Genomic DNA, 230,686 nt, shown 5'->3' on the forward strand with positions numbered 1-230,686 from the left:
TAATCAATAAATAAACGGATGATCATCATTTATTAGAATGCGCTCCACCTTTGTTGCTTTCCCACTTTTATCATCAATCGTAACGAAAAAACCATTTAACTGACTTCTTCCCTTTTTTGTAATTTCAAAACGTACAGGCATGGAAGTTAAAAACCGTTGGATCACCGCTTCTTTCTCTACGCCTAATATTCCATCATACGGGCCCGTCATCCCTACATCGGATATATATGCAGTACCACCAGGCAATATGCGTTCATCAGCGGTTTGTGTATGCGTATGAGTACCAACGACTGCACTAGCACGACCGTCTACATACCATCCTAATGCCTGTTTTTCACTAGTTGCTTCGCCATGAAAATCTATAAAAATTATATTTGTTCGTTTTTTAGCTTCCTCTATTAATTGATCTGCTTTAGTAAACGGATCATCACTAGGTGGAAGGAATGTCCTTCCTTGTAAATTCATAACAGCGACTTCAATTCCATTAATATTTACATAAATAATTCCTTTTCCAGGATTATTTTCCGGAAAGTTCGCTGGACGGATCATATTCTTAGCATCGTCTATAAAATCATATATTTCCCGCTTATCCCATGTATGGTTTCCCATTGTAACAACTTGGGCTCCCCACTCCAGAAATTGTTTATAAATTTTTTCAGTTATTCCTTTACCTGATGCAGCATTTTCCCCATTAACAATAGTAAGATTTGGTCGATATTTCTCTTTTAACTTAGGCAAATATTCCTGTACCATATTTCTACCTGGAGAGCCAACGATATCTCCAATAAATAAAATTTTCATTAATCTTATCATCCTATCCTTTTGATTACTTTAAGTCTTTCATACCGTGTTTATCTTGTCAAAATTTCTAATCATTATGTAAGGAAAAATATGCAGTCATCCTTAAAATACGCAAAATAAAAAGCGGTCTATGACCACTTTTTATTTTGCATATTCAACAGCTCTCGTTTCCCTGATTACCGTTACTTTAATATGACCTGGGTAATCAAGTTCTCCTTCAATTCGCTTGCGGATGTCCCGTGCGATTCGAACGGATTCTACATCATCGATTTCATCAGGCTTTACCATAATGCGAATTTCTCTTCCCGCCTGAATAGCAAATGATTTTTCCACTCCAGTGAACGATTCAGAAATTTCTTCTAATTTCTCTAATCGCTTAATATAATTTTCCAACGTTTCACTTCTAGCACCAGGTCTTGCTGCAGATAGTGCGTCCGCTGCAGCAACCAATACTGAGATAATGGAAGTAGGCTCTTCATCGCCATGGTGAGAAGCTATCGAATTAATGACAACCTCATGTTCCTTATATTTCATTGCAAGTTCTTTACCAATTTCGACGTGACTTCCTTCCACTTCATGATCTATTGCTTTACCAATATCATGGAGTAGTCCCGCTCTTCTTGCCAATGTTTCATCTTCACCTAGTTCAGCAGCAAGCAATCCAGAAAGGTATGCAACCTCAGTTGAATGCTTCAATACATTTTGTCCATAGCTTGTACGATATTTTAATCTACCAAGAATCTTTATTAAGTCTGGATGTAAGCCATGTACACCTACTTCAAACGTTGTTTCTTCACCAATCTCACGTATATATTCATCTACGTCGCGTCTCGCCTTATCTACCATTTCCTCTATTCGTGCTGGATGTATTCTTCCATCTTGTACGAGTTTTTCTAAAGCGAGGCGAGCTGTTTCTCTTCTAATCGGATCAAATCCAGATAAAATTACTGCTTCTGGAGTATCATCAATAATTAAATCAATACCTGTCAGCGTTTCTAGCGTACGAATATTCCGCCCTTCACGACCAATAATTCGTCCTTTCATTTCATCATTAGGAAGGTTAACAACTGAGACGGTTGTTTCAGCAACGTGGTCAGCAGCACAGCGTTGTAAAGCTAACGATAGGATGCTTTTGGCTTTTTTATCTGCTTCTTCTTTTGCGCGATTCTCAGCCTCTTTTATTAATAATGCTGATTCATGCGCAACTTCTTGTTCGATTCTTTCAAGAATAATTTGTCTAGCCTGGTCTGTTGTATATCCTGAAATGCGTTCAAGCTCGGTTTGCTGCTCTTGTAATGTAGCTTCCACTTTGCTTTCCATTTCTTCAATTTGTTGTTGTTTTTCTGTTAACGACTGTTCTTTCCTCTCTAACATAAGCTCACGCTTGTCTAGTGTTTCACTTTTTCTGTCCAGATTTTCTTCTTTTTGCATCAGACGATTTTCTTGCTTTTGTACTTCGTTACGTCGTTCACGAAGTTCATCTTCGGTCTGTTGGCGAAGTTTATGATTTTCATCCTTCGCTTCAAGAAGCGCCTCTTTTTTGGAGGCATCTGCATTCCGATGTGCCTCATCAACGATTTGTTTAGCTAATGTTTCAGCACTAGAAATTTTAGCTTCAGCAATAGATTTACGAATCAGATAACCAACAACAATACCGACGATTAGGATTCCAAGCAAAATGGAGATGAGTAAAAGACTGTCCATGATTTCACCTCCTATTGCTATAAAGTTGTACAATTAAATTATTGTCGGCATGTAGCATTTTCAATGCGTGAAAACAATAAAATATATCATTGAAATGATAAATCTATACAGTATTAATTTTAATTGTGTAGAATGCGAATGTCAAGGAAACGTCACAAGTTGTCGCGATTACTTGTGTAAATAATGGAAATATACTTACTTTAGTTAAGAGATAGTAATATTTTTGTTAATAAGTGCTTTAGACAAACATAACTTCTCACTCAAAATACAAACAATTATTTTATCACTATGGGAATATAATCATCGCAACCTGAAATATATCCGTTTCCGCGGGAGTCTCGCTTATTTTAGGTGCTAAATTATTAATTCTAATCAAAAAAACGAACTATAATCAACTTTAACTAATTATAGCTCGTTTTGATTGTTTCTTATTTACTTTTATCCCAGACTTTTTAATTATTGACTAGACATCTAAACTTTCCTGACCGGCTTCTTCTACTTCTTCCTTTGGCTGATCATCAAGATTATAATGACTGCGAATAGCCTCATGAATTTCCGTCATCACATTCGTATTTTCTTTTAGGAACTGCTTCGCATTCTCTCGACCTTGACCAAGTCTTTCTTCATTATAAGAATACCAAGCACCGCTCTTAAGGACAATATCCAAATCTGATCCAATATCCAATATTTCTCCTTCTTTGGATATACCTTCTCCATACATAATATCTACTTCGGCTTGTTTAAATGGCGGTGCTACTTTATTTTTCACTACCTTAATTCTTGCCTTATTTCCTACCATATCATTGCCTTGTTTTAATGACTCTGCACGACGTACTTCTAATCTAACAGAGGAGTAGAATTTAAGTGCTCTTCCACCAGGTGTTGTTTCAGGATTACCAAACATGACGCCGACCTTTTCACGGATTTGGTTAATAAAAATGGCTGTTGTTTTTGATTTATTAATTGCACCAGAAAGCTTCCTTAAAGCCTGTGACATTAAACGAGCCTGAAGACCAACATGAGAGTCTCCCATTTCACCTTCTATTTCGGCTTTAGGAACTAACGCTGCAACAGAATCGACTACAATAATATCAACGGCACCACTACGAACTAACGCTTCGGCGATTTCTAATGCTTGCTCTCCTGTATCAGGCTGTGAAAGGAGTAATTCTTCAATATTCACTCCTAAAGCACGGGCATAAGTAGGGTCTAATGCGTGTTCTGCATCGATAAACGCAGCTTGTCCACCTTGACGCTGTGCTTCGGCAATAGCATGCAAAGCTACAGTTGTTTTACCAGAGGATTCTGGACCATAAATTTCAACTACTCTCCCTCTCGGATAACCTCCAATACCTAAGGCAACATCTAATGCTAGTGAACCACTCGGTATGGTAGCAATTTTTTGTTCAGCTTGTTCTCCAAGTTTCATAATGGAACCTTTACCGAATTGTTTCTCTATTTGTCTTAACGCCATATCTAAAGCTTGTTTTCTATCACTCAAAGCGTCGTCCTCCTTTAATAATCTACTTACATCATACATGGTTTTCGACCTTTTGCCAAGCAAAAAACGAATAAACGTTCCCTTTTTTAGAGGGGAATAACAAAAGGAAAAAGAATTATAGAATAGATTTCCGCGTAACTATGTAATTATCCATTCAATTATTCTGCTAACTTTATCATTTTAAATGATTGTACAAAAGCTCTAAACCTTTCTGAACAGTTCTTCTTCTTATCGTATCTCGATCTCCTTGAAATTGACATTTCTCTCTTATCGTATGTCCAGCTTGATCATATATAGCAATATATACTGTACCAACAGACTTTCCTTCTGTTTCTGAAGGTCCAGCAACTCCAGTAAACCCAATACCGATGGATGCATTGAGTTTCGTTGCTGCGTTTTTTGCCATTGCTAAAGCACATTCCTTACTAATAGCACCATATTCCTCAATCACCTGAGGTGGTACGCCTAAAACATTTTGTTTTACCTCGTTATTATATGAAACAATGCCTCCACGAAACACGTCAGAAACACCAGGAACAGATGAAAGCTTTCCGGAGAATAGTCCTCCTGTTAGACTTTCAGCAGTTGCTAGTTGTTTGCTATCTTTCCTTAGCAGTTCTACAATTTCCCCTTCTAGCGTGGCTTGATTGACTCCATAAAAATAGTGACCTACTAAATTTAAAATTTTTGATTTGGTTTTATCTAGTAATTCATCTACTTGTTGCTCTGATTCTCCATTAGCTGTTAACCGAATCACGATCCCATCATCCTGGGCTAACGGTGCAATAGTCGGATTTGTCTGGGCTTGAATCATGTCCCGCAGTTCATGTTCTAGCTTGGACTCACCTATTCCTATAAATTTTAATACGACAGATTTTATGATTTCATGCTGACTAACCATTTGCTGAATCGTTGGGAATACATGCTCGATAGCAAGTGATTTCATTTCCCTGGGAACACCAGGTAAAAATATCCATTTCCGACCTTCAAATGTTACCATCATCCCTGGAGCCATCCCTACACTGTTTTTCCAAACATCTGCTGTTTCAAAAACACGAGCCTGCTTTCGATTATTCGGGGTCATCTCAACGTCTTGCTTATGAAAATATGCTTGTATTTTATCCATGGAAGGCTTGTGTTCCACCATCGATAAATTCGATAATGCTTGAAAAGCCTCTCTTGTTAAGTCATCTTCTGTTGGCCCTAACCCACCAGTTACTAAAATAATATCGGATCGCAGATGTGCTTGTCTAAATGCCTCTTCGACGCGGCGTAGATTATCACCGACGACAACATGGTTATATATGTTAACTCCATACTGAGCAAGTTGCTGCGATAGCCATTGCGCATTCGTATTTGCAATCTGACCGAGCAGTAATTCTGTTCCTACAGCAATAATCTCAGCTTTCACTTTTTTGGTCATTTTGAATCCCTCATTACATGCCAGTTTTTCATGAAATAATCAACCCCAGATAAAATAGTAAAGAACAGGCTAATATACAGCATCCATTGTCCAAATGGAAATCCTATATAGGCAAACGGAAAATTATGCAGTAGTAATACTGCTATAGCAATCATCTGCGTTGCCGTTTTCAATTTACCCATACTCCCAGCTGCTAAAACAATTCCTTCACCAGCAGCAACAAGTCTAAGACCTGTGACTGCAAATTCTCTACTGATAATAATGATAACTACCCATGCTGGAGCTACCCCCATTTCTACCAGTATGATTAATGCTGCTGAAACAAGTAACTTATCTGCAAGCGGATCTAAAAACTTACCTAAATTTGTTACCAAATTGTATTTTCTTGCATAGTGGCCGTCAATCCAATCAGTAGCGGCGGCGACAATAAATAATAATCCAGCAACAAAATGAGTCAGAGGTAATTGAGCTTCACCAATGTCCCACGATCCCCAATCAAATGGCACACTCATTAAAATAATAAAAACTGGTATTAAAAGTATTCGAGATAACGTTATTTTATTTGGTACATTCATTTATACATCCTCCTCGTGTAAGCATCTATAAATTAAAACCCTTCCCAACAAGTTGAAAGGAAGGGCTTATCAGTTATTCAGCTTCTTGATTTAATTCTATCCATATATTTTGTCTTACGGTTTGTGGGTCAACTGGATATTCCATTTCCACTCCATTAATGGTAATCGTAAGTACAGATGCATTACCGATTTTGAAGAACACACGATCTTTCCCTGTAAGCTTCAGTTCTAAAGGTGATTTTTCCTCATTAAACATAGCCTCTTCAAAGAACGTTTCCCCATCTTCCGTTTTAACACCAAGCCATGTATCCCCTTCAGCTTCAAGAGTTGCCTCCACTTCCTCACCAGAATAATTGAAGGCAACAATCGATTCCGGAGTACTTCCTTCACCTTTCTCTATGACAGAAAAAGCTGCTTCTGATTCATCATTTTTATCGTTCTGAGCTTCATCACTTTCATCAGTTTTATTTTCTTCATCACTCTTTGTATCTTCTTCTGCTGGTTGTTTTGAACGTTTATCATCATTAATCACAACACTATCGTCTTCTTTCACTTCTTCATTATTAGCATTTCCCGACATATTTTGATTAATAAAGATCAAGGCAACTACGATAATACCAATAATTAGTAACACGACGATGATCGTAGGGAAGATCGAAAAGCTTGAAGGAGTCTTTTCGGCATTCGTCTCCTTACGAGTCCGTTGAATCCTACTTAGCTGCTCTCCATCAGGTTCTTCCGTTTTCGGTACTTCTTCTTTAAATTCTTCCATCAATTCATCCGGATCAAGTCCTACTGCATTTGCATATTCCTTAATAAATGCTCTTGCATAGAATTTTCCTGGTAGAATATGTAAATTACCTTCTTCTATGGCAAGTAAATACCTTTTTTGAATCTTTGTTGTTTCCTGCAAACTTTCTAATGAGAGGTTCTTTGCCTCCCTTGCTTCCTTTAGCCTTGCTCCAATTTCCATTTCAAACACCATCCATTTTAAAAATCGAACGTAGAGAATCCATCTTCTTGACTAAATTGTTGTCTTTCAATAGGTTCATACGTAATTTCTTCATTCTGATAACTTCTTAGTTCAATAATGTAATCAAAGTCATCCATTTTATACTCTGTTGATTGTACAAATATATCCGGATGTTCAACTACCTTTATAGCAGGTAGCTGCATAACCTCTCGAATTAGCTGCCAGTGCTTTTCATTAGCACGTCTTGTCGAAACCATTCCATCAATGATATAAATGTTATCTGGGTTGTATTCTCCCTCGATTAATTGACTACGAACTGTCTGCTTCAATAACGTACTGGATACAAACAGCCATCGCTTATTTGCACAAACACTAGCTGCTACAACTGACTCCGTCTTGCCAACTCTTGGCATTCCGCGAATCCCAATTAATTTATGACCTTCTTTTTTATATAACTCCGCCATAAAATCAACCAATAGCCCTAGGTCATCACGGACAAATCGAATGGTCTTACGATCGTCAACATCTCTATGTATATATCTTCCATGTCGTACTGCCATTTTATCTCTAAGTTTAGGCTTTCGAAGTTTAGTAACGTTGATCATATCCATTGTTTCTAAAATTGATTTTAGGCGTGTTATATTTTCATCAAATTGCGACAATAACAGCATACCTCTACGTGCATTTTCCACACCATTAATTGTAATAATATTTATGGATAACATACCTAATAACGACGAAATATCACCAAGTAAACCAGGTCGGTTAATTTGAATTTCATATTCAAGATACCATTCTGTCTTCTCCATAAAAAGCTCCTTTAAGTGACAACTTTTTTACAGACCTTCTTCAATTTAATTTTAACGATATAACTATATAATAAAGGATTTTACTCCAAGTGAAAAGAGATTATCATAAGAAATAAAAAAAAGAAGCTGTTTATTTAATAATAAACAACTTCGTAAATGAATACAAAATAGTCCCTATTTTGTATTGCCTTGATTTTGCACAAATTTCACCATTGTATTTGCAATAGCTTGTTGCTCATCCTCTGAAGCGGCATTCCATAAATCACGTAAAATTGCCTCTTCATTATTCTTTGCGTCGACATTTTGTGCAAGATAGTCGCCGACCTCTTGTGCCATATTTTGTATCGTTTGTTCACTCATCCCTTGCTCTTGTGCTTGATTAAGCTTATTTGCAAGGAAACTTTTCCACGAATCAAAGTTATCAAGAACTGACATACTTTCTCCTCCTTCAATATTTTTACATGCATAGTATTTGAATTATTTCCTTGTTTATACATGCATGAAGGAACAAAAGTGAACATATCAAAACTGTTGGCTAGATTACCAGCCACCGGTAACATTGATTATTTCTCCTTGAATATAGCTACTATTCCCGGAAAGTAAAAAACTAGTCATATGTGCAATTTCTTCTGGCTTCCCAGCTCGATTTAGCGGAATATCAGCTATAATTTCTGCTTTCTCTTCATCTAAAAGATGTTGGTTCATTTTGGTTTCGATATAGCCCGGACTAATTGCATTTACCGAAACGCCCGACGGTCCCACTTCTTTAGCTAAGGCCTTTACAAAGCTATTTTGTGCACCTTTTACAGATGAATAAATGACTTCATTACTGGCACCTTGTTCACCCCAAATAGATGTAATAAAAATAACTTGCCCGCCTGTATGAATCATGGACGGTAATAATTCTTTTACGATCATCCAAGGCGATTTTATGTGAAGCTGGAGCATCTCATCCATTACATCTTCGGGTGTATCTTGAAACAAACCAAAGTGTGCTTTGCCACTTGCAAAAACAACTGCATCAATAGGGAAAACGAGCTGCTTAACAAAGGCCTTGCAAGCAGTTGCATTACTTAAATCTGCTTGTAGCATAGAAAGAATTTTTTCCGGTTCGATACTTTTACGGAAAGCTTCAAGTGCCTGTTTGTTATGATTGTAATGAAGAATAAGCTGATAATTTTGCTCTGCCAATTGTTTAGCAATTGCCACACCAATATCGCCACTCGCACCAACGATTAAAACATTCTTCCCCATTGTATTTACTCCGCAGCGATTGTACAAACAGATAAACGCTCTTCACTAATCCAGTTCTGCATAAATTGCTGAGCATCTTCGAATGTTAAAGCTCTCACTGTTGATAATATGGAGAAAAAGTCCAAATCCAAAATATGGTAATGTGTATATAAATTAGCCATTGTCTCTAAGTTATTCATACTCCGGAGCAACTTTCCAATTTTTTTTCTTTTTATCCGTTCGAATGTTTCGCTAGTAAGCTTTGCGTTCGTTATCCGAAGTAACATTTCTTTTAATGTATCAGCAAATTCAGTAGGCCGCTCACTATTACTACCTATTAAAGTATAACCAAAGTTGCGATCTAAATTCATCTCAAAAAAGAAGCTATCATCAATTAACTGCTCTTCATATAATAGCTGATAAAATTCGCCACCCTTAGAAAAATAATGGTCCAATATCATGCCTTGTAGCAGATCCTTTTTCAGAAATGCTTCATTTGAAATGTCTAGGTTTGCTTCTTTGATACCAACTGTACATTTAGTAATGGAAACAGGCATTGTTATTTTTTTCTCTTTTGTCGCAACTTCTTGAGGTTCTACTGGGAAATTCCTACGTAACTCTTTCATTTCCTTAAAATCTTTGCGGTTTTGATTTCGTTCAACTAGCTGCATCATTTGATTGGGATCAAAATTTCCAGTAATAAACAACGTCATATTCTCCGGATGATAAAACGTGTTATAGCATGTATATAGATCATCTTTTGTAATCTTATTAATCGATTCCACCGTACCTGCAATATCCACGTTAACTGGATGGTGCTTAAACATTGCTTTTATTGTACCCATAAAAGATTGCCAATCGGGCTGGTCATCATACATGTTTATTTCTTGTGCAATAATTCCCTTTTCCTTTTCCACTGATCGTTCTGTAAAATATGGATCTTGAACAAAGTCGATCAATGTTTCTACATTCTTCTCAATTTGATCGGTGGCTGTAAATAAATAGGCAGTTTTCGTAAACGATGTATAAGCATTGGCGGATGCACCTTGTTTGGAGAAGTCAGCAAATACATCACCCTTCTCACTTTCGAATAGTTTATGTTCTAAAAAGTGGGCAACTCCTTCTGGAACAGTTACGAGTTCGTCCTTACCGATAGGAACAAATTCTAAATCAATCGAACCATAATTTGTCGTAAATAATCCATGAGTCTTTGCCATTTCTGTTTTCGGCAACAAGATAACATCCAAGCCATTTTCCAATTTTTTTGTGTAAATCGTTTCACCGATCTCTTCATACGTATGCTTATTCATTAGAATCTCCTTTCTCTGCTGTTAATAAATAGAGAGTATCTTCTTCAAGCTTGTTCGCAACAGCAACGACTTCCTCTTTCGTTACGCGCTTAATCTGTTCAATAAACGCTAGAGGTTCAACTTTTTTATTAGATAAAACTTGCTGATACAAAAATTCTATGGTTCCTTGAGGGTGATCTAATGTTTCTAGTAACTGATTGGATATTAACGCTTTTGTTTCATCTAATTCATTTTCTGTAAAGTCACCCTGCTTCATTGCAGTCATCTGCTCTCTTATGATATCTCTTGCTTTTTCAAAATCATCTGGTGCAATACCACTAAATACGAGTAATAGACCTTTATGACTTTCCATTCTAGATGCAGCATAGTAAGCTAAACTATTTTTTTCTCTGACATTTATAAATAATTTAGAGCTAGGAAAACCTCCGAATAAGCCATTAAATACATGTAATGCATAATAGGCATCATCTTGAAATGTAATATTTGTTCGATAACCGATATGCAGTTTAGCCTGTTGAATTTTATCTGTTTCAATAACTTCTCTAGGCTTGGTTTTCTCAACAGAAGCCGGCTTCGGGTTTTTGGTAATTTGCATTCTTTCTGCTTCAAGATCGTCTCGATGAAATACAGCGGATAATTTTCTCTCCATAACCGCTTCGTCCAAATCACCTTGTATATAGAGATCAATACTATCTTCCTTAAGCATCTGTTGATAGTAAGTAAATAAATTCTGTTCATTAAGTTTATTAAGATCTTCCTCGTAACCATGTACATGTAATTGATATGGTTCGCCATTACACATTTCATCAATTAACCGCATATTAGCATAACTCATTTTGTCATCTTTTAATGCATTGATTTTTTGTCTTAATGTTTCTTTTTCTCTGTTAAAAATGGCTTGTTCAAATTGTTGATTTGTTACATTCGGATCAAATAATATTTCGTGCAATAAATTAATTCCTTCATCAAGAATCGTCGTTGTATCCTCGAGAAATTTCTGATTCGCTATTTCAAGACGTAGACTAATAATATGATTTTCTCCTTTTTTAGCACCATCGATGGAAATAGAAGCACCATAGAGATCATCTAATTTCATTTGTAGCTTTTGCTTAGAAGGGTACTTTTTGGTTCCTTGCTTTAAAATGTAAGGAATTAAAGCTCTTTTTGTTATCGTGTCCCTGCTTAAAGGAGCTTTTAATTTCAATACCAATGTAATTGTCTTATATTTTTTATTTGGAATAAAATGAAGATGTAGTCCGTTTACATCTTTCGTTGTTTCTAAAATTTCGCGCATAAACATCCTCCTGAATTTCTCTAAGATTTATCAACTTTATTCTTCACATATTTTCCATTTGTCATCCATTATAAAACAAAAAAAACCGGGTTGCGACTATAAGACGCAATCCGATTGAAATAGTTATCTATCTGCTACCTTTTATATATGGATCTCCGTTTGCTCTTGGAGCTTCAGCTCTACCAATAAACCCTGCTAAAGCGAGAATCGTTAATACATATGGTGCAATTAACAGGAATACCTGTGGTACATCAGCCAAGAAAGGAATACCTGCACCAATTACACTGAGACTCTGGGCAAAACCGAAGAATAATGCCGCACCCATCGCACCAAGTGGATGCCATTTCCCAAAAATAACTGCTGCCAAAGCCATAAACCCTTGCCCAACAATTGTAGCATGCGAGAAATTAAGCGCGATAGTTAATGCAAAAACAGCTCCACCTAATCCACCCATGGCCCCAGATATAATTACTGCTACATAACGTAATTTATATACATTAATCCCATTTGTATCTGCAGCCATCGGATGTTCTCCGACTGCGCGAAGTCGTAAACCAAATGGTGTTTTATATAGAATGTACCATGCAATAAGCGCTAATACGATAGCTACATATGAAGTAATATAAATCCCTTGAAAGAAAATTGGACCGATGATAGGTATATCCGCTAATAATGGAACATCTGTCGTATAGAATGGCTGACTAACCATATCTGTTTGCCCTTTATCATACCACTGCTTCGTTAAGAAAACACCTAACCCTAACGCTAAAAAATTAATTGCAACCCCACTAACAACTTGGTCAGCGCGAAATGATACGGAAGCAACTGCATGAATAACCGAAAATAATGCAGAAATCACCATTGCGACGACGATAGATAACCATGGTGTCCATGCACCGAAGACATCAGCGAAGGTTAAGTTGAAGACAATTCCAACAAAAGCTCCCATTACCATAAGCCCTTCCAAACCAATATTAACAACGCCGGATCGCTCACTAAACACTCCGCCCAATGCCGTAAATATTAAAGGCGCTGAATAAAATAATGCAGTTGGGATGATCGATTGTAATAATTCAATAAACCCCATTTATTTGCCCTCCTTTTTGAAGCGAAGTATAATCCAACGAATAATATAGCTAGATGCAACAAAGAAAATGATTAATGCAATAATAATATCAACAAGTTCATTTGGAACGCCCGCCTGTGTCGGCATATTTAGCGCCCCTACCTTTAATGCACCAAATAAAAATGCTGCAAGAACTACTCCAATTGCACTATTAGCTCCCAACAACGCAACTGCTATGCCATCAAAACCAATATTCGAAAATCCAGAGCTAACGGTCATATTCCCATAGGTTCCTAGTCCTTCCATAGAACCAGCTAGTCCTGCAAAGGCTCCAGAAATAACCATTGCCAAAACGATGTTGCGTTTAACGCTCATTCCGGCATATTTCGATGCATGTTGATTATAACCTACCGATTTAAGCTCATAACCAATATTCGTTCGCTCAATGATAAACCACATGATCATTGCAGCAAATAGAGCAATTAAAATCCCATAATGCATCCTTGAAAAATACGTTAATCCTTCTAACCATTCAGAAGCTAAAGATGCACTTGGTGCGATCATCTCTGTTTTATCAGCATTATTAGTTAGTACGTTACGGATAATTGCATTTGCACTATAAAGGGCAATATAATTCATCATGATGGTAACAATTACTTCATGAACACCAAGCCTCGCCTTTAATACCCCAGGAATAAACCCCCAAATAGCTCCAGCTAATGCAGCGACGATAAGCGCTAATGGTATATGAATGATCATAGGTGCCTCTACCGTTGTACCTATCCACACAGCAGCTAGCCATCCAACAATAACCTGGCCCTCTGCTCCTATATTGAATAACCCCGTCCTAAAAGCAAATGCGATAGCGAGTCCAGTTAATATATAAGGAGTTGTCTGTCGAATTGTTTCACCAAAGAAATAAGGGTCTCCAAATGCTCCATTAAACAGGGCGACATAACCTTGAATCGGATTATACCCGAATCCAAGCATAATGATTGCTCCTGCAAGTATACCAATAAAAACAGAAATAATAGGAACTAGAATATTGAACCACTTGTTCGAATTCATTGATTATCACCTGCCTTTTCTTGGTTACTGCCAGCCATTAATAACCCTAATTCCTGTTCATTCGTATTTTCTGGTGACACATTTGCTACAATTTTCCCATCAAAAATGACGGCGATTCGATCACTGACATCTAATATCTCATCTAATTCGAAAGATACGAGTAAGATTGCCTTTCCTTTATCACGTTCTTCAATCAGTTTGCGATGAATAAACTCTATCGCTCCTACATCAAGTCCTCTAGTTGGCTGTGCAGCAATTAACAAAGCTGGAGAACGGTCAACTTCCCTTGCAATAATCGCCTTTTGCTGATTTCCACCAGACAGCGCCCTTGCTTTTGTATAAGCACTAGGAGTTCGAACATCATATTCGGAAATTAGACTTTCTGCCTTTTGATAGATTTCTTTATAATTAAGAATCTTATATTTAGAATAGGGGTTTTTGTAATAAGTCTGTAACACAATATTTTCGCCAATAGGAAAATCCAATACTAGCCCAAACTTGTGTCGGTCCTGAGGTATATGACCAACTCCACTTTCTGTTACTTTACGTGGGGATAAATTAGAAATTTCCTTTTCATTTAACCGAATACTTCCAGCGTTTGTTTTTTTTAATCCAGTGATTGCTTCAATCAATTCTGACTGTCCATTGCCATCTACCCCTGCTATCCCTACAATTTCTCCGGCACGTACGTCTAGATTCAAGCCCTTAACCATGTTTACCTTTCTTGAATCTTTTACGAATAAATCTTTAATTTCTAAGACTGTATTAGTAGGTTCAGCGGTTTTCTTTTCCGTTTTAAAAGAGACATCTCTTCCAACCATAAGCGCGGCCAATTCGGTTACATTTGTTTCCGCTACATTTACAGTACCAATTCCTTTTCCTTTACGAATAACTGTACAACGGTCACAAATTTGCATAATCTCTTTTAGTTTATGTGTTATTAGAATGATAGATTTGCCTTCTGCTATTAATGCTTTCATTATCTCCATCAACTCTTTAATTTCTTGAGGAGTAAGTACAGCAGTTGGTTCATCAAAGATTAAAACATCAGCACCACGATATAGTGTCTTTAAGATTTCTACCCGTTGCTGCATACCTACCGAAATATCGCTTATCTTTGCTGTAGCATCAACCTGTAAGCCATAACGATCAGATAACTCCTGAACTTCTCGTTCTGCTTTTTTTATATTAATCTTACCGTGCTTCGTAGGCTCACTACCGAGAATAATATTTTGCGTTACCGTAAACGGTTCTACTAGCATAAAATGTTGATGAACCATACCGATACCTAATTGATTGGCAACATTTGGATCTGCAATATTTACCTTTTTTCCTTTGACACGTATTTCACCTAGCTCAGGCTGATACAATCCGAACAGTACATTCATTAACGTTGACTTTCCAGCACCATTTTCTCCTAGCAGAGCATGTATTTCTCCCTTTTTAAGTTGAACAGTAATGTCATCATTAGCCACTATCCCCGGGAATTCTTTCCGAATATTCAGCATTTCTATTACATAATCCATGGGACTTCACTCCTTTAATATTCAAGTAATCATTACATGCTATCAGAAAAACTAGCAACGGAAGAGGGCTGGAATTTCGCTTCCGTTGCTAACCTTTCTTCCAGCTTACATTACATGCAAAGAGGCTGTTCAACCAGCCTCTTCATTATTGTTCTATAAAGATTCCTCGAATGTCTTCAGTTCATCTCTTGTTTGTGGAACATCTACATCGCCCTTAATAATTTTTTCTTTCCAGTCGTCCACAGCTGAAACGATTTCGTCTGTTATTGCATCTTCATTTGTTTTAGCTAAGAATACGCCATCATCAGATAACCCAAATTCAAGAATTTTTCCACCTGGGAAATCTCCTTCTAGTCCCATGTTACTTACTTTTTGTACGGATAAATCTACACGCTTGACCATTGATGTAAATGTTACATTATGATCGCCAATTTTCCCCTCTTCGTGTTGATCGCGATCCACACCAATAACCCAAATATCACGTTCTGGATCATTTTGTTTAATATCTTTAGCTTGAGCAAATACACCATTTCCTGCAGCACCAGCAGCATGATAAATAATGTCGGCATCATCATTATACATACGCGTAGCAATCAGCTTTCCGTCTGCAGCAGAACTGAAATTCCCTACGTATTGAATGTCAATTTCGATTGCTGGATTTACTGATTTAGCACCAGCTACAAATCCAGCTTCAAATTTATTAATTAAATCAGAATCAACGCCACCAATAAATCCTAATTTATTTGTTTTTGTTTTCATAGCTGCTGCAACGCCAGCCAAGAATGATCCCTCGTGTTCGGCAAAGGTTAAACTAGCAACATTGGGTGCTTCAACAACTGTGTCAACGATCGCATAATTCGTTTCAGGATTTTGTTTTGCCACTTTAGTTATCGAATCTTGAAGCAAAAAGCCAACTCCAAAGATTAAATCATAGCCTTCTTTTGTCATTCTTGTTAAGTTTGGAAGATAATCAGATTCATCTGAGGATTGCGCATAGTCGAACCCATTTCCTTTTGAAAGTCCATGCTCCTCTCCCCAAGCCTTTAACCCTTCCCATGAAGATTGGTTAAAGGATTTATCATCTACTCCACCCTCATCGGTAACAATAGCTGCTGAATAATCCGTTGACTCGCCTTTTTCACTTCCCTTGTCTGCTTCCTTATCATTTGAAGTTCCACAAGCTGCTAACACCATACTAAAACTAGCAATAACAGCAAAGAATAATAAAAACTTACGCTTCTTCATTGATTAAACCCCCTATTATTTTTATAAACATCATAAGTACTTCCTACTTCAATAACTACGCTATAACCACCCCCTCGATATAATTCACAAAAGCGGGAAAATTCCGCATAAAAAATGAAAGCCGTTTCACAAATGGATACGCTTCATTTTTTATCATGTACTACTTTCATACATTCATTCAACTACATTTTACAAACGCTTTCTTAACACGTGAAAGCTGAACATATCAGATCGAAAATAGTTTGCTGAATATAATACTGCCTCATCCTCTTCTGTATAGTGCATTTGTTTTAGGAGTAATAAGGTTTGTTCTGGATGACAGTCTAAAATGTTATAAATTCGATCATGATATCCAATCGGTTCAATATAAGTCACTGCATAAGCTACTCGTTTATTCGCGTATTCCTCCATAAGTTTAAAGATGGAATCTTCTTTATGTACACGATTAAGTGGTATTAAATCTTCTGGAATCTTATCGATACAGAAAACGACAGGTTTACAATCCGCTGTTCGAACCCGTTCAATCTTCGCTAAACGCTTTACTGATTTCGGAGCAAATCTACTCTTTTCATCGTCTGTAGCATCTTGCACATCTGTAGATAAGTATTGCGAACCCGCAATCTTTCCAGATTTCTCGATCATTGATGTCACACTTGTTAATTGTTCGATACCTGATGAAAAAATAGGTTTAGGGTTAACAAATGTACCTACACCATGTCTTCGCGTTACGATATTATCTTCTTCAAGGATGCGCAATGCTTCTCTAAGTGTCGCACGAGAAACACCAAGAAGCTTAGATAATTGAAATTCCGAAGGTAGCTTCTCCTTTTCCTTATATTTCCCCTTTTCAATATCTCGTTTAATTTCATCAATTACTTGTAAATACAAATGTCTTGCATCGGTTTTAATCGACAAGCTATATCCCCCCATCCAATATTTACAAACATCAAGAAATCCGACATCTGACGTATGACTCGTTTGTTCGTCATAAATCATACCATTAATCTTAAGATAAATAAATAGCTATAGGACATATTTCTTAAAAATAATCTTCCTATTTCGACATTAATAGACATTTTTCCACTGATTGTTTTGCTCATTACAAAAAACCGTATAAAGCTGTTTGCACAGACTTTATACGGTTCAATAAAACCTATGAAGATTGCTCCTCTGCTGATTGACTGATTAATACAGTTCGCGGTTTACTCCCTTCATAAGGCCCAACAATTCCACGTTGCTCCATAGCATCAATCAATCTTGCCGCTCTTGTATAGCCAATTCTAAATCTTCGCTGTAGCATCGAAACACTTGCGCTTTGCATTTCCGTTATGAGTTGAACGGCATCATCATATAGTTCATCGTCCACTTCATCTACAACTTCATTCGTTTCTTCTGGAATCATTTCCTCTTGGTATGAAGCCTTTTGCTGATCAATACAATGATCAACAATTCGTTCTACTTCTTCATCAGATAAAAATGCACCTTGTACACGTGTCGGCTTTGATGCTCCTACTGGTAAGAACAACATATCCCCTCTGCCAAGTAGCTTTTCTGCTCCCCCTGAATCCAGAATTGTTCTTGAATCAGTTGTAGAAGAAACACTAAAGGCAATACGAGAAGGGATATTCGCTTTGATAACACCTGTTATAACATCAACAGAAGGTCTTTGTGTGGCAATAATTAAATGAATACCTGCTGCTCTAGCCATTTGCGCTAAGCGCGTAATGGAATCTTCCACATCATTTGAAGCAACCATCATTAAATCGGCTAATTCATCTACTAAAACTACTATATAAGGAAGGTTCGGCTGTGTTTCATCAGCATGTAGATTATGCTTCCTTATGTATTCATTATATCCTTCAATATTTCTAGTTCCTGTATCAGAGAATAGTTCATAGCGTCGTTCCATTTCGGATACAACCTTTTTCAATGCTCTAGAAGCCTTTTTCGGATCAGTCACAACCGGAGCTAGCAAATGTGGGATGCCATTATACACATTTAATTCCACTTTCTTCGGGTCAATCATCATCATTTTCACTTCATGTGGTTTGGTTCGCATCAAGATCGTAGTAATGATTCCGTTCACGCAGACACTTTTACCACTTCCTGTTGCACCTGCTATTAGTAAATGTGGCATCTTATTTAACTCTGAAACTACGGCGTCTCCAGATATATCTCTACCTAAAGCAAAAAGCAGTTTAGAAGCTTGTTTATTAACCATACTATCTAGTACCTCTCGTAAAGATACCATGGCTACTTCCTGATTGGGTACTTCAATACCTACGGCGGATTTACCTGGAATTGGTGCTTCGATTCGAATATCCTTTGCAGCCAATGCCAGGGCCAGATCATCATGCAAACTAACAATCTTACTTACTTTCACGCCTGCTTCTGGATATACTTCATATTTCGTTACTGCTGGTCCAACATGAACCTTTGTTACCCTAGCCTTCACCCCAAAACTATTAAACGTACGCTCTAATTTTCGAACAGTAGCTTGAATCTGTGACTTTTCCTGTTGTTGGGAATTATGTGCTGGCTCTGCTAATAGTTGCATGGAAGGTAATACATATTCATAGTTTTCCGTTTCAGTCATTGGCATATTTTCAAGTGTATCCTCTTCCCCGTTGTCTGCTTCTGGCTGTACAGTTTTTTTGCCTTGATCAGCTTGCGGAGTATGAGGGGTATATGCAACATCTGTAAAGTCTTGAATGACTGGCTCTTCCTCCGTATGATATACCACCTCATCAACTTCAGGTTCATCAGCATCTGTATCAACTGGATGGTTCACTTCTGGAAGTTGCTTATTTGCACGCTTTTCCTTCCAAGCGGCTTTATATCTAGCAAAAGAACCGCCAACTTTCTTCCAAAGCTTTGAAAAGATATCACCTATTGACAATTCCGTCATAAATATGATCCCAATAACAATGGAAAAAACAGCAACGATTTTAGCACCTGCTAAGGAGAATAAATAGTACGTGAAGGTGAGTAATAGAGCACCTGCCATTCCACCACCCAAATAGCCAGATGACAATTGATTTTCAAGATATGCAGCGTAATTTTCCCATGTTGTACCAATAATAGAAAGCTGACTATCTGAAGCTATTACCTGATCGAACATCTGAATGTGTGTGAGTAACAATATGCCGCAAAAAACAATATAAAACCCTACAAGTTTTTTGTTTGCAAAATCCGGAAATCTTCGCTTTGCTACTAAAATCATTCCTGTAATTAACAACAATACAGACGCAGCAAAGTACCATATACCTAAAAAGAAGCGAAATAAGTGCTCTAATCCTCCCGGAATAGCTCCGTCACTAATAGCACTTGCACCACTACCAAATATCCCTAAAAATATAAACAAGAGACCGAGTAACTCAAATTTGAGTTGTTTTTTAAACTTACTCTTTCGTTTTTTTCGTTTCTTTGCCATTATTTCACCCCAATCGATCTTGGCAAGTATACATGAAGAATAAACCCCTGTCGAAAAAATGACAAGGGTTTTTTCACGATGCATTTATTTCAATTATACCATAAAACACCAATTTAATAATAACAGTAACGAATCGATGCAAATTTAATGAAAAAAAGCAACGAGGAATTAATTGTCTTTGATGTTTGTATTAGGCAAGATGGTTCCAGGTGCATAGTTTTCATTTAAAAAATCTTGCGGATCTGAGGAAAGTAACTGTAAGACTTCCAAAGAACCATCTGTTTTTTGTTGACAATACATGTATCTACCTTCGAACGAGATCATATGTCTATTCGTATGCTCAGATGGGGATGGAGGAAAGATATCTTCTTTTGAAAGCGGCGTATATAAAATCATTGTATCACCTGATTTTCCGCATTCTGTCTATTCTTAATCAGCTCAGTGACTTTCTCCATCGCCTCTTTCACACCACCAACATCATCAATTAGTCCATAGTCTACTGCATCTTTCCCTACAACATTCGTACCAATATCCCTTGTTAGGTTTCCTTTAGCGAACATAAGATCTTTAAACTTCTCCTCTTTTATATTTGAGTGATGAACAACGAAATTAACAACGCGATTCTGCATTTCATCAAGGTATTCAAATGTTTGTGGTACACCAATGACAAGTCCGGTTAAGCGAACTGGATGAATCGTCATTGTTGCAGTGGGAGCAATAAATGAGTAATTAGTTGCTACAGCAATCGGTACACCAATTGAATGTCCACCCCCAAGTACAATCGAAACAGTCGGCTTCGACAAGGATGCAATCATTTCAGAGAGGGCAAGCCCTGCCTCTACATCGCCACCAACTGTATTAAGTAAAAGAATTACACCTTCTATTTTAGGATTTTGTTCTATAGCTATTAATTGCGGAAGCAAATGTTCATACTTTGTCGTCTTATTCTGCGGCGGTAATTGCACATGACCTTCTACTTGTCCAATGATTGATAGTACATGAATATTAGAATCTGGAGCTTGTGGTACATTTGATTGACCTAACTGCTGAATTTTTTGAACCAATGCAGATGGATTAGCCTCTTGATTCTGATCATCTTTCTTTTCCGGTTCTTTATTCATTTACGTACACTCCTTATTGTTATAACTTCTCTTAGTATGAACGTAAATGATTTCCTCATGCATAAGAATAAAGTGAAACTTCAATCCAAACCAACTATATCCTACTATGAAATGAGTTTTTTTTATTTACCATGCTATAAACTCTCTAGCCCCCAGCATAGCCAGGGGTTTTCTAAGCCATTAATAAAGGCTGTCGAGACTTTTCTCGACAGCCTACAGGCTTTAATTAATACGCTCTATAATATTTTTAAGGTTTCGTTCTTCTGTTTCTGAAATACTGACAAGTGGTAATCGTAATGCTCCAGAATCTATTCCTTTCATACGTAATGCTGCTTTTACAGGGGATGGCGATGGAGCTGTAAATAGTCCCTTCATAACAGGTAAAAGTTTACGATGTAGCTTTGCAGCTCCTTTCGTATCACCTTGATTGTATAAATTAACCATTTGCTGCATTTCTTGACCAATTATATGAGAAGCAACAGAAATAACCCCCGCCCCTCCGATAGAAAGTAACGGTAATGTCATACTATCATCTCCACTGTAAACACTAAACGTATCGTTAGTAGCTTCAATTATTTCTGATACTTGATCTAAATCTCCACTAGCTTCTTTTATTGAAACAATGTTGTCTATTTTACTTAACGCAATTGTTGTTTCTGCAGTTATATTTACAATAGACCGACCTGGAATATTGTAAAGCATTACAGGTAAGGATGTTTCCATAGCAATTGTTTTAAAATGTTCATATAAACCTTGTTGATTCGGTTTATTATAGTACGGTGCTACAAGCATTATAGCATCTACACCACAACGTTCAGCCTCTTTTGTTAACGCAATAGAAGCCTGCGTATTATTACTTCCAGTCCCGGCAATAACAGGTACACGATTATTAACTGTTTTTACGACATGGTTAAACAGGCTAATTTTTTCTTCGGTTGTTAAAGTTGGGGATTCTCCTGTTGTACCTGCAACTACTAAACCATCCGTGCCATTATCAAGTAAATACTCAATGAGTATTTCTGTCTGATTAAAATCAATATTCCCTTTGGCATCGAATGGCGTAACCATTGCTGTTAGTACCTGACCAAAATTCATTCTTATCACCTTTTTTCTGTTGATTAAGCAGGACTGCCTGCATCGCTTAATTCAAACACATCGTGCAGCGCATTGACTGCAGTTTTTAAATCTCTGTCATGCACAAGCACCCATATGGTTGTATGACTATCAGCAGACTGTAGAATTTGCACATCTGCATCAGTTAATGCCTGCACTATTTTTGCTGCTACTCCTGGCACACCAGTCATACCTGCACCTACTGCTGATACCTTTGCACAGTTCCCCGTAATTTCCGGATGAAAACCTAATGTTTCTAATATATGAACTGCTTTGTCTGCAAAAGCATTTGGTACAGTGTAAATAACTCCAGTTGGTGATATTGTAATAAAATCTACAGAAATTCCTGCCTCAGCCATAGCCTTAAATACATCAGACTGCATTCGATAAGCTTCTTCTTTTGTTTGAACACGTATTTGTGTAATGTTGGCAATATGAGCAATACCAGTAATCAATCTATCAGCTACATCCATTCCTTCCACTCTTGAAGAAGTAACAAGTGTTCCTCCTTCTTGTGAATATGTCGACCTTACTCTCATAGGAATTTTAGCCTGCATTGCTATTTCTACAGCTCTAGGATGAATCACCTTTGCACCTTGATATGCTAAATTACAGATCTCTGAATACGTAACAACGTCTAGTGGCCTGGCTTTTTCAACTACACGTGGATCAGCAGTCATGATTCCATTTACATCAGTAAATATCTCTATTCGCTCAGCATTTAATGCAACTCCTAAAGCAGCAGCAGTCGTATCGCTTCCACCTCTTCCAATTGTAGTTATATCTCCACTAGGAGTTATTCCTTGAAAGCCTGCTACTACTACAACATCATAGGTTTTTAATTCCTGTAAAATTCGCTCAGGTTGTACTTCCTTGATTTTTGCTTGAGTAAAATCATCAGATGTTACAAAGCCCGCATGTGCACCTGTTAACGCTGTAGCAGTAATATGATGCTTCTGTAGTTCATTTGATAATACAACGGAGGAGATAATTTCCCCACATGACATAAGCATATCTAATTCGCGAGAAGAATTCTTGTTCGCTGGAAAATCAACTAAACCTAGTAGCGTATCCGTTGCATATGGATCTGGTTTTCTTCCCAATGCCGAAACAACAACGACCAGTTTATAGTCTTGCACTAATGCATCTTTTATATGTTTAATTACATGTTCCCTGTTTTCTTCAGACTGTACAGAAGTACCGCCAAATTTTTGAACGAGTATATTCATGGTAACACCTCTATCGCTGCAGCCAGTTATTTTCTATTAATGATTGTGCTATTTGTACTGTATTCCATGCAGCACCCTTCATTAGGTTGTCGGATACAACCCAAAGATGAAAACCATTCTCTTTATCCGGATCTTTTCTTACTCGACCAACAAACACCGCTTCTTTATTGGACGCACTCAATGGAGTTGGATATAGCTGTGCAGATGGATCATCTTCTAAGATAACACCTTCTGCATGCTTTAATTCATTCCATAAATCCGCTACCGTTACCCCTTCTTTATTAACCTCGATATATACACTTTCTGCATGTGATGTAAAGAAAGGCAAACGGACACAAGTAGCCGCTACTGACAATTCCGGTGCATGCATAATTTTTTTCGTTTCATTGATCATTTTCATTTCCTCAAACGTATACCCATTATCCTGAAATACATCTATTTGAGGCAGTGCATTAAAAGCAATTGGGAAGTGCTTCTTATCTCCTTTTACCGGAAGAAGACTTGCTTCCATTTCTTTATTATCCAAATAATCCTTCGATTGCTGTTCCAATTCCATATTAGCTTGATTACCTGCGCCTGAAACTGCTTGATATGTTGAAACAATAACTCTCTCTAAGCCAAAAGCATCTTTAAGTGGTTTTAGAGCTGCTACCATCTGAATAGTTGAACAGTTCGGATTAGCGATAATACCTTCATGATTCTGTAGATCAGCTTTATTTACTTCTGGTACTACCAGCGGTACATTTTCATCCATACGAAAAGCACTCGTATTATCAACAACAACAGCTCCTCGTTTTACTGCTTCTGGAGCCAATGCTTTAGAAACGGAACCTCCAGCGGAAAACAAAGCAATATCGACCCCAGAAAAACTTTCGGGAGTTGCTTCTTCTACTGTTAATTCTTTTTCTTTAAATCGTTGTTTCGATCCCGCTGATCTTTTGGAAGACAACAGCTTTAACTCATTTATTGGAAAATCCTTTTCTTCTAGTAATTGGATTATTTTTTGCCCAACTGCACCTGTTGCTCCTACGACAGCTACATCATATGCTGTTTTTTGTGGCATTTTTCCTATTGCTCCCTTCATAAAACAAGTTTAATAGACTTCTAGCTTATCATTTTATCATAGTTCAGCTGTTATGAGGAACAATAACCGGCTGAAGTTGCTTAAATTCTAATGCAGATTCTATCGTTTCGGGCAATAGGTCCATCTTAGCCACAAGTGAATTTGGTTTTTTATATGGATCATCCTGTCCATAAGGAATGAAATAGATAAATTTACTCGCCATCAAGCGCATCAAATTTACGCCATTTAAACCTAGCGCATCATTTGTTGAAACACCTAATACAACTGGTTGCTGGTTTCGCATGGTTGCTTTTGCTGCCATTAAAACTGGAGAATCCGTTAATGCGTTTGCCAGCTTACTTAAGGAATTACCAGTTAACGGTGCAATGACCATACAATCCAGAGGCATTTTCGGTCCTAATGGTTCTGCCTCTGGCATCGTAGAAATAACTTGCTTTCCTGTTATGGATTCTATTTTTTCAATATGGTCCTCCGCTTTCCCAAACTTTGTATCAGTTGTCCTTACTGTATAAGTTACGATCGGTATTACATCAGCATTTAATTCAATTAATCGTTCTATTTGAGGGAATACTTGATCATATGTGCAATGCGAACCCGTCAAGCCAAACCCTATTCTTTTACCCGATAAATCCATTTGTATAACCTCCCAGTAAATTAATACTTATTTGGTTTTTTGAACGAATTGCTTCACCACATCTGCCAAAATTTTCCCAGCAGTTTTAGGCGCTACAATTCCTGGCAAACTCCGAGCAAGTATTGCCTTGATTCCACGCTGTTCTGCATATTTAAAATCAGTACCTCCTGGCTTGGAGGCTAAGTCAATAATCACTGCATGTGAAGGTAAATGTTTAATTGCCTCTTTTTCGATTACGGGAGCAGGTATTGTGTTTATTAGTAAGTCACAGTTATGCATCTTCGTAGACAATTCTTCAAGAGGAACAGCAGATAACCCCATTTCTGTTATTCGTGCTAAGTCTTTAATTCTTGTTGCGCTTACAGAGACCTTTGCACCAAGTGATGAGAACTTATTAGCTACTGTATTGCCAACCCTTCCAAAACCTACTACCATGACTCGAGAGGAATGAATGGTAAAGTCCGTATGTTCAATTGCCATCATAATGGTGCCTTCTGCAGTAGGAATGGAATTATAAATTGCTACATCATCTCTATCTAATAATGGTACAAGTTTTATATTTGCTTGCTTTATAACATCTCTTAAATAATCGTTTGTAATTCCAGTAAATACGATTGAGGAGCTGGGAAGCTCTTTAAACCATTCTGCTGTTAGATAAATCGGTTTTTCCGAAAATACCGCTTCGACACGGCCTTCGTTATCTATGCCCGTTATAGGTAATATAACAGCATCTAATTGACCTGGGATTAATTCATGTACATCTAATTGTTTTAAACCCGTAAATCCTTGCTCTAATTTGTCAAATCCAACAAGGACAATGGTAGTATCAGTCAAGGATTGAAGCTGCCGAATTAATTCCAGATAACGGGCATCTCCACCGATAACTGCAATTGTTTGACTCATTCTTGTTGACTCCCTCCAAACGTACAATTTGTTTAGTATTCCTTTATAGCTTATGTGCCTCGAGCGTGTTAGTGATTGGGAGTTAGCAAAAAGGACAGGAAAAAAGGCTGATATCTCACCCGAGACACCAGCCTATAAAAAAGTTATTTGATTTTGTATCGTGAGTAAGAAAAACTGAGCAAAATTCGCTCAGTCCGTATCACTAAATGCTCAGATTTACGCTTCCTCTAGTAGCTATTATGGAATAATAGCTACTGCTTGACCACCACTCCGGCTGCCCACTTCCCTTTCCGTGGGGTTTGTCCTTCAGCTAACTTTTTTGAGCAAAACCCGCTCAAAAAAGTGGATCTTCAGGTCAAACAATTCCCACAGGAGTTGAGGTGGGCGGCCTTCGCTATTATCAGGCTCTACAACGTTAACATGAAGTAACACAGCTGCTTTTATACGCACGGATAGCGATTTTCACTTTACCCATTGTAAAAAAAGTCAACCTATTACTTATGACAAGAATTGTTGCACCTTCTCATAGCGGAGACTAATTACGTAGACTCCTGCGGGAATAGCGCGAGCCGAAAATCCACTTTGCAACGTGTTCTTCTTTGCAAAGTTAGTTGAGGCCGTGCCCCATAGCCGTCAAGTTAAGCAGGATATTTTAAAAACCAAAAAGTTATTCGTTATCCTGACATTATAAATGGAATAATTTGGAGGGATTACGTATGGCTAAGCAATATCATTTTGACTCGTTTGTAAAGAGTGTGCACGATATTTTATCTATTTCTGAACTTCGCAATGTTGCTCGAGAATCAGGTTTTGTACAACGATTGAAGAAGATAATGCCGGAAGATTTCTTAAGTATATGTGCCTTCTTACATGAAAAAGTTGGTACGGAGGGGCTAGGACAGCTCTGTGCTTCCCTTTCTCGTGAATCAGAAATATCCATATCTAAACAAGCCTTACATCAACGATTAGACGAGAAAGGAGTGGCTTTTTTAAAACAAGTTTTTATGCAGTTAGCGGAAAAACAACAGATATTATCGTTACCATCTCCATCTGATTATCCTTTTTCTCGGATCCGTATCTTGGATGGCACATCCTTTCAAGTAAAAAAGAACAACGCGAGTTATTGGGATGGAGTGAAAATACAATTAGAATATGAGCTGTATCAAGGGAATTTTTTGCATACGTTGTTCTATGGACCAAGAGACAGTGATCACGATGCAGCTGAAGAATTGGCAGATACAATAGGAGAAGAGGACCTTATCTTGCGTGACCTCGGCTATTTCTCAGGAGATCACTTTAAAAAAATAGATCGAGCAGGAGCCTATTATATTACTCGTGTTCCTGCCAATATGACCTATTGGACATTGGATGACAAGCAACGAAGAATCCAAATAAAGCCTGAAGAAGATGCCATGCATCTAGCTCCAGGAGAGATACAGGATTATGGGTTCATTCAATTAGGTGTTAAGGGAAAAAATACATTTCATGCCCGTGTAGTCGTACAACGATTAACCGAAGAGCAACAAAAACAGAGAGATACCTATTTAAAAGAAAGAAGACGGAAAGGGGGGCATACCCAATCCGCCAACAAGAAGAATCATATCCAAATTCTTGCTACCAATATAACACAAGAAGAAATGGATGAGCAAACCTTGTATCCTATCTATTCCTTGCGTTGGCAAGTGGAGATTCTCTTTAAAACATGGAAATCGTTATTTGAAATTGATGATGTGCAGGCAATGAATACCGACCGCTTTTACTGTCATTTGTATGGGACTTTAATTCATATTCTTCTTTCTTCGATGATTGCTTTTCAGTGCCGTTACTGCCTTTACGAAAGGTATCAACTAGAAGGGAGTGAGTACAAATGTATCAACCATGCGAGAAACGCAATAGTAGAGACGAAGGGGTATTCACTCTATCACCTTTCTTCTTTGAAAGCTCTCATCGATAATATTTACCAGAACATATACCGGCATGGAAGGAAAGATCATCGTTGTCAGCATAAAAGTCCTTTTGATGTCTTAAACATTGCGTATAAAGTACATTTCCGTGCCGCGTAAGTAAAAGTGTAAAAAAGAAAAACAAGTACCCATAAAAGAATACGGATTAAACTGGAAAAATATGTTTATATTTTCATTGCACCGTACTTCTTTTTTATTAGCTTGACGGCTATGGGCCGTGCCCGCGGAAAGCGAAGTAATTAGTCGGAGCATTGCCAATAGACATCAAACATTTCAAAATAACTACTTGGCTTAACGCAGTCATTGCACTGATTTTATACTTTCTTAACTTATAAAAAACATTAATTTAATTTTTCTGTATCAATTATAATCATGTCCTCACCAACCTTTTTAATAGCACTCCAACGAATCTTTGTTTCCTCTCCTTCTTTTTTAATCCAAACCATTTATAATTTGGTATAATAAATGATTCAATTTGTCCTGTAGTTTCATTTATTTCTAAATCCGTTTGACCAAGTATTCCTAAACGTGACCCTTCATTTACATTTACAATCTCCTTACCACTTATATCTTTATAGCGCATAAAAATATCTCCTCCAATCAAGCTTTATAACATATATATGCACAAAAAAAACACCTATGTTTCCATAGGCGAACAGCTTATAGAGAATCTACCATTTATACCCAAAAGTGAAAATCGAAAATCACCTTGCTCCAACAGACACGGAACAGAAAAAGACGCTTTGCCAACTAGCTGCTATAGCTACGTATATGCCATTTCTCTGATGCTTGACAAGCAACTTCTTTCCGTTCCATTTCTCTTTTGTATAAAGTGAAACTTCAATCCGTGGGGGTTTTGTTTTATCCCACACGGATTGTTAGTACCACAAGGATATGACCTAAAGGCCTTTGAACCATCGGACATTTACTGGCAGTCGATCCCCAATTACCAAAAGTGTCTCACTTTATTGCTTGAAGTGGTGGTATTACTGCCAAGTTATATGCGGGAAAAAATAATAATACTTTTTTCTAGTGAGTTAATTCTCAGTATCTGGAGCAATTAAGGCTATAGAAGGAGACTGCTGGAATATACTATCCATCACTTGATGGATAGAAGCATGCGAAACTTCATCAATCACCTGAACCATCTCATCTAAGCTACGATGCTGCTGTAATATTAACTCATTTTTACCATTACGGCTCATTCTACTATTCGTACTTTCTAGACTTAATAACAGGCTACCTTTCAGCTGTTCTTTGCTATTTTGTAATTCTTTATCCGTTAAACCGTTTTTACTAAACGTAGCAATAGTTCCTTCAATTACTTCTGTTAATTTGTCTAACTGATCTTTCCCTGTACCAGCATATATAGTTAACAATCCATTATCGATAAAGGAGGAATGATAGGAAAAAACAGAGTATGCTAATCCCTGTTTTTCACGGACATCCTGAAACAGTCGGGAACTCATACTTCCACCTAGAACGTTATTCATAATAATTAAACTATAAATATTTTCATCATCAACTGCCAAGCCATTATATCCCATACAAAGATGCGCCTGTTCTGTATCTTTTTGTCGTATCAGCTTTTCACTTACAAATGCTGGTTTTGTAAGTAAGGATGGTGAATGGTCTGTTTGATAATTACCAAAATAACCTTCTACCGCCTCGAGATAAGATGAATCCACATTACCCGCGATCGAGATTACTACATTTTGAGGAGTATATCTTTCTTTCATATAATTTCTTAATTCATCAGGTGTAAAGGATTTTACATGATCCATCGACCCTAAGATTGGAAAACCTAGAGGATGATTTCCATACGAAGCTCTTGCTAAATAGTCGTGCACGATATCATCTGGAGTATCTTCGTACATTTTTATTTCTTCATACACAACTTTCTTTTCTTTTTCCATTTCTTCTTCATCAAATGTTGAATTAAAAAACATATCTGCAAGAATCTCTAATGCTTTATCCTTATGTGTATCTAATACTTTTGCATAAAAGCAGGTATATTCCTTAGATGTGAAAGCATTTACTTGTCCACCTATTGCATCAAATTCTTCAGCAATATCTTGAGGTGAACGGTTTATTGTACCTTTGAAGAACATATGCTCTAAAAAATGTGAAATACCATTATTCGCTATTGATTCATTTCGTGAACCTGTCAATACCCATATACCTACTGTTACAGATCTTACAGCAGGAATAGGTTCTAATACTACGCGTAAGCCATTTTTACAAGTATGTTTTTCTATCAATGCATTTCCTCCTATGTGTGTAGATAATACATACCAATGCTACCTTTTTGCATCTAAAAGCTTTTCTATTGTACTAATTTTTAAGTCTTTATCTTTTATGGAAGTTATAAGCGAATTTAATCCTCGTTCAGTAGCAGCAGTTGGATGCATTAATACTGTCGCACCTGGATGAATCTTTTCATTTACTCGATTAAGCATAACAGAAACAGAAGGGTTCTTCCAATCAATTGTGTCTACCGTCCAGAGAATGGTGTTCATATGTAATTGATGACTCACTTTCACTACTTGATCATTAAAACTTCCGCTTGGCGGTGCAAACCATTTTGGACTACTACCAATAATTGCCTTAATAATATCATTCGTTTGAACGATCTGATCAACTATGCTTTGATAATTCATTTTTGCCATATCTGGATGATTATACGCATGATTACCAATAACATGTCCTTGTTCATGGATCATTTTAACGAGATCTGCATGTTTTTTAGCCCATTTTCCTTCTATGAAAAATGTAGCCTTTACATTATGATCCTTTAACGTAGATAATATGTCTGGAATATATTCTTCCCCCCACGATACATTTATTAAGAAAGCCACCATTTTTTTCTTCGGATGACCACGATAAACTGGTGATGCTGGAAGGTCATCCAACGAAACTTCTGGAGATACTTGATCATACACCAATAAGGATTCGTCAAAAGTACCAGTTTCTTTCATTTTTTTATAAGATTTGTCAATATTTACTTTCAAACCATTTCTTCCTGGTGTTTTTTTCCAGACGTTATCAATATATGCATCTTCAGGTGATTCATTATACTTCTCAGCTTTCATTTCTATCTCCTTGTATAATGAATCCTCTGTTTTTACTGCTTCCATTATTTCAGATGTTTCTGTAATGGTAACAGGACTCTTTTGTATATCAAAAGTCAAACCGACTAAAATGATAAATACAAAGAAATGGATCATATGACGGAATCGGTGCATAGCTAAGTCCCCCTTTGCTTTCATTTATATGAAAGGAAGGGACAAGGTATGATTAATTTGCCAAACGTACCAGTTGTTTGACAGAATAATAATAGCAAAATAAAAAGAAACTGGTACGCCAGCTTCTTGTTTAAGACTCTTATGATTTTGATTTTTCAGCTGCTTCTTTACGTTCACGTTCTTCTTTTATAACAGCTTTTCTAGAAAGATTAACTCTCCCTTGATGATCAATTTCTTTTACTTTCACCATAATTTCATCACCAATGGAAACAGCATCTTCTACTTTATTTGTTCTTTCCTCTGCCAGTTCGGAAATATGCACTAAGCCATCTTTTCCTTTAAATAATTCAACAAATGCACCAAATTTTTCAATTCGTTTTACCTTACCAAGATACATTTGACCGACTTCAACTTCTCTCACTAAGTCTTCGATGATTTTTTTGGCTTTTTCGTTCATAGTTGCGTCCGTTGATGATATAAACACACTTCCATCTTGTTCGATATCTATTTTAACGCCAGTTTCATCAATGATTTGATTAATCTGCTTTCCGCTTGGTCCTATAACATCACGGATTTTATCGGGATTAATACTCATGGTAAGGATCTTTGGAGCGTATTCAGAGAGTTCATTTTTAGGCTCCCCAATTGTCGCAAGCATGGATTCAAGTATCTGCATCCGTCCTTTTTTCGCCTGGCTTAATGCTTCTTCTAAAATCTCCTGGGATAATCCGTCGATTTTAATATCCATCTGTAAGGCTGTTACCCCCTGTGCTGTCCCAGCTACCTTAAAATCCATATCTCCTAATGCATCTTCCATACCTTGAATATCAGTTAAAATAGTATAGTCTTCTCCAGATTTAACAAGTCCCATCGCTATACCAGCAACTGGTGCTTTAATTGGTACCCCTGCATCCATCATAGCTAGTGTCGAAGCACAAATGCTGGCTTGAGATGTAGATCCATTTGATTCTAAAACTTCGGAAACAAGCCGTATCGTATAAGGAAACTCCTTATCAGAAGGAACCACTTTTTCTAAAGCACGCTCACCTAACGCACCATGACCAATCTCCCTACGTCCTGGTCCTCTAATTGGTCCAGTCTCACCAACGCTGTACTGCGGAAAATTATAGTGGTGCATAAAGCGTTTAGACTCTTCCAAATCAAGTCCATCAAGAATTTGGACATCTCCTAATGCACCAAGCGTACAAACACTTAAAGCTTGTGTTTGGCCACGAGTGAACAGACCAGATCCATGTGTACGAGGTAGAACATTAATACGAGAGGATAATGGACGAATTTCATCAATCTTTCGACCATCAGGACGTATTTTCTCTTTTGTAATAAGTCGACGGACCTCTTCTTTTACTATTTTATCAAGAACCGCTTTTACTTGTTTAATTTGGTCTTTATCTTCTTCATCATAGCCTTCGATGATCGCATCTTTCACAGCACTAATTGCTTCTTCTCTTGCATGTTTTTCTTTCACTTGAATTGCTGCTAACAATTTTTCTTTCGCTTCTGCTTCCACTTTTTCAGCAATCTCATCTTTTATTTCAAATAAGATTACTTCTTGTTTAGCTAAACCAACTGCTTGTACAATCTCTTCTTGGAACGTCACCAATCGTTTTATTTCTTCGTGTCCAAACATGATTGCTTCAAGCATTACTTCTTCAGGTACTTCTTTTGCTCCAGCTTCAACCATGTTGATAGCATCCTTAGTACCAGCAACAGTGAGTTCAATATCGCTTAGTTCTTCCTGTTCAATCGTTGGATTAATAACGAATTTCCCATCCACTCGACCAACATTAACACCAGCGATTGGTTCTGCAAATGGTATATCAGAAACGCTCAATGCTATGGATGAGCCAATCATTGCTGCGATTTCTGATGGACAATCTTGATCCACACTCATGACTGTACTAATTACTTGAACCTCATTACGGAATCCATCCGGAAATAAAGGTCGGATAGGGCGATCAATTAATCGAGAAGAAAGGATTGCTTTTTCGCTTGGCCTTCCTTCACGCTTGATAAATCCTCCAGGTATCTTCCCAACTGCATACAAGCGCTCCTCATAATTTACAGTAAGCGGGAAAAAAGGTAAATCTTTTGGTTCACTTGATGCCGTTGCTACGGATAACACAGCAGTATCGCCATAGTGAATCATACATGCACCATTTGCTTGTTTTGCTAATTCTCCTATTTCGACGGTAAACTTCTTACCGGCAATTTCTGTAGAAAATAGGTGTTTGTCATCTGCCATTAGTTATAGTACTCCTTTCAATAAACATTCTACCACTCATTTTATAGTTTATAAGCATGATTGTAAATTTTATGTAGGTAAAAAAGTGGAACTTCATAAGAACGGCTCATTACCAAATGACATGCTCTTCCAATGTAGAAAAAAAAGCAGGATTTCTCCTGCTTTTTAAATCTATCGGCGTAGGCCAAGATTTTTAATTAATTCACGATAACGAGTAACGTCTTTTTTACGAAGATAGTTAAGTAAATTACGACGTTTACCAACCATTTTCAAAAGACCACGACGTGAATGATGGTCTTTTTTGTGAACACGTAAATGTTCATTTAGTGTTGTAATTTCTTCAGTAAGTACAGCAATTTGTACTTCTGGAGAACCAGTATCACTCTCATGAATTTTGTATTCATTGATAATTTCATTCTTACGTTCTTGTGTAATAGCCATCTGGCTCACCTCCTAATAATCTTTTTAGCCCCATTCCCCTAGCAATCGTCGGAGTTACGTATTGCCAAGCGATGGTTTTACGTTTTTAATCGTACACTTTTTTTCAGGAAAATGCAAGGGGATTGATCAACAATTCTTAGCGAAATAATTGCGAATTTTCACCTCATCCTCTGCGATTTTCTTAATAAGCTGTGCGGCTCCAGCAAATTTTTGTTCTTCTCGAATAAATGCATGAAATTCCACAAGAAGCTCATCACCGTAGAGATCATTGTTATAATCAAATATGTTCACTTCAAGGACAGGCTCTAGCAAATCTGGTGTAAAGGTTGGATTCACTCCAAGGCTCGCCATACCCTCATACCTTTCATTTTTATAGATTATTTTCACCGCATAGACACCGGTTTTCGGCAACAGTGCATCACGATTTGTGTCGATATTCGCTGTTGGGTAACCCAACGCTTTTCCTCTCTGTTCCCCTTTAATAACAATACCATCTACGATTAATGGTCTGCCTAAGAGTTCATTCGCCTTTTCTATCTGACCTTTTTTTAAGCATTCCCGTATTCTTGTTGAGCTAATTTTCTCATTATCTAGTTCTACTTTGCTAATCGTAGTATACGAAAATGCATCAGCCGCATGCTCTTTAATCGTTTCCATATTTCCTTTCCCTTTATGTCCATAGGAAAAATCAAACCCTGCTACAACATGCTTTATATTCAATCCCTTTATAAAATGATCTATAAAACCTTGAGGAGATAAAGAAGCTAATTCTTTATTAAATTTAATAATATAGAGTCTATCTACTCCAAGCCGCTTCAGAATTTCCTTCTTTTCACGTAATGGTGTTATGTATTTAACGTGTTGCGCATCTTTTTTTAATACAACAGAAGGGTGAGGAAAAAAAGTGATAACTGCGCTTTCCATATTTCTATTTTTTGCTTCAGATACAGCTGTTTGGATCACCCGCTGATGTCCACAATGTATTCCGTCAAAAAAACCAATGGCTGTTACGGTTTCTGGTAGCTCGTTAAAAACTAATGCATGTGGATACTCTAATTCAAATGTTCGCATATTGCTTCACCTACACTTTTATTATCTGCTAAAAACACGAATTGGCTTCATCATTTCAGGGTTGTCAGGATGGATCTGATAGACTGCCAACAATTCATCCTGATACATTACTGTAAATGGATTTGTCGTTAATTTATACGTGTACTGCAGTTTTTGACCATGGAGTACTTTCTGTTTTGTATCTCGATCGACACGTAAGCAATCAAGATGTAAAAGTCCTTGTTCGATCGGCTGCAGAAGATCGGCTTCCTTTTTATTTCTGACCGCCTCCTCTATTGTAGCAAATGTCACGGTATTTTTCTTTGAAAAAGCACCGGTTGCCTCTCTAGTTAACTCAGCCATATGTGCAGGGTAACCCAATGCTTTTCCAATATCCACACATAGAGTTCTAATGTACGTTCCTTTCGAGCAGATCACTTTGAAAGAGATTGTATCTTGCTGTTGCTCATCTTCAGAAAGTTGCATGAGCTCATAGATATATACATGTCGTATTGGTCTTTCAACTGTCTCATTAGCGCGTGCATATTCATAAAGCTTCTTACCATTTACCTTAACAGCAGAATACATGGGGGGAACTTGTTCGATTTCCCCTAGAAATGAGGGTAATACTTCTTCTATTTGTTGCACATTTGGACGATATACTACCTCTTTCTCCTCGATGACTCTTCCTGTTGCATCCTCTGTATCTGTTGCTTGTCCGAGCTTTAACTTGGCAATATACGTTTTTTTAGTATCCGTTAAAAAAGGAACAATTTTGGTTGCTTGTCCAATACAAATAGGCAGTACCCCTTCAACATCCGGATCAAGGGTACCTGTATGACCTACTTTTTTGGTATGAAATAATTTACGTATTTTAAAGACGCAATCATGAGATGTCAAGCCTTTTGGCTTCCACAATGGCAGGATTCCATCCATTTAAAAAACCTCCGTTTATTTTCTGTACATGAAGGGAAAAATCTGACCTATTTATAAATAGGTCAGATTTATTTTTGCAATCATCACTTATTCAAATCCCTAAGGATTGTTTCAATACGATTACCATATTCATAAGCCTCATCAAACTCAAACATGAGTTCAGGTGTTTTTCGTAACCGAATACGATGGCCAATTTCTGATCGAATAAAGCCCTTGGCCTTCGCTAAACCTAGTAATGTATCTTGCTTTTGCTTTTCATCCCCAAGAACAGATATAAATATTTTTGCTTGTTGTAAATCTCCAGTAACCTCAACATCCGTTACAGTAACAAAACCTACTCGAGGATCTTTGATTTTTCGAGTAAGAATTTCACCTAATTCCTTTTTCATCTGTTCGGCTACTCTATTTGCACGTAAATCAGCCAATTCAATCACCTCATGTATAACTCCTTGCAGAACAAGAGACTTTAAATTCGTTCTACTTCGGTAATAGTTCGCTCAAGTTCAGTATATGAATCAATTACGTTTATTACTCCTTGAATTATCTGTTGCGCATGCTTCTGCTCATTGGAAATAGTAACAATTCCAAGTTTCGTTCGCTGCCAAAGATCATGATAATCCAATTCAGTAACTGCAACATTATAGTCATTTTTTAATTTTGCAATTAAACGCTTAATGACAGAACGTTTCTGCTTTAACGAATTCCCTTCATACATCATGCACTCAACTTCAGCATAAATGATCATGTACGCTCAATTTCCTCCATTACAAATGCTTCAATAATATCGCCTTCTTTAATATCATTAAAGTTTTTAATCGTTACACCACACTCATAATTCTGTGCCACTTCCTTCACGTCATCTTTAAAGCGTTTTAGGGCAGCTATTTCACCTTCAAATAATACTACTCCATTACGAATTAAGCGTACTCCAGCATCTCTTGTAATCTTACCATCAGTTACATAGCTTCCAGCAATGGTACCAATTTTAGATACCTTGAATGTTTCTCTTACTTCCGCTTGACCAATAACCTTTTCTTCAAACTCAGGATCAAGCAGCCCTTTCATTGCTGCCTCTACTTCTTCAATTGCTTTATAAATGACACGATGTAAACGAACATCTACTTTTTCTGACTCAGCAGCTTTTTTCGCATTCGCATCTGGACGAACATTAAAGCCAATTACGATAGCATTAGATGCTGCTGCTAGGATAATATCAGACTCAGTAATGGCACCAACACCGGTATGAATAATTTTAATATTTACTCCCTCTACTTCAATTTTTCGTAACGAAGAGGCAAGTGCTTCCGCAGAACCCTGTACATCTGCTTTAATAATAATGTTTATTTCCTTCATATCTCCTTGTTTGATTTGTTCAAACAAGTCATCTAGACTAACCTTCGTTTGTTCACCACGATTTTCTTGTATTTGCTTTTGCTGACGTGCTTCACCAATTTGACGAGCTTTTTTCTCATCTTTAAATACAAGAAATTGATCACCAGCTTGCGGAACATCATTCAAACCAGTTATTTCTACAGGTGTAGACGGTCCAGCATTGTTAACTCGCTTACCTAGATCGTTAACCATTGCACGTACTCGTCCATGTGTATTACCTACAACAATCGAATCACTAACATGCAATGTACCATTCTGGACTAATAATGTAGCAACAGAACCTCGTCCTTTATCAAGCTGTGCATCAATCACAGTACCAAATGCTGTTGTATGTGGATTTGCCTTTAGTTCTTCTACTTCTGATACGAGAACGATCATTTCGAGTAGTTCGTCAATACCTTCACCTTTTATAGCTGAAAGATTAACAAAGATCGTATCTCCGCCCCAATCTTCAGGAATTAATTCATATTCTGTGAGCTCCTGCATAACCCGATCTGGGTTTGCGCCTTCTTTATCCATCTTATTAACTGCTACTATAATTGGAACTTCTGCAGCTTTTGCATGGTTAATTGCTTCAACAGTCTGTGGCATAACTCCATCATCAGCAGCAACTACTAAGATGGCTACGTCCGTTACTTGAGCACCTCTTGAACGCATACTTGTGAAAGCGGCATGACCAGGAGTATCGAGAAATGTAATTTTCTTGCCATCGTTTTCAACCTGATACGCACCAATATGCTGTGTGATCCCACCTGCTTCCCCGGCAGTCACTTTCGTATGGCGGATAGAATCTAATAACGTCGTTTTCCCATGGTCCACATGCCCCATTATCGTTACAACAGCTGGTCTTTCAATTAAATCCTCTTGCTTATCTTCCTCAATATACTTATCGAAATCCGTATCCTCAAGGATAATTTCCTTTTCAACTTCTACATCGAATTCAGCGCAGATTAATTCAATAGTATCATCATCTAAATCTTGGTTTTTCGTTGCCATTACGCCAAGGAACATTAGCTTTTTAATAATTTCTGACGCTTCTTTATTTAATTTCTCGGCCAATTCACTTACCGTTAGCTTATTATGATAGGTAATGTGTTTAGGTGTCTCCTTTTTAACTGGTTGTGAATTCCCAACGGGCTTATTTCCTTTACCCTTTTTACCTTTTTTACCTTGAAATTTTTGCTGTTTATTTGGTTTGTTATTATTCTGATGGTTCTTTTTGTTTTGTTGTGGAGAATTATGATTGGATTTCCCTTTGTTCTCCTTCTTACCTTTATGTTCCGTTTTATCGCTACGTTGTTCCGCTGACTTGTCGGATTTCATTGAAGCCTGTGATTTATTATCTGACTTAAAATGATTATCTAGTTTCGCTATAACATCTGAAGAAATAGTAGACATATGGTTACTAACCTCTACATTAATCCCTTTCAAAAATGTCACTACATCCTTACTTGATGTATTATTTTGTTTTGCATATTCATATACACGCATTTTACTCATACGTTCACCCCCGAATTTATTACCCGAGTAACGATTTGAACTTCGCAGCAAACCCTGCATCTATAATTGCAATGGCTACTCTTTGGGCTTTGCCAATAGCTTTCGATATCGTATCTCTGTCGTCCACTATGACATATGGAATTTCATAGGTTTTACATTTATCCGTTAATTTTTTTCGTGTTTGCGGACCTATATCGTTCGCTAACAATACTAGTGTTGCCCGATTGGATCGAATTTCTTTAAGTATTGCATCTTCACCAAGTACACACTTACCTGCTCGATGAGCAAGACCTAACAAATTTAAATAATTACTTTTCATGATTCTTACCTGTTATCAGCGCTTTAAGTTCTTCAAATATGCTAGCATCGATGTCAGCATTTAAATGGCGACTAAGGACACTTGATTTTTCTGCCTTTGCAATAACATCCAAATCCTTTGATACATATGCGCCTCTTCCATTTTTTTTACCAGTGGGGTCTACAAACACTTCCCCTTCCTTATTACGCACAACTCGAATTAAATCTTTTTTTGGCATCATTTCATTTGTTACTACACATTTACGTGTAGGTATCTTTCTTTGTTTTGTCATTTAATGATCCCCCTTATTCAAACAAGCTTTCCTCATTGTCGGAATAAGTCTCATCCGCTTCATCCAATAAGCCTTCATCACGTGCTTCGGACTCACTTTTAATATCAATTTTCCATCCAGTGAGCTTAGCAGCAAGTCTCGCATTTTGACCACGCTTGCCAATAGCTAATGATAATTGATAGTCAGGAACAATGACAGTTGTCGCTTTTTCCTCTTCATTCACTAATACTTCAACAACTTTAGATGGGCTTAACGCATTTGAAACATATACTGTTGGATCTTCAGACCATTCTACTACATCAATTTTTTCTCCTTTTAATTCGTTTACAATTGCTTGCACACGCTGGCCTTTTTGTCCAACACATGAACCTACCGGATCAATTTCTGGATCTGGCGCGTAAACAGATATTTTAGAGCGGTCTCCTGCTTCCCTAGCAACGGACTTGATTTCGACAATGCCGTCATAGATTTCTGGAACTTCCATTTCAAATAATCGTTTTAATAACCCTGGATGTGATCTTGAAATATAGATTTGTGGGCCTTTGCTTGTATTTTCAACCTTTGTCACAAAAACCTTGATTCGGTCATGAATATAATATTCCTCCGTTGGCATTTGTTCAGCCTCAGCAAGTTTAGCTTCTATTTTTCCAAGGTTCACATAAACGAAGCGTGCGTCCTTTCGTTGAATAATTCCCGTCATTACATCTTCTTCACGGTCTGAATACTCTGAGAAAATCACACCTCGCTCTGCCTCGCGAACACGTTGTGTTACGACCTGTTTGGCGGCTTGGGCAGCAATCCTTCCGAAGTCTTTTGGTGTTACTTCTACCTCTACGACATCGTCAACCTGATAATTAGGATTAATTTTCTTTGCCTCTTCTAATGATAACTCTTGCTGTGTATCTTCTACTTCATCGACAACCGTTTTTCTAGAGAAAACGCCCATTTTCCCAGTTTCTTCATTTAGTTCCACACGTACGTTTGTAGCTGATTTAAAGTTTTTCTTATATGCAGAAATCAAAGCAGCTTCTAACGCTTCCAATAGAATGTCCTTATCAATACCTTTTTCTTTTGCTAAATAATCAATTGCATCAAACAATTGCGTGCTCACTTTTCTTTTCCCCCTTTAGAACGTTACAGCAAGTCTAGCCTTTGCTATTTTACTATACGGTATTTCTACTGTTAATTTGCGTGTTTTCACCTTATATTCTATCGTTAGCACATCATCTACAAAACGCTTGAGAACTCCTTCATATGACTTCTCGCCATCTACGGGCTCATATAGCTTTACATAAATATTGCTATTTATATGTTTCTCGAAGTCCTCTTTTGATTTTAATGGACGTTCTACTCCTGGAGATGATACTTCCAAAAAGTAAGCTTCCGATATTGGATCGGTTTCATCTAACTTTTCACTCAACTCTTCAGACACTTCTCCACATTCTGAAATATCTACTCCGCCATTTTTATCAATATAAACTCGAAGGAAACGATTTTTTCCTTCTTTCACATACTCAATATCGACAAGCTCTAAGTTCTTTTTCTCTAGAATAGGTAGAACTAGCTCTTCCGTTGTCTTAATTACTTGAGAACTCAATACATATCCTCCTTTATGCTGTTGTTTACTTACTAGTATGAACAAATCATTCCTATTTCATTTGAGTGAACTGCCTCCATCAATATAAAACCCCTGCCGTAAGGAGTGGCAAGGGAAGTCATTGAGCAAAGTAGAGGTATGAAGAAAGAGTGGGCTGTCACCCACTCTTTAAAAACGTTCGTATCATTACTTACCAAAATAAGTATATCATATGGATAAATACGACGCAAGTTTACGTGCATGTAGGAATAGTATATCCATTACAACCCCCAAATAAACTTAAAATGGAGAAGCTCAGCCAACAGAATTACACTAGAATAGTGATAATTGGTTTTTCTCAGCCATTCCTTCTAAACAGCCGTGATTATCCAAATACTCCAAAACTGTTTTTGAAATTTTGCTACGTTCTCTTAAATCTTCTTTTGACAAAAATTCTCCTTCTTCTCTAGCCTTTACAATATTTATTGCAGCATTAGTACCCAATCCATCCACAGCATTAAATGGAGGAATGAGCGCATCACCATCTACAATAAATTCAGAAGCACTCGATTTATATAAATCCACTTTTTTGAATGAAAAGCCTCTTTCGCACATTTCTAATGACAATTCGAGTACGGTTAGTAAATTCTTTTCTTTAGGCGAAGCATCATTTCCTTTTGCTGTGATCGTCTCAATACGATTACGTATCGCATTAGAGCCTTTGATCATTGTGTCCAATTCAAAGTCATCTGCACGCACCGTGAAGTAAGCGGCATAAAAGAAAATCGGATGATGAACTTTAAAATATGCGATTCGCACTGCCATTAACACATATGCAGCAGCATGTGCTTTAGGGAACATATATTTAATTTTTTTGCATGATTCAATATACCAGTCTGGTACATCATGTTTTTTCATTTCAGCAATCCAATCATCTTGAAGCCCCTTACCTTTACGAACAAATTCCATGATCTTAAACGCTAGCGAAGCATCAAGTCCTTTATGCATTAAATACACCATAATATCATCGCGGCAACCAATTACATCAGGTAACTTACAAATACCATCATTAATCAATTCTTGAGCATTTCCTAGCCATACATCTGTACCGTGAGACAGTCCCGATATAATTACCAATTCTGCAAACGTATTAGGCTTCGTATCTTCTAGCATTTGCCGAACAAACTTTGTTCCAAATTCTGGAACTCCTAATGTGCCCGTCTTACAATTAATTTGTTCTGCGTTAACCCCAAGTGCTTCTGGTCCTGAAAATATAGTCATCACATCAGGATCATCCGTTGGTATTGTTTTCGGATCAATTCCGCTAAGATCTTGAAGCATTCTAATTACTGTCGGATCATCGTGTCCGAGAATATCTAACTTTAATAAATTATCATGGATAGAGTGAAAGTCAAAATGTGTCGTTCGCCATTCACTATTCCGATCATCTGCTGGAAATTGAATTGGAGTGAAATCAAATATTTCTTTATCATCTGGCACAACAATGATACCACCTGGGTGTTGCCCAGTTGTACGCTTCACTCCTGTACATCCTTGCACTAATCGATCTACTTCCGCATTTTTATAAACAAGTTGTTTATCAGATGCAAAACCTTTCACATACCCATAAGCAGTTTTTTCTGCAATCGTACCAATTGTCCCAGCTCGATAAACATTATCTACTCCGAACAGCTCTTTTGTAAAATTGTGAGCACGGGGCTGATAATCACCTGAGAAGTTTAAATCAATATCTGGAACCTTATCTCCTTTAAATCCTAAGAACGTTTCAAATGGTATGTCTTGACCATCCTTCGTTAATGGCTTATCACAATTTGGACATGTTTTATCAGGTAAGTCAAAACCACTACCTACAGAACCATCCGTTATGAATTCATTATAATGGCAAGCTTCACATACATAATGTGGAGGTAAAGGATTGACTTCAGTTATTTCTGTCATTGTAGCCACAAAGGAAGAACCAACAGAACCACGTGATCCAACTAAATAACCATCATCTAACGATTTCTTAACCAGTTTATGAGAAATCAAATAGATAACTGCAAAACCGTGACCAATAATGCTTTCCAATTCCTTTTCCAAACGATTGGTTACAATCTCTGGAACTGGATCACCGTAAATTTTTTTCGCACGCGTGTAACACAAATCTCTCATTTCTTGATCAGCGCCTTCAATCGTTGGTGTGAATAATCCATCCTTTACTGGGGAAATGTCTTCTATCTCCTCAGCAATCATAGCCGAATTAGTAACTACAATTTCCTTCGCTTTCGCTTCTCCTAAAAAGTGAAAAGCTTTCAGCATCTCATTTGTTGTACGGAATGGTGTTTTAGGTAATGTTACTCGATTTAATGGATTTCCTGCTTGTGAAGCAACTAAAATTTGGCGATATACCTGATCATGATCATGAAGATAATGGACATTTCCAGTTGCAACTACTCGCTTTCCGATTCTGTCGCCTAACTTTACTAGTTTCTTTAAAATATCTAAGATCTGTGCTTCGTTTTGCACAAGGTCCTTCTCGATTAAATGGGTGTAATTAGCAGGTGGCTGCACTTCTATATAATCATAAAATTCCGCTACACTTTCCGCCTCTTCTTCGGACTTCTGCATGATTGTTTCAAATACTTCACCTTGATCACATGCTGAACCAATTAATATACCTTCCCGATACTTTTGTAATAAAGATCTAGGAATTCGAGGAACTCGATAGAAATAATCAATGTGTGCATGAGATACTAATTTATATATATTCTTTAAACCCTCTTGAGTCTTCGCAAGTAAAATACAGTGAAAAGGACGTGATCGTTGATATGCATTTCCTTCACCCATGTGATTATTTAATTGATTATGATTCGTAATTTCTTTTTTTAGTAATGCTTGCACTAACTTCCATAACAAATAACCTGTTGCCTCTGCATCATAAATAGCTCGGTGATGTTGAGTAAGCTCAATATCCAGATGTTTACATAACGTATTTAAACGATGATTTTTCAATTGTGGGAATAAAAATCTAGCAAGCTCTAATGTATCAATGACAGCATTATTCGCTTTGTTATAATTTATTTTCTTAAATCCTTGGTTTAAGAATCCCATATCAAAACTAGCATTGTGAGCTACTAATATATCGTTCCCCATCCAGCTATGAAAATCTTTTAATACATCTTCCACCTCAGGTGCATCTTGTACCATCTCATCCGTAATTCCTGTTAAATCTGTAGTTGTCTGAGACAAGGGATGATGTGGATTAGCAAAAGATTCAAATCGATCAACGATCTCACCTTGATGAATTTTCACAGCAGCTAATTCAATGATTGTATCATATACTGCCGAAAGACCCGTTGTTTCCACGTCGAATACAATGTATGTGCCTGTCTCTAAGTCAAGATTCTTTTCATTATAGGCAATTGGCACGCCATCATCTACTAAATTTGCTTCAACACCATATAACACTTTAATTCCATTCTTTTGGCCTGCTGCATACGCATCTGGAAAGCCTTGTACACCTGCATGATCTGTAATAGCAACTGCTTTATGACCCCATTTTGCAGCTTGTCCAATCAAATTTGCTGGCGATACGACTGCATCCATCTGGCTCATTGTTGTATGAGCATGTAATTCCACTCTTTTTTCTTCATCCGGCGCATCATCCATACGAGGTGCTACTTTCACTTCCTGAATATCATTAGCCATCATGGCCAATTCATTCGTATACATGTCCGTTTGTATACTCCCTCTCGCCTTAATCCACATCCCCTTTTTAGCTGCTTCAAATTTCTCTGCATCCTCATCGCCTTTGGAAAACATTTTGATTTGAAGAGAATCGGAATAGTCGGTGGCCTTGATTATCAGCAAGCTTCTACCAGAACGTAGCTTACGTATTTCGGATGAAAATATATAGCCCTGAACGGTTATTCGCCGTTCCTCTTCTTGGATTTCTTCCATTCTTATCGGTTCATCCTGAATTTTATATCCAAGCATAAGTGGCTTATTATCATTTTGTCCGTTGTTCTGATCCCGCTTTTCTTTTTCTTGTACGGTTTTTAGTACTAGCTGTTGATCCTCTAAAGCTTTTTGTTCCTTAAATTTCTGAAAATCAGCTTCCTCCGTCTTTACTTCCATTTGCATTGCATACAACGGTAGCCCAGTTTTTTGGCAATAACTTTTAAAGGTTGTTTCAAGTCGTTTTTTCAGTGCAGTAGCTTCAGCTTCATTCCTAGCTGTTAAAATGATGTTATTATTTTGAATTTGAGGAATTTGATTTTGCACCATTTCTTTATATGCTGGAGACAAATTTGTAAGTGACTGTATAAAGTGCTTCCAATATTTTACTGTCGTATCCGTATCACAAGATTTTTCATTCGTAACAATAGAAATGTCTACCTCTGCAATTTGTTGGAAGCTGTTACGCAGTTTACTTTCAAACACTTGGTATACTTCCCACGGTAGCACTTGTTCTGTATTAATATGAAAATGCCATGTTTTAGACTGTTTATACACTTCCAATTTATCTAAATAGCTATTCTCAAAATATGGGAGATGCTCCTGAGTAATATCCAATTGTTTTAAAAGTACATCCATCTTTTCTTTTTTAGAGATATTCATTTTCATCCTCCTACCCCTCACCCTTACTAGAAAGAATAACCTTCAGGAAGGGATCATTCATCTCATACATTAATTATAGTGAACCATCACTGTATTGACCAATCATTCATTTTTACATAGTGGAAACCCTTGCCAACACTTATTTGACAAGGGTTTTCTTGTTGTCTAGGAAATTATAAAATTAGCCTATGTGGGTAATTATGGGCGTGTTGAGCCGCGTCCAGCTAGGCGACTTCACGAATCGCAATACGATAAGGCGTCATCGGCTCGATTCCTTTATCCTAGCTGACTCGCTCCAGTCGCTACGGGAGCTTGGACTTTTGCTCAAAATTTTTGATTACCACGGTAGCCACTATAGAAATAATTCCTGAATATCATTCCATGTAACAATGATCATAAGAAGCATGAGCAAAGCAAAACCGACGAAATGAAACAATCCTTCCTTTTCTGGAGAGATTGGTTTCCCTCTCACAGCTTCTATTCCTACAAATAACAGTCTCCCTCCATCTAAAGCTGGAAGTGGAACTAGATTGACGATTCCTAAGTTAATACTTAGCATGGCCGTCCACATTAAAAAGTTCATAAATCCAGTTTGAACAATTTGATCTGTTGCATCATATATACCAACAGGTCCTGATAGTGTTTCAATTGGTAATTGTCCAGTAATTAGCATGGCTAAGTTAGTTACTATTAATTTTGTTGTTTCAAATGTTTGCGTAAAACCATATGTTATTGTGCCGAGAACCGATTTCTCGAACCCTTGGTATACTCCGATCTGTCCATATGAACCTTGACCTTCTTGTCCAGGCACCTCTGCTGGAACAATCGTTAATGGAACTTCTTCCCCATTACGAAGTACAACAATATCTAGTTCTTCCCCAGGGTTCTTTCTTACAATGGAAGTAAATTCCTTCCACGTTGAAACCGATTGATCTTCTATCTTGATAACCTCATCATCGCTCTTCATACCTGCTTCTTGAGCAGGGCTATCTGGTTGTATTTGCCCCATTTTTGCCTCTTCAACCGGAACTCCTTGAATAAGTCCAAGTATTAAAAAGATAACAATTGCAAGAACAAAATTCATCATAGGACCAGCAAAAAGCTGCATAGCACGTTGACCTATCGTTTTGGAGGCAAATTGACGATCATACGGAGCGATTTGCGTTTCTCTTTCATCCATTACAAAAAATGCCTTCGGATCGACTTCGAAGCTAAGTTTTTCGTCTTGCTCATCAACCTCATAGCCTTCAATTCGTAATTTGTGATCTAAGTCCGCATGTTCTACTTCAATAATACGAGCATTTGGGTGCTTCGATTTATGATTTACAATAATCTTATTTACTTTTCCTGCATCGTTAAATTCAAGACCAACATGGTGGCCTGGTTTCAATTCGATAATTTCTGGATCCTCTCCAGCAACTCGGACATATCCACCGATTGGAAGGAGCCGTATTGTATATACAGTTTCATTTCTAGTAAAAGCAAATATTTTCGGACCAAAGCCGATCGCGAATTCTCTAGCGAGCATACCTGCGCGTTTTGCAAAAATTAAATGGCCCCATTCATGGATAAACACGAGTAAGCCAAACATGAATATAAAAGCGATAACTGTGTTCAAAGAAAGCACCTTCCTTTAGGGGATAAATTAATAACCTTTTATCTGTGAATTCTTACCTATACTAGTATATTATAGACATCCTACAAATATTTATTGCCTGCATTGTTTAGTTAAAAAAACCAACCAAATGTAATATAGGCATTACAAACAATAAACTATCAAACCGGTCTAATATACCTCCATGTCCTGGTAATACATTTCCTGAATCTTTTACTTCATAGTGACGTTTAAATGCGGACTCGACTAAGTCACCAATTTGACCAAAAATGGATGCCAATAGAGATACACTAATAATTGCTAGAAATGAATCTTCTATTGGATGAATAGCCTGAAAGATCACGCCAACAACAATTGCTAAAAAAACGCCTCCTAGCGCACCCTCAACCGTCTTATTCGGACTGATTTTTGGCCAAAGCTTCCGTTTACCGAATGCTCGTCCAAAAAAATATGCACCTGTATCTGTTGCCCAAATAATAAGAAATACGTAAAGTATCGTTGCTAATGCGTCGGTGCTTTCAGGTCCAACTCGCGCTTCAATTAAATAATAAAATCCCATTCCTACATAAATAGCTGATAAAAGCACTACTCCAGCATGATCAAAAGTAAACTTGTTCTTAACGAGTACCGTATACGATAATAAGAGTAGTACCATTAGCATAATGACTTCTGACTTTGTAAACCAAGCTAAAGGAGTTAAATCTGTATTACTCTCTTGCATCAAAATTAACCACACTAATCCAATTCCTAAGATGGATGGAATGGAATATTTGGAAATTTTACCCATTCTTATCAATTCAACAAAGCCAATTGTGGCCATTGCATAAACCAAAAGTTGAAAAGGCATCCCTCCGATAATGACAAAGGGCACAAATATAATTAGTGCAATAATGGCTGTAATAATTCTTTGTTTCATCGCAATTCCTCACCTTAAATTCCGCCATAGCGTCGTTGACGTTGCTGATACTCTTGAATAGCTTCTTGAAATACTTCTTCCGAAAAATCTGGCCAAAGGACATCGGTAAACCAGAATTCGGTATAGGCTAACTGCCATAAAAGAAAGTTACTTAGTCGTTGTTCGCCACTTGTACGAATTAATAAATCCGGATCACTTAATCCCTGCGTATATAGATATTTAGAGAAGATTTGTTCATCCAATGAATCAATGCTTAGTTTGGAACCATCAATATCTGTCATAATCTGTTTTATCGCTTGCATTATTTCATCTCTACTTCCATAGTTTAAAGCAAAATTAAGCAATAATCCATCATTACCCTTTGTTTTATCAATAGCGTATTGAACAGCTTTTTTCGTATGCGTAGGCAAAGATTCAAAATCTCCAATTGTTTGAATTCGAACATTTTTCTCCATTAACTCTGGTAAATGAATATGTAGGAATTCTTTCGGCAACTTCATCAAATATTCTATTTCAGGCTTAGGTCTTTTCCAATTTTCAGTTGAAAAAGCATAAAGGGTTAGTACTTTTATGTTCGACTTATAAGCAGCTCGCACTACTTTTACTACTGAATTAACCCCTTCCTTATGACCTGCAATTCTTGGTAGGGCACGTTTCTTAGCCCATCTTCCATTTCCATCCATTATTATGGCTACATGATTGGGGATGTTCTCGGTCTCCATCTCCATTTGTTTATCGTTCGATGTCTTTTGTTTATTTTTTATAAAAGGAAGTCTAATTGACATTTTTTGTCCTCCGAATGCTGTTGATTATCCATATCATGATTCTACAACTATCATCTATATGTAAACCGCATTGATTATATGCCAGTCCATTCTGGATAAATCATCATTATATCACCAAATCATTTTATATTATAACGATTTTGGCGTAAGAATACAAAAGCCCCCTTAAACAAGAGGGCTTATACATCTTATTTTACACGGTATTAGACTAAACTTCCATAATTTCTTTTTCTTTATCTTTAGCAAGTTGATCTATTTTTGCAATATGATTATCGGTTACCTTTTGAACTTCATCTTGGGCACCTCGTAATTCATCCTCAGGCAGACTATCGTCTTTTTTCAATTGATCATTGGCTTCACGACGAATATTTCTTACTTGCACACGAGATTCCTCCGCGTATTTTCCAACTACTTTCACTAAATCTTTTCTGCGTTCCTCAGTTAGTGTTGGGATATTAATGCGAATCACATTCCCATCACTAGAAGGTGATAATCCTAAATCGGCTTTTTGAATTGCTTTTTCTACATCGGAGATGGCGGATTTATCATACGGTGTAATAACCAATAAACGCGCCTCAGGTGCCGTTACGGAAGCTAACTGATTTAACGGTGTAGATGTACCATAATAATCAACATATACACTATCTAACAAATTAGGGTTTGCTCTACCTGCTCGAACAGTTGCTAAATTTTTCGAGAATGCTTGAACTGCTTGCTCCATTTTTTCTTTCATTTGTTTCATAATACCTTCAGACATCTTTATTTCCCCCTTATCGTAGTTCCAATATTATCTCCTTGGACTACTCGTTTAATATTTCCTTCTTCCATAATAGAAAAAACAACTAATGGAATATCATTATCCATACATAATGTGGAAGCAGTAGAATCCATAACTCCTAGTCCTTCATTCAGCATTTCCATATAAGATAGATTTTCATATTTTTGCGCATCTTTATTAACCTTTGGATCATCTGTATATACGCCATCTACATTATTCTTAGCCATAAGGATTACTTCAGCTTCGATTTCAGCTGCGCGTAAAGCAGCAGTAGTATCAGTTGAAAAGAAAGGATTTCCTGTACCGGCAGCAAAAATGACAACACGTTTTTTCTCCAAATGACGAATTGCTTTTCTCCTTATGTATGGCTCAGCCACTTGTCGCATTTCGATTGATGTCTGTACTCTAGTAGGTATACCCATATTTTCCAGTCCATCTTGAAGTGCTAGAGAATTCATAATTGTTGCTAACATTCCCATATAGTCAGCAGTAGCACGATCCATACCCATTTCACTACCAACCTTGCCTCGCCAGATATTTCCACCACCTACGACGATTGCGATCTCAACATCTAACTCGGCAACTTCTTTCACTTGATTAGCGATAGACTGAATAATTTTAGGTTCAATGCCATATCCTTGTTCGCCACTTAAAGCTTCTCCACTTAATTTAAGTACGATTCTACGGTAACGAGCTGTTGTCATAATAACCTCCATAGAAATTTGATATTGTTTTGTAGTTTTGTTCACTTGGGGATAGATGGAGAAATAGGGAACAACTATTGTGCTCCCTATTGACCTACCATTTATTTTTTAATTTGGCTCATTACTTCATCAGCGAAGTTTTCATCACGTTTTTCCATACCTTCGCCAACTTCATATCGTACAAATGTTTGTACAGATGCGCCCTTATCCGTTACATATTTTTTCACTTTTTGATCTGGATCTTTAACGAAGCTTTGTTCTAATAAACAAATTTCTTCAAAGAATTTACCAAGGCGTCCTTCAACCATTTTTTCGACAATATGTTCTGGCTTACCTTCATTTAAAGCTTGAGCTTTTAATACTTCACGCTCATGGTTTACCTCTTCATCAGATACAGCATCACGTGATACATAACGAGGGTTTACTGCTGCTACATGCATCGCAACATCTTTCGCTACTTGCTCGTCTGTTGTACCTTCTAGTAGCGTTAATACACCGATGCGGCCACCCATATGCAAATACTCACCAAATGCGTCGTTGTCTGTTTTTGACAAGATTGTAAAACGGCGTAGCGATAATTTCTCACCAATTTTTGCAACAGCAGAATTAATGTAATTCTCTACAGTGTCTCCACTACCATCCATTTCTTGTTGCAACGCTTCTTCCAGCGTTGCAGGGTTACGATTAAGTAAATGTTTTGCTAAATCAGAAAGTAATTGTTTAAACTGATCATTCTTGGTTACGAAATCTGTTTCACAGTTAACTTCTAAAAGAACTGCTTTATTACCGTCTATTTCAATGTACGTTGAACCCTCCGCAGCAATTCGGTCAGCCTTCTTCGCTGCTTTTGAAATTCCTTTTTCACGAAGATAATCAATTGCTTTCTCAATATCTCCGTCCGTTTCTTGTAGCGCTTTTTTACAATCCATCATACCTGCGCCAGTTTTTTCACGTAATTCTTTTACCATTTTTGCAGTAATAGCCATAAAAATCCTCCTTTGGATAATCAATGTAGTATCTCGTTCTTTAAAAAAGGTGATAAAAGGCTCTTATCCTCTTATCACCCTCACCTTTCAATTGATTACTCTTGTTCTGTTTCAGAATCGGTTGCTTCCTGTTGCTCTTCTTGCACTTCTTCTGTTTCTTCCCCTTGTTTCACCTCTAAAATAGCATCTGCCATTTTTGAAGTCAAAAGTTTCACCGCACGAATAGCATCATCGTTTGCAGGAATTACATAATCAATTTCATCAGGGTCACAGTTTGTATCCACAATTCCGATAATCGGAATATTTAATTTATGCGCCTCTGCAATCGCAATTCGTTCTTTACGTGGATCAATGACAAACAATGCATCAGGTAGTTTATTCATTTCTTTAATTCCACCAAGGAATTTAACTAGGCGATCTTTTTCTTTTAATAAGTTAACAACTTCTTTTTTAGGTAACACTTCAAATGTGCCATCTTCTTCCATACGTTCGATATCTTTCAAACGATTGATACGTTTACGAATTGTTTGGAAGTTAGTAAGTGTACCACCTAACCAACGTTGGTTTACATAGTACATACCAGAACGAGTTGCCTCATCACGCACAGAGTCTTGTGCTTGTTTTTTTGTACCTACGAAAAGGATTGTACCACCATCAGCTACAACATCCTTTACATAATTGTACGCTTCATCAACCTTCTTCACTGTTTTTTGAAGATCAATGATATAAATTCCGTTACGCTCTGTAAAGATGTATTTTTTCATCTTTGGATTCCAGCGACGGGTCTGATGTCCAAAATGTACACCAGCTTCAAGTAATTGCTTCATTGAAATTGCTGACATTAAAAATTCCTCCTAAATGGTTTTTTTCCTCCGTTTAGATCATTTTTGCAAACAGACCATTTACATGGCACCACATTTACAAATCACTAAACGTGTGTATTTATTACTTGCTCAACCTACGAAGAACATAGTATTCACACCAAAAAATAATATATCATAAGCATGAAGACTTATCAAGTCAAACATATGAATTTTTTCGTATTTATGTGCATAAAATTAATGCTATGCATGCTTACCAGCCATTTTGATAATCAATTCAGCCTCCGTCTTTCCACAATTTAATTGCCGAGCAATTTCTGTAATAGATAACCCTTTGCTATACAGATGTAATATCCTTGCTTGTAAAGAGGCTTCTACTTGATCATCCTCGTGAACCTCTGGCTCGTATTCGGAATGAGCTTGCTGTATTTCTCCAGCCCTTTTAGAATCCTGTGTGGCAGAAGCCTCAGATACCTCTTTGGACTTTCTATCTCTATGTGTAGTTAACTGATTTATCAATCTGTCATTTTCCTCTTTCAATTCTTCTAGATAGTTGTCGAGGAGAGAATTTATTTCTTCAGAACTTATTTGGTTTGGCTGATTTGGCTGCCTTACCTGTTTTAATAATTGATAAATAGCAGCAAAGGCAATAATATGTAACAAAAAGCTGATAATTAATAAAAACGATGTCATCGAATCCCTCTTTTATCCATTAAAATCTACACGTTTTCCTAAATAAGGATGACGCCATTCTTTTCGTTCTCGCTCTTTTTCTTCATCTTTTGCTTGAATAGAAGCGTTCAATCTTTTTTGATCTTGTTGCTGTTTCCATTTTAATTGCTGAAGATCCTTTGACCCCATTACTCGTTTCCGTTTTAGCTCTTCTTGTTGTAGCTGTGTTTGGGCAAGTGATGTTTGGAAATTCTCATTTTGTTTTAGCATTTGCTCTTGCATTTTACCTGCATCCTGAGAACGAGGAATAGCAACTTGTAATTCTATCGATTTCCAACCCATAAAATCTACACCCCTTACGGCTATTCGAATAATGGATAAATAACAATCTCATTATCTACTAAATGCATTTTCACAAAATGTTGATTGTCTTTGATAATTCGTCGATATTTTCCAAATGCAACGATTACATTCGAAAAAATATAATTTCTTACAATTAATTCTGCATAATGTTCACTACCTATACTGGAGTTGAGTTTATCAAGTTGCAATGTTACTTCTTCAAGTTGTTCATTCGTTTTGTTCCATGAATTCTTTTGACGAAGTAGGGTGATGCGGAGCTTTGGATTTTGCTCAATATCTCTTTGCTTTATTTTTTCGCCTAATATTCTTAATTTCGACAGCGTATCTTCTAATTCCTTTTTTTTCTCTTGTAACTGCCTTTCCTTCGTTTCAATGGATTTATCTACACCGAATATAATCTCTGTTTCCGTGCTAAGACGATTACCAATGTCCTTTGCTTCTATCGATTTACCTGCAGAAAGGGCACCTCCTATAATGTTCCCTTTTTGACAGAAAACATGACCCTTGACCGTACAGTTACTATGTAGAATGGAGTTTTCTACATATAAATCTTGTCCAGCAACAGCGATGCCTTGATTAATATAGCCAATTTTAATGGATTCGTCCGCTCTTATAGTTCCTTTTGCTTGGCCAGCCAAGCCCTCTGATACATAAACAGAACCTCCAGCAATCACCGTAGCCGCCTCAACCATACCAAATATTTTAACATCACCTTTTGCCTTGACTGTATATCCAGTGGGAACATCTCCATGAATAATAATGGTTCCTACAAAATCAAGATTTCCATTTTTCATGGATAATGTTTCTTCTACTTCAAATACAGGCTGAATTTGGATCCACTTGTCGACCTTACTTAATTGCCCCTCAGATGCAGCATAAAAGGATTGATCTTCCTCCCGATATACAACATTTTTCCCGGCCTTTACAACCGCTGGTCTTCCAGGTCGAGCGGCAATTTTTGTACCATCAATCGTATACCCACATTCACCTTCGGATGGGTCATACAGCTCTGCAATTTTTTCCCCTTTTCTCACAGTAGGAATCCGCATAACATCCCTGAAATTCCAATTACAATCACGAACGATATCTGTTGTAAAATCAGAGATATATTGCAAAACCCCATCTTTACCATGTTTCACTTGCTTCCCTTTTGCAACCGTTATTGGAAAGGTTATTTCCGACAAATTACTAGAAAGTTGAGATATTGATTCCTCCATGACTCCATATAAAATTCGATGATCTCGTAAGAATTGACGAATTTCCTCATCCGAAATACTACTAATTTCTCTCTCTATTTGTTCTTTCGTATCTAACTGTGCGACCATCTTATCCTTAGAAATAGTTACTTGAAAGATATCATCTAATTGACCCACTTGTATTTCCTCCTTTTACTTCCACATCATCCCGTTATATGGATTTTAAAAAGTGAGGAGAAAAGATATATCGAATGATTGCTAATGTTGTATTCCATTCATTATGCATTTTGCTTACTTCAATTGTAATAGCAGTTATCAAAGCAATTGATATTCTTTTACATACCCGACTCTTCAAATCTTCACTTTGTATAAACACCCTTTATGAAAAGGATTGTATTTTTTTTAAGGTAGATCGAAGTTTGACTATCGATTTTTTGTGTATTTGTGATATTCGTGAAGTAGTTAAGCCTAGTACTTGTCCAATTTCTGTTAATGTTAGCTCCTCGTGATAAAACAAACTAATTACCATTTGTTCATTTTCATTTAAAGCCTTTATTCCTTCTTTAAGTTCATCTTTTAATTCATTGTTTATCATATGATCTTCTGGTGCGACTGTTTTATCATCAGGGATAGAGTAGCCAATCCCCTCTTTTAACTTCATCTTCTGGTCACTTGGCTTATCTTCTATAGACAATATATTAGCAAAAAGTGAGTCACGCATTGCACTCTCCACCTCTTTCACTGTCATGCCGATGTTGTCTGCTATTTCTTCGGTAGTTGGCTTTCTTTGGTTTTTTTGCTCTATTTGGTTTGACACCTGCTCAATTTTCTTCGTTTTATCTCGTAAAGAGCGGGGCAACCAATCTTCCCTTCGTAATCCATCCATTATCGCACCTTTAATCCGAAATGATGCATACGTATCGAATTTTAGATCTCTGCTCGGATCGAATTTCTTTAGTGCATCATATAGTCCCATTAAGCCAAAGCTCTTAACATCCCCTCTATTGACATTGCTCGGCAAGTTACTTGCAATTCTCTCCACATGAAAACTTACAAGATACATATATTTATCAATAAGTTGATTTGCTGCATCCATGTTATTATAAACTAACCAGTCATCCCACAGCTTCTCTTCATGAGGAGATTCATTCACTATCATTATATACACCCCTTTTATTACGATCTGCTCTGATCTATTCTAAATAAAGGTTTCTTCTCTATTAATTTTTCTGATTTTTAGCTTACTGGTTTCTGGATCAAATTCTATTGTTCTACCAGTATTTCCTCCCACATCTTGAGCAACTACTGGAATATTACAATCCTTTAGCTTATCTAAAACTGCCTCTACATTTCGAGGGCCAATTCGCATCATATCGGAACCAGAAGCAAATTGAAACATTTGCGCACCACCAGCAATTTTTGCTTTTAATTTATGTTTATTAGCTCCACAATCTATCATTTTTGTAATTAATTTTGGGATGGCTGTGTCTGCATATTTATACGGATTGTATTGCTTCTGTCTGGCCAATTGAGAATTTGGAAGCAGGATATGAGCCAATCCCGAAACCTTTTCCGTTTCATCATAAATTACTACTCCTACACACGATCCTAATCCAGATGTTCTAATTTTCATAGGAGGAGTTACAACATTTAAATCTGCAATACCTACTTTGATGATCGACGCTGTTTTATTCATATCCATTTATTCCTAACGCTTGAAATAACTTTGGGAATGAGTCTGGATCAGGAATAAAGAGAAAATGACCTTCTATACTATGAGATAGATGCGAGGGATTCATCTTCGTATTGATAATGATTGCATAATCCGTAACTTGTGATAGTTCAATAAGTCCTGCCGTTAAAATCGCTCCTGCCATATCTATGCTGAGATACGGAACAGATGGCTGCATATTTACTTGTGTGAAATCTGATAGAGCAGATAGGTATGCACCAGTAACAATATTTCCGGTTTCTTTAAGTACAGAAATAGCTAGTTCATTATCAGAAGAAGCAAGTAAATTCATTGCTTGATCTCCTGTTATTTCTCTAACTAATGCTTCAGCCCTCTCAGTTGATAGGATAAAATAAACGGTTCCTGGTGCAACGCCCTGTATTCGGAATAAAAGTGCAACAATAACTTCATCTGGCCCCCCCAGCAACTCCATCATTTCGTCATAGCTTACAACGTTTACGGAAGGAACTTCCATATCTATTTTTCTATTTAGTAATTTAGACATGGAAGTTGCCGCATTTCCTGCTCCAATATTTCCAATTTCTCGCAAAACATCTCGCTGTATGGTCGTGAGTTTTGTATAGTCCATGAACGATTATCCTTCGACAGATTTTAATTCATGAATTTCATCTTCGGTTAATACTTTTTGCAAATTAAGAAGGATTAATAGACGATCATCTAATTTTGCTACCCCTTCTATATAATCCGCATCAACCGTACCAATAACTTCAGGTGCAGGTTCAATCTCATTTTCTGGAATATCAATCACATCATTTGCAGCATCTACTACGAGACCAACTTCCATATCATCTACGAAAACAATAATAATTCTGGTTGAATCAGAAAATGCTGTTTCCTTCATCCCAAAACGTAATCGTAAATCAATAACAGGCGTAACCACTCCTCTTAAATTTATGACACCTTTCACAAAGTCAGCTGTTTGTGGCACTCTTGTAATTGGAATCATCTTTTCAATAGATCCCACCTGCTGCACAGAGACAGCGAACTCTTCATCCTCTAATTGAAATACAATTACTTTCCTATTCATTAACGTTTCATTTTCCATTTTTTTCTCCTCCAATTATCATTTTTATATAACTAATGCATTACTATCTACGATTAAAGCTACTTCCCCATCACCTAGTATCGTTGCTCCAGAAATAGCAAATGTATTTGATAAATAACTGCCTAAGGATTTTAAAACTACCTCCTGTTGTCCTATAAAGGCATCAACAACGAGTCCTGTCATTTTATTCCCTTTTTTAACAATGACAACCGATATATATTCATTATCTATTACATTATCATCTGCTGGAACAGTAAAAATATCATTGAGAAATGCTAATGGAACCACTTTCCCTCTAAAATCAATTACTTTTGTATTATGTGCATGCATGATATCATCCCGATGAATAATTGCCGTTTCAATAATGGATGACAATGGAATAGCGTATTTTTCATTTTGTAATTCGATAAGCAATACGGAAATAATGGATAACGTTAAAGGTAATTGTATAGAAAAGATAGACCCTTGATCTTTCTTAGCATCAATCGAAATCCTTCCACCTAATGATTCAATTGTATTTTTAACAACGTCTAGACCTACACCTCTTCCGGATATATCTGAAACCGTATCTGCAGTAGAAAAACCACTTGCCATAATCAATTCGAATATCTGCTGATCTGACAATAATTCGGATTGACTATCATTAACAACACCATTTGCGATAGCTTTCTTTAATACTTTTTCTTTATTTATACCAGCACCATCATCTTCAATTTCGATGAAAACGTGATTGCCACTGTGATAAGCTTCGAGTTTAATCGTTCCGTGTTCAGACTTTCCTTTTTTTAACCGTTCGTCTGGAGATTCAATACCATGATCAATTGCATTCCGTATTAAGTGAACGAGCGGATCACCTATTTCATCTATTACGGTTCGATCTAGTTCCGTTTCTGCCCCAATAATCTCAATTTCCACATTTTTATTTAGATCCCTTGCTAGTTGGCGAATCATACGAGGGAACCTATTAAACACTTGCTCTATTGGCACCATCCGCATCGTTAAAATGATGGATTGTAAATCACTAGACACGCGAGACATATGCTCTACGGTCTCCTGTAAATCTCCATGGTTTAAGTCTAGAGAAATTTGTTCTAATCTGCCTCGATCGACGACAAGCTCCTCGAATAAATTCATCAGGACATCAAGTCGGTCAATATTAACTCGTATCGTCTTGTTTGCTGAAGTTTTAGCAGAATTTTGCTGCTTTTTGTCCTTATTGGACTTCGTTTCTTGTGTCTGCTGTTCATCCCTTGCTTTATCATTGCTTTGTTGATCAGCTTTATACGTGCTTGCTGAGAAAGTATGAACTTCTACTTGTTCAATTTCTGAAACTTTTTCTATATTTGTTGAAATTTTTTCTTTAGAATGTTCTGATATGAATATTACTGTAAAACTAGTATCAAATTGTTCTTCTTCTAATTCATTTACAGATGGCTCAGATTTAACGATTTCTCCCAATTTCTCTAAAACCTCAAAGACCATAAATACTCTTGCACCTTTTAAGAGACAGTCTTCTCTTAAAGTCACGTTAATCTCATAATTGGAATATCCACGGTCTGATGATTCACTTAGTATCGTAAGTTCAAACTCATCTAAACCCTGAACATGTTGTAGCTGAGTCGCTTCTTGTTGCTGGGTTGTGCTATCTGCTTCTTTCATCTGTACAGCCGAAACAGAATTCCCGCTTTCGATAGCCTGCAATTGTTCAACAGCTTGAGAAACATCTCTCGTGCCATCGCCACCACTCGAAATGTCTTCTACCATTTCATTTAAATGGTCCACTGCTGCGAATAAAATATCCATCATTTCGACGTTAACAGTAACCTTCTCATACTTGATTGCATCAAATACATTTTCTAGTTTATGGGTTAAATTTGCTAAATCACTAAAACCCATTGTTGCTGACATTCCCTTTAATGTATGAGCAGCTCGAAAAATCTCTTCAATGATTTTCTTTTCATTAGGGTTTTTCTCTAAGGCTAAAAGCTGATTATACAAAACTTCTAAATGCTCATTACTTTCATCAATAAAAACTCCTAAATACTCTGTTGTATCCACATTAAAGCCCTCCACCTATAATAATTTTGTTATAAAGTCGCTTATGTCACTTAACACCACTTCTTTAGTAACGAGATTTGTTCGCACCGCTGCTTTGGGCATGCCATAAACAACAGCTGATTCTTCTGATTCAGCGATAACAACGGTATCCTTATCCCCTGCCTTTAGAGCTTTGATACCATTACTACCATCGCTCCCCATCCCAGTAAGCACGACTGCCAGCTTATTAACATGCTTTACATTGGCAAGTGAAGTAAATAACACATCCACCGATGGTCTATGTCCATTAACTGCTTTTTCCTTCGTTAGTTCTATTGCTACAGATGTGCCGATAGACTTTAGTTTCATATGTAAATCTCCTGGAGCAATATAAACAGTTCCGTTTTTCACTATTTCTCCATGTATCGCTTCTTTTACAGTAACCTGGGATTTTTGATTTAATCGTTCAGCAAGAGATTTCGTAAAACCTGCTGGCATATGTTGTACGATAAAAACTGGTGCTTTTATGTTTTTAGGTAATCGAGTAATAATCTGTTGAAGCGCTCTCGGTCCACCTGTTGATGTCCCGATTGCGACAATACTCTGTGCGAATTTAGTTAAAGCACGAGCATGACCAGTTGGTAAAGATGGGGGTTTTTCCTTCGCCCTCTCCTCCTGCTGCTGTAAAGGTAATCTAACCTTTGACGCCGTAATAACCTTCGATATAATTTCCTGCTTCATCGTTTCAATATCAATTGAGATGGGACCAGATGGCTTCGTAATAAAGTCTACTGCACCACTTGAAATTGCCTGTACTGTCTTGATTGTTGTATCCTCAGAGGCGGCACTTGAAAGCATAACTACTGGTATAGGATTGCTGTTCATTAATTCACGTAAAGCTGTTATCCCATCCATAATGGGCATATGAATATCTAAGGTAACAACATCTGGTTGTAATTTTTTAACTTTATTGATTCCATCTTCACCATTTCTAGCTGTTGCAATTACTTCCATACGATTATCACTTGTTAAAATGTCTGAAATCACTTTACGCATAAAAGCTGAATCGTCAATAATAATGACACGAATTTTACTCATGGCCATTTACCTTTCCGTTAAAAGCTGTTTTAGTTTACCTAAAAATGATGGCGTAGTATCTGATTGATTTACAGGCTGAACACTACAATAATTCTTTACTAACTGCTTCATTGCTCTGGCAACAGCAGAATTTTTTTTCAATAATACGTAAGGGGTTTGCCTAATGACAGCCGTGGTCACTGTTCTATCCTCAGGTAATGTACCTAATAACTTCGTTTCCACTTGTAAAAATTGAAAAATTACCTGATTGAATCGCCTTAGTGCTTCCCACCCTTCTTTTTCTGAATGACTTCGATTCATAATCACTTGCATTGGTAGCGTATCGTCATAAGAAACAATATGCTTTATCATGCTATAAGCATCTGTGATAGAGGTAGGCTCAGGTGTGGTGATCACAAAGCATTCATCAGATGCTAAGATAATTGATAAACTATCTTGTGTAATTCCTGCTCCCATATCAAAAATGATAAAATCGTAGTAATTAACTAGTTTCTTATATTGCTGAAAGAAGAAATTCCTTTTATGCTGATCGATGGAAAAAATATCACTTAATCCAGAACCAGCTGCGATATAATCCAAATCCCCTGGACCATGTTGAATAATTTCCTGAATAGATAGGTGCTCTTCAAACATATCGATAATCGTTCTTTCAACATGTAATCCTAATAAAATATCAATATTTCCCATACCTATGTCCATATCAATAACTAGCACTCTATTACGTTGTCTTACTAATTCCAATGAAAAATTTATCGTAATATTTGATTTTCCTACCCCACCCTTTCCACTAATTACAGCTATTGTCTTCGCCTGTGTAAAGTCCTGCATTGCTTTTAACTTTTTTCGAAGTCCATCTGCCTGATCATGCCTCATCCGATGACCTCATTACAAACGAAGCTAACTGTTTAGGTGATGGGTAGATTAAGTCTTCAGGCACATCTTGACCATTTGTTATATAACCAATTCCGATCTGTTTTCCAAGGGAAATATTTAGAATACTACCGAATTGACTCGTTTCATCTATCTTAGTCAAAATCACTTCTTTAATAGAAATTTCTTCAAATTGATCATATATTTCGCTGATATCTCTTGGTTTAGCCGTTAATGATAGAACTAAATACGTATCTGATTCCAGATTACTTTTTGTATCTTGTTTCATTTGTTTTACGTATTTTTCATCTCTAAAATTACGACCTGCGGTATCAACAAATATTAAATCAAATGTGTTAAATTTCTCGATTGCTTTTTGGAAATCTTCCTCCGTATAGGCTACTTCTACTGGCACATTCAATATTTTTGCATATGTTTTTAACTGCTCAACAGCTGCAATACGATACGTATCTGTAGTGATAAAAGCGATTTTTTTATGATCATTTAGCTTACTGTTTGCAGCAACTTTTGCAATTGTAGTTGTTTTTCCTACACCAGTTGGTCCAACAAAGTAAACTAATTTCTTATCATAGGATATCCCTTCGAAGGAGACCTGTTTGAGTCTATTCTCTATTTCCTGTTTGACTTCAGATATGATCGACTTGTAGCTACTACTATGTTGTTCTGCATCCTCCTGCCTATGCAAGACAGAATCAATAATGCTTGTAGCAATTTCGGTATCTACTTCTTGTTCAAGTAAATAATTATATGCTAATTGAAAATCAGCAGGGTACGTAAAATTCCCAATTGCAGAGTGATGTAGTAATTCTTTTACCTGTCTTAGCTCACGCAGTACATGTTGGTCATCTCTTTCATGATAAGCTTCATTCGATTCTACCTTTTTATTGGGCATTACTACCTTTTTCTTAGATAAATGTGGTTGCGGATCTCTTGCGGCTATTACTTCAATTTGCTGTTTTGTCAACAGACCGAGAAATCTTTTTTTCTTTACTTCCCTAGAATTTAAAATAACGGCTTCTGTACCAAGCTCTTTCCTAACTTGTTTCATCGCTTCAGGCATCGTATCAGCTACATATTTTTTTACCTTCATGCAATATTCACCACCCCGACACTTTGTACTTGTACGTTGGGCTCTAGCTCATTATAGGACAATACAACAACTTGCGGTAAATATCGATCTAGTAACTGTTTGACATACATTCTTACTGCTGGAGAACAAAGCAATATCGCTGTCTCTTCCTGTATGGTCAGTTTTTCTACCTCTTCATGTAATTGGTTGATCACCCGTTGCTGAACATCAGGATCCATGGAAAGATAGCTTCCATGCTCTGTCTGTTGAATACTCTCAGCAATTGCTTTCTCTACTTTTCCAGAAAGAGTAACTACTTTTAATGCCATATCTTCGTCAGTATATTGCTTAGTTAATTGAGATGATAATGCTTGTCTTACATATTCAGCTAGTAAATCGGTATCGTTTGTTAATTTTGCAAAGTCTGCAAGTGTTTCAAATATAATAGGGAGATTACGGATTGACACTTTTTCTTTTAAAAGCTTACCTAGTACTTTTTGAATATCACCTACTGCAAGTGGCTCTGGTGTTACTTCTTCAACAAGTATTGGATAGGTTTCCTTTAAATGATCAATTAATTGCTTAGTCTCTTGTCTACCTAATAATTCATGAGCATGTTCTTTAATGATTTCCGTTAGATGTGTGGATACAACAGAAGGTGGATCTACTACCGTATAACCGGATAACTCTGCTTCATCCTTTAAATCTTCGTTGATCCACTTTGCAGGTAGGCCAAAAGCTGGCTCTTTTGTATCTATACCATCAATTTCGTCATCTTCCATATCTGGAGCCATTGCTAAATAATGATCAAGCAATAATTCACCAGAAGCTACTTCATTTCCTTTTACTTTTAAACGATATTCATTCGGGTTAAGCTGGATATTATCGCGAATTCGAACTACTGGAATAACAATTCCTAGCTCAATTGCAAGCTGCCTTCGAATCATAACAATTCGATCGAGTAAATCGCCACCTTGGTTCGCGTCAGCCAGCGGTATAAGAGAATAACCAAACTCAAATTCGATAGGGTCCATATTTAATAAATGTACAACATTTTCAGGCGATTTCATTGCAGCACTTTCCGTTTCATCTTCCTCTTCCTCACTTGGTTCATAGACTACTTCTGTCTGCTTTAATAACAAATACCCACTTAAAGCTAGTAAACTAGCAATGATTGTAGTAAGAAAAAAGTTGATGGGTGTTAACCCTAATAAGAACACTGTTCCTGCTGCAATAAATAGCAGCTTCGGGTATTGGAGTAGCTGTCCAGTAACATCTGTACCTAAATTACCTGTTCCTGCTGTTCTTGTTACTACGATTCCTGTTGCGGTTGATATGAGTAAAGCTGGTATCTGACTAACTAATCCATCACCTACAGTCAATCGCATAAACGTATTGATCGCTTCTTGAAACGACATGTCCATCTGTACCATACCAATAACGAGACCAAAAATAATATTGATTAGTACAATGATAATACCCGCAATAGCATCGCCTTTTACGAATTTACTTGCACCATCCATGGAACCGTGAAAATCTGCTTCCTTTTCTATTTTTTCTCGTCTTTCTTTAGCTTGTTGTTCCGATATTAAACCTGCGTTCAAATCTGCATCTATGCTCATCTGTTTACCTGGCATCGCATCTAAAGTAAATCTAGCCGCCACCTCAGAAACACGCTCAGAACCTTTAGTGATTACAAGAAATTGGATAATAACTAAAATAACAAATACAACAAAACCTACTAGTGGATTCCCCCCAATTACAAAGGAACCAAATGTATCAACAACCCCACCAGCATCTGCTTCGGATAAGATCGACCTTGTTGTAGATACATTCAATCCTAGGCGAAATAAGGTTAATAACAAAAGAAGTGTAGGAAAGACTGAAAACTGTAATGCCTCTTGTGTATTCATCGAAACTAAGATTACAATTAGTGCTAATGAAATATTACCTAATATCAATACACTTAACAGCCATCCTGGTAACGGGACAATCAACATAATAATAATTAAAATAACGCCTAAAAGAACGGATAGATCTCTTGCTTTCATTGGGGTCTCTCCTTATTGCTTAAACTTTTTTCTCCAGCTTATATACATAAGCCAAAATTTCTGCTACCGCCTGAAAGAATTCTTCAGGAATTACATCCCCTATTTCAACTGCTCCATATAGAGATCGTGCTAAGGGACGATTCTCAACCGTCATTACTTCATTTGTACGAGCTATTTCTTTAATCTTCAACGCCACCTCATCAATCCCTTTAGCTAAAATATATGGCGCTTCAGCTTTTGCCTCATCATATTTAATAGCAATTGCAAAGTGGGTCGGGTTCGTAATGACTACATCTGCATTGGGCACCTCGCTCATCATTCTGCGTGTAGCCATTTGTCTTTGCTTTTCTTTAATTTTCGACTTTATAAGTGGGTCACCTTCAATGTTCTTATATTCATCCTTAACGTCTTGCTTTGACATTTTCATGTTTTTCTCATAGTCATAACGTTGATAAGCATAATCAAAAACGGCCAAAAATAATAATACGATTATTGCTGTTATTCCCATGACCATCGTAACCTGCCCAAAAAAACCAAGTGCATTGTCTACTGTTTTAAAGGACAGCATCATCATATCGTCCTTATATATCCATATCACTGTAAATGTCACAGCGCCAATACAGACAATTTTCAATAATGACTTAAGAAGTTCAACTAATGCACGTAATGAAAATATACGTTTCGCTCCTTGAATTGGATCGATTTTTTTTAAATCAAACTTTAATGGCTCTGTTGTAAACAAAAAGCCAATTTGTAAAAAGTTTGAAGCGAAGCCAGCTACAATAGCAATTATCATAAGTGGTGCGAGCATTTTTGATACTTCCATCGCTGCTCCTGAAAATACTTTATGTACTGTCTCTTCCGTTACATCCCAATGAATAAACTCTGTAAAAGTATGCTCATATAACCTCATCATACTATTCTTCATGGAATCGCCGAACACAAAGAGAATGATAAAAGCGAATAAAAGTAGAAAAGCTGTATTAACATCCTGACTTTTGGCTACCTTTCCTTTTTTTCGCTCATCCTGCCTTTTCTTCGGGGTAGCTTTTTCTGTCTTTTCACCAGCAAAGAATTGTAAATCGAGTTTCAATTGCAAGTTAAGCACCTCCGAACAATTGCATTAGGCTGCGGATTGTAGCAAATAAAATTTCAAACAAGTTCTTCACTAAAACAACATATAAACTCATAAAAAATAACAAGGCAACAAAGCTCACTAAAATTTTCAATGGTAATCCTACTACAAAAACATTTAACTGAGGCACAGTTCTAGCTATAATACCTAAGGCAACGTCAACAAGAAATAAACAACCTACAATTGGAATTGCAATTTGAAATGCAATAAGGAACATTTTATTAAATGTATCAATGACAAATGTAACTATATTTTCATTTTGAAATGGGATAAAAGCATCTATTGGTATAAATTGGTAGCTATTTACAATCCCATCTATTAAAATATGATGACCATTTACCGATAATAAAAAGAGTAAAGCAATAATATAGAAGTACTGTCCTGTTAATGGACTCTGAGCACCAGTTTGCGGATCAATAACATTGGCTATTGCGAACCCCATCTGAAAATCGATAAATCCGCCTGCAATTTGAACAGCAGATAAGATAATATAGGCTATTAATCCGATAAAAAGTCCTACCAAAGCTTCTTTTACGATTAATAACAGATACATTTCATCTACTGGTATGGAAGGTGCATTCACTGTGTAAAACATTAGAAAAGCCAAGAAGAAACTGAATCCTAGCTTAAACGGTCTCGGAATTGTTCGATAAGAGAACAACGGCATTGTAGCAAAAAAAGCTACTACTCTTACAAGAATTAACAAAAATACAGGGATACTATTAACATTAATTATTTCTAGCATACAATTACCCTACAAACTGATTTATATTTTTAAACAATTCGGATGTGAATTCTACCATTTCTGTAAGCATCCAAGGCCCAAAGAATACAAGACCAACCAGTACTGCCACAATCTTGGGAATAAACGCCAACGTTTGTTCCTGTATCTGTGTTGTAGCTTGAAAGATACTTACCAGTAATCCAACAGCCAAAGCTAATAATAGCAAAGGACCTGTAACTAATAGAATGGTATAAACACCTTTTTCTGCCAAAGTTAATACGAACTCACTGCTCATGGGAGCAAAGCCTCCTTAATGCTGAATACAACTCGCAGTATGACTTTAGTTGCAACATTCCAAAGTGGTTTCCAGCATGCTCTAATCTAATTATGAAACATTTCATGAATACCACCTACCAGTCCATCCTAAGATTAGAATCCATCCAACAGTGAGTGGGTAATTAAATACCAGCCATCTACAAGAACAAATAATAGAATTTTAAAAGGTAAAGAAATCATTACTGGGGGAAGCATCATCATCCCCATCGACATTAATACACTGGCAACAGCCATATCAATGATTAAAAATGGAACAAATATCATAAACCCCATTTGAAATGCTGTCTTCAATTCGCTTATTGCAAATGCAGGTACTAATGTTGTCAGTGGAATGTCCTGAACAGTTTCAGGACGTTCCAATTCTGCATAATTCATAAAAAGCGCTAAATCTTTCTGACGCGTATGCTCCGCCATAAAATCCTTTATGGGTATACTCGCTTGATCATACGCTTCATCTAACGTAATCTCTTCGGCAAATAATGGTTCTAATGCTTCGTCATACACCTCATTGAAAACTGGAGCCATAATGAAAAACGTTAAAAATAACGCAAGTCCAATTAGTACTTGATTTGGTGGCATTTGCTGTGTCGCCAATGACGTACGAACAAATGACAACACAATAATTATTCTAGTAAAGCTCGTCATCAAAATTAATATACTTGGTGCTAGTGACAATACAGTTAATAGAAGAATTAATTTAACTGATGTTGAGATATTTGCCGGATCGGAACTGGAAAACATATCGATAAATTCATTCATTCTGATCTTCCTTTTGTTTATACTGTTGGATCAATTGGGTTCTATTTTTTTTTAGTTTATCCAGCTCGTTCACAAAATGACCTTTAAAATTCTGTTTCGAATGTATAGAATCTGAATTGGTAGTTTCTTTTGTGGTTACCCGTTGGACGAGAGTTGATAATGGACTATTGGCATCGGTTGTATTTCTTTTCAACAAATCTTCCATTAATGCTTCATCGTCAATCTCTTGAAGCATTTCTACATTATCTCCAACCCCAATAAGATAGAACTTGCTACCAACACGAATAATTTGAATTGACTTGTTTTGCCCAACAGAAATACCGCCAAGGTTTTCTAGTGACTTCACTTGATTAAACAAGGCATTTTTCTTCTTTAAAAATTTTAACAGTAAATAGATCAGCCCCAATATGAGTGCTAAAGCAAAAAATAGCTTTATAAAATTAACCCAAAGTGGTTCTGTATCTTCTTCCGTCGATAAGAGTGTTGATTTCTCCGTGTCTCCATCTTCCGTCGATGACTCTGCTGGTTGCTCGCAATCAGCATTTTTCTCTAAACAATCAGTAACAGATTTGGTTGCTGCATCTACTTTTATGGAAACAGTAAATGAAAATAGAATAATAGTCAGTAGAATGCAAAACCGTAACGATTTATTCAATAGTATTCACTCACTTTTTAGTTCAATGCCTTTTGAATTGCTTCTAAAACACGATCCGCCTGAAATGGTTTAACGATAAAATCTTTAGCTCCTGCTTGGATCGCATCAATAACCATTGCTTGCTGCCCCATTGCAGAGCACATAATTATTTTCGCTTCAGGATGACTAGCTTGAATTTCCTTTAATGCTGAAATCCCATCTTTTTCAGGCATGGTTATATCCATCGTCACAAGATCTGGCATAAGCTCATTATATTTTTCTACCGCCTGTGCACCATCTTGTGCTTCACCTACTACCTCAAACCCATTTTTAGTTAAAATATCTTTAATCATCATTCGCATGAAAGCTGCATCATCAACAATTAGAATACGGTGTGCCATTCGTAAATCCTCCTATGTATAATAAGATATTATTTTAATTTCATTATTCTATCTGATTGACTAAGTATGTCCGTAACACGAACGCCAAAGTTTTCATCAATAACAACTACTTCTCCAGTAGCAATTAGTTTTTCATTTACTAATATATCGACAGGCTCTCCTGCTAACTTATCTAATTCAATAATGGAACCAGAAGACAAATCCAAAATATCCTTAATTGTTCGTTTTGTCCTCCCAAGCTCTACAGTTACCTTAAGCGGGATATCCAAAAGCATATCTAGATTCCGTTGCTCGGTATTATTTAATGCAACCTGGTCAAAGTTGGAAAAATCAGCCTTTTGCACTGATTTATGTGCTGAAACAGCATTACCTAAGTATTGCGGTTCCTCTCTTACCTCCTCAGATGAGACGGATTGACTTTGCTTATTTGTAGACATAGGCACCTCCACCTGCTCAAGCGCTACAGCTGATTCTTGTTCCGCTGGTTCACTATTTAATAACTGATCAACCAAATTTTTTGCGAATTGAATTGGCATGAGCTGCATGATATTAGAATCTATTAAATTACCAACCTTTAATTGGAAGGAAACTTTAACAAAAGGATTCTCATCAAGTACTGCTTCTGACTGATTGTCTGGATTTTCTAGATGAATCGTTGGTGGTGATATATCTACCTTCTTATTAAAGACCGTTGACATACTAGTTGCTGCAGCACCCATCATCTGATTCATTGCCTCTTGTACTGCACTTAAGTGAATTTCATTTAATTCTTCTGATGGTTTTGTACCGTCTCCACCAAGCATGATATCGGAAATGATGGCAGCATCCTCGGCCTTGATCACAAACACATTTCTACCCGTAAACCCTTCTATATAGTTAACCTGAACGCTTACTGGTTCAAATGTAAAGGCCTCTAATTCCTTTTGTTCCATGACAGAAACTTTCGGTGTTGTTATTTCTACTTTTTGATTTAATAATGTCGATAAAGTCGTAGCAGAGCTTCCAAATGAAATATTGCCAATTTCTCCCAACGTATCCTCTTCAATTGTTGATAGATGATCATTGGTAGGGTTTTTCTCTACTTCTTCATCTTCATCAGAACTAACTTTTAATAATGCATCTATTTCATCTTGAGAAAGCATCCCGTCATTCGCCATGTTCGTTCCCCCCTTTAAATTCTTCCATTATTTGAACAGACATTTTATTTTTATATTTACCAGGCTGTACATAGAATTTTGGCGCATCATTTACCGCCAATATTAGCGGGCTTTCTATTGTATTATCCAACCCGATAACATCATCTTTATTTAAGTTCAGAAATTGCTCAATTGAAATTGTAGATTCTCCTAATAGTGCTTTTACTTCAATTTGTGCTTGTTGTAAGTTCTTTGTTAACTTTTCATATGCATCTACGTCTCTTTCTTTACTAGATGTTTGCATCCAGTAATGTACCGAAAGCTTGGAAATAATTGGTTCAAGCACAATATGAGGTATACAAATATTAATCATGCCACTTTCTTCACCAATTGTTGTATTCAGTGAAACAACCACAACCGTTTCATTAGGTGATACCATCTGCAAAAATTGTGGATTGACTTCAAAATCTTCTAATACTGGATCAATATCTACAATGGTAGCCCACGCCTCTTGAAGATTGGTAATTGCCTTTTCAAATAACTGTGTCATTAGAATTGTTTCGATTTCCGTTAAGTTTTCTACTTTATTAACTCCACTTCCCATACCGCCCAATGTTCGATCAAGCATGGCATAAGCAATATTTGGGTTAACTTCCATTACTAGTCTACCTTCTAAGGGTTCGACACTATATGTATTAAGAATAGTCATTTTTGGAACAGAACGAATAAATTCTTCATAAGGAATCTGATCCACTGACGCAACAGTAATATTGATGTACGTCCTTAATTGTGCTGAAAAAAAGGTAGTTAATAGTCGTGCATAATTTTCATGAATTCGCGATATACTGCGGATTTGATCCTTGGAAAATCGTAATGCTCGTTTAAAATCATATACTCGAACTTTCTTTTCTTTATCTTCTTTTTTTAATTCCTCCGCATCCATTTCACCTGAAGTAATTGCGGATAATAGGGCATCAATCTCATTTTGAGAAAGAACTTCATCTACCAAGTATATTCACCTCCATCGTGGAGTCCTAAATAAATTATTTATTGTAAGATTTTGCTTATCGTATATACATCTGTGATTTTTCCAGTTGTCATTACTTCATTTAACTTTGTTTTAACAACTTCTTCTAAATCACCTAAGCCACTCTTGAAATCTTCTTCCTGCATTGTAGCCAATTCTTTGATTAAAATGTTTTTTAATTGAAAATCCCGCTTACTAATTTCTTCTTTAGCTTCCTTCCTATTCGTAATCACTTGAAACTGAATACGAACAAAACTTCCATCCTCTAAATCTGTTGTTATTTCAGGTGTTTCATAAGAAAATTCTTCGATCTTATCAATAGATGCTGCAGATCCCTTTTGATCATCCGCGTTCATATTCCATACCACTACAAATGCAGCTATTCCCACAATCGCCAATACCGCCAATGAAGAGATCATTGTTTTCATTAAACTACTCATCGTCTTTCTTTACCTCCCTTTGTGCTCTTTGTATACCAATTTGTTGATAATAGGCCATTACTAATTGAAGTACTTCCGCATGAGAGTTTTTTACTACTAATTTCTTACCATTTGTTAAGGTGATCGTTGTATCTGGAAATTCTTGAACCTGTTCAATCAGGATCGCATTTAAAGTAAATGGTTCGCCATTTAATCGAGTTAAAGAAATCATTATTTAGGCGGGAGTGTGTTTATCACACTCCCTACCCCCTTACTATCGTTTTAGATTTACTAGTTCCTGGAGTATTTCATCTGATGTTGTTATTATTCGAGTATTCGCTTGGAAACCACGTTGTGCTGTAATCATTTCCGTGAATTCTTCCGATAAATCAACGTTTGACATTTCGAGTGCGCCACTTACAATCGACGCTGTACCATCTGTTTCAGGAGTAACAATTCCATTTAACCCGGCATTTTCCGTATTTAAGAAAAGATTACTTCCCGCTTTTTCTAAACCTGCTGGATTAGCAAAGCTTGCTAAACCGATTTGACCAGCGGTCTCTGTGTCCCCATCTTCATTTGTATAAGTTACGGTACCATCTGATTCAATACTAAAGCTTTTTGCATCGTCTGGAATATTTATCTTTTCGTTATTAACATCTTGTAAATACAATCCATCTGAATTAACAATGTCACCATTCGTATCCAAGTAAAAATTACCTGCCCGCGTGTAATACGTCGTTCCATTACCTTCTAAAACGAACATTCCATCTCCCTCTAAAGCAAGATCTAATGCTCTAGTAGTTGATTGCCTAAACCCTTGTGAATGGATGTTGTCAATTGAACCGAGTTGCGAACCTAAACCTACCTGAGCTGGGTTTACACCACCGCGACCAGCAGTTGGTCCTTGAGCACCAGAAGTAGTCTGACTCATCATGTCTTGGAAAGTTACTCTTCCTTTTTTAAATCCAGATGTATTTACATTAGCAATATTATTACCTATTACATCTAGCTTTGTTTGGAATCCTTTCATGCCTGATATTCCTGCATACATTGAACGTAACATAGTTCATTTCCCCTTTTTGGTTATCAATTTATTGGCTGCTTCTATCATTCAACAGCTGATGGCCTCCCTAAAAAGGGTCCAGCCTTATTTCTCAATCAAAATCGTTCCATTAATATTCGTAAATATCCGACTTGTGGCTTCTTTTCGATCCATCGCAGTAACAACTGTATTGTTTTTCGTACTTATAAGTAATGCTGCATTATCCAAAACAACAAGCGAGTCAGTAATTCCTTTTTGCTTTGCCTCCGCCATTTTGCTTTCAATGACTTGCCATTGGTGCTTATCGATATGAATATTTCGTTCCTGTAAACGCTCCGTAGCATGTTTACTAACTTTGAGCTCTTTTAAGCCCAATTCAGATGTTAATAAATCCTTAAAGCTCGCCCTGTTTACTTGGTTATTTGGATGTTTAGCACCAGGAATCTGTAAAGCCTGCTGGGGCAACTGATGAATCCGGTGATCTATATTATTCACTTTCTTCATCCTCCGGATTTTCTGGATCAGTTGGATCCTCTCCATTATTTTCACTACTATCTGGATTACTTACTTGAATAGCTGCATCTGCATAGATCTTTTCCCCATTTTCTAACTCTAAAATTGCCCAACCATCCTTTTGACTAACAGCTATTACTTTACTTGTTTCGATATCTAGCTTTTCACCAGTTTCTTCATCATAAGCTTGGTAGGTTACTTCTTTTCCAATCATATGGCTATATTTAATTACTGGTGAGACAAGCTGACTTTGTACGAGTGTATCGATGGAATTAGTCATATTCATCATTTGCTCTAATGAACTGAACTCCGCCATTTGCGAGATAAATTCTCGATCATCCATCGGATTTGTTGGATCCTGACTTTGTAATTGTGTCATTAATATTTTCAAAAATTCATCCTTACCTAATTCAGGGCTTGGCGATCTACTAGGTTGATTAGACAAGTATAATGATGGATCTATCTTTGTCATATAAACACCTCCTATACTTGTTCATTTAATAATAGTTCTTCAAACTGTGTAGCAAAGTCTTCATTCTGATTATTTTCACTCTCTTGAGAGTCATTTCCGTGCTGATCCTGTTCTCTAAATTGCTGTGAATCGGCTTCAGATCCTGTATCCTTAAGAACTTGCTGTCCCTGTTGAAACTGAATCTCTTGCTTCTCTACAACTACTTGCTGAGGTGAGAACATACTTCTTAGTTGATGCATATTTGACTCAAGCATATCTTTAGTAACCTGTGAGCTTACTAAGATCTTTACTGTCATCTGCCCATCCATTTGAGTTAAGCGAACAACCATATCCCCTAAATTTTGTGGACGCAAGGTAATTTGAAGTTGATTACTTCCATTCGCCATTGTCAAGAACTTACTAGACTTCATGATCTTCTGAAATTGCTGAATGAGTTCTTGTCCAGAATTATTCATGTTCTGCTGGCTAGGGTTTAAGTAGATCATGTGCTGCTCCATTTTTGCCATAGGTAATGTTGATACATTTGCTTGATTTACTACTTGAGAATAAGCTATACTATCTTTTTTCGATGAAAATGTCTCTAGTGCATGGTCTAACCATTTTGCAACATCTGCGCTCGTAACTTTAGCATCCGTATGATAAGGCAATTTTTGCGCTATTTGATTTCGTTTTTCAAATGCTTGTACGAGTTGTTGCCAAACTATTTTTTCTTTCGAATCTGCTGGTTTACTAGCTAAAAATTGCTCGACAGAGACCTTTTCTGTACCTTTCACCGAATCTGTCCACTGCTGTAATAATGGCAGGAGTTTAGTGGATGCCTTCATTAACTCTTGCTTGTTCGATATTTGCGAAACAACAGCTTCCACCTTTGCAAAAATACTCGCTAATTGCTGTTGTAAAGAAGGTTCTAACTGTTGTACTTCGATGTCACCTGTTAAAAGCGCAGGTAGCATCCACGTCGCCGTCTCTTCATTGGATTCGACATGCCCTTCATTCTCTTGCTCGCTTCCTACTACCCTATTGTCTGTCAATTCTTTCCCATCTAATGTGGATAGCATGTTAAAGAAAGTCATATCTATCGTTTCAAAGGGTATACTTGGTGTATCTTGCTGGTTCTCTTGGGATTGCATTCCCATTTGAAGTAGCTTATTTGCTGCCTCTTGTAATTGCTGCTTACTAAGTAATAGGTCTTGAAACGGTTGAGCTTCCTCATTTGTATGGCCTAATTGACTATCTTGCTTCATCATTGGATTCGAAGTTTGTAATTGCTGAAAGAGCATCCCAATTGCGTTCATTATTTCACCTCCTTTCAATACAATTACATTAATTTCCACTGTTAATAAATTGTTGTGTTAGCTTTGCAGCTGTTTCTGCATTCATTGACTCTAGAATGCTGCCACGAGTATCATTTGACAATTCCTTCATTATTGCTAATGCCGTTTCTTGTTCAAGCTCTTGTAAAATATTAGCTGCTTGATCAGGATCCATATCTTTAAAAGAATTGGCGATTGTTTTGACAGTGGTTACCTCTTTTTTCACCTGTTCGTCATCAGACTGCTCTTCATTTTCATTAGCTTGATTATTTTCAAGCTTCATTATTTCTTGTTCGAGCTGTTCAACAGTAGCTTCCTTATCTGTAAGATCCACCTTTAGCTGCTCAATTTCAGCATCTTTATCAGACATCATCGCTTTCACGCTTTCATCTTCACGTTTCAACTGTTTTTCCTTATCTGTTTCAACGAATGAAGAAACAACCGGTATATTATTACCTTTATCCTTCAACCAGCCGGTAACATCAATACCAGCAATACTCAAAACGACCGTAGCTAGGGCAATTGTAATGATAATAGGAATTACAATTGCAAAGAGGAACCATAGGACAGGATTCATTTTTCTTTTATCTGTATTGTTTTTCTTTGCCATTCACTTCACCTATTTTTATGATTTAGAAATTGATAAATAGATACCTCATCCATTGTAGCCTTTTCCTTTTTGCGATTTGCTGCTGCTTCATCTTTCTTACGAGTTTCGATAATCTTTTCATATTTTTTCATCTCAACATGTGCATCTGTGAGCTTGGATTGCTTTGCTTCCATATCGAATCTTGCCTTTTGGACTCCTTCTTGTAAGTGCATAATATGATTATTTAAATGCTCGATATAAGTAAATTGTTCTTTTAACTTATCAAGAGTAGTTGATTCCGTAAGAGCAGTCTCGTATACTTCCTCTGCCATTTCTTTCTTTTTAAGAAGTTCATAGAGCTGTGTTGCTGTTTTTTCAAAAAGATCAATAGACTGTTGATATGCCTTCTGTGCGTGTTTTTTTTCGGTTTCACGTATATGTAAAATCTTGGATAAAACAACCGTCTCCGCCATTAGCTTACACCTCCATGAAGTAAGTTTTTCATCGAATTAATCGATTCTTGAAGTGTATGATATTCAAAAATATCTTGTGAAAGAAACGATTGGATTTTAGTGTGATAAGAAATAGCTCGATCAATTTCACTGTCTGTCCCTCGTTTATAGGCGCCAATTTGAATCAGTTCACTATTTTCTTCATAAGTAGCAACGAGCTTACGTATCTCCTGAGCTGTTTCCTTGTGCTCGTTATCTGCAACTTGGTTCATGACACGACTAATAGATTTCAACACATTGATCGCTGGATATTGTCCACGCTCAGCTAATTTCCTATCCATTACAAAATGACCATCTAATATTCCACGTACCGTATCAGCAATCGGCTCATTCATATCATCTCCATCTACCAAAACGGTATAGAAGGCTGTAACCGTACCATTTTCATTCGTACCGGTTCGTTCTAGCAATTTTGGCAAGGTAGCAAATACGGAGGGCGTATAGCCTTTGGTGGTTGGCGGCTCACCTGTAGCCAAGCCAACCTCACGCTGTGCCATAGCCACACGTGTAACAGAGTCCATCATTAGGTTCACACGGTAACCTTGATCACGAAAATATTCACTTATTGCTGTTGCTGTATATGCTCCCTTTATTCGCATTAATGCTGGTTGATCGGAAGTAGCAACAACGACAATCGATTTCTTTAGTCCGTCATCTCCTAAATCTTTTTCAATAAACTCCCTTACTTCTCGCCCGCGTTCTCCGATTAATGCAATGACATTAATATCTGCCCCACTATTTCGAGCAATCATTCCTAGTAATGTACTTTTTCCAACACCACTTCCTGCAAATATTCCAATTCGCTGTCCCTCTCCGACAGTCAGTAAAGAGTCAACTGCTTTGATCCCAACCTGCATTGGTTGTGCAATTGGTGGGCGAAGCATTGGATTTGGAGGAGATTGCTCCGTTAAATAATTTGCTAGACCTTTCGGCAAAGGACTTTGATCTAATGGGTTTCCCAATGAATCTATTACTTTGCCAATCAGTCCACGGCCAATTTTTACTGTTAATGCCTTGCCAGTAGATTCTACTAAGCACCCGGGTCCAATTTCTGCAACCTCTGAATATGGCATTAGAATAATTTTTTCATTATTAAAGCCAACTACTTCCGAGAGAATAGGATTCCCGCTTGAAGAAGAGGAATGAATGAGACAAACTTCTCCGACATTCGCTGCTGGACCTTTTGACTCAATCATAATTCCAACAACCCGTAATACTTTTCCATACCGCTTGTAGGTATCTGCTTGATCAATTGCTGTTAGATAATCCGCTACCTTCATTGTCTGTTCTCCTCAGAAACTTCAAATAGTATTTGCCGGATTTCTTGTAACTGTGTATCAACGCTTGCATCGATTTGCCCAAATGGATGCTTAATCATACAACCGTAATCCTCTACTTCATCCGTAACATACAAGGCAAGCTTTGCATCCTTTTCAATTATCGTGACGAGTTCTTCCTTATGCTGCACAACAGATTCATACTGATTAGGGTGTAGGTAAATGGAAATTACCGATTGGTCCTTTAATTCCTTTATTGCTGCATTAATAATTTCTAAGAAAGAGTTAGGTTCCTCATCAATTTTCTGTTTTGTAATCTTTTCAGCAGTATGAAGTGCGATTTCCAATATGGTGTCGACATTATCCTCAATCAGCGCTTGATAGTCTTTCCTTGCCGTATCAATAATTTGATTAGCTTTTTCTAAGTCACTTTTATATTTAGCAAGACTTTTTGATTCTCCATCTGTATAACCTTGAGAAAAACCTTGCTTGCTAGCAGCTTCGATATACGTCTGTTTTTCCGTTTCCCATGCCTGCTTTTTGCTTTCAATTTCTGCTTCCGTTTCTTCTAGAAGCTGCTGTGATTGATTCTTTAACTCTTCTAATTGAATTTGTGCCTGTTCAATTTCTTGAAGCAACGTTTCTTGTTTGGACGCTGCTTCTAATTCTGATTTTGGCTGACCACTAGGTTGCAGGCTAATCGGTTTAATTTTTATTTGCCTACTTTCATTACGAATAGATGAATTAGACAATGATGTCGTCACCTCCACCCCTTGCAATAACAATTTCACCTACATCCTCTAATCTTCGGATAATAGCAACAATTCTTGTTTGTGCTTCCTCTACATCTCTTAAACGAACTGGACCCATGTATTCCATTTCTTCTTTAAAGGTTTCTGCCATACGCTGTGACATATTCTTAAAGACGATATCTTTCACTTCATCACTAGCAACCTTCAATGACAAACGTAGATCCTCATTTTCTACTTCACGAATGATACGTTGAATTGCGCGATTATCTAAAATAACAATATCTTCAAATACAAACATCCGCTTCTTAATTTCATCAGCTAATTCTGGATCTTGGATTTCTAAAGCATCTAAAATCGTTCGTTCTGTACTTCTATCAACACCATTTAACACTTCAACAACAGCTTGAATTCCACCAGTTTGTGTGTAGTCTTCTGTAAATGAAGAAGATATATTTTTTTCCAATACCTGCTCGACCTGTGAAATAATTTCTGGTGAGGTCGAATTCATCGTTGCTATCCGTTTCGCGACATCTGCTTGCACCTCCTGTGGCAATGCAGAGAGAATTTGACCGGATTGCTCAGGATCTAGATAAGATAGCACAAGAGCAATTGTTTGTGGATGCTCTCCCTGTATAAAGTTCAGAACTTGTTGCGGATCTGCTTTTCTAGCAAAATCAAATGGTCTAACTTGTAAAGAAGAAGTCAAGCGGTTAATAATATTTGAAGCTTCTTGTTTTCCAAAGGCTTTTTCTAAAACGGTTTTTGCATATCCAATACCGCCTTGAGAAATATAATCCTGCGCTACCGCAATTTGATGAAATTGCTCCAGCACATCCTCTTTCAAACTACTATCTACCTTCTTAACGGAAGAGATTTCTAAACTTAACTTCTCGATCTCCTCTTCTGATAAATGCTTATACACTTGAGCCGAAACATCTGGACCTAAGGAGATTAAAAGAATTGCTGCTTTTTGTTTACCTGTGAGTACACCTTTTTGTCTTGCCAATTGTAATACCTCCTAATCTTCTCCGATCCAGCTTCTTAGTAATTTCGCAAAATCTTCTGGTTTCTCTTTTGCTATCTTTTCTAATTGTTTTTTACGAATCGTTGTTTCCGATTCCTCTTGATCTGGGATTTCTGGTACTTCTATCGGCTCTTGGATAGCTACCTCTTCCTCTTCAACATCCTCTTCTTTTCTTCTGCGAAGTAAGAATACTATCAAGACAATAATTGCGAGCAATAATCCCCCACCTACGATATATAGCCAAGTTGGTATAGTAGGAGTTGTGCTAGCTTTAGCGTTTTTCATACCTGAAAACTCTTGAAAGACAATCGATACTTTCTCTTCTGGGTTAATGTTCTCAGCATATTCCCCGTCAATAGATGTTGTAATAATAGAGTTCATAATCGAATTAATTCCCTCTTCAACCGCGTTTTCATCCTGCTGTGTTAAATACTCTACATCTTTTCCTTGTGATGTTTTAACATTATTAACAGCGACTTGAATTCCTAAATCTCGCACTTTATATGGACTCTCAACAATGTTTTTTCGAATCTTATTAAATTCATTGTTAATCGTTTCTTTCGCCATTTCATACTCACCATTGTCACCATCATCCGTCGCTTGATAGTTACCGATATCTTCATCCCCAGTACCTACGGTACCTCCTGCTGCAGCACCTTCACCAGTATACGTTTCTTTTATTGTTTCAATACTTACTGGCAGTCCTTCCATATTCTCTAGATCAACTGGTTCGACAATTTCTTCAGTACGATTCTCTTGCGTAAAATCAATATCAGAAGTGACGGAAACAATGACATTTCCTTGACCTACCATTGCTCCAAGCATCTGCTGTAATCGTTGCTGAATATCTTTTTCAATGTCCTTTTTAACATTTTGCTGATATGTATGTGTATCCTGTACGCCAGTTCCTGCAGTAGCATTTTGTTCAAAGCTTTCAAAATACTGATTGGTGATTGCTATATTTTCTGCTGGTAAGTTAGGGACGGCCTTTGATACTAAATGATACAATCCATCTATTTGTCCTTCTTGGAATTGATAGCCAGCCTCTGTATTTATAACAATTGATGCACTCGCTTCTTGTTTTGTATCATTGACAAATACAGGATCCTCCGGCATATTAATCATCACCTGTGCATCTTGTATCCCGTCAATACCTTTGATCAGATTAGCTAACTCCGTCTGCATTGCATCTAGCTTCATAACGTTAAATTCATTTTCTGTTACACCCCAGGATGCATTCTCACTAAAAAAGGAATAATCTATATTTCCACTGTTTGGGATGCCTTGCCCTGCTAAATCGACGAGTAATGAATCTACTTGTTGTTCAGGAACCGTTATTGTCGTTCCCCCATCTTTTAATTCATAAGAAACTCCTCTGGCATCTAGTTCCGTTTTTATCTGCCCAACTTCCTGAATGGACAAATTATTGTATAGTGGAACAAATTTCGAATTCATGGAAAAGAATAGAATTCCTACTATCAAAAGGACAACTATCATGATTGATCCTATAAAAATCCGTTTTTGACTTTTCGTCCGATTCTTCCAGAAAGCCGTAGTAGTGTCTTTCCAGTTCTTTATTTTCTCGTTCATAAGTTCCCCCACTAACGTGCTGTAGTAAATTTTTCTATATATGATTGCAAATCATTATACTTGCATGCTCATTACTTCTTTATAGGCATCTACTACTTTTTTCTGGACTTGTACGGTAGTTTCCAATGTGATACTAGCTTTTTGTGCCGTAATCATTACATCGTGTAAGTCATCGATTTTCCTATTAGCTAGTGCTTCTGTTTTTTGATCAGATGCAATTTGTGCCTGATTGACATCATTAATGGCATTCTTTAAAGCTGCTGCAAACTTACCCTGTGCTTCCCCAGCAGAAATTGCTGGCTTAGAATCTAGTTGTGAGGATACTGGTGCTTGTGGTATTTGATTGCCTATTGACTGAATCATCGAAAAACTCCTTTACATTTATTTCCCAATCTCTAGTGCTTTCATTAACATGGATTTACTAGCATTTACTGAGGTAATGTTAGCTTCATATGATCTTGTTGCGCTCATTAAGTCCACCATTTCTTTAAGTGGATCAACATTCGGTAATTCCACATATCCATTCTCATTCGCATCGGGATGCGTTGGATTATATACCTGCTTGAATGGACTTTCATCTTCTGTTATTTCCGTAACCTTAACACCCGCGGTAGCTTCTGAACCGGTTGCTCTATGTAAGAATGATTTAAAACTATTGGTCTCTGGTTCTAGGGAAACCATTTTTCTTCGATACGCTTCAAATTCTCCTTCTTCATTCACTGTTGCTCGCGTCGTTTGAGCATTAGCAATATTAGAAGAAATGACATCCATACGAAGCCTTTGAGCAGTAAGAGCACTAGCACTCGAGTGAAGTGCATTGAATATCGACATATTACCTTCCTCCCCTTAAAGCTGTTTGTAAACTACCAAACTTACCATTTATGCGGTCGACTAATGCTTGATAATAGATCTGATTTTCTGCTAATTCTGCCATCTCTTTGTCAACATCCACATTATTGCCATTATGACCGTAAGAAGTGTTTTGCTTCGTAACTGTCTTATAGGAATTAGAATTATTTTGAAAGGAAAGATGTTTAGAATTAGTTCGTTTCGCCTCTATGTTTGAAGCCATTGCATCGGATAATACATTTTTAAACACGACGTCTTTTGCCTTATAATTTGGTGTGTCAATATTTGCAAGATTCGTTGAAATTGCCCGGTTTTTGGCAGAGGCATAATTTAACGAATTTTCTAGCGTATGGATAGTTCCACCAAATAGACTCACATTGATCCCTCCTAAAAAGTTACGTTTGCATTACGACAGACATAAAATATTGCTTGTCTACGAATAGTTTAAGTCATATGTTTGCCAAAGTCTATTACTTTTCGACATTTTCCTCAGAAAGAACAAAATATGGTTAATTTTGCATAGGTCAATTTTACCATATTATTACCTATTTTTGTTAATTAATTTTTTTTAACTTGAAAATCGTAAGTTAAAGTAGGATTTTTATGTCGAAATTGCAAGAATAACTAAATTTTAAATTATACCTAGTTCTTATGTAATAGAAAATCCTTGTATAAAAAGTCCTGAAATTGACCAAAGATTTACTTGACATTTCATGCATAATTACAAACAAAAAATCCGAAGCAAAATGCTTCGGATTTTCTATTATTTTGACTGTATTCTATAATACATATCGTTTTATCTTGAACGTAATTTTTCTAATTCAACTAAGAAATTATTGTTAAGTACTTTTATATACGTACCTTTCATACCTAAAGAACGAGACTCAATGACACCAGCACTTTCTAATTTTCTAAGCGCATTTACAATAACTGATCTTGTGATCCCAACTCTATCTGCAATTTTACTAGCTACGAGTAGACCTTCGTTGCCGTTTAATTCTTCAAAAATGTGATCAATAGCCTCTAGTTCACTGTATGATAGCGAGCTGATCGCCATTTGAACAACAGCTTTACTTCTAGCTTCCATTTCAATCTCTTCTGTTTTTTCATGAAGAATTTCCATACCAACAACAGTAGCACCGTATTCAGCTAATAGTAGATCATCCTCACTAAAGCTCTCTGTTAACCGTCCTAATACAAGCGTTCCTAATCGCTCTCCGCCACCAATAATAGGTACAATCGTAGTTAGGCCTGATTGGAATAATTCACGGTTTTCGACTGGGAAAACAGTTTGTGGACTGTCGATATCTAAGTTAGCTGTAGTCTCATGAATATTAAATAGTCCCTCCGTGTATGCTTCCGGAAATTGGCGATCCTCTAGCATTGATTTCATTCTCTCATTTTCAATCTCTTGATTGATTGCAAAGCCTAATAGCTTCCCTCGTCTGCTTAGGATGTAAACATTACCTTTGATAACATCCCTTAAAGAAGCAGACATGTCATTGAAATCAACTGACTTTCCTGTAGATTTTTGTAACATAGCATTAATTTTTCTTGCGCGATTTAATAGTTCCATAATGATCCTCCATTCAACCTTTTAAATTATAGTATATATTGACTTAAATCTTTATTTTTTGCAATAGTACTTAATTTTTCATCGACATATGCTGGAGTTATTTCAATCTTTTCCATCGTCACATCGGGTGCTTCAAAAGAAAGATCCTCCAGTAATTTTTCCAAAATAGTATGAAGTCGCCTTGCTCCAATATTATCCATTTCCTGATTTACTTGATAAGCTATTTCGGCTAATCTATCTACAGCTTCGTCTGTAAATACAACATTTATACCTTCTGTTTTCAATAAAGCCTTATATTGTTTTATGAGCGCATTTGATGGTTCCTTTAATATGCGCTTGAAATCTTCTGTTGATAGTTTATCTAGTTCAACCCGGATTGGAAATCTACCTTGCAATTCCGGAATCAGGTCAGATGGTTTGGACATGTGAAATGCACCAGCTGCTATAAATAGCATATGATCTGTTTTAACAGGTCCATGTTTTGTAACTACAGTGGAACCTTCAATAATCGGTAAAATGTCCCGTTGGACCCCTTCTCTAGATACATTTGCACTATGCTCCTGTTTACCAGCAACTTTATCTATTTCATCAATAAATAAGATACCTGATTGCTCCGCGAGCTGCACTGCCTCTTGAGCAGCCTCTTCCATATCTACAAGCTTGCTTGCTTCTTGCTGAGATAATACTTTTCTTGCTTCTGATACTGGCATTTTTCGTTTCTTCTTCTTTTTGGGCATGAACTGACTGAAAGCATCCTGCATATTCATCCCCATTTGCTCCATACCAGATCCTTGGAGCATGTCAAACATCGAAGGAGCTTGTTCTTCTATTTCTACCGATACCATATGGTCTTCTAATTCACCCAGGGCCAATTGATGTTCTACACGTTTCCGCTTATTGCTAATTTCATCATCTTTCGGATCATGATCTCCATCTTCATGATTGTCATCTGAATTAGAAGCGAATAACATTTCAAATGGATTTCTAGCATTGTTTTCCTTTTTAGCATGTGGTACTAGGAGATTTACTAGCTTTTTATTTGCTTCTTTCTCTGCCTTATCTGCAACTTGCTTCATTTTATCTTCTTTTACCATCCGCAAAGACATTTCTACTAAATCACGGACCATGGACTCTACATCTCGACCGACATAGCCCACCTCAGTAAATTTAGTTGCTTCTACTTTGACAAATGGAGCTCCAACTAACTTCGCTAATCGTCTAGCTATCTCCGTTTTCCCAACTCCAGTAGGACCAATCATTAATATGTTTTTAGGAACAATTTCATCCTTTAGCGATTCATCCAGCTTCATACGACGGTAACGATTGCGTAATGCCACTGCAACGGATCGCTTAGCGCTGTTTTGACCAATAATAAACTTATCTAACTGTCCCACTATCTGTCTCGGTGTGTAATCAATACCCATTCTTCCAAAAGGCCTCCTTTTAATCAAGTACCTCCAGTGTGATGTGATCATTTGTATATACACATATTTCTCCGGCAATTTCTAATGCAGATTGAGCGATCTCCCGTGCAGATAATTGACTCGAATACCTTGCTAGAGCTCTTCCAGCACTAAGTGCGTAATTGCCTCCAGAGCCAATAGCCAATATGCCATCATCAGGTTCAATGACCTCACCTGTACCAGAAACTAAAAACATACTTTCTTTATTCATTACGATAAGCATAGCTTCCAATTTCCGCAATACCTTATCGCTGCGCCACTCTTTTGCTAATTCTACAGCCGCTCTTGCAAGATTTCCATTATATGCTTCTAGCTTAGCTTCAAATTTTTCAAAAAGCGTAAATGCATCAGCAACAGATCCAGCAAAGCCAGCAAGTACTTGGCCTTTATATAAAGTACGAACTTTCTTTGCTTTATGTTTCATAACGACCGCATTTCCTAATGTTACTTGACCGTCACCGCTCATTGCACATTGATCATTATGCCTTATGGCGAAAATCGTAGTGGCATGCATTTCATTTGTCACGCCTTCTCACCTCTTTACTCAATTAATAATCATTTGCTCGTGGATGACTTTTCATATATACGCTGCGCAAATGATCTTTTGTAACATGGGTATAAATTTGTGTAGTTGACAAATTCTCATGACCAAGTAATTCCTGAACGCTACGTAAATCTGCACCTTCATTTAGTAAATGTGTGGCAAAGGTATGCCGTAACTTATGTGGGTGTACATGAACGGTTAACGCAGCTCTTTCAACCATCTTGTTCAATACTTCCCTAATTCCACGTGTAGTTATTGGATTTCCCCGATTGTTCAAGAAGACTGCATCCGAAGATTGCTTTGCTTTAGACAATAACGTATTCCTACCATCCTGTATGTAGGTTTCCAATGCTATTTCAGCAAATTTACCATAAGGAATGTAACGTTCTTTTCTGCCTTTCCCTCTAACAAATACGGTACCAATGAAGAAATCAATATGCTCCAATGATAGCTGTTGACATTCGCTAACACGCATGCCAGTTGCGTAAAGTAGTTCTAGAATTGCTTGATCTCTTTGGCCTAATGGGTTAGTAAGGTCATTTACCTCAAAAAGCTTCTCCAACTCTTCTTGATACAGAAAACCCGGAATCGTTGTATCCGTTTTTGGCAATTTCACCTGTACAAACGGATTTCCAGTGAGCACTTCTTCTCTTTCCAAGTATCGGAAAAAAGTTCGAAGACTAGATATTTTTCTAGATACAGATCTTCTGCTTAGCTGCCGATTATACAAAGTGTTTAGGAATAAACGGACAACCCTATGATCTACATCAACTAGACTAGATAAACCTTCTGCTGTTAAGAAATCGAAAAATATTTCCAGATCATTCAGATAATATTTAACAGTATATGGCGAAGCGTTTTTTTCTATTTGTAAATACTCCTTAAAGGATTGCCAATAATTCATATAATTATTCAAATTTTCACCCCGTTAAGCAGCGAATAAATCATAACATAGAAAATAGTGAGAAGCAATAAACTTAACTAAATTGTAACAAAATTCAGAATTGATGTCACTTTTAGTTGTTTTTTCCTTTTATAACCCTATAGAAATAAGGTCATATACTTAGCTCTTGACTGTCAAGTATATATCCTTACCAATGCGTTATTATATCTGTTTCGAAGTCCATAGTCAACAATTTCTATTCATATTTCACAATTAAATTTCTATAACAGCTCACATACCATTGATATCGGCTATTTGGATTACTTTATTACACCTAACTTTTTAATTTTCGCTTTTGTATCTTCTGTTCCAAACTTATATAGTTCATGATATATAGTTATTAAATGGTCACTATACGCAGATCGTTCAGCATCTGCTCCCCATTCATCAAATGGTTTCACTAAATACTCGATCGCAAGTTCTGCATAGTTGTTTTTTTTCATGAATAACTTCTTAAGCATTTCAATTTCTTTTGCATCAGCTATAATTTCATATTCTATACCACTATCAGGAATAGAGATTTCTCGAATATCCTGTGTATCTACAGTTACATAATAATGTTTTTTTGTCATCAGACTTTCCTCCTTATATGCTATTTAGCCTTTTTTTATACATCTCAAACTACTAGTCCTTCATTAACACATAACATAAAAGTAAAACTGTACTTGCAATCTACTATTCCGGCGAAAGCAAGTTGAACGAGCCATGAAAGAAAGGACAAGCTTAAACTCAGAAGGCTTGGACCCACTACGGAAAGCAGAAATTATCATACTACGATAGCAAAAAAGCGATGATAATAAGAGTACAAAAGCGTAAGCTCCCGATTAGAAACGTAGCGACTGGGGCTGGACACGGCTCAACACGCCCCTATTTATCAGACTACAAAAAAGAGCTTCCCACAAGTCCCTATTAGACTTATGGGAAAGCTCCTATGTTTGCGGCGCCTCTTTATATTCACATTGCGTACATTGAATTTGTGTTCCTTTTTTCGATTTCTTCTCAACCAGTAAGTTATCACATTTTGGACATGGTCGAGATATCGGTTTGTCCCAAGAAAGAAAATCACACTCTGGAAATCGGTCACAGCCATAAAACACTCGACGTTTTTTCGATTTCCTTTCAACAACATTTCCTTCTTTACATTTTGGACACTTCACTCCGATTTCCTTTAATATTGGTTTCGTGTTTCTACATTCAGGAAAATTAGAGCACGCTAAAAACTTCCCATAGCGTCCCATTTTATAAACCATTTCATGCCCACAATTTTCGCATTCAATACCGGCAGGCTCATCCTTGATTTCAATTTTTTCCATTTCTTGCTCTGCTTTTTCCAAGCGCTTTGCAAAATCTGTATAAAATTGATCAATAATCGTAATCCACTCTGTTTTTCCTTCTTCAATAGCATCCAAATCGCCTTCCATTTTAGCTGTGAAAGCAACATCAATAATCTTAGGGAAAAACTCTTCCATTATTTCTGAAACAATTGATCCCAATTCCGTAGGTATAAAGCGTTTGTTATCAATACTTACATAACCTCTACGTTGAATTGTGTCTAAAGTCGGAGCATATGTGGAAGGTCGTCCAATTCCTAACTCCTCCATTGTCTTAACTAGCCTTGCCTCTGTATATCTTGGAGGTGGCTGTGTAAAGTGTTGATTTGGCTTTATATCATTAGCTGTTACTTCCATACCTTCAGATAATTCTGGAAGAAACTTATTATCTTCTTTTTTATTATCGTCCGTTCCCTCAATATATACTTTCATAAATCCTTTGAATTTAATTTTAGAACCCGTTGCCCTGAACTCCACTAAATTATTTAAAAGATGTACGGTCATTGTATCCATTACAGCAGGTGCCATTTGACTTGCCAAAAACCGTTCCCATATTAATTTGTACAACCTAAACTGATCTCTAGAAAGTATTGGCTTTAAGGATTTAGGATCCCTGCCAACTGATGTAGGTCGAATTGCTTCATGGGCATCCTGTGCACCCTCTGACTTTTTCTGTTTTTTATTTATGCCTAGATACGTTTTCCCATATTGGTCAATAATATAATCCTTTGCTTCCCCTTTAGCTGTATCGGAGATACGCGTTGAATCAGTACGCATATACGTAATTAAACCTGTTATTCCCCCCGCTTTTTTCCCAAGGTCAATTCCCTCATATAACTGTTGGGCAATCATCATCGTTTTCTTGGCTTTGAAATTCAGTTTTCTCGCTGCTTCTTGTTGTAATGAAGATGTTGTAAAAGGTAACGCAGGATTACGTCTTCTTTCTTTTTTCTTTACTTTATCAACTTTGAATTTTTTCCCCTTGATTTCTTTTAGAATATCGTTTACGTCTTGTTTTGTCTTCAATTCTTTCTTTTTACCTTTAATTCCATAAAAAGATCCCTCAAAAACATCCTTATCCTTTTGAAATTGTCCTTCAATTGACCAATATTCTTCAGGTTTAAAGTTTTCAATTTCTTTTTCTCTGTCAATTACAAGTTTTACAGCTACAGATTGAACACGTCCAGCGCTCAAGCCTTTTTTCACTTTTTTCCATAGAAGTGGACTTATATTGTACCCCACAAGCCGATCCAGAATCCTTCTAGCCTGTTGAGCATCCACTAAATCCATATCAATAGATCTTGGATGTTTAAAAGAATCTTTAATAGCATCTTTTGTTATTTCATTAAATACAACACGACATTCGGAATGCTCATCAACATCTAATATATGTGCTAGATGCCATGCAATCGCCTCACCTTCTCTATCAGGGTCGGCTGCAAGATAAACCTTTTTAGCTTTTTTTGCTGCTGATTTTAAGTCTTTGACTACATCACCTTTACCGCGAATCGTAATATACTTTGGTTTATATTCATTTTCTGTATCGACAGCCATTTGACTTTTTGGTAAATCCCGAACATGCCCCATGGATGCTTTTACTTTGTATTTTTTCCCTAAATAGCGTTCAATTGTTTTTGCCTTTGCAGGTGATTCTACGATTACTAGATAATCTGACATTTCTTTTCCTCCCATAAATGAGGTTACCACTAGTACTGATAAGTCCCTCACAACAAGGTAGAATACCTTGAAAAGTAGTACATTGATAAAATACATTTCATTGTCTTGCATATATATACTTATTCATCACAAGCATTAAAGCGGATACTTTTTTCACTCAAAAAAATTTAGAAATCTTCACTAATATTAAATATATACGTTTCATTTGTCAAACATACTGAAATAAATGACCCAAGATTTGTAAAAGTTTTCCTTACAAAAATGTACCATGTCAAAGAATATTAGTAAAATATCAATGATATAACTTTATTTTTAATCGGCCTATTTCTGCTTTTTTATTAGATATCTACCCATACGTATTTTGCAATCTTTCCCATTCTTCACGAATATCCTCTTCATGAATAACTAATTTCGCACCATCTTGGATCATTTTATGACAACCTCTAGTTTGCTCCATTAGTGGTGAACCAGGAACAGCAAAAACGTCTCTCCCTTGTTCCAAGGCTTGATCAACTGTTATTAGTGTACCACTCTTTTCAGTTGCCTCAATAACTAATGTACCAAAGCTTAAACCGCTTATTATCCTATTCCTTTCTGGAAAATGGTGACGAGCAGGGGGAGTAGTTGGTGGATACTCAGATAAAACTAATCCTCGTTCAGTCAGTTCTTGATATAATCGGATATTTTCCTTGGGATAAATATATTGAAACCCTCCACCAAGTACGGCAATTGTATGTCCACTTAGACTTAGAGTAACTTCATGAGCAAAACGGTCAATACCAATTGCCATACCACTTACTATCACCCATCCCTGCCTAACTAACGGTGGGATAATTGTCCGTACCTTTCCCATAGCTTCCCTAGAGGGTTTCCTCGTTCCAATTACACTTAAGGCTGGTGCTTGTGTTAACAAAGATATGTTTCCTAAGGCGTATAAAACAAACGGAGGATCTTTTATCGTTTTTAATAAAGGTGAAAAGTTGTTATCTAGAAGGGTTATAACGTGATAGTTATGCAAGTCTGTTTCTATTTGCTCTATTAGGGGCTCCGAGTGGAGATCATTATATAACAGTGAAGCATTATTCAGAGGAAGGTGATACAAACGGTTCATTGCTGCAGAAGATAATTTGTAGATCTCTGTGAGGGTAGAATCAATAAGAAGTAGCTTTCTAATCCATCGCCTTGTAATACCTCGACATCGAGTAATATGAATTAATCGAAACCGAAAATCCGTCAATACGTACACATCCCTTCAAAAATTAGATAAGGAGCTGTCCCCAAAAAAGACAGCTCTCTCTTCCTACACAACTGAAATATACTCTTCTACGAAGTACAGCTTCCTTATGAACAAGCGCCATTCACTACAGGGTTTCACGGCGGCTCACTCTACTCGTTAGAATCTTACCTATTCCAGTTGCATCTACCCGAACCTTTACAGGAGAACCCTTTCTGGTTCGCATATTAATTAATGCGTTTTACATGTTTCTTTAATACCATTCTCCTCTAGGGCTTTAATCATTGTTTCACCCATTACCGCAGGAGTTTCTGCGACTTTAATACCACACTCATTCATAACACGAATTTTTTCGTCAGCAGTTCCTTTTCCACCAGAAATAATTGCACCTGCGTGACCCATGCGTTTCCCTGGAGGTGCAGTAGCCCCACCGATAAATCCTACCACAGGTTTCTTCATATTTGCTTTTACCCACTGTGCTGCTTCTTCTTCAGCTGTGCCACCGATTTCTCCAATCATTATAACAGCATACGTATCAGGGTCTTCATTAAAAGCAGATAGTACGTCGATAAAGTTCGTACCGTTTACTGGGTCACCACCGATACCAACTGCTGTGGACTGCCCATACCCTGCTTCAGACAACTGATGAACTGCTTCATAAGTTAATGTACCTGAACGGGAAACGACACCTATATGTCCTTTCTTATGAATGTAGCCTGGCATGATACCAATTTTACTTTCATCAGCAGTAATTACACCTGGACAGTTTGGACCAACCAATCGAGTTTTCTTGCCTTCCATATAACGTTTCACTTTAACCATGTCCATAACTGGAATATGTTCTGTGATACAAATAACTAAATCTAGTTCTGCATCCACTGCTTCGATAATCGCATCAGCAGCAAATGGAGCAGGTACATAAATAACAGATGCTGTAGCACCAGTTGTATCTACGGCATCCTTTACAGTATTAAATACAGGTACTCCTTCTACTTCAGTACCGCCTTTTTTAGGTGTAACCCCACCAACAATTTTTGTACCGTATTCAAGCATTTGTTTCGTGTGAAATTTTGCAGTTCCACCGGTAATACCTTGGACAATTACCTTTGTATCTTTATTAATATATACACTCATCTTCGTCCGTCCTTTCTGCAAGATCTGTACAATATAATATAGTTCACGATCCTTTTACTTCTTGCCTTAAACAAGAATTTACATATAAATATTGTGGTCTAAAAATTCCTTACTTTACCATTGAAACTATCTTTTCAGCACCATCAGCCATTGAACCAGCCGATGTAATATTTAGCCCAGATTCTTCAAGAATTTTCTTACCTAATGAAACATTTGTACCTTCTAAACGTACAACGAGTGGAATTTCAAGCCCAACCTGTTTCGTAGCTTCTACAACACCTTCAGCGATCACATCACACTTCATAATCCCACCAAAGATGTTGACAAAGATCCCTTTAACATTTGAATCAGATAAAATGATCTTAAATGCTTCCGTTACCTTCTCAGCAGTAGCACCACCACCAACATCAAGGAAGTTTGCCGGATCACCGCCATAATGTTTAATAATATCCATTGTAGACATAGCAAGTCCAGCTCCATTTACCATGCAGCCAATATTTCCATCCAATGAAATATAACTTAAATCATACTTAGAAGCTTCTATTTCCTTTTCATCTTCTTCATCTAAATCACGTAATTCCATAACATCTTTTTGACGGAATAAAGCGTTATCATCAAAATTTAACTTGGAATCTAATGCTAAAACATCTCCATCACCCGTAGTTACTAATGGATTGATTTCTGCAATAGAACAATCTTTCTCTACAAAAGCATTGTACAAACTTGTCATAAATTTAACAGCTTTACCTATTAGTTCATCCGGAATATTAATATTAAATGCAAGTCTACGAGCTTGATAGCCTGACAAACCTACAACAGGATCAATAACTTCCTTAAAGATTTTCTCAGGTGTTTCTGCTGCAACCTCTTCGATTTCTGTACCGCCTTCTTCTGAAGCCATCATTACTACACGAGAAGTAGCGCGATCAAGTACAACTCCAACATAATATTCCTTCTTAATGTCGCAGCCTTCTTCAATTAATAAACGTTTTACCTCTTTACCTTCTGGTCCAGTTTGATGTGTTACTAGTGTTTTTCCAAGTATTTCATCAGCGTATGTACGCACATCATCTAAATTTTTTGCGATTTTAACCCCACCGGCTTTACCACGTCCACCAGCATGGATCTGTGCTTTTACCACTGTGACGTCGCTTCCCAATTTTTTTGCAGCTTCCACAGCTTCATCAACCGTATATGCAACGTATCCATTAGGAACATTAACACCATATTTTCGCAAAATATCTTTGCCTTGATACTCATGAATGTTCATCCTTAATCCTCCCATCAAATTTCACTGCATTTCCATTGTATAAAAAAACAATAAATTTCACAAGAACTTCGGAAATTTATTGTCAATGACTTGTCGAATATTATCTATTTTTATTTATTTCTTGATCTGCTCGATAGATAAAGGCAAATACTTCAGCTACAGCTTCATACAATTCCTCTGGTATTGCTTCATTTATATTTAATTGTGCCAGCAGCGCTACTAATGATGGATCTTCCATAATAGGTATATTATTTTCTTTTGCTTTTGCAATGATATCCTCAGCAATCAAACCCCTTCCTGAAGCTGACACGATTGGGACAGATTGTCGAGTTTCATCGTAACGAAGAGCAACCGCTTTATTTCGCTTATCTTTCATATTTTATAATCCACCCCTTGGTACGTAGTGGTTACGGAAAGCTTTTCTTTTGGTTCTTTTTCCGCTTGCAACGGTTTATGTATAATCGTTGACAGCTGATAATCAAGTGAATCCAACCCGTTTTGCAATGACGGCTTTAACGAACCTAATAGCTCCTTTATTCTTTTATTATTATTAAAAACAGTTATAGCTACCGTACGATTTTGTATGTGCATATCAATTACCGTACGTTTTAAGTACATCAATTCTAAATCGAATAAAATTCGACAATGATCAGGATCGAATTCGCCATTAGTCGTTTTCTTCCCTTCAAACAACAATTCCGCATCACCTTTTAATCCCATCTTATTCCCAGGTACTTGCAAATAAGCTTGGATAAAGTTGTCTGATTCTTGAACTGATTGAAGTTGCAGTGCGTTTATATGGTGTAATAGTTGCTTTGCTCGTTCATGCAATATTCCTTCATTCTGTGTAAACATGTTTATGAGCATTCCCTTTAATGTAGGCTGTTGCACTTTCTCATTTGCTACTGTATGTTCATACGTTAAACCTAACCATTGAATGGTTTGTCGAATGGCGGACAAAAAGTGGTCTTTACTACCTAGATTCGTCTGATTTTTGCCATTTAGTAGTAACTGTTCTAATTGTGTATATGTCTCATTACGTTGCAATAATTTTAAATTAACTATAAATCGTTGCAGGTCTGATTTCGTATGCAGGCTGCTTAAATGAGATACATTTGGGAATGTATCCTTGATTAGCTGCTTTATTTGTTGTATGTCACTTGTTCCAAAATGCTGCTTTCCGGTAACAGGGTAAATTTTATCTTGTAATACACTTACTAAACTTTCCGTTCGTGCTATGTAGTCAGCTTTATTTGCAATTACTTCGGAAAGCCGATTTCCCTTTATACCTGTCCATAAACCTGTAACTGCCTGTTGCTGAGCAGAACCACTCCCATTGGTGGTAGCGGAAGCATTTGACATAATTCCATTCGTTTTATCAATGGTTGGTTGCGTTAATCCAAGTATGTGTAATAAAGGGATAACCTGTCGATTCGGCACCATGCTCTTTATTTGCATATTGGGGTATGCTTGGTCTGAGAATGGTTGAAGTAATAAAGCTATCTGCTGTTTTAGCTGTGAATGGTTAACCTGCCCTGGCAATTGCTGAAATACTTCTAGTAATTGTTTTGAGAGTGAATGCGAATCTTTTGTTACCAGTGCCTGAAATACAGCATTTGAAATTGGCCAACGATTTCTTATCATTTCTTTTATAATGGAGAGTTCTTGTTGATTCCCTTTTTTACCTACTAATAATTGAAAAGCTTGAGAAAGCTGCGATTTGTCAAAGGGGATCTGATCACGCATTAATTCTTGTAGGAATACCATATTTGTCTTTGTCTGCTTTAACCCTAGCTGTTCTAATAGTTGTAGGGCAGTTTTCCCCACCTGCGTGCTCGACCGTTCTCCTAGCACTTTTAATTCCAGTACTTGATCATTTTCTACTACTTGAAAATAATAGTTTCCACCAGCATGAAGAGAGGCCTGTAACTGTGCAATCATCTTATGCTGACCAATTTGTATTTGCGCTTTATTTCCTGGAAAAAGCTTTAACACTCTCCCCTGGATAATTTGCCCTTTCTTCAATGGGGCTATATGATTACTTGTATTTACTTGTTGGTCACCTGAAATTCGTAGACTCATCCCGATAGTACCTCCTCCTAGGAAACTATATTTTTAACAGGTGAAAATGATCGTCGATGATGAGGGCATACACCATATTGTTCTAAACTTTCCATGTGTTGCTTTGTTCCATACCCCATATTAGAAGCGAATTCATACATAGGAAACTTATTATGTAAATCCTTCATATAATTATCTCTCGTTACTTTTGCTAAAATACTTGCAGCAGCAATAGATACACTTTTTGCGTCCCCTTTAACAATAGCCTCCGATGTGCACGATAGCGAATCTAACTCCACCGCATCTATCAACACATGTTCTGGAGTTGGGCTTAGTTGGCCAATAGCATCATACATTGCAAGCTTTGTTGCCTCATAAATGTTGATTTCATCAATTTTATCGCTATTAATTATCGAAATTCCATAGCTTAAAGCTTTCTTTATAATGACTTGATAAAATTTATCTCTGTCAGCTTCTGTTAATTGCTTAGAATCATTCAAGCCTAGTAATTTAAAGTCTGCTGGTAATATCACACTTGCTGCTACCACAGGTCCGGCAAGCGGTCCTCTGCCGGCCTCATCAACCCCTGCAATATAATGTATATCTTTTGAATAACAGGCGTTCTCGTATGAAATCATTTCCCTATGCCGCTGCTCTAATTCTTGTTTTTTTAATTGACGCTTTTCATAGCTCGCAATTAATTGCTGAACACCTTTTCGCTCATCCATCCGTAAATGGGAAATCAATTCTTCATTTAATTCTCCGGCTTCAAATAATTTCTTTAGTACAGCTATTGATTTTTTATTCATTGTATTAACACCTATCTCTCTGTATCTAATATCGGCCAGTTTCATTAATTTGTTAGTGTTTCAAACCCTAAACCTTTCTATTGATGACGATTTATACGTATGACATGAAATAAGACACCCATCCGAAGATGCATGTCTTGGTAACCCTCTAATTTAGGGACATCATTTACTGATTAGAAGGAGATTCTAGTGAAACTCTACCTAGTTTTCCTGTACGTAAATCCCTAATAACAATATCGGATACCTTGGCCAAATTAACTTTACCACCACTCTCGAGTGCTCCACGTTGCTTACCTATTGCATTAAAGATTTCCCACATATCGTCCATATCACGGTCTACTTGATAGCGCTCCTCCAATTTTTGAGGATAGTGCTTTTGTAAATAAGTAATGACAAAAGCCACGATATCTTGCAAGGAAAGCAATTGATCTTTTATCGTACCGATAGCTGCTAAACGATAACCAACTAGCTCCTCCTCAAATTTTGGCCATAATATACCTGGTGTATCCAATAACTCAAAATCCCTTTTGACTTTTATCCATAATTGCTGTTTTGTCACTCCCGGTCTATCACCAGTTTTAGCAATCTTTTTATTCGCTAAACGATTGATTAGCGTTGATTTTCCAACATTAGGAATTCCTACGATCATTGCTCTTGCCGCTCTAGGCTGTATTCCTTTCTTTCTTAATTTGTCCATCTTCGCCTGCGCTTGTTCCTTCGCTAACTGAATGACTTGTTTTATATCATTCCTATCATTCACATTAATTGCTATTGCTGGTATATGTTTTTTCTCGAAATAGGCCAGCCATTGGTTTGTAACATACTGATCGGCTAAATCCTTTTTCATCATTACAATCATCTTTGGTTTATTCTGTAACACTTGTTGTAACATCGGATTTTGTGAAGAAAATGGAGCTCGAGCATCAACTAATTCCATTACAAAATCAACAAGCTTAAGTTTTTCTTCTACTTCCCGTCTAGCTTTTGCCATATGACCGGGAAACCATTGAATGGTCATTGTTTAAACCTACTTTCCTATCGTCTGCATTCGATTGAACGGCCAATATATGAGGTCTGTTTTTCCTACAATTTGATCAGTAGAAACGACCCCCAGTACACGGCTGTCCGTTGAATTCCCTCTGTTATCTCCTAATACTAATACATGGTCTTCTGGAATAACATCATATCCACCAGGAAGGTCTTCTAACGAAAAGTCATTCGTTAGGATTTGATATGATTTAAGACTATCCTTTTGATCTGTTAAGAATGGTTCATTCACTTCTTCTCCATTAATGTACAATACATTATCAATCACTTCAACATGTTCTCCTGGCAATCCAATTACACGCTTAATAAAATCCTTTTTTGATGACGCATGGAATACAACCACATCAAATCGTTCTGGTTCATGTAAATGATAAGCAAATTTGTTTACAATCATTTGATCGCCATCATGTAATGTTGGAAGCATAGACGGTCCATCAACTACAATTGGAGCGAAAAAGAACATCCGAACTATAAAAGCCAATCCAAAGGCGATTAATAAAGCCTTTAACCAATCTAACCATTCGTTCTTCTTTTCTTTCTTCCTTTTTCCCATATTTCCCCCTCCAACCTTTGTACATAAGACCCTCTTTATATATTACAATAATTATGTACTTAAACAAAACTGGGGCTTTCTTAGTTGGAAAATCTTAAGCAATATCAGTAACGAAATAAGCATTTAGTTTACTAGCTATACTGCTTAAAACTTCAATATTTTCCCCATAACCTCTAGTACAAAAAAGGAGCTTGTGCAGATTGCCAAGCTCCTTTCCAATGATTTTGTACTCGTATACTATTAGCGACGTTCTTTAATACGAGCTGCTTTACCACGAAGATTGCGTAAGTAGTAAAGTTTCGCACGGCGAACAATACCACGACGCGATACTTCGATTTTATCAATACGAGGTGAATGTACTGGGAATGTACGCTCAACACCTACTCCATAAGAAAGCTTTCTTACTGTGAATGTTTCGCTAATTCCACCGTTTTGACGTTTAATAACGACACCTTCGAATACCTGAATACGTTCACGGGAACCTTCCACAACCTTAACGTGGACTTTAACAGTGTCTCCCGGACGGAAATCAGGATGATCATTACGAAGTTGGTCTTTAGTAATGTCTTCAATTAATTTTTGCATCTGGCTTCTCTCCTTCCAAACCAATGCTCATATCTACTATGTGACAGCGGAACATCGTTTATAAAGCTTAAAGACGGAACTTTAAGCACATCATTTAATATACCATATCAAACTCTAGACTTCAACCACTTATTTATCATCCCATTCTTCTATCCATCGTTTCCACTCTTCTGGTATATTTTTATGTTCTAGTAAATCACGTCGACGCTGATATGTTCTTAGCAATGATTGTCGTTCTCTCCAAGCATTAATTTTCCCGTGATCTCCTGATAACAAAACCTCTGGAACTTTCAATCCTCGGAAATCTGCTGGCCTCGTATAATGTGGATGCTCCAATAAACCTGTCGAGAAAGAGTCCTGAGGTGCTGAATCTTTATTCCCCAGCACTTCAGGAAGTAAACGAACAACACTATCCATCACAACCATTGACCCTATTTCTCCTCCAGTAAGCACAAAGTCTCCAATAGAAATTTCGTCTGTTACTAAGTGTTCTCTAATTCTTTCATCATACCCTTCATAGTGACCACATATAAAGATAAGATGATCCTCCTGAGAAAGTTCTTCTGCCTTCTTCTGATTATAGGTTTCTCCCTGTGGGCACATGAGAATAATTCTGGAATTATCAGATTTTCTTTGCTTTTTTACAGCTTCCACCGTGTCAAAAATTGGTTGTGGTGTTAATACCATACCCGCACCACCACCATACGGATAATCATCTACTTTATAATGTTTGTTTTCCGTGTAATCTCGAAAGTTTACTAAATTGTAGCTAAACCTGTCATTTTCATACGCCTTTTTTAAGATAGATGACTGTAATACTCCATGAAACATCTCTGGAAAAAGGGTTAGTATATCGATGTGCATCAGTCTAACAATCCTTCCATCGGCTCAATAATTACTTTACTTGCCTGCGTATCTACTAAAGTGACAACAGATGCAATATAAGGAATAAGTACATCCTTTCCTTGTGATCGACGAACGACCCATACATCGTTGGCGCCAGGAGATAAAATTTCTTTAATTGTACCTATTTGTTCTCCATCATTTGTAAAAACGGCACATCCAATAATTTCGTGATAATAAAATTCATGTTCTGCCAGGTCTGTCAACTGATCTTCTTTTATTTTTAACTTACAACCTTTATAAACCTCTACATCATTTATATTCGTCAATCCTTTAAAACGTAGTAGGTCAAATCCTTTATGCATACGATGGCTTTCAATGGTTAATTCCTTCTGTATATTACCATCCTTAACAATATACAGTGTCTTTCCAATCGAAAAGCGTTCTTCGAAATCGGTAATTCGCAGTACCTTTACTTCACCGTGTATTCCATGTGTGTTAATTATCTTCCCTACAGTATACATTTTCTCTGTCATCATCTCACCTGCTATTCATCAATTCGAATGACTATATCGTCTTTGACAACGATAGCACTTTCACCCATAAGCTCATTCCAATGCGATCCTTCTGAGACCTCAACAAGAGCTTCAACCTCTTTTTCTATTATTTCACTACCCATCTCCAGCATTTCCAGTTGCTCTATTTTAAAATCAGCAAGCTTAATTTTTTCTTTACGATTATTAATTTCCTGTTGAAAACGATGACCAACCTCTTGCTTGGAGATTCCTGGTTTATTAGAGAGCTTTCTTTGTTCGAATAAAAGCTGTTGACACTCTTGTTCAAGCCGCATTTTATGATTGTAAAAGTTAGTTTTTAATTTTTCTTTGCTCTTCTCTGTGACAATTTGCTTGATTAGGACTTTTTTTATAATTTTCAACGTTCATTCCTCACTCTCACAAAGCGTCTTGTAACTTGTAAAAAAATGTGTAAAAAGGGAAAGGTTCCGCCCTTTCCCTCTACATAATATCTAAATAAACACGCTTATTGCTATTGGTTTTTGCTGCGTAAACAACTGTACGGATCGCCTTGGCAATTCGTCCATTTTTACCAATCACCTTACCAACATCATCAGGGTTCACGGAAAGATGATAAACAATCTTTGATTCTTCTTCCGTTTCCGTTACCACAATGTCTTCTGGGTGATCTACGAGTGACGTTACAATAGATTCAATAAGGGCTGTCATGATATCACACTACTTTGCAATTTGATTTTTTTGCTCGTGGAATTTCTTCATGATGCCTTCTTTTGAGAATAGATTGCGAACTGTATCACTAGGTTTAGCACCTTTAGTCATCCAGTCAAGTGCTTTTTCTTCATCTATTTTAACTTCAACTGGATTTACAACAGGATTATAAGTTCCGATTTGTTCGATAGAACGTCCATCACGTGGAGAACGTGAGTCAGCTACAACGATACGATAGAATGGATTTCTTTTAGATCCCATACGTTTTAAACGAATTTTAACTGCCATGCTTCTTGCACCTCCAAATATAAGTATTTAACACATTTTTAGATTTTAGCAGAAAACAGAAAGTCTGTAAAGTGTTTTTCCATTACAATGCTTAATCCTTTGATTTTCCTACTTGTAATTAGGCCCTTGAACCTTCGTTCTTCTCAAATCACATGAAGCAATTCAAGCTTGCAAGTATGAGCTGAGAGCTTCCGAATTCTGAATTACATAAATGGAAATTTCATTCCTTTACCTTTCTTACCCTTTTGCATATTTGTCATTTGCTTCATCATTTTTTTCATCTCTTCAAATTGTTTTAATAGTCTGTTTACTTGAGAAACCGAAGTTCCCGACCCTTTTGCTATTCGCTTCTTTCTACTCGCATTCATCAAACTTGGGTCCTGGCGTTCATTCTTAGTCATGGATTGAATAATGGCTTCTACATGTGAAATTTGTTTTTCGTCAATTTGAGCATTTTTAAGCCCCTTCATTTTATTAGCGCCCGGAATCATTGACATTAGATCATCTAATGGCCCCATCTTCTTCACTTGTCCCATTTGCTCTAAGAAATCATCAAATGTAAAGGACATGTTCTTCATTTTTTCTTCAAGCTCTTTCGCCTGTTTTTCATCTACATTCGTTTGGGCTTTTTCAATTAACGATAATACATCACCCATACCAAGTATTCTAGAGGCCATTCGATCAGGATGAAACGCTTCTAACTGATCAAGCTTTTCCCCCATACCAGCAAATTTAATTGGTTTATCTGTCACAGCCTTAATGGATAAAGCAGCCCCACCACGAGTATCTCCATCTAATTTTGTTAGAACTACCCCTGTAATATCTAACTGTTCATTAAAGCTTTCAGCTACATTGACTGCATCTTGTCCCGTCATTGAATCCACAACTAGATAAATCTCATCAGGTTTAACAACCGATTTGATTTCTTCTAGTTCTTGCATTAGTTCACTATCAACATGTAATCTCCCTGCAGTATCAATGATTACATAATCATGATGCTCTTCTTTCGCTTTTTCAATCGCCTTTTGGGCAATATCAACCGGGTTTGCATCTGTTCCCATAGAGAATACCGGTAAATCAAGCTGTTTCCCTAACGTTTCGAGCTGTTGAATTGCTGCAGGGCGGTAAATGTCGCAAGCTACAAGTAATGGTGAACGATTATGTTTCTTCCGTAAAAGGTTAGCAAGTTTACCAGTTGTAGTTGTTTTTCCAGCACCTTGCAGACCAGTCATCATAATTACCGTTGGAGCTTTGTCTGCTACAGCGATCTTACTTTGTTCGCCACCCATGAGTGCTGTTAGCTCTTCTTTTACAACTTTAATAACCTGTTGCCCAGGCGTTAAGCTTTCCATAACTTCTTGACCAACAGCACGTTCTTTAATTCGTTTGATTAAATCTTTTACAACTTTATAGTTTACATCGGCTTCCAGTAATGCAAGCCGAACTTCTCTCGTCATTTCCTTTACATCCTGCTCAGAAACCTTACCTTTACCAGTAATTTTTTTAATTGTACTTTGCAGGCGGTCGGCCAATCCTTCAAACGCCATAGAAGGTGTCCCCCTAATCTAATTCTTTTAATTTATGAATGATTTGCTGAACAGCTTTTTGCTCAGACAATTCAGCTTCCAGACTTTCTATAAGCTCAGATCGCTGCTGAAACTTCTTGTATAAGGATAGCTTTTCCTCATACGTTTCCAACATATGTTCTGTTCGCTTAATATTATCATATACAGCCTGCCTTGATACATCGAATACTTCAGAAATCTCACCAAGAGAATAATCCTCAAGATAATACATTTCCATGTAATTTCGCTGTTTGGGTGTAAGTAATGCCTGATAAAAATCAAATAAATAATTCATTCGCGTTGTTTTTTCTAGCATGATATACACCCCTTGTTAAGTGATTTACCTTTACAAAATATAATAACGAATGTTCCGTTTGTATGTCAAGCCGCTACTAATTAATCTTCTTCTAGCATATCCGCAAATAACCCATAAACAAACGCATGCGCATCAAATTCTTGTAGATCTTCCATCTTCTCTCCCAATCCTACATACTTAACTGGAAGTTGTAATTCATGACGAATAGCTAAAACAATACCACCCTTAGCTGTACCATCTAATTTCGTTAAAACGATGCCAGAAACATCTGTCGCTTCTGAAAATGTTTTTGCTTGACTAAGAGCATTTTGCCCAGTAGTTGCATCCAATACAAGTAAAACTTCATGCGGAGCACCAGGGACCTCCCTCTCAATAACTCGCTTAACTTTTGCTAGTTCATTCATTAGATTAACTTTATTTTGTAATCTTCCTGCTGTATCACAAATAAGAACATCAGCATTGCGTGATTTCGCTGACTTTATTCCATCAAAAATAACAGCAGCTGGATCACTACCTTCGTTTTGTTTGATTACATCAACACCGGCTCGTTCTCCCCAAATATCTAACTGTTCAATCGCTCCAGCTCGAAACGTATCTCCTGCAGCTAAAACCACTTTTTTTCCTTGTTGTTTTAGCTGATAGGCCAATTTACCAATAGATGTCGTTTTTCCAGCTCCATTTACACCCACTACTAAAATAATGGATAGTTGTTCCTCTTGAAGATTTAGATGTTCTGTTTGTTCATCATCTTCTCCGTAATATATTTCAACGAGTTTTTCTGAAATAACATCCTTCACCGCTTTGGAGTCTTTGATATTTTGTCGTTTTACTTCCATTTTCAATTCATCAATTAAATCCATTACAGTCGATACACCAACATCAGCAGTGATTAACACTTCCTCTAATTCTTCGAAAAAGTCCTCGTCTACTTTCCGGTATCGAGCTATTAAATCATTAATCCTTCCAGAAAAAGATTGACGGGTCTTCTTCATCCCGTCTTTATATTTCGTTGAAACCTCTTTGGTTTCTTCTTCATTTTTTTGAAATTTCATTTTCCATTTATCCATAAATCCCATTTCCATTACCTCCTTATGACTTTATTAATTCCTTTGTATCTTCCAGTCGAACGGAAACTAATCGAGATACACCCGATTCCTGCATCGTTACACCATATAGAACATCTGCTTCTTCCATTGTACCTTTTCGGTGGGTGATTACAATGAATTGGGTATTTTCACTAAATATTTTTACATAGTTAGCAAAACGTGATACGTTTGCTTCATCTAACGCTGCCTCTACTTCATCTAATACACAGAATGGCACTGGACGCACTCGTAAAATAGCAAATAATAAAGCAATAGCAGTTAATGCCCGCTCTCCACCAGATAATAACCCTAAATGCTGAAGCTTCTTACCCGGCGGCTGTGCTACGATATCTACGCCTGTATCCAGTAAACTTTTTGGGTCCGTTAATTTTAATTCGGCCCGACCTCCACCAAAGAGTTGTTGAAATACGGTAGCAAACTCTTCCTTTATTTGCTGAAAAGTATTGCCAAATCGTTTTTTCATTTCTTCATCCATTTCCGCAATTACATCGTAAAGGGTTTTCTTGGCATCAACTAAATCAGTTTGTTGCTCTGTCAAAAATGTGTACCGCTCAGTGATTCGTTCATACTCATCGATTGCCCCTAAATTCACTGTCCCCAACTGATCAATTTGCTGCTTCAATTGCTGCACCGCTGATTGAGATGCTTCTTTATTTTCAGCCTTATCGTAGATTTGTTTTGCCTTCTCATACGTAATAATGTATTCATTCTGTAAATGAGACAGAAGATTTTCTAATTCTACATCCATTCGATTCGACTGTACTTCTTTTTTCTGAATATCTGCTCTGAGAGCTTCGTAATGTTTATTCTCTTCTTTCAATTCACGCTCTTTATCCTGCATGATTTGCGTGCGTTCTGATCTTTCTCCTCGCTTTTTTTGTATGGTTTCTGTGATTTTTTCCTTCTCAGTACGATGATTCGAAATAGATGCATCAATTTCCTCTTCCGTCTCATTCGACTGATGAAAAGCAAGCAAATCATCTAATTCCTCAGCATACAGATCGTATTGACGTTGTAGTTCAGCTAATTGGTTCTGAACACTATTTGTTTTCTCCCGCTGACTCTTCTCGCGCTCATCCTGTTCTGCTAGTAATACATGGTTGCGATGTAACTCCTCTTGTAACCTTTCCTTATTCTCTTGAACTTCCGATTGTTGCTTTGTTACTATTTCAATTTCTTCCTCTAGTTGTTGGGTCTTACTATTTAAGTCGGCTAATTCCTCTGTTAATCGCGCTTGTCGTTGAACGAGCTGTTCTTTATCTTCTGCAAATTGTTTTTTATCCTGATCGTATAATGTAAGATTATCGTTTAAGGTTTCTTTTTTCATTTCAATTTCTCGATGAAAAGCACGTAATTCCTGTAGTTTTTGCTGCTCTTGTTGAATACTCTGTTCTTCTTCAAGTAATTGTTTTTCTGTTTCACTAATATATTGCTTTTGCTTTTGTACATTTTTTTCAAAATCTAAGGTTTTTGATTCAAACTGCCTTAGCTTCTCCGTCATTTCCTGTAGATCTTTTTCTCTTGTAAATAGAGATTGATTTGTCTTTTTTTGCGCTCCACCTGACATGGAACCTCCTGGGTTAACAACATCTCCCTCCAGTGTGACAATACGAAATTTCCGCATCGCCGTAGTAGCCAGCTCGTTGGCATCTTTTAATGTTTTTGCAATAATAACGTGTCCCATTAGATGATTAATGGCCTTCCTGTACGTATTATCCACATTGACTAGATGCGATGCGATGCCGATAAATCCTTGATGCTGCTCTAACTTCTTCATTAGCTCGCTTGGAATAAAACGCTCTTGGATAGAAGCTAACGGTAAAAATGTTGCCCGGCCACTATTTGTTTTTTTCAACCATACGATGGATTGTCTTGCTGCCTTATCATCTTTTACAACAATGTGTTGTGCCTGTCCACCAAGTACCGTTTCTATCGCAGTGATATAGGATTTGGGTACATGTATTAATTCAATAACTGCTCCATTAATATCTGTCAAGGTTCCATCTTCTCTTGCCTTTAGCACAGCCTTTACACCATGAAAGAATCCCTGAAAGTCTTCTTTCATTTCTTCAAGCATTTCTTTTTTTGATTTAATTTTTTCGATGTACTGATACCCTTGATATAATTTTGCCTGCGCTTCTTGGAACTCACTTCTTCTTTGCTCCAATTCTTGCTTGATCGCTTTTATAGTGTCGTCTTTGTCTGCGTACTTATTTTCTTGGCTCTTTAGATCTTCTGCCAGTTGATTTGCTTGCTTTGTCAGTTTTTCTCTTTCACGCAGTAAGTCTTTAAATTTTTCCGTTTGTTTTTCTTTCTTGCCATCAAGCTGTTGAATTCGCTCGTCAATGGAGTGTAATTCATTTCGCCGAACAGCTTGCTTATTTAAATACTCGATGTACTCTGATTTTAAATCTTCAATTTTCTCCGCAAGGTTCTCTTTTCCTAAGCTTAGCTTCTGTTCGAGTTGTTTAATTTCACCTTTTGTTGCAGCTTTTATGGTTTGTAATTCAGATAGGCGTTTTTTTTCCTGAATAACTTCTTCATGCAATTTTCCAATTCGAATTGAAGTTTCCTTTTTTTGCTCCTCCAGTTTTTCTTTGTTGTCTTCAAAGTGCTTGAATCTCTCTAAAAATAATTGCTTCTTTCCTTCATATTTTTCCAACTGCTGTGTCATAGATAACAAATCAGCCTGTAGCTTTTCGATGGTGCCATCTAATTGATCAATTGCTTGTCTTTCACTTTCTTGTGACGCTTCTTTTTGTTGAATCGCTGTTTTCAACTCTACTTCTTTTAATTTCATTTGATCGAGCTCTTGAAGCGTTGATTGCCATTGATTATGTATAATCTCAATTTCAGCTAGAAGATAAGAAATTTCTTTTTCCTTTAATTCTTCTTTGAGTGCTACGTATTTTTCTGCTGTTTGTGCTTGCTTTTTCATTGGATCGAGTTGTTGCTCGATTTCATGAATAATATCTTCTACACGGTTTAGATTTTCTTGTGTTTCAGCTAGTTTATATTCGGCTTTCTTCTTCCTCTGCTTATATTTCAGAACCCCAGCTGCCTCTTCAAAAATAGTCCTTCTTTCCTCTGCTTTTGAGCTAAGAATTTCTTCCACTTTTCCTTGACTAATAATTGAAAAGGCCTCACGTCCAAGTCCTGAATCCATGAACAAATCAACAATATCTTTTAATCGACACGATTGATTATTTATATAGAACTCACTTTCACCAGAACGATATACCCTTCTAGTTACACTTACTTCTTCATATTCTAAAGGTAGGAGCTGGTCATGGTTATCCAATACTAACGTTACTTCTGCAACATTTAATGCTTTACGTGTATCACTCCCTTGGAAAATAATATCTTCCATTTTAGATCCACGTAAGGATTTTGCCGACTGCTCCCCTAGCACCCAACGAATAGCATCCGTTATATTACTTTTTCCACTTCCATTAGGTCCTACCACTGCAGTTACTCCTGGAACAAAATCAACATTAATCCGTTTTGCAAAAGATTTAAAGCCAACACTTTCCAACCTTTTTAAGTACATATTACATTCTCCTAATTCAATAAAGAACATTGACAAATTGCATCTATTTAAGTTCTCAATTATCATAAATTTATCAAGCACGATTCTTATTCATCGTATTTCTATAATTAGTTTTACGAAAAACAAATTTGGCTTTTTACCGCATTTATTTTATCATAAACATAGAAACAAAAGAAGAGTAGACCATACATACTCTATTAGTTTTAAATCGTAGGGGAGAGATATTATAGAATGAGCTTAGAAAAACCATCAGCAGAAAATTTAAAGATTTTACTTGATGAAATTGCTGAACAACTAGATGTTGTTAATCGCACGATAATGGATCCGGAAGATTATGATTTGAATAAATATGAAGAGATCAAATTTATGTATGATATGATTAAACAGAAAGGGCGACTCAGCGCTCAAGAAACACAAGCTTTTATTGAAGAGCTACGATCTGTTCGAAAGCATTAAGTGAATACGTAACGATTCCCATTATGAAGTTCGCGGGACAGAGGCCTGCCCACACGAATACAGAACCAAAAAAGATGCTCCTTCACTTAGCTAAGCTTAATGAGTGAAGGAAATCTTTTTTTGTAGTCTAGGAAATTATAAAATTTACCCATGTGGATAAATGGCGCGTGTTGAGTCGCTTGCAAGGGGAGCTCCCAAACTTTCATTCTATTTAACTGTAATAGTGGTTTCTCATAAGAATGAAAAGTGTGAGCTGTTGCTTCCTGCGAGAGTGCGTCAGTTTTTGTGTACAAAAACTGACGCACTACTGAAAAAACAACGGCTCATCCTAATCGTTCTATCTACTTTAAAACAACTGTAGTTGTTTTATGAATTATATTTATCTATCGCTGCTTTTGCAGCACGCTGCTCGGCTTCTTTTTTTGTGCGTCCAATGCCCGATCCATAAATTTCATTTTGAATGAGTACATTAGCAACAAATTCTTTATGATGAGATGGGCCTCTTTCTTCTATAATTCTATACTCGATTAATTGATTTTTAATCTGTTGAATTAATTCTTGTAACTGACTCTTGTAATCCATCGCATGCGAAAAAGCACCATCTGTAATCTTCGGAAATACATGGTCTTCTAAAAATTGTAACGCTGCATCAAACCCCTGATCCAAATATAATGCTCCTAAGAAGGCTTCAAAAACATCAGCAAGTAAAGCAGAGCGGTCTCGACCACCTGTTTGTTCCTCCCCTTTACCTAGTAATATAAATTGACCAAATTCAAGACCTCTGGCAAAGCTAGCTAGTGAAGGTTCACAAACAATAGAGGCTCTTAATTTAGTCATTTCTCCTTCTGGCATATGTTGATGCTTACGAAAAAGATATTGAGATACTCCTAATTCTAGTACAGCATCACCTAGAAATTCCAACCTTTCATTATCCGAAAATACTTCCTTACGATGCTCATTCACATAAGATGAATGTGTAAATGCCTGTCTAATCAATATATGGTTGTGAAACATAATATTTAAATGTTTCTCTAACTGGGCAATTTCCACGCTGGACACCTCAATTTCCATTAAATATACGGAAAGCCCCGCCAAAACTCGCGAGACTTTCTCTTCCTGTTATTCTTGTGTGCTGTTTATGTAGTTAACAGCATCACCAACTGTATTTATTTTTTCAGCCTCTTCATCAGCAATTGTCATATCAAATTCGTCTTCAAGCTCCATTACAAGCTCAACCACATCAAGAGAGTCAGCTTCTAAATCTTCTTTAAACGATGCTTCCATTGTTACTTTTGACTCTTCCACATCAAGACGATCAACGATAATATCTTTTACACGATCAAACACATCTGCCACGTTCCTTCACCTCCTTTCAAGGAAATCCGTAGTATTACATAACCATTCCACCATCAATATGAATCGTTTGGCCCGTAATGTAGTTTGCATCATCGCTTGCAAGGAAGCGTACAACCTTTGCAACATCCTCTGGCTCTCCAAGCTTGTTTAAAGGGATCATTGCTAGCATTTCCTTTTGCTGTTCATCAGTTAAGGCATCCGTCATATCTGTAGATATAAAACCTGGCGCTACGGCATTAACATGAATATTTCTTGAAGCAAGTTCCTTTGCTGTTGTTTTCGTTAAACCTATGACACCAGCTTTTGCTGCTACATAATTTGCTTGTCCAGGATTTCCGCTAACTCCAACAATGGAAGCTACGTTAACAATCTTTCCAGCTCTTTGCTTCATCATTTGTCTTGTAACTGCCTTTGTACAAACAAATACACCTTTTAAATTGGTATTAATTACTTGATCGAATTCTTCTTCTTTCATTCTCATTAATAAATTATCTCTCGTTATACCGGCATTATTAACAAGAATGTCCAATGAACCAAAATTACTTACTACTTCTTTAATCATTGATTTAACACTTGCCTCATCAGCTACATCAGCTTGCACGATAAAAGCATTAGAGCCCATCGCTTTAATTTCTTCGACAACAGCTTTCGCTTTATCTTCGCTCCCAGCATAATTCACGGTGACATTCGCACCTTGTTTTGCTAATTCTAATGCAATGGAACGGCCTATACCACGAGACGCTCCTGTAACCAATGCGTTTTTGCCTTTAAGCATTATTAATCCCCCTTAAACCATGATATAAAGTCATTTAATGAAGCAGTATCTTGAACAGCAAACGTAGTAGTATTTCGATTAACCTTCTTCACCAAACCACTTAACACTTTACCATTTCCTACTTCTACAAATGCATCTACTTCTTTCTCCATCATATTTCTAATTGATTCCTCAAATCGAACAGGAGAATACAGTTGTTTAATTAATAGTTCTTTGATCTCAGCATTCTCCCTTACTGGTGAAGCTGATACATTTGCGTAGATAGGAATCGCTGCATCATTAATCGTTACCTTGTTTAAGTACTCTGAAAATGCCTCATTAGCCGATTTCATAAGACGAGAATGAAATGGTCCACTGACATTTAACGGAAGAACGCGTTTAGCACCTTTCGCTTTTAAAATTTCTTTGGCCATCTCGATACCTTTAACTGACCCAGAAATAACAATTTGTCCTGGACAATTTAGATTAGCTAGATCTACAACTTCTTCATTTATTTCACTAAGCCCAGCTTGAATCGTCTCACTATCTAACCCAAGCACTGCCGCCATTGTACCTTGTCCTTTTGGAAAAGCCTGCTCCATTAATTTTCCACGTTTTGCTACAAGTGGCAAAGCTTCCTCTAACGAAATAGCTCCAGCAGCTACTAATGCGCTGTATTCTCCAAGACTATGACCAACCGTCATTACTGGCTGTACTTCCATATCTAATAACATGGTGTGAAGAGCGATGCTTGTTAATAATAAGGCCGGCTGTGCATTTTCTGTTTCTGTGAGTTCCTCTTTTGGCCCTTCAAACATAATTTTTGTTAGATTCTTTTGTAAAATTTGATCTGCATCATCAAAGAGTTTTTGGATCTTAGGTGATGCTTCATATAGTTCTCTTCCCATTCCTACTGTCTGGGACCCTTGCCCAGGAAACATGAAGGCAACCTGCTTCATTATTTGTCCCCCTCCAAATTCATTGTCTCAATCGTTTGTTTAATCGTTTCCGTAATTTGGTTATTAACCATGTGACACGTCTGTTTAACTGCATTATATATGGCGTTTGAATCAGATGAACCATGCGCCTTCACAACTGGTGCTGCTAATCCGAATAATCCTGCCCCGCCATATTCTGCATAATCTAGTTTTGCTTTTAATCCTTTCAAGTCGTTTTTAATCATACCAGCGGCAATTTTCGTTTTTACAGATGACATAAATGTCTCTTTAAGCATGGAAAACATAGCCCCGGCAGTTCCTTCAATTGTTTTTAATGCAATATTACCAGTGAATCCGTCAGTTACTACAACATCTGCAACGTTAGTTAACAAATCACGCGCTTCGACATTGCCGATAAAATTAATTGGCGTATCACTCAAAAGGTGAAACGCTTTTTTAGTAAGGTCATTCCCTTTCCCATCTTCGGTTCCAACATTTAATAACCCTACCCTAGGATTGGTAATAGAGCGCACTTGCTCGACATAAATAGAACCCATTAACGCGTATTGTAATAGGTGATTCGGCTTCGCATCAACATTTGCACCTACGTCCAATAGCAGGAATCCTTGCCCATCTAAAGTGGGTAATGTCGGACTTAGAGCAGGGCGCTCAATGCCTGTAATTCTACCAACGATAAAGAGACCTGCGCTCATTAATGCTCCCGTATTTCCAGCAGAAATACAAGCATCGGCTCTACCTTCTTTTACCTCTTGGGCCATTAAGACTAATGACGCCTTCTTTTTCCTGCGAACCGCACGTACAGGTTCATCTTCTGAAGTAATTACTTCTGTTGTATGTAAAATATCAATATTTTTAGTATCTGTTAAGTACTCATTTATCTTCGCTTCATCCCCAACTAGGGTAATATGTAGTTGGTCAATCTCAGAGACAGCTTTCATCGCTCCAAGTACTACAGCTTTTGGTGCATGATCGCCACCCATGGCATCTATTGCAAGTTTCATTTATTGTTCTCCTTTTTGTTCATTAGGTTGATACATATGGAAAATACCAGTAAACACTGTTTCATTTTCTACAATGCTGTTAACATGAACAATCGTAAGTCCTTTCTCTTTTCCTTCAACTACAGCCTTCGCAACCACGCGTTCGCCTTCTTTAACCTGTCGTGTAAATTTCAATTCTGATTTAGCAGTTAGAGCTAATTCATCATTAATCACAGCAACAGCAAGAGAATTTGCCTGAGCAAACAAATGATGACCACGGGCAATTTTATTACGCGAGAATACATGCTCCGCACCAATGTCTAAAATTGAGATTGCCCGATTATCTAATTCCAAGTCAACCACTTCTCCAATTACTTCTTCAAGTGGTAATGCTTTAACAGTTTCATTCCATTGGTTCGTAGCAACTGATTTAATCCGCTGCCTTAATTCAGGAATAGAAAGCTCCATCCGATCTAACCGGATCGTTTGGATACTGACAGAGAATTGTTTTGCCAATTCTTCATCTGTAATAAAAGGTGTCTTTTCAATTGTCTCTTTTAATAATCGTTGTCGATCACATTTTGGTCGTTTCATGCTTGCACCGTCCATATTTTTTATGACTTGGTCCTAATAGTAATATATAATACCTTGCTTGTTTATGCAAATATTTCTTAGTCTAATTTCTCGTTAAAAACGGAATTTTCCTCTACATATTGCTGCAGTAAACGGAATTCCGGATCATCTTCTAACAGGTTTTCATCAATGATGTTCTGCGCATCCTTTCGTGCTGTTTCTAAAGCTCGATAATCATGAATCATATCAGCTACTTTAAATTCGGGTACACCACTCTGTTTCCTTCCAAAGAAATCCCCTGGTCCCCTCAATCGTAAATCCTCTTCAGACAAAGCAAATCCATCGGTTGTTTCAGACATAATCCGCATACGTTCTTTTCCTGTTTCTCCTTTTGGGTCGGCAATTAAAATGCAGTAGCTTTGTTTAGCACCTCGTCCAACCCTTCCCCGCAATTGATGGAGTTGTGATAGTCCAAACCGCTCAGCATCATAAATAACCATAACTGTTGCATTCGGTACATTAACACCAACTTCTACAACTGTTGTCGATACTAGAATCTGTACTTCATTATCAGCAAATTGTTTCATTACAGCATCTTTTTCTTCTGTTGGCAACCTACCATGCATGAGACCAATTTTTATTTCTTCTGGGTAGAACGCTTGTAGCTGTTGATATACATCTACGGCATTTTGAATATCTAATTTATCGGACTCCTCAATGAGAGGACAGATAATATATGCTTGTTCTCCGAGAGAAATTTGTTTATGGATAAAATGAAGCACACGATCCAGCGTATTTTCTTTTACCCAGTATGTCTCAATTTCCTTTCTGCCCATAGGCATCTCATCAATGACGGATACATCCATGTCGCCAAATGCTGTAATAGCTAAAGTCCTAGGGATTGGGGTTGCTGTCATAAATAATACGTCAGGCTGAAGACCTTTTTCACGTAAGATACGCCTTTGCTCTACACCAAAACGGTGCTGTTCATCTACTATCACAAATCCAAGGTCATCAAAAATGACATCCTCTTGAATCAGCGCATGCGTCCCTACGACAATATTTATCTCATGTTTCTCAATACCTTCAGTTATTGCTTTTCGTTTTTTACCTTTTACAGAGCCAGTTAATAACGTAACATTCACTTTATCATCAAACAATTCAACTAGTGATTGGAAATGCTGCTCTGCTAAAATTTCTGTAGGTACCATTAGCGCACCTTGTTTACCTGCCGTAAGTGAAGCATACAAACATATTGCAGCAACCGCTGTTTTTCCCGAGCCTACATCCCCTTGTAAAAGACGACTCATTCTGTAGGGAGACTTCATATCGGATAGAATTTGATTTAACGATTTTTCTTGTGCATTTGTTAAAGCAAATGGCAAACTTGCAATAAATGCCTGAACAAGATCTGAATTATAATGTTGCGCATTTCCTACAGTTGCCTCACGTTTCAACTTGCGAAGTAGCTGCATTTTTAGTTGAAATAGTAAAAATTCTTCATAGATAAATCTCCGTCTAGCATGCTTTAATGCTACTCTATGCTTAGGAAAATGCATCATCGTAAAAGCTTCACTACGAGTAGGTATTTTATAACTTGCTAGATATCTATTTGGTAACAATTCTTCTATTTCCGTGGAACAAGCCTTCAATGCTTGTTGAATTAATTTCTTCAGCTTAACATTAGTTATATTGCCTTTAACAGAGTAGATAGGCTGAATTTCTGCCTGTTGATTGGCATGGCCCTTCTTATAATTACTAACCGTAATTTGCAAACGATGGGCATCCCACTTCCCAGTTAATGTGACCGTGTCCCCCTGATGAATTTGTTTCTTAGCGAAAGCTCGATTAAACATAACTGCTTTAACAGCAACCTGTTCAACTTCGAGGGTAAAGGTAAGTCTTGATTTTTTTTTGCCATAAAAAGTAAGAGAAGGATCATGAATCACCCTTCCCTCAATCGTAACTTTATCATCATGAATTAACTCACTAAGAGGCCTAATTTCGAAAATATCATAGCGATAAGGAAAATGATTTAATAAATCTTCAATCGAATAGATATGCATCAGTGCAAGGTCTTCTGCCATTTTATCGCCGATGCCTTTTAAGTTTGTTACAGGCTCACGTAACATGTGAATCACTCTTTCTAACTTGTAATCCCAAATTATCTTTTAGAAAACGACCAGTTGGTGTATCGGCTAATCCACCTTCACCAGTCTCACGAAGACTTGAAGGCATTTGTTTCCCAATTCGATACATAGCGCCAATCACTTCATCGCATGGTATTCTACTCGTTACACCAGCCAACGCCATATCAGCAGATACAATTGCTAGTGAGGACCCCCCAGCATTTCGTTTTACACAGGGAACCTCTACTAAACCTGCAACAGGATCACAAACAAGGCCAAGCATATTTTTTAATGTCATAGCAAATGCCTCAGCAGACTGCTGAGGAGTGCCGCCCGCCATTTCAACGATCGCAGCTGAAGCCATTGCCCCCGCTGAACCAACCTCTGCTTGACATCCTCCTGCCGCACCGGAAATAAAGGCATTATTTGCAACGACAAACCCAAATGCGCCTGCAGTAAATAAATAACGAATCATTTGCTCACGTGTAGGATGCAACTGATTTTTAACTGCAAATAATGTGCCAGGTACACATCCCGCGCTCCCAGCAGTTGGAGTAGCACATATTGTACCCATTGCAGCGTTAACCTCATTTGTACCCATTGCTTTACTAACTGCATCAAGTAGTAAATTTCCAGATAAAGGAGTTTTCTCTTTCATGTAATTTTGTATTAATACCGCATCGCCACCAGTTAACCCCGTAACTGATTCAACACCTTTCAAAGCGTCCTCGATGGCGTTTTCCATTACTTGTAGGTTTTTCTCCATCTCTCCATATATTTCTTCACGCGTTTTTTCTTTAACTTCCATTTCCTGCCGAATCATTACTTCTGAAATTAAGATATTTTCATTTTCAGCAATCTCTACTAATTCCTTCACTGTACGAAACATATAATTCCACCTCTCTTGTTAAAACACTAGCTGACAATTTTGGAAATTTGAATAATGTGTTCAGCGTTATCCAATTCATGTAGCACGTCGTCATCTACATTTTGGTCTACTTCAATGACCATTAACGCTTCCTTACCGACATCCTTCCGATTCACTTCCATATGTCCGATATTAATTTGATGTTTGGCAAGTATTGTTGTAACAGAAGCAATCGCTCCGAAGCGATCGTTATGCATAATTAAAATAGCAGGGTGATTTCCAGATAACCGCAATTCAAAGCCATTTAATTCAGTGATTTCCACTTTTCCTCCACCAATCGAAACACCGACCAGTTCAAGCGTATCAGTTTCATTGCCAAGAACTATTCTAGCTGTATTCGGGTGATCGACAGCTGCGCTATCTTCAATAAATTCAATATAAAAATCTCTTTCCTTTGCGATATTCAACGCATTACTCATACGGGTGTCATCCGTTTCAAATCCAAGTAGGCCACCAGCTAAAGCAAAATCAGTACCATGCCCCTTATACGTTTTTGCAAAAGATTCATATAAATATATCTTTGCCCACTTCGGACTTTTTCCGAATAACGTACGTGCTGCCTTACCTATTCTCGCTGCACCTGCTGTATGAGAACTAGAAGGGCCTATCATAACCGGCCCAATAATATCAAAAACAGAATTATATTTCATAGCTATCCACCGCCTAGTTTTAGGTTTCCACAGTTTTACAATCTTTTAAAGTAAGGGTATTCATTCCAATAACAAGTCAATGTTATACCCCTAAGCTTCCATAGTAAATTATAACAAAAAAGTCGATATTAATCATTTCCATTATTACCTTGTAAGTATGATAACATGTATATCGCTATTATTTATACATGTTATCCGAATAATTTTGAATCCACTACAAATGCTATTCTTATTCATTATCCATGTCCTGTAATACATTGACTTCCATGTTTATAAGATCTATAATTAAAATTTGTGGATTATACGTTTATAATCGGGTGGGAGAGGGACAGGAGATACGATGAGGAGTTCATATGCCTGATAAGAAACACCAGCATAATTTACAGCCGAACTCAAGTTTTAAAAATGAGTTTATTGCTGGTCTGATAGGCTATTTAACGACAATGTATATTGTTGTTGTGAATGGGTCTATCCTTAGTGAAGCAGGGTTGTCCATTGAAAGTGGTATGGTTGCAACCATTCTCGCAAGTTTTGTTGGAACAGTACTGATGGGAATCATCGGCAGACTTCCGCTCATCATCATTCCAGGTATGGGGATTAACGCATTGTTTGCATACTCTATCGTGGAAGGCACGGAATTGCATTTTCAAGAAGGCTTAGCTGTTGTGCTTGTAGCTGCTATTATTTTTTTAATAACAGCTTTTAGTAAGTTAGGTGTATTGTTAAGAGATGCTATTCCCAATTCACTGAAACATGCAATCACTGTTGGTTTGGGTTTTTTCTTAATCTTAATTGGGCTAGAAAAAAGTGGACTTGTTATTAGCGGGGAAAATACCATCATTGCGATTGGTGATTTTAGCTCTGCTACCGTTATTGTTAGTTTATTGACTTTGTTTCTAGCCATATTCTTATTCGTAAAAAATATCCCGGCTAATTTCCTGCTTACCATGTTTGCTGGTACTATTTTTGCTTTCATTGCTGGAACCATAGAAACTGGAAACGAAGCAATAAATATTACATGGAGTGAAATGCTATTTCTGCCTTCATTTTCAGCAATTGATGAGTTATCATTTTGGCTAGCGGTATTCCCTTTATCGATGATCCTTATTTTTGAGAACATGGGTTTATTACATGGTCAGCTGGAGATGTTAAAACGAGAAAATAGGTACTCAAAAGCCTATCAAGTGACTGCTTTTTCAACGTTAACCTGTGCTTTCTTAGGGACATCGCCAACTGTTTCTGCTGCAGAAAATGCTGCTGTTATTGCTTCCAAAGGAAGAACTGGAAAAACAGCTCTCGTTGCCGGAGTATTGTTTCTAGCAACACTTTTCCTTATTCCTTGGATAACAATGATTCCAAATACAGCTATAAGCCCTATCTTAATTATTGTAGGCTTTTTGATGACCCAAAACATTCGATATCTACCATTAGATAACCTATCAGAATGTATACCAGCTCTACTCATAGTTGTAATGATCCCATTCACCTACAGCATTGCTGATGGTATGGCTTTTGGGTTCATTGCATATCCAATTGTAAAAATCGCAATTGGAAAACATCGAGAGTTATCGGCTGCACTAATCGTAATATCTGGTTTGTTCCTGTTTGATTTCATCATGAAGATTATCGGAATATAAAAAAAGGGATATCCCAAAAGTCACGTAAAAATGACGAAAGGGGTACCCCTTTTTTTATAGTCTAGGAAATTATAGAATTTGAGTCTGTGTATACATATGGGCGTGTTGAGCCGCGTCCAGCTCCAGCACCCAGAAACGTAGCGACTTCATGAATCGCCCTAATCTAAGTCCTCATTGGCTCGCAAGCTCACCGTGATTTCCTTTATCTCCATTGGCTCACTCCAGTAATTACGTTTCTAATCGGGCGCTAGCGCTTTTGTTCTAAGTTAAGAAAGTATAAAATCAGTGCAATGACTGCGTTAAGCCAAGTAGTTATTTTGAAATGTTTGATGTATATTGGCAATGCTCCGACTAATTACTTCGCTTTCGGCGGGCACGGCCTCAACTAACTTTGCAAAGAAGAACACGTTGCAAAGTGGATTTTCGGCTCGCGCTATTCCCGCAGGAGTCTACGTAATTAGTCTCCGCTATGAGAAGGTGCAACAATTCTTGTCATAAGTAATAGGTTGACTTTTTTTACAATGGGTAAAGTGAAAATCGCTATCCGTGAGTATAAAAGTAGCTGTGTTACTTCATGCTAGCGTTGTAGAGCCTGATAATAGCGAAGGGCGGCCACTTCAACTCCTGTGGGAAATGTTTGACCTGAAGATCCACTTTTTTGAGCGGGTTTTGCTAAAAAAGTTAGCTGAAGGACAAACCCCCACGGAAAGGGAAGTGGGCAGCCGGAGTGGTGGTCAAGCAGTAGCTATTATTCCATAATAGCTACTAGAGGAAGCGTAAATCTGAGCATTTAGTGATAAGGACTGCGAATTTTGCTCAGTTTTTTTTATTTATCTAAAATTAACCCTCTTGCCATCGTGCGGAGATAATCAAAATAAATACAAACCAGAACGAAACACCGACCGTGATGTTTAAATATCATGGTCGGTGTTTCGTTCCTCTAATGGACTTTTGATACAGCCCTATTATTTATATAAAAAGCTGCTTATTCCACGGAAAATATATAGGAGTATATTGGTTGATTACCGTTATGCACTTCAATTTCAATATCTTCGTATGTTTCTTCTATATATTTGATCAATCGATTTACTTCTTCATCTTCTACATCTTCCCCTTGAAGAATCGTCAAGATCTCATCATCTTTAGAGATCATCTCATTTAGAAGCAATTTCACTGTTTCCATTTTATCAGAGTCAGTAGCAATGATCTTACCATCTGCAATACCCATAAAATTACCGTTTTCAATGGTAATGCCATCAATTTGTGTATCACGTACAGCATAAGTTATTTGTCCAGTTTTCACCTGTTTTCTTGCCTCGTCCATTGCTTGCTGATTACTATCAATATCTGCATCTGGATGAAATGAGAGCATAGCGCTTATACCTTGTGGAATTGTTTTAGTTGGAACAACTCGTACATTTTCTTCAGCTAATTCTGCCGCTTGATCAGCTGCCATTAGGATATTCTTGTTATTTGGAAGCATTAACACATTTTTAGCATTAGCTTGCTTGATGGCATTTGCAATATCCTGAGTGCTTGGATTCATTGTTTGTCCACCTTCAATGACCACACTTGCCCCTAAGCTTTCCAAAAGATCCCTCAAGCCTTTACCCATGGCCACTGTAACAATTGCATATTCCGACTTTTCTTTTTGCATATTTTTCTTTTCTTTACTTCCTACAATAGCAGTATGCTGCTCGCGCATATTTTCTATTTTCATATTAATTAAGCTTCCATAACGTTGCCCCATTGTTAAACAATGTCCTGGATACTCTGCATGAATATGAACCTTCACAAGCTCATCATCAGAAACAACTAGCAAGGAATCACCATGCTCACTTAAATCGTTACGAAATGCTTCTTCATCAAATGGATATTCATTTAATTTGTCTTCTTCAAACTTAACCATAAATTCAGTACAATAGCCAAACTCTATATCCTCTGTATCCATAAAATCCTGTGTTACTTTATGGTGTTCAGCATTTATCATTTCATCCATATTAATATCCGATGGATCTTCAGGAAGTTCTTCTCCCTTTAACGCAGCAAGGAATCCTTCATAGATGGTTAATAAACCCTGCCCACCAGAATCTACTACACCAACTTCTTTTAGGACTGGAAGTAAATCTGGTGTACGTTTAAGTGATGCTTTTGCTTCAGCTACAATTTGTTCCATTAGCTGAATGATGTCTTGTTCTTTTTCAGCAACTGAAACTGCTTGATTCCCTGCATCCTTTGCAACAGTTAGTATGGTGCCTTCTACAGGTTTCATTACAGCATTATACGCAGTGGAAACACCACTTTCAAATGCCTTCGCAAGCTCGATGGTTGTAACCGCTTCTTTTTTTTCCAACCCTTTAGAAAAACCACGAAAAATTTGTGATAGTATGACCCCTGAATTACCTCTAGCACCCATTAGTAACCCTTTAGCAAATGCTTCAGCTACTTCAGATACACTGTCACTAGTTAATTTTTTTACTTCATTAGCTCCGGAAGTAATCGTTAGATTCATATTTGTTCCTGTATCACCGTCGGGTACAGGGAATACATTTAAAGCATCAATTTTCTTGGCGTTATTCGACAAATTATGCGCTCCAGAAAGAATCATTTGAGCAAGTTTCTTGCCATTTATCTTCTGTAAAGTCACTATTATATTTCCTCCTCTGTAGACAAAAGCTCACAGCGCCTGTAGATCTACTATTCATGCTTCAGGCGCTAGAGCATTAACACTTTATACAATTAGATGATATGAAATTAGTCTTTTGAGACACGAACTCCTTGAATATAAATATTGACAGAATCAATTTCTAACCCTAAGGATTGATTTAACGTATATTTAACCTGAGATTGAACATTATGAGCAATTTCGGATATTTTTGTTCCATAACTCACAATAATATACATATCGATATGTAAATTGCTTTCTTCTTGACGGACAATGACACCTTTTGAAAAGTTTTCTTTTCTTAAGATTTCAGCAATGCCATCGCGTATTTGACTTTTAGAAGCCATCCCAACAATTCCATAACATTCAACTGCTGCACCACCAGCAATAGTGGCAATTACTTCATTAGTAATCGTTACCTGACCATCGTTTGTATGAAGTTCAATGGACATTTGAATCCTCCTTATAATACCTGCTCACATTATCTAAGCATATTCTACTACATGCAGAACCTTTTTAAAAGTATAGATAATACCTAATTAAAAATTACCACTTATAACAATGTACGATTTGTGTTAATCTGTCAAGTATTTTCTCTTTATATACCAAATAATCCCAGTTTATTCGTGGTTTTACAAAAAGAATAATTGCAATCTAGTAAGAGTTATGGTAAATTGTATAAGTATGAAAATGCAAAGAAACATGTAAAAGTAGGAGGGATAACATGGCCAGAAAATGTGTTGTAACTGGACGTCAAACTCGCAGTGGAAACCAACGCTCTCACGCTATGAATTCCAATAAGCGTCAATGGAAAGCTAATGTACAAAAAGTACGTATTATGGTAGATGGAAAACCGAAAAAAGTATATGTATCTGCACGTGCCCTTAAATCAGGGAAAGTAGAACGCGTTTAATATACTAATACAACTTATCGCATTAGTTAAGAAAAAGCACCTTTTTAATAAAAGGTGCTTTTTCTTATAGTCTAGGAAATTAAGGAATTTATCAAGATAAATATGAGCATGTTGACCCGCGTCCAGCTCTAGCGCCTAGAAACGATGCGACTTTCACGAATCACTCTAATCTAAATCATCATCACTCACAAGCTCACCGTAATTCCTTTACCTCCGTTGACTCGTTCCAGTCGACGTTTCTAATCGGTCGCTTGCACTTTTATTCTGACAATGATGCAGCAACTATTAAAATTCTCATCTCTACCAAAAAAAGTAAGCTTCTGTCAACTGACAAAAGCTCATGCTTATTACTTATCTTTCTTAAATGTACCAATAATGACCCTTACAAATCCACCAATAAATCTCGGGAGCTTAATCGTATAAAATTTCATGAGTTCGCCCTCCTCTTTTAACAAACAAAGCTATCTGGGAATCGTGTCACGACTCTTTATTAATAATAGTATGCCTTCATTGTACGAAAAAGTACCACTATTTCTAATCAGCTTGTTTGATATGCAAAGCGTAGATCCCCATGAAATATTTGCATCGGTTAGAGGATAATAGAAATTAGTTAAAGTTATACCACGTACTTCGTGCGAAAATGGAACAAATGAGATATTGGGATAGCTTTTGTCATGTTTTACATGATGTTCACCTGGAAGTGTAAGTTCTATATAATTCGTCTGATCAATGATGGCTCCCTTTATTCCTTTATCTATAATGGAATATAATAATTGGACATTAATTAATTCATGATCAAGTCTACCACCTGTTACACCGAATAAGTAAATGTAGTCAGGCTTTAGCTCAAATGCTTTATTTAATGCAATTTCAAGGTCTGTTTCATCCTTTTCTGATGAATACTCTTTCATATATTTACTATATTTAGCAATTGCTTCCCTTTCTTCCTTTGTCGTAGAATCGAAATCTCCTACTGCATAATCCATTGGTATGTTTTTTTTCACCAATGTCCATGCACCACGGTCAGCACCGATCCAACAATCCACTGTATCTAGATATGGGGTGAAATCAGGATACAGACCTGGTCCATTACCTATGATTGCTACAGTTTTCACGCTCTAATTACTCCTTTGCTGCATCCCGAATAGCTTGGATAGCTTTAGGACGATCTTCCTTCTGGAATATTGCGCTACCAGCAACCAAAATATCAGCACCGGCCTTTGTACATATTTGCGCTGTTGACGTATTGATTCCACCATCCACTTCTATCTCATATGAATATCCAAATTCCTTTCGCCATTCGTCTAGCTGTTTGATTTTAGCTAAAGTGCTTTTAATAAAGGACTGACCGCCAAATCCTGGATTAACCGTCATAATTAATACCATATCTATATCATTCAATATGGGTAATAGTGTTTCAACCGGAGTAGCTGGATTAATAACTACCCCCGCCTTCATATCCTGGTCTTTAATCAATTGAATGGTGCGATGCAAATGAGGACATACCTCTTGATGTACCGTTATTATATCAGCACCTGCATTTGCAAATGCCCCGATATAGGTATCTGGATTTTCTATCATCAAGTGTACATCCAATGGTAATGTTGTTGATGGTCGTATTGCTTCTACAATCAAAGGACCTAGAGTTATATTAGGCACAAAATGCCCATCCATTACATCGACATGAATATAATCTGCTCCTCCTCTTGTAACATCCGTTATTTCATCCCCTAGCTTAGAAAAGTCAGCTGCTAATATTGATGGAGCTATTTTTGTCATGACTAATACCTCGGCTTTCTACTTTGTATTTCTTCAAGAAATCGTAAATAGTGTTGATAACGATAGCTTGCAATTTCACCTGACTCGACAGCTTGTTTAATAGCACATTTAGGTTCCTTGTAGTGCATACATCCACGGAATTTACAGTTTTCCATTCTATCCCTTATTTCTGGAAAACATGCAGCTAATTCCTCAGGTTCAATATCCTGAAAGTCAAGCGAGCTAAATCCTGGTGTATCTGCTACTAATCCACCACAAAGTGAAATTAATTCAACATGTCGAGTTGTATGCTTACCTCTACCTAAGCTATCAGAAATTTCATCCGTTTTTAATAGGAGCGATGGATTTATCGCATTTAATAGCGATGTTTTTCCCACCCCTGATTGCCCAGCAATAACCGTAATATTATTCGTGAAATATTGTTCAAGTGAAGCTAATACTGAAGAATCCTTTACTGAAAACTGCTCTACTTTGTAACCAACTCGTTCATAATCTTTTTGATAAGAAATGAGACTATTTTTCGCTTCATCTGCAACCAAATCCATTTTCGTTATAAAAATAACCGGCTTAATTCCTTTCGACTCTACTAATACAAGAAACCGATCCAGTAGTACCGTACTAAACACTGGCTTCATCGCAGAACAGACAATTATTGCCTGATTAATATTAGCAATAGGCGGTCTAATAAGCTCATTGTCTCTAGGATGTATTTCTAAAATGTATCCTTCATTTTTACCACTAATATCAAATGTAACGACATCACCAACTAAAGGAGTGATTTTCTTTTTTCGAAATACTCCCCTGCCTTTGCACTGAAAGATTTCTCCTTCAGATTCGACGTAATAAAAACCGCTTAGAGCTTTAATAATTCTGCCACTTGGCATTTATTCACCTTCTTCATACGAAACTGTCTTATTAGCAATAACTTCTTCATCCCTTTTAATCATATATTCCGCCTTACTATCTGGTGCTATTGTTAACGTGAACTCAAATTCCTTATCCTCCGTAATCGTTTCTTCCGTGTGTACCTCTGATAAATCATTGTTCATATCATCAATATATATCTTAACTGTTTGTTCGATCTTTTCCTCATTTTCTTCATTCGTATCAGGATTATATGGTACGGTAAACGTTACAGTATGTGATACAGGAGGTTTTTCTTTAGGTCCTGTGGAAATATAAACCTTTACTGTTGATCCTTCCTCTAACTCCGTGTTTGTCCCTGGCTCTTGACGTATCACTTCGCCTTCAACCGTACTTTCAGAGCTTTCTTTAGAGACATCCATCTTTAGATTATTATTTTCCAAATATTCCCTTGCTTCAGCTTCCGTCATTCCTTTAAGATTATTTAAACTAATCGTTTTCGGACCACTGCTAACTCGAAAAATAACCTTGGTATCACTTGGTACAACTTCCGAGTCTGGAGTTGGCTGAATCTGTTCAATGATTTCTCCTACTGGCTGATCTGAATATTCCTCATACGGATCTAAAACTTCATATCCTTCATCTTCTAACAACCGTTTTACTTGCGAAAAGTCTTTACCAACATAATCAGCAAATTCTACTTTTTCTTTTCCCTGACTAACGTATAATGTGATAGTAGTACCTTCCTTTATCGTACTTCCAGCCGTTGGATCCGTTTTAACTACATTTCCATCTTCAATGTCTTCAGAATGGATTTTTTCGCGCTCAACAACAAAACCAAGTTCTTCCAATTCTGATGTTGCATCATCATAAGCCATATCTGTAACATCTGGAACAGTTACATCTTTAGGCTGAAACATATCAGGATATACAAATAGGGCTACAGTCACTGCTGCTAGTAATAAAAATAAAATAATGGAAGCAATGAACCATTTTTTCTTCTTACTCTTGGGCTTTTTAGGTCGTTTCTTCTTTTGCTTTTTCTTCGTTTTCTTCCCTTTGTTATGATCCAGAGACTTGTCCGTTTCTTTATAAGGCTTTGTAGGACCATTCGTTTGATGTACGATCGTATCATCATTAACACTATCCTGCATTTGATCTGTAATAATTGGGATAGCCTTGGTTTCTTCTCCTTCTTCTGTTGGTGGTGTAAACACTGCTTCATTTAATTTACTTGGATGTAAAGCCATTTCAAGTGCATCTTCTAAGTCATAAATTGTCTCATAACGATGAAATGGATCCTTCGCTGTTGCTTTTAAAACAATGTTTTCTACACTCTGTGGTACATCTTGATTGTATTTTCGTACAGAAGGGGTATCATTTTGTAAATGCTTTAATGCTATCGAAACAGCAGATTGCCCCGAAAAAGGCAGTCTTCCTGTTAATAGTTCATATAGTACAATACCTATAGAATAGATATCCGACTTTTTAGTAGCCATTCCTCCCCTTGCTTGCTCAGGAGATAAATAATGAACGGAACCTAGAATGGAGTTTGTTTGTGTTAATGCTGTTGCACTTAAAGCAATAGCAATCCCGAAGTCTGTCACTTTTGCTTGACCATATGTATCAATCAAAATATTTTGCGGCTTTATGTCACGATGTACAATGTCATTTGCATGGGCATGAGCAATTGCCGCCGAAATTTGTTTCATAATGTCCAGCGCTTCCTGTACATCTAGCGGGCCATTTCGCTGAATATATTCTTTTAACGTCATACCATCAACATATTCCATTACCATGTAAAGAAGCTTGTCCTCTTCCCCTACGTCATATATATTTACAATGTTTGGATGAGAGAGGCTAGCCGCAGCGTGGGCTTCTCGATCAAAGCGAGCGATAAACTCTTCATCATTTGCATATTCTAGGCGAAGTGCTTTAATTGCAACGTCTCTTTCCAAGATAATATCCCTTGCTAAATATACATTGGCCATACCTCCGCCACCAATTGTATCTTTAATCTGATAACGTTCACTCAAGACATGGCCATTTAACATGAAGATTCACCCGCTTCCTCAGAAGGTGAATATTGAAAAATAATCAATGATATATTATCTTCCCCTCCACGTTCGTTAGCTAATGAAATCATCTTTTCACCGATTTCTTGTAAATCTGTACTTGCGTCCATGATTTCTGATAGCTCTTTATCCATAACTTTATCTGTTAAACCGTCTGTGCATAACAATAGTCTATCTTCTGGTTCTAAGCCAAGAGACATGACATCACTTTCTATTACTTCCTCCGTACCTAGCGCTTTTAATACGACATTTTTTCGTGGGTGGCTGAGGGCATCATCCTTCGTTATTTGTCCAGACTGAACTAAGGCATTTACTAAAGAATGGTCTTCCGTAATTTGTTTAAGTCCATCCCCGCTTCTCTTATAACACCTGCTATCTCCAATATGAGCAATCGTCATAAAATCACGGATCACAATAACAATGACAATAGTTGTTCCCATTCCATAACATTCTTTATTCTCTTGTGCATGGTTATAAATGGCTACATTAATTTCCCTTATTGCGTTTTGCACCCAGTTCTCTGTCTCTTCAGGCGAATCTATATGGTCACATGCATTCCATTTTTCCTCTAATAACGTGGTAGCCATCTGGCTAGCAACATCCCCAGCTTGATGACCACCCATTCCATCTGCAATAACAGCAAGAAATTGCCCAGAAGAATTATAAAATACTCCACCTGAATCTTCATTATGACTTCTTACTTGCCCTCGATCAGTCAGAAAACGAGCTTTCATTATTTCACCCCTTGTTTACTTGTAGGTTCTTTACATAACAGTATTACACAATCTTTTTAAGAAAAGAAGTCTATTCCTTATTTTTTCGTTTCATACGTGTTAGGAAAAAACCATCTGTATTAAAGGTTTGTGGAAACACTTGTAATCCATAGTTACTTATACCAGGAGATTCTTTTAAAGGAGATGGTAGTGTGTTAAAGAACTTATTATCAAGCTCATACGAATTGTTACGTTCTAAGAACCTTCTCACTAATCTCTCATTCTCCTCTTTATCGACCGTGCAAGTACTGTAGATGAGCAGACCTTCATCCTTTAACAATGGTATAACACTTTCTAATATTTCTAATTGTATCGTTGCCAATCGATTTATATCAGCTTCTTCTTTATGGTATTTTATTTCTGGCTTACCTCGGATTACGCCTAAACCTGAACAAGGAGCGTCAATTAAGACGCGATCAAATGTTTTTTCGTCATAAATATCCTGTAATTTTCTAGCGTCACCAGGTTTTGCATCTATAATCGATAAATCCAATTGATTTGCTTTATCTTCTATTAACTTCACCTTTTTTTTATGAAGATCAAAGGCATGTAACTCCCCTTGATTTTGCATTTTTTCAGCAATATGCGTTGCCTTTCCACCTGGGGCACTGCATGCGTCAAGTACTTTCATATTAGGGTGGGACTCTAGCATCTCAGCAACTAACATAGATGTTTGATCCTGAATCGTCACATAACCATGTTTAAATAATTCACTGTTTAAAATATTCCCTTTCTCAATAATGATTCCTTGGGAGGAAAATATCGAAGCTCTTGCTTCAAAACCTTTTTCTACTAATTTATTTAATGCCTGGTCTCGAGAAATTTTTAACGGCTGTACACGAACAGTTAACGGTTTATGTTGTGTATTGCACACACACATCGCTTCCGCTATCTTCAAACCATATTGATCCACCCATCGCTTAACGAGCCATTCAGGGTGACTTGTTTCAATCGAAATTCTTTTTACATCATCCTTAATAGTCGCTGTAGATGGTACTCCTTTCCTTTGAATAGAGCGAAGTACACCATTTACAAAAGAAGCAATTCCTTTATGACCTTTAGATTTAGCAATTTCAACAGCTTCATGAATAATGGCATGATCCGGAATTTTATCAAGGTATATCATTTGATACAAAGACATCCGTAACAACATTTTTACCCATAGTTTTATTTTCTTTTTCGGATCAATAAAAGCATCTAAATAATAATCTAATGTTAGTTTACGCTGAATGGTGCCATAAACAACTTCTGTCAATAGGCCTTCATCTTTTGCACCGATTTTTCCAGATTTCAATTCATGGTCAATAAGCAAATGACTGAACCCTTGATCTTTGTCGATACGTAACAAAACCTTTAATATCGTATTTCTTAACTGATTATTGCCCATCTACTCACCCATTATCATTCCATTTTTTATTCGGTTTGGATTTCCTTGTAGGTAGTCCTTTACTGTCATTCGCTTCTTACCAGCAGGCTGAACTTCTGTAATCCGAAATCCTTGATGATCTCCACAAACTACTATAATCGATGCATAATCCGGTTTATCAACGATTTCACCAGGTTGATTCCCTTGATAGAAAGTTTCGACAGGCTCTCCCCACCAAACTTTCATCAGCTTGCCTTCGTATTTCGTATAGGCTACTGGCCATGGATGTAAGCCACGAACATGATTATAAATCTCTGTATTCGACTTATGCCAATCAATCTGCTCTTCTTCACGCTTAATATTACGAGCAAATGTTGCTAGTGTATCATCCTGTTTTACTGGCTGTAATTGGTTATCAAATAGATTCGGCAATGTTTCCTGCAGCAAGGCAGATCCAGCTACTGAAAGCTTATCGTGAAGTGAGCCAACATGATCATTGTCTTCTATTTTCACTCTCTTTTGTGATAGGATATCACCTGCATCTAGCCTTTCAACCATATACATGATCGTAACACCCGTTACTTTCTTTCCTTGCATAATAGCATAATGAATCGGTGCTCCACCACGTAATTCTGGCAATAAGGAAGCATGTACATTAATACAACCAAAAGGTAGTGATGTTAATAATTGCTTAGGTAATAACTGTCCATATGCTGCCGTTATAATTAAATCTGGTTCATAAGCTAAAATTTCTTCATAATTATCCTTTAATTTCTCTGGCTGGAACACTGGGATATCATGTTTTTCGGCTTCTTCTTTTACAGGTGGAGGGGTAATAATACGCTTCCTCCCCTTAGGTCGATCTGGTTGTGTTACCACAAGTACTATTTCATAAGGTGAATCAACTAATGATTGTAAAATTGGAACTGAAAAATCCGGTGTTCCCATAAATACGATTCGTTTCATCTTCATTACCTACTTTCTACGAGGCTATATATTCTTCACATTAAATGATATGGCTGCATATCAATTGAAATAAATAAATCATCTTTTCGAATATCATTAGAAAATTGATCTAGAATTTTTGATAAGTAGATTCTTAGGTCTGGTTCATTTCTGTATTTTATCATGCATTGATAACGATATCTATCTTTAATACGTGGTATAGCCGATGGCGTTGGACCCAGGATGATTGTCTCATCCTTTACTACCTTCGTGAGCAACTGAGCGAACCGTTGAGTAGCTTGAACCACCTTGACTTGATTGACATGGGAAATCGTTATAAGTGCTAAAAAGAAGTAAGGTGGATATTGAAATGCCTTGCGCATTTTCATTTCCGTATTATAAAAGGTTGAAAAATCATACTGACTTGCCAGTTCAATACTATAATGATCTGGGGTGTAAGTTTGTACAATTACATTTCCATTTAGATTATGACGGCCAGCCCGACCACTTACCTGTGTGAGAATTTGAAATGTTTTCTCTGATGAACGAAAATCTGGTAGGTGGAGCATAGAATCAGCAGTTAGAACCCCTACAAGGGTAACATTTTCAAAATCGAGCCCTTTTGCGATCATTTGTGTCCCCAATAATATATCTGCTTCTTTGTTAGCAAATCGATTCAATAATTTTTCATGTGCTCCCTTTCTTCTTGTTGTATCCACGTCCATTCTAATTACACTTGCTTCTGGAATTAATTGTGTCAATGCTTCCTCGACTCGTTGTGTACCAGTTCCAAAATATCGAATGGTATCACTATTACACTCTGGACAATGTAATGGCATTGGCTCCTCATATGAACAGTAGTGACATTTTAATTGATTGCTATTCTTATGATAGGTTAGCGCAATATCACAATGTGGGCACTCCTTCACATGACCGCAATCTCGACACATAACGAAGGTAGAGTAGCCTCTGCGATTCAATAATAATACGACCTGTTCTCCTTTTTCAATACAATCAATGATTGCTTTCTTTAATTTACGAGAAAACATCGTTCGATTTCCTGCATGCAGTTCCTTTCGCATATCAACTATCTCTACAGGCGGTAATGCTTTTTCATTGGTTCGTTTATCTAATGTAGCTAGCTGATAGACACCTTTCGCAGCTCTAGCATAGGATTCTAAGGTTGGTGTAGCACTTCCAAGAATTACTGGACATTGATGTGTTTTCCCTCTTTGAATAGCTACATCACGTGCATGATATCTTGGTTGATCCTCCTGTTTATATGATGTTTCATGCTCTTCATCAATGATAATGACCCCAATATTTTCAAAGGGAGCGAAAATAGCTGACCTAGCTCCAACCACTACTTGGACTTCTTTTCGTTGAATTCTTCGCCATTCATCATATTTTTCCCCTGCTGAAAGTGCACTGTGCATGACAGCGACATTAGAGCCAAATCTCCCTTTAAACCTTCTAACCATTTGTGGGGTAAGAGAAATCTCTGGAACTAAAACGATCGCTTCCTGACCTTTTAGAATGACATCTTGAATAACTTGTAAATATACTTCTGTTTTACCGCTGCCTGTAATTCCGTGCAAGAGAAACACATCATGCATATTTTTTTCTATTGTTTCTTTCATCGGCTCAATTACTTTGGCTTGTTGAACAGTTAAAGGTAATGCGAACGTTCTTTGAATTTCACTATCCTGATAAGGATTTCGATAAACTTCTGTATGATAACTATCTAGTAATTTTTTCTCTAGTAAGATATTCACCGTACTATTAGACGTATTCATGTGCTTAAGGAGCTTTTGTTTTTCTATCGGCTCAGGATTTTCTATAAAAAATGCAAGTAATTGTTTTTGCTTTTTAGCATTTTTAGCAAGATCAAGCATACTTTCCTCTAATTCATGGGGTGGTCGAGCTGGTCTAATCATCGTCTTAAATTTTTTAGTAATCCTTGATTTAACCAAATATTCAATGGAAACATCTCCATCCTGTACGGCTTTGGACAATCGCACATACGGAAGCTTAGAAGCAGTAAACTCTTCATAAGTTATGACATCCCTACCCGCAAAAAGTTGTTCTAATTCATCAGACAGCGTAGCACTAGTCATCCGAACAATTTCTTTTTTATACGTAGCTTTTAATACTTGCGGAAGCATGACCTGTAACGCCGTAATTTGCAAACTGACTGTTTGTTGAGCAACCCATTTCCCTAAATCCAATAATTCCTTTGTTAAAACAGGATAAATATCAAGAACATCGATAATTTCTTTCAATTTCCCAAAAGTGGAATGATTAACAGTTTCAACAACAAATCCCATCACCTTTCGAGGTCCAAAAGGTACAGTCACTCGCATACCTAATTGAATGATGTCTTGAAACCTCTCTGGAATTTTATAATCAAACGTCTGATCAATAGAGCTTGCTGGTACATCAACGATTACCTTTACAATATTCACTGCTCCTCATCCTTTAAATCCTTTTTAATCATCCTTAAAAGTTGATGTGCAACCTCTTTCTTAGGAGCTTGTGTTATCGTTTTCCTTTCTTTGTTCTTATTCATATAGGTAACGATATTGGTATCTCCCTCAAATCCCGCTCCACTATCGGCAACATTATTGATGACAATGGCATCAAGCTTCTTTTTCTCTAATTTTTTCATCCCGTTTTCTATAGGCTTCTCTGTCTCTGCAGCAAAGCCTACTAAATACTGAGATTCTTTCCGTTCTCCTAATGATTGTAAAATATCCTTTGTCCGTTCCATCACAATATTCCAATCTCCATCGTGCTTTTTCATTTTTTGATCATAGACAACGCGCGGTCGGTAATCAGCCACTGCAGCAGCTTTTATAACAATATCACTAGTAGGAAAATGCCTATGCATTGCCTGATACATATCTTCTGCTGTTACTACATCAATTCGCTTAACTTGCGCATGAGTTATTATTTGCGACGTAGGCCCTGACACAAGCGTGACGATTGCTCCAGCTTCTGCAGCTGCCTCAGCAAGCGCATAGCCCATTTTTCCGGAAGAACGATTGGTAAAAAAACGGACGGGGTCAATCCTCTCTCTAGTTGGCCCTGCTGATATTAATACATGCTTACCTTTTAAAAATAGGCGATCTTGATTTTGGTGTATTTCTACCGCCTGAATAATACTTTCTGGTTCTTCAAGCCTTCCCTTTCCGACATAGCCACAAGCTAAGTAACCTGCACCTGGTTCAATAAAATGATACCCCCAAGCCTCTAACTTTTTCATATTTTCCATTACTGCGGGATGAGCATACATATGAACATTCATCGCTGGTGCAATATAAACATCAGATTGTGTAGCTAACAAAATCGTTGATAACATGTCGTCAGCTATTCCGTTCGCAAGCTTTCCGATCAGATTAGCTGTTGTCGGTGCAAGAATTGTTAAATCTGCCCAGTCAGCTAAATCAATATGAGCAATTTTGGCTGGATCCTTTTCATCAAAAGTATCCGTATATACTGCATTTCGAGACAACGCCTGAAATGTTAATGGGGATACAAATTTAGTCGCATTTGCTGTCATGACCACTTTAACATTTGCACCCTTTTGCGTTAATTTACTTGCCAGAGCACATGCTTTATAAGCTGCAATCCCTCCAGAAACTCCAAGTAAAATGTTTTTCTGATTGACCATTGACTTGTTCCCCTTTCCCTAGTAAACCGAGCTATTTTCCTATAAGTAGTTATAACATAATCTAATGCATGAATAAAAACCCCCCGCTTTTTATTATCGCGAGGGGACATCATTTATGCTTGATTGTTTTCATCCAAAAATAGTTTCTCTGCCTGTACTTCTTCCAACGCCATGCCAACATACTTATGAGATTTTGGATTATCTACTAGTACTTTTTTTGTTTGGCTCATTTGTCTCGCACGTTTAGCTGATAACGTTACAAGTGTATACTTGGAATTAATTTTTCTCTGTAGTGAGTCAATTGACGGTTCTAACATTACAATTCATCCTCCAATAATTGTTTATATTGTTTCGCAATTCGCTCTCTCTTTAAATGTTCACTTTGAATAATCGATTGAACTTTTTCTACAGCAAGATCTACGTGATCATTCACCACAACATAATCATAAGCATCCATCATTTCTATCTCTTTCCTTGCTTCTTTCAATCGATTCAACACAAGATCAGGAGACTCCGTACCACGGTGGACAATCCGATTTTTCAATTCTTCCAGACTTGGTGGGAACAGAAATATAAATACGCCTTCAGGGAAATTCTCCTTCACCTGTAATGCACCTTGGACCTCAATCTCAAGAAATACATCATAACCAGCATCCAAAGTTTCTTCAACATATTTTCGTGGTGTGCCATAATAGTTATTGACATATTTCGCGTATTCTAACAGTTGATTTTGTTCTATAAGGGCTTCAAACGCTTCTTTTGTTTTATAAAAATAGTCGACTCCATCTTTCTCTCCTGGTCGCTTTTCCCTTGTAGTCATTGAAATGGAATATTTTAAATCTGTATCTTGGTTAAAAAGCGCCTTTCTAACTGTTCCTTTTCCAACTCCGGAAGGCCCGGAAAGAATAAAAAGGATTCCTTTTTCTTCAATCAAATTTTTTCCTCCTAATTATCGTCCGATATTTCCTCATGACTTAATACTCGTTGTCCTACTGTTTCTGGCTGTACAGCTGATAATACTACATGATCACTGTCTGTTATAATTACTGCTCTAGTTCTTCTTCCATACGTGGCATCTACCAATTTATTATTATCTCTTGCTACCGTAATAATTCGTTTGATAGGGGCTGATTCTGGCGATACAATAGAGATTACTCTATTAGCAGAAACAACATTTCCAAATCCAATATTAATTAAACGTAAACTCAAATTTAACCCTCCGTGAATTCTGTCTCTCTATATACTAGTATAATTATAAGTAAAATGGTATATAAAACTCAAATATTATTCGATATTTTGCACTTGTTCTTTTATTTTTTCGACTTCACTCTTTATTGCTACCGTATACTCACTAATAGTTGAGTCTGTTGATTTTGAACCAATTGTATTTGCTTCGCGGTGCATTTCTTGTGTGATAAAATCTAATCGTCTACCAATCGAATCACCACTTTCTGATTCAATTGTCCGCATAAAATGCGATGTATGGCTTATTAGTCTGGTTATCTCTTCAGCGATGTCACCTTTCTCTGCGAGCAGGACAATTTCTTGATAGATTCTAGAAGCATTCAAATCCATATCTTCAGTTAAATGCTGATTTACCCGATCTTTAATTCGCTCCCGATATTCATCAACAACAAACGTTCGTCTGTTTTTCACCTGATTAATGAGCAGATTTAATCTATGTATTCGTTCCTGCAAATCATGAATTAAATGATTTCCTTCCTCCTCTCGCATGTCAACCACCTGTCTACAAGCTTCTTTAAGTCCGTCGATAAGTTGGTCTTTAAATTGGTTTGACTGACTTTCTAACTCCTGTACTGTAAATATTTCATTAAGCGCAGGAATAATTGCTGTTGATACATCTCCAGACAATTGATAGCGCATTTTTATTTCTTTGATTTCACTCATATACTGATCCATTAAATGCCAATCTGTTTCTAATTTTCTGCTAGTAAAACCTTTTCCATCAACTCGAACATAAATGTCAATCTTACCTCTTTGAAAATACGATTGTACTATCTTCTTCAATCGCTCTTCTAAATACATAAATGATAAAGGTATTTTCATATTTACATCCAAAAAACGATGATTCACACTTTTCATTTCTATTGTTATTTTCGTATCATCCATTTGTATATCCGTTCTTCCATATCCAGTCATACTCTTTCCCATCAAAATCACTCCACAAGCTAATTATACGATGATTTCACTTAAAAAGAAAAGTGTAACGTTTTTATCACCCCATAGGAAAACCCGCCTATTTGCTATTTCAAGCAATCCATAGACAGGTTAACCATTAAGCTGGACGTCCATTATTTTTTTGAAAAACCAAACAGCACCGTAGGTAATGCACTAAATACACTTACAAACATCCAATCTCTCACACTTAATGCGGTAGTATGGAAGATTGGCTGTAATGGTTGCCAATAAATTACTATAAGGAGAAGCAACATGGAAGAAATTACAGCCAATACAAGATACATATTCTCAAAAGGGTTTCTTGAAAATATCGAATGTTCACTTCTACAATCAAAAACATGAATTAATTGGGCCATTACTAATGTAGTGAATGCAATAGTCTGCGCATATATTAAATTATTTGGGTTATCTTGATAGGTTAACATAAATGCAAGAAGTGTAACAATACCGATTAATATTCCCCTGCTTATAATTTTATAACCTAGACCACGAGAAAACACACCTTCTGAAAGGCTTCTTGGCCTCTTTTTCATCACATCTCCCTCTGCCTTATCAAGTCCTAGTGCCATTGCTGGCAGGCCATCCGTTACAAGGTTAACCCATAAGATTTGAACAGGTACTAAAGGAAGCGGTAGTGAAAGGAGCATCGCAAATAACATTACCAATATCTCACCGACATTGGATGCTAAAAGATAACGAATAAACTTACGAATATTCTCATAGATATTTCGTCCTTCTTGTATTGCTGATTTAATCGTTGCAAAATTATCATCCATTAAAATTAGGGAAGAAGCCTCTTTGGTAACATCTGTACCACTTAATCCCATACTTATGCCGATATTACTTGCTTTAATCGCAGGTGCATCATTTACTCCATCACCAGTCATTGCCACGACATGACCACGTTCCTGAAAGGCATGAACAATTCGAAGTTTATGCTCAGGTGTCACCCTGGCAAATACATACGTATCATCAATCATTTCTTCTAACTCATCTGTTGACATTTCATTCAATTGCTGTCCTTCTAACACTCTCCCATTTTCCGGTAGTACTTGTAAATTATCAGCAATAGCTTTAGCTGTCTTCACATGATCGCCAGTTATCATAACAGTTTTAATTCCTGCATTGCGACACTCTTCGATGGCTGATTTCACTTCTTTTCTTGGGGGATCAATCATTCCATATAAACCAATAAAAGTCAGCTCTTTTTCTAAAACGGCTGATTCTAGATCGTCATGCTTGGATAAGGGCTTAACAGCAATGGCTAATGTCCTTAGAGCTTTTTCTGCCATATCACTAATTGCTTGCTCAATTTGCTGTTTATTTTCTTCTCTCAGTAATTGTCTTCCATCCTCGTCCATATGATACATCGATCGTGGCAGCAGCACATCAGGCGCACCTTTTGTAATAAGAAAACGGCGTTGATTACTGTCTTCAATAACTACACTCATTCTTTTTCTATCTGAATCGAAGGGTAACTCTTTTATAATTCGATACGATTCCGCAGTAGATACTGTCAATCCCATTTTCCGTGCAACAACAAGTAATGCACCATCTGTTGGATCACCATCTATATAATGCTTCCCTTTTTTAACAATAATAGATGCTTGGTTACATAGCATTCCGTATAATAACATCGTCTCTAAGTTAGGAAAATTTTTATCAAGTTTTGCTTTTGTTAGAAAGAAATCTCCTCTTATATCATATCCATCACCAGTTACATAAAGTTGCTTCCCGTTTAGATATAATTCTTTAACTGTCATTTGGTTTTCCGTCATCGTCCCTGTTTTATCAGAACAAATTACAGATGCGCACCCCAGTGTCTCAACCGCGGATAATTTTCTAACAATTGCTTTTTTCCGAATCATTCGCTGTACCCCTAAAGATAAAGCAACGGTAACAATAGCCGGTAATCCTTCAGGAATGGCAGCCACCGCTAACGATACGCCAGCAAGAAACATGGAGTAGACAGGATGTCCTTGCATCACACCTAAGACAACGACCAATGCGGTTAAAAATAATGCAACAATAATTAATATTTTTCCTAATTCAGAAAGTTTTCTTTCCAGGGGAGTCATCACTTTCTTTGTATTTACCATTAATGAAGCAATTTGCCCCATTACTGTATCCATGCCTGTCCCAACAACAATTCCAACTCCTGAACCTCTTGTAACTAGCGTACCCATAAACCCCATATTCACTTGATCCTGGGCATCTAGTTTATCTTTTCTAATTGCAGTAGCGTGCTTCATAACAGGTAACGATTCACCTGTTAAAGCAGATTCCTCTGTTTCTAAGCTGCTTGATTGGACAATGCGGATATCTGCTGGAATACGATCTCCACTTGCGACTCTGACAACATCTCCAACAACTACTTGTTTAGAAGGAATCTTACTCCATTTTTGATTTCGTAATACGTTGGCCATCGGTGCAGATAGTTCTTTTAATTTTTCTAGAGATTTTTCTGCCTTCTGTTCCTGAAAATAGCCTATACATCCATTAACAAGTACGATAATCATAATTGCTATCGCATCTATATACTCTCCAAGAAGTCCGGCAACTAATGTTGCAGCTAATAAAACAAGGACCATAAAATCTTGAAATTGCTTTAAAAATATTAACCACTTGGACGTCTTCCTTTGAGCTTCCAATTCATTTGCTCCATATTGCTTCCTTCGTTTTTCCACTTGCTTTTCATTTAATCCTCTATTTGCTGCTACATGCAATTTTCTTTCTACATTTTCTACATCCAATTGATACCAATTCATCCTGCATTCCTCCAAATTATAGCGCTTGTTCCTCACCGTATTCCTTTAATCTAAAGCTCCTTAAGGGATATGTATGCAGACTTGTCCTAAAAAATGCTATAATTGCGCTTGAGGTGATCATATGCCATTTGACGGAATCGTAACACATGCAGTAACAGAAGAATTAAAAAACGAAATGATTCCTGGTAAAATAACAAAAATTTATCAGCCTACGGATAGTGAATTATTGTTTACCATACGTAGTAAAGGAAAAAACATGACTTTATTACTTTCCATTCATCCAACGTATGCTAGATTTCACTTAACGAATGACAGTTTTGCAAATCCAAAAGAACCTCCTATGTTTTGTATGGTATTACGAAAACATCTATCAGGTGCAATTATAGAAAATATAGAGCAGTATGGAATGGAGCGAATTGTTCAATTAACGATAAAAACAAGAAATGAAATTGGAGATTTAACAAGCAAAGCACTTATTATTGAATTAATGGGGAAACACAGTAATATTACATTAGTTGATGACGAAGAAAATCAAATTATCGATAGTTTTAAACATATATCTATGTCACAAAATCGTCACCGCACGTTATTACCTGGTCACCTATATCAGCTTCCACCCGAGCAAAATAAACTCAATGCACTAACCATAGATTCTGAGCAATTTATTAAAAGGCTTGATTTTAATGCCGGTAAGCTCAATAATCAAATTGTTCAAAGCCTTGTTGGTTTCTCACCTTTTATAGCAAGGGAAATGGTTCAAAGAGCAGAGCTTGGATCTATCGAAGCATATCAGAAGGTCTTTGATGAAATACAAAAACAAATAGTTCAATCTAATTTTAGACCTACCATATATAATGATAAGAAAGAGGACTTTCATGTTATACCATTAGCTAACTTTACTGGTGATCAGATTCATTTTAGTACTACAAATCAAATGCTAGATCAATTTTATTCTGGAAAAGCGGAACGCGATCGTGTTAAACAACAAGCTAAAGATTTATATCGCTTTCTTAAAAACGAAAAAGAAAAGAACAGGAGAAAATTAAAGAAACATGAGCAAACAGTAAAGAAGGCCCGAAATAAAGATCATTATCAAAAGCTTGGTGAATTACTAACGGCACACCTACATTTAATTTCAACAGGTGATCAAAGCGTCACAGTGACTGACTACTATGACCCAGAGCAAAAAGAATTGACGATTGAATTAAATCCGAACAAAACTCCAAGTGAAAATGCTCAAAGCTACTACAAGACGTATCAAAAATTAAAGAAGTCTGAGCGCATCGTTACAATAGAAATTGAAAAAACGAAGGATGAAATTGCTTATATGGAGCAATTGCAACAGCAGGTTGAATCTGCAAGTAGTTCTGATATTGAAGAAATTCGTGACGAACTTAGAGAAGAAGGGTATCTCAAAAAACAACCGAAGAAAAAGAAAAAGCGTAATAAAGCTGAAAAGCCAGTACCGGAACAATATACTGCATCTGATGGTACCGTAATACTTGTTGGAAAAAATAATAAACAAAATGAGTATTTAACAATGAAACTTGCAGCTCGAGATGAAATATGGCTACACACAAAGGATATACCTGGATCGCACGTCATTATAAGAGACAAACAGCCTAGTGACGAAACTCTAATGGAAGCGGCTCAGCTGGCAGCTTATTTTAGTAAATCTCGCCAATCTTCTTCCGTGCCTGTAGACTACACAAAGGTACGTCATGTAAAGAAACCAAATGGGGCAAAGCCCGGTTATGTAACTTATGAGAATCAAAAAACGTTGTTTGTTACACCTAGTAATAGCCTTATTCAAAAATTAAAATAAGTCACCTATTTATAGCGAAACTCTCTAGTTAGCTATAATTAAAAGGAACTGAATATAAGTAGGTTATAAAACTAAAAGCCGAACTATCCTTCAAAAGGATGGGTGCTATCCCCCCGGATATTTTTCACTCTAACTTCCGGGGGGGAGGTACCAATTCGTTCGGCATTTTAGTTCTAAACGATGTTGCAGTTTTGGTATCTCTATTCCTATGACGACAAATTAAAAGACGCTTGTGGGAAATAATCCTTCGTAAGACCTCCTGCCCAATAGTATATGAAGAATCACCATTCTCTTAAAAAGCACCGTTTTCGAAAGCACTCTCCTCCAACATCCCACCCTTTTTATTAACTTTCGGTCCTATTGGTTTTTCGCACTCAGAAGGGAGAAGTTTAAGCTCGCTTTTCATTGTTTTTATACTGCTTGCGGCTGTAATGTCACATCAATGTTCCCTCTCGTAGCTTTTGAATACGGGCATACCTGATGCGCCTTCTTTGCAAGCTCTTCAGCTTCTTGCTGATCGACACCTTGTATTTTAATTGTTAATTCTACTGCAATTTTAAAGCCATTATCTTCCGGATCTTTCAATAAACTAACTGCGGCTGTTGTTTCTGAATCTATTTTCTTTTTTTCTTTGGAGGCAACTAGATTTAAAGCCCCGTCAAAGCAGGATGAGTAAGCAGCGGCAAACAGTTGCTCAGGGTTAGAACCCGTATCCTTTTTATTCGTAGCTGGATTGACAAGCTTAAGGTCAATAAGTTCATCATCTGATTTCACATGACCGTCTCGTCCATTTTTTGCTGTCGCTTTCGAAGTAAAAATAACATTACTCATAGCATAACCACTCCTTTTTCTATTCTAGTTAAGGTATACCTTTTTTTACCGTGAATAAAACATTAAAGTGTTAATAGTTCTACCAATTCATCAATAAAATGATCCACCTGCGGGAGCTCGCGTACCCCATCTTGAAAGCAAACCCACGTATGTCTAGAAACAGCCTCTCCATCTAATTTTAATGCTATGTTTGGATATTCATCTCGCATCGAGTCAGAAACACTTTCAGGTAGTACAGCCATTCCTAGTCCTTGTTTCATAAATTGTTTACATGTTTCAATTTGATCCACTGTTATGGTTTTAACTGGTTTAATTTTATCCTGTTGTACATATAACCAATTATCAACCAATTCATGCATACTGTCATCCGACTTAAAAGAAATAAGCGGGCGCTCTTTTAATGCATCTGTAGGAAATGGTTCTGTATCAAATATATAAAGCGGATCATCAAATAAGCGGATACATGTACTTTCCTTTAATTTCTCGCCACGAATAATACACACATGATAATTCTTATGATGACGCTTAATGTCTTCGCTAATTCCTGTCACTAAATCAATTGCTACCTTAGGATAGAGCGACGTGAATTTACCCAATATAGCTGGAAGATATCGTTGACTAATCAGTGAAGAACAGGCAATGGAAAGCGTGCCTTGAACTTCCTCACTTGATTGTGCTAATTTATTTTTTACTGCTCTTTCTCCTGCCATAACTGTTTTAGCATGTTCTAGAATTATCTCGCCTTCTGGGGTTGGAATTAGCCGTTTCGGTGTTCGGATAAAGATGATATGTCCAAAATATTCCTCAATGTATTTCAATCGTTGTGTTACCGCTGGCTGTGAGATCAGAACTGCTTTTGCAGTACCTCTAATTGTCCCTATCTCATGCAATTTTAATAATAATTCATAATCATCGATTTTCATTATATCCCCCTATAACTAATAATTATTCATTTTAATTATATTTAAGTATTTTACTTATTGCATTATAATACATATGCTATTAGTGATAAAGTAATAATCTATTCAGCCAATCAACATTCACTGGCAGATATTTTCCAGATCAATGAGGAGATGAGCGTATGAGAGAAAAAGAAAATGTAAAAAAATCTTTTGCTAAAAACAAACAAGCATATATTACAAGTGCTACACATGCACGGGGAAGTGATTTATCCTTAATGAAGGATTGGCTAGAGCTGGAAACAAGTATGAAACTGCTGGATATTGCTACCGGTGGTGGTCATGTAGCAAAACAGTTATCCCCTTTCGTTGAGAGGGTATATGCAACGGACTTAACGAAAGAAATGCTAGAAAACACGAAAAATTACCTTCAAGATATTCATAACATTGATTACATTCTTGCGGATGCAGAAAGCTTACCGTTTTTGAATAACACATTTGATATTATTACCTGTAGGACTGCTGCTCACCATTTTCCTCACCCTGAAAAATTCATTCAAGAAGTAAAGCGTGTATTAAAGACAAATGGTACATTTTTATTTATTGATAATATTGCACCAAGACAATCTGTCTATGCTAATTTCATCAATCAATTAGAAGGTATGCGTGATTTTAGTCATGTACGATGCTTGCCTATCTTCGAATGGAAACAGCTGTTAGACAGCTATGGATTACACACCGTAAAAGAAAACGTACGGAAGAAAGAGTTGTCATATACCGAGTGGATAAATCGAACCTTGGATCATCCAGAAGATAAACAAAAAGTCTATCATTTTATTAAAGAGGCAGATGAGCAGATAAAAGCGTATTATAAGATTCAGTTAGATCAAGGATCCGTGCAGCGTTTTTTTATTGATGAGTGGTTCGCATTAATAGAAAATAAATGATTAAGATAATTATTTACGTATCAAAGAGAAATACAAACAGAAGTACCAATAAAAATAGTTCATTTCATTTATCTTGTAAGCTCTAATCTTATATGTTACTAGATTACCACACGTATGAAGCCTTAGTTCAAGCGGTAGACTCATACTTTTAATTTTATAATAACAAAAGATCCCAGCAACGATTATACAACCTAACCCTATAGGAAAAACTGAGCAAAATTCGCTCAGTCCTTATCACTAAATGCTCAGATTTACGCTTCCTCTAGTAGCTATTATGGAATAATAGCTACTTTGCTTGACCAACACTCCGGCTGCCCACTTCCCTTTCCGTGGGGTTTGTCCTTCAGCTAACTTTTTTGAGCAAAACCCGCTCAAAAAAGTGGATCTTCAGGTCAAACAATTCCCACAGGAGTTGAAGTGGCCGGCCTTACAACGCTAGCATGAAGTAACACAGCTACTTTTATACTCACGGATAGCGATTTTCACTTTACCCATTGTAAAAAAAGTCAACCTATTACTTATGACAAGAATTGTTGCACCTTCTCATAGCGGAGACTAATTACGTAGACTCCTGCGGGATTAGCGCGAGCCGAAAATCCACTTTGCAACGTGTTCTTCTTTGCAAAGTTAGTTGAGGCCGTGCCCACGGAAAGCGAAGTAATTAGTCGGAGCATTGCCAATATACATCAAACATTTCAAAATAACTACTTGGCTTAACGCAGTCATTGCACTGATTTTATATTTTCTTAACTTATTAAAAAAACAGCCCTTAAAGGACTGTTATGTAAGTGAAGTCGATATATTAGGCTCTAGAAACATACTTTCCATCAGACGTATTAATTATCAGGACATCACCCTGGTTTATGAAAAATGGCACTTGAACAATATGTCCAGTTTCGAGTGTGGCTGGCTTCGATCCGCCACTTGCAGTGTCACCTTTAATTCCTGGTTCTGTTTCCGTAACCTCTAATTCTACGTTGTTAGGAAGTTCTACTCCTAGGATTTCGCCTTCATAGGTAATGACAGATACTTCCATGTTCTCTTTCATAAATTTTAATTCATATTCAATTTGACTTGACGAGAGCTCGATTTGTTCATACGTATTTGTATCCATGAAGGCATGAGAATCTCCAGAAGCATATAAATACTGCATTTTTTTCGTTTCTATGTGTGCTTTCCCTACTTTTTCACCGGCACGAAAAGTCTTCTCTTGAATGCTTCCATTACGTAAATTACGTAGTTTAGAACGAACAAAAGCTGCCCCCTTCCCTGGCTTTACATGTTGGAATTCGATCACCTGCCAAATCCCATTATCCACCTCAATAGTCAAACCTGTCTTAAAATCATTAACTGAAATCATCTAGTATTCCTCCCGTTACAACTGAATTAATTCTTTTGCTGCAAATGTTAATCTTTCATTTCCTGTTTCTGTAACCACAATGTCATCCTCGATTCTACATCCACCAACTGAAGGTACATATATTCCCGGTTCTACTGTTACTACCATTCCAGGCTCCAATTTCTTTTCTGACTTAAAAGAAAGTCCTGGACCTTCATGTACCTCAAGTCCTAATCCATGACCAGTTGAATGTCCAAAGTACTTACCATAACCTTGTTCTGTAATATAATCTCTAGTAGCAGCATCTGCTTCGATTCCCGTAATACCTGGCTTTATGCTAGTAACCCCTCTAAGTTGTGCTTCTAACACAATCTGATAAATAGATGCAAGTTGTTCATTAATTTCTCCAACAGCAACCGTTCTTGTAATGTCTGAGCAATAGCCTTGATATAATGCTCCATAATCTAATGTAACAAGTTCACCTGATTGTATCTCCTTGTTTGAAGCTACACCATGAGGTAATGCAGAACGTTCTCCAGAAGCAACAATAATGTCAAAGCTGGATGACGTAGCACCCTGCTTACGCATAAAAAATTCTAATTCATTAGAGATATCAATTTCTTTAACACCTGGCTTAATATAAGATTGAATATGTTCGAATGCATCATCAGCGATCTTTGCAGCTTTTTTCATGATTTCTAACTCATCACTTGTCTTAATTAATCGCAGCTCTTCTATGATACCACTGACTGGAACTAATTCAACATCTAACGTATTTTTATATTGTTCATATTGGCTAAACGTCACATGATCCTTTTCGAAACCAAGTCGTTTAATTCCCATTTCTTTTAACTGATCATTAATCTCTAAATCAATACCCTGCTTATGTTCAACTACTTTAAATGCTTTTGCTTGTGTACTGGCTTGTTCTGTGTATCGAAAATCTGTTATAAATCGTGCATCATTGCTACTAATTAAAGCTACTCCAGCCGTACCTGTAAAACCAGAAATATAACGTCTATTTATCGCACTCGTAATTAAAATTCCATCTACTTGATTTGATTCAAAAGCAGCCTTAAGTTTAGTTAGTTTCTCCATAAACTCATCCCTTTCTAATTATTATCTATAGCATATATGGATGTATTCAGTTTATCATAAAGCGCTTCTTTTGAATAACACAATGAGTATTATGAGTTCTTATTATCATCAGCCCTGTGAAAATCGTGATAATCATAGGAAATGGAATATCCAATAAACGTACCATATAAAATAAAAACACATATTGTTGTTACGATGGTATTCATATTCAAATCAGCTACCTTTGGAACTGTTGAGAAGATTGGATTCATGATATAGTAGATCAATACCCATAATAAAAAACCGTAAGCCACACCTACCCAAATGGAATTAATCTTCTTGAATAACCCAAAATAAATAAGTGCCGTTAATAAGGATAGAAGGCCAATTAAAAAGATTGTTACAACATTACCAAGCCATGTATCGATCCACTCCGCATGAAACCAAGAGCTTAATACAAATGATTTCGGAGCTACTTCGGAAAAATTAAAATAATAAAGAACTGTTCCGAATGTACTCCATAACAATCCACCAATAAATCCTGTAAGTAGTGACCTTGATAAAATTGTCATTGGCGTTTCCTGTTTATTCTGTTCAAGTTGTTGATTTTGCTCACTCATAATACCACCTCCATTCCATATTATGACCAATTGCTTGTAAACCAATCCTATAAACCATCGCTTTACTTAATAATTTCCAATTTTAATCTAGTTAACCAAGCTTAATTCCAGTAAAATAAAAAGAAAAGCTTAGAATAATTTACATGAATCCGGAAAGAATTTATAGTAAGTTAGCATTTCAAAGTTAGTAACCATGTAATTCTTTGAAAAATGTATGTAAAAAATGATATACCATGATGAGAAAGTGGTATAGAGTTTATACAAGTCAATTATTGGAATAATGAAGGAGGACACACACAATGAAACGTACAAGATTATCCATCCCTGTTTACATCATTATAGGTCTAGCAGCTATTGGTCTAATATCACAGTTGTTTACAAATACGACAAACTTTTTTAGTAATCTTTTTATTTCACTGGGTATAGGTCTTGCTATATTTGCTGTTTTTTATTTTGTTTTTCTTAGAAAGAGAGCAACATCTAACGAAATGAAAAAATATAAACAAGCTGTAAAACAATCCAAAGCAAAATATGACCATACACAACCAAGAAAAAATCCTGTTTCTGCTGGGAAAACACAGCAATCTATTCAACCACGAAAGAAACGCAATAAACGCGCAACTCATCTACGTGTGATTGAAGGTAATAAAGCCAAACGAAAAGACCGCGCTTCTTTTTAATTCAAAGCGCGGTCTTAGTATGTAACTGTGTTGCAAACTTATTATCTTGGCCAATGTTCTAAAAATTTCTTAGCACTACGATATCCTGTATCCATCAATTGTTCTTTTGTTTCTTCACGAATATCAAAATTTATACTACCAACATTCTTGATGGGAATAAAAATAATATTGTTTTTTTGTGACTTTGAAATATATCGTGAATCATGAGCTTCTTTCATTGTTACAAACAATGCATGGAACATATCTAATGCATTATTTATCTTCCTAGGCGCTATATTATTTAGCGTAGATTCACTCAATTTCATTCCTAAAATTGGTCTACTTATCTTCTTATCTCTATCCTCAAATACCCATAGAGGGAAATTACTTAGTAGTCCTCCATCGATTATGATACTCTTCTTATTTTTACTACTCGATAATTTCTTAGGTATAAAGAAATAAGGAAATCCAGCGCTCATTCTCACTGCTTTAGCAACTGGGAACGTTTCAGGATTAATGTCGTAAATCCTTTCTAAATCATCCGGAATAACGACCAGCCTTCCTAAAGATATATCACTTACCACAACTTTTAAGTAACTCGAATTTATATCTTTAAATGTGTAAATGTCTTTTCGTGCTAGTTTATCATATACCCAACGTTCAAGCTTATTCCCTTTATTAATTCCTAATTGAAAATATAAAAAAGCCCATTTCGTAAATGGCAAAACCTTTGTAAGAGCTGGAGGGTCAATAAGCTTCTGCAAATCCAACTCATCTAACATGTTTTGAATATCAGAAGCGGTATATTCTGCAGCAAGTAATGATGCTACAATTGCTCCTGCAGAAGTCCCTGCAACACGTTCAAGTATCAGCCCATGTTCTTCTACACGCTTTAACGCGCCAACAAATGCATATGCTTTTACACCTCCGCCAGAAAAAACACCATCTATTTTCATATGTTGTCTCCTCTAATCCGTTTTCAAAACCTTGTGATTGTTTTACATGCAATAACATTAATACCATTATTTAAGCTAGTAAAACACACTTTATATATCTTTAAGCACAAAGAAAACAAATTAGAACTGATAAATGAAAGACTTTATAAAAATGAGTCCAAGATGAAATCAAAATAGTTAACCCAAAAGTGAAAGTTCAATTAGTGGGGTTTTATTTATCCCCCATTGATGTCAGTACCACAAAGGTATGACACCAAGGGCTTTGAACCAATCGGACATGTATTGATAGTCGAACCCCCGTTCACTTATCCATATTGATTTCACTTTATTCTTGAAGTGCGGGTCTTACCAGTTATATGTGGGATAATTGTTGATACGCAGCGTAGTCAAAATATGTAGACTCCTTGAAAAAGAAAGAGGCTTTTCTGCGAACGATGAATCGCTTCCGAACTCTTCCTTATCTTGCTGCAAAAGTACGAGCTGAAGATCCCGCAGGAAAGTGATCATTGCTTTCCAAGGAAGTGTAGTATTTTGGTGAAGAGATGGGAAAACCTGTTTGAAGTAAACAAATAGAGGGCTGGGATAAAACACAACTTCTTTACTCAAAATACGAATAATCATGTTATCAACAGGAGTATCATCGCCGCACCGTGAAAATATACGCGCTTTCCTCGGGCACGGCCTCAGCTAACTTGGTAAAGAAAAACACGTTACCAAGTGGATCTTCGAACTCGTGCTGTTCCCACCTGAGTCTCGTTTATTTCAGGTACTAAATGAATGATTCCAATCAAAAAAACGAATGATAATTAATTTCTGATATGCTCCCCTTAAGGTAGACAGATTAAAAAATAAAAATCTGCTTCTACATTAAGGGGAGTTTTTATGACTCACAAATCATATTCAGTAGAATGGAAATATGAAGTATTGATGGCTTTTAAGAATGGTTTAACACATAGCCAGTTATCCGCAAAATATCAAGTTAATATGTCTACAGTTTATAGGTGGGTAGAGAATTTTGAAAAAGATGGGATCCTTGGTTTAAAGTACTCAAAAACGTTTAGACGTTATCCTAATGAAATAAAGGCAGCTGCAGTTAAGGATTATATTTCAGGAACGTATTCTATGCGCGATGTCTTAAGAAAGTATCATATCTCCAGTAAATCCGTGCTTTCGGATTGGATAAAGAAGTATAATGGTCATAGAGAGTTAAAGGATGCAAGAAAAGGGAGAGTAAACGCTATGACTAAAGGAAGAAAAAGAACGTGGAAAGAACGAATAGAAATCGTACAAGCTGCGTTAGGGAATGATAAGAATTATCAACAAACAGCACAGTATCACGTATCATATCAACAAGTATATCAATAGGTGCGAAAATATGAAGCTGATGGCTGGGATGCATTAAAAGATGGTCGAGGTCGCTCCAAAGGGGTAGAAGAATTAACAGCTGAAGAAAAGCTGAAGCTAGAGATGCGTCGAATTGAAAAAGAGAATGAACGTTTACGTGCGGAGAATTTGTTTTTAAAAAAGTTAGAGGAGATCGAAAGGAGGCGAAATTAAGTACCGTACGATTTGAAGACAGGTATGTTGCCATTCAGAAAGTAAATGAAAAAGAAAACCTACGTATTCGATTACTTTGTGATATTGCAGCTGTTCATCGGCCAGCTTACTATAAGTGGCTGAAACGAAAGCCTTCAGCACAGGAACTCCAGAATAAAGCGATTATGCAAGAGATGGTAGACCTTCAATCACAAACGTATTTATAGATTGATGAAAATAGCCGGTATACAATCTGTCATTCGAAGAAAGAAAAAATGGCATAAACGCACACTCCCTCAACATATCTCTGAGAATATATTGAACCGTGAATTCACGGCGAATAACCCCAATGAAAAATGGGTAACAGATGTAACAGAATTTAAATATGGTAACGCAAAGAAAGCTTATTTAAGCGCTAATCTCGATTTATATGACGGTTCTATCGTTAGTTACGTTTTAGGGAATTCCAATAACAATCAACTTGTATTTAAAACGCTTGATCAAGCTATCGAGCTTCTAGATGGAGATCGCCCGCTTATTCATAGTGATCGGGGTATCCGTATACATCTAAAATGTTTAAGCAAAAGATAGATGCCGCAAACATGAAGCAAAGTATGTCACGAGTCGGACGATGTATTGATAATGGACCGATGGAATCTTTTTGGGGAACACTGAAAAGCGAGAAGTATTATTTAAATAAATATGAGTCCTTTGAAGAATTATCTGCATCCATAGAGAACTATATACATTTCTATAATTATGATAGATATAAAAACGATTAAACGGCCTTAGCCCTATCGAATTTAGAGCTAAAACCGCTTAAGTCAGTTTTATTATTTCCACTGTCTACTTGACAGGGGGCACTTCATTTTATTGTTTCTTCATTCTTTTGTCTCAGACTCATGATCTATAAATCAAATACTTTTGTCTCAGTCTTTGCTGTTCTGAGCTATTGTTCCTCTGCTTCTCGATGCATTTTTTTAAGTTCTTCCACTCTTGCTCCATCGTGCTTAAAATAATTAACCACATCGCCAATTCGGTCAATCGAATTCCAGCTTAAATGATGTTCTATACCTTCAACATCATCGTATATATTATCGTGTTCTACACCAATAATTTCTAGAAACTCTTCCAATAATTCATGACGAAAGACGAGTCGTTCTCCAACTTTTTTTCCCTTTGGAGTTAAAATAAAACCTCTATATTTTTCATAGTTTAAGTATTCGTCTTTATCTAATTTTTGTACCATTTTTGTGACGGAAGAAGGATGAACTTCAAGTGCTTCTGCAATGTCCGATACCCTTGCATATCCTTTTGATTCCATTAAGTTATAAATTTGTTCAATATAATCTTCCATACTAGGAGTAGGCATTAATTTTCCTCACTTCCAAGAATAATTTTTAGTCTAGCGCAAAACTGTTTCTATATATAGGATACAGGAAATAAGAAAGTTAAACAAGCGTTATCATGAATTTTTCCATAAAATTCCTAACAGTAAGCTTTTCTATTTTTTTCTTCGTCATTTAGGCAATTTACAAAGAATAACTTTTGAAAAATATTGGTATACAAACTATAATAGAGGATGTATAAAGGGAAACTTCAATCAGTGGGAGGCTTGTTTATTCCCCCACTGATTGTTAGTTGATCTAATCGGACATTTACTGGCAGTCGATCCCTCACTGACCAATAACAGTTTCACTTTATTGCTTGAAATGGGGGCTTATTGCCAGTTATATGTGGGATAAATGTGATAGACGGGGGAAAAAGAATGGAATTATTAGTAATATTCATCGTTGTTCTTATCGCATTCGGTGTATTTCGTTTCTTTAGACAGCGAATGTACTTAAAAACATTAACCGAAGAACAATTCCGTGAAGGTTACCGCAAAGCGCAACTTATAGATGTACGCGAACCACAAGAATTTAAACGTGGTCATATTCTTGGTGCTAGAAATATACCAGTCACACAAATGCGCCAGCGCTTAATTGAAATGCGAAAAGATAAACCAGTATATCTTTATTGTCAGAGTGGATCACGCGCAGCCAGAGCGGCACAGCTTTTGCATAAAAAAGGCTACGAAGATATTAATGTTTTAAAAGGTGGCTTTAAAAAATGGACTGGTAAAATAAAGTAATTACTGATCCAAACGATTATGAAGATACATAAAACCAGCCTTTGTTCCAAAAGGCTGGTTTTATGTTAAACATATTTATTCGTTGTACACGTACAGTACTTATTTCTATAACATTACTCTGAATTAGCTTCATATCTTAAAATCGGTTTGCGCGCAGCAGTAGTTTCATCCATACGCTTGACAATTGTCTGATGTGGAGCATCTTGAACCAATTCTGGTTCATTCCTTGCTTCATCAGCTATCGTTAGCATTGTATCAATAAATCCATCCAATGTTTCTTTTGATTCCGTTTCTGTTGGCTCTACCATTAATGCCTCTTCTACATTTAATGGAAAATAAATGGTAGGCGGATGATAACCATAATCCAACAATCGCTTAGCAATATCTAAGGTGCGGACACCCAATTTTTTCTGATGCTTTCCTGATAGAACAAATTCATGCTTACAATGTTGTTTAAATGGAAGGTCGTATTCTTTTTCTAATTTTCGCATCATATAATTTGCATTAAGGACAGCGTATTCACTTGCTTTCTTCAGCCCCTCTGCTCCCATTGTTCGAATATACGTATAAGCTCTTAAGTTAATCCCAAAATTACCATAATAAGGCTTGACTCTACCAATTGATTGCGGACGATCATAATCAAAAACAAATTGATCTTCTTTTTTAATTAGTAATGGCTTTGGCAAGAAAGGTTGTAATTCGGCTGAGACACCAACCGGTCCTGAACCTGGTCCACCACCACCATGAGGTCCTGTAAAGGTTTTATGAAGATTTAAATGGACTGCGTCAAATCCCATGTCACCAGGACGAGCGTAACCCATAATTGCATTAAGGTTTGCTCCATCATAATAGAGCTTCCCTCCAGCATCATGAACGATTTTAGCCATCTCCACAATTTCTGTCTCAAATAGTCCTAATGTATTCGGATTTGTTAACATGAGAGCCGCAGTATCTTCTCCTACAACCCGTTTTAAATCTTCTAAGTCTACTAGCCCTTTTTCATTCGATTTAACCGTTACAGCTTCAAAACCTGCAACTGTAGCTGACGCTGGGTTAGTACCGTGTGCAGAATCTGGTACAATGACTTTAGTACGCTCGGTATCCCCATTTGCCTCATGAAATGCACGGATCATCATTAAAGCAGTCCACTCTCCATGTGCTCCAGCTGCTGATTGTAAGGAGACTTCATGCATTCCAGTAATTTCTCGTAAGGCACTCTGTAGATCATACATCATCTCCATTGCACCCTGAACACTTTTTTCTGGCTGATCAGGATGTATATGACTGAATCCATCCATTCTGGCCACATCTTCATTTATTTTTGGATTATATTTCATTGTACAAGATCCTAGAGGATAAAATCCTGAATCAACACCATAATTACGATTGGATAGCCCCGTGTAATGTCTCATTATATCTAATTCACTTACCTCCGGTAATTCCGGAGCTTCTGTACGGATGTATTTATTACCTAACTCTGCATTCAAATCAACATCTGGCACATCCAATTCTGGTAGACTGTAGCTCGTTCTGCCTAGTTTACTACGTTCAAATATAAGTGGAAAATCCTGATTAGCCATTGATATCCCTCAATTCTTTTGCAAACTGGTCAATCTCTTCTTTCGTACGTATTTCTGTAACAGCTACTAGCATATATCCTGTTAATCCAGGATAATCTTTTTCAAGATCATAACCACCAATAAATCCTTTTTCCAAGAGGCGATCATTTATACTAGCTGCTGGCTTATTTAATTTTACTACGAATTCATTGAAAAACGCACCCTCATAGGCAACAGTGACTCCTGCTTGCTGCAGTACTTGTTTGGCGTAACGAGCTTTTTTCATATTAATAGCCGCCATTTTACGTAACCCATGCTTGCCAATGGAACTCATTGCCACTGAGCTAGCTAATGCATTTAGTGCTTGATTGGAGCAAATATTAGAAGTAGCCTTGTCTCTGCGAATATGTTGCTCTCTTGCCTGTAGGGTAAGGACAAACCCTCTAACGCCGTCTTCATCTGTTGTTTGACCAACTAATCGACCAGGTACTTTTCGCATTAATTTTTTGGTAGTAGCAAAATAACCACAATGAGGTCCGCCAAATTGTGCAGGTATACCAAACACCTGTGTATCTCCTACAACAATGTCAGCACCAAACGCTGCGGGAGGAGTCAAGTAGCCTAAAGCAAGCGGATTACTTGAAACGATAAACATTGTCTTCTTTTTCGATTCTAACAATGTTTGAATTTCCTCCATTGGCTCAAGTTGCCCAAGGAAATTAGGGTATTGCACAACAATACTTGCTGTCTCGTCATCTATCGCATCGCTTAATTGATTGACATCCGTTTTCCCATCCTGTAAGTCAATTTCTACAATTTCTAATCCGGGACCCTTAGCATATGTTTCGATAACCGCACGACTTTGTGGATGAACAGCTTTAGACACAAGGATTTTTTTTCTTTTCGTTTGTGCAGCACTTAGATTAACAGCTTCGGCTAAAGAAGTACCCCCATCATACATAGAAGAGTTAGCTACAGGCATTCCTGTAAGTTCAGAAATCATCGTTTGGAATTCAAAAATTGCTTGTAGCTCACCCTGTGATATTTCTGGCTGATAAGGAGTGTAAGCGGTATAGAACTCTGATCTTGAGATCACATGATCAACGACGGAAGGAATAAAATGATCATAGACACCAGCTCCTAGAAACGAACGGTTTTGTTTTAAATTGGCGTTTTTAGCTGCCATATCTGCAAGTTCTTTTTTAAGCTTATATTCATTCGCAGGCTTCTTTAAGTTTAATTCGTTATTGAAGCGAACATTCTCTGGTATATCAGAAAAAAGTTCTTCCGTACTATCAATTCCAATGGTATTTAACATTTCTTGCTTATCTCCATCTGTCATAGGCAAATAACGAAATTCCATCTTGTTTCCCCCTATTTTTCTCTTTTATAAAATGGCGTTTTTACAACCTTCGCCAACAATTTTCTTTTTCTTACCTGTACGGTTAATTCCACACCCTCATTTGCTAGTTCTGTTCGAATAAGTGCTAGACCGATATTTTTTTGCAGTGTAGGAGCTTGTGTTCCAGAAGTGACAAATCCTGCATAGTCATCATTATGATAAATTTCATAGCCTGTTCGTGGAATTCCCTTATCCACCATCTCAATACCTACTAGCTTTCGCTCTACTCCATTTTCAACTTGGTACCGCAAAGCTTGTTTTCCAATAAAATCTGCTTGCTTATTCACCTTTACCGCAAAAGAAAGACCCGCTTCTATTGGACTAATTTCTTTTGAAATTTCTTGTCCATATAAAGGTAGATTAGCTTCAAAGCGTAACGTATCTCTTGCACCTAGCCCAATTGGTTCAAGTCCTTTATTTTTACCAGCTTGAAGAATCAGCTCCCACAGTGCAATACCACTTTTAGCAGAGATATAAATTTCAAATCCATCTTCGCCGGTATAACCTGTACGTGAGACGAGCGCAATATCATTTAATTGCCCTAGCTGAACAGCTTGTTGAAATCGGAAAAAACGAATATCGGATAGATCCGTTTCCGTTACCGTTTGCAGAATTTCTTCAGCATATGGTCCTTGTAATGCTAGCTGAACAATCTCATTGGAAACATCTTCAATCGTTATTTCGGAATCACTAAATGTATTATGACTTACTAACCATTGGTAATCTTTATCTGTATTTGCAGCGTTTACAACAAGTAAATAATCATCCTCATCAAGCATATAAATAAGGAAATCATCCACAGTTCCGCCATCCTCATAACACATAAGGGTATATTGAGCTCGATTAGGTGTTAATTTGCCAACATCGTTTGTAACCATTTTCTGTAGAAAATCTAAGCTTTTTGGACCTTTTACCGTAATCTCTCCCATATGGGAAACGTCAAATAATCCAGCCTTTGTTCTTGTAGCTTCATGCTCATGCTTAATACCTGTAAATTGTACCGGTAAATCCCATCCACCAAAATCAATTGTCTTCGCACCATATTTCTCATATGCCGAAAACAACGGTGTTCGTTTTAACTCACTCATTCCCTCCACTCCCTTAGCAATCATAATAGTCTGTAATTTCAAATTTCAAAAAAATAGAGATTTCATTGTATTACAATGAAATCTCTGTCCTTCTACCAGAAAGTTGCATACGAATTCGTAGAATAGTTCGTACTTGCTTCGTGGGTGGTTTACACAGGTATACTGGTAAACACTCTCCAGAGTTGCGTCCTACAAGAGTCTTTTTGCCTGAGAGATTCGCTTCGGCTTGCTCCTTCGGCGTTACATAGAAGAAATAACCTTTCCCCTCTTTGTAAGCTCTCCCCTTGTATTCATTCGCTTTTATGAAAAAATGTAGAGTTGGTTATACTATGTAACAATACCAATGAAAAATCTATTTTACTGTGAATTATTATATCACATATTAAAAAAGATAAAATAGCTATTCTAAATAATCTTAGTAAAAAGGAAGTATATGATGAAATCCATTCACATAGAGAAAGATTCAACATTTATTAATGAACTTGAAAATCGGTTAGAAATGAATGAACCTATTTCCTCATGGGAGCTTTTCTCCATGGCTTTTCACGCAGAGAAAACGACAATGACCCCAAGCTTTAAAGGATTACGTGCACTGGAGTTTTTGCCACATGTAGATTTTTTAAACCATCAAATAAGCTCTGCAGAACAAGTAATTGAACAAATGAATGGCCGTGCAATTTTAGCTGATGAAGTGGGATTAGGTAAAACAATTGAAGCAGGCCTTATTTTAAAAGAGTACATGATACGTGGACTAGTTAACAAAGCATTAATTCTTGTCCCCGCTTCATTAGTGAACCAATGGGAAAAGGAATTAAATGAAAAGTTCTACATACCAGCAGTTGCTTATCGTAAGAATATGAGCTGGGAACAAGGGAACATTATCATTTCTTCTATGGATACTGCAAAAAGGTCTCCACATCGGGATACTATATTAAATTTAGACTATGATTTTGTTCTGGTAGATGAAGCGCATAAATTAAAGAACCATAAAACTAAGAATTTTGCCTTCGTACGTTCTTTGAAGAAAAAATATTGTCTATTACTTACTGCCACACCTGTACAAAATCAACTTGTAGAAATATTTAACCTTGTCTCCATTTTAAAACCGGGTCATTTAGGTAATTACGATACGTTCTTAAAGAGCTATGGTAAAGATCGCAAAAATATGAAACAGGACATGTATTTAAAGCAGCTTGTTCAAAAAGTAATGGTTAGAAACACGCGTAAGGACACTGGATTAAATCAAATCAAACGAAATATCGAAACGATTTGGGCCGAATTCTCAAAAGAGGAAAAAGAGGTGTATGAAAGTCTGGAAGATAGTTCGGTATACCTCCCTTCCTTTTCAAAAATTACGTTCCTTCGAGAATTCTGTTCTTCAAGGGAGGCCTGTTATTTATCCTTAAAGAAAATGCTAGCGGAACAACCTGACCTAGAAGGTTTTCAACGGATAACAGAGGCAATTGAACAACTACCAAACCATAAGAAGGCCGAAAAAGCTGTTGAACTTATAAAGGAAATCGGCAATGAAAAAATAATTATCTTTACCGAGTACCGAGCAACTCAACTTTATTTACAATGGTATTTACAACAGAATGGTATTTCCTCTGTACCTTTTAGAGGAGGATTTAAACGTGGGAAAAAAGATTGGATGCGACAACTTTTTCGGGACCATGCACAAGTATTAATTGCTACGGAAGCAGGAGGAGAAGGAATTAACCTACAATTTTGTAACTATATGATAAATTACGACCTACCATGGAACCCAATGCGACTAGAGCAACGTATTGGCCGAATTCATAGATATGGTCAGAATAAAGATGTGCATATTTATAATTTTGCACTTAAGGATACGGTTGAAGAGCATATTATGAAACTTTTATATGAAAAAATAAATCTTTTTGAGCAAGTAATTGGACACTTAGATGATATTTTGGCTGAACTGGCTATACCTGACATTGAGCATGAATTACAGGAAATTTATTCTGAGTCAACAACAACTGGAGAGGCTAAGGTTAAGCTAAATAATCTTTCAGCAATAATCCAGCAAACCCATGATACTAACTATGAGGAGGAACAATATTATGGCAATACCTGACTTAAATAACTTCTTAAAATCTTTTTTCACTGCCCATCATTGCTCACTACTCCTCGATCAGGATGGTGTTCTAACCATACAACTAACAGAAGAAATGGACCGAGCTTTGATGAATCGACCGTTCTATTGGCATTACATGAAGAAAATGGGACACTCTGGTGAACCAATGCAATTAACGTTAATAACGAATCCAAATAAACGTGACGATGAAGGAGAATGGATTCATTTTGGTAGTCCAAGATTGCAACAAATCATTGGTTATTTACAACAGCAAGAGAAATATACCAAATTATTCCAAAAAGTTAATCCAACGGTAAATACAGCTCTTTACCCTTGGTTAGTAACAAACATTAAAGTAAGTTATAGAGGAAAGTATAAAAGAGATGAGCTTTTCTCCATTGGATTAAACCTAATTAATGGAACGATGAAGTCGGATATGATGAAGATATTAGATTCAATCCCATTGCATACAACTATTTCTGATTTTTGTTATACGCTATCACCACTTGTTAAATTAAAGAGTGGATATCGAAGAATAGAAGCAGTTGTTGATCAGTATATAGAGAATCAAAACCATGAGTGGGCTTCCGAAGCTTTGGAGGAGTTGCAAACAGAAATAGAATTACTAAAATATTTTTATACATCCGATAACGATAATGAGCAAATGGAAAAAGAAATAAAGGAAATTAATGAAAGGTATCAGCCAAGAATCACATATCAGGTTATAAATGGAGGTCTATTTTATTTAACTTCTGAAATAGTGTAAGCAGGCTCAGGTTACGCCTGCTTATTTCTTTTCTTTACCATAATTCGAAGAGCAAATGGAATGACGCCTAACCAACGGTTTCCATATATAGGGTCATAACTTTGCGGTTTCATTTTTCGTTTCTTTCTCTCCGTAGCGGGCGTATCCATATACGTCACTACTTGTTCTGTTACAAATTTAACATAATCTTTCGTTGACATATAACCTTCCCTTCATAGATGTAGGTACTTTTAGTTTTTCCAATCCATTTATCAATATTCTTAGAAAAATAAAAAACAGTAAAAAAAAGAAGGATATACGAGATAATTGTCGAATCAATTACTTAACTGTGAATTCAAGAGGAGGTGAGAAAGTTTGTGAACCCTGCTGTAGCGCTATCAGAACAAATACTTCATCATGCGATTATCATGGAAGCATCTGATATTCATTTTTCTCCATCAGCTGAAAAAGCGACGATTTATTTTCGAATACAAGGTAAACGTCAATTTTTTAAATCCATACCTGCTTCTACCTATCAATTATTGCTTACCTACTTTAAATTTAACTCATCAATGGATATCGGTGAACTTCGGAGACCACAAAATGGCACCATTAAGTTTTATTTAGAATCACTCGTCTATTCCCTACGATTATCTACACTTCCCGTTAAAGGTACCGAAAGTCTAGCAATAAGAATTCTCCCTCAAGAAGAAACCCTTCCAATTGATCAACTATTTCTATTTCCAAAACAATTGAAACACATGATGAGGTGGATTACCAAACGTTCTGGACTAATTCTAATAACAGGTCCGACAGGCAGTGGGAAGACCACTACCCTATATGCCATATTATCCTCCATTCTAAAGGATAAACCTTTCCAAGCCATCACGTTAGAGGACCCTATTGAAAAAGAACTGGAAGATATTTTGCAAGTTCAGCTGAATGAAAAAGCCGGAATTACGTATCAGTCGGGATTTAAAGCAGCGCTTCGTCACGACCCTGACATTATTATGGTTGGTGAAATTCGAGATGCTGGTACGGCACATTTTGCTTTAGAAGCATCGTTGTCTGGTCATTTAGTATTAAGTACTATCCATGCAACCCATGGTCTAGGGACAATTTTTCGATTAAAGGAATTTGGATTAACCACTGCTGATTTAATTCAATCCTTAATTGCAATTGCTTCCATCCAACTTATTCCAATCTCCACTATAAAACACGCAAATCGTCGAGGAGCAATCTTAGAATTACTCGATGGAACCTTATTAGAAAAACACATAAAAGGAAAGGAATTCAATCGTTTAACTGGTTATCAAACCTTTGATCACTTACGAAGGAAGGCTTTAGCTTATGGATACATTTCTGAAACATATTATCAACAAACACAAGAAAACAATGACACCTGATACCCAATTGCGATTTCTTAAAAGGCTTCATCGCTTACGTATAAATGGTTATTCGTTAATTGATGCACTAACAGTAATAGCTTGGGACAACGAACTGGAATGTGCCGCCAAACAAATTAAGCAGGCATTAGAAAATGGTTATTCCATGGAAGAAGCTATGCAACTTGTTTCCTTCCATCCCTCCATAACGAGTTACCTCCTATTTGCACGTTCTAATCAAAATCTAGAGGATAATTTATCTAAATGTATAGATATGTACGAGTATCGATTGCAATACATTCAGAAGTTCCAACAGATCATTCGATATCCACTTATTTTATGTTGTATCTTTATCCCTCTATTGTTTATATTGAAGCAATCCGTACTTCCATCATTTCTCGATTTATATGAATCAAGTCCGGGATCGTCAGCATCAATTGTCCTAGCTATGCTAATCTTAGATTGGTTAGGAATTATTTTCTTTCTGAGTATCATCGCAGCCCTCACTTTTTCTATTTTTTGGAAGTTTTATAAACCTCGTATCTCCATTGAAAATCAAATAAAATTATACAATCGTCTCCCTCTTTTCCGTACCTATTTAAAACTACAAACATCCTTTCTTTTTGCTAATCAATTCAGTTCATTAATTAAAACTGGTATTTCCTTTAAAGACATTCTAATTCAAATGAATAATCAAGATAAACAACCAATTATTTGCTACTATGCAAATTTAATGAAAGAACAATTAGCTAAAGGTATGCAGTTACCTACTCTATTATCCCAATTTACTTTTCTAGAGAAAAAACTAACCAATATTTTTCAAAAAAATAGCAATACAGAAACATTAGAAAAAGATTTAAGTATATACGCACAAATTCTAATGGAGGAGTTTCAACGGAAGATGCTTCAAATTATTACGTATATTCAACCTATTTTCTTCATCATTGTTGCCAGTTTTATTTTATTTATCTATATCACTTTAATGCTACCTATGTTTCAACTCATCAAATCAATATAAGGAGGATACTTTATGCCATCTGATAATAAAGGTTTTACTTTAATTGAAATGCTAATCGTTTTAATGATTATCTCCGTATTAATCATACTTATTGTTCCAAATCTTAGTGAGAAAAGTAAAGATGTAAATAGCAAAGGTTGTAAAGCTCTTGTAGCTGTAGTTCAAGCACAAGTAGATACTGTTTATGCTGAATCAGGAATATATCCTACAAGCTTAGATGCGATGGTTCCAAAGTATATAAAGGAAGAACAGAAGAGCTGCAGTAATAAAACACCTTTAAACTATAATAGAGAGACTGGAAAAGTCAGTGTCCCGGCTACATGATACGAAAGGCTTTACGCTCACCGAAATGTTGGTTGTACTAAGTATGCTGATGATAATGGTCGGGCTCAGTGTTCCTCCAATCGTATATGCTTTAGAAAAAATGAAGGAAAACGCATTATTTCAAACGTTAGAGTCTGACATAATGACAATTCAACATATGTCTTCTCTAACTACGAATAGAATCCAACTTATTCTTAATGAAAATAAATATTATGCGCTTAGGTCTAACCGTAAAATTATTCCGGACAGAAACCTACCTGAAGGCTGGCATATCGATTATTTCATTAATCCAATTATTGAATTTGATATAAATGGAAGTATTAAAAACCCAAGAACTTTTTATATCTATTCCCCTACAGCCAGATACAAAATTGTTTTCCCTTTTGGTAAAGGAAGGTATCGAATTGAAAAAAATGAACGGATTTACTCTAATTGAAGTAATTATCTCTGCCGCTATTCTTTTTAGTGCAGTATTAACATTGGTTCCTATACTATCTATTATGCAAACGGAAAGAGAGGTCTTAAGTACGCGCAGGTTAATAGCAAATGATTTACATGATAGCTTACAGCCCTTTCTATGGGAAGAGAAGGATAAACAAGAAGTCAACTACACCAAAGTGATAGCTAATAGCCATGTAAAGTATTCATTTCAGGTTTTAAGTAAATACGTGAAGGGATGTGCTCAATGGGAAAATGCCAAAAAAAGGAAAGAGAAGTTTTGTTTATACGGACAGCCAACATAAACAATCTGGGTTTAGTTTTATCACTACACTTATCATGGTTACTATCTTAGTAATAAGTTTGCCTTTTCTAAGTTATTTGTTAAAGAGTATCAGTAATCAATCGGATATCCATGAACTGTCAATTCAACAGTTTTTTCAGCATTTAAGAAATGAAGTGATGCAAGCAACAGATTTTCGAATTGTTGCTAATAAACTGTTGCTCGAGAGTAACGGAGCTACCGTATCTTTTGAGTTATATCAAGAGCTCATTCGTAGACAAGTTAATGGATTGGGACATGAAATATACGTACGTGGTGTTAAAGACTTCTCTTTAGCCCCACTATCTTATGGATTCCAAATAATTATTACATCCACGGAAGGAGATACGTTTGAAAAAGATATTATCTTATACGAATAACGAAAAAGGATTTATGTTACCTATGGTCATGTTTACGATCGCGTTAGTATTAATAGCAACCATTACGAATATCCAGCTTTATCAAAACAATAAACAAATGACTGCTCATCAACTAGAGCAAGTAAAAATGGAATCATTAATTCAAATAACGAGGGAAAAATTAAAGAAAGATCTGCTCAAGGACAAAGACCTAAAAAGGAATTTATATCATCTACCAGAAGGTAACATTTCAGTAGTAGTCACATTACTTGCAACCGGAAAGTATAAGGTCCTTTTTTCCGCCACAACAGTTACTCCATTCACATTTCATATTTTTGGTTATTTAGACATCACCAATGAATTTCTGAATAAATAAATATGACAAGGGATACCCTATAGAATGTAACATCATGACTAAAATGATATTTTCCTTTTTTCATCAATATTTGTTCATCACATTTCGTTTACAAGATCTAAATACTCGTTTATAATAACAATGATAAGGTTACCAAAAGGAGGGGAAAGCATGGATCGTATGTTTCGTGTGCTTGCTTTTTGGACAGGGATATTTACAGTCATGTTCTACATAGGAGATATGCAAAAAACTGCACTTCTTTTCCTTGTACAAACAGCCTTTTTCCTAGCAGTAAGTTATTTAAAACTATCTGAACGCATGTATATGTATTTATTCGGAGCTTATTGTACTATATTTTTTATTGGTTTTACATGGTATTCAGAATTTATACTCGTACCTGGTTTCGGACATTAAAAAGAAAGAGTCTCTGCTTAGATTTAAGCAGAGACTCTTTCTTTTTAGTTTTATAAATGAAAAAATTTGCCCATGTGGAAAATTATGGGCGTGGTGACCGGCTTCCAGAAAGCTAAGCGATTACAAGAATCACTCTAATCTAAGTCATCATTGGCTTGCAAGAGCAACATGATTCCTTTATCTCCGTTGACTCGTTCCAGTCACTACGTTTCTAATTGGGCGCTTCCGCTTTTGTTCTTTTTTTCAAAGTGTATTGCGATACAGCTCTTAAATATCTTAAATTCAAGTTATTTTTTTGATATTCTATTGACATGTCGTTTTTATCCCTATATAGTATTACTAGTAGCTTAACTTATATCCCTATTTTTAAAGAGCAGAGCACATCCCCCAAAAACCCTTCTTGTAATAAGAAGGGTTTTTTCGTAATTCAGGAAATGAAAAAATTTATCCATGTAGATACTTATGGGCGTGTTTAGCCGCGTCCAGCTCCAGCACCTAGAAACGAGGCGAATTCACAAATCGCCCTCATCTAAGTCATCGTTGGCTCGCAAGCTCACCGTGTTTCCTTTATCTCCGTTAACTCGCTCCAGTCGCTACGTTTCTAATTCGGGCGCTTGCGCTTTTGTTCAAAGATAAGAAAGGATAAAAATTTGGTTATACCCGAGTGTTTCTAATTATCCATTATTACAATAAATCGATTGGTGTTACTCTAATACTTAGATTGAAAAGAAAGGATTATGCTTTTTCTCATGAATAAGACTAGTTTTTGGACCATGCCCTGGGTATACAACCAAAGATTCATCTAATCGATATAATTGATTTATAATACTATCTTCTAATTGCTTCATATCTCCACCAGGAAGGTCTGTTCTCCCTATTCCTTCATTAAATAAAACATCACCACTGACAATAAACTTTGCATTAGAAAAGATAAAAGTTACACTTCCTGGTGAATGTCCAGGCGTATGGATCACATCAAAATGGAAATTACCGATAGCCATCTTTCCTGGATGCAATAATCGATCCGGTCTACTTGTAAGAATTCCCCTTTGCATAAAGTACAATGATCCGTTTGCTTGAGGATCCTCAAGCCAGGAAGCTTCCAGTTTGTGTATGTAAACTTCGACCTTATAATATTTACGTAAGTCATCAACTGCTCCAATATGATCAAAGTGCCCATGTGTTAAGAGAATTGCTAATGGCTCGATATTTTTCTCCGATAAAAAATGAATAATTTTTGCTGATTCTCCACCTGGATCAATGATCAAAGCTTGTTGATTATCATATACAAGATAACAATTCGTACCCAATGGTCCTAAAGACATTCTTTCAATATCCAACAAAATTCCTCCCTAACCTTATAATGAAAATGTTTTCTACGTTTTGCCTCGACAAACGGCATATAATACTATAAAATAAATATTATAACTGGACTAGTTACATAATAATACAAATGAATTTCCTATAGCAACAAATGACAAGTTAGGAAGCAAACAAGGAGGATAAGTCTCATGCATATTGTCTTAGCAGTTTTATTTCTGGCTGTAGCTTTACTTGCGATTGTATCTGTAATTCGTCAATTGAAATACAAAAATATTTTCGCATTAGGATTTTCAGCAATTACAGCTTTAGCATTTGGATTTTTTGCAATCGCAACCATTATTTCAGAAATTAAAGGCTAATGAATACACAATATCTCCTGTTAAAAAGCTGACGAAAGCACAACGTCAGCTTTTTATTTTTGGATTAATCATTTCTCTACTTTCTTTCTATCTAACGGCTTGGATGCTGCCAGCCCTTCATTTTTCCCTAATAACTATCCGCCCGTAAAACGGGCGGTTTTAGTTTCGCCCTATAAGGGCACTTTACCAACGAGACCCCTAAAGGGGCTTCTGAATTGACCGTCAACCGTTTATCTTCCTACCTATTTTTAAATGGATCGACGTATTCACGTTTACTCATGTTGTCTCGTAGTCTATCCTCCGATTCTTGTTCACGAATGTATTTTGCCACAGTTTTTTGATTGAGCCCTACTGTACTGACATAGTAACCTTTAGCCCAAAATGTGCGGTTTCCATGATTGTATTTTAAGTTGGCATGTCTATCATGGATCATTAAAGAGCTTTTACCTTTTAAGTAGCCCATAAAGTAAGACACTGACATTTTTGGTGGTATTTTAACCAGCATATGGATGTGGTCAGTCATGGCATGAGCCTCAATAATTTCTACATCTTTCATCTCACATAAACGTCTTAAGATCACCCCGATGTCTCTTCTGAACTTGCCATAAATTTCTTTCCTTCTGTACTTGGGTATAAAGACTATGTGATACTTACAATTCCATCGGGTGTGTGATAAACTATTGTCACTCGACATGAGTAGATCTCCTTTCTATATATAGAGTCGGTTTGACGGCCAACTCTATTATATCGAAAGGAGATTTTTCTGTTACAACTCTACAAGTTTAATTCTCACACAGGCAGAGCCTGTGGTTTAAAAAACATCAATTAAAAAACTCCCCTCAAAGTAAAGCAGATTATTTATTTTCTTAATCTGGTTATTACTTCAAGGGGAATATCCTTCTTAATCATCTTGTTTCATCCAAAAAGATGAATTAACTTAAACTGTTACTTCATTTTACTATTATTTTTGATCGGTAAACTCAACAAATCGGAAAAGATCTCCATAAATTAAATCATCTGAGTAACCTAATTCTTTATCTACTCTTTTGCTAATTGGATCACAGGCACTCTCAACGTTTTGATCCGTAGCTTCTTCCTTTTGATCTATTTCTACTGGTTCTCCAGTTTCTCGATTATAACAAGTGTCACTTGCAAAGATATAATCATCACTAATAAAATTACCGTTTCTTAAAGCAATGTAACCTTTTCTTTCATCACTAAATAAGTCATTACCAAAATGTAAGTCATTTTTATTTTCAACACCTAACAAGCTCAACAATGTTGGCTTCACATCAATTTGACCAGAAACTTCTGATTTCACTTCACCTTGACCATGGCCAGGAATATGAATAAAGAACGGAACTCTTTGTAACTGTACATGATCATATGGTGTGATTTCTTCCTTATCTAAATACATACTCATTGCTCGATTATGGTTGGCACTAATTCCGTAGTGATCACCCATGATGATAATAATGGAGTCTTCATATAGTCCAGCATCTTTTAGTTGATCGAAAAACTGCTCAATTGCTTCATCCATATATCTTACTGTTGGAAAGAAATTATTTAAAGTATTTGAATTGGAATCGTACGGTTCAATGGATTTATCTGTTTCATCCAAATCAAATGGGAAATGATTCGTCAATGTGATTAGCTTTGTGTAAAATGGTTCTTCCATTGACTGAAGGTATTTAATGGACTGCTCAAAGAATGGTTTATCTTTAAGTCCCCAGCCGATTGAATTTTCTTCAGAAACTTCATATGCTTCTTCCCCATAGAAGTGATCAATTCCAAAGCTCTGATACATTTGATCACGATTCCAAAAGCTCTTGTTATTAGCGTGCAGAACACTCGAGTAATACCCTTCTGTTTTCAATATTTCTGGCATAGCATGGTATTCATTCTGCGCATGTGTAAAGAAAACAGCTCCACGAGAAAGTGGATATAGAGAATTTTCAACAATAAATTCTGAATCGGATGTTTTCCCTTGTTCTGTTTGGTGATAAAAATTCTCAAAATAGTACGTATCTTCATCCTCTGTTAAACTATTTAAGAAAGGCGTAATTTCCTGTCCATTTACTTCATTATTTATTACAAAGCTTTGAATAGATTCTGCATTAATGAATATAACATTCTTATCTTTAGCTACTCCAAACAAATTTGATTTTTCTTTTGTTTTCACATTCTCTTCAATATAAGCTTTAATATCTGGAATCTCATTACCATCTGCAAACACTCGTTGTGTCTTCGCTTTAGTATGTGTTGCAATATCATAAACATGGTAATTAAACAGACCTATATTTTTCACTAAATATTCCCGATCGAAGGCACGTGTAAATAATTGCGGCCGCTCCATCTCTGCCAAAAAGAAATTACCAGCCAATAATACAAAGGACATGGCTAATGTAAAGACTTTACCACTTCTCGGATAAAAAACGGTCATACGTTCCATATGTTTTCTACTTAAATACCAGATGATTGCTACATCTACGAATAGAAGTATGTCATACGGCTTAACAAGCGACAGTATGCTTTCCGTCAAATCAGCGGCATTACTTCCTTGAAATAATTGGGGTATGGTAATAAAATCCGTAAAGGAACGATAAAAAACTAGATTAGCAAATAGGATGATTGTACCAATTAAAGCAGTATATCTTAAGAACTTCATTTGTCTGCTCTGTTTTCTTATCCAAACACTTAAAGCAAAAACTAAGAACGCTGAAACAAAAGGGTTTATAAACAAGATTAACTCTTGCATAGAATTTTCGAGATCAATCGAAAACACAAACCGGTACACAATGTACGTTTTAATACCAAATAGTACAGTAGCTACTATAAATAGGGGTATTTTTAGCCGTTTCAACTCCATAAACTTATCCTCCTGCTATCCCTTTTGATTTTTATATTTTTCTTACTTTTCAACCAATATCAAACAGATTTATTCTTGATTTCATTTCCCTGTTGAAAGATATTATAAACCAAAAGTAAATATTTGTTAATCGAATGTAAACCCAATTATCGTATATGACGAAATCAATGAAATAAAAGTTTCATAGAATGCGATTTTTTTTACATCTTCCATTGAACTAGTGACAGCTAATTGGTGAATGTGATGTGTTCGATCTTCTGTTTAACTAAAAATGCTGCTCCAATGATACCAGCATCGTTCCCTAATTGAGCAAGCTTTAATTCACAATTTTCACTAACCCGGGACAAAGCATATTTATCAAATGACTCACGTATATCATAAAGAAATGCTTCTCCAGCTTTAGATACTCCGCCACCAATTAAAACTTTAGCAGGGTTTACAATGGTGCCTATATTAGAAATTGCCATTCCTAGTACGTCTGCGGTATTTTTCACAATTTCTCGAGCGGACTTATCACCAGCAGCAGCAAACTGAAAAACATCTTTTGCAGTAATAGAACCATGCTCGGAAATGTATGTAGCAAGTAAACCTGACTGATTTTCAGCCTTTTCCATTGCTTGCCTTACAATTCCAGTCGCTGAAACAATCGTTTCTAAACAGCCTATTCTACCACAATTACAGGTATAACCATCTATATCAATTGTAATATGTCCGATTTCTCCACCGATTCCCGCTTCACCGTTTACTATTTGTCCGTTCGTGATAATACCACCACCAACACCGGTACCCAGCGTTATAGCTACTAGATTTCTAGCTTGGTTCCCAGCACCTTTCCAATTTTCACCCAGCACAGCAATATTGGCATCATTCTCTACAAATACTGGTAAGTTTGATCGTTGCTTTAATTGATTACCTAGATCATAATTTTTCCATCCGATATTAACTGCCTCATAAACAAAACCTGTTTCATCTTCAATAAATCCAGGTGCACCTACACCGATCCCAAGCACCTGATCGTTCGTATATTGATCATGTGATAATTGTCTTTCAATCGAGTTCCAAATATCGTCTACAATTTGAATACCCTCATTTTCGGTAATTGTAGGTATCTCCCATTTTCTAAGGATATCTCCTTGATTATTGATAAAACCAAGTTTTGCTGTTGTTCCGCCAACGTCTACTCCAATAATAATTTGATTCATGCATAACTCCCCCTTAATTTTTACGCAATGCTTCTATCTCTTTTCGTAGAAGTAATTTTGCTTGCAAATAATCATCATTTCGAATGAATTGAAGTTTATATAGTTCATCCAATTCCATTGCCATTATTTCTAAATCTCCGATGCGATTACCCGTATAAATAAATGTACCATATTTTTTCAAAAGCTGCTGTATATCATAGATTGATTCCATTAAATTCATCACCATTACTAGTATACTAAATGTACGTATTAAATAGAAATACGAACTTAGACGTATCTTTAAAAACATAAGAAAAACGGAGCAAAAATTTGCTCAGTCCTTATCACTAAATGCTCAAATTTACGCTTCCTCTAGTAGCTATTATGGAATAATAGCTACTGCTTACTTGACCACCACTCCGGCTGCCCACTTCCCTTTCCGTGGGGTTTGTCCTTCAGCTAACTTTTTTAGCAAAACCCGCTCAAAAAAGTGGATCTTCAGGTCAAACATTTCCCACAGGAGTTGAAGTGGCCGGCCTTCGCTATTATCAGGCTCTACAACGCTAGCATGAAGTAACACAGCTGCTTTTATACTCACGGATAGCGATTTTTACTTTACCCATTGTAAAAAAAGTCAACCTATTACTTATGACAAGAATTGTTGCACCTTCTCATAGCGGAGACGAATTACGTAGACTCCTGCGGGAATTGCGCGAGCCGAAAATCCACTTTGCAACGTGTTCTTCTTTGCAAAGTTAGTTGAGGCCGTGCCCCATAGCCGTCAAGCTAATAAAAAAGAAGTACGGTGCAATGAAAATATAAACATATTTTTCCAGTTTAGTCCGTATTCTCTTATGGGTACTTGTTTTCTTTTTTACACTTTTACTTACGCGGCACGGAAATGTACTTTATACGCAATGTTTAAGACATCAAAAGGACTTTTATGCTGACAACGATGATCTTTCCTTCCATGCCGGTATATGTTCTGGTAAATATTATCGATGAGAGCTTTCAAAGAAGAAAGGTGATAGAGTGAATACCCCTTCGTCTCTACTATTGCGTTTCTCGCATGGTTGATACATTTGTACTCACTCCCTTCTAGTTGATACCTTTCGTAAAGGCAGTAACGGCACTGAAAAGCAATCATCGAAGAAAGAAGAATATGAATGAAAGTCCCATACAAATGACAGTAAAAGCGGTCGGTATTCATTGCCTGCACATCATCAATTTCAAATAACGATTTCCATGTTTTAAAGAGAATCTCCACTTGCCAACGCAAGGAATAGATAGGATACAAGGTTTGCTCATCCATTTCTTCTTGTGTTATATTGGTAGCAAGAATTTGGATATGATTCTTCTTGTTGGCGGATTGGGTATGCCCCCCTTTCCGTCTTCTTTCTTTTAAATAGGTATCTCTCTGTTTTTGTTGCTCTTCGGTTAATCGTTGTACGACTACACGGGCATGAAATGTATTTTTTCCCTTAACACCTAATTGAATGAACCCATAATCCTGTATCTCTCCTGGAGCTAGATGCATGGCATCTTCTTCAGGCTTTATTTGGATTCTTCGTTGCTTGTCATCCAATGTCCAATAGGTCATATTGGCAGGAACACGAGTAATATAATAGGCTCCTGCTCGATCTATTTTTTTAAAGTGATCTCCTGAGAAATAGCCGAGGTCACGCAAGATAAGGTCCTCTTCTCCTATTGTATCTGCCAATTCTTCAGCTGCATCGTGATCACTGTCTCTTGGTCCATAGAACAACGTATGCAAAAAATTCCCTTGATACAGCTCATATTCTAATTGTATTTTCACTCCATCCCAATAACTCGCGTTGTTCTTTTTTACTTGAAAGGATGTGCCATCCAAGATACGGATCCGAGAAAAAGGATAATCAGATGGAGATGGTAACGATAACATCTGTTGTTTTTCCGCTAACTGCATAAAAACTTGTTTTAAAAAAGCCACTCCTTTCTCGTCTAATCGTTGATGTAAGGCTTGTTTAGATATGGATATTTCTGATTCACGAGAAAGGGAGGCACAGAGCTGTCCTAGCCCCTCCGTACCAACTTTTTCATGTAAGAAGGCACATATACTTAAGAAATCTTCCGGCATTATCTTCTTCAATCGTTGTACAAAACCTGATTCCCGAGCAACATTGCGAAGTTCAGAAATAGATAAAATATCGTGCACACTCTTTACAAACGAGTCAAAATGATATTGCTTAGCCATACGTAATCCCTCCAAATTATTCCATTTATAATGTCAGAATAACGAATAACTTTATGGTTTTTAAAATATCCTGCTTAACTTGACGGCTATGGGCCGTGCCCGTGGAAAGCGAAGTAATTAGTCGGAGCATTGCCCAATATACATCAAACATTTCAAAATAACTACTTGGCTTAACGCAGTCATTGCACTGATTTTATACTTTCTTAACTTATAAAAAAAGATCCAGACGTTTAACGATCTGGATCTTTGGGGTGTAAAAAAGCAGGTCGCCTATTTTTAAGCGGAATGGGTGATCGTAGAAATATATCACGAAATGGACGGTAAGAGAAAGGGATAAATGGCCAAAAATAAGCCACATGGAAAGCCTTCATCCTTGTTAGATATAATAGCCATAACGTAACTCCTAAAATATATCCAATACCTCCTAATAAAGCAGAAGATAGTAGCAGGAATATGCGTACCAACCGATTAGCTAAGCTTAATTCATAGCTTGGAGTGGCATATGTTCCAATCGCAGCTACAGCTAGATATAGTACGACTTCGTGCGAAAACCAACCAACCTCTACAGAAACCTCTCCGATCATAATAGCAGCTACTAAGCCAAGTGCCGTTGCTAAGGAGGATGGAGTATGGATTGCTGCCATCCTTAAAATATCAATCCCGATCTCAGCTATCAGAAATTGTACTAATAATGGTACAACGCCTATCTCATCAGGGCCAATATATTGGAGAGTCTCTGGTAGAAATTCAGAGTTCTTCGCAAACAAATAATATAATGGTAAGATGAATATCGATGCTATGACCGCAATAAAACGAACTAATCGTAAATATGCGCCCACTAAAGGTTTTTGTCTATATTCTTCTGCATGCTGTAGATGATGCCAATACGTAGCGGGAGTAATCATTACACTTGGCGATCCATCTATAATGACCATGACATGACCTTCATATAGATGTGCTGCTGCTGTATCTGGTCGCTCTGTATAACGAATCGTAGGATATGGATTCCAATGCCTTCCACTAATATATTCTTCAATCGTCTTTTCAGCCATAGGCAAGCCATCCGTATCAATCTTCATTAGCTTTTTCTTTAGATTTTCTACACGACGATTATCAGCAATATCCTCCAGATAACAAATACAAATATCTGTTTTTGATCTTCTTCCTAATTGTAAATATTCCATCCGTAGCGATCTATCACGAACTCTTCTACGAGTCAGAGCAGTGTTAAAGACAATCGTTTCAACATACCCATCTCTAGATCCTCTTACAACTCGCTCCAAATCTGGTTCTTGCGGGGAGCGTGCTGGATAGGTTCTAGCGTCAATCATGATTACTTTATTGATTCCTTCAACAATTAGCGCCGCTGGCCCACCTAAAACCAAATCCGCAGCTTCGTTTAAATCAAGTACCTCGTCAACTTCCACATAGGGGATATACGTTTTTATTAATTTTGTAAGCGTATCAGGTTGCAAATCTTCAGGACTTAACTTAGCAAATAACTTCATGATGTATAGTAAAATGTCGTCTTTAGCAAATCCATCAATTAAAAATAGTGACATTTCAACGCCAACATATTCTAAATCTCGTTGAATCATATCAAAACTTTTATCAACCGCTAATCGTTCGTTTAAATACGCTCGATTTTTTTTAAACTCTTTAAATAATGGCTGTTTTTCTTTCTCCATAAACTCACCTATCCAACATGTTAGATTACTAATAGTTTGAGCACTGGAAGGATAACTATGCATAAACCAGTTAAAGAGTTCATCAATTCCATCATATATTAAAACTTATACTCATATATTGGACTAAGACAAGCAGTTTAAAGGCGGGAAGCATATGAACAAATGGCATTTAGTTATTACGATTATCACAGCAGCATGTGTAATAGCAGTTGTATATCTAATCAGACTGAACTCTACTCCTGCCATTACATACTTTCCAATTGATAATAATACAACCTTCTCTAAATCGGAGACACAGCTCCAACTATTCTCGGAAAAAGGCAAGGATAATTATGAAATTACATGGGAGTCTGATTCTATCACAAATATGCCGATCTATTTACGACAAGATGTATCATTGCTATATGATAACGGAAGATTAAAGGGGGCAAAGACAAAATGGACGCAGGATACAGATACCATTCAGTTACGGGAAAAACTATTTCATGAAGATAGCAGTTTATTTCAATCTATCTCATTTCATCATGGTGAGATACATCGCTCAAGTAATGATATAAAAAGCATTCATCGCATGTCTAGCGATTACTTATATGTCATAGATTCACCGACAACAGCACTTGATTCATTTAAAGAGCCTCATAACAATTATGAAAAAGAATGGAAAGATTTACTTGATCGAACAACGAAGCAACAGCTTCTTTATCATTGGCATCAATTATTTCATTATTTCCATATTAATCCAGATAACTATCTTAGCGTACCGCTTACGGATTTAGTCCATTACAACACAAAGCCATTACCATCATTGACACAAGCGCAAACGAATAAAATTATTGGACAACTTTGGGAGGGACTGTATAAAAATTATGTTATACCCGTAGTAAATACCACCAATGAAGAGCTGAATAGCTATATACCAATTATTTTATTTGATAAAGAACAAAAGCATCTACTTGTACTATATGAAATCAACGGAAAAAAAGAAAAACTGATACAAAACTATTCTTTTCAATAAAATATGAAAATAAAGTGAAACTTCAATTCGTGGGGGTTTTGTTTTCCCCCCACGAATTGAAGTTTCACAAAGGTCCTATTATCTAATGTAAGAAACGAGGTGAGAGTAGGCTTTATGTAGTTTTAGATACTCGTTAATGACCCTCTTGAAAAAAGGAATCCTCTACTCGAAAGCACCCATACATTATTAGTTAGCTGATTTACCAGTAAGTTGTTCATATAACCTTATAAAATCATCATTGTCAGGGTTTAATTGATACGCGCTTTCAATAGCTGATTTAGCTTTTTCTACTTTCCCGTTATTCTTATATAAAATTGCTAAATTATAATATGCCTCCGGAAAACTATGATCAATTTCTATACTTCGCTCTAAATCTTCAATCGCTTTTTGATCTTGATTTAATTCAATATACGCATAAGACCTATGAAACAGGATGGCAGCTTCTAGATTCCCTTCACTTTCTAAGGCCTGATTAGCTTGGGAAATGATAGCCTCGTACTTTTCTTGTTTTAGCAATTCTTCTATTTGCATTACATGATAAACTTGATTATTCATATTATTGTAATAACCGAATTGAATAAGACCATATGCAATAATGCAATATAGCACAATTGCTATCATTTGTTTAAACGTTTCTTTACGCTTTGGTAAATGGACTATTCCAGATGCAATAAATCCAGCTACTAAACCTCCCAAATGCGCCCCATTATCAATTTGCGGTACGAAGAGACCAAATACGATATTAATTCCGATTAAAACTAAAACATTCGTTCCCATTGTTTGAAAGAAAATTTTCCGATTATGTAATCCAAAGAATAATAATGCTCCGAACAATCCAAACAATGCACCTGAGGCACCAGCCGCAATACTTGGAGAAAAGGCAAAACTCGCTATCCCACCACCAATACCGGCAAGAAAGTAGATACATAAAAATCGAAATGAGCCATATATACGTTCAACTAAAGTTCCTAAATAATAAACAGCAAGCATATTCATGAGTAAATGAAGGAACCCAATATGAAGAAACATAGAGCTAATGATGCGCCACCATTCTCCTTGTTCTATGATAGCAGGATTGTACTTTGCACCAAAATCAATTAACGGCTGCATGGAACTACTTCCACCGTTCAGTTCTACTAATACAAACATCCCAATGCAAATTGCAAGAATAAGATAGGTAAATAGCGGCTTACCAAAGGAGAATACCGCCTGAGTTTGCTCTTTTTGATCCAAAACATTTTTCTTTAAATACTTTTTATAATTGTGTAGCTGACTTTCCTTATCTATAGGTTCTTGAGAATCAGCGGTATTTATTGTTATATCTGTATCTTTTTCCAAACGTATTTTCTCTTCCACAAACTGTTCATCTGACAAATAATAAACATTCATGGAAATAGGGTGCTTCTCATTTAGCTGCATTGGCTTCTTTAGCATTTCCCAATCATCGACAGGCTCGTGCTCGGATATGTAAACATTATAAATTTGAATAACTTTACCTCGCAACAATCGTTTCATTGCTTTAACTTTTTGAAAAACAACTGCAATATCCTTTTTTAAATAGTTCTTCCAATCAAACCCACGACCTAGGAAGCGAATGACTGTAGATTTTTTCCCTTCTTTTTTCTCTAGCCATATTTCATCTTCCTGATCACTTACAAATAGCACGTCATATTGATAAGTCTTTACGTAATGATAAGCGATTTGATATATATTATATTGGTTATCTATGTACATCCTCGACCTCCCCTTAGACTTCCATCATACCAAATCCCTCATCATTTTTCTTTTATCATGATAAAAGAAGCTGCAAAATTCACAACTTCTTCACCGATTAAGAATTTGATGTATTTTTCTGGAACATTGTCGGTATAATTTTCGAACGAACTGCTGGCACGTTCATGGATAAACTTACCACAACTTTTCTTAAAAATCCAATAGCCAATAATGTATTCATAATCCGATAGCGCCATTTATAAAGCAAGCTCGCCGCAGTTATCATTCCGGCAAATAAAAACAGAATACGCATAAATACACCTCTTTTTATCATGGTACTTCTAGTTTTCATCTACCTGATTATTTTTATGCATGTACGATACTATATATTGTTCAAACCACGTATGTTCCTGACGCTTGTTGCAACTCCCTTTTATCAGAATACGGGCATCTGGGAAAATAGTGAAAAGAATATCCTCCTGTATAGCTACGCGTAAAAAAAGGCGTTCTTGTAACATTATCTAAAAAATGATCTAGCTTTTTTTCTAAAGCTTCCAGTATGAAATCATGAAGCTAATTTGAATCATATTTCTACCGCAGAGAACCGTTTCATTTACAATCGCTTCTGATTTTAGAGCTGGATAATCTTTTTTGACAGGTTGGACAATTTGATCTGAAAGCTAATTTCACATCATGTTGTAGATTATCCCAGATATTTTTCGTAATGAGTTGTGATTACCAGTAACATACTTCATAGACCAATAAGCTAAAAAGCGGCTACTTGTTCTACTGCAGGTGAGATAGCACCTACCCTATCAAATGATTGCAAAGTTTACTACCAAGCACCCCTAGCCCAACAACAAGTACGGTATAATTCTCTATTCGCCTCTGTCCATTTTCATGTATTGGACGAAATAATTGTTGACAAATGTATCTACTCTCATTCATCGATCCTTCTTCTGTCATAACTGCTTATCCATGTATCTTCTGTAATTAAGTGGTCTACCGGAATATCAAATGATTCCTTTGGTATAGCGTCTACTAATTGACTACTATGTAACAGTGCAACCGTATGATTGGAATAGTTCATTAAAAATCGATCATAGTAACCTCCGCCAAAACCAATTCGGTAACCTTTCCTATCAAAGACAAGCCCTGGTACAAATAGCAATTCAATCGCAGTTATATCTATTTGTTTCGTTTCATCTGGCTTAGGTTCAAGCAATCCATAATAGACAACCTCTAACTGATCAAAGGAACTAATTTGATAAAATGTTAACGTTTTATCAGCTGGAGAACACTTCGGTACACAAACTTGTTTCTGCTGCCTCCAGGCTGTTTCAATAATGTTTCTCGTATCCCATTCAAACGCTTGCGAGACCGTTAGTCCAATTACCCTGGCGTTTTTCCAGAGCGATGAAGCTATAAGTCGTGCATATAAGCTATTCTCAATTTCGCGTTTCTTTACTGGATTTAATTCTTTAAGCATCTGAAGCTTTGCTGACCGAATGTGAGCTTTATTCAAATCAATTACCCCCGTTTGAGTTAATAAGTACAGCAAATGATTAAAAATAAAACCCTTATCAGCTGATAAAGGTTTTATTTTTAATCATTTATTTTGTTTCACGATGTAGAGTGTGTTTTTTAAGACGTGGACAATATTTCATAAGCTCAATACGTTCAGGATTAGTACGTTTGTTTTTCGTAGTAATATAATTACGATCTCCTGTTTCAGTACAAGCTAAAGTAATGTTAACGCGCATGATTTTCCCTCCAAACTTTACCTAATTGCTTCAAAACGAGCGATTAATTCATTTCAGACTTATATATAATATCAGATGTTGATGAAACTATCAAGAAGTAAGCTAGAAATCCTTAAGAATTTGATCAGTTTTGGAAAATCAATTCGCCTATTCTAATAGCTATAATAAACCACAACTAGACGAAGTATAACAAGAGATATTATATATAAAACAAGAGCGCAAGCCCCCGATTAGAAACGTTGCCTAGAGCGAGTCAACGGAGATATAGAAATCACGGTGAGCTTATGAGCCGATAATGGCTTAGATTAGGACTATTCGTGAAGTCGCCTGACTTCTGGCTGGAGCTGGATGCTAGCTCAACACTCCCATATTTAATCACATGGGCTAATTTCCTAGACAACAAGAAAAAGGTTGTCCATTACTCTGAATAGCCAACCTTTTCTTATTGAAAAATTTCATATCCTTTTTCAAATGCAAGCAAGATAGTTGTTAATTGGGCGTTTTGCAATTTAGTCAGATCTCTTCATTTTTGCTGCTGTCACATCTTTTGGCTTTGTGGTTTCAGCTTGTTCATCATCACTCATAATGTCACTGGTAGTCTTTTTAAATTCCGATAACGTCTTTCCTAATGCCGATCCAATCTCAGGTAACTTTCTTGGACCAAATATAATTAATGTAATGATTAGAATAATAATCAAACCTGGTATACCTATATTTGTAAGCAATTACAGCACCTTCTTTCCTAATCAAACCAACCCATTAAGATGTAAGAAGTCCACCATCCTTACTGTATTTAACCACTCCTTCTGCAGCACGATATGCTAACGCACCAACGGTATCAGTAGGATTATAACCGCTATTATGTGGAAAAGAGGAAGCTCCTACAACGAACAGATTCTCCATATCCCACATCTGCGAATAATTATTAACCGCTGATGTTTCCGGATCTGCTCCCATAATTGCACCTCCGGTATTATGCGTTGACTGATAGGTAGTAATATCATAGGGTCCCAATTCATCCATCGCATCGATTTTATCAGCACCCATCTCTTGCAGAATTTCCTTTGCTTTTGTTGCGGTAAACTTAGCAAGTTCTTTATCTTGGTCTCTAAATCCATAAGTCATGCGAATTAAAGGGTCACCAAAAGCATCTTTATACATTGGATCTAAGTCCAAATAATGCTGTTTATATGGTAAGCTGGCACCCATGGCACCAATGGACAACGTCCTATTAATATATTTTAATGAGTTTTGCTTAAATTCCTTACCCCATGTTGCTGAATCAGAAGGAATTGGATTGGTCTGAATCGGTCTTTTTCCAGTCTGTGTTAGAGACAAATAACCACCATGTAAAAAATTCACATTTGAATGGTCGAAATTATCCCCATTAAAGTCGTCGATAACCATTCCTAAGGCGCCTGCTCCAGCGAAATTATTAAATTTCTTGTTTTCGAAAAACCCTGTTGCTGCACCTTTAATGATCTGATAAGCATAATTTTTTCCGATAACTCCTTTACCACTAGCAGGATCATACGGGCGACCAATTTTTGAATTCAGTAAGAGTTTTACATTATTAAATACGTAGCTTGTTAATACTACCATATCAGCTGGTTGTTCTATTTCTTCACCGGTAGTTAAATCTGTATATAGTACACCAGTTGCCTGCCCATCCTTATGTAAAACTCTTCTCACCCAAGAATGGGTTCTTAAGTCAAATTTACCCGTATTTTTAGCTACCGGTATAACCGTAACAACCGGATCAGCTTTTGCTCCATATTCACAACCAAAGCGTTCACAAAATGCGCAATACTGACAAGCGGCTCTACTTATACCATCTGGATTTTTATACGGTTCTGATAAATTGGCAGAAGGGATCGTATACGGATGATATTTTAGCTTTTCTGTTGCTTCTTTAAACATTTTCATTTGCGGAGAATGTAGCATTGGCCCGGTAGGATACTTATCCGAGCGTTTACCCCCTAACGGATTTTCCTCTCCTGAAATACCAGCCATTTTTTCAAACTTGTCATAGTATGGCTCGATTTCATCATAGGTAATTCCCCAATCCTGAATCGTCATATCAGCTGGTATCTTACCATTCCCATATCGTTCAATTGTTTTACTTCGTATTTCGAAGTCATACGGCAAAAATCGAAAAGTTTGTCCATTCCAATGAACACCAGCACCACCAACACCATCTCCGAATAAAAATGAGCCATACTGACGCATTGGTAATGCTCGCATTTTCTCATTACCTCTAAATGTTATCGTTTCTTTAGAAAGATCCTGCATCAACTCATAACGAACTGCATAGCGCAATTCATCATGAGCCATATAATAGTCTTCGGTTTCTCTTTCCTGTCCTTTCTCCAACCCAACCACTTTCAATCCTTGTTTTGTCAGTTCTGAAGCAATAATACCTCCACCCCAACCGACACCAACAATTACTACATCTGTCTTTGGTAGTTTTTTAGCCATCATATCACCTCATACCATTTTAATTACTGCATATGGTCTCGAAGACTCCTAGGTTCAATTTGCTGAAATTCTTCACTCTCGATTACCTGGGTATAGTTCATTTGATCGCCAGGATAATCTCTTAATTTCCAACCTTGCATATCTTTATTTCCACCATATAAAGGATCACTATACACTCCTTCTAACGTCATACTCCTTAGAAGATTGAAGAACCCACTTGCTGAAACAGTCGTAATATTCACCTTATCATCGGCAAAATCTGCTAGCACCGTATCCTGTTCATCAGCAGTTAAATCCGTGAAGCCCTTTTTATATTTCGAATGACTATAGTTTTGCATTTCACGAATACCAATCTTGAAAATTTCTCTTCTTTTCAATCTACCTTGATAACCTTGGGTTTTTTCACCATGAAAGAAAGGAGGATTCATATAATCCCTTGCGTTGAAGCCATAAGAGCCTGCCAATTGATGATCAATATAAAATGCCACTCCTAACGCTTGAGCTCCTGGGCCATTTTCATCTTCTGGAAAAATGCGTTCTGTTGCCGCTTCAACAGTTTGAAATTCTACTTGATTAAAATTCATTAACGCATGATTGTAATTTTTTGTTTCATTAGCAGCCTGTTGTGGCTCTTTTTCATCGGTTCCCCATGGGATAACACTGCCTAATACACCACCAACAGCTAGACCCCCGACGGCAAAACCTGAGTTTCTAAGAAACTTTCTACGAGATAAACTCTCTTGATCAATCTTTTCCTTATTATTATCTTCTGCCAAAAGACTCACCTCCTTATAAGTTGACCTTATTATGTCACCAAAAATAACCACTCATACATAAAAAATTTCAGGACATAATACTTATAAATCATTTATTATGGAGGGAAGCTTTTATGTTAAGAAAATGGAAACTATCAATATTGCTGATCACAGTTCTAATCACAGCATTACTTACTGCTTGTACTGCAAACGATAACAGTGCGATGGAAGATGAACATACGAATGACATGAATATGGCCAACGTATCCGATCATGCCAATCAGGAAAACTTAAATAATCCAAATATAATACCTAGTGAGACAAGTGATAAAACACGGACCACGAATAAAAAAGGAACTACCTATAGCGGCATGGGGCAAAATTTATATAGTTCGATCGGAAGCTCTGGTATTCATGAAGGTGGTGTTTCTTCATTTTTTGAATCTATTTTAAAGAGCGAAGGAATAACTGGAATTAAGGTATTTGTTGTTGATGATTCAGTTATCCTAGCTAGAAATAACGAACAAACGACTAGTCATCAATATGATGATATGCAAAAAGACCTTTTAAGTGGTACAGAAGGCTTATCCTCAAAAGGAGAAACCGAAGAAGTAGAAAATAATAATGAAAAGAATCCTAATGATAACTTGCAGCAAGCCAAAAATAAGATGAATGAGATGTTCAATGGTGATGTAAAAATTCTTACCGTTACACAACCAGGAGCTGTAGAGCTAATTGAAGGAATTAAAGAAAACATTATGGACTCAGCTTACTCAGAGGCATCGAATCAATTGCTAGAGCTATTTAATATGGCAAGCTAATCTAGCTATCGACTGGATTATTAAACGTAGTATATCTAAAATCAACTAATAATAAGTTCATCTTTCCATATGGACTCTTACTGCGGACACAGCCTCAACGAATGCTGCTAACCACAATACGCTTAGAAGCGAAGATTTTCGAATTGAGCTGTTTCCGCAGGCTTTACTGTAAGAAAAACTGAGCAAAATTCGCTCAGTCCTTATCACTACATGCTCAGATCTACGCTTCCTCTAGTAGCTATTATGGAATAATAGCTACTGCTTGACCACCACTCCGGCTGCCCACTTCCCTTTCCGTGGGGTTTGTCCTTCAGCTAACTTTTTTAGCAAAACCCGCTCAAAAAAGTGGATCTTCAGGTCAAACATTTCCCACAGGAGTTGAAGTGGCCGCCCTTCGCTATTATTATTATCAGGCTCTACAACGCTAGCATGAAGTAACACAGCTGCTTTTATACTCACGGATAACGATTTTCACTTTACCCATTGTAAAAAAAGTCAACCTATTACTTATGACAAGAATTGTTGCACCTTCTCATAGCGGAGACTAATTACGTAGACTCCTGCGGGATTAGCGCGAGCCGAAAATCCACTTTGCAACGTGTTCTTCTTTGCAAAGTTAGTTGAGGCCGTGCCCACGGAAAGCGAAGTAATTAGTCGGAGCATTGCCAATATACATCTAACATTTCAAAATAACTACTTGGCTTAACGCAGTCATTGCACTGAATTTATACTTTCTTAACTTACAAAGATAAACGAGCAATCCGTCCCATTCTATTTCTCCAAAAAGTGAACGAAGAAATTTCGAATGACTTCCCGAATATTACTTTATATATTCGGATTTTCTTTATATTAAAAATTCATTTCTTTCTTCTTTTTTCATAGATGCACTTAATGAAATGCTTTTATTCATGTAAAAATACCTCCCGAAATCCAAAATCAGGAGGTATCTCACTTATTTCTTCTAGTTTTTATCATATGTCCAAACTCGATTATGATTTGTTGTTTGCGGGAATTTTTCTCCCGCTTTTAATTTTATTATTTTGGGATCGGTGACACTGCTCCCCGTTTCACCGATTTCGATATATACACCATTATTTGGTGCTTTTTGGCCAAATCGAAAATGACTGAATTCACCCATTGCTGTAACTCCTTCCAAAATTCTTTATTATCACGTAATAAGTAGTGTAATCGTTTAAACAGCAAATTATACACCAGGTCGTTTTACTCACATTTCCATTTCTATTTTCATTTCTTAGGACCTGTTAATCTGCTTTAATTCAGCAAAAATCGGGACTATTCTATTAATTTTGTCGAAAAAATTTAATTGGTAATGGCTTTTAGCTACTCATTTATGTTATAACTAATAATGAATAAGAAGGAGGTATTTACATGGTCTATGCAATCATTACCATCATTGTGATTGGACTAGTTCTACTAACATTGTCCTATTTCTTAAATGATCGTATGGAAGAAGTAGAGAGTCAATTAGAGCAGTTCTCCATTACTACGATGCAGGATACATATCAAATGAAAAAGAAAATAAAAATCCTGGAAGAGGAATTGCTTACAGAAGAGTTCGCACAAGATTTGGAAAATAAATAAAGGGATTAAAGGAGAAAACAATGAAACAACCTGTACGAGTATTTGCAATTGGTCTTCTTACAGCAGGGATTATTATGTTAGCCACTTATCTATTATTTAAGGGCGATACAAAGACTGTTGAAGGTATTTCTGAGAAAGAATTGATTTCTCTAGTCAAAGATAAAGGATATCATGTCTTATCCAATTCAGAGTACGTTGCTTTATCTGTCAATGATAATCCAGAAAAAGCTGCGAAAACTCCACCGAATGAAAATACTTCTACTACTACACAAAATGATCAATCTGCTAAGACTACAGAGCAAGAAGATGCAGCTAAAAAACAAGATTCCAATAATACGGAGAAAGCTGAAAAAGAAAACACCAAAGAAGAAAATCAAGAACAGAAGAAAGAACAAGCAAAGGAATCACCGGAAAAAGAGGAAGGTCCCAAAACGTATACCTTACATATAAAAGAAGGGATGGCCTCATCTGAAATAAGTTCCTTATTAGAAGAGAACAAATTAATTAAAGATGCTTCAAAATTTAGCGATTACTTAGAAAAAAATGACTATAGTCAACGCGTGCAAATCGGTAAGTTTAAATTAAATACAGATATGGATCAACATCAAATAGCTGAGGCAATCACTAAATAATAGTAAGGAATGCACGATTAAATAAGTGGCTAACTAACATTCTCGATTAGCCACTAACGTATTTAAAAAGAGGCTGAGACAAAAGAATGAAGAAGCAATTAAAAACGAACGATGATTGGTTGGAAACTAATTATCGTTCGTTTATTGATCAGAATCATTCATTTAGCACCTGAAATCAGCGAGACTCCGGCGAGAACAGCACGAGTCCGAAGTTCCACTTGGTAACGTGTTTTTCTTTACCGAGTTAGCTGTGGCCGTGCCCCATAGCCGTCAAGTTAAGCAGGATATTTTAAAAACCATAAAGTTATTCGTTATCCTGACATTATAAATGGAATAATTTGGAGGGATTACGTATGGCTAAGCAATATCATTTTGACTCGTTTGTAAAGAGTGTGCACGATATTTTATCTATTTCTGAACTTCGCAATGTTGCTCGGGAATCAGGTTTTGTACAACGATTGAAGAAGATAATGCCGGAAGATTTCTTAAGTATATGTGCCTTCTTACATGAAAAAGTTGGTACGGAGGGGCTAGGACAGCTCTGTGCCTCCCTTTCTCGTGAATCAGAAATATCCATATCTAAACAAGCCTTACATCAACGATTAGACGAGAAAGGAGTGGCTTTTTTAAAACAAGTTTTTATGCGGTTAGCGGAAAAACAACAGATGTTATCGTTACCATCTCCATCTGATTATCCTTTTTCTCGGATCCGTATCTTGGATGGCACATCCTTTCAAGTAAAAAAGAACACCGCGAGTTATTGGGATGGAGTGAAAATACAATTAGAATATGAGCTGTATCAAGGGAATTTTTTGCATACGTTGTTCTATGGACCAAGAGACAGTGATCACGATGCAGCTGAAGAATTGGCAGATACAATAGGATAAGAGGACCTTATCTTGCGTGACCTCGGCTATTTCTCAGGAGATCACTTTAAAAAAATAGATCGAGCAGGAGCCTATTATATTACTCGTGTTCCTGCCAATATGACCTATTGGACATTGGATGACAAGCAACGAAGAATCCAAATAAAGCCTGAAGAAGATGCCATGCATCTAGCTCCAGGAGAGATACAGGATTATGGGTTCATTCAATTAGGTGTTAAGGGAAAAAATACATTTCATGCCCGTGTAGTCGTACAACGATTAACCGAAGAGCAACAAAAACAGAGAGATACCTATTTAAAAGAAAGAAGACGGAAAGGGGGGCATACCCAATCCGCCAACAAGAAGAATCATATCCAAATTCTTGCTACCAATATAACACAAGAAGAAATGGATGAGCAAACCTTGTATCCTATCTATTCCTTGCGTTGGCAAGTGGAGATACTCTTTAAAACATGGAAATCGTTATTTGAAATTGATGATGTGCAGGCAATGAATACCGACCGCTTTTACTGTCATTTGTATGGGACTTTAATTCATATTCTTCTTTCTTCGATGATTGCTTTTCAGTGCCGTTACTGCCTTTACGAAAGGTATCAACTAGAAGGGAGTGAGTACAAATGTATCAACCATGCGAGAAACGCAATAGTAGAGACGAAGGGGTATTCACTCTATCACCTTTCTTCTTTGAAAGCTCTCATCGATAATATTTACCAGAACATATACCGGCATGGAAGGAAAGATCATCGTTGTCAGCATAAAAGTCCTTTTGATGTCTTAAACATTGCGTATAAAGTACATTTCCGTGCCGCGTAAGTAAAAGTGTAAAAAAGAAAAACAAGTACCCATAAAAGAATACGGATTAAACTGGAAAAATATGTTTATATTTTCATTGCACCGTACTTCTTTTTTATTAGCTTGACGGCTATGGGCCGTTCCCGCGGAAAACGAGTATAGTTTCACGGTGCGGCGATGATACTCCTATTGATAATATGATTATTCGTATTTTGAGTAAAGAAGTTATGTTTTGTACCAGCCTCTTTTAATTTAAATTAAAATTCTCTCCTTTAACTAAATATAAAATGCTTTCACCAATGTTGGTAATATGATCAGCATACCTTTCTAAATATCGTGCACAAAAGGCAACTTGCATAATATATTGAATTTTATCTGGTTTTGTAGCAGTTTCTCCTAGAAGCTCACTAATGATTAATTTGTTCTGTTTATCTACCCTATCATCCATTTCTGATAATTGTGCCGCTAAGATGATATCTTCATTGGAAAATGACTCCATTGCTATCTGCAACATTTCTATGATATATGTTTGCATGTTTGCTAAACCGTGTGGTAATAATGTCTCCCCGTTTTCTCCTAAACGAATTGCTGAACGGGCAATATTTTTCGCGTTATCAGCCATTCGTTCTAAATCCGTCACAATTTTTAATGCGGTAATTAATCTTCTAAGATCCGTTGCTACTGGCTGTTGTTTGGCGATAAGTAAGATAACTTTATCATTAATATCTATTTCCTTTTTATCTATTTCTTTATCATCTTCAATTACTTGGTTTGCTAAGGTTATATCTTGTTCATATAAGGAATTCAGGGCATTATTCAACGCTTTTTCTGTTAATTTAGCCACTTGTATGATATCTTGATTAATCTCCTCTATTTCATGATGAAATTGTCCACGTGTATTCATCTGGCTTTTCCCTCCTATCTAATCTAGCTATTGCTTATCTATACTTTAACAGACAGGTATGAAATGGCTATTGATTTAATGTTAATTACATGTAAAATTTTATAAAGTGAAACTTCAATCAGTTTGGGATTTTTGTTTTATCCCCCACTGATTGCTAGTACCACAAGGGTCTGACCTAATGGCCTTTGAACCAATCGGACATGTACTAGCAATAGATCCACGACTTATCCATATTGGGTTTACTTTATTGCTTAAACTAGGGGCTTACTGACAGTTATATGCGGGAGAACAAAACGCAAGCGCCCATTTAAAAACGTAGCGAATGGAGCGATTCAACGGAGATAAAGGAATCACGGTAAGCTTACGAACAGATGATGACTTTATATCGTAAGGCGATTCGTGAAGTCGCCACCGTTTCTCAGCGCTGGAGCTGGACACCGCACAACATGCCCACATTTATACATATGGACTGTTATAATTTCCTAGAGTATAAAAAAGTACAAGTCTTCGTAGACTTGCACTTTACGTAATACTTTATTCTTTTTCTTCATTCTTTTCTTTGTCTCGCTCTTCCTTCAAATCAAAATATGCATCTAAAATCCGGGTTCCAATCATATGATTAATCTTATAGGAGGTACCCTTGCCTGTATCTGGTGCTATAATCGCAAATGCCATCTCTGGCTCGTCATATGGTGCATAACCGACAAGAGATAGATTTTCTGTCTCCGCTAACTTTTTGCCATCTTTATACACTTCATTTTGCGCCGTACCAGTCTTCCCTACAGCGTTATAATCTTTACTATGGTAGTACCCATAACCAGTTCCTCCTGGCTCCTGGAACACTCTCCGAAAACCTTCCTGCACACGATCTATATAGGATTGATCCATTTGAACACGGTTCAAGATATCCGTGTTCTCACTACGATAGATGGATCCAAGATCCTTACCTGATTTACTTGGTTCACGAATTTCCTTTAGAAAATGCGGACGAACTCGATAGCCATCATTGGCAATCGTCGACACATATTGAGCTAATTGCATCGTGGTATACGTATCATACTGTCCAATAGCAAAGTCCATTAAAAGTCCTGCTCGATTCATCGAATCCCCTTCAAAGCCAACACTTTCATAAGGAAAATCAATACCAGTCTTCACGCCTAAACCAAATTGCTGGAAATAGTTACGCATTTTCTGCCAAGCTTCCGTATTAAACGACGCTTTACTTCCATTTGGGAAGGGATAGCGATTCTCTCCCCCCATTTTTAATGCGATATAAAACATGTAGACGTTGGACGAGCGTTTCAACGCATCCTGATCATCGACTACCCCAATATAGTTGCTGTGGGAACCTTTTTTCGGGGTACCTGAAATTTTTATCGGACTGTCATTAAATCTTTGTCCAGGTGAGATCACGCCTGATTCTAAGCCTGCAAGTACAGTTGCACCCTTTACAATGGAACCAGGGCGATGCGCATCATACAACGTCTTGTATGCAGCGTTACTGTATTCATTTCCATCTCTGGTTTGTCCACTAACCGCTAATAATTCACCTGTTTGTGGATTCATAACAACGGCAAGTGCATCCTTTAAATATTTATTGTCATAGGGATGGCTCTGAACGGCTGCTTTTAATTCCTCTCGTACTATTTTATCCACTTCTTCCTGGAATTCCATATCGATAGATAGAACTAAATCCTTACCTCGGCTACCCTCAACGACCGTTTCCGTTCCAACAACTTTACCTGTTTTAGTAGTCGTGTACTGAATTTGCTCCTTTGTTCCTCGTAATACGTCCTCATAATATTCCTCCAGTCCACTCTTTCCAACCCGATCATTACGACTGTAACCTCTTGTTAGGTAATATTGCTCTTTTTCTGCCAAGATCCCTTGCTCTTGTGTTGTAATAGTACCTAGTAAGCTGTTGATCGTCTCACCGAAAGGATAGTCCCTATTCCAGTCAGTCGTTGCATTAACTCCAGGTAGAACATCCAAGTGCTCAGAAACTTTAGCATATTCCTCTGCGGTGACATCGTCATTTTTAACTATTTGCGGCGTAAGCGAATATGCTTTATCTAATTCTTTTTTAATTGCAATTACTTCAAGCTCCTGTTTCGAAAAACCGGAGATTTCATCTTTTGTAATTCGATCTAGAATCGTATTATACTGTTCAGCATTATCTAAATCTGCTGCTTCTTTTTCAGATAAGCGATTGTCAGCTTCTTCCTTATTTTTTAAGTACCAATACTCTTTTTTATTGCGCTCTGTTAATTTATCAAGGTATTTTTTTTCATCATCCATGGAAATATACTTCGACAATTTTTCAGCAACTTCTAATCGATCTTCTGCCTGCGTTCCTTTTGCAGGTGTATACGTGATCGAATACAATGGTTTATTGTCTACAATAACATTATGGTTACTATCATATATTTTACCTCTGGGAACGGGTATCTTTGTTGTATCCTTTACCGTTCGATCAATTTCTTCCTGAAAAGCTTCACCGTTTAAAATCTGTACAACTCCTAATTGTAAAATAAGCACTGTAAACATTAGAAACACAACAAAAAACAATATGTTAATTCGGAAGGGAAGTTGCGTTTTTTTCTTTTTTTTCTTATTCCCCATTATCTCTCCCCCATACGAAATTAGATTTATTTTAAACCTTATTCATTATATCATTTATCCCTCTTTATTTTCATCCATTTATCTATTTTTTTCGTCTGTTAATTGCTCTTTAATTAATACTTCTTTTTTTGGCTTACTTCCTAAGTAGATGTTCTTGACGGATAAATAGATAAAAATATGCCCAGCACCAAAAACGGCTAATATATATGGGATTGCCTTTTCAGCTGGAAAAATAGAAACAGCAATTAAAAAAACAGAAATGGAAGTAATTCTTCCGATATTGACAAACATTTCTCTGACAACGATATACTCCACACGTAACTCTTTTGCCTTCCATGCTTTTCCTATTACATCATAGGTTAAAGAGACATATGGTATGGTAATGATTGGGTAAGCGATCCCAATGCAAATTGCATATATAATTAGCTGTGCATAGCTAATCTCAAAAATAATAATTGTAATAGAGAAATACAGGATAAGACTCCCGATAAGGATAGCTTTTTTTCTCATGGAAGGCTTGATAACTTTCGTCCCAATAAAATAAAAAACAAAGGATAAGCCAGAGAACACTAGATTGAACATCCCTAATGAAAATTCACTTTGTGTAATCAAAAACACCCATATGGAGATAACAAAGGCAAATATCCCTTCTCTTAATCCTTGAAAAATATGTGCATTCAATATACGATTCCAATTTTTGTTATGTGATCGTTCAGCTAATACCCGTCGAAAATAAAAGCTTCCTTCTGCCTTTCTCCTTGCCAAAAAGAAACTACAGATAACTGCGCAAATGAACAAAATAAAAGAAATCGTAAAAATTGTTGTATATCCGATATTTGCTTCCAAATTAGCAATAATAGTCCCAGCTAATAACGGTCCAATCATTCCACCAAAGGATTGAAGCACTCCTAAAAATCCATTAAAAAAGTCCCTAGTCTCTGGCTCAGTAATCTCAAATGTAAGTACATTAAATGCTAGCCAATAGAAACCATAACCAATACCAAGAAGACTACCTAGCATAAAATTATAGTACGATGCTTTTTCAGCAATAATTAATACACTCAAAAAAAAGAGAGATAAAAAAATTACCCCTAAACGTAATACAATAACTCGATCCACTTTCTTAGCTAATTTTCCAGCCACAATAAACGTCAATGGTTGAAAAATATAAATGGCTAAATTATATACAGCAATGGTTATATAATCCCCTGATTGCTTCCACAAGTATATATTTACAAATGTATTGGATAAAAATATTCCTAAAGAATATAGTCCACCAATAACAAGTAAAAACAATAAATCCTTATCAATGTCTAATTTCCCCTGATAAAGTGATAGGCTTTTTCGCATATTCCATACTCCTTTTCAAGTCATTAATAGTTTGAACAAATGAGTAACAGATATGCAAAGAAGCCTTAATTAAAGATAAGGATATAACAATCTATTCATAAGCTTACATTCATCATTTCTTGACAATTATAGATAAAAAAAGGCATATGAAGAAATCGAATCCCCCACATGCCTTTTCTATTGAATTATTTTTGTTATTTCGCTTCATTATAGTTTTTCGTTACTTGATCCCAATTAATAACATTCCAGAAAGCTGAAATGTAATCTGGGCGTTTATTTTGATATTTAAGATAGTAAGCGTGCTCCCAAACATCAAGACCTAATAAAGGTTTTTTCCCTTCCATTATCGGCGAGTCTTGATTAGGTGTACTCATTATTTCTAATTCTTCATTATTTAAAACTAACCATGCCCAACCTGATCCGAAGCGTCCTGCTGCAGCATTAGCAAATTCTTCTTTGAATTTATCAAAGCTGCCAAACTTTTCATTAATTTTATCAGCAAGCTCACCAGTTGGTTCGCCACCACCATTAGGTGATAATACTTTCCAGAACAGACTATGGTTTGCATGGCCGCCACCATTATTACGTACGGCAGTCCGCGCGCTTTCCGGAACAGCATCTAGATTACTTATTAGCTCTTCAACAGATTTATTCTGAAGATCAGCATGTCCTTCTAAAGCACCGTTTAGTTTCGTTACATACGTATTATGATGCTTTGTATGGTGAATGTTCATGGTTTCTTTATCAATAGTAGGTTCTAGTGCATCGTAAGCATAAGGTAGTTCAGGTAATTCAAATTTTGCCATTATAACTTCCTCCTAATAAAATTATTTTATTAAAAAGGATCGAATATTCACCCTTTTAAAGCAAGATTATCAAAGCTACTATACTGATGCAAATTATATGCATGCATTTTTTTACCAAATTATAAAAAGCGTTATTTTCTTGAGAAAATAAAAAAACAAGCCACCGCTTGTTTGAATGGTGGCTCGGGACGGAATCGAACCGCCGACACAGGGATTTTCAGTCCCTTGCTCTACCGACTGAGCTACCGAGCCTAAATCTACTCTAAATATGTATGGAGGAGGTAGAGGGATTCGAACCCCCGCGGGCTGTTACACCCCTGGCGGTTTTCAAGACCGCTCCCTTCAGCCAGACTTGGGTATACCTCCAAATAATTTTATGGTGGACCCTGCAGGACTCGAACCTGCGACCGATCGGTTATGAGCCGATAGCTCTGACCAACTGAGCTAAGGGTCCTTCTCATTTTAAAATTGTTTATGGGGCGACCGGTGGGGATCGAACCCACGAATGCCGGAGCCACAATCCGGTGCGTTAACCACTTCGCCACGACCGCCATGCTTCAGATTTCAGATTAATTGTTATATTATGGTGGCGGCGGAGGGGATCGAACCCCCGACCTCACGGGTATGAACCGTACGCTCTCGCCAGCTGAGCTACACCGCCAAATTGGCTCCACAGGTAGGATTCGAACCTACGACCGATCGGTTAACAGCCGATAGCTCTACCACTGAGCTACTGTGGAATGTTATCGTGACTACCTTCAACGAATTATAGCGACAAGATATAATTTACCATGTTCAACAACATCTGTCAATATTTTTTTCAAAAAATCATAATCGCAATTTCTTATGTATGTATCGCTGTTAAAACGACAATATTTACTATAGCATCTTATCAAAGGTTTTTCAATACAAAATTTAAAGTTAGAAAATTTTAATTTTAATTCCTTTATTAATTAGTAAATACTACCTTATAACTTGTAAAGTAACTCCTGTGTTTGTGTGAGCAGACGTAACGCTGAGTCACCTCTTGAAAACCATACTACAGGGGCCGGAAGTCACCCGTTTTTCTACAGAATTTTCCTAACAGAACTTCACGAAATAACTCCCCTTCACTTAACTCACCATGGATAAGTGAACGGCTTTCTTCAAGTTCCGGTTGAATAATGCTTGTTCACACAGATTTTCTTTTCCGCAAACGACAATGACGTAGCTCTTGCAGTTCATTTGAATTTGAGATAGCTAACTTCTACTTAGTATAAAAAACAACTGTCAGAAAGCATTTCCGACAGTTGTTAAACTAAACATACGTTATTATTATTCACCTAATACTTCTTCAGCAATGTTAACCGCATGGTCTCCAATTCGCTCTAAATTGCTAATGATATCAACAAAAACAATTCCAGCTGATCCAGTACATTTACCTTCATTCATACGAATGATATGTTTCTTTCGGAAATTCCTTTCCATTTTATCAATTTTATCTTCTTTTTGAATCACAGCTAGTGCCTCTTCTCTGTCCATACTTTGGAGAGATTCAACGGCTTGTTTTACTGTTGACGTTGTTAATTCAAACATTTCATTTAGATCTTCCTGAGCATGATTGGTTAATTGAACTTTATTAGACATTTTATAATCAATTAATTCGACAATATTTTCAAAATGATCGCCTATTCTTTCGATATCTCGAACGGAGTCAAGGAGTGCGGAATGTTTCGCACTTTCTATTTCCGTAAGTGATTCTGCCGATAGTTCTACAAGATAATCTGTTATTTTTCGGTCCAGATTATTTAAAGCCCCTTCTATTTGCATAGCCATTTCGGAATGCTTAGAAAGTTGTGTATTTAAATATTTATTTGTTTCTTCTAAGCCTTTATAAGCATATTCACCCATGCGAATCACTTCTGCTTTCGCCTGATCTAATGCCAAGGTCGATGATTGCTGAATAAATATCGGATCTAAGTGTTGTGGTTTATACTCTACAATTGTATCTTCACCTGGAATAATCCTAGTAACTAACCAAGCTAAAGCGCCTATAAATGGAAATTGAATGATCGTATTTGTAATATTAAAGGTCCCATGAGCAAACGCAATTGTCATCTCCGGGTTCAAGTTAAACTGTCCTTGTAAAAACGTAACAATTTGCGTAAAAACTCCAAGTAGGAGTAAAAAGATGGTAGCTCCAACTAAATTAAAGATTACATGAGTATACGCTGCTCGTTTTGCAGCAACAGTTGCACCTAGAGATGCTAGCACTGCAGTTATTGTCGTTCCTAAGTTATCTCCAAAAAGAACGGGTATGGCTGCCTTTAGTTCTATTGCTCCTTCAGCAAATAGACCTTGTAAAATACCTATTGTGGCACTTGAACTCTGTACAACAACGGTAAAGACAGTACCGATAACTACACCAAGAACTGGGTTTTCACTCATATTAACGGTTAATTCATGAAATGCTTCTAGTGTACGCAATGGCTTCATACCACTACTCATTAATTCTAATCCAAAGAATAATGCACCAAATCCAAAGATTGCTTGTCCAACTGCATTAACTTTCTGACTTTTAAAGAAAAATAATAGAAAACACCCTACAGCAATGATCGGTAGCGCATAAGCACCAATATCAATACCTATTATAAATGCAGTAACTGTTGTACCTATATTAGCACCCATAATTACACCAATTGCTTGTCTTAACGTCATAAAGCCTGCGTTTACTAGACCGACTGTTAAGACAGTAGTACCAGAGCTACTTTGAATTAAAACCGTAACGATAATACCAGCTAATACCCCCATAAATGGGTTACTTGTAAAGCGATCCAGTATATCTCTAAGACGATCCCCTGCTGACTTTTGTAACCCTTCTCCCATAAACTTTATACCAAGAAGGAAAATACCCAGTCCGCCGATAAATTCAAATATCAGTTTTTGAACATCAATTTCCAAAATTTATACCTACCCTTCCATTCATGTTGAATCTTGTCACACCATACCAATATTAATTATATATAAACTTTTTGTAAAGGTTTAAAAGGTATATTTAACATTAAATTTACATTCAGCTACATTTAATAGATCTTTTTAGTATTTACTACTTCATGCTTTCCATGCGATGAACAAATAAACAAAAAGAACACAAGCGCTAGCGCCCGATTAGAAACGTAGCGACTGGAGCGAGTTAATGGAGATAAAGAAATCACGGTGAGCTTGCGAGTCGATGATGACTTAGCTTAGGGCGATTCGTGAATTCGCCTCGTTTCTGGGCGCTGGAGCTCGACGCGGCTCATCACGCACATCTTTTGGACTTTGGCTTGTTTGGGAGCCTTGTCCGTCTACAGAGCCTTGGTATCAGATTTCTGTTCGTCGAGCCAAGATTTTGATACACGCTTCCTTCAGCCTTCACCTCACGATAAACACCTTTGCGGTTCTCTAGTGGTTGGTTGATGTGTACCCTCACAGCGGACTTTCACCACCTAGATAGTCGCCATGCCTGGCGCACAAATAAAAAAGATAATCTTTCTAAGATTATCTAAAATCTTGTCGATTATCTTCACGTTCAGCAACTAACCATTTATTATTTCAACTAAAATTTTCGTTCCGTCGACTTGAACTACTTTTACTTTTGTATCTTTACTAATCCACTGACCATTTGACACAGCACTATAGTCCTTTTGTTCAATGCGAATCGTTCCTACCGGTCGTAAATCGTTTAGTGTTACTCCCACTTTATTTAAAAGTTGTTCATAGCTTTGATTCATGGAATTATAGCCTGCTTCCTTCGTAAGTTGATCTGTTAAGGTTAATTTATTCCACATATCTCTTCTTTTAAATACCTTTAAGAAAAAGAATGAAGCTCCGCCACCTAGCAGTACACCAAGCACAGCATATAAACCAGAAGCTAAATTAGGCGCAGGCAACGCTACTGCTGTTAACATACAAGCTAATCCAATCGTAGCAAGTGTTCCATCATTTAATAATTTTCCATCAATAATGATAAGTAATAATCCTACAAAATAAATAATAAGCATAATAATGAACGAGCCTGTTTCAACATAGGCACCAAAATATACCGTAATAAAACCTATACCTAATAACGCAAAAATTCCACGCATATTAACAAGCACTTCGCCAATTAAAAACAAGGTAGCAAAACCAGTAATAATGATTCCAATCCATTCCAAATCAAAAACACTCAAAAAAACTCCCCCTCTCTCCTATAGTACGTATATACGTAAAACAGCAATGATTTGTTTCATAATAAGGAGTAGATCTGATGAATTTCCTAAAAAAAGCAGCCATTTGGTTTATTATTTTCTTGTTTCTTTCAAGCGTTTATAAGGATATTTCAAATGTACAGACAACACCGTTCCAAGAAAAAGAATCTGAAGTGTTACATACAGATTACCATGTCACACCGATAAAAGTCCAAACAGGGGATACTGTTCTAAGTATAGTTGAAGAAATAAATAAACATCAGTTAAATAGGTTGAATATTGAAAAAGTTTTAATTGATTTTCAAGTTATTAATCCAAAGACAGATCCATATCAACTTGAAATTGGGAATTTTTATTACTTTCCCATTTACGATTAAAACATAATAAAAGTCAAGGAGCCGAAATAACGCTTTTCTCTTCTAGAGAATCTCCTGTGCTTTTTTGCAAGTCTTTCCTGTCAATATTACGAATGCAACTAGTACGTTTTTCTGAATAAGCGACAATAACTCACCCTTGCTTGCGTTTCGAACAATTTACTCCAATCTCCTACTATAAAATACATACAGCGGATAAGAAGAGCTATATTCTAAATAAAGATGGGCTGCCGAGATACTTTCTCGACAGCCTGAAAGGGCTGAGATAGCCCTTTGTCTACACAAACGGTAATACAAAAAGGGTAATTAAGATAGAGATTGCCCCACCTGCAATGGCAATATTCCCTAATGTATCCGCTCCACGACTTCTCGACATGAACCCGAGAATGATACCGGCAGCGCCAAAAATTACCGGCCAAATAAAGAACGAAATAACGGATAATGCGATCCCAACCCAACCGAATGTTGAATTTATATCCGTATCATTATCTGTAACATCTGGATCGTAATCATCTGCAGTCATTTCTGCAGCAAATTCTTCGTCTCTAGAACTGTCAGGTTCAATTCCAACGAAATCTTCATTTTTTCTCTGCTCACCATAATTCGGAGCTCTTTCTACATCCTTCATTCCATTATTTGGATACTGATCCATAGTCCGAGACCTCCTTTTTCTAAATAATGAGGTGCATCTTTAGGATATGGAATTTCACATAAATTAATGGTGTTATTTAATGGAAGGGAGAATTTATGGGAGACAAGTTGATTTTTTTATTTTTGCGCATACAGTAAAAGAGTATATAAAAAGGGGAGTATTTTTAAAATGTCCAATTTTATAAAAGAAATGATTCGTAGGAAGTTAGCACAATTAACAGCTCCGGAATTACTTCATTATAGTAATCAATATGGTTTTTCATTATCAAATAATGAAGCTCAGCAAATTATTACGTATTTGAAGAAAAATAATGTAGATCCATTTTCTTCACATGGAAGAGAAAAGATGCTTCGAGATCTAGCTCTTATTACGGATCAAGCAACTGCAAAAAAAGCCCAAAAGTTATTTAATGAATTAATTAAATCTTACGGGCTCGGTCATTTATTTGAGTAAGGAATAATACTTTCGTACTATTCCTTACTCTTTTACTTTTTCTGCAAACACGCTAATGGCTTCATTTATAACAACAACTTCAAGATTGGAGGAGCTTGTCTTTTAATCCTTCATCAAATTTACCCGCTCTTATCATGTCAATTTCAAATTTGTATGGTGCTTTCTTATTCTTTTTATCTTCACCCACATATGGAGTCTCTAAAATTTTTGGTAATTGTTCTAATTGGGGGTGTTTAATGACATGCAACAATGCATCGAAACCGATATGTCCGAAGCCAATGTTTTCATGACGGTCTTTATGAGCTCCTACTGGATTTTTACTGTCATTTACATGTACTACCTTTATTCGGTCAATTCCAATAATCTTATCAAACTCGTTTAGAACACCATCAAAATCATGAACAACATCGTAACCACCATCATGAATATGACATGTATCCATGCATATTGAAAGCTTCTCATTATGGGTAACACCATCAATTATTTTGGCTAATTCATCAAATGTTCTCCCAACTTCCGAACCTTTTCCTGCCATAGTTTCCAAAGCTATTTGTACCTCTTGATTGTTGTTAAGTACTTCGTTCAACCCTTTAATGATTTGTTTAATTCCCACCTCTGCACCTGCACCAACATGTGCACCTGGATGTAATACTATCTGTTTGGCTCCTAACGCTTCTGTTCGCTCCATTTCATTCCTAAGGAAATTCACGCCTAAATCAAACGTTTCATTCTTGACAGAATTTCCAATATTGATGATGTATGGAGCATGTACTACAATATCTTTCATACCATGATGATCCATATGGTCTTTACCCGCAGCAATATTTAATTCCTCAATTGGTTTCCTTCGCGTATTTTGAGGAGCACCGGTATAAATCATAAACGTATTAGCACCATAGGAGGCAGCTTCTTCAGAAGAGCCTAATAACATTTTCTTACCACTCATCGATACGTGTGATCCTATTTTCAACATCCCTTACACCTCTTTACAAAATCCTACTTTTTATATTTCTTCTTAGTCAATTGTTTTTTAATGGTTTCTTGTTGCTTTTTCATTTTTTTCTTATAGCCCGGTTTGACTTTCTTCGACTTTTTAACTCTTCTCCATGCTTGCTTATCTACTTCCGTTGAACTTTTGGTTCGTAACGAACGTTGATTCCAAGACTTCGCTTCATGCCATTCACCATCTCGAACATCCATGTACGTAAAGGGTAGGCCCTTCTGTTCTAATTTATCGATAAGTTTGAGATCTTCTTCTGTATAAATACTGATTGCAGTTCCTTCCAATCCTGCTCTTGCTGTTCTTCCAACCCGATGAACATAAAATTCTTCTTCTTTAGGTAGCTGTGCATTGATAACATGACTAACTCCTTTTATGTCAATCCCTCTTGAAGCCAGATCCGTAGCGACAATATACTGATATCTTAGATTTTGAATTTCCTTTAATACACGCTTTCTCTCCCTTGGAGGTAGACCACCATGAATAAGCCCGACAGCCAAGCCTTTTTCTTGTAGTGCCGCAGCTAAGTCATTTGCTTTTTCTTTTCCATTCGTAAATATAATTGCCAAATACGGATGGATGGTTTTAGAAATTTCATGGATAATCGATGCTTCGTCCCGATGCTTCAAATAAATTAATCGATGCTCCATGGTTTCTGGGGAAAAATCATCCTCAATTTTCACATACACTGGATTATCCAAATACTTTTTGAAAAAATGCTGTAATCGTTGAGGAATAGTCGCAGAAAAGACCAGTAACTGGATCCTTGGATGGCATCGGATTAATAGCTGGTCTACTTCATGAATAAATCCTAAATCAAGCATCAGATCTGCTTCATCAATAACAAAGGATGTTGCTGAATAGATGGAAAGAGCCTCTTCTTTTACCAGATCAAGAATTCGGCCAGGTGTCCCGACTACAATATGAGGTGGTTCTTTCAATTTTTCCATCATTTTTTGCTTATCCGTACCACCTACAAGCAGCTTAGCTGTCCATACATTTTCCTTCTCTGCATAATGAATTATCTTCCTTACTTCTTCATAAAGCTGTGTAGCCAATTCTCTAGTAGGCGCAGTAATTACCATCTGCACCTCCTTTTTCTCTTCCTGCAACCCATTTAGTAATGGAAGTAAAAAAGCGTGCGACTTTCCTGAGCCAGTACGCGATTGTCCAACCACACTATTTCCTTGAAGCACTTTAGGAATAACCTGTTGTTGAATTTCCGTAGGGACTTTAAACTTTAATTTATTAATAACCTGTTCCATAATTGGACTAAATTTAAATTCTTGAAATTGTTTGCTCATTTCTAACGTACTCCTTTAACCATTCCAAATTTAGATAAACTGAAATGGGTCTGTATTCGTGTTGGATAGAATAATATTAACGTCATGCAGTTTTTCCTCTAGGTACGTTTTTACAGATTGCTTCATGACTTTTTCCATATAATGTCCTGGATCAATCACTGCTAAGCCCATTTGCCATGCATCCTGCGCAGTATGAAAAGTCATATCACCAGTGATATAAACATCAGCTCCTTTTTTCTTGGCTTGATGAATGTATTTTTCACCACTACCTCCAAGCACTGCCACTATCTTTACTGGTTTTGATAAATCTCCAGTTACTCGGAGCTGAGATACCTCTAATTTTACTTTTATCATCTTACAAAATTCCTCTAACGTCATCGTACGATCTAATTCCCCAATACGACCAATACCAATCCTGTCACCCTCATTTTCTAATGGAAAAATATCATAGGCTACTTCTTCATAAGGATGTGCCTTTTCCATTTCTTTTAAAACAGCTGACAATATCCCTTCTGGAACAATCGTTTCTAGTTTTACTTCGTCAACATATTCTAGTTTCCCTTTTGTACCAATGAATGGATTTGTTCCGTCTAAAGGGTTGAACGTTCCTTGTCCTTGTGTTTTAAATGTACAGTGGCTATACTCGCCGATATGTCCAGCACCAGCTTCTGAAATAGCTTCTCTAACTTGTTCTTCATGTGTATTGGGTACATAAATAGCGAGTTTAAGTAATTTTTTGGCTTTTTCATCAAGTAGTACCCTACGCGATTGTAAATCAAGCACACTGCATAACGTATCATTAACTCCACCGCTGGCAACGTCTAAATTTGTATGTGCAGCGTAAACGGTAATATCATATTTAATTAGTTTTTGTAAGATACGTCCAGAAGGGGAATCGTAGTTAACTTGTTTTAACGGCTTAAATAATAAAGGATGATGCGCAATAATTAAATTGACATCCTTTTCTATCGCTTCATCTACAACGCGCTCTAGCACGTCTAATGTTATCATTATTTTTTTTACTGGTTTATTCGCAGATCCTATCTGTAGGCCAACATTATCCCACTCATAAGCTAAAGACTTAGGTGCTAGATCTTCTATTATTTTAAAAACATCATTCATCATGATCTGTTGTTTCATTAGTGACCTCCTCCATCCAGTCTTTTTCTTTTTCAAACAAACTAATTTTTTTACGATTATTACTATCTTTAGCTAACTTCATTTGTTTAATAATCCGTTCTAGCTTATTTGCCTCAAACCTCCATTTTCGATAAAATGCTTCCGGTTTCTTCTGCAAAAGAATTGGTCCAAATAAAAGCTGCTTTGTATCCAGTTTATCATGTATCGAAGTATCATTCGATGATCGGGTAGCAGATATAATTTCATAGAAATGATCATTTTCCTCGATTAAATCCTCATCGGCTATACCATAACCATTGTTTATTAGCCATTCTCTAACTGAGCGTGCATCCACATTTGGTTGTGCAATGATTTGCTCAGTATATTCAAGTTTTGCTTTTCCTTCATTTAAAATAGTTGTTATTAATGTTCCACCCATCCCAGCTATTACAATCTGCTTTGCTTCTTTTGCTTCTAATACTTCCAAGCCATTGCCTAGACGTACATCCACCCTATCACCAAGTTCAAAGTGTCTAACCGTATCTTTCGCACTTTGAAAGGGGCCTTCGTTTACCTCGCCAGCTATTGCTTTGGCTGTTTTATCTTTTTGACATACAAAGCACGGTAAATAAGCGTGATCTGAACCGATATCTGCAAAGTATGCACGCTTTGGAAGAAACGAGGCTACTCGTTTTAATCGTTTCGATATATTAAACTGCGTCATCGTATCGCCACTTTCATTCGTTTTATCGGTTAAAAAGAAAAGCTTTCTGTTTAACAGCAGAAAGCTTCGCTTTTTACGTATATCATTGTTTTTCTATTACTTTTTCTCAGCCAGCCACTTTGCTAAAACCTCTGCTTCAGCATCTGTAGCCATTCCAGGAGGCATTTGTCCCTGACCATTTTTTATCACATTTTGTATTTCCTCTTGTGACAATTCACTTCCAACTTTAGTCAGATCAGGCCCCATTCCACCTGATAAATCGGCACCGTGACAGCTAGCACAGTTTGTTTCAAAAATAGCTTCAGGATCATCAGTAGTTTCGCCCTCTTGTGCCTCTTCAGCTTGTTCTCCGCCGCCTTCTTCGGCTTGTTGAATGTCTTTACGTTGATCTAATCCAATAAATGCAATAACTATTACGGCAAGTATCCCGACAAGAGCAATTAGTGCATATGGGATAACCGGGTTTCTTTTCATTGCGTTTCCTCCTTATGTAATCCCCATAATTCTTATTCGCTGTAAAAGACTATATTTATTTTACTTGAAAAAGCGATTTCTTTAAAGAGTTTAGGTGTGAAAATTTTATAAAACTATATAAATACATGTAAATACTAGAGCTAAAATACCAGTAATAAGTAAATAATTTATCTTTTTATAGAAACCTATTACAACCCAAAACAGGAAATTTATAAAAACGATAATTATCAGTCCGAAATCATGCAGGTAAGCTTTACTAACTAAAACAGATATAAATAATGCTATCAAGAGACTATTCATTAAGGCTAAATGATACTTTAACGTCCATTTAGGTTTCAAGTAAACGTACATCCAAATAGAATAACCCAAAAAAAGAATTAACATACTCAGTTGCAAAATAATTTGAAATTGCGTAAAATAAATAACAAGCAATGAAAACGGTATCATCATCGACAGAAGTAATGTTTGAATGGTATCGATAAATCGATTTTGGCCTATAACTGAAGGCTCTATTTGCTCGTCACCATTTGAATATAGTGCTAACAGAAAGTCGCAATAAACGACTGGCAGCATTTTATGCTGCTTCCAATAATGAATTTCATCCATAATAATTTGTTTTCGTTCTTCCAAAATCGGTCACTCCGATGTCGACATCACTATATTAGTCTTGTAGTACTTGAATAGGAAAAGTCATTGGACAACATTGTTGTCCAATGACAAAACATTTATTAATCAAGAAAGTCCTTTAATCGTTTGCTTCTACTCGGATGTCTTAACTTACGAAGTGCCTTAGCTTCTATTTGACGAATTCTTTCCCGTGTCACACCAAACACTTTTCCAACTTCTTCTAAGGTTCTTGTTCGCCCATCATCTAGACCGAAGCGCAAACGTAGCACATTTTCTTCACGATCTGTCAGTGTATCTAAAACATCCTCTAATTGTTCCTTTAAAAGTTCATATGCAGCATGATCTGAAGGAGAGACAGCCTCTTGGTCTTCAATGAAATCCCCTAAATGGGAATCATCTTCTTCACCTATAGGTGTTTCCAACGAAACAGGCTCTTGCGCGATTTTTAATATATCACGTACCTTGTCAGGAGAAAGCTCCATTTCTTCTCCAATTTCTTCTGGTGTGGGCTCTCTACCTAAATCTTGAAGCAATTGTCTTTGTACGCGAATCAATTTATTAATTGTCTCTACCATATGAACTGGTATTCGAATTGTTCTTGCTTGATCCGCAATTGCACGAGTTATTGCTTGACGAATCCACCAAGTAGCATACGTACTAAATTTAAAACCTTTTCGGTAATCAAATTTTTCGACTGCTTTAATTAATCCCATGTTACCTTCTTGGATTAGATCGAGAAATAGCATTCCTCTTCCTACATACCGTTTCGCAATACTTACGACTAGTCGAAGGTTTGCTTCAGCAAGTCTTCGCTTAGCCTCCTCATCACCTTTCTCAATACGAGTAGCAAGATCGATTTCTTCTGCTGCAGATAATAAATCAACTCGACCTATTTCTTTAAGGTACATACGAACAGGGTCATTTATTTTGATACCAAGCGGGACACTTAGATCATTTAAATTAAATTCTTCTTCTTTTGCAATTTGTTGCATATTAGGATCTTCTTCCGATTCTCCAATTACCTCGACACCTTGTTCTCCTAGGTACTCATAAAATTCATCCATTTGGTCTGATTCTATAACAAAATTAGATAGACGATCAGCTATCTCTTCGTAAGCAAGTACACCGCGCTTTTTACCCATTTCTAACAGCTGATCTTTAGCTTGTTCTAATGTTAGTTCAGGTTCATTTTCTTTTGTTTGTGAAGGCTTGTTATCGGCCATGAGTCCCCCTCCTTCCAGACTACGTAAATTCAATTCATATTTTTTGACTGCTTATTTATTTCAATAATCTGCATTGCTATTTGTGCAGCTTTTATTGGATCCTGTTGTTGTTCTGCTCGCTTTTGTTGATCTTTAAGCGTTTTTATCGCATCCATATCACTTTTTTTTGTTTGTATTATTCGAATGTAATCATTTATTTCCTTATCACTAATATCATCCTGTAACGGGATCATAGCTATTTCAGTAATCTCTTGCTGAAGCTTTGGTTCAGTGATTTTCTCTAAAAACAAGCTAACATCTGGGTCATTTCCTTCTTCGTAAAAAGCATATAAATAAGTAGCGATAATCTTATGGGAATCTATATTAAAGCCTGCTCCTATTTCTGTTTGAACCTTATCAGTTATGACGACATCTTGGAGCATATATGATAGAAGCTGTCTTTCTGCATTATGGAAAGCTGGTAATAATTTGGATTTCCGAACATTCCATTCTCTACTACTAGTAGTATATCTGTTCTTCTGACGATTATCCTTATTTGACCCAAACTTTTCTCGGTAGCCTGAAATTTCATTTGACAGGGTATCCATCGATATATTATATTCATTACTTAACTCTTTTAGATAATATTCCCGTTCAATTGAGCTATCAATCATAGCAAGTTGTTTTAATACTTCTTCTATATAATGAAGTCGATCTCCTTCATTATTCATATTATAATCTTTCATTAAATACCGCATATAAAAGCTTATAAAGGTATCACTTGCTTTAATAACCTCATTTTCAAATTTTTCTCCACCATACTTCTCAATAAAATTGTCAGGGTCCATATTATGTTGTAGATGTGCTATTTTTACTTCACAACCGACATCGCGTAATAAAACGGCTGCTTTATAAGCAGCATCTAACCCTGCACGATCCCCATCATAACAAATAACAACTGTATCTACATAGCGGTTCAAAAGTTTTGCTTGATACTCCGTCAATGCTGTACCAAGTGTAGCTATTACATTTTTGATACCCGCCTGATATGCAGCAATTATGTCCATTTGCCCTTCAAATAAAATGGCTGCATTTTTTTTTCGAATATGCTTTTTGGCTAAGTCAAAATTATAAAGAATCTTCCCTTTATGAAATAATTCACTTTCAGGGCTATTCATATACTTAGGCTTCTGATCTCCAAGAGCTCGACCACCAAAAGCAACCGTCTTCCCTAAATGATTCCGGATTGGAAAAATAACTCTTCCTCTAAAACGGTCACTTACTTGATTGTCATCCTGTTGGGTAATTAAACCAGCTTTGACCAGTAACTGCTGATGATATCCTTTTTTATGAAGGAATTCAGCTGTAAAATTCTTTACATTAGGAGCAAATCCAAGTTGAAATTCATCAATAGCCTCATCATTGACACCCCGATTCTTTAAATAGCTATAGCCTTCCTTACCATCTTTTGTAAATCGCAACAAATGATGATAAAGCTTAGTTAACCATTCGTGTGCAGATAGTATATCTTGGGTCTCTTGTGACAAAGTGCTTACTGATTTGTTTGTTTCTGGTAATTGAATTCCACTTCTATCCGCCAAAAATTGTAATGCTTCATAAAATGAATAGTTTTCCATTTCCATTAGAAATGTTATCACATTGCCACCTTTTCCACATCCAAAACAGTGGAAAATTTGCTTTTCCTGTGTAACAGAAAAGGAAGGTGTTTTCTCTCCATGAAACGGACAAAGACCAAAATAGTTTCTACCTTGTTTTTTTAATTGAATATATTCCCCGATAATGTCTACAATATCATTTGCTTTACGAATTTCTTCAATTACATGTTCAGGAATTTGATTGGACATAAAATCACCATGCTAAGTTAATATTCGTCTTTCATTAAAAAAATCCTTCATTTTTCGACAATATTTTTTTGAAATACCGAAAAAAATTCCTTCTTTTTATAAAAATAATCTGTGAAGGATATCTAAAAGCTGATTTACTTCATTTATATAAAAAGCAGGTCACAAAAATTCAAAAAGCAAAGACATTCATTCAATAACACAAGCTCACAGTATACATACTTCTACATTTGTCACTTAAATTCCTTCTTAAAATGTAAGGTTTATTAAATAACAATGATAGAAATATATCTTCTGTATGCTATATCATTACACAAAGAGACATTATAATATACTTTCACAAAAAATGCTATCAAATCGTCTCTAGTTTTATATTATTCCCAGTAGTTTTTCTTCCTAACCGTGAAAAAACATTCTACATATTCATATAGAATGTTTTTCTATTCGATTAGATTGGCCACTTACTAGTTTTGAATAATCTGCATGATACTATTAGCCGTTTCTTCTACGGCCTTGTTAGAAACATCAATTACATTACATCCAATCTTATTAACCACTTTATCAAAATAGTCTAATTCTTTATAAATCCGTTCCATATTTGCGTAAGTAGCTTGATCGCCAAGGCCTAATGCCTTTAATCTTTCTTTCCGGATTTCATTAAGTTTCTCAGGACTAATACGCAAACCAATACACTTAGCAGGATCGACATCAAACAACTCTTCAGGCGGATCCACCTCAGGAACAATGGGAACATTAGCCACTTTCAAGCGTTTGTGGGCTAGAAATTGAGAAAGTGGCGTTTTCGATGTCCGAGAAACACCGATTAGTATGATATCTGCACGTGATATTCCCCTGGTGTCACGACCATCATCATATTTCACAGCAAATTCAATGGCTTCTACACGTTTAAAGTAGTCTTCATCTAATTTATGGACTAATCCAGCTTCAAACCGGGGTGTTCGTTCAAATACTCTTTCCATTGCTTTTAACATCGGTCCCATAATATCGATTGCTTCTAAATTTAGTTGCTTTGATCGTTCATTTACATAGTTTCTTAGAATTGGATCGACAAGGGTGAAGCCAATTAGCCCATTATTTTCTTTAGCAATTTGAAGTACTTCATCAATTGTATCCTTATCTTCCACATATGGAATCCGTTGTATCTTATAATCCCCATTATTAAACTGACTTAAACCTGCTTTAATAACTAACTCAGCTGTTTCACCAACCGAATCAGATAGAACATAGACAATAGGCTGCATGCTCATTCATCTACTCCTTCCCACAAACGTAGCTAAATATGTTCATCTGTAATTAATTCTACGAAAGCCTTCGTAATAGTCGTCTTTGTTATTCTTCCTACCACCTCTAAACCGGAAGCCGTATCTTTTACAACCGGAATACCATCTATTTGCTTATTAATCAAATTTTGGGCTACATCTAAAAGTAAATCTTCTTTTCTGCACACCGTAATGTTTGGCATTCTTGTCATAATTATATGAACCGGTACGGCGTTTAAATCCTGTTTGCCAATACTTGCACGTAATAAATCTTTTCGCGATAATACTCCCGTTAAGCAAGCTTTATCATCAACTACAAAGAGTGTTCCAACATCCTCTAGAAACATAGTAGATATGGCATCGTATACCGATACACTTTCTTTCACAACAATCGGAACATGTTGATACTCATATACTTTAAATTTTTTAATTTGTTCCGTAAGTAGTTCACTTCCGGTCTTTCCTGTGAAAAAGTACCCAACACGAGGACGCGCATCAAGAAATCCTGCCATGGTCAAAATGGCCAAGTCTGGGCGTAGCGTTGCTCTAGTTAAATTTAATCGTTCAGCTATATTTTCACCCGTTATTGGACCATTCTCCTTGACAATTTCAATAATTTCTTCCTGCCTACTCGATAATTCCATCCCTTCACCACCTAAAAACCATGTGACTTATACTATTTCTTCATATTATAGACTAAAAATAGAGAAAAGAGAATTGTCTCGCACGCGTTTATGGATTAAAAGCTTTGTTTCCATTCTACTTTAGTTAAGTCCGCATATTTCTGTATAAGTGAAGCGATACTTGCTAATAGTGCTAAGCGATTATTACGAATCCTTTCATTATCATCCATTACCATATTATGATCAAAGAAATTGTGAATTGGTTCTGCTAGTTGACCTAATAACAATAAATCCCGTTCTGCATCACGTTCTGATTGTTGGTAAGACTGCTCTATCGAGCAAAATTCTTTATACAATGCCTTTTCCGATTCCGTATCAAATAAATTTGTATCTATATGATTAGAATTAGCTTTTTGAGCTAAGTTTAATACGCGTACAAGTGCTTCTTGAATCGTCTTAAACGAAGCGTCTAACCTTTTATTTGATAAGTTATGTGCCTTTGCTAATGCATACGTATACACACCTATTTCTTTGTGAAGTATCGCTTGAATTATATCTTGTTCAATAGATTCTTCTTTAAATAAATATGCTGCTCGATTCGTCAAGAAATCATGAAGGTTACTAAATGCTTTATCCTTATCCAATATTTGTATGTGTGATTGTTCCATCACTTCCAGTGCAAGATTTATTAATGTTTCCATAGGAATATTCCACTTATTAGCTTCTATAATACGTAAAATGCCCGTTGCTTGACGACGTAAGCCATATGGATCCTGTGAACCAGAAGGAATTAGTCCAACACCAATACAACCAGCCACCGTATCTAATTTATCGGCAATGCTAATAATCGAACCCTCTATAGTATTCGGTAATTCACCATTTGCCTGCTTAGGTAAGTAGTGTTCACGCACCGCTTGTGCTACAGTCCTAGTTTCACCAAAATATTGAGCGTACTTTTCACCAATTACCCCTTGTAATTCTGTAAACTCATTTACCATATTTGTTGAAAGGTCAAATTTACAGATCGATGCAGCTCGCAGAATATTTTCCTTTTCTTCTATGTGCAGTAGATCTGAAATATGGTTTGCTATTACGACAACACGTTTCACTTTGTCTGTAATTGTTCCTAGTTTTTCCTGAAAGACAACTCGATTTAATTTTTCATTATAAAAATCTATAGAATGCTTTAAATCCTCATTATAGAAGAACTCGGCATCGGACAAACGAGCACGTAGTACCTTCTCATTTCCTTTTATTACGGTATTTAATGCATCGTCATTTCCATTTCTAATCCCGACAAAGTAAGGAAGTAGCTCACCTGTATTTGATTTTACTGGAAAATAACGCTGATGCTCTTTCATGGAAGTAATTAATACTTCTTCTGGGAGTTTCAAAAATTGTTTTTCATAAGCGCCCAGAAAAGCTTGTGGGTATTCAACTAAATTACGCACCTCATCAAGTAATTGTTTATCCACCGGTATTTGAATACTATGACTTTTCTCTAACGTATGAATCCCCTCTAAAATTAAATCTTCACGCCGTTTTGGATTAACAATTACAAATTGATCCAATAACGTATCCTCATAGTTCAAAGGATTATTCAAATCAATTTTATCACCAAGAAACCGATGCCCGTAAGTTGTTTTACCACTTTTCACACCAGCAACCTCAAAAGGGATCACCGTGCCGCCAAGTAAAGCCACAAGCCAACGAATGGGACGCGCATATCTCATAGATTGTGTACCCCAACGCATGTTTTTCCCGAATGTAATGGATTCAACAATTTTGTGAAATTCAGGTAATAGTGTAATGGTTTGCTTACCTTCAATATGCTTTTCTACAAAAATATAGTTTGTACCGTTAATTTCTTTACTATAAATGTCGTCTACAGTTTTCCCCTGACCTTTTGTAAAGCCAATTGCAGCTTTTGACCAATTACCGTCTGCAGCTTTTGCAATCTTTTCAGCTGGTCCTTTTACTTCCTCTTCTATTGTTGTTTGCTCTTCCGCTATGCCTTTAATTAGTACAGCAAGACGTCTAGGAGTAGAATAGGAAACAACACTTTCAAATGTAATGCGTAATTCTTGTAGCCAGGATTCGGTTTTTTCTTTAAGCTGTAACTCTGCATCGTCAACAAACCGAGCCGGAAGTTCCTCCACACCTATTTCGAATAAAGCATTTTTTGCCATTTACTGTTCCTCCTTTTTCAGCATAGGAAAACCAAGTCTTTCTCTTTCTTCTACATATGCTTTTGCAATATTTCTAGCTAGATTACGGATTCTACCTATATAGCCAGTTCGCTCTGTTACAGAGATAACACCTTTTGCATCCAATAAATTAAATGTATGCGAGCATTTTAATACATAATCATATGCTGGAAAAACTAAGCCTTTTTCCATTGTCTCCTTTGCTTCCTTTTCATACTTAGTAAATAGATCAAATAACATTTCCGTATTAGATGCCTCAAAAGTATATTTAGAATGCTCATATTCTGGTTGATAAAAGATATCCCTTACAGTAACACCAGATGTCCATTCTAAATCGAACACATTTTCTTCATCTTGAATATAGGATGCTAACCGCTCTATACCATAGGTAAGCTCAACAGCCACTGGGTTTGCTTCTAAACCACCGATCTGTTGAAAATAAGTGAATTGAGTAATTTCCATGCCATCTAACCAAACTTCCCAACCCAATCCAGCTGCTCCAAGTGTTGGATTCTCCCAATTATCCTCCACGAAACGAATATCATGTTCTAGAGGATTAATTCCTAGTTTCTTTAAAGATTCAAGATATAGCTCTTGAACATTGTTTGGAGAAGGCTTCATGATTACTTGAAATTGATGATGCTGATAAAGTCGATTTGGGTTATCCCCATAACGACCGTCCGCAGGTCTTCTTGACGGTTCTACATAAGCAACATTCCATGGTTCAGGACCGAGACTACGCAGCAGTGTCATTGGCGACATGGTACCTGCACCTTTTTCAACATCATAAGCTTGCATAATAATACAGTTTTGTTCAGACCAATGCTTTTGTAATGTTAATATCATTTCCTGAATATTCATCTTCACATATCCTCCATCTTGATATTAGTTAAGTAAAAGACAAAATCCCCGTCCCTATGTCTTTTTTATTAGACATAGGGACGGGGATAGGCCGCGGTTCCACCCTATTTGCTCATCACGAAAATGAGCCACTTTATTATAATCGCTCAGAAGCGCCCTTCCAATTTGCTTTATGATCCAGCTTTCACTATTCTGGATTCGCTTTACATAAATACAAAAAGTACTCCTCTTCATCACAGCAATACTTATTATAATTTATGTACAAATAATACGCTACATTACTGGTTCATGTCAACTTATTTTAATAAATCAATCTGCTTCAAAAATTTCTTTGATTTGATATAATACCCTCCATAATAATCATAATATGCATCTAATAGTTGGCGCAATAATTGTTGATTTTCCTTTTTTACAGAAATATTTCCAACTCGCTGTAAATTAACCGTTGCGAATATACGTAATAGCTTTGCTAACAATTCCGATAATTGAATTGCCTCGCGGTCCATACTTCTACAATGGTGACATAATATCCCGCCCTCCGCAATCGAAAATACAAAAGGTGGTGTGTTACCACCACAATTACTGCAACGATCTAATGTAGGCGCAAAACCACCTTTACCGTAAAGCTTTAATTCATACATCATTGTTGGTATATTTACATCATCATTCTTTTCTATCCATTTCATTGTCTCAAAAAGCTGTTCAAAGATAAATGTATCAGGATCCTTGTCGTCTGATAATTTGTCTGTTAATTCCACAATATACGCAGCATATGCTGTTTTTATAATATCCTCACGTATCGATCGAAAAGAGTGTATGATTTCTCCTTGTTGAATCGTGCTCAACCCAGTTTGAATATAAACAAAAAACTCCGCATAAATGAATGGCTGCGTAACTGCAGCCATTCTACTTTTGGTTTTCTTTGCACCTCTCGCAATTGCAGAAAACTTCCCTATCTTTTTACTATATATCGTAACTATTTTATGTGTTTCCCCATAATCCTGTGTTTTTAAAACAAGTCCTTTTATTTTTTCCAACACGTAGCTTCACCTTTCTTACCTAACAAAGGGAATAGCTTGACCCTACGATTTTCTTCATAAAATTACTTTATAAATTGGTATCTAATGGAGTAACCGTTTGTTCATCATGCTGAGCTCGATCATCTGGATACTGTTCATTTTCCATCTCTTTCATTAATAAATAGGTTTCAATGTTTCCCGTTTGACTGAATACTTTCCACGTAAATTCGATCACAAGAAACCCCACCTTTCTTTAATGTTTGAAAATGTAACTTATTAATTAGAATGACCACTAAACTCAAAACAATTAGTATAAAAATTTACCATGTTTAATATTCATCACTTCGAAAACCGTATTCATGAAGCTGACTTTGTTTGTTTCGCCAATCTTTTTTAACCTTTACCCACAGCTCTAAATACACCTTAGATCCTAATAACGCTTCTATATCTTGTCGAGCCGATTTTCCGATATTTTTTAACATATTCCCTTGCTTGCCAATTAATATACCCTTTTGTGTCTTTCTTTCAGTCACAATTGTAGCCTGTATAAATATGGAGTCAGAATCTCTTTTCTCTATATTTTCTAACATAACGGCGATGGAATGTGGAACCTCTTCTCTGGTCAATTGTAATACTTTCTCTCTAATTAATTCGCCAATGATAAACCGTTCAGGATGATCTGTAACTTGATCTTCTGGATAATACTGTGGACCTTCAGGTAAATGCTCTTTCAATACGTTTAGCATATGATCAACATTGTTTCCTTGCAATGCTGAGATCGGAATAATTTCAGAAAAATCAAGCTTCTCCTTATATTGATCAATTAAAGGAAACAGGTCATCTGGATGAACAAGATCAATCTTATTTATGATCAAATATACTGGCCTTTTTATTTTCTGTAAACGATCTAGGATGTATTGATCACCTTTTCCATAGCCTTCACTCGCATTAATCATAAATAAGACAGCATCCACTTCATTTAACGTATTCTCTGCCGTTTGAACCATAAAATCTCCTAATCGATGTTTTGGTTTATGAATACCTGGTGTATCAATAAATATCATTTGTGCGTCTTGTTGTGTTAAAACTCCTTGGATCTTGTTTCTAGTAGTTTGTGGTTTATCACTCATAATGGCGATTTTTTGGCCTATTACCCTATTCATAAATGTGGATTTCCCTACATTTGGTCTACCAATAATTGCTATAAATCCAGATTTAAATTTATTCTCCATGCTGTTGCCTCCGCGACGTATTCAATATGTTTTATTCATATCATACTACAAATTGGCTCTAGTTTCATGTAATCGACAAAAGCTTTAAAAACTTTTGGTTGTTCTATATAATCCTGCATATCTCCAGACAAAATTTTTACCTTAACAGAAACGGAAGTCTGGATGAGCTATGAGAATGGAAACAAATAAAAAAAAGAGAGCCACGCGACTCTCTAAAATAATACTAATTTTGGTGCAAAAATAATCAATCCTATTCCTGCAGCTGTAATAGCAGAAATAAGAACGGCACCAGCAGCCATATCCTTTATTTGCTTAGCAATTGGATGGATATCGGGTTTCAGATAATCCATCATACTTTCCATTGCACTATTTATCAATTCAGCAGTTAACACCAAGCCTATAGCTAAAAGTATGAACATCCATTCGAACGAAGAAAGCCGACAAATAAAGCCTGCTACTATAACAAGAGATGCAGAAACGAGATGCAGTCGAAAATTGCGTTCATGCTTAATAACATGCATTATTCCGTTCCAGGCATAAGAGAAGCCTATCGATTTCTTATTATCTTTCAATTCCAAACTCACCTAGTATGAGATCTTGTTTGGCAAACATGTTTTTTTCATCCTGTTTAGTCATATGATCATAGCCTAACAGGTGAAGAAAGCCATGAACGGACAAGAAGCCTAATTCTCTTTCAAGGGAATGGTTATACTCATCAGCTTGCTCTCTTGCTTTGTCGATCGAAATAACAATATCACCAAGTAATAACGGAAGGTCCTCATCGATAATATCTATTTCGCCTTCTCCAGCCTCCTGCATGGCAAAAGATATTACATCTGTTGGTACATTTTTTTGCCGGTAATTACGATTTATTTCTTGAATTTCTTTATTACTTACAAAATTAATGGAAAGCTCCGCTTCTTGACTAACGCCTTCTTTTTTAGCTGCGTAGGTAATTAACCGCTGTATCATATCAATATAATCACTTGGAACAGAATTTGTCTGATCATGAAAATCAATATACATCTATTTTGCCTCCTTTACCGGATATTGAATACGAGAGTGAAAAATTCCTTTCAAGGTATTGCACGTTATACGTTGGATTGTATGAAGTTCCTTTAACGTAAGTGGACATTCATCAAGCTGACCATCTGTCATTTTATTATTTATTATAGACGCTACTATTTCTTCTATTTTTTCTTCTGTTGGCTCTTTTAATGAGCGAACTGCTGCTTCTACTGAATCACAAATACTAATAATTGCAGCTTCTTTTGTCTGTGGTTTTGGACCTGGATAACGAAACTGCTCTTCTGTTACCTGCTTCCCTGCATCTTTTGCTTTATAATAAAAGTATGTTAACAGGGATGTACCGTGATGTTGTTTCGCTATATCTATAATCTCCTTTGGTAAACGATGTTGTTTTAACATCTGTGCACCATCGTATGGATGACTAATGATGATCTCCGCGCTCTCCTCCGGTGCGATAACATCATGAGGATTTTTTATTGCCAATTGATTTTCAATAAAATAATGCGGGCGTACTGTCTTCCCAAGATCATGATAATATGCTCCAACTCTAGCTAGTAACCCATTAGCGCCAATTGCCTCGCACGCTGTTTCACTTAGATTAGCAACCATGATGGAATGATGATATGTTCCCGGTGCTTCCGTTAAAAGCTTCTTCAAAAGCGGATGATTGGGACTTGAAAGCTGTAATAGCTTTATGTCTGATAATATTCCCAATGATGTCTCAAAAAATGGTAATAAGCCCATCGTAAGAACTGCCGATAAAAAGGCAGATGCCGCAGCAAAAGACGATTGAATAAATATATCTGTTAAGACATATTTTTCAAATGATAGAAATATAAATAGTACTACAATCATTATATTTACAATACCCATCCCAATACCAGCTTTTAATATAGCTAGACGATCCTTGACATTCATAAGAAAAAAAACTGCTGCTAATTGAGATAGAAAGAAATATATACCAGCCTCTACATTTAAGGATCCAGGTATTTGGCTATTAAAAATAACACTACCTAATATCGCATACAATCCACTAAAAACAATGGCAGTACGTTCATGAATCAATTGTTTGAGTAGTAATGAACCTGTTGCAATTGGCATTACATAAAACAGCTGGTTCACTTGCGTCGTAAACATGCTAACAATTTTCATTAAAGCGATGACGATTACACTTATTAATAGTATCGAGATGATTTTACCTCGATCTAAACGATAGTTTTTCGCAACCCAATTCATTTCATGTACGACAATCGTACAAAGTAACAAAATTAATAACGCCAATCCAATGCCAGGGAATAAATTCCTCTCTTTATCAAGCACACCAACAAGTTTTAACTTCTCATATATTTCATTTGTTATAATTTGTTCCTCTCGAACAATAATTTCCCCTGCCCTAATAACTACTGGCTCTACGCTACTTGCCGCTTCCTTTCTAGCAGTAGATGTTTTATCTACATCAAAGAATGAGTTCTCAACAACAGCGAACTCACTTAATTTTGTTAAAACGTCTTTAAGATCCGCGTCTAACTCCGTATACTTTATATTCTGTTTTATGGATGTGATCGCGCTTTGCGTATTCTCCGTCCGAACTCCGTTATTCATTACCTTTGTTAATGACTCAACAAATAACTTTCTTCCCTTATTACGTTCTTCCTTAGGAATTTCTACTAATTGAGAAAGCGAATTATCACTTACTCGCTCTGTAATTTCAGGAGATAATATCTGTTTCAAGCGTTGAACTTTCTCCTGATTCGACAGTGGCTGCTTATGACTATCATCTTTACTATCTTCCTTTTTTGATTCTTCCTCAATCTTAGAAATTGCATCAAATATCTCATTTGTATAAGCAATGCGCTCTTTCGTAATTTCTTGATTAATATTATATCTATCTTCTACCGCTTGAACAGTCTCTCTTGTTTTACGTTCTGTCTCTTGTTCATTTTCAATAGTTACGGGTGAACGAATTGTTTCTTTAGCTCTACTAAATCTTTCAATATCATATGTTTCTGTATGTACGTTTTTAATCGTTAACGCAAAAATAAATAAACCTAATAAAATAGCTGCTATTATAATCATGAACCATTTATTGTATCGTTTAATTAACCAGTTATCATCGAACTTAAAACGATTCTTAAACAAGTGCTTTCCCCCCCCTTTAACTAGGAAAATACAGAAATAAGACCCAGTAAAGGGGTCTTACCTATCCAATCATTTACTTATCTTTTTCGTACGCATTGATAATTCGCTGAACTAATGGGTGTCTTACTACATCTGTCTGTTCTAAATATACAAACCCTATTCCTTTTACACCATTTAGCAGCTTACTAGCTGTAAATAATCCAGATTGAACACCTTTGGGCAAGTCAATTTGTGTAATATCTCCAGTGATTACCATTTTTGAACCAAATCCTAAGCGGGTTAAAAACATTTTCATTTGTTCAGGCGTCGTATTTTGAGCCTCGTCTAAAATAACAAAAGCATCATCCAATGTTCTTCCCCTCATATAGGCTAATGGAGCTATTTCAATAGTCTCGCGCTCAATCAGTCTAATTGTATGCTCAGCCCCCAATACATCATGCAAGGCATCATATAAAGGTCTTAAATATGGATCTACCTTCTCTTTTAAATCACCTGGTAAGAAGCCTAAGCTCTCTCCTGCTTCAACAGCAGGTCTAGTAAGAATAATCTTTTTCACCAATCCATTTTTTAAAGCATGAACTGCCATAACTACTGCTAAATAGGTTTTTCCTGTCCCTGCTGGCCCAATGCCGAAAACAAGATCATTTGCTTTAATGGCTGAAATGTAACTTCTCTGTCCCAAAGTTTTCACGCGAATAGCCTTGCCCTTCGCATTTTTAGTAATCTCATCTTCAAAGAGCGTTTCGAATTGATTCAACTTCCCTTTTTGTGCTAGATCTACAGCATAGACTACATCTCTTTCGGCTATTTTTAAGCCTTTACGTATAACCGATAACATGGTTAATAAAATGTCTTGAGCAAGGGAAACAGATTGTTGATCTCCAGAAACAAGAACCTGCTCTCCCCTTGTTACGATAGAAATATTAAGAAGTTCCTCCAACTGAATAAGAAATTTATCGTTAGTGCCAAATAATCCTAAAGCTTCATTTGGACTTGTTAGTTGTAAATCAATTTCTGTAAGGTTTTCTGGCATACTTAATCTCCTTGACGTAAAGGTTGTGTTTCGACAATATTCTCTTCTACACTCATATATAAGTTTAGTTTAACTTTACCACGCTCTACAGATTCATGCAAAACTTTTTCTGACAGTATTTGTGCCTCTGGTCCCAACTGTAATCTTAACTCTTCTTTAGCTTGTTTAATCCCTGTTTTAATGGCTTGGTTTTTCGTCCTTTCCTCTTTTTTATACGTTTTTTCGCTGATTAAAGTTTCAATCATTTTAACAGGTAACTCCCATTTTAAAAAACGAATCGGATTTTCTGTTATTTCACGTTGATCATACGTGTATTCAGGTGTTTTAAAACCCCAGATTGGTAATTGAAAGTTGCCAAAACCTAAATAAAACTTCTTCTCTTTATTTCCAGTAAGCTGCTCTGAACTTGCGTTTAATGGAACTGTCACTTTTACTTCATACCAAGTAGTTGCTGTGATTTCTCCATCAGCTGCGACATAATCGACCTTTTTCTCTTCCTTCTTTGCATCATCCTCTTCTGTACTTTTGTCACTCATCTTCCCAGAAACAAGAATATCCCCCGGATGGACATAGTCATTCACCTGCACTTTTGGTACACCACTTGACACATACATTTTCTTTATAATTCCTTTTTTCGAAGCAACTAGATTTCGAGGACCTGGGTTTTCTTCTTCTTTCACTACTACTTTTTCGACACCTTCTAAGAAAAAGGTTGTCCCTTTTTGGTTTATACCTACCCATAATAACTCAGGTACGTCATCTAATAATTGTTGTTGTATTTCTTTTGGCGAATCCAATGAAAATATCCACGTACCAGCATGTATTCCATATTGTTCTAATTGCTTACTGATCTTTTCCTCAATATCTTTTGGAACACCAGTTATCTTAACCTCCCAGAGAATATTGGAGAGAAATAGAATAAGTAACACACTACATATAAATCCTAGTAATAATTCTTTTTTACGTAAGAAACGTCGAATGAAGAATGGGTAACCTTTTCTATTCGTAAATCTAATTTTATAAACTGTTCTGCTTCTTAATTGTTTTACTTGTTTAATATCGCTTAACTTTATATTGCCCTCACATACATCACTTTCAGTCTTTCTTACATTCCAGACACGTATTCCAGAACTTGTACATTGTTGAAAGAAAAGTTCAGGCCTTTTACCAATAACTGAGATGGTAACATAACCAGTTACTACGGATTCTTGTATATGCTTCATGTCCTCCTCCTTTAATGATCTGAAATGAATTTAATATCTCGAATAGTTCCTTCTAGCAATATTTCCTCGGGTAGCATCATTTTTAGTACGAATGATGATCCCGTAATTTGAATATATCCTTTGTTTGCCTTTAATTTAAGTTCCGTATCAGAATATGTTGCCAATCCTTTATGGTTCTCAATGTATACATGTAGTTGACCAATAACTGTAATCCTAGGTAGTTCAAGTACTACATCTGAAGGAAGTGCAAAATATTTTGTTAACCACGGTAGGATACCTTGATGCCATTTCTTCACAATGCAGCCCCCTCTCTCATACATATTTATGAAAATAATCATTAGTTAAGAACAACTACATCATAAAATCCTCCGTTTATATCAGGTTGTCATGATAAAAGATCGCAACACACTAGAAAAACTGAGCAAAATTCGCTCAGTCCGTATCACTAAATGCTCAGATTTACGCTTCCTCTAGTAGCTATTATGGAATAATAGCTACTGCTTGACCACCACTCCGGCTGCCCACTTCCCTTTCCGTGGGGTTTGTCCTTCAGCTAACTTTTTTGAGCAAAACCCGCTCAAAAAAGTGGATCTTCAGGTCAAACAATTCCCACAGGAGTTGAGGTGGGCGGCCTTCGCTATTATCAGGCTCTACAACGTTAACATGAAGTAACACAGCTGCTTTTATACTCACGGATAGCGATTTTCACTTTACCCATTGTAAAAAAAGTCAACCTATTACTTATGACAAGAATTGTTGCACCTTCTCATAGCGAAGTAATTAGTCGGAGCGTTGCCAATATACATCAAACATTTCAAAATAACTACTCGGCTTAACGCAGTCATTGCACTGTTTTTATACTTTCTTAACTTACAAAAAAGCCATTCACAAGCAACGTTGCTTATGAATGGCTTTGGATAATTATCGTCTTCTTCTTTCAGCAATAACATTTCGATATGGCTTTATCGCTCTCGGTTTCCCTAAAACTTCTGCCATAATAATTCCATTTACTAATCCTTTTCTCGTTAGATTATTAGAAACTTGCTTCTTCAACTGCTTCTGAACTTCCGTAAGCTCATCATCTATTTGTTGAATCTGACCTCTATCAAGAGCCTTAGAATACTTTGTGATATCTAGACTTTCACTTGATTTGTCGGCTCCCATTTGATTAGCTAGTCGTTCCATCTGCTCTTTGTGCTGATCATCAACAGAAATGGTCGACACGGTAGTAGAAGCATTAGTTGAATTAGGTATCGACTGTGTTCGATTTCGGTTAGGAGTCCCACCAGAAGGAGTTGGAGTCGGCTTTGTTCGATTAGGCTGTCTATTTCCCTTCTGGTCATCCTTTTTAGAACCATCTTTTAAAACTCCTATGATCCCTGCTATTATAGCAAAAACAATAAAGAAATTACTAAAAATAGCATCAATTAGGTTGGATAGGGCATCCATCAAACCCCTCCCTTACTTTTAGGATTATTTAGGATCATTTTCGTCATGATTATCTTTAGATAAATTACCTATAGAATCTCGCATATCTGTATCTGCATCAATGTTTTTATAGTTCATGTAGTCCATCACACCTAAGTTTCCTGAACGTAAAGCCTCAGCAAGAGCAAGTGGTACATCTGCTTCTGCTTCCACAACTTTTGCACGCATTTCTTGAACCCGTGCAAGCATTTCTTGTTCTTGAGCAACCGCCATTGCACGACGTTCTTCGGCTTTTGCCTGTGCGATATTTTTATCCGCTTCCGCTTGATCTGTTTGTAGAATCGCTCCAATATTTTTACCGATATCAACATCTGCAATATCGATCGATAAAATTTCAAAAGCGGTACCAGCATCTAAACCACGATTTAATACATTGTGCGAAATAGAATCTGGATTTTCCAGTACTTGTGTGTGTGCTTCTGAGCTACCAATTGTACTAACCACACCTTCACCAACACGAGCAATAACCGTTTCCTCACCAGCACCACCGACTAGTCGATCGATATTAGCCCGCACGGTGATTCTTGCTTTTGCTTTTACTTCAATACCATCCATGGCAATACCTGCAATAAATGGTGTTTCAATAACTTTTGGATTAACACTCATTTGAACTGCTTCTAATACATCACGACCTGCTAAATCAATAGCAGCCCCTCGTTCAAATGGTAATTCGATATTTGCACGATGTGCAGCGATTAAAGCATTCACAACACGGTCTACGTTACCACCAGCTAAATAATGACTCTCCAGCTGATTTGTTTTAACATTTAATCCAGCTTTATGTGCTTTAATTAACGGATTGATAACCCGATTTGGCACAACCCTTCTAAGTCGCATCCCGACTAATTGGAAAATACCCACTTTCACGCCCGCTGCCAGCGCACTAATCCATAGCATTACTGGAATGAATGTAAATAAAATTGCTACAGCAATTAAGATAACCGCAATAATAATTAACGGCATTAGTTCTTGTAAATCCATTATTTTTCCTCCTATAAATCATTTATTATATGCATAGAACTCCATTCAATATAGTTTATCAATTGAATGCAGTCAAACATCCATTAATTAACTTCTCTCACCACGATACGTACACCTTCAACCTTAACAACCTTTACTTTTTGGTTCTCACCAATAAATCCGCCTTCTGAAACTACATCTAGACGCTCATTTTCAAAAACAGCTTTTCCAGCTGGACGTAATGGCGTCACGGTTACACCTTCCAACCCAATTAGCTCTAATCGATTTACAGAGGACACATATCCTTGCTCAGTAGTTGTTTGGTCTTTTAGGATAATATGCCGGAAAATACCTTTATCCATTCCCATTCTTCGAAATAAGATAACGGAAACGACTAGGGTGACTAAAAATGCAATTCCTATACTCATTGACATGTGACCAAGGTCATAGCCGGACAGAAATAATGAACCTATGATTGCGCCAATGCCAAGCAAACCCATAATGCCACCAGGTACAAATATTTCTGCAATAATTAATACAATACCTAGTACAAGTAATATGATTGCCTCCATCCCTGCTAAGCCTGCTACAATATGACCATAGAAAAATAATACGAGCGAAACGAGTCCCATTATACCAGGAACACCAAATCCAGGGGAATATAATTCGACTACTAAACCAAGGCTAGCAACAGATAAGAGGATTGGTATAACAACTGGATTTGTTAAAAACCTAGCTATCTCTTCAGATAAAGTAGTCTCCTTCTCAATAATCTTCGCCTCAGATAGACCTAATTCATGAAGTAATTCTACACGATCTTCAATCGTTCCTTCAGAATAACCTACTTCTAAGGCGGAAGAAGGTCCTAAAGTTAAAAATTCACCCTCTCCTGCATCTAATTCTGGCAAATCAATGCTTTTATCCGCCATAGCTGCTGCGTATAATGGGTCTCTTCCTTTTGATTCTGCAGCACTTTTCATAGCAGCAATCCAAGCTGATTGTGCTTTTTGATCAGCTGCATTACCATCGGAGGTGATTACACCACTTGCTCCCATTGTAGCCTGGGGCTTCATATAAATAGAATCCGTATTTAAAGCGATATAAGAACCTGCAGAATAAGCTTGATTCACAACATAAGATGTTGTTGGAATATCTAAATTTTGAAGAAGCTTTGCAATTTGACCTGCGGAATCGACTCTACCACCTGGAGTATCAATTTCAAATATAATATGATCTGCTCCCTCTTCCCTTGCCTCTTCTGTTGCACGAGTGAGAAATGCTTCAAGTCCTCGTTCCACTTCTTTTTCAATAGGTATGACATACACCAATTTACCTTCACCTTTGTCAGCAGCACCTACAGGTACTTGATGGAAAAGTGGAAAGAAAAAAGCGATAAAGAAAACTAAATATGTAAATACTTTCCTAGTAGGCAACCACGATCACCTCCTTATTATGTATAGTTATATATACGAATCATACCTTAATTAGTTTCATTTTTTACGGATTAACTAAATAGTACCATAAAGTGATCTGTTAATGATACTTTAAATATAGCATGAAATAAACAAAGTCATCATCATGAGATATTACAATAAACAGTTCGGAAATTATAGGATGTATATCTGCCTAGCATACTTTCAGTTTGTCCTACAATACGACAGATAACGGAACCACTAAACTGAATGCAAAACTATTACTCTTCGGTTAGCATATAGTTTACATATATGTATTGTCGTTTAAAGTGAAACTTCAATTATTGTAGTTTAGTTTATCCCCAATGATTGATAGTACCACAAGGGAATGACCTTAAGTACTTTGAACCAATCGGACATTTACTGGTAGTTGATCCCCACTACCAATATTGGTTACCCTTTATCGCTTAAAGTGGCGGTCTTATTGCCAGTTATATGCGGGATAAAATAAAAAAAAAGGTCTCAGTTACTATTATAACTGAGACCTTTTATTTAATTACGTAACTGTTTTTGTACGAGTTTATTAATTTGAGAGCCATCTGCCTGCCCTTTTACTTTAGGCATGATTGCACTCATCACTTTTCCCATATCTTTCATAGAAGTTGCATTTACTTCGTGAATCGTCGACTGAACTATTGCCTCAAGCTCATCATCTGTGAGCTGTGCTGGCATATATTCTTGTAAAATGTTAATTTCATTTTCAAGTTTTTGCACAAGATCTTCGCGTCCAGCTGATTTGAATTCTTGGAGGGAATCTTTTCTTTGCTTAACTTCTCTAGACAATATTGTGGTTTCTTCGTCTTCTGAAAGTGAATCTTTGCCAAGCTTTATCGATTCATTTTGTATTGAAGCTTTTACCATGCGAATAACACTAAGGGTTTCTTTGTCTTTATTCTTCATCGCTTGCTTCATATCCTGATTCAGATTTTCAAGTAATGTCATGCATTTGCACCCTCTTTAGAATTTACGCTTTCTAGCAGCTTCAGATTTCTTTTTACGACGAACACTTGGTTTTTCATAGTGTTCACGCTTACGATATTCTTGCAATGTACCACTTTTGGATACACTACGTTTAAAGCGACGAAGAGCATCTTCAAGAGACTCGTTTTTACGAACGCGAGTAGTATTTGACATGCTAATTTCCCTCCCTCCGAAGCACAAAACAGATTGTACCGGCATGTTGTTCATTCCACATGCCTTTTTAAAGTATAATATATTCCTTTATTTTGGTCAACTGATTATTTCCAGCCAATTAATTTATTATACATAGAGATTTAATAATCAGCAGTACCTTGATCACCTTTTAAAATAGAAACTCCTGCACTTGCACCAATTCTAGTTGCACCCGCTTCAATCATTGCATTTGTCGTCTCTAAATCACGAACACCACCTGAAGCTTTAACTCCCATTTCTGGTCCAACCGTTTGACGCATTAAACGAATGTCCTCAACTGTAGCTCCGCCTCCAGAAAAACCTGTAGACGTCTTTACAAAATCAGCATTTGCTTCTTTAGCTAGCTTACATGCGCGAACTTTTTCTTCCTCGGTTAATAGTGATGTTTCGATAATCACTTTCGTCAATGCTTGTCCTTTGGCAGTAAGAACCACTTTTTCGATGTCTGACTTAACTGTCTCATCGTCTCCAGATTTAAGCGCACCAATATTGATTACCATGTCTACTTCTGTTGCACCATCTTTAATTGCCTGCTTCGTTTCTGCTACTTTTGCTTCCGTTGATGTTGCTCCTAGTGGAAAACCAATAACCGTACAAACCTTAACCGTTGTATTCTTTAATTTACTATAGCAATATGGAACCCAGTATGGATTTACACAAACAGATGCGAAGTCATATTCGATTGCTTCTTCTACGATTTGTGTGATTTTTTCCTTCGATGTTTCTGGTTTTAATTGTGTATGGTCAATGTATTTTGCCAATTGATTTGTCACATGAATCTTCCTTCCTATCATTGTTGTACGTACCTCTCTAGCTATCATAGCATGGAAGAGTATAAAAATCTAATTTCAGCTTTATAAACCAACATAGTCTCTATAGATTGACGAATAAACAAACTTAGAAATATCTGCAAATCATTGTCTGAAGTTCTATGTTTTAATTGAAAATAAATTGCTATACAAAAAAGGATCTACGACAGAAGTAATTTAAAAACAATAAAAAACGAAGGATAATTAGTTTTAAGTAATTATCCTTCGTTTTTTTCATAGAATAACTAATTCAGCATTTGGTTATTCGTATGTTGTGTAAAAAAGTTGTATTTTTTCTCAGCCCGTCATACGAATTTACTTAGCTTCTTCAAACAAAACATCTTCCATGATTCGTACAAATGTACCTTTATTTATTGGATAACCTGCTTTTGTTATTTTTACTCGAACTAATTTACCAATCATGTCCGGTGTACCCTCAAATTCAACCTTTAGATAGTTATCCGTGTAACCTATTAAATGATTTGGGTTGTTATCATCTGAAGCATGTTCTTCAGGGATAACCTCTAATACCTCATTTTCATACGTAGACGCATAGGCTTTGGCTAATTGATTAGATAACTCAATTAGCTGATGAACTCGTTCGTTTTTTACGTCATCATCAATTTGTCCATCCATTCGAGCTGCTGGTGTACCAGTTCTTCGTGAGAAAGGGAAGACATGCAATTCCGAGTAGCCTATTTCCTTAATATAGTTGTATGTCTCCATAAATTCTTCATCTGTCTCTCCCGGAAAACCAACGATAACATCAGATGTAATAGCTAGCCCAGGTAATGCCTTTTTCAGCTTATCAATTTTTTCTCTGTAATAGCCAGTAGAATATTTTCTTCTCATTCTTGCAAGAACAGAATCTGATCCTGACTGGAGTGGAATATGCAAATGTCTTACAACTTTTTCAGATTTATCTAGTACTTCAATAACTTCATCAGTAATCTGACTAGCTTCAATTGAAGAAATTCGAATACGTTTTAAACCATGAACCTTTGTTTCTAAATCACGTAGAAGCATCGCAAAATTGTAGTCTTTCATATCCTCACCATAGCCCGCTGTATGAATACCCGTTAAGACAATTTCCTTATAACCAGCATCTACCAGCTTCTGTGCTTGTCTAACTACGTTTTCAGGATCTCTTGATCGTAATAGCCCACGCGACCATGGAATAATACAAAATGTACAAAAATTATTACAGCCCTCCTGTATTTTTAAGGAAGCTCTTGTACGATCTGTAAATTCAGGTACATCCATTTCTTCAAATACTCTATTTTTCATGATATTTGAAACACCATTAATTGGTTCTTTCGTTTTCTTATGTTCTTCAATATAAGAAATCATGTTTTTTCGATCCTGTGTACCAACTACAATATCAACTCCAGGAATTTCCATTATCTCACCTGGTGAAGTTTGTGCATAGCAGCCAGTTACACAAACAATTGCTTCAGGATTTTTTCGAATCGCTCGGCGAATTACTTGTCTGCTTTTCTTGTCACCTGTATTTGTCACCGTACACGTATTTATTACATAAACATCTGAATCATGATCAAATTCAACACGCTCATAGCCATGATCCATAAACATTCGCCATATACCCTCTGTCTCATAGTGGTTAACTTTACAACCTAATGTATGAAATGCGACTGTCGGCATTACTCACACCTCAATTCTTCAAAATGATAGGAAATACTAGCTAACGCATATAATGCCGCTGTTTCCGTACGTAAAATTCTTGGTCCTAATCGAACAGCTTGAAAACCGCTTGCTTTTAAAGCAATGGTTTCATCTTCTGAAAAGCCCCCCTCAGGGCCAATACAAATTAAAATTCGCTGTCGAGGCTTTAACTTGCGGAGATTTTCTCCAAAGGATTGGTAATTTGACGTCTTTGCCTCCTCTTCATAGGCAAAGAGTTTCATATCATAACTATCACTAAAGTCTATCAGTTCTTTTAAAGATTTACTGTATTGGACATTTGGTAGTTTATTACGGTGGCTTTGTTCACTAGCCTCTTTTATAATTTTTACCAATCGGTTTAATTTCTTTTCTTGCTTCTTTTCATCCCATCTTACAACAGAACGAGATGCTTGAAAAGGAATAAACGTGTTCGCTCCAAGTTCCGTTCCTTTTTGAAAAATTAGATCTAATTTATCTCCCTTAGGAAGCCCTTGTGCTATTGCTACTTCAACCGGTAATTCAGCATCTTGCTTAAGCCATTCTTTAATATCTGCATACACAACACCATTATCTAAGAACGTGATCCTACAAATTGCTGCCTGTCCATCCGGATGATTACAAATAATGCAATCTCCTGCTTTAAAACGCATCACTCGTTTCATGTGATGAACATCATCACCAGTTATTTTAATTGTAAATTCATTCCACATGCCTTTTGGAACAAAATATCTTTGCAACAACCCACACCTACTTTAACATCTACAATTTTTGTGCAACAATGGAGATCCAATCCTCCATCTCATTCATCTGAATGATTTGAAAACCTTGCTGCTCTAGACGATCCTTTACCATCTGTTTTTTATTTTGAATAATACCAGATGTTATAAAATAACCTCCAGGTTTTAGATTATTCCATGCATCGTCAACAAAACGAACGATAATCTCTGCTAAAATATTTGATACAATTATATCTGCTTCTATTGCTATATGATCCAATAAATTATTCTGCTTAACAGAAATCTTTTTTTCCATTTTATTTAATTTTGCGTTTAGAATTGTACTCTTTACAGCAACATCATCTAAATCATATGCATGCACATGGCTTGCTCCCAATAATGCTGAAGCAATACTCAAAACTCCTGAACCAGATCCAACATCAATGACAGTATCTCCGCTTTTCATAAATTGCTCCAATGCCTGAATACTTAAGACAGTTGTAGGATGTGTACCCGTCCCAAATGCCATACCTGGATCAAGTTCTATGATCACCTCGTCAGTATCCACTGGTGTATATTCTTCCCATGTTGGAATGATCGTAATTTGCTTAGAAATTTTCACTGGTTTATAGTATTTCTTCCAGGCTGTTGACCATTCTTCTTCGTTTACTTCACTTAATGAGATTTGATTTCTTCCTAAATCAATATCATATAATAGGAGATTATTAATAGCTTGTTTTATTTCCTCAACCGTCTCTCCTAAAAAACTATTAACTGGAAGGTATGCTTTAATATAGACTCCTTCTTCTGGATATTCTTCTGGATTTAATTCAAATATTTCACCAAAAGCAGTGGAGTGCTCTTTTACTAAATCAATCGGGTCTTCAATAACGAGTCCACTTGCACCAGTTTCATGAAGAATATTCGAGATTGGCTCAATCGCTTCATTTGTTGTATGAATACAGAGTTCAGACCATTTCATACTGGATCCACCCATTTCCTTTTGAAATTATCATACACCTTACCGCTATCAATTCCTGTTATGTAAACGGTGCTTATAACACACCGTTATTCACTTTTGAATGCCTTCTTAAATCGATCAAACAATGAACTGCCTTGTTCATCCGTGGCATCGTGACCACCAATTTCGTTAAATTCACGTAACAGCTCTTTTTGGCGTTCTGATAATTTAGTAGGTGTCATGACTTTCACTTTAATATGCTGATCTCCATGACCATAGCCTCTAACGTTCGGCGCTCCTTTTCCTTTCATTCGGAACGTTTTCCCGGTTTGTGTACCAGCTGGTATTTTCAATTTTACCTTTCCATGGACTGTTGGAACCTCGATTTCATCACCTAATGCTGCTTGCGCGAAGGTCAATGGCAATTCACAGAAAATATGATCTCCTTCACGCTGGAAGAAATCATGCGGTTTGACTTGAACTACTACAAACAAGTCTCCTGGAGGACCTCCATTAACCCCGGATTCGCCTTTTCCTGATACCCGTATTTGTTGGCCTTCATCAATTCCTGCTGGGATGGTAATATGAATAGTTTTGCGCTTTTTAACCTTTCCAGTACCACCACACGTGTTACATTTATCAGGAATAATCTTTCCTGATCCACTACAATAGTTACAAACCCTTCGATTTACAACTTTACCAAATGGTGTATTTTGTTCCATATTTAATTGACCTGATCCCCCACAATGGGAGCATGTCTTTGCTTTCGTTCCTGGTTTTGCCCCAGATCCAGAGCAAGTATCACATGTTTCTTCTTTTGGTATCGTAATATCCGTTTCTTTACCAAATATTGCTTCCTCAAAATCAAGAACCATCGTATATTGGAGATCGGCTCCTTGCTGTGGTGCATTCGGATCTCTACTTCGTCCACCTCCACCAAAGAACATATCAAAAATATCACCAAAGCCTCCACCGAAGTCTTGCGAACCTCCGAATCCGCCGAAGCCTTGGTTTTGTGGACCAGCATGACCGAATTGATCATATTGAGCACGCTTTTGTTCATTACCTAGAACTTCATAGGCCTCTTTGGCTTCTTTAAATTTATCTGCAGCATTAGCTTCTTTATTAACGTCCGGATGGTATTTTCTTGCTAGCTTACGATAAGCTTTTTTTATTTCTTCCTTCGATGCCCCTTTATCGACACCGAGTACTTCATAATAGTCTCGTTTACTCACTTGACAATCACTCTCCCGATACTCACTTTTGCATAACTTTTATCTTACCACCTTATACAGTCTTGTGGCAAATGTTGAAACAAATACGCTAACGTGTAAAAAAGTCAAAGTCAAGAGGATCCTGACTTTGACTTTTAATTTACCGGATTAAGGATAGAAACTTAAGTTTCTAAACCTATTCATCCCAATATTATTTATTTTTATCTTCCTCATCATCAACCTCTTGATAATCAGCATCCACCACATCATCATCGCTATTACCAGCCTGATCTGATTGCTGTGCTTGCTGCTCTTGTTGCATTTGTTCATACATTTTCACGGATAATTGTTGAACTTGCTCTTGAAGAGCTTCTTTCTTTTCTTTAATTTGTTCAATATCATCAGCTTCAATGGCTTTTTGCAATTCTTCCTTAGCAGCTTCTGCTTTTTGTTTTTCATCTTCAGAAACCTTATCTCCTAAATCTTTAATTGTTTTATCTGTTGTAAAGATTAGTTGATCAGCTTCATTACGTAATTCAATTTCTTCGCGACGTTTTTTATCATCTTCCGCATTCTCTTCAGCTTCTTTAACCATGCGGTCTACTTCTTCATCTGATAGACCAGAAGAGGATTTGATTGTAATAGATTGTTCTTTATTTGTACCTAGATCTTTGGCACGTACATTTACAATACCATTCGCATCAATATCAAAGGAAACTTCAATTTGCGGTACTCCTCGTGGTGCTGGTGGAATATCCGTTAATTGAAAACGACCTAAAGTTTTATTATCTGCAGCCATTTCGCGTTCACCTTGTAGGACATGAATGTCTACTGCTGTTTGATTATCCGCTGCAGTCGAGAATACTTGAGAATGACTTGTTGGAATCGTTGTGTTACGCTCAATTAATTTCGTAGTTACAGATCCCATTGTTTCAATACCAAGTGATAGAGGTGTTACATCTAATAATACAACATCCTTCACGTCACCTTGTAGGACACCGCCTTGAATTGCAGCACCTAAAGCAACTACTTCATCAGGGTTAACTCCTTTAGACGGTTCTTTACCAATCGCTTGCTTGATTGCTTCTTGAACTGCAGGAATTCGTGTTGATCCTCCAACCAATATAACTTTATCAATGTCACTTGCTGACAAATCAGCGTCAGACAAAGCCTTGCGAGTAGGCACCATTGTACGCTCTACCAACTCTGAAGAAAGTTCTTCGAATTTTGCTCTTGTTAGATTCATTTCTAAGTGCAGTGGTCCAGCTTCTCCAGCTGTAATAAATGGTAAAGAAATTTGTGTTTGAGATACCCCTGATAGATCTTTTTTCGCTTTCTCGGCAGCATCCTTTAAACGTTGTGTAGCCATTTTATCTTTTGATAGATCAATACCATTTTCCTTTTTAAATTCTTGTACCATGTAATCGATAATAACCTCATCGAAGTCATCACCGCCAAGACGATTATCACCTGCTGTAGATACAACTTCAAATGTACCGTCACCGATATCTAGGATAGAAACGTCAAACGTTCCGCCACCAAGGTCGTAGACCAAAATTGTTTGGTCTTCGTTTTCTTTATCTATGCCATAAGCTAGTGCCGCAGCGGTTGGCTCATTAATAATACGTTCTACTTCCAAACCAGCAATTTTACCAGCATCTTTTGTTGCTTGTCGCTCTGCATCATTAAAATATGCTGGAACTGTAATAACAGCTTTACTTACTGTTTCACCGATATAATCTTCTGCAAATGACTTAATATGTTGCAAGATAATAGCAGAAACTTCTTGCGGAGTAAATTCTTTATCTTCTATCTTCACTTTATAATCTGTTCCCATATGGCGTTTTATAGATTGAATTGTGTTTGGATTAGTAATTGCTTGACGCTTTGCAACCTCTCCAACCTGTCTTTCACCATTTTTAAAAGCCACTACTGATGGAGTTGTACGGTTTCCTTCTGGGTTAGGTATTACTACTGACTCTCCACCTTCCATTACAGACACACAAGAGTTTGTTGTACCTAAATCAATACCAATTATTTTACTCATGATTATTCCTCCTTAGCTACGTAAACAATTATTTATTAACTTTTACCATTGCTGGTCTAATAACACGATCTTTCAACTTATAACCTTTTTGCAATTCCTCAACAATTACATTAGATGCCTTTTCTTCATCTTCTACTTGCATTACTGCGTGATGTAAATTTGGATCAAACTCCTCACCTACTGTAGCTATCTCTTCTACACCTTGTGAAAAGAGAGCATCCTTTAATTGATTGTAGACCATCGTAATCCCATCAATTAAACTAGATGTTGCCTCTGTTTTTTCAACTTGCAACGCCCGTTCAAAATTATCCAATGCGGGTAACAATTCTTGGATTAAATCCTGGGATTTATATTTTCGCTCTGCGTCCCTTTCTTTTAAGGTACGTTTCTTGAAATTATTAAATTCTGCTTGAACCCTTAACATTCTCTGATATATTTCATCCTTCTCTTTCTGGAGTGTATCCAACTCACTCTGTTCAATTGTCGAATGATTAGTTTTATCAGTTTCTACTTCTTCCTCTTTTGCATCGATTACTTCAATCGAGTCAGCAGTTTCTGCTTCTGCCTTTGCTTCTACTTTTTCTTCATCATCAGTAACGGTTCTCGTTTGTTTATCCTGTTCTTCCACGTGTGACACCTCCAATTTAAACTAACCAACATTCACTATAACACGTTGCACTTTTGAACGAAACAATAGCGAAGTCATGTTTTAATAAATTTCATAAGATTTATTCATTGTTTTTATACCACATATACAGTGCTTCTGTCATTTCATGTGACAAAATATTTAGTAATGAAATAACTCTTCGATACTCCATTCTTGTTGGGCCAAGTAATGCAATTGTCCCCGTCTGATCTTCTCCTAAGTGATAAGCTGCAGTAATTAAGCTCAGTTCTTTAATGGCTTCGACATTGTTCTCTCTTCCGATGGATACTTTAATCCCATCCTTGGACTGTTTCAGCATACTTGCAATCTCATCCTCATTTTCGATCATTGCATAGAAAGAACGTATTTTATCTACATCATTAAATTCCGGTTGCATCAGCATATTAGATTTTCCACCAATATATAATTTAACCGGATGATCTTGAATAAGTGCTGCATTCAAGTAATGGTATGAATTCTCTAGATTGGATACGTACTTTTTCATCATGGAAGCAATTTGTGAATTGAATTTTTCTGCCAATTGTATAATTGGTACGCCACTCAATTGGTCATTCATAATATTTACCATCTTTTCTATATCAGATGGTTCAATTTCATGAGGTATAGAAAATGACCGATGTTCCACATGACCAGTATTTGTAACAAGAATAGCAACCGCCGTATTCGACGATAAGGTAATAATTTGAATTTGCTTTAATTTTGTTTCAAATATTTCAGGTCCCAGAATGATCGTTGTATAGTTGGTTAATCGAGATAGAACTTCTGCTGACATCTGAACAATTTGTTCAAATTCAAAGAAATTATCTTGAATAATATGCTTAATCACATCGCCGTCTTCATGCATTATACTTGGAGAAATGAGGTGGTCGACGTAATATCGGTACCCTTTTTCTGAAGGTACACGTCCTGAAGATGAATGCGTCTTCTCAAGGAAGCCCATATCCTCTAGATCCGCCATTTCGTTTCGTATGGTTGCAGCGCTAAATGAAATATGCTCTTTTTTCGATATAGCGCGTGAGCCAACAGGATGTGCCGACTCGATGAAATCATCAATAATTACTTGTAAAATCAATAATTGCCTTTCTGTTAACATGATGATCACCTCTGTTAGCACTCAACCTTATCGAGTGCTAATGCTAATTATAAATTACCAAATCCACTTTTCTTTGTCAACGAAATGACTTGTATCTCAGTATGTGCCATATAAAATAACCTGTACAAAAGAGAACAGGCTATTTTTACATATATCTCTTATCAATCAATCTTAGTGTCGACGTGACTATATTTGTACGGAATCCTCTAATAGAAATCTTTCGAATACTTCATTAGCTAATAATTTTCCTTCACTGGTTAAGCGAATCGACATATCATCCTCCTGTAACCAGCCCTTCTGCACAAGACTTTCAATGGATGACTTATACAACTTATCAGGAAAGAATCCAAATCTAGATGCAAAGGTCTGTTTGTTTACACCTTGCATTTTTCGTAAACCTAAAAACATTTCTTCCTCAATCTGTTCTTTATTATTAATTTGATCAATATGGAGAACAGGTTTGCCATCAGCCATTGCCTGTTTGATATATGCTGGTAATGGTCTTATATTGCCATACCTCTTGCCTGGAATATACCCGTATGCACCTGCTCCAAAACCATAATAATAATTATTATCCCAGTATGTTAAATTATGCTTGCTTTCAAACCCAGCTTTCGCAAAGTTACTTATCTCATATTGCAGTAATCCATGTTTTTTTGTAGTATCGGTTAAAATATGATACATTTCAACTTCTTCTTCCTGAGCTGGACGTTGCAGTTTTCCTTTTTTATGACGCTGAAAGAATACTGTTTTCGGTTCAATTTGCAATGCATACGTAGATAAATGTGGTAGTCCCAGTGCCATGGCCTGATTCAAAGAATTTTTGAAATGATCAATTGTTTGATTAGGTAGTGCATATATTAGGTCTGTACTAATATTAGTTATTCCGTTATTCTGAAGTAATTCAACAGTTTCATAAACATCCTTTACCTTGTGCAATCTACCTAGCTCTTTTAACATATGATCATCAAAAACTTGTACGCCAAGTGAGACTCTATTCACACCATATGTTTTTAATAACTTGACCTTTTCGTCATTAAAATCACCTGGGTTTGCTTCAATCGTGTACTCTTCACATTGAGTCATATCAAATTTCTTATCAATAAATGAGAGCAGTGATTCTAGTTGGTTAACAGATAAAGCTG

General features: G+C 36.7%; 231 protein-coding genes, 6 tRNA genes, 2 pseudogenes and 1 riboswitch (1 of these 240 only partly in view). Of the genes and pseudogenes, 29 read left to right on the forward strand and 210 right to left on the reverse strand.

The features are described from left to right. Positions 1 to 3: 3 nt before the first annotated feature. The 25 genes from D9782_RS16265 to D9782_RS23030 form a co-directional block, all read right to left on the reverse strand. Positions 4 to 801 carry a TIGR00282 family metallophosphoesterase gene (locus D9782_RS16265; protein WP_121605202.1) on the reverse strand — a complete coding sequence of 266 codons (798 nt, stop codon included), beginning with the start codon at positions 799 to 801 and terminating at the stop codon, positions 4 to 6. Between the two features lie 141 nt (positions 802 to 942). Next, positions 943 to 2,505 carry a ribonuclease Y gene (gene rny, locus D9782_RS16270; protein WP_026680965.1) on the reverse strand — a complete coding sequence of 521 codons (1,563 nt, stop codon included), beginning with the start codon at positions 2,503 to 2,505 and terminating at the stop codon, positions 943 to 945. A gap of 463 nt (positions 2,506 to 2,968) precedes the next feature. Further along, a complete protein-coding gene (gene recA / locus D9782_RS16275; RefSeq protein ID WP_121605203.1) occupies positions 2,969 to 4,006 on the reverse strand; it encodes a recombinase RecA in 1,038 nt (345 codons plus the stop codon). Between the two features lie 175 nt (positions 4,007 to 4,181). Further along, entirely contained in the window at positions 4,182 to 5,429 is a 1,248-nt protein-coding gene (locus tag D9782_RS16280; protein ID WP_121605204.1) for a competence/damage-inducible protein A, read from the reverse strand. Next, positions 5,426 to 6,004: a CDP-diacylglycerol--glycerol-3-phosphate 3-phosphatidyltransferase gene (pgsA, locus tag D9782_RS16285; protein WP_026680962.1), complete on the reverse strand. Its 579-nt coding sequence runs from the start codon at positions 6,002 to 6,004 to the stop codon at positions 5,426 to 5,428. Before pgsA ends, D9782_RS16280 begins: the two co-directional genes overlap by 4 nt. Positions 6,005 to 6,077: 73 nt before the next feature. Further along, positions 6,078 to 6,977 carry a helix-turn-helix domain-containing protein gene (locus tag D9782_RS16290; protein WP_121605205.1) on the reverse strand — a complete coding sequence of 300 codons (900 nt, stop codon included), beginning with the start codon at positions 6,975 to 6,977 and terminating at the stop codon, positions 6,078 to 6,080. 17 nt (positions 6,978 to 6,994) lie between these two features. After that, positions 6,995 to 7,786 (reverse strand): YmfK family protein, encoded by a 792-nt coding sequence (locus D9782_RS16295; RefSeq protein ID WP_121605206.1) that lies wholly within the window; start codon positions 7,784 to 7,786, stop codon positions 6,995 to 6,997. A gap of 174 nt (positions 7,787 to 7,960) precedes the next feature. Beyond that, positions 7,961 to 8,221: a DUF3243 domain-containing protein gene (locus D9782_RS16300; RefSeq protein ID WP_026680959.1), complete on the reverse strand. Its 261-nt coding sequence runs from the start codon at positions 8,219 to 8,221 to the stop codon at positions 7,961 to 7,963. 105 nt (positions 8,222 to 8,326) lie between these two features. Next, a complete protein-coding gene (gene ymfI / locus D9782_RS16305; RefSeq protein ID WP_121605207.1) occupies positions 8,327 to 9,040 on the reverse strand; it encodes an elongation factor P 5-aminopentanone reductase in 714 nt (237 codons plus the stop codon). Positions 9,041 to 9,045: 5 nt separating this feature from the next. After that, positions 9,046 to 10,329 (reverse strand): EF-P 5-aminopentanol modification-associated protein YfmH, encoded by a 1,284-nt coding sequence (gene yfmH / locus D9782_RS16310; RefSeq protein WP_121605208.1) that lies wholly within the window; start codon positions 10,327 to 10,329, stop codon positions 9,046 to 9,048. Then, positions 10,322 to 11,623, reverse strand: a complete 1,302-nt coding sequence (yfmF, locus tag D9782_RS16315) for an EF-P 5-aminopentanol modification-associated protein YfmF (protein WP_121605209.1) — start codon at positions 11,621 to 11,623, stop codon at positions 10,322 to 10,324. Before yfmF ends, yfmH begins: the two co-directional genes overlap by 8 nt. Positions 11,624 to 11,750: 127 nt before the next feature. Further along, a complete protein-coding gene (locus D9782_RS16320) occupies positions 11,751 to 12,710 on the reverse strand; it encodes an ABC transporter permease (RefSeq protein WP_026680955.1) in 960 nt (319 codons plus the stop codon). After that, positions 12,711 to 13,757 carry an ABC transporter permease gene (locus tag D9782_RS16325; protein WP_121605210.1) on the reverse strand — a complete coding sequence of 349 codons (1,047 nt, stop codon included), beginning with the start codon at positions 13,755 to 13,757 and terminating at the stop codon, positions 12,711 to 12,713. It abuts the gene before it with no gap. Then, a complete protein-coding gene (locus tag D9782_RS16330) occupies positions 13,754 to 15,283 on the reverse strand; it encodes an ABC transporter ATP-binding protein (protein WP_026680953.1) in 1,530 nt (509 codons plus the stop codon). The genes D9782_RS16325 and D9782_RS16330 overlap by 4 nt, the downstream gene beginning before the upstream one ends. A 153-nt stretch (positions 15,284 to 15,436) precedes the next feature. Further along, complete coding sequence (locus tag D9782_RS16335) at positions 15,437 to 16,528, reverse strand: BMP family lipoprotein (protein ID WP_026680952.1); 1,092 nt, start codon at positions 16,526 to 16,528, stop codon at positions 15,437 to 15,439. A 189-nt stretch (positions 16,529 to 16,717) separates the two neighbouring features. Then, complete coding sequence (locus D9782_RS16340; RefSeq protein WP_121605211.1) at positions 16,718 to 17,443, reverse strand: GntR family transcriptional regulator; 726 nt, start codon at positions 17,441 to 17,443, stop codon at positions 16,718 to 16,720. A 238-nt stretch (positions 17,444 to 17,681) separates the two neighbouring features. Then, positions 17,682 to 19,961, reverse strand: coding sequence for an FtsK/SpoIIIE family DNA translocase (locus D9782_RS16345; RefSeq protein ID WP_121605212.1), 2,280 nt, complete (start codon positions 19,959 to 19,961; stop codon positions 17,682 to 17,684). 168 nt (positions 19,962 to 20,129) lie between these two features. Beyond that, positions 20,130 to 20,357, reverse strand: a complete 228-nt coding sequence (locus D9782_RS16350) for a YlzJ-like family protein (protein ID WP_026680949.1) — start codon at positions 20,355 to 20,357, stop codon at positions 20,130 to 20,132. Next, on the reverse strand, positions 20,354 to 21,082 hold the full coding sequence (locus D9782_RS16355) for a ClpP family protease (RefSeq protein WP_026680948.1): 729 nt from the start codon (positions 21,080 to 21,082) through the stop codon (positions 20,354 to 20,356). Before D9782_RS16355 ends, D9782_RS16350 begins: the two co-directional genes overlap by 4 nt. A gap of 222 nt (positions 21,083 to 21,304) precedes the next feature. Beyond that, positions 21,305 to 22,177, reverse strand: a complete 873-nt coding sequence (dapA, locus tag D9782_RS16360; RefSeq protein WP_026680947.1) for a 4-hydroxy-tetrahydrodipicolinate synthase — start codon at positions 22,175 to 22,177, stop codon at positions 21,305 to 21,307. A 23-nt stretch (positions 22,178 to 22,200) separates the two neighbouring features. Beyond that, a complete protein-coding gene (dapG, locus tag D9782_RS16365) occupies positions 22,201 to 23,424 on the reverse strand; it encodes an aspartate kinase (protein WP_121605213.1) in 1,224 nt (407 codons plus the stop codon). A gap of 10 nt (positions 23,425 to 23,434) precedes the next feature. Next, positions 23,435 to 24,487 (reverse strand): aspartate-semialdehyde dehydrogenase, encoded by a 1,053-nt coding sequence (gene asd / locus D9782_RS16370; protein ID WP_026680945.1) that lies wholly within the window; start codon positions 24,485 to 24,487, stop codon positions 23,435 to 23,437. A gap of 64 nt (positions 24,488 to 24,551) precedes the next feature. Beyond that, positions 24,552 to 25,142 (reverse strand): dipicolinate synthase subunit B, encoded by a 591-nt coding sequence (gene dpaB, locus D9782_RS16375; protein WP_026680944.1) that lies wholly within the window; start codon positions 25,140 to 25,142, stop codon positions 24,552 to 24,554. A 27-nt stretch (positions 25,143 to 25,169) separates the two neighbouring features. Beyond that, positions 25,170 to 26,045, reverse strand: a complete 876-nt coding sequence (gene dpaA, locus D9782_RS16380; protein ID WP_026680943.1) for a dipicolinic acid synthetase subunit A — start codon at positions 26,043 to 26,045, stop codon at positions 25,170 to 25,172. Between the two features lie 306 nt (positions 26,046 to 26,351). Beyond that, on the reverse strand, positions 26,352 to 26,495 hold the full coding sequence (locus D9782_RS23030; RefSeq protein ID WP_162986420.1) for a hypothetical protein: 144 nt from the start codon (positions 26,493 to 26,495) through the stop codon (positions 26,352 to 26,354). Between the two features lie 266 nt (positions 26,496 to 26,761). Between D9782_RS23030 and D9782_RS16385 the strand changes: the two genes are divergently transcribed. Continuing rightward, complete coding sequence (locus tag D9782_RS16385; RefSeq protein ID WP_121604372.1) at positions 26,762 to 28,108, forward strand: IS4 family transposase; 1,347 nt, start codon at positions 26,762 to 26,764, stop codon at positions 28,106 to 28,108. Between the two features lie 242 nt (positions 28,109 to 28,350). On the opposite strand, the pseudogene D9782_RS16390 reads toward D9782_RS16385, so the two are convergent. The 81 genes and pseudogenes from D9782_RS16390 to smc form a co-directional block, all read right to left on the reverse strand. Next, positions 28,351 to 28,592 (reverse strand): annotated as a pseudogene (locus D9782_RS16390) (YlmC/YmxH family sporulation protein). Positions 28,593 to 29,046: 454 nt separating this feature from the next. Beyond that, complete coding sequence (locus D9782_RS16395; RefSeq protein WP_026680941.1) at positions 29,047 to 30,270, reverse strand: M16 family metallopeptidase; 1,224 nt, start codon at positions 30,268 to 30,270, stop codon at positions 29,047 to 29,049. A 39-nt stretch (positions 30,271 to 30,309) separates the two neighbouring features. Continuing rightward, on the reverse strand, positions 30,310 to 31,254 hold the full coding sequence (locus D9782_RS16400; protein WP_026680940.1) for a polysaccharide deacetylase family protein: 945 nt from the start codon (positions 31,252 to 31,254) through the stop codon (positions 30,310 to 30,312). 139 nt (positions 31,255 to 31,393) lie between these two features. Continuing rightward, entirely contained in the window at positions 31,394 to 33,517 is a 2,124-nt protein-coding gene (gene pnp / locus D9782_RS16405) for a polyribonucleotide nucleotidyltransferase (RefSeq protein ID WP_026680939.1), read from the reverse strand. A gap of 171 nt (positions 33,518 to 33,688) precedes the next feature. Beyond that, on the reverse strand, positions 33,689 to 33,958 hold the full coding sequence (gene rpsO, locus D9782_RS16410; RefSeq protein ID WP_026680938.1) for a 30S ribosomal protein S15: 270 nt from the start codon (positions 33,956 to 33,958) through the stop codon (positions 33,689 to 33,691). Between the two features lie 126 nt (positions 33,959 to 34,084). Further along, complete coding sequence (locus tag D9782_RS16415) at positions 34,085 to 35,029, reverse strand: bifunctional riboflavin kinase/FAD synthetase (RefSeq protein WP_026680937.1); 945 nt, start codon at positions 35,027 to 35,029, stop codon at positions 34,085 to 34,087. A gap of 21 nt (positions 35,030 to 35,050) precedes the next feature. Then, on the reverse strand, positions 35,051 to 35,944 hold the full coding sequence (gene truB, locus D9782_RS16420; protein ID WP_121605214.1) for a tRNA pseudouridine(55) synthase TruB: 894 nt from the start codon (positions 35,942 to 35,944) through the stop codon (positions 35,051 to 35,053). Positions 35,945 to 36,027: 83 nt separating this feature from the next. After that, complete coding sequence (gene rbfA, locus D9782_RS16425; RefSeq protein WP_026680935.1) at positions 36,028 to 36,369, reverse strand: 30S ribosome-binding factor RbfA; 342 nt, start codon at positions 36,367 to 36,369, stop codon at positions 36,028 to 36,030. Between the two features lie 41 nt (positions 36,370 to 36,410). Continuing rightward, complete coding sequence (locus D9782_RS16430) at positions 36,411 to 36,689, reverse strand: DUF503 domain-containing protein (RefSeq protein ID WP_121605215.1); 279 nt, start codon at positions 36,687 to 36,689, stop codon at positions 36,411 to 36,413. Continuing rightward, on the reverse strand, positions 36,686 to 38,836 hold the full coding sequence (gene infB, locus D9782_RS16435) for a translation initiation factor IF-2 (RefSeq protein WP_026680933.1): 2,151 nt from the start codon (positions 38,834 to 38,836) through the stop codon (positions 36,686 to 36,688). The genes D9782_RS16430 and infB overlap by 4 nt, the downstream gene beginning before the upstream one ends. A gap of 19 nt (positions 38,837 to 38,855) precedes the next feature. After that, complete coding sequence (locus D9782_RS16440; protein ID WP_121605216.1) at positions 38,856 to 39,155, reverse strand: YlxQ family RNA-binding protein; 300 nt, start codon at positions 39,153 to 39,155, stop codon at positions 38,856 to 38,858. Continuing rightward, positions 39,145 to 39,426, reverse strand: coding sequence for an RNase P modulator RnpM (gene rnpM, locus D9782_RS16445; RefSeq protein WP_026680931.1), 282 nt, complete (start codon positions 39,424 to 39,426; stop codon positions 39,145 to 39,147). Before rnpM ends, D9782_RS16440 begins: the two co-directional genes overlap by 11 nt. A 13-nt stretch (positions 39,427 to 39,439) precedes the next feature. Continuing rightward, positions 39,440 to 40,537 carry a transcription termination factor NusA gene (gene nusA / locus D9782_RS16450; RefSeq protein WP_026680930.1) on the reverse strand — a complete coding sequence of 366 codons (1,098 nt, stop codon included), beginning with the start codon at positions 40,535 to 40,537 and terminating at the stop codon, positions 39,440 to 39,442. A gap of 15 nt (positions 40,538 to 40,552) precedes the next feature. Beyond that, the gene (gene rimP / locus D9782_RS16455) at positions 40,553 to 41,023 is read right to left on the reverse strand and encodes a ribosome maturation factor RimP (protein ID WP_026680929.1); all 471 of its coding nucleotides are present in this window, start codon (positions 41,021 to 41,023) and stop codon (positions 40,553 to 40,555) included. 312 nt (positions 41,024 to 41,335) lie between these two features. Then, the gene (locus tag D9782_RS16460; protein WP_121605217.1) at positions 41,336 to 45,622 is read right to left on the reverse strand and encodes a PolC-type DNA polymerase III; all 4,287 of its coding nucleotides are present in this window, start codon (positions 45,620 to 45,622) and stop codon (positions 41,336 to 41,338) included. Between the two features lie 352 nt (positions 45,623 to 45,974). Continuing rightward, positions 45,975 to 47,240 (reverse strand): RIP metalloprotease RseP, encoded by a 1,266-nt coding sequence (gene rseP / locus D9782_RS16465; RefSeq protein WP_026680928.1) that lies wholly within the window; start codon positions 47,238 to 47,240, stop codon positions 45,975 to 45,977. Positions 47,241 to 47,346: 106 nt separating this feature from the next. Then, positions 47,347 to 48,153: a phosphatidate cytidylyltransferase gene (locus D9782_RS16470; protein ID WP_026680927.1), complete on the reverse strand. Its 807-nt coding sequence runs from the start codon at positions 48,151 to 48,153 to the stop codon at positions 47,347 to 47,349. Positions 48,154 to 48,167: 14 nt separating this feature from the next. Beyond that, entirely contained in the window at positions 48,168 to 48,938 is a 771-nt protein-coding gene (locus D9782_RS16475; RefSeq protein ID WP_026680926.1) for an undecaprenyl pyrophosphate synthase, read from the reverse strand. A gap of 208 nt (positions 48,939 to 49,146) precedes the next feature. Beyond that, a complete protein-coding gene (gene frr / locus D9782_RS16480) occupies positions 49,147 to 49,695 on the reverse strand; it encodes a ribosome recycling factor (RefSeq protein WP_026680925.1) in 549 nt (182 codons plus the stop codon). Between the two features lie 2 nt (positions 49,696 to 49,697). Next, positions 49,698 to 50,420, reverse strand: coding sequence for a UMP kinase (gene pyrH, locus D9782_RS16485; RefSeq protein WP_026680924.1), 723 nt, complete (start codon positions 50,418 to 50,420; stop codon positions 49,698 to 49,700). A gap of 101 nt (positions 50,421 to 50,521) precedes the next feature. Then, entirely contained in the window at positions 50,522 to 51,406 is an 885-nt protein-coding gene (gene tsf / locus D9782_RS16490) for a translation elongation factor Ts (RefSeq protein WP_121605218.1), read from the reverse strand. A 95-nt stretch (positions 51,407 to 51,501) separates the two neighbouring features. Continuing rightward, a complete protein-coding gene (gene rpsB, locus D9782_RS16495) occupies positions 51,502 to 52,248 on the reverse strand; it encodes a 30S ribosomal protein S2 (RefSeq protein WP_026680922.1) in 747 nt (248 codons plus the stop codon). A 222-nt stretch (positions 52,249 to 52,470) separates the two neighbouring features. Further along, entirely contained in the window at positions 52,471 to 52,920 is a 450-nt protein-coding gene (locus D9782_RS16500; protein WP_026680921.1) for a DUF6115 domain-containing protein, read from the reverse strand. A 12-nt stretch (positions 52,921 to 52,932) separates the two neighbouring features. Then, positions 52,933 to 53,241: a hypothetical protein gene (locus D9782_RS16505; protein WP_026680920.1), complete on the reverse strand. Its 309-nt coding sequence runs from the start codon at positions 53,239 to 53,241 to the stop codon at positions 52,933 to 52,935. A 20-nt stretch (positions 53,242 to 53,261) separates the two neighbouring features. Further along, a complete protein-coding gene (locus tag D9782_RS16510; protein WP_121605219.1) occupies positions 53,262 to 54,635 on the reverse strand; it encodes a flagellar assembly protein A in 1,374 nt (457 codons plus the stop codon). Between the two features lie 202 nt (positions 54,636 to 54,837). After that, the gene (locus tag D9782_RS16515; RefSeq protein ID WP_026680918.1) at positions 54,838 to 55,617 is read right to left on the reverse strand and encodes a FliA/WhiG family RNA polymerase sigma factor; all 780 of its coding nucleotides are present in this window, start codon (positions 55,615 to 55,617) and stop codon (positions 54,838 to 54,840) included. Between the two features lie 39 nt (positions 55,618 to 55,656). Next, positions 55,657 to 56,154, reverse strand: a complete 498-nt coding sequence (locus tag D9782_RS16520) for a chemotaxis protein CheD (RefSeq protein WP_026680917.1) — start codon at positions 56,152 to 56,154, stop codon at positions 55,657 to 55,659. Beyond that, positions 56,147 to 56,779 (reverse strand): chemotaxis protein CheC, encoded by a 633-nt coding sequence (locus tag D9782_RS16525; RefSeq protein ID WP_026680916.1) that lies wholly within the window; start codon positions 56,777 to 56,779, stop codon positions 56,147 to 56,149. Before D9782_RS16525 ends, D9782_RS16520 begins: the two co-directional genes overlap by 8 nt. A gap of 6 nt (positions 56,780 to 56,785) precedes the next feature. Beyond that, positions 56,786 to 57,256, reverse strand: coding sequence for a chemotaxis protein CheW (locus D9782_RS16530; RefSeq protein ID WP_026680915.1), 471 nt, complete (start codon positions 57,254 to 57,256; stop codon positions 56,786 to 56,788). A 24-nt stretch (positions 57,257 to 57,280) separates the two neighbouring features. Next, positions 57,281 to 59,314, reverse strand: coding sequence for a chemotaxis protein CheA (locus D9782_RS16535; RefSeq protein WP_026680914.1), 2,034 nt, complete (start codon positions 59,312 to 59,314; stop codon positions 57,281 to 57,283). A gap of 15 nt (positions 59,315 to 59,329) precedes the next feature. Beyond that, positions 59,330 to 60,391, reverse strand: a complete 1,062-nt coding sequence (locus D9782_RS16540) for a protein-glutamate methylesterase/protein-glutamine glutaminase (RefSeq protein ID WP_026680913.1) — start codon at positions 60,389 to 60,391, stop codon at positions 59,330 to 59,332. 6 nt (positions 60,392 to 60,397) lie between these two features. Continuing rightward, a complete protein-coding gene (locus tag D9782_RS16545) occupies positions 60,398 to 61,264 on the reverse strand; it encodes a MinD/ParA family protein (protein WP_026680912.1) in 867 nt (288 codons plus the stop codon). Beyond that, positions 61,254 to 62,372, reverse strand: coding sequence for a flagellar biosynthesis GTPase FlhF (gene flhF / locus D9782_RS16550; protein ID WP_121605220.1), 1,119 nt, complete (start codon positions 62,370 to 62,372; stop codon positions 61,254 to 61,256). The genes D9782_RS16545 and flhF overlap by 11 nt, the downstream gene beginning before the upstream one ends. Beyond that, positions 62,369 to 64,402 (reverse strand): flagellar biosynthesis protein FlhA, encoded by a 2,034-nt coding sequence (gene flhA / locus D9782_RS16555; RefSeq protein ID WP_026680910.1) that lies wholly within the window; start codon positions 64,400 to 64,402, stop codon positions 62,369 to 62,371. The genes flhF and flhA overlap by 4 nt, the downstream gene beginning before the upstream one ends. Positions 64,403 to 64,421: 19 nt before the next feature. Beyond that, complete coding sequence (gene flhB, locus D9782_RS16560) at positions 64,422 to 65,501, reverse strand: flagellar biosynthesis protein FlhB (protein ID WP_121605221.1); 1,080 nt, start codon at positions 65,499 to 65,501, stop codon at positions 64,422 to 64,424. A 1-nt stretch (position 65,502) separates the two neighbouring features. Next, the gene (fliR, locus tag D9782_RS16565; RefSeq protein ID WP_026680908.1) at positions 65,503 to 66,282 is read right to left on the reverse strand and encodes a flagellar biosynthetic protein FliR; all 780 of its coding nucleotides are present in this window, start codon (positions 66,280 to 66,282) and stop codon (positions 65,503 to 65,505) included. A gap of 4 nt (positions 66,283 to 66,286) precedes the next feature. Next, positions 66,287 to 66,556 (reverse strand): flagellar biosynthesis protein FliQ, encoded by a 270-nt coding sequence (gene fliQ / locus D9782_RS16570; protein WP_026680907.1) that lies wholly within the window; start codon positions 66,554 to 66,556, stop codon positions 66,287 to 66,289. Positions 66,557 to 66,690: 134 nt separating this feature from the next. Then, entirely contained in the window at positions 66,691 to 67,356 is a 666-nt protein-coding gene (gene fliP / locus D9782_RS16575) for a flagellar type III secretion system pore protein FliP (RefSeq protein ID WP_026680906.1), read from the reverse strand. After that, positions 67,349 to 68,011: a flagellar biosynthetic protein FliO gene (locus D9782_RS16580; protein ID WP_162986421.1), complete on the reverse strand. Its 663-nt coding sequence runs from the start codon at positions 68,009 to 68,011 to the stop codon at positions 67,349 to 67,351. Before D9782_RS16580 ends, fliP begins: the two co-directional genes overlap by 8 nt. Before the next feature lie 17 nt (positions 68,012 to 68,028). Further along, on the reverse strand, positions 68,029 to 68,391 hold the full coding sequence (locus D9782_RS16585; RefSeq protein WP_026680904.1) for a response regulator: 363 nt from the start codon (positions 68,389 to 68,391) through the stop codon (positions 68,029 to 68,031). Positions 68,392 to 68,420: 29 nt separating this feature from the next. Next, entirely contained in the window at positions 68,421 to 69,548 is a 1,128-nt protein-coding gene (gene fliY, locus D9782_RS16590; RefSeq protein ID WP_026680903.1) for a flagellar motor switch phosphatase FliY, read from the reverse strand. Beyond that, a complete protein-coding gene (gene fliM / locus D9782_RS16595; protein WP_026680902.1) occupies positions 69,538 to 70,536 on the reverse strand; it encodes a flagellar motor switch protein FliM in 999 nt (332 codons plus the stop codon). Before fliM ends, fliY begins: the two co-directional genes overlap by 11 nt. A gap of 38 nt (positions 70,537 to 70,574) precedes the next feature. Further along, positions 70,575 to 70,994, reverse strand: a complete 420-nt coding sequence (gene fliL / locus D9782_RS16600) for a flagellar basal body-associated protein FliL (protein ID WP_026680901.1) — start codon at positions 70,992 to 70,994, stop codon at positions 70,575 to 70,577. Beyond that, positions 70,987 to 71,205, reverse strand: a complete 219-nt coding sequence (locus D9782_RS16605) for a flagellar FlbD family protein (RefSeq protein ID WP_026680900.1) — start codon at positions 71,203 to 71,205, stop codon at positions 70,987 to 70,989. The genes fliL and D9782_RS16605 overlap by 8 nt, the downstream gene beginning before the upstream one ends. A 42-nt stretch (positions 71,206 to 71,247) precedes the next feature. Further along, positions 71,248 to 72,039: a flagellar basal body rod protein FlgG gene (gene flgG, locus D9782_RS16610; RefSeq protein ID WP_121605223.1), complete on the reverse strand. Its 792-nt coding sequence runs from the start codon at positions 72,037 to 72,039 to the stop codon at positions 71,248 to 71,250. 84 nt (positions 72,040 to 72,123) lie between these two features. Further along, positions 72,124 to 72,522 carry a TIGR02530 family flagellar biosynthesis protein gene (locus D9782_RS16615; protein WP_371413964.1) on the reverse strand — a complete coding sequence of 133 codons (399 nt, stop codon included), beginning with the start codon at positions 72,520 to 72,522 and terminating at the stop codon, positions 72,124 to 72,126. After that, positions 72,506 to 73,003: a flagellar hook assembly protein FlgD gene (gene flgD / locus D9782_RS16620; protein WP_026680897.1), complete on the reverse strand. Its 498-nt coding sequence runs from the start codon at positions 73,001 to 73,003 to the stop codon at positions 72,506 to 72,508. Before flgD ends, D9782_RS16615 begins: the two co-directional genes overlap by 17 nt. An 11-nt stretch (positions 73,004 to 73,014) precedes the next feature. Beyond that, positions 73,015 to 74,298, reverse strand: coding sequence for a flagellar hook-length control protein FliK (locus tag D9782_RS16625; protein WP_121605224.1), 1,284 nt, complete (start codon positions 74,296 to 74,298; stop codon positions 73,015 to 73,017). Between the two features lie 28 nt (positions 74,299 to 74,326). After that, complete coding sequence (locus tag D9782_RS16630) at positions 74,327 to 74,926, reverse strand: MotE family protein (protein WP_026680895.1); 600 nt, start codon at positions 74,924 to 74,926, stop codon at positions 74,327 to 74,329. A gap of 5 nt (positions 74,927 to 74,931) precedes the next feature. Next, on the reverse strand, positions 74,932 to 75,378 hold the full coding sequence (gene fliJ, locus D9782_RS16635) for a flagellar export protein FliJ (RefSeq protein WP_121605225.1): 447 nt from the start codon (positions 75,376 to 75,378) through the stop codon (positions 74,932 to 74,934). Then, positions 75,378 to 76,697 carry a flagellar protein export ATPase FliI gene (fliI, locus tag D9782_RS16640; protein ID WP_026680893.1) on the reverse strand — a complete coding sequence of 440 codons (1,320 nt, stop codon included), beginning with the start codon at positions 76,695 to 76,697 and terminating at the stop codon, positions 75,378 to 75,380. The genes fliJ and fliI overlap by 1 nt, the downstream gene beginning before the upstream one ends. After that, on the reverse strand, positions 76,694 to 77,446 hold the full coding sequence (fliH, locus tag D9782_RS16645) for a flagellar assembly protein FliH (protein WP_026680892.1): 753 nt from the start codon (positions 77,444 to 77,446) through the stop codon (positions 76,694 to 76,696). The genes fliI and fliH overlap by 4 nt, the downstream gene beginning before the upstream one ends. Next, positions 77,439 to 78,452 (reverse strand): flagellar motor switch protein FliG, encoded by a 1,014-nt coding sequence (gene fliG / locus D9782_RS16650; protein WP_026680891.1) that lies wholly within the window; start codon positions 78,450 to 78,452, stop codon positions 77,439 to 77,441. The genes fliH and fliG overlap by 8 nt, the downstream gene beginning before the upstream one ends. 12 nt (positions 78,453 to 78,464) lie before the next feature. Further along, positions 78,465 to 80,060, reverse strand: coding sequence for a flagellar basal-body MS-ring/collar protein FliF (gene fliF, locus D9782_RS16655; protein WP_026680890.1), 1,596 nt, complete (start codon positions 80,058 to 80,060; stop codon positions 78,465 to 78,467). Positions 80,061 to 80,114: 54 nt separating this feature from the next. Continuing rightward, the gene (gene fliE, locus D9782_RS16660; protein ID WP_121605226.1) at positions 80,115 to 80,423 is read right to left on the reverse strand and encodes a flagellar hook-basal body complex protein FliE; all 309 of its coding nucleotides are present in this window, start codon (positions 80,421 to 80,423) and stop codon (positions 80,115 to 80,117) included. 18 nt (positions 80,424 to 80,441) lie between these two features. Then, entirely contained in the window at positions 80,442 to 80,891 is a 450-nt protein-coding gene (gene flgC / locus D9782_RS16665) for a flagellar basal body rod protein FlgC (RefSeq protein WP_026680888.1), read from the reverse strand. Between the two features lies 1 nt (position 80,892). Next, on the reverse strand, positions 80,893 to 81,285 hold the full coding sequence (gene flgB, locus D9782_RS16670; protein WP_121605227.1) for a flagellar basal body rod protein FlgB: 393 nt from the start codon (positions 81,283 to 81,285) through the stop codon (positions 80,893 to 80,895). A gap of 420 nt (positions 81,286 to 81,705) precedes the next feature. Continuing rightward, positions 81,706 to 82,485, reverse strand: a complete 780-nt coding sequence (codY, locus tag D9782_RS16675; RefSeq protein ID WP_026680886.1) for a GTP-sensing pleiotropic transcriptional regulator CodY — start codon at positions 82,483 to 82,485, stop codon at positions 81,706 to 81,708. 26 nt (positions 82,486 to 82,511) lie between these two features. Beyond that, a complete protein-coding gene (gene hslU, locus D9782_RS16680; RefSeq protein WP_121605228.1) occupies positions 82,512 to 83,909 on the reverse strand; it encodes an ATP-dependent protease ATPase subunit HslU in 1,398 nt (465 codons plus the stop codon). A 19-nt stretch (positions 83,910 to 83,928) separates the two neighbouring features. Beyond that, positions 83,929 to 84,474, reverse strand: coding sequence for an ATP-dependent protease subunit HslV (gene hslV / locus D9782_RS16685; protein ID WP_026680884.1), 546 nt, complete (start codon positions 84,472 to 84,474; stop codon positions 83,929 to 83,931). Positions 84,475 to 84,496: 22 nt separating this feature from the next. Continuing rightward, the gene (xerC, locus tag D9782_RS16690) at positions 84,497 to 85,396 is read right to left on the reverse strand and encodes a tyrosine recombinase XerC (RefSeq protein WP_034678908.1); all 900 of its coding nucleotides are present in this window, start codon (positions 85,394 to 85,396) and stop codon (positions 84,497 to 84,499) included. Positions 85,397 to 85,695: 299 nt separating this feature from the next. After that, a complete protein-coding gene (locus tag D9782_RS16695; protein WP_034678895.1) occupies positions 85,696 to 86,007 on the reverse strand; it encodes a hypothetical protein in 312 nt (103 codons plus the stop codon). A 357-nt stretch (positions 86,008 to 86,364) separates the two neighbouring features. Next, the gene (topA, locus tag D9782_RS16700) at positions 86,365 to 88,443 is read right to left on the reverse strand and encodes a type I DNA topoisomerase (RefSeq protein WP_026680881.1); all 2,079 of its coding nucleotides are present in this window, start codon (positions 88,441 to 88,443) and stop codon (positions 86,365 to 86,367) included. A 346-nt stretch (positions 88,444 to 88,789) separates the two neighbouring features. Continuing rightward, positions 88,790 to 89,554 carry a DNA-processing protein DprA gene (gene dprA, locus D9782_RS16705; RefSeq protein ID WP_080668663.1) on the reverse strand — a complete coding sequence of 255 codons (765 nt, stop codon included), beginning with the start codon at positions 89,552 to 89,554 and terminating at the stop codon, positions 88,790 to 88,792. A gap of 354 nt (positions 89,555 to 89,908) precedes the next feature. Next, a complete protein-coding gene (gene sucD, locus D9782_RS16710) occupies positions 89,909 to 90,811 on the reverse strand; it encodes a succinate--CoA ligase subunit alpha (protein WP_026680880.1) in 903 nt (300 codons plus the stop codon). 109 nt (positions 90,812 to 90,920) lie between these two features. Beyond that, positions 90,921 to 92,081, reverse strand: coding sequence for an ADP-forming succinate--CoA ligase subunit beta (sucC, locus tag D9782_RS16715; protein WP_026680879.1), 1,161 nt, complete (start codon positions 92,079 to 92,081; stop codon positions 90,921 to 90,923). 100 nt (positions 92,082 to 92,181) lie between these two features. After that, positions 92,182 to 92,457, reverse strand: a complete 276-nt coding sequence (locus tag D9782_RS16720; protein ID WP_026680878.1) for an EscU/YscU/HrcU family type III secretion system export apparatus switch protein — start codon at positions 92,455 to 92,457, stop codon at positions 92,182 to 92,184. Continuing rightward, the gene (locus D9782_RS16725) at positions 92,454 to 94,163 is read right to left on the reverse strand and encodes a hypothetical protein (protein WP_121605230.1); all 1,710 of its coding nucleotides are present in this window, start codon (positions 94,161 to 94,163) and stop codon (positions 92,454 to 92,456) included. Before D9782_RS16725 ends, D9782_RS16720 begins: the two co-directional genes overlap by 4 nt. A 17-nt stretch (positions 94,164 to 94,180) precedes the next feature. Further along, positions 94,181 to 94,951: a ribonuclease HII gene (locus tag D9782_RS16730; RefSeq protein WP_026680876.1), complete on the reverse strand. Its 771-nt coding sequence runs from the start codon at positions 94,949 to 94,951 to the stop codon at positions 94,181 to 94,183. A gap of 166 nt (positions 94,952 to 95,117) precedes the next feature. After that, entirely contained in the window at positions 95,118 to 95,969 is an 852-nt protein-coding gene (ylqF, locus tag D9782_RS16735) for a ribosome biogenesis GTPase YlqF (RefSeq protein ID WP_026680875.1), read from the reverse strand. A 9-nt stretch (positions 95,970 to 95,978) separates the two neighbouring features. Beyond that, entirely contained in the window at positions 95,979 to 96,551 is a 573-nt protein-coding gene (gene lepB, locus D9782_RS16740; RefSeq protein ID WP_026680874.1) for a signal peptidase I, read from the reverse strand. Positions 96,552 to 96,791: 240 nt separating this feature from the next. Next, complete coding sequence (gene rplS / locus D9782_RS16745) at positions 96,792 to 97,136, reverse strand: 50S ribosomal protein L19 (RefSeq protein ID WP_026680873.1); 345 nt, start codon at positions 97,134 to 97,136, stop codon at positions 96,792 to 96,794. A gap of 129 nt (positions 97,137 to 97,265) precedes the next feature. Further along, positions 97,266 to 98,000: a tRNA (guanosine(37)-N1)-methyltransferase TrmD gene (gene trmD / locus D9782_RS16750; protein WP_026680872.1), complete on the reverse strand. Its 735-nt coding sequence runs from the start codon at positions 97,998 to 98,000 to the stop codon at positions 97,266 to 97,268. Then, entirely contained in the window at positions 98,000 to 98,515 is a 516-nt protein-coding gene (gene rimM / locus D9782_RS16755) for a ribosome maturation factor RimM (RefSeq protein WP_026680871.1), read from the reverse strand. Before rimM ends, trmD begins: the two co-directional genes overlap by 1 nt. A gap of 11 nt (positions 98,516 to 98,526) precedes the next feature. Beyond that, on the reverse strand, positions 98,527 to 98,916 hold the full coding sequence (locus D9782_RS16760) for a YlqD family protein (RefSeq protein ID WP_026680870.1): 390 nt from the start codon (positions 98,914 to 98,916) through the stop codon (positions 98,527 to 98,529). A gap of 79 nt (positions 98,917 to 98,995) precedes the next feature. Next, positions 98,996 to 99,223: a KH domain-containing protein gene (locus tag D9782_RS16765; protein ID WP_026680869.1), complete on the reverse strand. Its 228-nt coding sequence runs from the start codon at positions 99,221 to 99,223 to the stop codon at positions 98,996 to 98,998. 9 nt (positions 99,224 to 99,232) lie between these two features. Continuing rightward, the gene (gene rpsP, locus D9782_RS16770) at positions 99,233 to 99,511 is read right to left on the reverse strand and encodes a 30S ribosomal protein S16 (RefSeq protein WP_026680868.1); all 279 of its coding nucleotides are present in this window, start codon (positions 99,509 to 99,511) and stop codon (positions 99,233 to 99,235) included. Positions 99,512 to 99,714: 203 nt separating this feature from the next. Then, positions 99,715 to 101,058 (reverse strand): signal recognition particle protein, encoded by a 1,344-nt coding sequence (gene ffh / locus D9782_RS16775; RefSeq protein WP_026680867.1) that lies wholly within the window; start codon positions 101,056 to 101,058, stop codon positions 99,715 to 99,717. 13 nt (positions 101,059 to 101,071) lie between these two features. Then, on the reverse strand, positions 101,072 to 101,392 hold the full coding sequence (locus tag D9782_RS16780) for a putative DNA-binding protein (RefSeq protein WP_026680866.1): 321 nt from the start codon (positions 101,390 to 101,392) through the stop codon (positions 101,072 to 101,074). Between the two features lie 80 nt (positions 101,393 to 101,472). After that, positions 101,473 to 102,468 (reverse strand): signal recognition particle-docking protein FtsY, encoded by a 996-nt coding sequence (gene ftsY, locus D9782_RS16785; protein WP_026680865.1) that lies wholly within the window; start codon positions 102,466 to 102,468, stop codon positions 101,473 to 101,475. A 13-nt stretch (positions 102,469 to 102,481) separates the two neighbouring features. After that, a complete protein-coding gene (gene smc / locus D9782_RS16790) occupies positions 102,482 to 106,048 on the reverse strand; it encodes a chromosome segregation protein SMC (RefSeq protein WP_121605231.1) in 3,567 nt (1,188 codons plus the stop codon). Between the two features lie 231 nt (positions 106,049 to 106,279). Here smc and D9782_RS16795 point away from each other — a divergent pair, with 231 nt between their 5' ends. Continuing rightward, complete coding sequence (locus D9782_RS16795) at positions 106,280 to 106,504, forward strand: DUF1128 domain-containing protein (protein WP_026680863.1); 225 nt, start codon at positions 106,280 to 106,282, stop codon at positions 106,502 to 106,504. Positions 106,505 to 106,870: 366 nt separating this feature from the next. On the opposite strand, the gene rnc is transcribed toward D9782_RS16795, so the two are convergent. The 9 genes from rnc to sdaAB form a co-directional block, all read right to left on the reverse strand. Further along, positions 106,871 to 107,554, reverse strand: a complete 684-nt coding sequence (gene rnc, locus D9782_RS16800) for a ribonuclease III (protein WP_121605232.1) — start codon at positions 107,552 to 107,554, stop codon at positions 106,871 to 106,873. A gap of 69 nt (positions 107,555 to 107,623) precedes the next feature. After that, the gene (gene acpP / locus D9782_RS16805) at positions 107,624 to 107,860 is read right to left on the reverse strand and encodes an acyl carrier protein (protein WP_026680861.1); all 237 of its coding nucleotides are present in this window, start codon (positions 107,858 to 107,860) and stop codon (positions 107,624 to 107,626) included. A gap of 34 nt (positions 107,861 to 107,894) precedes the next feature. After that, a complete protein-coding gene (fabG, locus tag D9782_RS16810; RefSeq protein WP_121605233.1) occupies positions 107,895 to 108,635 on the reverse strand; it encodes a 3-oxoacyl-[acyl-carrier-protein] reductase in 741 nt (246 codons plus the stop codon). Between the two features lie 2 nt (positions 108,636 to 108,637). Further along, positions 108,638 to 109,573 (reverse strand): ACP S-malonyltransferase, encoded by a 936-nt coding sequence (gene fabD / locus D9782_RS16815; protein WP_121605234.1) that lies wholly within the window; start codon positions 109,571 to 109,573, stop codon positions 108,638 to 108,640. After that, positions 109,573 to 110,574 (reverse strand): phosphate acyltransferase PlsX, encoded by a 1,002-nt coding sequence (gene plsX / locus D9782_RS16820; protein ID WP_026680858.1) that lies wholly within the window; start codon positions 110,572 to 110,574, stop codon positions 109,573 to 109,575. The genes fabD and plsX overlap by 1 nt, the downstream gene beginning before the upstream one ends. Then, a complete protein-coding gene (gene fapR, locus D9782_RS16825; protein WP_121605235.1) occupies positions 110,575 to 111,147 on the reverse strand; it encodes a transcription factor FapR in 573 nt (190 codons plus the stop codon). Between the two features lie 77 nt (positions 111,148 to 111,224). Beyond that, entirely contained in the window at positions 111,225 to 113,258 is a 2,034-nt protein-coding gene (gene recG, locus D9782_RS16830; RefSeq protein WP_121605236.1) for an ATP-dependent DNA helicase RecG, read from the reverse strand. Continuing rightward, positions 113,248 to 114,144 carry an L-serine ammonia-lyase, iron-sulfur-dependent, subunit alpha gene (gene sdaAA / locus D9782_RS16835; protein WP_121605237.1) on the reverse strand — a complete coding sequence of 299 codons (897 nt, stop codon included), beginning with the start codon at positions 114,142 to 114,144 and terminating at the stop codon, positions 113,248 to 113,250. The genes recG and sdaAA overlap by 11 nt, the downstream gene beginning before the upstream one ends. Before the next feature lie 26 nt (positions 114,145 to 114,170). After that, entirely contained in the window at positions 114,171 to 114,833 is a 663-nt protein-coding gene (gene sdaAB, locus D9782_RS16840; RefSeq protein WP_026680854.1) for an L-serine ammonia-lyase, iron-sulfur-dependent subunit beta, read from the reverse strand. A gap of 353 nt (positions 114,834 to 115,186) precedes the next feature. Between sdaAB and D9782_RS16845 the strand changes: the two genes are divergently transcribed. Further along, entirely contained in the window at positions 115,187 to 116,470 is a 1,284-nt protein-coding gene (locus D9782_RS16845; protein WP_026680853.1) for an NCS2 family permease, read from the forward strand. A gap of 546 nt (positions 116,471 to 117,016) precedes the next feature. Beyond that, positions 117,017 to 117,229, forward strand: a complete 213-nt coding sequence (locus tag D9782_RS16850; RefSeq protein ID WP_121605238.1) for a hypothetical protein — start codon at positions 117,017 to 117,019, stop codon at positions 117,227 to 117,229. Positions 117,230 to 117,455: 226 nt separating this feature from the next. Here D9782_RS16850 and D9782_RS16855 read toward each other — a convergent pair whose 3' ends face one another. Together D9782_RS16855 and D9782_RS16860 are read right to left on the reverse strand one after the other, a co-directional pair. Beyond that, complete coding sequence (locus tag D9782_RS16855; RefSeq protein ID WP_026680852.1) at positions 117,456 to 119,117, reverse strand: DAK2 domain-containing protein; 1,662 nt, start codon at positions 119,115 to 119,117, stop codon at positions 117,456 to 117,458. A gap of 107 nt (positions 119,118 to 119,224) precedes the next feature. Next, the gene (locus D9782_RS16860; RefSeq protein WP_026680851.1) at positions 119,225 to 119,587 is read right to left on the reverse strand and encodes an Asp23/Gls24 family envelope stress response protein; all 363 of its coding nucleotides are present in this window, start codon (positions 119,585 to 119,587) and stop codon (positions 119,225 to 119,227) included. A gap of 272 nt (positions 119,588 to 119,859) precedes the next feature. Here D9782_RS16860 and rpmB point away from each other — a divergent pair, with 272 nt between their 5' ends. Then, on the forward strand, positions 119,860 to 120,048 hold the full coding sequence (gene rpmB, locus D9782_RS16865) for a 50S ribosomal protein L28 (protein ID WP_026680850.1): 189 nt from the start codon (positions 119,860 to 119,862) through the stop codon (positions 120,046 to 120,048). Positions 120,049 to 120,395: 347 nt separating this feature from the next. Here rpmB and spoVM read toward each other — a convergent pair whose 3' ends face one another. The 15 genes from spoVM to D9782_RS16940 all read right to left on the reverse strand — a co-directional run bounded on the left by spoVM (position 120,396) and on the right by D9782_RS16940 (position 136,490). After that, entirely contained in the window at positions 120,396 to 120,479 is an 84-nt protein-coding gene (spoVM, locus tag D9782_RS16870) for a stage V sporulation protein SpoVM (RefSeq protein WP_034678883.1), read from the reverse strand. Positions 120,480 to 120,509: 30 nt separating this feature from the next. Beyond that, positions 120,510 to 121,163 carry a thiamine diphosphokinase gene (locus tag D9782_RS16875; protein ID WP_026680849.1) on the reverse strand — a complete coding sequence of 218 codons (654 nt, stop codon included), beginning with the start codon at positions 121,161 to 121,163 and terminating at the stop codon, positions 120,510 to 120,512. A gap of 7 nt (positions 121,164 to 121,170) precedes the next feature. Further along, a complete protein-coding gene (gene rpe / locus D9782_RS16880) occupies positions 121,171 to 121,827 on the reverse strand; it encodes a ribulose-phosphate 3-epimerase (RefSeq protein WP_026680848.1) in 657 nt (218 codons plus the stop codon). Between the two features lie 2 nt (positions 121,828 to 121,829). After that, on the reverse strand, positions 121,830 to 122,711 hold the full coding sequence (gene rsgA / locus D9782_RS16885; protein ID WP_121605239.1) for a ribosome small subunit-dependent GTPase A: 882 nt from the start codon (positions 122,709 to 122,711) through the stop codon (positions 121,830 to 121,832). Then, a complete protein-coding gene (gene pknB / locus D9782_RS16890) occupies positions 122,712 to 124,745 on the reverse strand; it encodes a Stk1 family PASTA domain-containing Ser/Thr kinase (protein ID WP_026680846.1) in 2,034 nt (677 codons plus the stop codon). Next, positions 124,739 to 125,500 carry a Stp1/IreP family PP2C-type Ser/Thr phosphatase gene (locus D9782_RS16895; RefSeq protein ID WP_026680845.1) on the reverse strand — a complete coding sequence of 254 codons (762 nt, stop codon included), beginning with the start codon at positions 125,498 to 125,500 and terminating at the stop codon, positions 124,739 to 124,741. The genes pknB and D9782_RS16895 overlap by 7 nt, the downstream gene beginning before the upstream one ends. A gap of 70 nt (positions 125,501 to 125,570) precedes the next feature. Beyond that, positions 125,571 to 126,926, reverse strand: a complete 1,356-nt coding sequence (gene rsmB / locus D9782_RS16900) for a 16S rRNA (cytosine(967)-C(5))-methyltransferase RsmB (RefSeq protein WP_121605240.1) — start codon at positions 126,924 to 126,926, stop codon at positions 125,571 to 125,573. Then, a complete protein-coding gene (gene fmt, locus D9782_RS16905; RefSeq protein WP_121605241.1) occupies positions 126,927 to 127,871 on the reverse strand; it encodes a methionyl-tRNA formyltransferase in 945 nt (314 codons plus the stop codon). It abuts the gene before it with no gap. Between the two features lie 35 nt (positions 127,872 to 127,906). Then, positions 127,907 to 130,315 (reverse strand): primosomal protein N', encoded by a 2,409-nt coding sequence (gene priA, locus D9782_RS16910; protein ID WP_026680842.1) that lies wholly within the window; start codon positions 130,313 to 130,315, stop codon positions 127,907 to 127,909. Further along, positions 130,312 to 131,523 carry a bifunctional phosphopantothenoylcysteine decarboxylase/phosphopantothenate--cysteine ligase CoaBC gene (coaBC, locus tag D9782_RS16915; protein WP_121605242.1) on the reverse strand — a complete coding sequence of 404 codons (1,212 nt, stop codon included), beginning with the start codon at positions 131,521 to 131,523 and terminating at the stop codon, positions 130,312 to 130,314. The genes priA and coaBC overlap by 4 nt, the downstream gene beginning before the upstream one ends. A gap of 113 nt (positions 131,524 to 131,636) precedes the next feature. Continuing rightward, positions 131,637 to 131,840: a DNA-directed RNA polymerase subunit omega gene (gene rpoZ, locus D9782_RS16920; RefSeq protein WP_026680840.1), complete on the reverse strand. Its 204-nt coding sequence runs from the start codon at positions 131,838 to 131,840 to the stop codon at positions 131,637 to 131,639. Next, positions 131,840 to 132,457 (reverse strand): guanylate kinase, encoded by a 618-nt coding sequence (gene gmk, locus D9782_RS16925; RefSeq protein ID WP_026680839.1) that lies wholly within the window; start codon positions 132,455 to 132,457, stop codon positions 131,840 to 131,842. The genes rpoZ and gmk overlap by 1 nt, the downstream gene beginning before the upstream one ends. 11 nt (positions 132,458 to 132,468) lie before the next feature. After that, on the reverse strand, positions 132,469 to 132,732 hold the full coding sequence (remA, locus tag D9782_RS16930) for an extracellular matrix/biofilm regulator RemA (RefSeq protein WP_026680838.1): 264 nt from the start codon (positions 132,730 to 132,732) through the stop codon (positions 132,469 to 132,471). A gap of 75 nt (positions 132,733 to 132,807) precedes the next feature. Next, a complete protein-coding gene (locus tag D9782_RS16935; protein WP_121605243.1) occupies positions 132,808 to 133,695 on the reverse strand; it encodes a YicC/YloC family endoribonuclease in 888 nt (295 codons plus the stop codon). Between the two features lie 140 nt (positions 133,696 to 133,835). Next, entirely contained in the window at positions 133,836 to 136,490 is a 2,655-nt protein-coding gene (locus D9782_RS16940; protein ID WP_026680836.1) for a calcium-translocating P-type ATPase, SERCA-type, read from the reverse strand. A 121-nt stretch (positions 136,491 to 136,611) separates the two neighbouring features. Between D9782_RS16940 and D9782_RS16945 the strand changes: the two genes are divergently transcribed. After that, positions 136,612 to 138,315 (forward strand): Rqc2 family fibronectin-binding protein, encoded by a 1,704-nt coding sequence (locus D9782_RS16945; protein WP_026680835.1) that lies wholly within the window; start codon positions 136,612 to 136,614, stop codon positions 138,313 to 138,315. A 411-nt stretch (positions 138,316 to 138,726) separates the two neighbouring features. Here the strand turns inward: D9782_RS16945 and D9782_RS16950 are convergent, their stop codons facing one another. Both D9782_RS16950 and D9782_RS16955 read right to left on the reverse strand, forming a co-directional pair. Beyond that, the gene (locus D9782_RS16950) at positions 138,727 to 139,146 is read right to left on the reverse strand and encodes an organic hydroperoxide resistance protein (RefSeq protein ID WP_026680834.1); all 420 of its coding nucleotides are present in this window, start codon (positions 139,144 to 139,146) and stop codon (positions 138,727 to 138,729) included. Positions 139,147 to 139,208: 62 nt separating this feature from the next. Further along, positions 139,209 to 140,069, reverse strand: coding sequence for a LysR family transcriptional regulator (locus D9782_RS16955; RefSeq protein ID WP_026680833.1), 861 nt, complete (start codon positions 140,067 to 140,069; stop codon positions 139,209 to 139,211). Positions 140,070 to 140,227: 158 nt separating this feature from the next. On the opposite strand from D9782_RS16955, the gene D9782_RS16960 reads away from it, so the two are divergent. Beyond that, the gene (locus D9782_RS16960) at positions 140,228 to 140,992 is read left to right on the forward strand and encodes a class I SAM-dependent methyltransferase (protein ID WP_026680832.1); all 765 of its coding nucleotides are present in this window, start codon (positions 140,228 to 140,230) and stop codon (positions 140,990 to 140,992) included. A gap of 237 nt (positions 140,993 to 141,229) precedes the next feature. On the opposite strand, the gene D9782_RS23035 is transcribed toward D9782_RS16960, so the two are convergent. The 4 genes from D9782_RS23035 to D9782_RS16975 form a co-directional block, all read right to left on the reverse strand. Next, positions 141,230 to 141,367, reverse strand: a complete 138-nt coding sequence (locus D9782_RS23035) for a hypothetical protein (RefSeq protein WP_162986423.1) — start codon at positions 141,365 to 141,367, stop codon at positions 141,230 to 141,232. 427 nt (positions 141,368 to 141,794) lie between these two features. Next, positions 141,795 to 142,352: an elongation factor P gene (efp, locus tag D9782_RS16965; protein ID WP_026681124.1), complete on the reverse strand. Its 558-nt coding sequence runs from the start codon at positions 142,350 to 142,352 to the stop codon at positions 141,795 to 141,797. Between the two features lie 15 nt (positions 142,353 to 142,367). Then, a complete protein-coding gene (locus D9782_RS16970) occupies positions 142,368 to 143,429 on the reverse strand; it encodes a M24 family metallopeptidase (protein ID WP_121605244.1) in 1,062 nt (353 codons plus the stop codon). Between the two features lie 89 nt (positions 143,430 to 143,518). Then, positions 143,519 to 144,028, reverse strand: a complete 510-nt coding sequence (locus D9782_RS16975; protein ID WP_026681126.1) for a YqhR family membrane protein — start codon at positions 144,026 to 144,028, stop codon at positions 143,519 to 143,521. 299 nt (positions 144,029 to 144,327) lie between these two features. Between D9782_RS16975 and D9782_RS16980 the strand changes: the two genes are divergently transcribed. Continuing rightward, positions 144,328 to 144,708: an SA1362 family protein gene (locus D9782_RS16980; protein WP_026681127.1), complete on the forward strand. Its 381-nt coding sequence runs from the start codon at positions 144,328 to 144,330 to the stop codon at positions 144,706 to 144,708. A 41-nt stretch (positions 144,709 to 144,749) separates the two neighbouring features. Here the strand turns inward: D9782_RS16980 and D9782_RS16985 are convergent, their stop codons facing one another. Continuing rightward, positions 144,750 to 145,643, reverse strand: coding sequence for a patatin-like phospholipase family protein (locus tag D9782_RS16985; protein ID WP_121605245.1), 894 nt, complete (start codon positions 145,641 to 145,643; stop codon positions 144,750 to 144,752). 882 nt (positions 145,644 to 146,525) lie between these two features. On the opposite strand from D9782_RS16985, the pseudogene D9782_RS23990 reads away from it, so the two are divergent. Continuing rightward, positions 146,526 to 148,002, forward strand: a pseudogene (locus D9782_RS23990) (IS3 family transposase). A 126-nt stretch (positions 148,003 to 148,128) separates the two neighbouring features. Here D9782_RS23990 and mntR read toward each other — a convergent pair. Then, complete coding sequence (gene mntR, locus D9782_RS17010) at positions 148,129 to 148,551, reverse strand: transcriptional regulator MntR (RefSeq protein WP_026681129.1); 423 nt, start codon at positions 148,549 to 148,551, stop codon at positions 148,129 to 148,131. 396 nt (positions 148,552 to 148,947) lie between these two features. Here mntR and D9782_RS17015 point away from each other — a divergent pair, with 396 nt between their 5' ends. Then, positions 148,948 to 149,313 carry a rhodanese-like domain-containing protein gene (locus D9782_RS17015; RefSeq protein WP_026681130.1) on the forward strand — a complete coding sequence of 122 codons (366 nt, stop codon included), beginning with the start codon at positions 148,948 to 148,950 and terminating at the stop codon, positions 149,311 to 149,313. A gap of 113 nt (positions 149,314 to 149,426) precedes the next feature. Here the strand turns inward: D9782_RS17015 and gcvPB are convergent, their stop codons facing one another. From gcvPB to gcvT, 3 genes are read right to left on the reverse strand one after another with little or no spacing between them, the layout of a single operon-like run. After that, entirely contained in the window at positions 149,427 to 150,893 is a 1,467-nt protein-coding gene (gene gcvPB / locus D9782_RS17020; protein WP_026681131.1) for an aminomethyl-transferring glycine dehydrogenase subunit GcvPB, read from the reverse strand. Then, positions 150,886 to 152,235: an aminomethyl-transferring glycine dehydrogenase subunit GcvPA gene (gcvPA, locus tag D9782_RS17025; RefSeq protein WP_121605250.1), complete on the reverse strand. Its 1,350-nt coding sequence runs from the start codon at positions 152,233 to 152,235 to the stop codon at positions 150,886 to 150,888. The genes gcvPB and gcvPA overlap by 8 nt, the downstream gene beginning before the upstream one ends. A gap of 11 nt (positions 152,236 to 152,246) precedes the next feature. Next, positions 152,247 to 153,362 carry a glycine cleavage system aminomethyltransferase GcvT gene (gene gcvT / locus D9782_RS17030; RefSeq protein WP_121605251.1) on the reverse strand — a complete coding sequence of 372 codons (1,116 nt, stop codon included), beginning with the start codon at positions 153,360 to 153,362 and terminating at the stop codon, positions 152,247 to 152,249. A gap of 185 nt (positions 153,363 to 153,547) precedes the next feature. Beyond that, positions 153,548 to 153,656, reverse strand: a riboswitch (glycine riboswitch). Between the two features lie 142 nt (positions 153,657 to 153,798). Here gcvT and D9782_RS17035 point away from each other — a divergent pair. Beyond that, positions 153,799 to 155,460 carry a DEAD/DEAH box helicase gene (locus D9782_RS17035; RefSeq protein WP_121605252.1) on the forward strand — a complete coding sequence of 554 codons (1,662 nt, stop codon included), beginning with the start codon at positions 153,799 to 153,801 and terminating at the stop codon, positions 155,458 to 155,460. Next, the gene (locus D9782_RS17040; protein ID WP_026681135.1) at positions 155,447 to 156,226 is read left to right on the forward strand and encodes a YqhG family protein; all 780 of its coding nucleotides are present in this window, start codon (positions 155,447 to 155,449) and stop codon (positions 156,224 to 156,226) included. The genes D9782_RS17035 and D9782_RS17040 overlap by 14 nt, the downstream gene beginning before the upstream one ends. A gap of 11 nt (positions 156,227 to 156,237) precedes the next feature. Here D9782_RS17040 and D9782_RS17045 read toward each other — a convergent pair whose 3' ends face one another. After that, positions 156,238 to 156,426 carry a YqzE family protein gene (locus tag D9782_RS17045; protein ID WP_026681136.1) on the reverse strand — a complete coding sequence of 63 codons (189 nt, stop codon included), beginning with the start codon at positions 156,424 to 156,426 and terminating at the stop codon, positions 156,238 to 156,240. Positions 156,427 to 156,582: 156 nt separating this feature from the next. Here D9782_RS17045 and comGA point away from each other — a divergent pair, with 156 nt between their 5' ends. The 8 genes from comGA to D9782_RS17085 all read left to right on the forward strand — a co-directional run bounded on the left by comGA (position 156,583) and on the right by D9782_RS17085 (position 160,820). Then, positions 156,583 to 157,611: a competence type IV pilus ATPase ComGA gene (comGA, locus tag D9782_RS17050; RefSeq protein WP_034678955.1), complete on the forward strand. Its 1,029-nt coding sequence runs from the start codon at positions 156,583 to 156,585 to the stop codon at positions 157,609 to 157,611. Continuing rightward, on the forward strand, positions 157,556 to 158,608 hold the full coding sequence (gene comGB / locus D9782_RS17055) for a competence type IV pilus assembly protein ComGB (RefSeq protein ID WP_121605253.1): 1,053 nt from the start codon (positions 157,556 to 157,558) through the stop codon (positions 158,606 to 158,608). The genes comGA and comGB overlap by 56 nt, the downstream gene beginning before the upstream one ends. Positions 158,609 to 158,620: 12 nt before the next feature. Continuing rightward, complete coding sequence (gene comGC, locus D9782_RS17060; protein ID WP_026681138.1) at positions 158,621 to 158,932, forward strand: competence type IV pilus major pilin ComGC; 312 nt, start codon at positions 158,621 to 158,623, stop codon at positions 158,930 to 158,932. Then, the gene (comGD, locus tag D9782_RS17065; RefSeq protein WP_161629270.1) at positions 158,916 to 159,368 is read left to right on the forward strand and encodes a competence type IV pilus minor pilin ComGD; all 453 of its coding nucleotides are present in this window, start codon (positions 158,916 to 158,918) and stop codon (positions 159,366 to 159,368) included. Before comGC ends, comGD begins: the two co-directional genes overlap by 17 nt. After that, the gene (locus tag D9782_RS17070; protein ID WP_162986425.1) at positions 159,346 to 159,675 is read left to right on the forward strand and encodes a pilus assembly FimT family protein; all 330 of its coding nucleotides are present in this window, start codon (positions 159,346 to 159,348) and stop codon (positions 159,673 to 159,675) included. Before comGD ends, D9782_RS17070 begins: the two co-directional genes overlap by 23 nt. A 76-nt stretch (positions 159,676 to 159,751) precedes the next feature. After that, complete coding sequence (locus D9782_RS17075; RefSeq protein ID WP_162986426.1) at positions 159,752 to 160,072, forward strand: competence type IV pilus minor pilin ComGF; 321 nt, start codon at positions 159,752 to 159,754, stop codon at positions 160,070 to 160,072. Continuing rightward, the gene (locus tag D9782_RS17080) at positions 160,044 to 160,427 is read left to right on the forward strand and encodes a hypothetical protein (protein WP_121605256.1); all 384 of its coding nucleotides are present in this window, start codon (positions 160,044 to 160,046) and stop codon (positions 160,425 to 160,427) included. The genes D9782_RS17075 and D9782_RS17080 overlap by 29 nt, the downstream gene beginning before the upstream one ends. Before the next feature lie 150 nt (positions 160,428 to 160,577). Then, complete coding sequence (locus D9782_RS17085) at positions 160,578 to 160,820, forward strand: DUF2626 domain-containing protein (RefSeq protein ID WP_026681142.1); 243 nt, start codon at positions 160,578 to 160,580, stop codon at positions 160,818 to 160,820. A gap of 716 nt (positions 160,821 to 161,536) precedes the next feature. Here D9782_RS17085 and D9782_RS17090 read toward each other — a convergent pair. Continuing rightward, positions 161,537 to 162,160, reverse strand: a complete 624-nt coding sequence (locus D9782_RS17090) for an MBL fold metallo-hydrolase (protein WP_026681143.1) — start codon at positions 162,158 to 162,160, stop codon at positions 161,537 to 161,539. 171 nt (positions 162,161 to 162,331) lie between these two features. Here D9782_RS17090 and D9782_RS17095 point away from each other — a divergent pair, with 171 nt between their 5' ends. Then, positions 162,332 to 162,502 carry a DUF2759 family protein gene (locus D9782_RS17095; protein ID WP_080668670.1) on the forward strand — a complete coding sequence of 57 codons (171 nt, stop codon included), beginning with the start codon at positions 162,332 to 162,334 and terminating at the stop codon, positions 162,500 to 162,502. 238 nt (positions 162,503 to 162,740) lie between these two features. On the opposite strand, the gene tnpA is transcribed toward D9782_RS17095, so the two are convergent. The 7 genes from tnpA to D9782_RS17130 all read right to left on the reverse strand — a co-directional run bounded on the left by tnpA (position 162,741) and on the right by D9782_RS17130 (position 170,473). Next, positions 162,741 to 163,196 carry an IS200/IS605 family transposase gene (gene tnpA, locus D9782_RS17100; RefSeq protein ID WP_121604857.1) on the reverse strand — a complete coding sequence of 152 codons (456 nt, stop codon included), beginning with the start codon at positions 163,194 to 163,196 and terminating at the stop codon, positions 162,741 to 162,743. A 267-nt stretch (positions 163,197 to 163,463) separates the two neighbouring features. Beyond that, complete coding sequence (locus D9782_RS17105) at positions 163,464 to 165,371, reverse strand: LTA synthase family protein (RefSeq protein ID WP_121605257.1); 1,908 nt, start codon at positions 165,369 to 165,371, stop codon at positions 163,464 to 163,466. Between the two features lie 227 nt (positions 165,372 to 165,598). After that, positions 165,599 to 166,573 carry an ROK family glucokinase gene (locus D9782_RS17110; RefSeq protein WP_026681145.1) on the reverse strand — a complete coding sequence of 325 codons (975 nt, stop codon included), beginning with the start codon at positions 166,571 to 166,573 and terminating at the stop codon, positions 165,599 to 165,601. Positions 166,574 to 166,586: 13 nt separating this feature from the next. Beyond that, positions 166,587 to 166,784: a YqgQ family protein gene (locus D9782_RS17115; protein WP_026681146.1), complete on the reverse strand. Its 198-nt coding sequence runs from the start codon at positions 166,782 to 166,784 to the stop codon at positions 166,587 to 166,589. A gap of 171 nt (positions 166,785 to 166,955) precedes the next feature. After that, a complete protein-coding gene (locus D9782_RS17120; RefSeq protein WP_121604059.1) occupies positions 166,956 to 167,150 on the reverse strand; it encodes a hypothetical protein in 195 nt (64 codons plus the stop codon). A 288-nt stretch (positions 167,151 to 167,438) separates the two neighbouring features. Continuing rightward, positions 167,439 to 168,785 carry an IS4 family transposase gene (locus tag D9782_RS17125; protein WP_121605258.1) on the reverse strand — a complete coding sequence of 449 codons (1,347 nt, stop codon included), beginning with the start codon at positions 168,783 to 168,785 and terminating at the stop codon, positions 167,439 to 167,441. A gap of 230 nt (positions 168,786 to 169,015) precedes the next feature. Next, positions 169,016 to 170,473, reverse strand: coding sequence for a spore germination protein (locus tag D9782_RS17130; RefSeq protein WP_026681147.1), 1,458 nt, complete (start codon positions 170,471 to 170,473; stop codon positions 169,016 to 169,018). Between the two features lie 154 nt (positions 170,474 to 170,627). On the opposite strand from D9782_RS17130, the gene D9782_RS17135 reads away from it, so the two are divergent. Then, entirely contained in the window at positions 170,628 to 171,488 is an 861-nt protein-coding gene (locus tag D9782_RS17135) for a hypothetical protein (RefSeq protein ID WP_121605259.1), read from the forward strand. Between the two features lie 186 nt (positions 171,489 to 171,674). On the opposite strand, the gene D9782_RS17140 is transcribed toward D9782_RS17135, so the two are convergent. The 7 genes from D9782_RS17140 to D9782_RS17170 all read right to left on the reverse strand — a co-directional run bounded on the left by D9782_RS17140 (position 171,675) and on the right by D9782_RS17170 (position 178,227). Further along, complete coding sequence (locus tag D9782_RS17140; protein WP_026681149.1) at positions 171,675 to 173,222, reverse strand: rhomboid family intramembrane serine protease; 1,548 nt, start codon at positions 173,220 to 173,222, stop codon at positions 171,675 to 171,677. Positions 173,223 to 173,319: 97 nt separating this feature from the next. Next, on the reverse strand, positions 173,320 to 173,514 hold the full coding sequence (locus D9782_RS17145) for a hypothetical protein (RefSeq protein WP_026681150.1): 195 nt from the start codon (positions 173,512 to 173,514) through the stop codon (positions 173,320 to 173,322). 627 nt (positions 173,515 to 174,141) lie between these two features. After that, entirely contained in the window at positions 174,142 to 174,726 is a 585-nt protein-coding gene (locus D9782_RS17150) for a 5-formyltetrahydrofolate cyclo-ligase (protein WP_051388311.1), read from the reverse strand. A gap of 88 nt (positions 174,727 to 174,814) precedes the next feature. Continuing rightward, positions 174,815 to 174,964: a 50S ribosomal protein L33 gene (gene rpmG, locus D9782_RS17155; RefSeq protein ID WP_026681152.1), complete on the reverse strand. Its 150-nt coding sequence runs from the start codon at positions 174,962 to 174,964 to the stop codon at positions 174,815 to 174,817. 509 nt (positions 174,965 to 175,473) lie between these two features. Then, entirely contained in the window at positions 175,474 to 175,689 is a 216-nt protein-coding gene (tatA, locus tag D9782_RS17160) for a twin-arginine translocase TatA/TatE family subunit (RefSeq protein WP_121605260.1), read from the reverse strand. 34 nt (positions 175,690 to 175,723) lie between these two features. Further along, positions 175,724 to 177,442 (reverse strand): GMC family oxidoreductase, encoded by a 1,719-nt coding sequence (locus tag D9782_RS17165; protein WP_121605261.1) that lies wholly within the window; start codon positions 177,440 to 177,442, stop codon positions 175,724 to 175,726. A gap of 23 nt (positions 177,443 to 177,465) precedes the next feature. After that, positions 177,466 to 178,227, reverse strand: a complete 762-nt coding sequence (locus tag D9782_RS17170; RefSeq protein WP_343231065.1) for a gluconate 2-dehydrogenase subunit 3 family protein — start codon at positions 178,225 to 178,227, stop codon at positions 177,466 to 177,468. A 104-nt stretch (positions 178,228 to 178,331) separates the two neighbouring features. Here D9782_RS17170 and D9782_RS17175 point away from each other — a divergent pair, with 104 nt between their 5' ends. Then, positions 178,332 to 179,018, forward strand: a complete 687-nt coding sequence (locus D9782_RS17175; protein ID WP_121605262.1) for a hypothetical protein — start codon at positions 178,332 to 178,334, stop codon at positions 179,016 to 179,018. 255 nt (positions 179,019 to 179,273) lie between these two features. Here the strand turns inward: D9782_RS17175 and D9782_RS17180 are convergent, their stop codons facing one another. Then, entirely contained in the window at positions 179,274 to 179,477 is a 204-nt protein-coding gene (locus D9782_RS17180; RefSeq protein ID WP_121605263.1) for a hypothetical protein, read from the reverse strand. Positions 179,478 to 179,979: 502 nt separating this feature from the next. Beyond that, positions 179,980 to 180,156, reverse strand: a complete 177-nt coding sequence (locus D9782_RS17185; RefSeq protein WP_080668671.1) for a YjzC family protein — start codon at positions 180,154 to 180,156, stop codon at positions 179,980 to 179,982. A 251-nt stretch (positions 180,157 to 180,407) separates the two neighbouring features. Between D9782_RS17185 and D9782_RS17190 the strand changes: the two genes are divergently transcribed. The 4 genes from D9782_RS17190 (at position 180,408) to D9782_RS17205 (ending at position 182,952) form a co-directional block, all read left to right on the forward strand. After that, positions 180,408 to 180,620, forward strand: coding sequence for a hypothetical protein (locus tag D9782_RS17190; protein WP_034678959.1), 213 nt, complete (start codon positions 180,408 to 180,410; stop codon positions 180,618 to 180,620). A 20-nt stretch (positions 180,621 to 180,640) separates the two neighbouring features. Next, positions 180,641 to 181,252: a hypothetical protein gene (locus D9782_RS23350; RefSeq protein WP_121605264.1), complete on the forward strand. Its 612-nt coding sequence runs from the start codon at positions 180,641 to 180,643 to the stop codon at positions 181,250 to 181,252. 353 nt (positions 181,253 to 181,605) lie between these two features. Next, entirely contained in the window at positions 181,606 to 182,139 is a 534-nt protein-coding gene (locus D9782_RS17200) for a hypothetical protein (protein WP_121605265.1), read from the forward strand. A 12-nt stretch (positions 182,140 to 182,151) separates the two neighbouring features. Next, positions 182,152 to 182,952: an IS4 family transposase gene (locus D9782_RS17205; protein ID WP_162986427.1), complete on the forward strand. Its 801-nt coding sequence runs from the start codon at positions 182,152 to 182,154 to the stop codon at positions 182,950 to 182,952. 226 nt (positions 182,953 to 183,178) lie between these two features. Here D9782_RS17205 and phoU read toward each other — a convergent pair whose 3' ends face one another. The 12 genes from phoU to D9782_RS17265 form a co-directional block, all read right to left on the reverse strand. Further along, a complete protein-coding gene (gene phoU, locus D9782_RS17210) occupies positions 183,179 to 183,835 on the reverse strand; it encodes a phosphate signaling complex protein PhoU (protein ID WP_026681158.1) in 657 nt (218 codons plus the stop codon). 534 nt (positions 183,836 to 184,369) lie between these two features. Then, the gene (locus tag D9782_RS17215) at positions 184,370 to 186,457 is read right to left on the reverse strand and encodes a peptidoglycan D,D-transpeptidase FtsI family protein (protein WP_121605267.1); all 2,088 of its coding nucleotides are present in this window, start codon (positions 186,455 to 186,457) and stop codon (positions 184,370 to 184,372) included. A gap of 78 nt (positions 186,458 to 186,535) precedes the next feature. Continuing rightward, a complete protein-coding gene (locus tag D9782_RS17220; protein ID WP_026681160.1) occupies positions 186,536 to 187,807 on the reverse strand; it encodes an MFS transporter in 1,272 nt (423 codons plus the stop codon). A gap of 194 nt (positions 187,808 to 188,001) precedes the next feature. After that, entirely contained in the window at positions 188,002 to 188,613 is a 612-nt protein-coding gene (locus tag D9782_RS17225) for a superoxide dismutase (RefSeq protein WP_026681161.1), read from the reverse strand. A gap of 176 nt (positions 188,614 to 188,789) precedes the next feature. After that, positions 188,790 to 188,865 (reverse strand) — tRNA-Phe (locus D9782_RS17230). 21 nt (positions 188,866 to 188,886) lie between these two features. Further along, positions 188,887 to 188,979 (reverse strand) — tRNA-Ser (locus D9782_RS17235). An 11-nt stretch (positions 188,980 to 188,990) separates the two neighbouring features. Further along, positions 188,991 to 189,067 (reverse strand) — tRNA-Ile (locus tag D9782_RS17240). Between the two features lie 21 nt (positions 189,068 to 189,088). After that, positions 189,089 to 189,164 (reverse strand) — tRNA-His (locus tag D9782_RS17245). 33 nt (positions 189,165 to 189,197) lie between these two features. Continuing rightward, positions 189,198 to 189,274 (reverse strand) — tRNA-Met (locus tag D9782_RS17250). 4 nt (positions 189,275 to 189,278) lie between these two features. Further along, positions 189,279 to 189,353 (reverse strand) — tRNA-Asn (locus D9782_RS17255). 574 nt (positions 189,354 to 189,927) lie between these two features. Beyond that, a complete protein-coding gene (locus D9782_RS17260) occupies positions 189,928 to 191,553 on the reverse strand; it encodes a Na/Pi cotransporter family protein (protein WP_026681162.1) in 1,626 nt (541 codons plus the stop codon). 617 nt (positions 191,554 to 192,170) lie between these two features. Beyond that, a complete protein-coding gene (locus D9782_RS17265) occupies positions 192,171 to 192,803 on the reverse strand; it encodes an NfeD family protein (RefSeq protein WP_026681163.1) in 633 nt (210 codons plus the stop codon). 77 nt (positions 192,804 to 192,880) lie between these two features. Between D9782_RS17265 and D9782_RS17270 the strand changes: the two genes are divergently transcribed. Beyond that, complete coding sequence (locus D9782_RS17270) at positions 192,881 to 193,198, forward strand: hypothetical protein (protein ID WP_034678965.1); 318 nt, start codon at positions 192,881 to 192,883, stop codon at positions 193,196 to 193,198. Between the two features lie 274 nt (positions 193,199 to 193,472). Here D9782_RS17270 and D9782_RS17275 read toward each other — a convergent pair whose 3' ends face one another. Beyond that, on the reverse strand, positions 193,473 to 193,847 hold the full coding sequence (locus D9782_RS17275) for a hypothetical protein (protein WP_026681164.1): 375 nt from the start codon (positions 193,845 to 193,847) through the stop codon (positions 193,473 to 193,475). 168 nt (positions 193,848 to 194,015) lie between these two features. Here D9782_RS17275 and D9782_RS17280 point away from each other — a divergent pair, with 168 nt between their 5' ends. Then, positions 194,016 to 194,300 (forward strand): DUF2624 domain-containing protein, encoded by a 285-nt coding sequence (locus tag D9782_RS17280; RefSeq protein ID WP_026681165.1) that lies wholly within the window; start codon positions 194,016 to 194,018, stop codon positions 194,298 to 194,300. Positions 194,301 to 194,379: 79 nt separating this feature from the next. Here D9782_RS17280 and D9782_RS17285 read toward each other — a convergent pair whose 3' ends face one another. The 36 genes from D9782_RS17285 to hemW all read right to left on the reverse strand — a co-directional run. Continuing rightward, on the reverse strand, positions 194,380 to 195,273 hold the full coding sequence (locus tag D9782_RS17285; RefSeq protein ID WP_026681166.1) for a deoxyribonuclease IV: 894 nt from the start codon (positions 195,271 to 195,273) through the stop codon (positions 194,380 to 194,382). Positions 195,274 to 195,296: 23 nt separating this feature from the next. Further along, a complete protein-coding gene (locus tag D9782_RS17290) occupies positions 195,297 to 196,604 on the reverse strand; it encodes a DEAD/DEAH box helicase (protein WP_026681167.1) in 1,308 nt (435 codons plus the stop codon). A gap of 30 nt (positions 196,605 to 196,634) precedes the next feature. Further along, a complete protein-coding gene (locus tag D9782_RS17295) occupies positions 196,635 to 197,744 on the reverse strand; it encodes a Nif3-like dinuclear metal center hexameric protein (RefSeq protein WP_121605268.1) in 1,110 nt (369 codons plus the stop codon). Next, positions 197,719 to 198,447, reverse strand: a complete 729-nt coding sequence (locus D9782_RS17300; protein WP_026681169.1) for a tRNA (adenine(22)-N(1))-methyltransferase — start codon at positions 198,445 to 198,447, stop codon at positions 197,719 to 197,721. Before D9782_RS17300 ends, D9782_RS17295 begins: the two co-directional genes overlap by 26 nt. A gap of 96 nt (positions 198,448 to 198,543) precedes the next feature. Then, entirely contained in the window at positions 198,544 to 198,921 is a 378-nt protein-coding gene (gene cccA, locus D9782_RS17305; RefSeq protein WP_026681170.1) for a cytochrome c550, read from the reverse strand. Between the two features lie 105 nt (positions 198,922 to 199,026). After that, positions 199,027 to 199,551 (reverse strand): hypothetical protein, encoded by a 525-nt coding sequence (locus D9782_RS17310; protein WP_026681171.1) that lies wholly within the window; start codon positions 199,549 to 199,551, stop codon positions 199,027 to 199,029. Between the two features lie 98 nt (positions 199,552 to 199,649). After that, complete coding sequence (gene rpoD, locus D9782_RS17315; RefSeq protein WP_121605269.1) at positions 199,650 to 200,771, reverse strand: RNA polymerase sigma factor RpoD; 1,122 nt, start codon at positions 200,769 to 200,771, stop codon at positions 199,650 to 199,652. A gap of 29 nt (positions 200,772 to 200,800) precedes the next feature. Continuing rightward, positions 200,801 to 202,615, reverse strand: coding sequence for a DNA primase (dnaG, locus tag D9782_RS17320; RefSeq protein WP_026681172.1), 1,815 nt, complete (start codon positions 202,613 to 202,615; stop codon positions 200,801 to 200,803). Between the two features lie 461 nt (positions 202,616 to 203,076). After that, a complete protein-coding gene (locus tag D9782_RS17325) occupies positions 203,077 to 203,880 on the reverse strand; it encodes a pyruvate, water dikinase regulatory protein (protein ID WP_026681173.1) in 804 nt (267 codons plus the stop codon). 26 nt (positions 203,881 to 203,906) lie between these two features. Next, positions 203,907 to 204,536 (reverse strand): transcriptional regulator CcpN, encoded by a 630-nt coding sequence (locus D9782_RS17330; protein ID WP_026681174.1) that lies wholly within the window; start codon positions 204,534 to 204,536, stop codon positions 203,907 to 203,909. Positions 204,537 to 204,631: 95 nt separating this feature from the next. Next, complete coding sequence (glyS, locus tag D9782_RS17335) at positions 204,632 to 206,704, reverse strand: glycine--tRNA ligase subunit beta (protein WP_121605270.1); 2,073 nt, start codon at positions 206,702 to 206,704, stop codon at positions 204,632 to 204,634. After that, positions 206,705 to 207,583: a glycine--tRNA ligase subunit alpha gene (gene glyQ, locus D9782_RS17340; protein ID WP_026681176.1), complete on the reverse strand. Its 879-nt coding sequence runs from the start codon at positions 207,581 to 207,583 to the stop codon at positions 206,705 to 206,707. A gap of 296 nt (positions 207,584 to 207,879) precedes the next feature. Beyond that, positions 207,880 to 208,623 (reverse strand): DNA repair protein RecO, encoded by a 744-nt coding sequence (gene recO, locus D9782_RS17345; protein ID WP_026681177.1) that lies wholly within the window; start codon positions 208,621 to 208,623, stop codon positions 207,880 to 207,882. A 67-nt stretch (positions 208,624 to 208,690) separates the two neighbouring features. After that, entirely contained in the window at positions 208,691 to 208,837 is a 147-nt protein-coding gene (locus D9782_RS17350; protein WP_080668672.1) for a YqzL family protein, read from the reverse strand. Positions 208,838 to 208,931: 94 nt separating this feature from the next. Next, positions 208,932 to 209,834 carry a GTPase Era gene (gene era / locus D9782_RS17355; RefSeq protein WP_026681178.1) on the reverse strand — a complete coding sequence of 301 codons (903 nt, stop codon included), beginning with the start codon at positions 209,832 to 209,834 and terminating at the stop codon, positions 208,932 to 208,934. Positions 209,835 to 210,046: 212 nt separating this feature from the next. Further along, positions 210,047 to 210,406, reverse strand: coding sequence for a diacylglycerol kinase family protein (locus D9782_RS17360; RefSeq protein WP_051388312.1), 360 nt, complete (start codon positions 210,404 to 210,406; stop codon positions 210,047 to 210,049). Next, positions 210,396 to 210,860, reverse strand: coding sequence for an rRNA maturation RNase YbeY (gene ybeY, locus D9782_RS17365; RefSeq protein WP_026681180.1), 465 nt, complete (start codon positions 210,858 to 210,860; stop codon positions 210,396 to 210,398). Before ybeY ends, D9782_RS17360 begins: the two co-directional genes overlap by 11 nt. After that, positions 210,861 to 213,002, reverse strand: coding sequence for an HD family phosphohydrolase (locus D9782_RS17370; RefSeq protein WP_318279869.1), 2,142 nt, complete (start codon positions 213,000 to 213,002; stop codon positions 210,861 to 210,863). 73 nt (positions 213,003 to 213,075) lie between these two features. Continuing rightward, entirely contained in the window at positions 213,076 to 214,035 is a 960-nt protein-coding gene (locus D9782_RS17375; RefSeq protein WP_026681182.1) for a PhoH family protein, read from the reverse strand. Between the two features lie 2 nt (positions 214,036 to 214,037). Further along, positions 214,038 to 215,258, reverse strand: a complete 1,221-nt coding sequence (gene yqfD, locus D9782_RS17380) for a sporulation protein YqfD (RefSeq protein WP_121605271.1) — start codon at positions 215,256 to 215,258, stop codon at positions 214,038 to 214,040. A gap of 11 nt (positions 215,259 to 215,269) precedes the next feature. Beyond that, positions 215,270 to 215,554, reverse strand: coding sequence for a sporulation protein YqfC (gene yqfC / locus D9782_RS17385; RefSeq protein ID WP_026681184.1), 285 nt, complete (start codon positions 215,552 to 215,554; stop codon positions 215,270 to 215,272). Between the two features lie 253 nt (positions 215,555 to 215,807). Beyond that, the gene (locus D9782_RS23045; RefSeq protein WP_162986428.1) at positions 215,808 to 215,951 is read right to left on the reverse strand and encodes a hypothetical protein; all 144 of its coding nucleotides are present in this window, start codon (positions 215,949 to 215,951) and stop codon (positions 215,808 to 215,810) included. Between the two features lie 228 nt (positions 215,952 to 216,179). After that, positions 216,180 to 216,707, reverse strand: coding sequence for a hypothetical protein (locus D9782_RS17390; protein WP_026681185.1), 528 nt, complete (start codon positions 216,705 to 216,707; stop codon positions 216,180 to 216,182). Positions 216,708 to 216,731: 24 nt separating this feature from the next. Beyond that, the gene (gene floA / locus D9782_RS17395; RefSeq protein WP_026681186.1) at positions 216,732 to 217,727 is read right to left on the reverse strand and encodes a flotillin-like protein FloA; all 996 of its coding nucleotides are present in this window, start codon (positions 217,725 to 217,727) and stop codon (positions 216,732 to 216,734) included. An 83-nt stretch (positions 217,728 to 217,810) separates the two neighbouring features. Further along, on the reverse strand, positions 217,811 to 219,100 hold the full coding sequence (locus D9782_RS17400; protein WP_240455866.1) for an NfeD family protein: 1,290 nt from the start codon (positions 219,098 to 219,100) through the stop codon (positions 217,811 to 217,813). A gap of 570 nt (positions 219,101 to 219,670) precedes the next feature. Next, positions 219,671 to 220,120: a GatB/YqeY domain-containing protein gene (locus D9782_RS17405; protein WP_026681188.1), complete on the reverse strand. Its 450-nt coding sequence runs from the start codon at positions 220,118 to 220,120 to the stop codon at positions 219,671 to 219,673. A 15-nt stretch (positions 220,121 to 220,135) separates the two neighbouring features. Then, on the reverse strand, positions 220,136 to 220,312 hold the full coding sequence (rpsU, locus tag D9782_RS17410; protein ID WP_019377991.1) for a 30S ribosomal protein S21: 177 nt from the start codon (positions 220,310 to 220,312) through the stop codon (positions 220,136 to 220,138). Positions 220,313 to 220,452: 140 nt separating this feature from the next. Continuing rightward, positions 220,453 to 221,172 carry a deoxyribose-phosphate aldolase gene (gene deoC, locus D9782_RS17415; RefSeq protein WP_226983521.1) on the reverse strand — a complete coding sequence of 240 codons (720 nt, stop codon included), beginning with the start codon at positions 221,170 to 221,172 and terminating at the stop codon, positions 220,453 to 220,455. Positions 221,173 to 221,475: 303 nt separating this feature from the next. Further along, positions 221,476 to 222,822 (reverse strand): tRNA (N(6)-L-threonylcarbamoyladenosine(37)-C(2))-methylthiotransferase MtaB, encoded by a 1,347-nt coding sequence (mtaB, locus tag D9782_RS17420; protein WP_121605274.1) that lies wholly within the window; start codon positions 222,820 to 222,822, stop codon positions 221,476 to 221,478. Then, positions 222,822 to 223,580: a 16S rRNA (uracil(1498)-N(3))-methyltransferase gene (locus D9782_RS17425; protein WP_121605275.1), complete on the reverse strand. Its 759-nt coding sequence runs from the start codon at positions 223,578 to 223,580 to the stop codon at positions 222,822 to 222,824. The genes mtaB and D9782_RS17425 overlap by 1 nt, the downstream gene beginning before the upstream one ends. Before the next feature lie 22 nt (positions 223,581 to 223,602). Continuing rightward, entirely contained in the window at positions 223,603 to 224,541 is a 939-nt protein-coding gene (gene prmA, locus D9782_RS17430) for a 50S ribosomal protein L11 methyltransferase (protein ID WP_121605276.1), read from the reverse strand. An 86-nt stretch (positions 224,542 to 224,627) separates the two neighbouring features. Then, positions 224,628 to 225,755 carry a molecular chaperone DnaJ gene (dnaJ, locus tag D9782_RS17435; RefSeq protein ID WP_121605277.1) on the reverse strand — a complete coding sequence of 376 codons (1,128 nt, stop codon included), beginning with the start codon at positions 225,753 to 225,755 and terminating at the stop codon, positions 224,628 to 224,630. A 190-nt stretch (positions 225,756 to 225,945) separates the two neighbouring features. Beyond that, positions 225,946 to 227,781 (reverse strand): molecular chaperone DnaK, encoded by a 1,836-nt coding sequence (gene dnaK / locus D9782_RS17440; RefSeq protein ID WP_121605278.1) that lies wholly within the window; start codon positions 227,779 to 227,781, stop codon positions 225,946 to 225,948. A 28-nt stretch (positions 227,782 to 227,809) separates the two neighbouring features. Then, positions 227,810 to 228,409, reverse strand: coding sequence for a nucleotide exchange factor GrpE (gene grpE, locus D9782_RS17445; RefSeq protein ID WP_121605279.1), 600 nt, complete (start codon positions 228,407 to 228,409; stop codon positions 227,810 to 227,812). A 100-nt stretch (positions 228,410 to 228,509) separates the two neighbouring features. Further along, positions 228,510 to 229,541: a heat-inducible transcriptional repressor HrcA gene (gene hrcA, locus D9782_RS17450; RefSeq protein ID WP_121605280.1), complete on the reverse strand. Its 1,032-nt coding sequence runs from the start codon at positions 229,539 to 229,541 to the stop codon at positions 228,510 to 228,512. A 186-nt stretch (positions 229,542 to 229,727) separates the two neighbouring features. Then, positions 229,728 to 230,686, reverse strand: the 3' portion of a protein-coding gene (gene hemW / locus D9782_RS17455; RefSeq protein ID WP_026681197.1) for a radical SAM family heme chaperone HemW. 196 nt of this gene lie beyond the right edge of the window; only the last 959 of its 1,155 coding nucleotides appear in the window; its start codon lies off the right edge, out of view; it ends in the stop codon at positions 229,728 to 229,730.

This window comes from Virgibacillus sp. Bac332 (genome assembly GCF_003667785.1).
Classification (GTDB): Bacteria; Bacillota; Bacilli; order Bacillales; family Amphibacillaceae; genus Virgibacillus; species Virgibacillus salarius.

Coding starts and splice junctions, on each gene's coding strand:
- D9782_RS16265 (WP_121605202.1), bottom strand. CDS start 801: ATGAAAATTTTATTTATTGGAGATATCGTTGGCTCTCCAGGTAGAAAT.
- rny (WP_026680965.1), bottom strand. CDS start 2,505: ATGGACAGTCTTTTACTCATCTCCATTTTGCTTGGAATCCTAATCGTC.
- D9782_RS16280 (WP_121605204.1), bottom strand. CDS start 5,429: ATGACCAAAAAAGTGAAAGCTGAGATTATTGCTGTAGGAACAGAATTA.
- pgsA (WP_026680962.1), bottom strand. CDS start 6,004: ATGAATGTACCAAATAAAATAACGTTATCTCGAATACTTTTAATACCA.
- D9782_RS16290 (WP_121605205.1), bottom strand. CDS start 6,977: ATGGAAATTGGAGCAAGGCTAAAGGAAGCAAGGGAGGCAAAGAACCTC.
- D9782_RS16295 (WP_121605206.1), bottom strand. CDS start 7,786: ATGGAGAAGACAGAATGGTATCTTGAATATGAAATTCAAATTAACCGA.
- D9782_RS16300 (WP_026680959.1), bottom strand. CDS start 8,221: ATGTCAGTTCTTGATAACTTTGATTCGTGGAAAAGTTTCCTTGCAAAT.
- ymfI (WP_121605207.1), bottom strand. CDS start 9,040: ATGGGGAAGAATGTTTTAATCGTTGGTGCGAGTGGCGATATTGGTGTG.
- yfmH (WP_121605208.1), bottom strand. CDS start 10,329: ATGAATAAGCATACGTATGAAGAGATCGGTGAAACGATTTACACAAAA.
- yfmF (WP_121605209.1), bottom strand. CDS start 11,623: ATGCGCGAAATTTTAGAAACAACGAAAGATGTAAACGGACTACATCTT.
- D9782_RS16320 (WP_026680955.1), bottom strand. CDS start 12,710: ATGGGGTTTATTGAATTATTACAATCGATCATCCCAACTGCATTATTT.
- D9782_RS16325 (WP_121605210.1), bottom strand. CDS start 13,757: ATGAATTCGAACAAGTGGTTCAATATTCTAGTTCCTATTATTTCTGTT.
- D9782_RS16330 (WP_026680953.1), bottom strand. CDS start 15,283: ATGGATTATGTAATAGAAATGCTGAATATTCGGAAAGAATTCCCGGGG.
- D9782_RS16335 (WP_026680952.1), bottom strand. CDS start 16,528: ATGAAGAAGCGTAAGTTTTTATTATTCTTTGCTGTTATTGCTAGTTTT.
- D9782_RS16345 (WP_121605212.1), bottom strand. CDS start 19,961: ATGGCAAAGAAACGAAAAAAACGAAAGAGTAAGTTTAAAAAACAACTC.
- D9782_RS16350 (WP_026680949.1), bottom strand. CDS start 20,357: ATGATTTTATATACGCCGCTTTCAAAAGAAGATATCTTTCCTCCATCC.
- D9782_RS16355 (WP_026680948.1), bottom strand. CDS start 21,082: ATGAATAAAGAACCGGAAAAGAAAGATGATCAGAATCAAGAGGCTAAT.
- dapA (WP_026680947.1), bottom strand. CDS start 22,177: ATGAATTTTGGTCAGGTACTAACAGCAATGGTTACGCCATTCGATGCC.
- dapG (WP_121605213.1), bottom strand. CDS start 23,424: ATGAATATACTCGTTCAAAAATTTGGCGGTACTTCTGTACAGTCTGAA.
- asd (WP_026680945.1), bottom strand. CDS start 24,487: ATGCCACAAAAAACAGCATATGATGTAGCTGTCGTAGGAGCAACAGGT.
- dpaB (WP_026680944.1), bottom strand. CDS start 25,142: ATGGATTTATCGGGTAAAAGAATAGGGTTTGGCTTGACGGGTTCGCAT.
- dpaA (WP_026680943.1), bottom strand. CDS start 26,045: ATGAGTCAAACAATTGCAGTTATCGGTGGAGATGCCCGTTATCTGGAA.
- D9782_RS16385 (WP_121604372.1), top strand. CDS start 26,762: ATGGCTAAGCAATATCATTTTGACTCGTTTGTAAAGAGTGTGCACGAT.
- D9782_RS16400 (WP_026680940.1), bottom strand. CDS start 31,254: ATGCACCGATTCCGTCATATGATCCATTTCTTTGTATTTATCATTTTA.
- pnp (WP_026680939.1), bottom strand. CDS start 33,517: ATGGCAGATGACAAACACCTATTTTCTACAGAAATTGCCGGTAAGAAG.
- rpsO (WP_026680938.1), bottom strand. CDS start 33,958: ATGGCTATTACACAAGAACGTAAGAATGAAATTATCAATGAATACAAA.
- D9782_RS16415 (WP_026680937.1), bottom strand. CDS start 35,029: ATGCGAACATTTGAATTAGAGTATCCACATGCATTAGTTTTTAACGAG.
- truB (WP_121605214.1), bottom strand. CDS start 35,944: ATGGATGGAATCCTGCCATTGTGGAAGCCAAAAGGCTTGACATCTCAT.
- D9782_RS16430 (WP_121605215.1), bottom strand. CDS start 36,689: ATGATCATTTATGCTGAAGTTGAGTGCATGATGTATGAAGGGAATTCG.
- infB (WP_026680933.1), bottom strand. CDS start 38,836: ATGAGTAAAATGCGTGTATATGAATATGCAAAACAAAATAATACATCA.
- D9782_RS16440 (WP_121605216.1), bottom strand. CDS start 39,155: ATGAAAAGTAATTATTTAAATTTGTTAGGTCTTGCTCATCGAGCAGGT.
- rnpM (WP_026680931.1), bottom strand. CDS start 39,426: ATGACAAAACAAAGAAAGATACCTACACGTAAATGTGTAGTAACAAAT.
- D9782_RS16460 (WP_121605217.1), bottom strand. CDS start 45,622: ATGAATATCTCTAAAAAAGAAAAGATGGATGTACTTTTAAAACAATTG.
- D9782_RS16470 (WP_026680927.1), bottom strand. CDS start 48,153: ATGAAACAAAGAATTATTACAGCCATTATTGCACTAATTATATTTGTG.
- D9782_RS16475 (WP_026680926.1), bottom strand. CDS start 48,938: ATGTCAATTAGACTTCCTTTTATAAAAAATAAACAAAAGACATCGAAC.
- frr (WP_026680925.1), bottom strand. CDS start 49,695: ATGTCTGAAGGTATTATGAAACAAATGAAAGAAAAAATGGAGCAAGCA.
- pyrH (WP_026680924.1), bottom strand. CDS start 50,420: ATGACAACAGCTCGTTACCGTAGAATCGTACTTAAATTAAGTGGAGAA.
- tsf (WP_121605218.1), bottom strand. CDS start 51,406: ATGGCTATTACTGCAAAAATGGTAAAAGAATTACGTGAAAAAACTGGC.
- rpsB (WP_026680922.1), bottom strand. CDS start 52,248: ATGTCAGCAATTTCAATGAAGCAATTACTTGAAGCTGGTGTACATTTT.
- D9782_RS16500 (WP_026680921.1), bottom strand. CDS start 52,920: ATGACATCGTTTTTATTAATTATCAGCTTTTTGTTACATATTATTGCC.
- D9782_RS16505 (WP_026680920.1), bottom strand. CDS start 53,241: ATGGGTTGGAAATCGATAGAATTACAAGTTGCTATTCCTCGTTCTCAG.
- D9782_RS16515 (WP_026680918.1), bottom strand. CDS start 55,617: ATGATAGTGAATGAATCTCCTCATGAAGAGAAGCTGTGGGATGACTGG.
- D9782_RS16520 (WP_026680917.1), bottom strand. CDS start 56,154: ATGAATAAAACAGCGTCGATCATCAAAGTAGGTATTGCAGATTTAAAT.
- D9782_RS16525 (WP_026680916.1), bottom strand. CDS start 56,779: ATGGACTATACAAAACTCACGACCATACAGCGAGATGTTTTGCGAGAA.
- D9782_RS16530 (WP_026680915.1), bottom strand. CDS start 57,256: ATGGAAAATGAAACGTTAATGAATAGGAAAGTAATTGTATTTCAATTA.
- D9782_RS16540 (WP_026680913.1), bottom strand. CDS start 60,391: ATGAGTAAAATTCGTGTCATTATTATTGACGATTCAGCTTTTATGCGT.
- D9782_RS16545 (WP_026680912.1), bottom strand. CDS start 61,264: ATGAGGCATGATCAGGCAGATGGACTTCGAAAAAAGTTAAAAGCAATG.
- flhF (WP_121605220.1), bottom strand. CDS start 62,372: ATGAAGGTAAAAAAATATGTAGCTGATACGATGCCTGAAGCGATGAAA.
- flhA (WP_026680910.1), bottom strand. CDS start 64,402: ATGAAAGCAAGAGATCTATCCGTTCTTTTAGGCGTTATTTTAATTATT.
- fliR (WP_026680908.1), bottom strand. CDS start 66,282: ATGCTAGAAATAATTAATGTTAATAGTATCCCTGTATTTTTGTTAATT.
- fliQ (WP_026680907.1), bottom strand. CDS start 66,556: ATGAGCAGTGAGTTCGTATTAACTTTGGCAGAAAAAGGTGTTTATACC.
- fliP (WP_026680906.1), bottom strand. CDS start 67,356: ATGAATGAATTTATCGATATGTTTTCCAGTTCCGATCCGGCAAATATC.
- D9782_RS16585 (WP_026680904.1), bottom strand. CDS start 68,391: ATGGCACACCGTATTCTAATTGTTGATGATGCAGCTTTCATGCGAATG.
- fliY (WP_026680903.1), bottom strand. CDS start 69,548: ATGGCGAATGACGGGATGCTTTCTCAAGATGAAATAGATGCATTATTA.
- fliL (WP_026680901.1), bottom strand. CDS start 70,994: ATGAGTAGTTTAATGAAAACAATGATCTCTTCATTGGCGGTATTGGCG.
- D9782_RS16605 (WP_026680900.1), bottom strand. CDS start 71,205: ATGATTTCTTTAACTCGATTAAATGGCGAACCATTTACTTTAAATGCG.
- flgG (WP_121605223.1), bottom strand. CDS start 72,039: ATGTTACGTTCAATGTATGCAGGAATATCAGGCATGAAAGGATTCCAA.
- D9782_RS16615 (WP_371413964.1), bottom strand. CDS start 72,522: ATGAAGAAAGTGAATAATATAGATCACCGGATTCATCAGTTGCCCCAG.
- flgD (WP_026680897.1), bottom strand. CDS start 73,003: ATGACAAAGATAGATCCATCATTATACTTGTCTAATCAACCTAGTAGA.
- D9782_RS16625 (WP_121605224.1), bottom strand. CDS start 74,298: ATGAACGCAATTGGGATGCTCTTTCAGCAATTACAAACTTCGAATCCA.
- D9782_RS16630 (WP_026680895.1), bottom strand. CDS start 74,926: ATGGCAAAGAAAAACAATACAGATAAAAGAAAAATGAATCCTGTCCTA.
- fliJ (WP_121605225.1), bottom strand. CDS start 75,378: ATGGCGGAGACGGTTGTTTTATCCAAGATTTTACATATACGTGAAACC.
- fliI (WP_026680893.1), bottom strand. CDS start 76,697: ATGAAGGTAGCGGATTATCTAACAGCAATTGATCAAGCAGATACCTAC.
- fliF (WP_026680890.1), bottom strand. CDS start 80,060: ATGAACGAGAAAATAAAGAACTGGAAAGACACTACTACGGCTTTCTGG.
- fliE (WP_121605226.1), bottom strand. CDS start 80,423: ATGATTCAGTCAATAGGCAATCAAATACCACAAGCACCAGTATCCTCA.
- flgC (WP_026680888.1), bottom strand. CDS start 80,891: ATGTCGATATTCAATGCACTTCACTCGAGTGCTAGTGCTCTTACTGCT.
- codY (WP_026680886.1), bottom strand. CDS start 82,485: ATGGAACTATTAAATCGCGCAAGAAAAATTAATGCTATGTTACAAAAA.
- hslU (WP_121605228.1), bottom strand. CDS start 83,909: ATGGGTATTGATTACACACCGAGACAGATAGTGGGACAGTTAGATAAG.
- xerC (WP_034678908.1), bottom strand. CDS start 85,396: ATGAATTATTGGCAATCCTTTAAGGAGTATTTACAAATAGAAAAAAAC.
- D9782_RS16695 (WP_034678895.1), bottom strand. CDS start 86,007: ATGACAAAAAAACATTATTATGTAACTGTAGATACACAGGATATTCGA.
- topA (WP_026680881.1), bottom strand. CDS start 88,443: ATGTCAGATTATCTAGTAATCGTAGAATCACCTGCAAAGGCAAAAACA.
- dprA (WP_080668663.1), bottom strand. CDS start 89,554: ATGAACCGTTTGTATCACCTTCCTCTGAATAATGCTTCACTGTTATAT.
- sucD (WP_026680880.1), bottom strand. CDS start 90,811: ATGAGTGTATATATTAATAAAGATACAAAGGTAATTGTCCAAGGTATT.
- sucC (WP_026680879.1), bottom strand. CDS start 92,081: ATGAACATTCATGAGTATCAAGGCAAAGATATTTTGCGAAAATATGGT.
- D9782_RS16720 (WP_026680878.1), bottom strand. CDS start 92,457: ATGAAAGATAAGCGAAATAAAGCGGTTGCTCTTCGTTACGATGAAACT.
- D9782_RS16725 (WP_121605230.1), bottom strand. CDS start 94,163: ATGAGTCTACGAATTTCAGGTGACCAACAAGTAAATACAAGTAATCAT.
- D9782_RS16730 (WP_026680876.1), bottom strand. CDS start 94,951: ATGAATAAAAAATCAATAGCTGTACTAAAGAAATTATTTGAAGCCGGA.
- ylqF (WP_026680875.1), bottom strand. CDS start 95,969: ATGACCATTCAATGGTTTCCCGGTCATATGGCAAAAGCTAGACGGGAA.
- lepB (WP_026680874.1), bottom strand. CDS start 96,551: ATGGGAAAAAGGAAGAAAGAAAAGAAGAACGAATGGTTAGATTGGTTA.
- rplS (WP_026680873.1), bottom strand. CDS start 97,136: ATGCAAAAATTAATTGAAGACATTACTAAAGACCAACTTCGTAATGAT.
- trmD (WP_026680872.1), bottom strand. CDS start 98,000: ATGCACATCGATATACTAACCCTTTTTCCAGAGATGTTTCATGGAGTA.
- rimM (WP_026680871.1), bottom strand. CDS start 98,515: ATGACAGAGAAAATGTATACTGTAGGGAAGATAATTAACACACATGGA.
- D9782_RS16765 (WP_026680869.1), bottom strand. CDS start 99,223: ATGACAGCCCTTATTGAATCTATTGTAACGTCACTCGTAGATCACCCA.
- rpsP (WP_026680868.1), bottom strand. CDS start 99,511: ATGGCAGTTAAAATTCGTTTAAAACGTATGGGATCTAAAAGAAATCCA.
- ffh (WP_026680867.1), bottom strand. CDS start 101,058: ATGGCGTTTGAAGGATTGGCCGACCGCCTGCAAAGTACAATTAAAAAA.
- D9782_RS16780 (WP_026680866.1), bottom strand. CDS start 101,392: ATGCTAGAAAAAACAACGCGAATGAATTATTTATTTGATTTTTATCAG.
- ftsY (WP_026680865.1), bottom strand. CDS start 102,468: ATGGGATTTATGGATAAATGGAAAATGAAATTTCAAAAAAATGAAGAA.
- smc (WP_121605231.1), bottom strand. CDS start 106,048: ATGTACTTAAAAAGGTTGGAAAGTGTTGGCTTTAAATCTTTTGCAAAA.
- D9782_RS16795 (WP_026680863.1), top strand. CDS start 106,280: ATGAGCTTAGAAAAACCATCAGCAGAAAATTTAAAGATTTTACTTGAT.
- fabG (WP_121605233.1), bottom strand. CDS start 108,635: ATGCTTAAAGGCAAAAACGCATTGGTTACAGGAGCGTCTCGTGGTATA.
- fabD (WP_121605234.1), bottom strand. CDS start 109,573: ATGAAGCAGGTTGCCTTCATGTTTCCTGGGCAAGGGTCCCAGACAGTA.
- plsX (WP_026680858.1), bottom strand. CDS start 110,574: ATGAAACTTGCAATAGATGCCATGGGTGGCGATCATGCACCAAAAGCT.
- fapR (WP_121605235.1), bottom strand. CDS start 111,147: ATGAAACGACCAAAATGTGATCGACAACGATTATTAAAAGAGACAATT.
- recG (WP_121605236.1), bottom strand. CDS start 113,258: ATGTTACGTGAGCCTGTAACAAACTTAAAAGGCATCGGCGATAAAATG.
- sdaAA (WP_121605237.1), bottom strand. CDS start 114,144: ATGTTTCGTACAGTGAAGGAATTAGTAGAGATTGCTGAAAATGAAAAT.
- sdaAB (WP_026680854.1), bottom strand. CDS start 114,833: ATGAAATATAATTCTGTTTTTGATATTATTGGGCCGGTTATGATAGGC.
- D9782_RS16845 (WP_026680853.1), top strand. CDS start 115,187: ATGCCTGATAAGAAACACCAGCATAATTTACAGCCGAACTCAAGTTTT.
- D9782_RS16860 (WP_026680851.1), bottom strand. CDS start 119,587: ATGTCCATTGAACTTCATACAAACGATGGTCAGGTAACGATTACTAAT.
- rpmB (WP_026680850.1), top strand. CDS start 119,860: ATGGCCAGAAAATGTGTTGTAACTGGACGTCAAACTCGCAGTGGAAAC.
- spoVM (WP_034678883.1), bottom strand. CDS start 120,479: ATGAAATTTTATACGATTAAGCTCCCGAGATTTATTGGTGGATTTGTA.
- rpe (WP_026680848.1), bottom strand. CDS start 121,827: ATGACAAAAATAGCTCCATCAATATTAGCAGCTGACTTTTCTAAGCTA.
- rsgA (WP_121605239.1), bottom strand. CDS start 122,711: ATGCCAAGTGGCAGAATTATTAAAGCTCTAAGCGGTTTTTATTACGTC.
- pknB (WP_026680846.1), bottom strand. CDS start 124,745: ATGTTAAATGGCCATGTCTTGAGTGAACGTTATCAGATTAAAGATACA.
- D9782_RS16895 (WP_026680845.1), bottom strand. CDS start 125,500: ATGAAAGCTCGTTTTCTGACTGATCGAGGGCAAGTAAGAAGTCATAAT.
- rsmB (WP_121605240.1), bottom strand. CDS start 126,926: ATGGGCAATAATCAGTTAAGAAATACGATATTAAAGGTTTTGTTACGT.
- fmt (WP_121605241.1), bottom strand. CDS start 127,871: ATGAAACGAATCGTATTTATGGGAACACCGGATTTTTCAGTTCCAATT.
- coaBC (WP_121605242.1), bottom strand. CDS start 131,523: ATGGTCAATCAGAAAAACATTTTACTTGGAGTTTCTGGAGGGATTGCA.
- rpoZ (WP_026680840.1), bottom strand. CDS start 131,840: ATGTTAGAACCGTCAATTGACTCACTACAGAGAAAAATTAATTCCAAG.
- D9782_RS16935 (WP_121605243.1), bottom strand. CDS start 133,695: ATGGGAAAGAGTATGACTGGATATGGAAGAACGGATATACAAATGGAT.
- D9782_RS16940 (WP_026680836.1), bottom strand. CDS start 136,490: ATGAATTGGTATCAATTGGATGTAGAAAATGTAGAAAGAAAATTGCAT.
- D9782_RS16945 (WP_026680835.1), top strand. CDS start 136,612: ATGCCATTTGACGGAATCGTAACACATGCAGTAACAGAAGAATTAAAA.
- D9782_RS16950 (WP_026680834.1), bottom strand. CDS start 139,146: ATGAGTAATGTTATTTTTACTTCGAAAGCGACAGCAAAAAATGGACGA.
- D9782_RS16955 (WP_026680833.1), bottom strand. CDS start 140,069: ATGAAAATCGATGATTATGAATTATTATTAAAATTGCATGAGATAGGG.
- D9782_RS16960 (WP_026680832.1), top strand. CDS start 140,228: ATGAGAGAAAAAGAAAATGTAAAAAAATCTTTTGCTAAAAACAAACAA.
- efp (WP_026681124.1), bottom strand. CDS start 142,352: ATGATTTCAGTTAATGATTTTAAGACAGGTTTGACTATTGAGGTGGAT.
- D9782_RS16970 (WP_121605244.1), bottom strand. CDS start 143,429: ATGGAGAAACTAACTAAACTTAAGGCTGCTTTTGAATCAAATCAAGTA.
- D9782_RS16975 (WP_026681126.1), bottom strand. CDS start 144,028: ATGAGTGAGCAAAATCAACAACTTGAACAGAATAAACAGGAAACGCCA.
- D9782_RS16980 (WP_026681127.1), top strand. CDS start 144,328: ATGAAACGTACAAGATTATCCATCCCTGTTTACATCATTATAGGTCTA.
- D9782_RS16985 (WP_121605245.1), bottom strand. CDS start 145,643: ATGAAAATAGATGGTGTTTTTTCTGGCGGAGGTGTAAAAGCATATGCA.
- mntR (WP_026681129.1), bottom strand. CDS start 148,551: ATGCCTACTCCTAGTATGGAAGATTATATTGAACAAATTTATAACTTA.
- D9782_RS17015 (WP_026681130.1), top strand. CDS start 148,948: ATGGAATTATTAGTAATATTCATCGTTGTTCTTATCGCATTCGGTGTA.
- gcvPB (WP_026681131.1), bottom strand. CDS start 150,893: ATGGCTAATCAGGATTTTCCACTTATATTTGAACGTAGTAAACTAGGC.
- gcvPA (WP_121605250.1), bottom strand. CDS start 152,235: ATGGAATTTCGTTATTTGCCTATGACAGATGGAGATAAGCAAGAAATG.
- gcvT (WP_121605251.1), bottom strand. CDS start 153,362: ATGAGTGAGTTAAAACGAACACCGTTGTTTTCGGCATATGAGAAATAT.
- D9782_RS17035 (WP_121605252.1), top strand. CDS start 153,799: ATGAAATCCATTCACATAGAGAAAGATTCAACATTTATTAATGAACTT.
- D9782_RS17040 (WP_026681135.1), top strand. CDS start 155,447: ATGGCAATACCTGACTTAAATAACTTCTTAAAATCTTTTTTCACTGCC.
- D9782_RS17045 (WP_026681136.1), bottom strand. CDS start 156,426: ATGTCAACGAAAGATTATGTTAAATTTGTAACAGAACAAGTAGTGACG.
- comGB (WP_121605253.1), top strand. CDS start 157,556: ATGGATACATTTCTGAAACATATTATCAACAAACACAAGAAAACAATG.
- comGC (WP_026681138.1), top strand. CDS start 158,621: ATGCCATCTGATAATAAAGGTTTTACTTTAATTGAAATGCTAATCGTT.
- D9782_RS17070 (WP_162986425.1), top strand. CDS start 159,346: ATGAACGGATTTACTCTAATTGAAGTAATTATCTCTGCCGCTATTCTT.
- D9782_RS17085 (WP_026681142.1), top strand. CDS start 160,578: ATGGATCGTATGTTTCGTGTGCTTGCTTTTTGGACAGGGATATTTACA.
- D9782_RS17095 (WP_080668670.1), top strand. CDS start 162,332: ATGCATATTGTCTTAGCAGTTTTATTTCTGGCTGTAGCTTTACTTGCG.
- tnpA (WP_121604857.1), bottom strand. CDS start 163,196: ATGTCGAGTGACAATAGTTTATCACACACCCGATGGAATTGTAAGTAT.
- D9782_RS17105 (WP_121605257.1), bottom strand. CDS start 165,371: ATGGAGTTGAAACGGCTAAAAATACCCCTATTTATAGTAGCTACTGTA.
- D9782_RS17110 (WP_026681145.1), bottom strand. CDS start 166,573: ATGAATCAAATTATTATTGGAGTAGACGTTGGCGGAACAACAGCAAAA.
- D9782_RS17115 (WP_026681146.1), bottom strand. CDS start 166,784: ATGGAATCAATCTATGATATACAGCAGCTTTTGAAAAAATATGGTACA.
- D9782_RS17125 (WP_121605258.1), bottom strand. CDS start 168,785: ATGGCTAAGCAATATCATTTTGACTCGTTTGTAAAGAGTGTGCACGAT.
- D9782_RS17130 (WP_026681147.1), bottom strand. CDS start 170,473: ATGGAGAAAGAAAAACAGCCATTATTTAAAGAGTTTAAAAAAAATCGA.
- D9782_RS17135 (WP_121605259.1), top strand. CDS start 170,628: ATGAACAAATGGCATTTAGTTATTACGATTATCACAGCAGCATGTGTA.
- D9782_RS17140 (WP_026681149.1), bottom strand. CDS start 173,222: ATGTACATAGATAACCAATATAATATATATCAAATCGCTTATCATTAC.
- D9782_RS17145 (WP_026681150.1), bottom strand. CDS start 173,514: ATGCGTATTCTGTTTTTATTTGCCGGAATGATAACTGCGGCGAGCTTG.
- rpmG (WP_026681152.1), bottom strand. CDS start 174,964: ATGCGCGTTAACATTACTTTAGCTTGTACTGAAACAGGAGATCGTAAT.
- D9782_RS17165 (WP_121605261.1), bottom strand. CDS start 177,442: ATGGCTAAAAAACTACCAAAGACAGATGTAGTAATTGTTGGTGTCGGT.
- D9782_RS17175 (WP_121605262.1), top strand. CDS start 178,332: ATGTTAAGAAAATGGAAACTATCAATATTGCTGATCACAGTTCTAATC.
- D9782_RS17185 (WP_080668671.1), bottom strand. CDS start 180,156: ATGGGTGAATTCAGTCATTTTCGATTTGGCCAAAAAGCACCAAATAAT.
- D9782_RS17190 (WP_034678959.1), top strand. CDS start 180,408: ATGGTCTATGCAATCATTACCATCATTGTGATTGGACTAGTTCTACTA.
- D9782_RS23350 (WP_121605264.1), top strand. CDS start 180,641: ATGAAACAACCTGTACGAGTATTTGCAATTGGTCTTCTTACAGCAGGG.
- D9782_RS17200 (WP_121605265.1), top strand. CDS start 181,606: ATGGCTAAGCAATATCATTTTGACTCGTTTGTAAAGAGTGTGCACGAT.
- phoU (WP_026681158.1), bottom strand. CDS start 183,835: ATGAATACACGTGGACAATTTCATCATGAAATAGAGGAGATTAATCAA.
- D9782_RS17215 (WP_121605267.1), bottom strand. CDS start 186,457: ATGGGGAATAAGAAAAAAAAGAAAAAAACGCAACTTCCCTTCCGAATT.
- D9782_RS17220 (WP_026681160.1), bottom strand. CDS start 187,807: ATGCGAAAAAGCCTATCACTTTATCAGGGGAAATTAGACATTGATAAG.
- D9782_RS17225 (WP_026681161.1), bottom strand. CDS start 188,613: ATGGCAAAATTTGAATTACCTGAACTACCTTATGCTTACGATGCACTA.
- D9782_RS17270 (WP_034678965.1), top strand. CDS start 192,881: ATGAATTTCCTAAAAAAAGCAGCCATTTGGTTTATTATTTTCTTGTTT.
- D9782_RS17275 (WP_026681164.1), bottom strand. CDS start 193,847: ATGGATCAGTATCCAAATAATGGAATGAAGGATGTAGAAAGAGCTCCG.
- D9782_RS17280 (WP_026681165.1), top strand. CDS start 194,016: ATGTCCAATTTTATAAAAGAAATGATTCGTAGGAAGTTAGCACAATTA.
- D9782_RS17285 (WP_026681166.1), bottom strand. CDS start 195,273: ATGTTGAAAATAGGATCACACGTATCGATGAGTGGTAAGAAAATGTTA.
- D9782_RS17290 (WP_026681167.1), bottom strand. CDS start 196,604: ATGAGCAAACAATTTCAAGAATTTAAATTTAGTCCAATTATGGAACAG.
- D9782_RS17295 (WP_121605268.1), bottom strand. CDS start 197,744: ATGAAACAACAGATCATGATGAATGATGTTTTTAAAATAATAGAAGAT.
- D9782_RS17300 (WP_026681169.1), bottom strand. CDS start 198,447: ATGACGCAGTTTAATATATCGAAACGATTAAAACGAGTAGCCTCGTTT.
- cccA (WP_026681170.1), bottom strand. CDS start 198,921: ATGAAAAGAAACCCGGTTATCCCATATGCACTAATTGCTCTTGTCGGG.
- rpoD (WP_121605269.1), bottom strand. CDS start 200,771: ATGGCCGATAACAAGCCTTCACAAACAAAAGAAAATGAACCTGAACTA.
- dnaG (WP_026681172.1), bottom strand. CDS start 202,615: ATGTCCAATCAAATTCCTGAACATGTAATTGAAGAAATTCGTAAAGCA.
- D9782_RS17325 (WP_026681173.1), bottom strand. CDS start 203,880: ATGAGCATGCAGCCTATTGTCTATGTTCTATCTGATTCGGTTGGTGAA.
- D9782_RS17330 (WP_026681174.1), bottom strand. CDS start 204,536: ATGGAATTATCGAGTAGGCAGGAAGAAATTATTGAAATTGTCAAGGAG.
- glyS (WP_121605270.1), bottom strand. CDS start 206,704: ATGGCAAAAAATGCTTTATTCGAAATAGGTGTGGAGGAACTTCCGGCT.
- glyQ (WP_026681176.1), bottom strand. CDS start 207,583: ATGAATATTCAGGAAATGATATTAACATTACAAAAGCATTGGTCTGAA.
- era (WP_026681178.1), bottom strand. CDS start 209,834: ATGGAGAATAAATTTAAATCTGGATTTATAGCAATTATTGGTAGACCA.
- ybeY (WP_026681180.1), bottom strand. CDS start 210,860: ATGTATATTGATTTTCATGATCAGACAAATTCTGTTCCAAGTGATTAT.
- D9782_RS17375 (WP_026681182.1), bottom strand. CDS start 214,035: ATGCCAGAAAACCTTACAGAAATTGATTTACAACTAACAAGTCCAAAT.
- yqfD (WP_121605271.1), bottom strand. CDS start 215,258: ATGAAGCATATACAAGAATCCGTAGTAACTGGTTATGTTACCATCTCA.
- D9782_RS17390 (WP_026681185.1), bottom strand. CDS start 216,707: ATGGATGCCCTATCCAACCTAATTGATGCTATTTTTAGTAATTTCTTT.
- floA (WP_026681186.1), bottom strand. CDS start 217,727: ATGGATTTACAAGAACTAATGCCGTTAATTATTATTGCGGTTATCTTA.
- D9782_RS17405 (WP_026681188.1), bottom strand. CDS start 220,120: ATGACATTACTTGAAAATCTGAATCAGGATATGAAGCAAGCGATGAAG.
- rpsU (WP_019377991.1), bottom strand. CDS start 220,312: ATGTCAAATACTACTCGCGTTCGTAAAAACGAGTCTCTTGAAGATGCT.
- deoC (WP_226983521.1), bottom strand. CDS start 221,172: ATGATAGCTAGAGAGGTACGTACAACAATGATAGGAAGGAAGATTCAT.
- mtaB (WP_121605274.1), bottom strand. CDS start 222,822: ATGCCGACAGTCGCATTTCATACATTAGGTTGTAAAGTTAACCACTAT.
- prmA (WP_121605276.1), bottom strand. CDS start 224,541: ATGAAATGGTCTGAACTCTGTATTCATACAACAAATGAAGCGATTGAG.
- dnaK (WP_121605278.1), bottom strand. CDS start 227,781: ATGAGTAAAATAATTGGTATTGATTTAGGTACAACAAACTCTTGTGTG.
- hrcA (WP_121605280.1), bottom strand. CDS start 229,541: ATGTTAACAGAAAGGCAATTATTGATTTTACAAGTAATTATTGATGAT.